General features: G+C 51.2%; 207 protein-coding genes and 3 pseudogenes (2 of these 210 running past the window's edge). 118 read left to right on the forward strand and 92 right to left on the reverse strand.

Annotation, left to right across the window (positions count from 1 at the left end; genetic code table 11):
* Positions 1 to 907, reverse strand: the 5' portion of a protein-coding gene (locus CEK71_RS16665) for a sensor histidine kinase (protein WP_088620434.1). The gene continues 722 nt to the left of window position 1, outside the view; 907 of the gene's 1,629 nt are visible here — the first part of the coding sequence; its start codon is at positions 905 to 907; its stop codon lies off the left edge, out of view.
* A 168-nt stretch (positions 908 to 1,075) separates the two neighbouring features.
* Between CEK71_RS16665 and sucC the strand changes: the two genes are divergently transcribed.
* From sucC to CEK71_RS16690, 5 genes and pseudogenes are all read left to right on the forward strand, one after another.
* Complete coding sequence (gene sucC, locus CEK71_RS16670; protein ID WP_088620435.1) at positions 1,076 to 2,242, forward strand: ADP-forming succinate--CoA ligase subunit beta; 1,167 nt, start codon at positions 1,076 to 1,078, stop codon at positions 2,240 to 2,242.
* Positions 2,239 to 3,105, forward strand: coding sequence for a succinate--CoA ligase subunit alpha (gene sucD / locus CEK71_RS16675; protein WP_088620436.1), 867 nt, complete (start codon positions 2,239 to 2,241; stop codon positions 3,103 to 3,105). Before sucC ends, sucD begins: the two co-directional genes overlap by 4 nt.
* Before the next feature lie 198 nt (positions 3,106 to 3,303).
* Positions 3,304 to 4,407: pseudogene (locus CEK71_RS16680) on the forward strand (SulP family inorganic anion transporter); the annotation flags it as partial.
* A 133-nt stretch (positions 4,408 to 4,540) separates the two neighbouring features.
* Entirely contained in the window at positions 4,541 to 5,122 is a 582-nt protein-coding gene (locus CEK71_RS16685) for an alpha/beta hydrolase (RefSeq protein WP_269766561.1), read from the forward strand.
* Positions 5,123 to 5,133: 11 nt separating this feature from the next.
* Positions 5,134 to 5,571, forward strand: a complete 438-nt coding sequence (locus CEK71_RS16690) for a hypothetical protein (protein ID WP_088620439.1) — start codon at positions 5,134 to 5,136, stop codon at positions 5,569 to 5,571.
* A gap of 221 nt (positions 5,572 to 5,792) precedes the next feature.
* Here CEK71_RS16690 and ribA read toward each other — a convergent pair whose 3' ends face one another.
* Positions 5,793 to 6,407: a GTP cyclohydrolase II gene (gene ribA / locus CEK71_RS16695; RefSeq protein ID WP_088620440.1), complete on the reverse strand. Its 615-nt coding sequence runs from the start codon at positions 6,405 to 6,407 to the stop codon at positions 5,793 to 5,795.
* Positions 6,408 to 7,149: 742 nt separating this feature from the next.
* On the opposite strand from ribA, the gene CEK71_RS16705 reads away from it, so the two are divergent.
* From CEK71_RS16705 to CEK71_RS16715, 3 genes are all read left to right on the forward strand, one after another.
* Complete coding sequence (locus tag CEK71_RS16705) at positions 7,150 to 8,547, forward strand: sigma-70 family RNA polymerase sigma factor (RefSeq protein WP_088621669.1); 1,398 nt, start codon at positions 7,150 to 7,152, stop codon at positions 8,545 to 8,547.
* Between the two features lie 308 nt (positions 8,548 to 8,855).
* Entirely contained in the window at positions 8,856 to 10,784 is a 1,929-nt protein-coding gene (ftsH, locus tag CEK71_RS16710) for an ATP-dependent zinc metalloprotease FtsH (RefSeq protein WP_088620442.1), read from the forward strand.
* 368 nt (positions 10,785 to 11,152) lie between these two features.
* Positions 11,153 to 11,908 carry an SEL1-like repeat protein gene (locus CEK71_RS16715; protein ID WP_088620443.1) on the forward strand — a complete coding sequence of 252 codons (756 nt, stop codon included), beginning with the start codon at positions 11,153 to 11,155 and terminating at the stop codon, positions 11,906 to 11,908.
* Positions 11,909 to 11,982: 74 nt separating this feature from the next.
* Here the strand turns inward: CEK71_RS16715 and CEK71_RS16720 are convergent, their stop codons facing one another.
* On the reverse strand, positions 11,983 to 12,279 hold the full coding sequence (locus CEK71_RS16720; protein WP_088620444.1) for a prevent-host-death protein: 297 nt from the start codon (positions 12,277 to 12,279) through the stop codon (positions 11,983 to 11,985).
* Between the two features lie 133 nt (positions 12,280 to 12,412).
* Between CEK71_RS16720 and CEK71_RS16725 the strand changes: the two genes are divergently transcribed.
* Entirely contained in the window at positions 12,413 to 13,663 is a 1,251-nt protein-coding gene (locus CEK71_RS16725; RefSeq protein WP_088620445.1) for a dicarboxylate/amino acid:cation symporter, read from the forward strand.
* A gap of 153 nt (positions 13,664 to 13,816) precedes the next feature.
* Here the strand turns inward: CEK71_RS16725 and CEK71_RS16730 are convergent, their stop codons facing one another.
* The 4 genes from CEK71_RS16730 to surE all read right to left on the reverse strand — a co-directional run bounded on the left by CEK71_RS16730 (position 13,817) and on the right by surE (position 15,975).
* Positions 13,817 to 14,227, reverse strand: a complete 411-nt coding sequence (locus CEK71_RS16730; RefSeq protein WP_198328597.1) for a type II toxin-antitoxin system VapC family toxin — start codon at positions 14,225 to 14,227, stop codon at positions 13,817 to 13,819.
* Positions 14,227 to 14,469, reverse strand: coding sequence for an antitoxin (locus CEK71_RS16735; RefSeq protein WP_088620446.1), 243 nt, complete (start codon positions 14,467 to 14,469; stop codon positions 14,227 to 14,229). Before CEK71_RS16735 ends, CEK71_RS16730 begins: the two co-directional genes overlap by 1 nt.
* Positions 14,470 to 14,563: 94 nt before the next feature.
* Entirely contained in the window at positions 14,564 to 15,226 is a 663-nt protein-coding gene (locus CEK71_RS16740; RefSeq protein WP_088620447.1) for a protein-L-isoaspartate(D-aspartate) O-methyltransferase, read from the reverse strand.
* A complete protein-coding gene (surE, locus tag CEK71_RS16745) occupies positions 15,223 to 15,975 on the reverse strand; it encodes a 5'/3'-nucleotidase SurE (protein WP_088620448.1) in 753 nt (250 codons plus the stop codon). Before surE ends, CEK71_RS16740 begins: the two co-directional genes overlap by 4 nt.
* Positions 15,976 to 16,049: 74 nt before the next feature.
* Here surE and CEK71_RS16750 point away from each other — a divergent pair, with 74 nt between their 5' ends.
* On the forward strand, positions 16,050 to 16,571 hold the full coding sequence (locus tag CEK71_RS16750; protein WP_088620449.1) for a Smr/MutS family protein: 522 nt from the start codon (positions 16,050 to 16,052) through the stop codon (positions 16,569 to 16,571).
* Between the two features lie 131 nt (positions 16,572 to 16,702).
* Here the strand turns inward: CEK71_RS16750 and CEK71_RS16755 are convergent, their stop codons facing one another.
* The 10 genes from CEK71_RS16755 to gshB form a co-directional block, all read right to left on the reverse strand.
* Positions 16,703 to 17,455: a hypothetical protein gene (locus CEK71_RS16755; RefSeq protein WP_088620450.1), complete on the reverse strand. Its 753-nt coding sequence runs from the start codon at positions 17,453 to 17,455 to the stop codon at positions 16,703 to 16,705.
* Positions 17,456 to 18,220: 765 nt separating this feature from the next.
* Positions 18,221 to 19,510, reverse strand: a complete 1,290-nt coding sequence (locus CEK71_RS16760) for a dihydroorotase (RefSeq protein ID WP_088620451.1) — start codon at positions 19,508 to 19,510, stop codon at positions 18,221 to 18,223.
* Positions 19,510 to 20,472, reverse strand: coding sequence for an aspartate carbamoyltransferase catalytic subunit (locus CEK71_RS16765; protein ID WP_088620452.1), 963 nt, complete (start codon positions 20,470 to 20,472; stop codon positions 19,510 to 19,512). Before CEK71_RS16765 ends, CEK71_RS16760 begins: the two co-directional genes overlap by 1 nt.
* Positions 20,465 to 20,971 carry a bifunctional pyr operon transcriptional regulator/uracil phosphoribosyltransferase PyrR gene (pyrR, locus tag CEK71_RS16770; RefSeq protein WP_088620453.1) on the reverse strand — a complete coding sequence of 169 codons (507 nt, stop codon included), beginning with the start codon at positions 20,969 to 20,971 and terminating at the stop codon, positions 20,465 to 20,467. The genes CEK71_RS16765 and pyrR overlap by 8 nt, the downstream gene beginning before the upstream one ends.
* A 263-nt stretch (positions 20,972 to 21,234) precedes the next feature.
* Positions 21,235 to 22,599, reverse strand: a complete 1,365-nt coding sequence (locus tag CEK71_RS16775; protein ID WP_088620454.1) for a hypothetical protein — start codon at positions 22,597 to 22,599, stop codon at positions 21,235 to 21,237.
* A 117-nt stretch (positions 22,600 to 22,716) separates the two neighbouring features.
* Complete coding sequence (locus CEK71_RS16780) at positions 22,717 to 24,075, reverse strand: hypothetical protein (protein WP_088620455.1); 1,359 nt, start codon at positions 24,073 to 24,075, stop codon at positions 22,717 to 22,719.
* Between the two features lie 206 nt (positions 24,076 to 24,281).
* A complete protein-coding gene (gene ruvX / locus CEK71_RS16785; protein ID WP_088620456.1) occupies positions 24,282 to 24,749 on the reverse strand; it encodes a Holliday junction resolvase RuvX in 468 nt (155 codons plus the stop codon).
* A complete protein-coding gene (locus CEK71_RS16790; protein ID WP_088620457.1) occupies positions 24,742 to 25,305 on the reverse strand; it encodes a YqgE/AlgH family protein in 564 nt (187 codons plus the stop codon). Before CEK71_RS16790 ends, ruvX begins: the two co-directional genes overlap by 8 nt.
* 459 nt (positions 25,306 to 25,764) lie before the next feature.
* Entirely contained in the window at positions 25,765 to 26,643 is an 879-nt protein-coding gene (locus CEK71_RS16795; RefSeq protein ID WP_088620458.1) for an energy transducer TonB, read from the reverse strand.
* A complete protein-coding gene (gene gshB, locus CEK71_RS16800; RefSeq protein WP_088620459.1) occupies positions 26,636 to 27,589 on the reverse strand; it encodes a glutathione synthase in 954 nt (317 codons plus the stop codon). Before gshB ends, CEK71_RS16795 begins: the two co-directional genes overlap by 8 nt.
* A 117-nt stretch (positions 27,590 to 27,706) precedes the next feature.
* On the opposite strand from gshB, the gene rpmB reads away from it, so the two are divergent.
* The 4 genes from rpmB to CEK71_RS16820 all read left to right on the forward strand — a co-directional run bounded on the left by rpmB (position 27,707) and on the right by CEK71_RS16820 (position 30,893).
* Entirely contained in the window at positions 27,707 to 27,943 is a 237-nt protein-coding gene (gene rpmB / locus CEK71_RS16805) for a 50S ribosomal protein L28 (RefSeq protein WP_088620460.1), read from the forward strand.
* 11 nt (positions 27,944 to 27,954) lie between these two features.
* Positions 27,955 to 28,110 carry a 50S ribosomal protein L33 gene (gene rpmG, locus CEK71_RS16810; protein ID WP_019866713.1) on the forward strand — a complete coding sequence of 52 codons (156 nt, stop codon included), beginning with the start codon at positions 27,955 to 27,957 and terminating at the stop codon, positions 28,108 to 28,110.
* Positions 28,111 to 28,506: 396 nt separating this feature from the next.
* Positions 28,507 to 29,958, forward strand: a complete 1,452-nt coding sequence (locus tag CEK71_RS16815) for a circularly permuted type 2 ATP-grasp protein (RefSeq protein ID WP_088620461.1) — start codon at positions 28,507 to 28,509, stop codon at positions 29,956 to 29,958.
* Complete coding sequence (locus CEK71_RS16820; RefSeq protein WP_088620462.1) at positions 29,958 to 30,893, forward strand: alpha-E domain-containing protein; 936 nt, start codon at positions 29,958 to 29,960, stop codon at positions 30,891 to 30,893. Before CEK71_RS16815 ends, CEK71_RS16820 begins: the two co-directional genes overlap by 1 nt.
* 125 nt (positions 30,894 to 31,018) lie before the next feature.
* On the opposite strand, the gene CEK71_RS16825 is transcribed toward CEK71_RS16820, so the two are convergent.
* From CEK71_RS16825 to CEK71_RS22750, 5 genes are all read right to left on the reverse strand, one after another.
* Positions 31,019 to 31,492: a DUF3368 domain-containing protein gene (locus CEK71_RS16825; RefSeq protein ID WP_088620463.1), complete on the reverse strand. Its 474-nt coding sequence runs from the start codon at positions 31,490 to 31,492 to the stop codon at positions 31,019 to 31,021.
* Positions 31,489 to 31,743, reverse strand: a complete 255-nt coding sequence (locus CEK71_RS16830) for a UPF0175 family protein (protein ID WP_088620464.1) — start codon at positions 31,741 to 31,743, stop codon at positions 31,489 to 31,491. The genes CEK71_RS16825 and CEK71_RS16830 overlap by 4 nt, the downstream gene beginning before the upstream one ends.
* 134 nt (positions 31,744 to 31,877) lie before the next feature.
* A complete protein-coding gene (locus tag CEK71_RS16835; RefSeq protein ID WP_088620465.1) occupies positions 31,878 to 32,234 on the reverse strand; it encodes a hypothetical protein in 357 nt (118 codons plus the stop codon).
* A 73-nt stretch (positions 32,235 to 32,307) separates the two neighbouring features.
* Positions 32,308 to 32,976: a tetratricopeptide repeat protein gene (locus CEK71_RS16840; protein WP_157679344.1), complete on the reverse strand. Its 669-nt coding sequence runs from the start codon at positions 32,974 to 32,976 to the stop codon at positions 32,308 to 32,310.
* A gap of 70 nt (positions 32,977 to 33,046) precedes the next feature.
* On the reverse strand, positions 33,047 to 33,271 hold the full coding sequence (locus CEK71_RS22750; protein WP_157679346.1) for a hypothetical protein: 225 nt from the start codon (positions 33,269 to 33,271) through the stop codon (positions 33,047 to 33,049).
* Positions 33,272 to 34,219: 948 nt separating this feature from the next.
* Between CEK71_RS22750 and CEK71_RS16845 the strand changes: the two genes are divergently transcribed.
* The 11 genes from CEK71_RS16845 (at position 34,220) to CEK71_RS16895 (ending at position 55,241) form a co-directional block, all read left to right on the forward strand.
* Positions 34,220 to 36,856 carry a glycosyltransferase gene (locus CEK71_RS16845; RefSeq protein WP_232463678.1) on the forward strand — a complete coding sequence of 879 codons (2,637 nt, stop codon included), beginning with the start codon at positions 34,220 to 34,222 and terminating at the stop codon, positions 36,854 to 36,856.
* Positions 36,857 to 36,889: 33 nt separating this feature from the next.
* Positions 36,890 to 45,289, forward strand: a complete 8,400-nt coding sequence (locus CEK71_RS16850) for a glycosyltransferase (protein WP_088620467.1) — start codon at positions 36,890 to 36,892, stop codon at positions 45,287 to 45,289.
* A 5-nt stretch (positions 45,290 to 45,294) separates the two neighbouring features.
* Positions 45,295 to 46,161 carry a sulfotransferase domain-containing protein gene (locus CEK71_RS16855; protein ID WP_088620468.1) on the forward strand — a complete coding sequence of 289 codons (867 nt, stop codon included), beginning with the start codon at positions 45,295 to 45,297 and terminating at the stop codon, positions 46,159 to 46,161.
* Positions 46,162 to 46,250: 89 nt separating this feature from the next.
* Positions 46,251 to 47,567: a hypothetical protein gene (locus tag CEK71_RS16860; protein ID WP_157679348.1), complete on the forward strand. Its 1,317-nt coding sequence runs from the start codon at positions 46,251 to 46,253 to the stop codon at positions 47,565 to 47,567.
* Positions 47,568 to 47,639: 72 nt separating this feature from the next.
* A complete protein-coding gene (locus CEK71_RS16865) occupies positions 47,640 to 48,794 on the forward strand; it encodes a glycosyltransferase 61 family protein (RefSeq protein ID WP_088620470.1) in 1,155 nt (384 codons plus the stop codon).
* Positions 48,795 to 49,043: 249 nt separating this feature from the next.
* On the forward strand, positions 49,044 to 49,844 hold the full coding sequence (locus tag CEK71_RS16870; protein ID WP_146054560.1) for a hypothetical protein: 801 nt from the start codon (positions 49,044 to 49,046) through the stop codon (positions 49,842 to 49,844).
* A gap of 84 nt (positions 49,845 to 49,928) precedes the next feature.
* Positions 49,929 to 51,989: a hypothetical protein gene (locus tag CEK71_RS16875; RefSeq protein WP_088620472.1), complete on the forward strand. Its 2,061-nt coding sequence runs from the start codon at positions 49,929 to 49,931 to the stop codon at positions 51,987 to 51,989.
* A gap of 182 nt (positions 51,990 to 52,171) precedes the next feature.
* Positions 52,172 to 52,540, forward strand: a complete 369-nt coding sequence (locus CEK71_RS16880) for a hypothetical protein (RefSeq protein WP_088620473.1) — start codon at positions 52,172 to 52,174, stop codon at positions 52,538 to 52,540.
* A gap of 71 nt (positions 52,541 to 52,611) precedes the next feature.
* The gene (locus CEK71_RS16885) at positions 52,612 to 52,893 is read left to right on the forward strand and encodes an HU family DNA-binding protein (RefSeq protein WP_088620474.1); all 282 of its coding nucleotides are present in this window, start codon (positions 52,612 to 52,614) and stop codon (positions 52,891 to 52,893) included.
* A 640-nt stretch (positions 52,894 to 53,533) separates the two neighbouring features.
* Positions 53,534 to 54,469, forward strand: a complete 936-nt coding sequence (locus CEK71_RS16890) for a hypothetical protein (RefSeq protein WP_088620475.1) — start codon at positions 53,534 to 53,536, stop codon at positions 54,467 to 54,469.
* Positions 54,470 to 54,506: 37 nt separating this feature from the next.
* Positions 54,507 to 55,241, forward strand: a complete 735-nt coding sequence (locus CEK71_RS16895; protein ID WP_157679350.1) for a glycosyltransferase family 25 protein — start codon at positions 54,507 to 54,509, stop codon at positions 55,239 to 55,241.
* 134 nt (positions 55,242 to 55,375) lie between these two features.
* Here the strand turns inward: CEK71_RS16895 and CEK71_RS16900 are convergent, their stop codons facing one another.
* Positions 55,376 to 56,800: a hypothetical protein gene (locus tag CEK71_RS16900; protein WP_198328275.1), complete on the reverse strand. Its 1,425-nt coding sequence runs from the start codon at positions 56,798 to 56,800 to the stop codon at positions 55,376 to 55,378.
* A 370-nt stretch (positions 56,801 to 57,170) separates the two neighbouring features.
* Here CEK71_RS16900 and CEK71_RS16905 point away from each other — a divergent pair, with 370 nt between their 5' ends.
* On the forward strand, positions 57,171 to 59,087 hold the full coding sequence (locus CEK71_RS16905; RefSeq protein WP_088620478.1) for a calcium-binding protein: 1,917 nt from the start codon (positions 57,171 to 57,173) through the stop codon (positions 59,085 to 59,087).
* Between the two features lie 575 nt (positions 59,088 to 59,662).
* Here the strand turns inward: CEK71_RS16905 and CEK71_RS16910 are convergent.
* Positions 59,663 to 61,018 (reverse strand): hypothetical protein, encoded by a 1,356-nt coding sequence (locus CEK71_RS16910; protein WP_157679352.1) that lies wholly within the window; start codon positions 61,016 to 61,018, stop codon positions 59,663 to 59,665.
* Between the two features lie 380 nt (positions 61,019 to 61,398).
* On the opposite strand from CEK71_RS16910, the gene CEK71_RS16915 reads away from it, so the two are divergent.
* Positions 61,399 to 61,755, forward strand: coding sequence for a hypothetical protein (locus CEK71_RS16915; RefSeq protein WP_088620480.1), 357 nt, complete (start codon positions 61,399 to 61,401; stop codon positions 61,753 to 61,755).
* Between the two features lie 51 nt (positions 61,756 to 61,806).
* Here the strand turns inward: CEK71_RS16915 and CEK71_RS16920 are convergent, their stop codons facing one another.
* The 7 genes from CEK71_RS16920 to CEK71_RS16950 all read right to left on the reverse strand — a co-directional run bounded on the left by CEK71_RS16920 (position 61,807) and on the right by CEK71_RS16950 (position 68,139).
* Positions 61,807 to 62,637, reverse strand: coding sequence for a CvfB family protein (locus CEK71_RS16920; RefSeq protein ID WP_088620481.1), 831 nt, complete (start codon positions 62,635 to 62,637; stop codon positions 61,807 to 61,809).
* A gap of 128 nt (positions 62,638 to 62,765) precedes the next feature.
* Positions 62,766 to 63,392: a TetR/AcrR family transcriptional regulator gene (locus CEK71_RS16925; RefSeq protein ID WP_088620482.1), complete on the reverse strand. Its 627-nt coding sequence runs from the start codon at positions 63,390 to 63,392 to the stop codon at positions 62,766 to 62,768.
* A gap of 84 nt (positions 63,393 to 63,476) precedes the next feature.
* Positions 63,477 to 64,040, reverse strand: coding sequence for a CDP-diacylglycerol--glycerol-3-phosphate 3-phosphatidyltransferase (gene pgsA, locus CEK71_RS16930; RefSeq protein ID WP_198328277.1), 564 nt, complete (start codon positions 64,038 to 64,040; stop codon positions 63,477 to 63,479).
* Complete coding sequence (uvrC, locus tag CEK71_RS16935) at positions 64,030 to 65,868, reverse strand: excinuclease ABC subunit UvrC (protein ID WP_088620483.1); 1,839 nt, start codon at positions 65,866 to 65,868, stop codon at positions 64,030 to 64,032. The genes pgsA and uvrC overlap by 11 nt, the downstream gene beginning before the upstream one ends.
* Before the next feature lie 207 nt (positions 65,869 to 66,075).
* Positions 66,076 to 66,354 (reverse strand): RnfH family protein, encoded by a 279-nt coding sequence (locus tag CEK71_RS16940; RefSeq protein ID WP_088620484.1) that lies wholly within the window; start codon positions 66,352 to 66,354, stop codon positions 66,076 to 66,078.
* Positions 66,347 to 66,778, reverse strand: a complete 432-nt coding sequence (locus CEK71_RS16945; RefSeq protein ID WP_088620485.1) for a type II toxin-antitoxin system RatA family toxin — start codon at positions 66,776 to 66,778, stop codon at positions 66,347 to 66,349. The genes CEK71_RS16940 and CEK71_RS16945 overlap by 8 nt, the downstream gene beginning before the upstream one ends.
* A 2-nt stretch (positions 66,779 to 66,780) precedes the next feature.
* Complete coding sequence (locus tag CEK71_RS16950) at positions 66,781 to 68,139, reverse strand: sodium-dependent transporter (RefSeq protein WP_088620486.1); 1,359 nt, start codon at positions 68,137 to 68,139, stop codon at positions 66,781 to 66,783.
* Between the two features lie 137 nt (positions 68,140 to 68,276).
* Between CEK71_RS16950 and smpB the strand changes: the two genes are divergently transcribed.
* The 3 genes from smpB to CEK71_RS16965 are packed head-to-tail and all read left to right on the forward strand — an operon-like array spanning position 68,277 to position 69,686.
* Positions 68,277 to 68,762 (forward strand): SsrA-binding protein SmpB, encoded by a 486-nt coding sequence (gene smpB, locus CEK71_RS16955; protein ID WP_088621673.1) that lies wholly within the window; start codon positions 68,277 to 68,279, stop codon positions 68,760 to 68,762.
* A gap of 6 nt (positions 68,763 to 68,768) precedes the next feature.
* The gene (locus tag CEK71_RS16960; RefSeq protein ID WP_088620487.1) at positions 68,769 to 69,329 is read left to right on the forward strand and encodes an isochorismatase family protein; all 561 of its coding nucleotides are present in this window, start codon (positions 68,769 to 68,771) and stop codon (positions 69,327 to 69,329) included.
* Positions 69,330 to 69,332: 3 nt separating this feature from the next.
* Positions 69,333 to 69,686 carry a HopJ type III effector protein gene (locus CEK71_RS16965; RefSeq protein ID WP_088620488.1) on the forward strand — a complete coding sequence of 118 codons (354 nt, stop codon included), beginning with the start codon at positions 69,333 to 69,335 and terminating at the stop codon, positions 69,684 to 69,686.
* Between the two features lie 163 nt (positions 69,687 to 69,849).
* Here the strand turns inward: CEK71_RS16965 and CEK71_RS16970 are convergent, their stop codons facing one another.
* From CEK71_RS16970 to CEK71_RS16995, 6 genes are all read right to left on the reverse strand, one after another.
* Entirely contained in the window at positions 69,850 to 70,482 is a 633-nt protein-coding gene (locus CEK71_RS16970) for a response regulator (protein WP_088620489.1), read from the reverse strand.
* A gap of 17 nt (positions 70,483 to 70,499) precedes the next feature.
* A complete protein-coding gene (locus CEK71_RS16975; protein ID WP_088620490.1) occupies positions 70,500 to 72,686 on the reverse strand; it encodes a PAS domain S-box protein in 2,187 nt (728 codons plus the stop codon).
* Positions 72,687 to 72,755: 69 nt separating this feature from the next.
* Positions 72,756 to 74,315, reverse strand: coding sequence for a metallophosphoesterase family protein (locus CEK71_RS16980; protein ID WP_088620491.1), 1,560 nt, complete (start codon positions 74,313 to 74,315; stop codon positions 72,756 to 72,758).
* Positions 74,316 to 74,409: 94 nt separating this feature from the next.
* Positions 74,410 to 74,817, reverse strand: a complete 408-nt coding sequence (locus tag CEK71_RS16985; RefSeq protein WP_088620492.1) for a hypothetical protein — start codon at positions 74,815 to 74,817, stop codon at positions 74,410 to 74,412.
* Between the two features lie 61 nt (positions 74,818 to 74,878).
* Positions 74,879 to 75,418: a GTP-binding protein gene (locus CEK71_RS16990; RefSeq protein ID WP_088620493.1), complete on the reverse strand. Its 540-nt coding sequence runs from the start codon at positions 75,416 to 75,418 to the stop codon at positions 74,879 to 74,881.
* Complete coding sequence (locus tag CEK71_RS16995; RefSeq protein ID WP_088620494.1) at positions 75,419 to 76,438, reverse strand: hypothetical protein; 1,020 nt, start codon at positions 76,436 to 76,438, stop codon at positions 75,419 to 75,421. It lies immediately after the preceding gene.
* 722 nt (positions 76,439 to 77,160) lie between these two features.
* Here CEK71_RS16995 and CEK71_RS17000 point away from each other — a divergent pair.
* The 8 genes from CEK71_RS17000 to CEK71_RS17030 all read left to right on the forward strand — a co-directional run bounded on the left by CEK71_RS17000 (position 77,161) and on the right by CEK71_RS17030 (position 85,357).
* Positions 77,161 to 77,907: a GTP-binding protein gene (locus CEK71_RS17000; protein ID WP_157679354.1), complete on the forward strand. Its 747-nt coding sequence runs from the start codon at positions 77,161 to 77,163 to the stop codon at positions 77,905 to 77,907.
* Between the two features lie 16 nt (positions 77,908 to 77,923).
* Positions 77,924 to 78,214 (forward strand): roadblock/LC7 domain-containing protein, encoded by a 291-nt coding sequence (locus tag CEK71_RS17005; RefSeq protein ID WP_157679356.1) that lies wholly within the window; start codon positions 77,924 to 77,926, stop codon positions 78,212 to 78,214.
* Positions 78,215 to 78,457: 243 nt separating this feature from the next.
* Positions 78,458 to 78,616 carry a hypothetical protein gene (locus tag CEK71_RS23260; protein WP_170065035.1) on the forward strand — a complete coding sequence of 53 codons (159 nt, stop codon included), beginning with the start codon at positions 78,458 to 78,460 and terminating at the stop codon, positions 78,614 to 78,616.
* 7 nt (positions 78,617 to 78,623) lie between these two features.
* On the forward strand, positions 78,624 to 79,226 hold the full coding sequence (locus CEK71_RS17010) for a response regulator (protein ID WP_088620497.1): 603 nt from the start codon (positions 78,624 to 78,626) through the stop codon (positions 79,224 to 79,226).
* A gap of 171 nt (positions 79,227 to 79,397) precedes the next feature.
* Positions 79,398 to 81,365, forward strand: coding sequence for an EAL domain-containing protein (locus CEK71_RS17015; protein WP_088620498.1), 1,968 nt, complete (start codon positions 79,398 to 79,400; stop codon positions 81,363 to 81,365).
* Between the two features lie 211 nt (positions 81,366 to 81,576).
* A complete protein-coding gene (locus CEK71_RS17020) occupies positions 81,577 to 82,701 on the forward strand; it encodes a hypothetical protein (RefSeq protein WP_157679358.1) in 1,125 nt (374 codons plus the stop codon).
* Positions 82,698 to 83,153: a hypothetical protein gene (locus CEK71_RS17025; RefSeq protein WP_198328279.1), complete on the forward strand. Its 456-nt coding sequence runs from the start codon at positions 82,698 to 82,700 to the stop codon at positions 83,151 to 83,153. The genes CEK71_RS17020 and CEK71_RS17025 overlap by 4 nt, the downstream gene beginning before the upstream one ends.
* On the forward strand, positions 83,153 to 85,357 hold the full coding sequence (locus CEK71_RS17030; RefSeq protein ID WP_088620501.1) for an ATP-binding protein: 2,205 nt from the start codon (positions 83,153 to 83,155) through the stop codon (positions 85,355 to 85,357). Before CEK71_RS17025 ends, CEK71_RS17030 begins: the two co-directional genes overlap by 1 nt.
* 246 nt (positions 85,358 to 85,603) lie before the next feature.
* On the opposite strand, the gene CEK71_RS17035 is transcribed toward CEK71_RS17030, so the two are convergent.
* Positions 85,604 to 85,813 (reverse strand): hypothetical protein, encoded by a 210-nt coding sequence (locus CEK71_RS17035; RefSeq protein ID WP_019864563.1) that lies wholly within the window; start codon positions 85,811 to 85,813, stop codon positions 85,604 to 85,606.
* A 474-nt stretch (positions 85,814 to 86,287) separates the two neighbouring features.
* Between CEK71_RS17035 and CEK71_RS17040 the strand changes: the two genes are divergently transcribed.
* The 3 genes from CEK71_RS17040 to CEK71_RS17050 all read left to right on the forward strand — a co-directional run bounded on the left by CEK71_RS17040 (position 86,288) and on the right by CEK71_RS17050 (position 88,738).
* A complete protein-coding gene (locus CEK71_RS17040) occupies positions 86,288 to 86,863 on the forward strand; it encodes a TerD family protein (RefSeq protein ID WP_088620502.1) in 576 nt (191 codons plus the stop codon).
* A 67-nt stretch (positions 86,864 to 86,930) separates the two neighbouring features.
* Positions 86,931 to 87,506 (forward strand): TerD family protein, encoded by a 576-nt coding sequence (locus CEK71_RS17045; protein WP_088620503.1) that lies wholly within the window; start codon positions 86,931 to 86,933, stop codon positions 87,504 to 87,506.
* 20 nt (positions 87,507 to 87,526) lie between these two features.
* Entirely contained in the window at positions 87,527 to 88,738 is a 1,212-nt protein-coding gene (locus tag CEK71_RS17050) for a TerD family protein (RefSeq protein WP_088620504.1), read from the forward strand.
* A gap of 8 nt (positions 88,739 to 88,746) precedes the next feature.
* On the opposite strand, the gene CEK71_RS22755 is transcribed toward CEK71_RS17050, so the two are convergent.
* Positions 88,747 to 89,223, reverse strand: a complete 477-nt coding sequence (locus tag CEK71_RS22755) for a hypothetical protein (RefSeq protein WP_157679360.1) — start codon at positions 89,221 to 89,223, stop codon at positions 88,747 to 88,749.
* Here CEK71_RS22755 and CEK71_RS17055 point away from each other — a divergent pair.
* The 17 genes and pseudogenes from CEK71_RS17055 to CEK71_RS17135 all read left to right on the forward strand — a co-directional run bounded on the left by CEK71_RS17055 (position 89,222) and on the right by CEK71_RS17135 (position 118,684).
* The gene (locus CEK71_RS17055; RefSeq protein ID WP_157679362.1) at positions 89,222 to 89,539 is read left to right on the forward strand and encodes a hypothetical protein; all 318 of its coding nucleotides are present in this window, start codon (positions 89,222 to 89,224) and stop codon (positions 89,537 to 89,539) included. The genes CEK71_RS22755 and CEK71_RS17055 overlap by 2 nt on opposite strands.
* A gap of 32 nt (positions 89,540 to 89,571) precedes the next feature.
* Positions 89,572 to 90,702, forward strand: a complete 1,131-nt coding sequence (locus CEK71_RS17060) for a hypothetical protein (RefSeq protein WP_088620506.1) — start codon at positions 89,572 to 89,574, stop codon at positions 90,700 to 90,702.
* Entirely contained in the window at positions 90,703 to 92,865 is a 2,163-nt protein-coding gene (locus CEK71_RS17065; RefSeq protein WP_088620507.1) for a choice-of-anchor X domain-containing protein, read from the forward strand.
* A 4-nt stretch (positions 92,866 to 92,869) separates the two neighbouring features.
* Complete coding sequence (locus CEK71_RS17070; protein ID WP_088620508.1) at positions 92,870 to 95,308, forward strand: vWA domain-containing protein; 2,439 nt, start codon at positions 92,870 to 92,872, stop codon at positions 95,306 to 95,308.
* A gap of 86 nt (positions 95,309 to 95,394) precedes the next feature.
* Positions 95,395 to 97,677: a VWA domain-containing protein gene (locus tag CEK71_RS17075; RefSeq protein WP_198328280.1), complete on the forward strand. Its 2,283-nt coding sequence runs from the start codon at positions 95,395 to 95,397 to the stop codon at positions 97,675 to 97,677.
* 143 nt (positions 97,678 to 97,820) lie between these two features.
* Positions 97,821 to 98,706: pseudogene (locus CEK71_RS17080) on the forward strand (IS982 family transposase).
* A gap of 58 nt (positions 98,707 to 98,764) precedes the next feature.
* Entirely contained in the window at positions 98,765 to 100,612 is a 1,848-nt protein-coding gene (locus tag CEK71_RS17085; RefSeq protein WP_088620510.1) for an SIR2 family protein, read from the forward strand.
* 63 nt (positions 100,613 to 100,675) lie between these two features.
* Entirely contained in the window at positions 100,676 to 103,954 is a 3,279-nt protein-coding gene (locus CEK71_RS17090; protein ID WP_088620511.1) for a tubulin-like doman-containing protein, read from the forward strand.
* Between the two features lie 6 nt (positions 103,955 to 103,960).
* Complete coding sequence (locus CEK71_RS17095; protein ID WP_088620512.1) at positions 103,961 to 106,468, forward strand: hypothetical protein; 2,508 nt, start codon at positions 103,961 to 103,963, stop codon at positions 106,466 to 106,468.
* Positions 106,456 to 109,284, forward strand: coding sequence for a hypothetical protein (locus CEK71_RS17100; protein ID WP_088620513.1), 2,829 nt, complete (start codon positions 106,456 to 106,458; stop codon positions 109,282 to 109,284). Before CEK71_RS17095 ends, CEK71_RS17100 begins: the two co-directional genes overlap by 13 nt.
* 58 nt (positions 109,285 to 109,342) lie before the next feature.
* Positions 109,343 to 111,637: a hypothetical protein gene (locus tag CEK71_RS17105; protein WP_088620514.1), complete on the forward strand. Its 2,295-nt coding sequence runs from the start codon at positions 109,343 to 109,345 to the stop codon at positions 111,635 to 111,637.
* Positions 111,630 to 113,069: a hypothetical protein gene (locus CEK71_RS17110; RefSeq protein WP_088620515.1), complete on the forward strand. Its 1,440-nt coding sequence runs from the start codon at positions 111,630 to 111,632 to the stop codon at positions 113,067 to 113,069. The genes CEK71_RS17105 and CEK71_RS17110 overlap by 8 nt, the downstream gene beginning before the upstream one ends.
* Before the next feature lie 511 nt (positions 113,070 to 113,580).
* The gene (locus CEK71_RS17115) at positions 113,581 to 114,162 is read left to right on the forward strand and encodes a recombinase family protein (protein WP_088620516.1); all 582 of its coding nucleotides are present in this window, start codon (positions 113,581 to 113,583) and stop codon (positions 114,160 to 114,162) included.
* Positions 114,163 to 114,175: 13 nt separating this feature from the next.
* Entirely contained in the window at positions 114,176 to 115,975 is a 1,800-nt protein-coding gene (locus tag CEK71_RS17120) for a DUF4158 domain-containing protein (protein WP_088620517.1), read from the forward strand.
* A gap of 270 nt (positions 115,976 to 116,245) precedes the next feature.
* Positions 116,246 to 117,421 (forward strand): TolC family protein, encoded by a 1,176-nt coding sequence (locus CEK71_RS17125; RefSeq protein WP_088620518.1) that lies wholly within the window; start codon positions 116,246 to 116,248, stop codon positions 117,419 to 117,421.
* Positions 117,422 to 117,446: 25 nt separating this feature from the next.
* A complete protein-coding gene (locus tag CEK71_RS17130; RefSeq protein ID WP_088620519.1) occupies positions 117,447 to 117,890 on the forward strand; it encodes a hypothetical protein in 444 nt (147 codons plus the stop codon).
* A gap of 146 nt (positions 117,891 to 118,036) precedes the next feature.
* Complete coding sequence (locus CEK71_RS17135) at positions 118,037 to 118,684, forward strand: carbonic anhydrase family protein (protein WP_088620520.1); 648 nt, start codon at positions 118,037 to 118,039, stop codon at positions 118,682 to 118,684.
* Positions 118,685 to 118,863: 179 nt separating this feature from the next.
* Here the strand turns inward: CEK71_RS17135 and CEK71_RS17140 are convergent, their stop codons facing one another.
* Positions 118,864 to 119,838, reverse strand: coding sequence for a C-type lectin domain-containing protein (locus CEK71_RS17140; RefSeq protein WP_088620521.1), 975 nt, complete (start codon positions 119,836 to 119,838; stop codon positions 118,864 to 118,866).
* A gap of 636 nt (positions 119,839 to 120,474) precedes the next feature.
* Between CEK71_RS17140 and CEK71_RS17145 the strand changes: the two genes are divergently transcribed.
* The 14 genes from CEK71_RS17145 to CEK71_RS17210 all read left to right on the forward strand — a co-directional run bounded on the left by CEK71_RS17145 (position 120,475) and on the right by CEK71_RS17210 (position 131,997).
* Positions 120,475 to 121,017, forward strand: coding sequence for a YceD family protein (locus tag CEK71_RS17145; RefSeq protein WP_170065086.1), 543 nt, complete (start codon positions 120,475 to 120,477; stop codon positions 121,015 to 121,017).
* The gene (gene rpmF / locus CEK71_RS17150; protein WP_088620523.1) at positions 121,017 to 121,199 is read left to right on the forward strand and encodes a 50S ribosomal protein L32; all 183 of its coding nucleotides are present in this window, start codon (positions 121,017 to 121,019) and stop codon (positions 121,197 to 121,199) included. Before CEK71_RS17145 ends, rpmF begins: the two co-directional genes overlap by 1 nt.
* Positions 121,200 to 121,277: 78 nt before the next feature.
* Complete coding sequence (plsX, locus tag CEK71_RS17155; RefSeq protein WP_088620524.1) at positions 121,278 to 122,306, forward strand: phosphate acyltransferase PlsX; 1,029 nt, start codon at positions 121,278 to 121,280, stop codon at positions 122,304 to 122,306.
* Positions 122,303 to 123,271: a beta-ketoacyl-ACP synthase III gene (locus CEK71_RS17160; protein WP_088620525.1), complete on the forward strand. Its 969-nt coding sequence runs from the start codon at positions 122,303 to 122,305 to the stop codon at positions 123,269 to 123,271. The genes plsX and CEK71_RS17160 overlap by 4 nt, the downstream gene beginning before the upstream one ends.
* Before the next feature lie 30 nt (positions 123,272 to 123,301).
* A complete protein-coding gene (fabD, locus tag CEK71_RS17165) occupies positions 123,302 to 124,270 on the forward strand; it encodes an ACP S-malonyltransferase (RefSeq protein WP_088620526.1) in 969 nt (322 codons plus the stop codon).
* Positions 124,260 to 124,991 carry a 3-oxoacyl-ACP reductase FabG gene (gene fabG, locus CEK71_RS17170; protein WP_088620527.1) on the forward strand — a complete coding sequence of 244 codons (732 nt, stop codon included), beginning with the start codon at positions 124,260 to 124,262 and terminating at the stop codon, positions 124,989 to 124,991. The genes fabD and fabG overlap by 11 nt, the downstream gene beginning before the upstream one ends.
* 139 nt (positions 124,992 to 125,130) lie before the next feature.
* Positions 125,131 to 125,361 carry an acyl carrier protein gene (gene acpP, locus CEK71_RS17175; RefSeq protein WP_088620528.1) on the forward strand — a complete coding sequence of 77 codons (231 nt, stop codon included), beginning with the start codon at positions 125,131 to 125,133 and terminating at the stop codon, positions 125,359 to 125,361.
* A gap of 88 nt (positions 125,362 to 125,449) precedes the next feature.
* Positions 125,450 to 126,694, forward strand: a complete 1,245-nt coding sequence (gene fabF, locus CEK71_RS17180) for a beta-ketoacyl-ACP synthase II (RefSeq protein ID WP_088620529.1) — start codon at positions 125,450 to 125,452, stop codon at positions 126,692 to 126,694.
* Positions 126,695 to 126,712: 18 nt separating this feature from the next.
* Entirely contained in the window at positions 126,713 to 127,561 is an 849-nt protein-coding gene (gene pabC / locus CEK71_RS17185) for an aminodeoxychorismate lyase (protein WP_088620530.1), read from the forward strand.
* Positions 127,551 to 128,546 (forward strand): endolytic transglycosylase MltG, encoded by a 996-nt coding sequence (mltG, locus tag CEK71_RS17190; protein WP_088620531.1) that lies wholly within the window; start codon positions 127,551 to 127,553, stop codon positions 128,544 to 128,546. Before pabC ends, mltG begins: the two co-directional genes overlap by 11 nt.
* Entirely contained in the window at positions 128,543 to 129,166 is a 624-nt protein-coding gene (gene tmk / locus CEK71_RS17195) for a dTMP kinase (protein WP_088620532.1), read from the forward strand. Before mltG ends, tmk begins: the two co-directional genes overlap by 4 nt.
* A complete protein-coding gene (locus CEK71_RS17200; RefSeq protein ID WP_088620533.1) occupies positions 129,163 to 130,152 on the forward strand; it encodes a DNA polymerase III subunit delta' in 990 nt (329 codons plus the stop codon). The genes tmk and CEK71_RS17200 overlap by 4 nt, the downstream gene beginning before the upstream one ends.
* Positions 130,153 to 130,155: 3 nt before the next feature.
* Positions 130,156 to 130,536, forward strand: coding sequence for a PilZ domain-containing protein (locus CEK71_RS17205; protein WP_088620534.1), 381 nt, complete (start codon positions 130,156 to 130,158; stop codon positions 130,534 to 130,536).
* 210 nt (positions 130,537 to 130,746) lie between these two features.
* Positions 130,747 to 131,997, forward strand: a complete 1,251-nt coding sequence (locus tag CEK71_RS17210) for a S53 family peptidase (protein ID WP_088620535.1) — start codon at positions 130,747 to 130,749, stop codon at positions 131,995 to 131,997.
* An 87-nt stretch (positions 131,998 to 132,084) separates the two neighbouring features.
* On the opposite strand, the gene CEK71_RS17215 is transcribed toward CEK71_RS17210, so the two are convergent.
* A complete protein-coding gene (locus CEK71_RS17215) occupies positions 132,085 to 133,941 on the reverse strand; it encodes a SpoIIE family protein phosphatase (RefSeq protein ID WP_088620536.1) in 1,857 nt (618 codons plus the stop codon).
* 290 nt (positions 133,942 to 134,231) lie between these two features.
* Between CEK71_RS17215 and CEK71_RS17220 the strand changes: the two genes are divergently transcribed.
* The gene (locus tag CEK71_RS17220; protein ID WP_088620537.1) at positions 134,232 to 134,612 is read left to right on the forward strand and encodes a hypothetical protein; all 381 of its coding nucleotides are present in this window, start codon (positions 134,232 to 134,234) and stop codon (positions 134,610 to 134,612) included.
* Between the two features lie 4 nt (positions 134,613 to 134,616).
* Here the strand turns inward: CEK71_RS17220 and CEK71_RS17225 are convergent, their stop codons facing one another.
* Together CEK71_RS17225 and CEK71_RS17230 are read right to left on the reverse strand one after the other, a co-directional pair.
* Positions 134,617 to 135,057, reverse strand: coding sequence for a YcgN family cysteine cluster protein (locus CEK71_RS17225; protein ID WP_088620538.1), 441 nt, complete (start codon positions 135,055 to 135,057; stop codon positions 134,617 to 134,619).
* Positions 135,058 to 135,069: 12 nt separating this feature from the next.
* Positions 135,070 to 136,044, reverse strand: a complete 975-nt coding sequence (locus CEK71_RS17230) for a MerR family transcriptional regulator (RefSeq protein ID WP_088620539.1) — start codon at positions 136,042 to 136,044, stop codon at positions 135,070 to 135,072.
* Positions 136,045 to 136,360: 316 nt separating this feature from the next.
* Between CEK71_RS17230 and CEK71_RS17235 the strand changes: the two genes are divergently transcribed.
* Complete coding sequence (locus tag CEK71_RS17235; protein WP_088620540.1) at positions 136,361 to 139,057, forward strand: hypothetical protein; 2,697 nt, start codon at positions 136,361 to 136,363, stop codon at positions 139,055 to 139,057.
* Here CEK71_RS17235 and CEK71_RS17240 read toward each other — a convergent pair.
* Entirely contained in the window at positions 139,054 to 139,692 is a 639-nt protein-coding gene (locus CEK71_RS17240) for a DUF4291 domain-containing protein (protein ID WP_088620541.1), read from the reverse strand. The two genes, CEK71_RS17235 and CEK71_RS17240, sit on opposite strands and share 4 nt — an antisense overlap.
* A 95-nt stretch (positions 139,693 to 139,787) precedes the next feature.
* Here CEK71_RS17240 and CEK71_RS17245 point away from each other — a divergent pair, with 95 nt between their 5' ends.
* Positions 139,788 to 140,348: an RNA 2'-phosphotransferase gene (locus CEK71_RS17245; protein WP_088620542.1), complete on the forward strand. Its 561-nt coding sequence runs from the start codon at positions 139,788 to 139,790 to the stop codon at positions 140,346 to 140,348.
* A 166-nt stretch (positions 140,349 to 140,514) separates the two neighbouring features.
* Here CEK71_RS17245 and CEK71_RS17250 read toward each other — a convergent pair whose 3' ends face one another.
* Positions 140,515 to 141,642, reverse strand: a complete 1,128-nt coding sequence (locus CEK71_RS17250) for a PQQ-dependent sugar dehydrogenase (RefSeq protein WP_088620543.1) — start codon at positions 141,640 to 141,642, stop codon at positions 140,515 to 140,517.
* Between the two features lie 117 nt (positions 141,643 to 141,759).
* Here CEK71_RS17250 and htpX point away from each other — a divergent pair, with 117 nt between their 5' ends.
* Positions 141,760 to 142,635 carry a protease HtpX gene (gene htpX / locus CEK71_RS17255; RefSeq protein ID WP_198328284.1) on the forward strand — a complete coding sequence of 292 codons (876 nt, stop codon included), beginning with the start codon at positions 141,760 to 141,762 and terminating at the stop codon, positions 142,633 to 142,635.
* A gap of 127 nt (positions 142,636 to 142,762) precedes the next feature.
* Positions 142,763 to 142,885: pseudogene (locus tag CEK71_RS24330) on the forward strand (IS701 family transposase); the annotation flags it as partial.
* Here the strand turns inward: CEK71_RS24330 and CEK71_RS17260 are convergent.
* From CEK71_RS17260 to CEK71_RS17320, 14 genes are all read right to left on the reverse strand, one after another.
* Entirely contained in the window at positions 142,871 to 143,680 is an 810-nt protein-coding gene (locus CEK71_RS17260) for a hypothetical protein (RefSeq protein ID WP_088620544.1), read from the reverse strand. The pseudogene CEK71_RS24330 and the gene CEK71_RS17260 overlap by 15 nt on opposite strands.
* A gap of 186 nt (positions 143,681 to 143,866) precedes the next feature.
* Positions 143,867 to 145,342 carry a hypothetical protein gene (locus CEK71_RS17265; RefSeq protein ID WP_088620545.1) on the reverse strand — a complete coding sequence of 492 codons (1,476 nt, stop codon included), beginning with the start codon at positions 145,340 to 145,342 and terminating at the stop codon, positions 143,867 to 143,869.
* Between the two features lie 10 nt (positions 145,343 to 145,352).
* Positions 145,353 to 145,916, reverse strand: a complete 564-nt coding sequence (locus CEK71_RS17270) for a hypothetical protein (protein ID WP_088620546.1) — start codon at positions 145,914 to 145,916, stop codon at positions 145,353 to 145,355.
* Positions 145,913 to 146,734, reverse strand: a complete 822-nt coding sequence (locus CEK71_RS17275) for a hypothetical protein (RefSeq protein WP_088620547.1) — start codon at positions 146,732 to 146,734, stop codon at positions 145,913 to 145,915. Before CEK71_RS17275 ends, CEK71_RS17270 begins: the two co-directional genes overlap by 4 nt.
* A gap of 121 nt (positions 146,735 to 146,855) precedes the next feature.
* Positions 146,856 to 147,284: a hypothetical protein gene (locus tag CEK71_RS17280; RefSeq protein WP_088620548.1), complete on the reverse strand. Its 429-nt coding sequence runs from the start codon at positions 147,282 to 147,284 to the stop codon at positions 146,856 to 146,858.
* Between the two features lie 194 nt (positions 147,285 to 147,478).
* The gene (locus tag CEK71_RS17285) at positions 147,479 to 150,820 is read right to left on the reverse strand and encodes a bifunctional diguanylate cyclase/phosphodiesterase (RefSeq protein ID WP_198328286.1); all 3,342 of its coding nucleotides are present in this window, start codon (positions 150,818 to 150,820) and stop codon (positions 147,479 to 147,481) included.
* Between the two features lie 439 nt (positions 150,821 to 151,259).
* Positions 151,260 to 151,526: a hypothetical protein gene (locus CEK71_RS17290; RefSeq protein ID WP_198328288.1), complete on the reverse strand. Its 267-nt coding sequence runs from the start codon at positions 151,524 to 151,526 to the stop codon at positions 151,260 to 151,262.
* 439 nt (positions 151,527 to 151,965) lie between these two features.
* Complete coding sequence (locus CEK71_RS17295) at positions 151,966 to 152,517, reverse strand: hypothetical protein (protein ID WP_088620550.1); 552 nt, start codon at positions 152,515 to 152,517, stop codon at positions 151,966 to 151,968.
* A 25-nt stretch (positions 152,518 to 152,542) separates the two neighbouring features.
* On the reverse strand, positions 152,543 to 152,887 hold the full coding sequence (locus CEK71_RS17300; RefSeq protein WP_088620551.1) for a hypothetical protein: 345 nt from the start codon (positions 152,885 to 152,887) through the stop codon (positions 152,543 to 152,545).
* A 231-nt stretch (positions 152,888 to 153,118) separates the two neighbouring features.
* On the reverse strand, positions 153,119 to 154,570 hold the full coding sequence (locus tag CEK71_RS17305; RefSeq protein ID WP_088620552.1) for a hypothetical protein: 1,452 nt from the start codon (positions 154,568 to 154,570) through the stop codon (positions 153,119 to 153,121).
* 2 nt (positions 154,571 to 154,572) lie between these two features.
* The gene (locus tag CEK71_RS22765) at positions 154,573 to 158,481 is read right to left on the reverse strand and encodes a hypothetical protein (RefSeq protein ID WP_157679368.1); all 3,909 of its coding nucleotides are present in this window, start codon (positions 158,479 to 158,481) and stop codon (positions 154,573 to 154,575) included.
* A gap of 34 nt (positions 158,482 to 158,515) precedes the next feature.
* On the reverse strand, positions 158,516 to 158,680 hold the full coding sequence (locus CEK71_RS22770) for a hypothetical protein (RefSeq protein ID WP_157679370.1): 165 nt from the start codon (positions 158,678 to 158,680) through the stop codon (positions 158,516 to 158,518).
* A 31-nt stretch (positions 158,681 to 158,711) separates the two neighbouring features.
* Positions 158,712 to 159,101 carry a hypothetical protein gene (locus CEK71_RS17315; RefSeq protein ID WP_146054473.1) on the reverse strand — a complete coding sequence of 130 codons (390 nt, stop codon included), beginning with the start codon at positions 159,099 to 159,101 and terminating at the stop codon, positions 158,712 to 158,714.
* Positions 159,102 to 159,158: 57 nt separating this feature from the next.
* Positions 159,159 to 159,392, reverse strand: coding sequence for a hypothetical protein (locus CEK71_RS17320; RefSeq protein ID WP_157679372.1), 234 nt, complete (start codon positions 159,390 to 159,392; stop codon positions 159,159 to 159,161).
* A gap of 334 nt (positions 159,393 to 159,726) precedes the next feature.
* Between CEK71_RS17320 and CEK71_RS17325 the strand changes: the two genes are divergently transcribed.
* The gene (locus CEK71_RS17325) at positions 159,727 to 159,933 is read left to right on the forward strand and encodes a hypothetical protein (RefSeq protein WP_088620555.1); all 207 of its coding nucleotides are present in this window, start codon (positions 159,727 to 159,729) and stop codon (positions 159,931 to 159,933) included.
* A 222-nt stretch (positions 159,934 to 160,155) separates the two neighbouring features.
* Here CEK71_RS17325 and CEK71_RS17330 read toward each other — a convergent pair whose 3' ends face one another.
* Positions 160,156 to 161,844: an alkaline phosphatase family protein gene (locus CEK71_RS17330; RefSeq protein WP_198328290.1), complete on the reverse strand. Its 1,689-nt coding sequence runs from the start codon at positions 161,842 to 161,844 to the stop codon at positions 160,156 to 160,158.
* Between the two features lie 316 nt (positions 161,845 to 162,160).
* Between CEK71_RS17330 and CEK71_RS17335 the strand changes: the two genes are divergently transcribed.
* Together CEK71_RS17335 and CEK71_RS17340 are read left to right on the forward strand one after the other, a co-directional pair.
* A complete protein-coding gene (locus tag CEK71_RS17335) occupies positions 162,161 to 162,514 on the forward strand; it encodes a hypothetical protein (RefSeq protein WP_088620557.1) in 354 nt (117 codons plus the stop codon).
* Between the two features lie 84 nt (positions 162,515 to 162,598).
* The gene (locus CEK71_RS17340; protein WP_088620558.1) at positions 162,599 to 163,084 is read left to right on the forward strand and encodes a protein-tyrosine phosphatase family protein; all 486 of its coding nucleotides are present in this window, start codon (positions 162,599 to 162,601) and stop codon (positions 163,082 to 163,084) included.
* A 93-nt stretch (positions 163,085 to 163,177) separates the two neighbouring features.
* Here the strand turns inward: CEK71_RS17340 and CEK71_RS17345 are convergent, their stop codons facing one another.
* The 6 genes from CEK71_RS17345 to CEK71_RS17370 form a co-directional block, all read right to left on the reverse strand.
* Positions 163,178 to 163,597, reverse strand: coding sequence for a M15 family metallopeptidase (locus tag CEK71_RS17345; RefSeq protein ID WP_088620559.1), 420 nt, complete (start codon positions 163,595 to 163,597; stop codon positions 163,178 to 163,180).
* A 95-nt stretch (positions 163,598 to 163,692) separates the two neighbouring features.
* Entirely contained in the window at positions 163,693 to 163,878 is a 186-nt protein-coding gene (locus tag CEK71_RS17350; protein WP_088620560.1) for a hypothetical protein, read from the reverse strand.
* A 10-nt stretch (positions 163,879 to 163,888) separates the two neighbouring features.
* On the reverse strand, positions 163,889 to 164,305 hold the full coding sequence (locus CEK71_RS17355; RefSeq protein ID WP_088620561.1) for a hypothetical protein: 417 nt from the start codon (positions 164,303 to 164,305) through the stop codon (positions 163,889 to 163,891).
* 11 nt (positions 164,306 to 164,316) lie between these two features.
* Entirely contained in the window at positions 164,317 to 166,092 is a 1,776-nt protein-coding gene (locus tag CEK71_RS17360) for a hypothetical protein (protein WP_088620562.1), read from the reverse strand.
* Positions 166,093 to 166,096: 4 nt separating this feature from the next.
* Positions 166,097 to 166,402 carry a hypothetical protein gene (locus CEK71_RS17365; RefSeq protein WP_088620563.1) on the reverse strand — a complete coding sequence of 102 codons (306 nt, stop codon included), beginning with the start codon at positions 166,400 to 166,402 and terminating at the stop codon, positions 166,097 to 166,099.
* Between the two features lie 2 nt (positions 166,403 to 166,404).
* A complete protein-coding gene (locus CEK71_RS17370) occupies positions 166,405 to 167,196 on the reverse strand; it encodes a hypothetical protein (protein WP_088620564.1) in 792 nt (263 codons plus the stop codon).
* A gap of 480 nt (positions 167,197 to 167,676) precedes the next feature.
* Here CEK71_RS17370 and CEK71_RS23970 point away from each other — a divergent pair, with 480 nt between their 5' ends.
* From CEK71_RS23970 to CEK71_RS17390, 4 genes are all read left to right on the forward strand, one after another.
* The gene (locus CEK71_RS23970) at positions 167,677 to 168,105 is read left to right on the forward strand and encodes a DUF2780 domain-containing protein (RefSeq protein WP_088620565.1); all 429 of its coding nucleotides are present in this window, start codon (positions 167,677 to 167,679) and stop codon (positions 168,103 to 168,105) included.
* Positions 168,106 to 168,121: 16 nt separating this feature from the next.
* Positions 168,122 to 168,259 carry a DUF2780 domain-containing protein gene (locus CEK71_RS23975; protein ID WP_088620566.1) on the forward strand — a complete coding sequence of 46 codons (138 nt, stop codon included), beginning with the start codon at positions 168,122 to 168,124 and terminating at the stop codon, positions 168,257 to 168,259.
* A 381-nt stretch (positions 168,260 to 168,640) separates the two neighbouring features.
* Positions 168,641 to 169,042 carry a hypothetical protein gene (locus tag CEK71_RS17385; RefSeq protein WP_088620567.1) on the forward strand — a complete coding sequence of 134 codons (402 nt, stop codon included), beginning with the start codon at positions 168,641 to 168,643 and terminating at the stop codon, positions 169,040 to 169,042.
* Between the two features lie 54 nt (positions 169,043 to 169,096).
* Entirely contained in the window at positions 169,097 to 170,284 is a 1,188-nt protein-coding gene (locus CEK71_RS17390; protein WP_088620568.1) for an O-antigen ligase family protein, read from the forward strand.
* Here CEK71_RS17390 and CEK71_RS17395 read toward each other — a convergent pair.
* Positions 170,263 to 170,829, reverse strand: coding sequence for a Uma2 family endonuclease (locus CEK71_RS17395; protein ID WP_088620569.1), 567 nt, complete (start codon positions 170,827 to 170,829; stop codon positions 170,263 to 170,265). The two genes, CEK71_RS17390 and CEK71_RS17395, sit on opposite strands and share 22 nt — an antisense overlap.
* Positions 170,830 to 170,908: 79 nt before the next feature.
* On the opposite strand from CEK71_RS17395, the gene msbA reads away from it, so the two are divergent.
* The 4 genes from msbA (at position 170,909) to CEK71_RS17420 (ending at position 176,428) form a co-directional block, all read left to right on the forward strand.
* Complete coding sequence (msbA, locus tag CEK71_RS17400; protein WP_088620570.1) at positions 170,909 to 172,672, forward strand: lipid A export permease/ATP-binding protein MsbA; 1,764 nt, start codon at positions 170,909 to 170,911, stop codon at positions 172,670 to 172,672.
* 390 nt (positions 172,673 to 173,062) lie between these two features.
* Positions 173,063 to 173,725 (forward strand): sigma-70 family RNA polymerase sigma factor, encoded by a 663-nt coding sequence (locus CEK71_RS17410; protein ID WP_088620571.1) that lies wholly within the window; start codon positions 173,063 to 173,065, stop codon positions 173,723 to 173,725.
* A gap of 15 nt (positions 173,726 to 173,740) precedes the next feature.
* The gene (locus tag CEK71_RS17415; RefSeq protein WP_088620572.1) at positions 173,741 to 174,568 is read left to right on the forward strand and encodes a cupin domain-containing protein; all 828 of its coding nucleotides are present in this window, start codon (positions 173,741 to 173,743) and stop codon (positions 174,566 to 174,568) included.
* 273 nt (positions 174,569 to 174,841) lie between these two features.
* Positions 174,842 to 176,428: an ABC-F family ATPase gene (locus tag CEK71_RS17420; RefSeq protein ID WP_088620573.1), complete on the forward strand. Its 1,587-nt coding sequence runs from the start codon at positions 174,842 to 174,844 to the stop codon at positions 176,426 to 176,428.
* 76 nt (positions 176,429 to 176,504) lie between these two features.
* On the opposite strand, the gene CEK71_RS17425 is transcribed toward CEK71_RS17420, so the two are convergent.
* Positions 176,505 to 176,939 carry a hypothetical protein gene (locus tag CEK71_RS17425; RefSeq protein ID WP_088620574.1) on the reverse strand — a complete coding sequence of 145 codons (435 nt, stop codon included), beginning with the start codon at positions 176,937 to 176,939 and terminating at the stop codon, positions 176,505 to 176,507.
* A 288-nt stretch (positions 176,940 to 177,227) separates the two neighbouring features.
* Here CEK71_RS17425 and amoC point away from each other — a divergent pair, with 288 nt between their 5' ends.
* From amoC to CEK71_RS17445, 4 genes are all read left to right on the forward strand, one after another.
* Positions 177,228 to 177,980: a bacterial ammonia monooxygenase, subunit AmoC gene (gene amoC, locus CEK71_RS17430; RefSeq protein WP_088620575.1), complete on the forward strand. Its 753-nt coding sequence runs from the start codon at positions 177,228 to 177,230 to the stop codon at positions 177,978 to 177,980.
* 130 nt (positions 177,981 to 178,110) lie between these two features.
* Positions 178,111 to 178,854 (forward strand): bacterial ammonia monooxygenase, subunit AmoA, encoded by a 744-nt coding sequence (gene amoA / locus CEK71_RS17435; RefSeq protein WP_088620576.1) that lies wholly within the window; start codon positions 178,111 to 178,113, stop codon positions 178,852 to 178,854.
* A 94-nt stretch (positions 178,855 to 178,948) separates the two neighbouring features.
* Positions 178,949 to 180,193, forward strand: a complete 1,245-nt coding sequence (gene amoB, locus CEK71_RS17440) for a bacterial ammonia monooxygenase, subunit AmoB (RefSeq protein WP_088620577.1) — start codon at positions 178,949 to 178,951, stop codon at positions 180,191 to 180,193.
* A 266-nt stretch (positions 180,194 to 180,459) separates the two neighbouring features.
* A complete protein-coding gene (locus tag CEK71_RS17445) occupies positions 180,460 to 182,346 on the forward strand; it encodes an ATP-binding cassette domain-containing protein (RefSeq protein WP_088620578.1) in 1,887 nt (628 codons plus the stop codon).
* A 74-nt stretch (positions 182,347 to 182,420) separates the two neighbouring features.
* On the opposite strand, the gene CEK71_RS17450 is transcribed toward CEK71_RS17445, so the two are convergent.
* The 8 genes from CEK71_RS17450 to CEK71_RS17485 form a co-directional block, all read right to left on the reverse strand.
* Positions 182,421 to 182,828: an ExbD/TolR family protein gene (locus tag CEK71_RS17450; protein ID WP_088620579.1), complete on the reverse strand. Its 408-nt coding sequence runs from the start codon at positions 182,826 to 182,828 to the stop codon at positions 182,421 to 182,423.
* Entirely contained in the window at positions 182,825 to 183,493 is a 669-nt protein-coding gene (locus CEK71_RS17455) for a MotA/TolQ/ExbB proton channel family protein (protein ID WP_088620580.1), read from the reverse strand. Before CEK71_RS17455 ends, CEK71_RS17450 begins: the two co-directional genes overlap by 4 nt.
* A 10-nt stretch (positions 183,494 to 183,503) precedes the next feature.
* Entirely contained in the window at positions 183,504 to 184,271 is a 768-nt protein-coding gene (locus CEK71_RS17460; protein WP_088620581.1) for an energy transducer TonB, read from the reverse strand.
* A gap of 255 nt (positions 184,272 to 184,526) precedes the next feature.
* Positions 184,527 to 184,970, reverse strand: coding sequence for a protein tyrosine phosphatase family protein (locus CEK71_RS17465; protein WP_088620582.1), 444 nt, complete (start codon positions 184,968 to 184,970; stop codon positions 184,527 to 184,529).
* A gap of 110 nt (positions 184,971 to 185,080) precedes the next feature.
* Complete coding sequence (locus CEK71_RS17470) at positions 185,081 to 185,608, reverse strand: demethoxyubiquinone hydroxylase family protein (protein WP_088620583.1); 528 nt, start codon at positions 185,606 to 185,608, stop codon at positions 185,081 to 185,083.
* A 125-nt stretch (positions 185,609 to 185,733) separates the two neighbouring features.
* A complete protein-coding gene (locus CEK71_RS17475) occupies positions 185,734 to 186,168 on the reverse strand; it encodes an ABZJ_00895 family protein (protein ID WP_088620584.1) in 435 nt (144 codons plus the stop codon).
* 51 nt (positions 186,169 to 186,219) lie between these two features.
* Entirely contained in the window at positions 186,220 to 186,855 is a 636-nt protein-coding gene (locus tag CEK71_RS17480) for a DUF7003 family protein (RefSeq protein ID WP_198328292.1), read from the reverse strand.
* A 238-nt stretch (positions 186,856 to 187,093) separates the two neighbouring features.
* Entirely contained in the window at positions 187,094 to 187,825 is a 732-nt protein-coding gene (locus tag CEK71_RS17485) for a L,D-transpeptidase family protein (protein ID WP_088620585.1), read from the reverse strand.
* Positions 187,826 to 188,206: 381 nt separating this feature from the next.
* Between CEK71_RS17485 and CEK71_RS17495 the strand changes: the two genes are divergently transcribed.
* From CEK71_RS17495 to CEK71_RS17505, 3 genes are all read left to right on the forward strand, one after another.
* Entirely contained in the window at positions 188,207 to 188,644 is a 438-nt protein-coding gene (locus tag CEK71_RS17495) for a hypothetical protein (protein WP_157679378.1), read from the forward strand.
* A 116-nt stretch (positions 188,645 to 188,760) separates the two neighbouring features.
* Positions 188,761 to 189,522, forward strand: a complete 762-nt coding sequence (locus CEK71_RS17500; RefSeq protein WP_088620588.1) for an SDR family oxidoreductase — start codon at positions 188,761 to 188,763, stop codon at positions 189,520 to 189,522.
* Positions 189,523 to 189,576: 54 nt separating this feature from the next.
* Entirely contained in the window at positions 189,577 to 190,053 is a 477-nt protein-coding gene (locus tag CEK71_RS17505; protein WP_088620589.1) for a hypothetical protein, read from the forward strand.
* Between the two features lie 178 nt (positions 190,054 to 190,231).
* On the opposite strand, the gene CEK71_RS17510 is transcribed toward CEK71_RS17505, so the two are convergent.
* The gene (locus CEK71_RS17510) at positions 190,232 to 190,990 is read right to left on the reverse strand and encodes an SDR family NAD(P)-dependent oxidoreductase (RefSeq protein WP_088621677.1); all 759 of its coding nucleotides are present in this window, start codon (positions 190,988 to 190,990) and stop codon (positions 190,232 to 190,234) included.
* A gap of 109 nt (positions 190,991 to 191,099) precedes the next feature.
* Between CEK71_RS17510 and CEK71_RS17515 the strand changes: the two genes are divergently transcribed.
* Positions 191,100 to 191,474 (forward strand): winged helix-turn-helix transcriptional regulator, encoded by a 375-nt coding sequence (locus CEK71_RS17515; protein WP_088620590.1) that lies wholly within the window; start codon positions 191,100 to 191,102, stop codon positions 191,472 to 191,474.
* A gap of 56 nt (positions 191,475 to 191,530) precedes the next feature.
* On the opposite strand, the gene CEK71_RS17520 is transcribed toward CEK71_RS17515, so the two are convergent.
* Both CEK71_RS17520 and CEK71_RS17525 read right to left on the reverse strand, forming a co-directional pair.
* Positions 191,531 to 191,782, reverse strand: coding sequence for a ribbon-helix-helix domain-containing protein (locus tag CEK71_RS17520; RefSeq protein ID WP_088620591.1), 252 nt, complete (start codon positions 191,780 to 191,782; stop codon positions 191,531 to 191,533).
* A 161-nt stretch (positions 191,783 to 191,943) separates the two neighbouring features.
* Positions 191,944 to 192,528 carry an NUDIX domain-containing protein gene (locus CEK71_RS17525; protein WP_232463679.1) on the reverse strand — a complete coding sequence of 195 codons (585 nt, stop codon included), beginning with the start codon at positions 192,526 to 192,528 and terminating at the stop codon, positions 191,944 to 191,946.
* 77 nt (positions 192,529 to 192,605) lie between these two features.
* Here CEK71_RS17525 and gmk point away from each other — a divergent pair, with 77 nt between their 5' ends.
* Positions 192,606 to 193,220 carry a guanylate kinase gene (gene gmk / locus CEK71_RS17530; RefSeq protein ID WP_088620593.1) on the forward strand — a complete coding sequence of 205 codons (615 nt, stop codon included), beginning with the start codon at positions 192,606 to 192,608 and terminating at the stop codon, positions 193,218 to 193,220.
* A 42-nt stretch (positions 193,221 to 193,262) separates the two neighbouring features.
* Positions 193,263 to 194,576: a 30S ribosomal protein S12 methylthiotransferase RimO gene (gene rimO, locus CEK71_RS17535; protein WP_088620594.1), complete on the forward strand. Its 1,314-nt coding sequence runs from the start codon at positions 193,263 to 193,265 to the stop codon at positions 194,574 to 194,576.
* Positions 194,577 to 194,693: 117 nt separating this feature from the next.
* Here rimO and CEK71_RS17540 read toward each other — a convergent pair whose 3' ends face one another.
* Together CEK71_RS17540 and CEK71_RS17545 are read right to left on the reverse strand one after the other, a co-directional pair.
* Entirely contained in the window at positions 194,694 to 194,867 is a 174-nt protein-coding gene (locus CEK71_RS17540) for a hypothetical protein (protein ID WP_198328295.1), read from the reverse strand.
* A gap of 287 nt (positions 194,868 to 195,154) precedes the next feature.
* Entirely contained in the window at positions 195,155 to 195,550 is a 396-nt protein-coding gene (locus tag CEK71_RS17545) for a phage/plasmid replication domain-containing protein (protein WP_088620595.1), read from the reverse strand.
* A gap of 559 nt (positions 195,551 to 196,109) precedes the next feature.
* Here CEK71_RS17545 and CEK71_RS17550 point away from each other — a divergent pair.
* Positions 196,110 to 197,660, forward strand: a complete 1,551-nt coding sequence (locus CEK71_RS17550) for a DUF927 domain-containing protein (protein ID WP_088620596.1) — start codon at positions 196,110 to 196,112, stop codon at positions 197,658 to 197,660.
* 88 nt (positions 197,661 to 197,748) lie between these two features.
* On the opposite strand, the gene CEK71_RS17555 is transcribed toward CEK71_RS17550, so the two are convergent.
* The 5 genes from CEK71_RS17555 to CEK71_RS17575 form a co-directional block, all read right to left on the reverse strand.
* On the reverse strand, positions 197,749 to 198,954 hold the full coding sequence (locus CEK71_RS17555; protein ID WP_088620597.1) for an ABC transporter permease: 1,206 nt from the start codon (positions 198,952 to 198,954) through the stop codon (positions 197,749 to 197,751).
* A gap of 3 nt (positions 198,955 to 198,957) precedes the next feature.
* Positions 198,958 to 199,656 (reverse strand): ABC transporter ATP-binding protein, encoded by a 699-nt coding sequence (locus tag CEK71_RS17560; protein WP_088620598.1) that lies wholly within the window; start codon positions 199,654 to 199,656, stop codon positions 198,958 to 198,960.
* A gap of 7 nt (positions 199,657 to 199,663) precedes the next feature.
* The gene (locus tag CEK71_RS17565) at positions 199,664 to 200,938 is read right to left on the reverse strand and encodes an efflux RND transporter periplasmic adaptor subunit (protein WP_088620599.1); all 1,275 of its coding nucleotides are present in this window, start codon (positions 200,936 to 200,938) and stop codon (positions 199,664 to 199,666) included.
* A gap of 5 nt (positions 200,939 to 200,943) precedes the next feature.
* Positions 200,944 to 202,350 carry an efflux transporter outer membrane subunit gene (locus tag CEK71_RS17570; protein WP_232463680.1) on the reverse strand — a complete coding sequence of 469 codons (1,407 nt, stop codon included), beginning with the start codon at positions 202,348 to 202,350 and terminating at the stop codon, positions 200,944 to 200,946.
* A gap of 70 nt (positions 202,351 to 202,420) precedes the next feature.
* Positions 202,421 to 202,795, reverse strand: a complete 375-nt coding sequence (locus CEK71_RS17575) for a hypothetical protein (protein ID WP_198328297.1) — start codon at positions 202,793 to 202,795, stop codon at positions 202,421 to 202,423.
* Between the two features lie 133 nt (positions 202,796 to 202,928).
* Between CEK71_RS17575 and CEK71_RS17580 the strand changes: the two genes are divergently transcribed.
* The 8 genes from CEK71_RS17580 (at position 202,929) to fdxA (ending at position 211,230) form a co-directional block, all read left to right on the forward strand.
* On the forward strand, positions 202,929 to 203,609 hold the full coding sequence (locus CEK71_RS17580; protein ID WP_198328298.1) for a response regulator transcription factor: 681 nt from the start codon (positions 202,929 to 202,931) through the stop codon (positions 203,607 to 203,609).
* 3 nt (positions 203,610 to 203,612) lie between these two features.
* Positions 203,613 to 204,968 (forward strand): ATP-binding protein, encoded by a 1,356-nt coding sequence (locus tag CEK71_RS17585; RefSeq protein ID WP_088620601.1) that lies wholly within the window; start codon positions 203,613 to 203,615, stop codon positions 204,966 to 204,968.
* Positions 204,969 to 205,084: 116 nt separating this feature from the next.
* Positions 205,085 to 205,984: an Rpn family recombination-promoting nuclease/putative transposase gene (locus tag CEK71_RS17590; RefSeq protein WP_088620602.1), complete on the forward strand. Its 900-nt coding sequence runs from the start codon at positions 205,085 to 205,087 to the stop codon at positions 205,982 to 205,984.
* A 218-nt stretch (positions 205,985 to 206,202) separates the two neighbouring features.
* Positions 206,203 to 209,244: a COR domain-containing protein gene (locus CEK71_RS17595; protein WP_088620603.1), complete on the forward strand. Its 3,042-nt coding sequence runs from the start codon at positions 206,203 to 206,205 to the stop codon at positions 209,242 to 209,244.
* 72 nt (positions 209,245 to 209,316) lie between these two features.
* Complete coding sequence (locus CEK71_RS23980) at positions 209,317 to 209,439, forward strand: hypothetical protein (protein WP_269766564.1); 123 nt, start codon at positions 209,317 to 209,319, stop codon at positions 209,437 to 209,439.
* A gap of 2 nt (positions 209,440 to 209,441) precedes the next feature.
* A complete protein-coding gene (locus CEK71_RS17600) occupies positions 209,442 to 209,921 on the forward strand; it encodes a CYTH domain-containing protein (protein ID WP_088620604.1) in 480 nt (159 codons plus the stop codon).
* 185 nt (positions 209,922 to 210,106) lie between these two features.
* Positions 210,107 to 210,820 (forward strand): TRAP transporter TatT component family protein, encoded by a 714-nt coding sequence (locus tag CEK71_RS17605; RefSeq protein WP_088620605.1) that lies wholly within the window; start codon positions 210,107 to 210,109, stop codon positions 210,818 to 210,820.
* 86 nt (positions 210,821 to 210,906) lie between these two features.
* Positions 210,907 to 211,230, forward strand: coding sequence for a ferredoxin FdxA (gene fdxA / locus CEK71_RS17610; protein WP_088620606.1), 324 nt, complete (start codon positions 210,907 to 210,909; stop codon positions 211,228 to 211,230).
* Positions 211,231 to 211,336: 106 nt separating this feature from the next.
* Here fdxA and CEK71_RS17615 read toward each other — a convergent pair whose 3' ends face one another.
* A complete protein-coding gene (locus CEK71_RS17615) occupies positions 211,337 to 211,765 on the reverse strand; it encodes a hypothetical protein (RefSeq protein ID WP_088621679.1) in 429 nt (142 codons plus the stop codon).
* A gap of 589 nt (positions 211,766 to 212,354) precedes the next feature.
* On the opposite strand from CEK71_RS17615, the gene CEK71_RS17620 reads away from it, so the two are divergent.
* From CEK71_RS17620 to CEK71_RS17630, 3 genes are all read left to right on the forward strand, one after another.
* Positions 212,355 to 213,257, forward strand: coding sequence for a TIGR01777 family oxidoreductase (locus tag CEK71_RS17620; RefSeq protein WP_088620607.1), 903 nt, complete (start codon positions 212,355 to 212,357; stop codon positions 213,255 to 213,257).
* Positions 213,250 to 213,471 (forward strand): TIGR02450 family Trp-rich protein, encoded by a 222-nt coding sequence (locus tag CEK71_RS17625; RefSeq protein ID WP_088620608.1) that lies wholly within the window; start codon positions 213,250 to 213,252, stop codon positions 213,469 to 213,471. Before CEK71_RS17620 ends, CEK71_RS17625 begins: the two co-directional genes overlap by 8 nt.
* Positions 213,472 to 213,661: 190 nt before the next feature.
* Positions 213,662 to 214,957 (forward strand): hypothetical protein, encoded by a 1,296-nt coding sequence (locus tag CEK71_RS17630; protein WP_088620609.1) that lies wholly within the window; start codon positions 213,662 to 213,664, stop codon positions 214,955 to 214,957.
* Between the two features lie 418 nt (positions 214,958 to 215,375).
* Here CEK71_RS17630 and parE read toward each other — a convergent pair whose 3' ends face one another.
* From parE to CEK71_RS23265, 4 genes are all read right to left on the reverse strand, one after another.
* Complete coding sequence (gene parE, locus CEK71_RS17635; RefSeq protein WP_088620610.1) at positions 215,376 to 217,268, reverse strand: DNA topoisomerase IV subunit B; 1,893 nt, start codon at positions 217,266 to 217,268, stop codon at positions 215,376 to 215,378.
* Positions 217,269 to 217,436: 168 nt separating this feature from the next.
* The gene (locus CEK71_RS17640) at positions 217,437 to 219,422 is read right to left on the reverse strand and encodes a TerD family protein (protein ID WP_088620611.1); all 1,986 of its coding nucleotides are present in this window, start codon (positions 219,420 to 219,422) and stop codon (positions 217,437 to 217,439) included.
* 282 nt (positions 219,423 to 219,704) lie between these two features.
* A complete protein-coding gene (locus tag CEK71_RS17645) occupies positions 219,705 to 220,118 on the reverse strand; it encodes a hypothetical protein (protein ID WP_088620612.1) in 414 nt (137 codons plus the stop codon).
* A gap of 671 nt (positions 220,119 to 220,789) precedes the next feature.
* On the reverse strand, positions 220,790 to 220,957 hold the full coding sequence (locus CEK71_RS23265) for a hypothetical protein (RefSeq protein ID WP_198328299.1): 168 nt from the start codon (positions 220,955 to 220,957) through the stop codon (positions 220,790 to 220,792).
* Positions 220,958 to 221,334: 377 nt separating this feature from the next.
* On the opposite strand from CEK71_RS23265, the gene CEK71_RS17650 reads away from it, so the two are divergent.
* Together CEK71_RS17650 and CEK71_RS17655 are read left to right on the forward strand one after the other, a co-directional pair.
* Positions 221,335 to 222,522 carry an acetate/propionate family kinase gene (locus CEK71_RS17650; protein WP_088620613.1) on the forward strand — a complete coding sequence of 396 codons (1,188 nt, stop codon included), beginning with the start codon at positions 221,335 to 221,337 and terminating at the stop codon, positions 222,520 to 222,522.
* 132 nt (positions 222,523 to 222,654) lie between these two features.
* Positions 222,655 to 225,078: a phosphoketolase family protein gene (locus tag CEK71_RS17655; RefSeq protein ID WP_088620614.1), complete on the forward strand. Its 2,424-nt coding sequence runs from the start codon at positions 222,655 to 222,657 to the stop codon at positions 225,076 to 225,078.
* 504 nt (positions 225,079 to 225,582) lie between these two features.
* On the opposite strand, the gene CEK71_RS17660 is transcribed toward CEK71_RS17655, so the two are convergent.
* Positions 225,583 to 226,116, reverse strand: coding sequence for an REP-associated tyrosine transposase (locus tag CEK71_RS17660; protein ID WP_088620615.1), 534 nt, complete (start codon positions 226,114 to 226,116; stop codon positions 225,583 to 225,585).
* A gap of 799 nt (positions 226,117 to 226,915) precedes the next feature.
* Here CEK71_RS17660 and CEK71_RS24175 point away from each other — a divergent pair.
* From CEK71_RS24175 to CEK71_RS17690, 6 genes are all read left to right on the forward strand, one after another.
* Positions 226,916 to 227,362 (forward strand): SMI1/KNR4 family protein, encoded by a 447-nt coding sequence (locus CEK71_RS24175; protein ID WP_408630495.1) that lies wholly within the window; start codon positions 226,916 to 226,918, stop codon positions 227,360 to 227,362.
* Positions 227,363 to 227,426: 64 nt separating this feature from the next.
* The gene (locus CEK71_RS17670) at positions 227,427 to 228,020 is read left to right on the forward strand and encodes a hypothetical protein (protein ID WP_088620617.1); all 594 of its coding nucleotides are present in this window, start codon (positions 227,427 to 227,429) and stop codon (positions 228,018 to 228,020) included.
* 98 nt (positions 228,021 to 228,118) lie between these two features.
* Complete coding sequence (locus CEK71_RS17675) at positions 228,119 to 228,691, forward strand: hypothetical protein (RefSeq protein ID WP_088620618.1); 573 nt, start codon at positions 228,119 to 228,121, stop codon at positions 228,689 to 228,691.
* A gap of 56 nt (positions 228,692 to 228,747) precedes the next feature.
* A complete protein-coding gene (lepB, locus tag CEK71_RS17680) occupies positions 228,748 to 229,620 on the forward strand; it encodes a signal peptidase I (RefSeq protein ID WP_088620619.1) in 873 nt (290 codons plus the stop codon).
* Between the two features lie 33 nt (positions 229,621 to 229,653).
* The gene (locus CEK71_RS17685; protein WP_232463681.1) at positions 229,654 to 230,094 is read left to right on the forward strand and encodes a DUF1810 domain-containing protein; all 441 of its coding nucleotides are present in this window, start codon (positions 229,654 to 229,656) and stop codon (positions 230,092 to 230,094) included.
* Positions 230,095 to 230,479: 385 nt separating this feature from the next.
* On the forward strand, positions 230,480 to 230,686 hold the 5' portion of the coding sequence (locus CEK71_RS17690; RefSeq protein WP_088620620.1) for a tetratricopeptide repeat protein. The gene runs 3,192 nt beyond the window's last position; the window shows 207 of its 3,399 coding nt (coding positions 1-207); the start codon lies at positions 230,480 to 230,482; its stop codon lies beyond the right edge, outside the window.

The raw sequence follows: 230,686 nt of genomic DNA on the forward strand, positions 1-230,686 counted from the left end.
TGACCATATAAAAATTATCATAATGTGCGGACAGCAGCATAAAACGGCTACTGATGTCGGCTTGGTCGGGGATGGCGATGGCGGCGACATTGGCTTCCGAGTCGGTCAGCCAGTGCCGGAACGCCCGCGCCAGATGTGGGGAAACGTCGCTTAGGTGCTTAGGCGGCTTGGTTTGTTTGGTTAACCTTAAGGCCGCCTCATTAATCGAATGGATATACTGGCGTCGGTCGGCAATGATGATCCCCGATTGTAAGTTTTGGATAATATACTGGTTTAAGTCTTCTAGCTTAAGAATGGTCGCCTGCTGCTGCTCGGCCAGTTGCAAGCTGTCTTCACTACGCTTGGCAAGAATATAGGCTAATAAGGCAATAGTAAAAAATGCCGCCCCCAATATGCCGGTATAAGTGTAAGAACTGGGGTCGATGATCTGGTGTTGGTCGGTAAAAATCCGCTCAGCGAGTACCGCTAAGCTCGCCATGGCCGCAAATAGCACGGCACAAATGCCGCCGATTAACAGACCGCCTGAGGCAATGGAAATGGCGATCAAAATGCCTAAGCCGCTTTTAATGCCGCCACAGGCGTGCATCAGCAAGGTGAGCAGGATAATATCGGTAAAAATCAGCAATTGCGCTTGCGATGTGTATTGGGTCAGCCGCCAGAACACACAAATCAATGACGTGAAAGTCAGTAACCAATAGCATTGGCTGCTGTATACATATAAGTCACGGTAGTAAGGGGTCAGTAGGCTGGTATCGGCATCTTGGTATAACAGCGCGAGAAATAAGCTCGCCAAGATCAGCCGATAGATCAAGAATACTTTTAACAAGGCCCAGGCTTGCTGCGCCGGAATGCCATAGCCTTTGGAAAAAGGGCAGGGGTATAGCCGTTCAGAGGGTTTTATAGCCATTTGCTTATGATAAGGATAGCGTTTTATAGAGACTTGGCTAGAATAGCCACCAGCTTATAGCATAGCAGCTAAAGCCCCGGTCAGGGGGTTAAGGCTGTTTAAGCCCATTCTAAATAATAATAGCGCCGATTACCCAATCGTTTTTCGCCAAAACCGTCAGGAGCACGTATGAATATCCATGAATATCAGGCCAAGCAGTTGTTTCAGCATTACCATATCCCGATCCCCGAAGGCCAGTCGGCCAGTACCCCGGAACAGGCCGAAGCGGTGGCGCAACAATTGGGCGGCGGCACTTGGGTGGTGAAGGCGCAAGTCCATGCGGGCGGACGCGGTAAGGTCGGCGGGGTCAAACTGGCCAACAGCGTCGCGGCGGTCGGGCAATACAGCCGTGACCTGCTGGGCCGCCGCCTAGTCACCCAGCAAACCGATGCCGCAGGCTTGCCCATCGGCGCAGTGCTGGTGGAAAAAACCTACCCGATCAAACGCGAGCTTTATTTAAGCTTGGTGTTAGACCGTGCCAGCGAACGGTTGATTTTTATCGCGTCGGCGGCAGGTGGCATGGATATAGAAACCGTCGCCCATGATACCCCAGAATTGATTCTGACCGTACCCGTCCACCCCGCCGCCGGCTTGCAAGGCTACCAATGCCGGAAAGTCGGCTATGCCTTAGGTTTGCAAGGCGGGCAGCAAAAAGCCTTGGCGGCGATTATGCAGGGCCTGTATGATTTGTTTTTAGCCAAAGATGCCAGCCAAATCGAAATTAACCCGCTGATTGAAACCGATACTGGCGAGCTGTTGGCCTTGGATGCCAAAATCAATTTTGACGACAACGCCGTTGCCCTGCACCCCGACATTTTGGCGATGAAAGACCCGGCGCAAGAAGACGACAAAGAAAATGAAGCCCAACAATTCGGCCTGAACTATATTACCTTAGACGGCAATATCGGCTGTATGGTCAATGGCGCGGGTTTGGCGATGGCGACGATGGACTTGGTCAAGCTGAAAGGCGGCTTACCCGCCAACTTTTTGGATGTCGGCGGCGGTACCACGGTCGCCAAGGTCTGCGAAGCCTTTAAGTTGATCCTGTCAGATGGCACTGTTAAAGCGGTGTTGGTCAATATTTTTGGCGGTATCGTCAAATGCGATGTCATTGCCGAAGGCATACTGGAAGCGATCAAACAAATCCATGTCAGCATTCCTGTCGTGGTGCGCTTGGAGGGCACGAATGTCGAAGAGGGGCGGGCGTTGTTAAGCAATACCGGACTGAATTTATATGCCGCCGAGGACTTGGCGCACGCGGCGGAACAAGTGGTAAAACTGGCGGAGGCCGCATGAGCATTTTAATCGATAAAGACACTAAAGTCCTGTGCCAAGGCTTTACCGGCAAACAAGGCACTTTCCATTCCCAACAAGCCTTGGATTACGGTACGCAACTGGTCGGCGGCGTAACCCCTGAGCGCGGCGGCGAGACTCATTTGGGTTTGCCCGTTTTTAACACCGTACAAGCCGCTGTGGACGCGACTGGCGCGACCGCCAGCGTCATCTATGTGCCGCCGTTTTACGCCGCAGACGCGATTTTAGAGGCCGTAGACGCAGGTATCCAATTGATTGTCTGTATTACCGAAGGCATCCCCATTTTGCAAATGCTGCGCGTTAAAGCCGCTATGGCGGGGACTGGCGCGTTACTGATCGGCCCCAACTGCCCCGGCATCATCACCCCAGGGCAGTGCAAAATCGGCATCATGCCTGCGAAAATCCACTTACCGGGTTCTATCGGCATCGTCTCGCGCTCCGGCACCTTAACGTATGAATCCGTCCATCAGACCACCGCCCAAGGCCTAGGCCAAAGCACTTGCGTCGGTATCGGCGGCGACCCCGTGCATGGCATGAACTTCGTCGATGTCCTCAGCCGCTTTCAGGCTGATGAGCAGACTAAAGGCATTGTCATGGTCGGCGAAATCGGCGGCGGCGAAGAGGAAGATGCCGCCGACTATATCAAAGCCCACGTCACCAAGCCTGTGGTGGCTTATATTGCCGGACAAACTGCCCCGGCGGGTAAGCGTATGGGTCACGCCGGGGCGATAGTCACCGGCGGCAAAGGCACAGCGGCGGGTAAGATTGCCGCGTTGAAGGCGGCGGGGATTGAAGTGGTCAGCTCGCCTACCGATATTGGCGTGGCGATGAAGGCGTGTTTTTAAGTTAGGCTTGTTGTTAAGCCAACATTCTAAGACGCGGGTAGCCGCGTCTTTTCATTGCCGCGACGATATTAAATCTAAAGCCGATCGCTTGGGTTTTGGAGCGTGGGCATCTACCCTAGGTTCCTTAATTATGGTTTTTTGCCTGCATTCGCCAAGTCGAGTTCCTTTCTTGCCCTGTTTTAATCAATTAGGAATTGTATGAATAAACCTTCCGTGCCAACGCTACCTAAAATCGGCTTGGCCGGTTTAAAAGAAAACTGGCGTAGTGATTTGTCCGCCGGATTTTTGGTCTTTCTTATTGCTTTGCCGCTATGCTTGGGGGTGTCGATAGCCTCCGGTTTTCCGCCGTCGGCAGGAATTATTTCCGCTATTATCGGCGGGCTGCTGGTATCGCGCATTAACGGCTCTTTTCTGACCATTAACGGCCCGGCGGCAGGGTTAATTGTCGTGATATTGGCGGCGGTGCAGGCGTTAGGTGAGGGCGACGCTATGGCGGGATACCGTTATACCTTAGCGGCCATTGTGGTAGCCAGTTGCCTTCAAGTCATGATGGGGGTGCTGAAAATGGGGCGGTTCAGCGCCTTTTTTCCGGCATCGGTAGTGCATGGCATGTTAGCGGCGATTGGGATTATTGTTATTGCTACCCAAAGCCACGTTTTGCTGGGCGTTACTCCAGAGCCCGGCAGTTTAGTTTCGGTTATCTTACAAATTCCGCATAGTCTATTGAATTTAAAACCAGAGATTGTCCTTATCAGCATCTTAGGCTTGTTGATATTGGCTATTTGGCCATTAATTGGCAGCCGGATTCCGGCGGCGGTGCTGGTGGTCTTGGTGGGGATGATTTTTGCTTGGCATTTTGGCTTGGCGCAAAAGACGGCGGTTAGTGGTGGGCCGTTTTTGGTGACGATTGCCGATAATTTTGCCGCCGATTTTTATTTTCCCGATTTTTCCAAGCTGTTCAGTATCGCTTTTTGGGAGGCGGTGCTCAGCATCAGTTTGGTTGGTAGCCTTGAAACCTTGCTCAGTGCGGCGGCGGTCGATAAACTTGACCCTTATCAGCGTTCTTCTGATTTCAACCGGGATTTAACGGCGGTCGGCATCGGTAATATCGTGGCCGGATTAATAGGCGGCTTGCCGATGATTGCCGAGATTGTCCGCAGTTCGGAAAATATCAATAGCGGGGCGAAAACGGCTTGGTCTAATGGCTTTCATGGCCTGTTATTGCTGTTATTTGTGCTGCTTTTCCCCGGCTTCATCAATAGTATCCCGCTTGCTGCATTAGCCGTATTATTGGTCTATAGCTAATCCGATATAAAAAGATGTCCTGTAACCGCCCCAGTGAAGAGGTCGTCAACGGAACATCGTGCTTGGTTGCGGATGGATTTAAGCTGTGCCCATTTGTGTTCGATAGGGTTAAGGTCTGGCGGGGTATTCGGTGTTGTTGGTGGATTTGCCCGCGCATGGCGAGAGTACGGGGCAGTACATTACTTTTGGCGTGAATGAGGGCGAGGCGGTTAAAGCCATGTTGGCTTATTTGCGGCGGCAGGTGCCGGGGGAGAAGGTCGGTGTGATCGGGGTGTCTTTGGGTGCAGCGGCGGCGGTGTTGGCGAAGGCGACCCCGCCGCCGGATGCGGTGGTGCTGGAGTCGATGTTTCCGACCATTGAGGACGCGGTTACGGATCGGATGGTGCATTATTTTGGCCCTCTCGGTCGGGGTGTTGCGCCGTTGCTGTTGTGGCAGTTGCCGTGGCGCTTGGGTATTTCTGCCGGGCAATTGCACCCTATTGATGAGATAGGCGCGTTGGCGGCCCCGGTGTTGGTCGCGTCCGGCACGGAAGATCCGCTAACGACCTTGGCGGAAGCGCGGCGGATTTTTGCGGCGGCGAAAGAACCTAAGCAGTTTTGGGCGGTTGAGGGGGCGGCGCATTGGGATTTACATGCCTACAATCCGGCGGCGTATCAGGCGAAGATTTTGCCGTTTTTGGCGGCGTATTTGCCGCGAAAGGTGGTGCCTTAGGGGGATTTACCATGCAGATAGTATTAGAGCGCGGCGTTGATGATATTGTCTTCGGCATGACCGAAGCCGAGCTGGTCACGTTGTTGGGCGAGCCTGATAAGGTAGAGTCGGATTCGGAGTATGGCATCACTCGCCTATTCTACTATAAACGCAAGCTCGTTTTGAATATCGAGGATAGCAACGATAGCTGCCTCGGCTGGCTTGAGGTGCATAATCACCAGGCCCGATGGTTGGGGCTAAACCCTTGGACACTGGCACCTGACATTTTGCTGGCCCGTTTAGGCCATTATTTGCACGATACTTACGCGGTAGATGACTATGGCGGTATGGAATCTTATAATTTTGATCGGTATTGGCTGGAGCTGCAATATGTATTGGGCGACTTGTCGGCGTTTAATTTTGGTGTGACTTACGGTGCCGACGATAGGCCCTTATGGCCGCCACGCTGACCTACAGCCTATTGCTTAGGCTATTAAGGAACGTGCATGAAATTAAGTGGGCGTTTGAAGTATATATTGCGCTTCAGCGTGTTAAACCCCACCCCAGCCCTCCCCTTCGCAGGGGAGGGAGCCAGTATCTTTTCCTTCGTACAGGCGAAAGTCAGGGGGGAAAGCCCCTTTTTTCCCCTGCCCCCTTCGGCTTCGCTCAGGGAGTGCGGAGGTTGGCGGGTTTAATCCTGCTCGTTCTGCGTCTGAAACAACCAATGCGCCATTTTTTTGGCTTTGGTCTGCAAATAGCCCAAGTTATCGTCGTTGGCTTTGATTTCGATGGGGATGCGGGTATTGACGGCGATGCCTAGGCCTTTTAGGCCGTCGATTTTTTCCGGGTTGTTGGTGATTAACGCGATGGAGTTGACTTGCAGGCTGGTCAGGATCAGCGCGGCGATGTCGTATTCGCGTTCGTCGGCTTGGTAGCCTAGGTGCAGGTTGGCATCGACGGTGTCCATGCCTTGGTCTTGTAAGTTATAGGCTTGGAGTTTTTTCAGCAAGCCGATGCCGCGCCCTTCTTGGCGCAGGTAGATCAACACCCCGCACTCGGCTTGGCTGATCAGGTGCAGGGCCATGTCCAGTTGTTCGCCGCAGTCGCAGCGCCTAGAGCCTAATACGTCGCCGGTAAAGCATTCGGAATGGATGCGCACCGGCACGTTGTCCTGGCCTTTAACGTCGCCTTTTACTAAGGCGATGTGTTCTTTGCGGTCCAATGAGTTGCTGTAGTAGTGCAGGATAAATTCGCCGTGCCGGGTGGGGATGGGCGTTTGTACTAAGTCTTCTAATAATGGCTTCACGTCAGATATAAGCTAAAAATTCAAAAATAGTTCATCCACAAAGCCGGGAGCAGGCTGTGGGGTCGGGTAGGATCTGGCTATTTTACCTGAGCCGCCGCTGGTCGGTGCATAAATCAGGTGATTTTCTTGCCAAATAGGGTATCGGCAAGCATTGCCGGGTATTTTTAAATAAAGGCAAAAATAGGCCTTGGTTTTCCGCGCATTGCTAGGTTTAGGCGGATATTTTTTCGTTTCGTTCAGCAACCGTTTAGGTAAGGGGTATATATTCCGATTTAACGCGAGTGTCTGGCATTTTGCAAGTGTGACAAAACATAGTGATGTCTAACTTTTAAAGTGCAAGCTTATAGGGCTGGAGTTGTCCATCAATAAGCAATAAAGCGGCGATAATGGGTTAAAAATAGGCTGTGCGCCCATAAATTAGCCTAATAGCCATTATTTTTATAATGTTATTAGGGTTATCTGGGTTGGTTAAACCGCTTATTGCGAGCCGTATAGTTGGACAAAAACAAGTTAATCAACTTTTGTTCATGTTTTGTAAAACTATATCTTGACGAAATAAGATACTCTTGTTACAGTATTGTTAAGTGATTAGGAAACAGACTAGTTCTTATGGATTGACAATTAGCGGCTCTACAGACCGCTAATACTACGGGTTATGCAGTAAAAAATGCACACGCACGGCTTAATAAGGCCGCGCCTTGATGATATTTTAAAACGCTTTAGCGGCGAGGAGAGGGTGAACATGGCTTATCTAACTGAGCATTTGTCGAGACAACAACGCGGTACTGCCGTTAAAGGCGGCCTAACGGACAAGCGGGCTGATACGGTAGCGGATAATAGCCCCAGTCCGATTGCCGCCAATGAGCATGGTAATGTCGAGATCGCCCGCCGCTTAAGCGAAGAAAAAACGAATTTGATTAATGCGTTGGCGCAATTTCCGGTAACGGCGTTGGTGTTGCTCAATAGCCACGAAAAAATGGCCGGGCAAGAGCCGGATGAAGAAGCGGCTTTGGTGTCCGATTTGGCTTCGGCTTTAGCGGAAATAAAAAAAGCCTTTTGCGACGCTAATCAGGCACTGATGCAGGCCGACCCGCTATATGCCAGCCATAAGCAACGTTTGGTAACGGCTTTGCAAGCTTTCCCGTTTGCGTTTGAAGAGCTGAACAGCATCGCCGAGGTTATTGTGTACGGCTATAAGCTACGCGGCCTTTGCCCGCAGCCCGCCCATGACAGTAATGCCGCCCAAGCGCAGTTGTTGGGCAAGCGTCTGGAGGGCAAAGGCCGCCGCAACCGCAGTGCCGCACAAGTGGCGGACAAGTTCCGGGCGTTGGCGGTGGAGGATTATGATCCGGCGTTTTTATTCTTGTCCAGTGCCGACATGCACAAGACCTTTACCGATATGGTAGTCGCCGAGCAGGCGTGGTTGGTGGCGCGGCAGCAATTGGCGGAAGCCAATAATAAGCTGGTGCTGTTTATCGCCAACCAATATAAAGCCGGGTTTTTGGATTTTGAGGATTTGGTGCAGGAAGGCCAAAGCGGTTTGCTCAAAGCCGTTGACCGTTTCGACCATCGGCTCGGTTTCCAGTTTTCCACTTATGCGGGTTATTGGATACGGCAAGCCATTTCCCGGTCGCTATCGCGTTGCGAGCGGCTGGTGCGGGTGCCCTGTGGGCAGGTAGCGACCATTAATAAGGTGTTCCGCGCGAAGAACGAGCTGATGGCGCGTACGGGCATTGAGCCTAGCCTGAACGAGTTGGCGGAGTTTGCCAAATTGTCGCGCGATGATGTCGATACCCTGTTGTCAATTTCGCAGTCGGTCATGTCGCTGGAAGGCCCCGAAGATGAAGAGGACGGTTTCGCGCCGATTGATTTTTTGGAGCAGCAGGTGTTTACCCATGCCTTCACGCGTATCGCCGAAGCCGATTTGGAACGTTTGCTGGCTAAGGCTATCACGTCGTTAAACCCGCGTGAAGCGCAAGTCATTTGTAGCCATTTTGGCATGGCCGCCGATCAGGAAATGACCTTGCAGGAAATTGGTGCCCAGTTGCAGTTGACCCGTGAACGGGTCAGGCAAATCCAAGTGGTGGCTTTGAATAAGATGAAAGCCAGTTTCGGCCAGCAATTATCGTGTTTTTTGTAAAAACACCGTTACCGGATCGGGCATAATACTGGTATCGGGCCAAAAGTAGTGATAAAAAAGCTTTTAAAACAACTAATTAAGTGCGTTTTGCCAGGCTGTTAACGGCGCGTCGGTAGCATTGTTTAATGAAAGACTTTTGCGGGTAAAGGTGGTTTAATTGTCTCAAGGCCAAATGCGGTTAATTTGGCTAGGGACAATGAAAATCAATCTATTAGGGCGACGTGGAGGCGTCGGGTTTTGAATGGCGATGTTATCGTAATAAACAAACGTCTAACAGATGGCCTTACTAGAGGTCAGGGGATAATAAAATGAAAAAGTATATATTAAACGGGTTGTTGTGGTTGGTTGTGCTCACTGGGGCATTCCTGATCTACAACCGCGTCAACACCGCGCCGCCGCCGCAGGACACGCTCGCCTATTCGGATTTTATCATTAAGGTCAAGAATGGCTTGGTCGATCATGTCGAGATTGCCGGACAACTGATTAAAATCCGCACCACCGACGGGCAAAATGTCGAGACTTATAATCCCGGCGATGCCAACCTGATCGATGACCTGATGAAGAACAACGTCCAGATCCGCACTACGCCGCCTGCACAACGCTCTTTATTGATGGACATCTTTATTTCGTGGTTCCCTATGCTGTTGCTGATTGCGGTGTGGATTATCTACATGCGCCGGATGCAGGGTGCGGGTGGCGGTGCCAATACCTTTGGTAAAAGCAAAGCCAAAATGCTCGAAGAAGACAAAATGACCGTGACGTTTGACGACGTGGCGGGCTGTGAAGAAGCCAAAGAGGAAGTGACTGAGCTGGTCGACTTTTTGTCTGACCCACAGAAGTTCCAAAAATTGGGCGGTAAAATTCCGCGCGGCATTTTGATGGTAGGCCCTCCGGGTACGGGTAAAACCTTAATCGCCAGAGCGATTGCCGGCGAAGCGGGGGTTAAGTTCTTCACCATTTCCGGTTCGGATTTTGTCGAGATGTTTGTCGGGGTCGGTGCGTCCAGAGTCCGCGACATGTTCGCCCAAGCCAAAGAACACGCCCCTTGCATTATCTTTATTGATGAAATTGACGCGGTAGGCCGCCAACGTGGCGGGGCCGGCATGGGCGGCGGTAACGACGAACGTGAGCAAACCCTGAACCAGTTGCTGGTGGAAATGGATGGCTTTAACGGTAATGAAGGCGTGATTGTCATCGCCGCCACCAACCGTGCCGACATTTTGGACAAAGCCTTACTCAGACCGGGCCGTTTCGACCGTCAAGTAAATGTCGGTTTGCCGGATGTCCGTGGCCGTGAGCAAATCCTTAACGTCCATATCAAAAAGGTGCCGGTCGCTGCTGATGTCGAACTGAAATATATTGCCAGAGGCACCCCCGGTTTCTCCGGTGCGGAATTGGCCAATGTGGTTAACGAAGCGGCTTTATTTGCGGCGCGTAGCAACAAGAAAGAAGTGACCATGCAGGATCTGGAAAAAGCCAAAGACAAGATTCTGATGGGTGCGGAACGCCGTACCATGGTGATGAGCGAAGACGATAAGCTGTTGACCGCTTACCACGAAGCCGGACATTGCATCGTCGGCCAGTTGTCGCCTGACCATGACCCTGTCTATAAAGTAAGCATTATGCCGCGTGGCCGGGCGTTGGGTATCACCATGTTCTTACCTGAGCAAGACCAGTACAGCGCCAGCAAACGTAAATTGGAAAGCCAAATCGCCAGCCTGTTCGGTGGCCGTATTGCTGAGCTGATGATTTACGGTGGCGATAGGGTAACGACAGGTGCGTCTAACGACATAGAACGGGCGACCGAATTGGCCCGTAATATGGTCAAACGTTGGGGCTTTTCTGACAAGTTGGGGCCATTGGTGTACGGCGAAGAGCAAGGCCAGCCATTTATGGGCTATCCCGGCTCACAAGGCAGCAGCGTTTCTAACAATGTCGCCCAGCAGATTGATGAAGAAATCCGCGCCGTGATTGACCGTAACTACCAACGTGCCGAAACCTTATTGCAAGAAAACATCACTATCTTGCACAAAATGGCCGACGCGCTGATGAAATGGGAAACCATCGACAAAGACCAAATCGACGCGATGATGGCGGGCAAAGACCCTATGCCGCCTAAAGATGACAACGATACGTTTAACAGACCGAATTATAGCAAGCAGGACAAAGTGGATACTAAACCCGTGACTAGCAAAGTCAACACCACTATCAATACCAAACCTGCCAGACAAGTTTGAGGTGCGCTCATTCAAGGGGGGCTTTTATAGCCCCCTTTTTTTTGCCTAAAAATTGCCAACACCGCCATCAATGCCAGCAGTCCTACCCGCCTCCCACCCCCGCCCGCCTATTATTCATGGCTACCTGCCCAAGATGTTGTCGCCATAATTGCATAAAAGCGGTTAAGACGCTATTATCAGGGGTTATTTGCCGTATCGAAAACCGTTTTCTGTAAGCGGTAAGCGGCATTAAGGATGGGCAAAAACAACCTGCCACTATAAACCGTTTCAGGGGGTATTATTGCCCGCCACTGCCTAAAGCCCCATAATATAGACTGATTAACCGATTAATGCGGGGTTCTGATGTGCATTGAATATAAAAAAATAACATGATAAAGCTTAAAAAAAAATCAGCTGCCCGTCCGTCAGCAGAAGCCCAATGCCCTAAATGTGCGTCAGAAGAATTTCGCAGGACAACTTTCCGTTCTAATGACCCGTTTATGGTCAGGACGTTTTACAAAGCCTACCGCTGTCGGAAATGCCGCTATCGGTTTTTTCTGATCAATACGCTGATCGTCACTTGGAGTTCGATTATCGCCGCCCTGACGGTGCTGATGTTTGGGGCTTGGCTGCTCCAGCAGTTTGCCGTACCCGAATTGGAAGCCCAAGACATTGCCGCTTACAACCGCGCCGTAGACCGTGCCCAAGGTGGCGACGGCGCGGCGGAGCTGCAAGTCGGTGTGTTGCTGAGCGAGGGCAGGGGGGTGGTGCGAAGTGATAAGGAAGCCGCGCAATGGTTTAAAAAATCTGCCCAGCACGGTAATCTTGAAGGCCAATACCAATATGGCAATTCCTTGTCTAAAGGCATTGGGGTGCTGCAAAATTACAAGGAAGCGATCAACTGGATCGAAAAAGCCGCCCGCGCCGGCCATGTCAAAGCCCAATACGATTTGGGCAATATCTACCGCTATAAGTCGGGGGTCGAAAACGACCCTAAACGCGCTTACCTGTGGTTTACCCTCGCCGCCGGGCAAGGCTCTATGGAAGCGGCGATTGCCCGCGACCAAGTGGAGGGGCGGTTAAAGCCGGAAGAGATTGCGGCGTTGCAGGAAGAGGCGGGGAAGATTACGGTGGAGTCCAGGTAGGGGCTTTGGAGCGCGGGCATCTTGCCCGCCCTTGTGCGGGCAAGATGCCCGCGCTCCGAGACCTGTACCCTTTTTTAACTTATACGTTTATATGCTGCGTGATAAGCTTCGGACTCTATAACTTGCAAACTACTAGGGCTTTCCGGGTATTCAGCGTTAAAAGCCAGTGCTTCTACAGGTGATTCGGAAGTAAGGATGGCTTGAATATCGGCTTGCGTGAAGTCATCAAGGCTTAGCACTTGGCGGGTGTATTTTCTCAGTTGCGGGTCTTCAGCCGCCGATAACCTAATCGCGCTCCCGCAGCCGTTTTGGGTAACAGTATCCTGCTGTTTTAAAGGTTTTTGCTGTTCGGTGGGGCGAATGGTTACCATAAAAAACCTCGTTGCTTGTTTATATACGTCTATTTGTAGCCTATTTGGCATTCCATGTCATTAAAAATAGGCGCTATTATTAGCCAATAAGCCATAATAGACCTACCTATTCCGCCCTTTTCCCCTAAAAACCATGCCCACCCCATTCTACCGCCACCTCTACGTCCAAGTCCTGACCGCCATTGCCATCGGCGTTGTTTTGGGGCATTTTTACCCCGATACCGCCATTGCCATGAAACCGTTGGGGGATGGCTTTATTAAGCTGATTAAGATGCTGATCGCGCCGATTATTTTCTGTACGGTGGCGGTGGGGATTGCCGGGATGCAGGGTTTGGAGCGGGTCGGGCGGGTTGGGGTTCGGGTGCTGCTGTATTTTGAGCTGGTCAGTACCTTGGCGTTGCTGATCGGCCTACTGGTGGTGCATGTCTTCCAGCCGGGGGTGGGGATGAATGTGGATGTCGGCAGTTTGGATACCCACGGCTTGAAGGGTTATACCGATACTGCCAAAAGCCAGGGGACAGTGAGTTTTCTACTGAGCATTATCCCGACCAGTGCCGTGGATGCCTTCGCTAAGGGCGATATTTTGCAGGTGTTGTTGGTGGCGGTGCTGTTCGGTTGCGCTTTGGCGGTGTTGGGTGAGCGGGGGGCGGGCTTGCGCACGGGGCTTAATGATGTCGCCCAGGTGTTGTTCGGGATGGTCGAAATGGTCATGAAGCTGGCTCCGGTCGGGGCGTTCGGGGCGATGGCGTTTACTATCGGCCAGTACGGGGTGCAATCGTTAGCGCCGTTGGCGAAGCTGATGGGCTGTTTTTATTTGACCTGCTTGGTGTTCGTGTTCGGCGTGTTGGGGCTGATTGCCCGCTATTGCGGTTTTAGTATCTGGCAGTTTGCCCGTTATATCAAAGACGAGTTGTTGATCGTTTTGGGTACGTCGTCGTCGGAATCGGTGTTGCCGCGTATTATGCTTAAGCTGGAGCGGCTGGGCTGCGGCAAATCGGTGGTGGGCTTGGTCATCCCTACGGGTTATTCGTTTAATCTGGACGGCACGTCAATTTATTTGACCATGGCGGCGGTGTTTGTCGCCCAAGCCACCAATACCCCGTTGACCTGGACACAGGAGCTGACGCTGTTGGCGGTGTTGCTGCTGACCTCGAAAGGGGCGGCTGGGGTAACGGGCAGTGGTTTTGTCACCTTGGCGGCGACCTTGTCCGCCGTGCCGACCATTCCGGTCGAAGGCTTGGCGTTGATTCTGGGGATAGACCGCTTTATGTCCGAGGCGCGGGCGTTGACCAATTTGATGGGCAATGGCGTGGCGACGGTGGTCGCGGCGCGGTGGGAAGGGGAGTTGGATGAGGCGCGGCTGGCGGCGGAATTGGGTAGCTAAGTAGGGTAAGCCGTAAGGCCGCTGCCATTAAGTTAATATGTTAATTTGTATAAAGCTAACGGTTGGGCGCCGTCGGAGTCTGGCCGGCCATCGTATTGCCCAGTTTTGGATGGTACCGTCAGCCGTGTGTTTTTTGCCGCCATCGTTGATAACTTAAACCTCATTCAGCCAATCTTCGATAGTCAAAACCCCATTGGGGACTAGGCTGAATGCTTTATCATGGGTGACAAGTAGGGTATTGGCGGCTATTGCATGGGCGGCAATCATCATGTCGAGCGCGCCAAGTGTAATGCCGACCGACACGCAAGAGGCGCGTAAATCGCCATAAACGGTGGCGGCTTGCCCGTCCCAAGGCAATGTTTCAACACAAAAAAGAAATTCGCGGATAAGTTTTGCAAGCGAGGCCGGATGCCCCTTACGCGCTAAGCCGTATAACAGTTCGCCTTGGGTAACTGCGGATACGGTAATGCTTTCCATCGGCAGCAACGCCAGTCGGTTACGGATCGCCGGGGGATGGCTTTTGATAATATAACTGGCCATATTGGTATCCAGCATATAACGCATCAAAACAAATCCCTCTCTTGGTTCGGCAGGTCTTCGCGGTCCGCCATGAAATCGGCGGGGATATTGGTGCGGTCGGCCAGCTCGAAAAACGCCGCCCAAGATGCAGGTTTGGGTGACAGTATGACTTCGCCAGTCAAGGGGTCACGACGGATAAACACTTCCGCCCCCGAAAAACGGAATTCTTTCGGAAGCCTCACTGCTTGGCTTCTGCCTGTGATAAATAGCTTCGCAGTCGACTGCATATTAACCCCGCCTCTTAAGTTGATATTGAAAGTATATACCCTAGATTGGTATGTATCAATGATATTTATCGGACTAAGTAGGCGTGTATATCCTTCAATCCTTCCCCGGCAAAAACGGCACAAAGCTGACCGGCTCTAGGTGTTCAAATTTGTAGTTATGGGCGGTGCGGGTGATGCGTTGTAGGGTTTGCGGGCCGCCGTTTTCGCCGACCGGGATGACCATGACCCCGCCGATTGCCAGTTGTTGCAGGAGGGCTTCGGGTACTTCGGGGGCGGCGGCGGCGACCAGGATGCCGTCGTAAGGGGCGTAGTCCGCCCAGCCGCTATGGCCGTCGCCGTACAGGTAATGGACGTTTTTCAGTTTCAGGTCCCAGAGGATGTCTTTGGCTTTTTTTTGTAGGGCTAAAATCCTTTCCACCGAATAGACGTGATCGGCGAGTTGGGCGAGGATGGCGGTTTGGTAGCCGCAGCCGGTGCCGATTTCCAAGACTTTGCCCGGCCGCCCGGCCGCTAGGAGCAGTTCGGTCATTTTGGCGACGATGTAGGGCTGGGAGATGGTTTGGTTAAAGCCGATGGGCAGGGCGGTGTCTTCGTAGGCGCGGCTGGCTAAGGCCTCGTCCATGAAGACATGGCGCGGGGTGGTGCGCATGACGGTTAACACTTCTTCGTTGCTGATGCCTTGTTCGGTAAGCCGTGCCGCCATACGTTTGCGGGTGCGCGGCGAGGTCATGCCGATGCCTTGCAGGTCTAAACTCATAGGCTTGTCCTTGGGAGCCAGTCTTTCAGTTGCGCTATGCGTTCGTACCGCGTCAAATCCAGTTGCAGCGGCGTGACCGAGACATAGCCTTCGGCGATGGCGTAAAAGTCGGTGCCAGGGCCTGCGTCCTGTTCGCTGCCGGGCGGGCCGACCCAGTAGATGGTGCGTCCGCGTGGGTCGAGGTTTTTTATCATCGGTTCGGCTTTATGGCGTTGGCCTAGTCGGGTCGCCTGATAGCCTTTTAACGTCGCTAGCGGTAAATCTGGCACGTTAACGTTGAGGATGGTGTCTTGGGGCAGGGGCTGGGCCAGCAATTGCGTTAACAGGGTGACGGCGACTTGGGCGGCGGTGGCAAAATGTACGGGGTTGCTGCCGACTAGGGAGATGGCTACAGCGGGTAGGCCTAAAAAACGCCCTTCGCTGGCGGCGGCGACAGTACCTGAATACAGCACGTCGTCACCGAGGTTGGCGCCGTGGTTGATGCCCGCAAAAACCATGTCCGGCTCACTGTCCAGCAGCCCGGTTAAGGCGAGGTGGACGCAATCGGTGGGGGTTCCGTCCACTTTGATGAAGCCGTTATGGGCGAGGTGGGCGCGTAAGGGCATTTCTAGAGTGAGGGAGTTGCTGGCGGCACTGCGGTTGCGGTCAGGGGCGACCACCGATAAGGTGGCGTGGGGGCGGAGTGCGTCAGCTAAGGCACAGAGGCCTTCGGCCAGATAGCCATCATCATTGCTTAACAAAATATGCATTATTTATCGCCCTGCCGCCCAATAAACTATAAAATCGGGCATCTTAGCAACTATAGCCAGTAAAATCAGCTTTCGTGACAAAAAAAATCCTCAGTACAGAAGATAGTGACTTATTTCGGGAGGCGGTCGGTAAGGTTAGCCCGCTGAAAAATGATAAAGTTCATGGCTTAGGCGCACCGCGTCCTAAGCCTTTCCCTAAGCCGCGCCCTCCCGTCCACGAGGTGGCGGACGAGGTGCTGGCTTTAGTCGGTACGGAGGACGATATTAGCTATGTTAGTGGGCGCGTCGCCAAAAACAGCTTAGCCAAGCTCCGCCAAGGCTATTTTGCCCCCCAAGCCGAGCTGGATTTGCATGGCCTGAACAGCGCCGCCGCGCACCGCGAATTGCTGGGCTTTTTGGCGGATGCGGTCAGGGCGCGTTACCGATGCGTCCATATTGTCCACGGCAAAGGCTACCGTTCACAAGAAAATTATCCCATTCTTAAGAACAAAATCAATCTCTGGCTTAGGCAGCACCCCGACGTGTTGGCGTTTTGCTCTGCGCCGCCTAAAGACGGTGGGGCAGGGGCGGTGTATGTGCTGTTGGCGATGGCCTAAAGGGGGAGGGCATAAAAAAAGCCGCAGGAGCGGCTTTTTTTATGCCCTATGGGCAAGGCTATGTCAGAGCGCGGGCATCCTGCCCGCTGTTGCGGCCCAAGATGGCCGTACTCCGACAAGAGTGGCTAATGTTAGCCGTGATGGCGTTTGCGTAAGGTCGCGCCAGCGATTAAGACGACGGACATTAAGGCCAATGCGTTAGGCGTAGGAACCAGTTGCGCCAATTGCGTAGACGAGCCGATCAGGCTTTGCGCAAGGATGGTGCCGTCGGCGGCAAGGTTGAATAAGGCGACCGCAGGGCCGGTCGGCAAGCTGGGCGCTAAGTTTTTCAGGGCTTGCACACCGTTATTGAAGGTCAGGGCGGACACGCCGGACACGTCGGCGCCGCTGGCGGTGACGGTCGCGCCGTAAATGACCGACCAGATAGCGGCTTGGATTTCGCCTGACAGCATATTGCGGTTAATGCCGCTGGCGGTGGTGGCCAGCAGTTGGTTGCCGTAGGTCGCCAAGGCCATGACATCATGGATTTGTTGGCTACCCAAGGCGTGTGAGGAGGCGATAGTGCTGCCCATGCTGTCGGTGTTTAACAGGCCGGTGGTGTAGGTGTAATGGCTGTTAAGGTAAATGGTGTGCAGGTCGTCTACGCACCAAGTGCCGATGGCGCCCAGTTCGTTGGTTTGCAGGACGATTTGGCCGGCATAAGGGGTGGTGACCGTGCGTGGTGTTGAGCCTAAGGTGCCGCCAGAAATGGTCAGGTTAAACGGTGTGCCGGACGGTAAGGTCACGTTGGTGACGGTCAGGTTTGCGGCGGAGGCGGGTGTGGCCAACGCAAACAACAATAGCGAACTGGTGATGGCCAAGTTGATTTTGTTAATGAATGACATAGAAAAGTCCTAAAAATGGGGTTTGTAGGGGATATAAAACGTTGCGGTAGCCAAGACTAGAGCCATGACAATAACTTAGCATGATACAAGCATTTTATATGCCATAAAATTTAATGTTTTTGCAATTTAATAAGTTATATTTTTTGTTTTTCTGCTTAAAGGACTATGTGTAAAAAAAAATGACACTGGATTTTGCTGTAATAGCGGTTGTTTTAACAAGTAGCCCTGATTGTGGGTATCAAAATCAAAACTAGGGTGTTTTATAGGCTTTTTATGCTGTAAAGAAAACCGACAACGCTGGTGGGTAAGTTTTGTTTGGGAGGTGCTTGGGTAGGGGGGTATGGCAAGGGCTTGCCATTTTGGCGATTAGGGATATATTAAAAGCTCAACAAAACTATAATTTAAAAAACAGCAGGTTAGGACATGAAAACAATCTATAGCTTTTTAATGATAATAGCAGGCATTGCTTTGGTTTATAGCATAATGGTGTTTATGCCGATGCTGTTCACTTATTTGTCAAACGGGGATGTCAGACCTTAAGTAAGTTGTCGCGGCGGTTCGGCAATTTAAAACGGCCAGCGAAAAGCGCGAGAGTTTTGCCGTTGTGGCTCTGCAATATGGCCTAATGATGGGAGTGTGCCATGCCCGCGCCAAGCCTGTCCGCCATTCGGGGTGGTAATGCTGAAAGGCTGGGCATTAAGTGGCATGGCTTTGGGCAACTGACGACAGTTGCCCAAGCTAGGCTTTTACCTGACGGCCCGTTGCTTATTGCCCGTCGGCCAAGCAAAAAATGCGTTTGCCCGCTTGCAGGGTATGGGTGACACGGCCTTTTAAAGTCTGTTGCCAGAATGGGGTGTTGATGCCCCGGCTATGCCATTGGCTGCGGTTGACTTGCCAAGCCAGTTCCGGGTCGAACACACAAACATCGGCGGCAACGCCTGGCGTAAGGGTGCCGCTGGGCAATTGCAGAATCTGCGCGGGCTGCTCACTTAAGGCGGCGATGCCTTGGCTCAGGGTAATGGCGTGTTGCGCGACCAGTTTCAGCATCATCGGCAACAGGGTTTCCAAAGCCGATATGCCCGGCTCGGTTTCTGGAAACGCGCCCAGCTTGGCATCAATATCGTGGGGCTGATGGTCTGAGCAAATACTGCTGATGGTGCCGCAGGCCAAGCCTTGCCGCAGGTATTGCTTATCGGCTTCGGTACGGAACGGCGGCAGGACATGGTAAGCGCTGTCAAACGGCTTGATGTCGTTTTCGGTCAGGTGCAGTTGGTGCATGGCGACATCGGCAGTGACATTCAAGCCATACTTATTAGCCTGATGGATTTTAATCACCGAACGCTTGCAACTGAGCTGGCCGAAATGGACGCGGCAGCGGGTCAGCTCGGCCAGTTCCAAACATTGGTCTAAAGCGATGGTCTCCGCCGCGTCGGGGATACTGGGCAGGCCGTAACGGGTGGCGACCGCGCCTTCATGGGCGCAGCCGTTATTGCCCAGCCAGTAGTCGTTGGGGCGGAATATCAACAATAAGTCATGGCTGGCGGCGTATTCCATCGCCCGCCGCAAAATCAACAGATTGCGGATCGGCTGGTTGGCGTTACTGACGGCGATACAGCCCGCTTCCTTCAAAGCCAGCATGGAACTGAGTTCGTTACCCTCAAGCTTTCGGGTCAGGGCGGCGATAGGGTAGACTTGCGGATAACCGGCCTTTTCCGCCAACTCCCGAATCAGCTCAGCCACCGCCGCCGTGTCGATGACCGGCGTGGTATCGGGTTGCAGGCACATAGTCGTCACCCCGGCACTCGCGGCGGCACGGGTTTCGCTCTTAAACGTCGCCTTGCGGCTTTGGCCGGGCTCACGCAGGCGCACGCTCAAATCCACAAAACCGGGGCAAACGACTTGCCCGCTGGCATCAATCACCGTATCGGCGACAAAACCCGCTGGCGCGTCAGTGACCGAGGCGATTTTGCCGCCGCTGATATACAGCGGGCCTACATGATCCAGTTCGTTGGCGGGGTCGATGATACGCCCGTGTTGGATAAGGATGTTCGCCATCAGAAAGCTCCTTGTGGCTGCATGGCCATAGACATAATCGCCATACGCACGGCAATGCCGTTACTGACTTGTTTTAAGATCACCGATTGCGGGCCGTCAGCGACGGTGGACTCGATTTCCACGCCCCGGTTAATGGGGCCGGGGTGCATGACAATCGCATCCGGCTTGGCGATTTTCAGCTTGCTTTCGGTCAGGCCAAAGCATTTAAAATATTCGCTCTCGCTAGGCAGCAGTGCCGAGGTCATGCGCTCTTTTTGCAGGCGCAGCATCATCACCACATCAATATCTTGCAGGCCTTCGGTCAAATCATGCGACACCGTCACGCCCAAGGTCTCCACATGCGCAGGCAACAGGGTTTTCGGCGCGATGACGCGGATTTCTTTCGCCCCTAGGGTATTGAGGGCTTGGATTTGCGAACGCGCCACCCGCGAGTGCAGAATGTCGCCAATAATCGCCACCCGGAGCGGGGCAAAGTCTTTTTTAATTTGGCGGATGGTGAACATGTCGAGCATGGCCTGGGTCGGGTGCGCGTGTTGGCCGTCGCCCGCGTTAATGACGCTGATGTGCGGGGCGGTGTGCTGGGCGATGAAATGCGCCGCGCCGCTGATGGCATGGCGCACCACAAACATATCGACAAACATGGATTCGAGGTTGCGGATGGTGTCGAGCAGGCTCTCGCCTTTGGAAGTCGACGAGGTGGCGATGCTCATGCTCAGTACGTCGGCGGACAGGCGCTTAGCGGCCAGTTCAAAGGTGGTGCGGGTGCGGGTGCTGTTTTCAAAAAACAGGTTGACGATGGTTTTGCCGCGCAACAGCGGCACTTTTTTGATTTGTTGGTCGGACACGCCGACAAACGACTCGGCGGTGTCGAGGATCTCGGTCAACAAGGCTTTGCTCAGGCCTTCGATGGTCAAAAAATGTTTAAGCTTGCCGTCTGCATTTAATTGCAAGTTATCAGTCATGGCGGGTGGCGGTTTCTATATGGATTTTTAAAGGCTGGGGGCCGGTGAGTTTAATGCGTTGTTGTGCGGACAAGGTCAGACGTTCGCCCGCACAATCGGGGGCGACGGGTATCTGCTTGCCGTCGCGCTCGATCAGTACGCCCAGTACCACACGGTTCGGACGGCCATAATCGAAAATTTCGTTCAGGGCGGCGCGGATGGTGCGGCCTGTATAAAAGACATCGTCAATCAGGATTATATCCCGGCCTTCGATGCTGTTGGGCAATTGGCTGGGTTTGACGTTGGGGTGGACACCGATTTGCGAGAAATCGTCGCGGTAAAAAGAAATATCCAGCAAGCCCAGCGGCTCGCTGATGTTTAAGCGTTGGTGCATCGCCTCCGCCACCCAAACCCCGCCGGAATGGATACCGATCATCAGCGGCTGCTTGAGCTGGCGTTCTTCAATCAATTGCCGTAGTCCGGCTTCCAAGTTATTCAGTAAAGGGTCAATTTCTAGCACACGGGCATCCTTTTGGGGGTTGGTAAATGGGGCAAGAAGGGTTTTTATAGCCAGCTTTGGTAAACAGGCGGCCGGCCTTCAATGCCCGCGTAATCTTTAGCGCTAGGATACCGCCAATGTTCGGGCTTATCAACGATGATAAGCGATAATGGCGGTGGGGGGTGCGGTGTGCCTTCTATGCACCTACGGGTATCAGGGGCATACATACTGCTGGTGGGGATACAAACGCTATGCCAATGGTTGGGTCAGGTATTGGCGACAATTTATGGGGAGGTTATTAGGATAACGCCCGAATCACACACAGACCCAGTGCATTTTAAGGTATTAAAATCATAGATTGCCGAGTGGCCTGGGTCGCCGCTCGGCCTTGACACACCACGGGGAACAAAAAACCTCGCTGCATCCCCCCCGAATAAACCGACAGGAAAAACAAACGGCTTCAATACCACATAAGCCCCCCTATATATTTCAGGAAGCGTAGGAGGAGCTTGCCCTGCAATCGAAGGCACATCTTTGGGTTTGGGCTTAGGGAGTTCAGCAAACCAAGCGATGGCATCTTCTTTAGTCGCTTTTCTTAGCAGGCCTTTTTTGACACCATCCTCCAAACCCGCCCGCCCTGCACGGGGGGCATCCTTATCGAAAAAAGAGTCTGAAGGGGTGGCGGGCGAAGAAAGTATCTTCATATCCGGCACTACCTCATCACCCAGCAAAACATTGCCATTTTTGGCGACATAAACTTTTTCCACCGGACGGTCAAACAAACGGCGGGATAAGGGGTTCAAGGTTTTGATATCCGATCCGCCGTAAAAATCATCACACCTGCCGACATTTTTTTCCGTCGAATTAAGTATGGGGACACCTGGCGGCAGTCCGGCTACGGCTTGCCGATAATATCCGCCTACCACCACGGCAATGATGTCGGTTCCTTGCGTCCAACGGATGTTCCAAATGGTCGGCTCGTAATTTCCCAGTATTAATGCCAAAGGCTTCTTTGTTTGGTTGGCTAAAACCTCAACTTGTCGTGTTTGATGGCCGCTTTTTTGCTCAATCTGAAACTCAAGCTTGCGCCCGGAATCCGGTTCAGCCGCCCAGACAACAACATCATCAGACAACTTGAGATTGGCAAATTCACATCGGTTTTTGCCCTTAAGTTCGGCTGAAACAGGTGGCGGAGCTTTTAGCTGCATCCCGCAATCCTTTTCGGGGTCTAGTGCGCCAGGGAAAGTATGGCATAACGACATGCCAAACCTATCTTCACCAATAGGCTCGCCATTGCTGGGCGAGCTATTGTAGCCAAAATGATAAACGCCACCGGCATTGGGCAAACCTAAGAGACCTTTTGCCACATAATAATCGCCAGAACCGATGCCCGAACCGCCCACGGCAACATAAAAAGCCCGGCCATTTTGGTAAGCATCGGCTAGGCATTGGCTTACTTTGGCCGCCTCCGGGTCACTTAAGTAGTAGTTCGCCGCTTTATTTTTAAGATGATAGACACCACAATTTATGGCTGTTTCGCCAACGATACCCAATAGGCGATGCTCAAAACCGGGCTGTTCCGCAGGGCAGGGCGAGGCAAAACAAAGGATGATGAGAGCCAATAGGGCATGGTACGGCGGATTTTTCATGTGGAATCCTTATTCAGGTGATAGCCGGAGAGGTAAAACCTTTCGGGTAGTAACGCCCAATACGGCTCAAGTGAGAGCTTTTATAGGCCCTAACACGCTTAGCGGGAGGTTATACCTCTAAGGCCTATAGCACAACAGATCAAGGCCAAGGCACTTTAAGGTATTAAAATCATAGATTGCCGAATGGCCGGAGTCGCCGCTTGGCACTGGAACACCACGGGGTACAAAAAAATTTTTAGCCACCAGCCCGGCAGGAAAAACAAACGGCTTCAAGACCACATAAGCGCCTTCATAGATACCAGGAGTTTTTGGGGTAGTCTCTTGGCCTGCAATCGGCGGCACATCGCTGGGTTCGCGCTCAGCGACTTGCGCAAACCAAGCCCTGCCATCTTCTTCAGTCGCTTTTCTGAGCAGGCCTTTTTTAAGGCCATCCTCCAAACCAGCCTCTCCTGCAAGAGGGGCATTCTTATCGAAAAAAGATTTCGGCGGGGTGGCCGATGAGGATAATACTTTTATATCCGGTGATAAGGGTTCGCCCACCAAAACGTTGCCATTTTCGGCAAGATACACTTTTTCTACAGGGCGGCCAAACAAGCGGCGGGATAAGGGGTTCAGGGTTTCGAGCTCCCCTTCTTTGTAAAAATCTTTACATCCGTCCTCATTTTCTCCGGTCGGGTTAAGCATCGGGATACCGCGTGGCAATCCGGCCACGGCTTGCCGATTACCGCCACCTACGACTACGGCAATGATATGCGTCCCTTGCGTCCAATGGATGTTCCAAATAGTCGGTGCGGACTGGCCTAAGATTAAGACTAAGGGCTTGTCGGGTTGGTTGACCAAAACCTCAACTTGTAGCGCTTGATAGCCGCTCTGGTCAATTTGAAAATCTGTTTTGTGGCCGACCGCTACTCCGCTAGGTCTTGCGACCGCCAACACGGCAAAATCATCAGGCAACTTAAGCTGAGTAAATTCACATCGGCTGGGTTTACTTTTGATTTTAATTTTGACAGGCTCAGGCGGCGGGGCTTTTAGCTTTATTGCGCAATCCGTTTCGGGATCAATTTTGCCGGGGACAGCGTTTTTATGGCAGGATGCCATGCCAAACGCATCATTCCCAGAAAATCCGCCGCCGCTGGGCGAGCTGTCGTAATCAAAGCGATAAATGCCGCTGCGGTTAGGTGTCCCTAAGATGCCTTTCGCCACATAAGAATCGATACCTGACCCTTCATCAGACAGATAAAACCCTTGGCCATGTTGGTAGGCAACAGTCATACACCGGATGGCTTGGGCCGCCGCCGCATCGCTCAAGTATTCCGATTTCCTGTCGTTAAAGTGAAACACCCCGCAGCGCACGGCGTTTTTGCCCACGACGCTTAACAAGCGCTGCTCCAAGCTGGTTTTTTTCGCATGGCTTTGATAGGTAAAACTTAGCGTAACGATGGTCAGTAATAGGGCATTTTTCGCTAGGCTGTTCATCTGGGATTTTTGTTCAAGCCAATGGGAATCCGTTTAAGATGCCATGGATCAAAAAAAATCGCAAGTAGTTAAGGCTGTTTGCCAAAACTACCTCATGGTGTGCTAAGAAGGCGAGGCGTTTAGCGGGGAAACTGACGGCAAAACCTAAAGGCCCATAGTGTGTTGTGAGAAATCACGGCCTTAAGTTAGGCAAATCCGGCCTACGTTTAATCTATCCCGGTGTTTTTAAAATCATTCAACCAACTCTGCAAAATCAATTGCGCGGCGAGTTGGTCTTGTACGGCCCAGAGTTTGGTGGCGTTGACGTTGACTTCGTCGAACAATAGCTGTTTGGCTTCGTAGGTGGACAGGGCTTCGTCTTGTTGGTAGACGGGCAGGTTGAAGCGGCCTTGCAGTTGGCGGCAGAATTTTAACATGCGCGGCGTGATGGGGTTGTCAGTGCCGTCGGCTTTGCGGGAGATACCGACCACCAGCCCGGCCGGTTGCCATTCGGCAATCAGCTTGCCGATGGCGTGCCAGTCGGGGGTCTCGTTGGGCGAGCGCAAGGTCTGTAGCGAGCTGGCACTGCGCGTGGTGACTTGCCCGACCGCCGTGCCGATTTTCTTGTTGCCGAAATCAAAGCCCAGGTAGGTGTCGTTACTGATGTTGGCGGCGAGGGGGTCACGGTTAGCCATGGCCTGCCATTGTCGTCAGTTTGTTGATGTCGATGCCGATTTGCCCGGCCGCCGCGCTCCAGCGCAGGTCGATGGGGGTGTCGAACAGCACTTGCTGGCCGTAAGGCGTGTTCAGCCAGGCGTTGGCGACCATTTCTTTTTCCAGTTGGCCTTCGCCCCAGCCCGCATAGCCTAAGGCGACCAGGTAGTGTTCGGGGCCTTTGCCGACGGCAATCGCCTCCAACACATCGCGGGAGGTGGTCAGGGCGATGTCGTCGGAGATGGGCAGGCTGGCGTGCCAGTCACCGCCCGCCGTGTGCAGGACGAAGCCGCGCTCCTGCTGCACGGGGCCGCCGGCAAACACCGGGGATTCGGCCGCCACCAGCGAGGTGAAGGGGATGTTCATCTGTTTGAAGATGTCGCCCAGTTTCATGTCGGTGCAACGGTTGATGACGATACCTAGGGCACCGTCTTTGTTGTGTTGGCACAGGAAGGTGACGGTGTGGAAAAAAATCGGGTCCGCCAAGCCGGGCATGGCGATGATGAATTGGTTATTGAGGTAAGTAGGTTCGTTCATACGCTTAAAATCGGCAATGGTGGGCGGTATAGGCGGCTTGGGGCATTACCCTAGGCACCCCTGGAAATCGGCAGTCCTGCGGGGCAGAAGTGCCTTAAGTACAAGGCTAATCGCTTCATGGCAAGTCCGGTCGGGCTGGGCTTGCGGTAACTTTCTTTGGTTTTTGGCTTCTATATGGGGTTCGGGGCTATCGATAACAAGTGTTTAATAGCCCTAAGGAACGTGCATAAAATATAAGTAGGCGTTCCATTGCATCTCTGCGTGTTAAACCCCCTCCCTCCTGAGCGAAGCCGAAGGGCTCCCCCTTGTCAGTGGGAGGGGCATTTTCCCCCTGATTTTCGCCTGTATGACGGGGAAGCCATTTGCCCCCTCCCCTGCCAAGGGGAGGGCTGGGGTGGGGTTGAATTCACGAATGTTAAAAGATAGACATCTTCTTAAAAGCCCGTTCTCCGACCCGCCCTAATGCGCACTCAGCCCCGATTGGTCGGAGAATTGCCAGACGCGGGTAATCACCAGCACGTTCGCTTCCTTGAGCAACTCGGTCGGGAACGGGGCGAACGGGGCGCTCATTTTGACAATGTTTTTCGCCGCTTCGTCCAAAGACGGATGCCCTGACGAGCGGGTGATGACAATGCTTTGGATGCTGCCGTCAGCCCTGACCCCGACATCCATGGTCAAACGCCCGGAAAAATTTTTGCGGGCGGCGACTTCAGGGTAATTCATATTGCCGATACGCTCGACTTTATTTTCCCAATCTTTTTGGTATTGCGCCGCCAAAAACTGATGGGTGCTGACTTGGCTGACGCGCTTGGTTTTGTTGTTGTCCGAACTTTGCTGGCTGAGGCGGACTTCCGTGCCGAGCTGCGCCATTTGGCTGCGTAAGGTCTCCATATCCAGACGCGGGCTGGGCGTGTCGTTGTCGCCCTCATCGGCCTTGGTTTGGGTGGTGACTTTTTGCGCGGCTTTCGGTTGCACCAGCACTTTTTCTACCGCCTTAGGCTTATTTTCCACCACGGCGGCTTTTTTTATAATCTTTTTCTCGCTTTCGCCTTCGCTGGGCAAATGCTGTTGCGGCGGTGCCGCCCGTTGCACGGTTTCCCCCGCGCCGACCTGGTTGTCCGGCGCCAAAAATTTCGCCTCAGGGGGCGGTTTTTTGGCGGGTGTGTTGACCAAAGTGATGTCGATGGCACGGTTAAACTTTTCGGTTGTGGGGGCGGTGAAATTGACCCCCAAAATGACCAGCACATGCAGGATGGCCGCCACAAACAAGGCGAGCAGCAGCGAGTCATTGTGCGGCATGACCGATACGGGCTTAAAATCGGCCGCTTTTTTAGCCATGTTGCAAAGTCGCGGCAATGTGGTCCATCAGCAATCCGGCAATATTGAGGTTAAATTGGCGGTCAAGTTCCTGTACGCAGGTCGGGCTGGTGACATTAATTTCGGTCAGGCAGTCGCCGATCACATCCAGGCCGACAAATATCAGGCCTTTTTCGCGTAAAGTCGGCCCCACTTGCCGGGCGATCCATAAATCTTGTTCGCTTAAGGGCCGGCCTTCGCCGTGGCCGCCTGCGGCGAGGTTGCCACGGGTTTCGCCTTGTGCCGGGATACGTGCCAGGCAGTACGGCACAGGCTCGCCGTTGACCATTAAGATACGTTTGTCGCCGTCTTTAATGGCGGGCAAGTATTTTTGCGCCATGACATAGCAACGGCGGTATTGTGTCATAATTTCGGTAATGACGCTGAAATTAGGGTCGTTCTCACGCAGATGGAATATCGACGCGCCGCCCATGCCGTCCAAGGGTTTGAGGATAATATCGCCGTGTTCGTGCAAAAAGGCACGGATTCTGTCCGGTTCGCGGGTCACTAAGGTGTCGGCGCAGCAATGGGCAAACCAGGCGGTGTATAATTTCTCGTTGGCATCGCGCAAGGACTGCGGTTTGTTGACCACATAAACGCCCAAATCTTCGGCGCGTTCCAGCAGGTAGGTCGCGTAAATGTACTCTTGGTCGAAGGGCGGATCTTTGCGCATCAGGATGGTGTCCAGCGTCTCCAGCGGGATGTCCTGCTCTTGGCTAAAGCCGTACCATTGCTTAGGGTCGCGTTGGACGCTGAGCGTGCGGGTTCTGGCGTAAGGCCTGCCGTTGCGCAGGTACAGGTCGTTCAGTTCCATGTAATGCAGTTCCCAGCCCCGCGCTTGGGCTTCCAGCAGCAGTGCGAAACTGGTGTCTTTTTTGATGTTGATATGGCTGATGGAGTCCATCACCATACCCAGTTTTATAGCCATGGGCGGTTCCTTAGTGAGCGCGGATGGCGCTTATTTTATAGATTGCAGTTTACCTTGCAAAGAAATTTTGGTATAAAGCTCGGCTATTTAGCATTAAGGCACACCTAGAGGTAAACTATGACCAGAATATGCCAAGTTACAGGAAAAAAGCCGATGGTCGGCAATAACGTATCACACGCCAACAACAAAACCAAAAGACGTTTTCTGCCAAATCTGCATCACCACAGATTTTGGGTAGAAACCGAAAACCGTTGGGTGCGCCTGCGCGTCTCCGCTAAAGGTATGCGTATCATCGACAAAAAAGGCATTGACGCTGTATTGGCGGATTTGCGTAAAAACGGCATCAACGCTTAAGAGGATAAACCATGCGCGATAAAATTAAATTAATTTCTACCGAAGGCACCGGCCATTTTTATACCACCACTAAAAATAAAAAGACCATGCCCGAAAAGATGGAGATCAAAAAATTTGATCCAGTCGTCCGTAAACACGTCATGTACAAAGAAGCCAAAATCAAATAAACGTTTTGGTTGCTTGCCCGTTGCTTGCGCTAACCACAGCCCCGATGTGGTTAGTCAGGTGGCGTACCCACCCCATTTCCTACCCCCGCCTTTGGGCTTGCCCCACAATGCCTAGGGCATCTTGCATTGTTTTAGGTCGTCCGCTGGTGTTTGAACTAAATTGGTGCATTATAGGTCTTCCTGCTGTCGGTAAAAATGCGCCCCTGCGTTAACCGCTTTGTCCGTTTCTGTGGGCATTGTGCCGACCCGTGTTATTTTTACTGGATATAACTGAGTCATTGGCGGTACTATTTTGCTAAGGCCGCGCTGGTTTTGCGGCCGATACGGAGATAGCCCAAAAAGGGTGGCATACTTCATGCTTCGTTTAATGTAAAAATTAATAACTATTAAAAAGCTATGAAATCGATCTGGGAAAACTACACCACCGAGAACGCTTACGACGAACTCATGTATTCCGAATTCCAGCCGCGTCCGGTTAGCCACAGCTTATGCCAATATCTAAACTCGCTGAAAAAAACCGATATAGATAAGCGCAAGATCGCGGCGGAACTGGCGATTATGGAAATGGGCATTACGTTTACGGTCTATAGCGACGAAGGTAATATTGACCGGGCTTGGCCTTTTGACATCATCCCGCGCATTATGGATGCCAGGGAATGGCGGGTTATTGAACAGGGCCTTAAGCAACGTCTGACCGCCCTTAACTGTTTTATCAGCGATGTTTATGGTGAGCAACAGTTCATCAAAGACGGCAAAATCCCTAGCGAAACCATCAACAGTTCGAAAAACTTCCGTAAAGAATGTGTCGGCATGAAGCCGCGCCATAATGTTTGGGCGAATATCTGCGGCACTGACTTGGTGCGTAATAAAGACGGCATCATGTACGTTTTGGAAGACAACCTGCGGGTGCCGTCAGGCGTGTCGTACATGCTGGAAAACCGCGTCATCACCAAGCGGGTCTTCCCCGAACTGCTGCAAGGCATTGATATTCTCCCGATAGACGATTACCCCACACAACTGCAAGACATGCTGGCTTCGATAGCCTTCGCCGACACCGACAAGCCGCTGATTGTCGTGCTGACGCCGGGCATTTATAACTCCGCCTATTTTGAACATGCTTATCTGGCGCAACAAATGGGTGCGCAATTGGTCGAAGGCAACGATTTGGTGGTAAAAGACGACAATTGCGTTTATATGCGCACCATTGAGGGGCTGGAAAAGGTCGATGTGATTTATCGGCGCATTGACGACGATTTCCTTGACCCCGAAGTGTTCCGCAAAGATTCTACTTTAGGTGTGCCTGGGCTGATGCGGGCATGGCAAGCGGGTAATGTCGCCTTGGCCAACGCCCCTGGGGCAGGGGTCGCCGACGATAAGGTCGTTTATGCTTATGTGCCGGAAATGATCCGTTACTACCTGAACGAAGAACCGATCTTGCCGAACGTGCCGACTTATTTGTGCAGCAATAAAGAACATTACGATTATGTTATGGATCATCTGGCCGAACTGGTGGTAAAACCCGCCAACGAATCCGGCGGCTACGGCATGTTGGTCGGCCCCCATTCTACCGCCAAAGAAGTTGAGGCCTTCCGCAAGGTTATCCAAGCCGACCCGCGCAATTATATCGGCCAGCCGACTTTGGCGATCTCCACTGCGCCGACTTTATGTAAAGGCAAGTTGGAGCCGCGCCATATCGATTTGCGCCCATTTATCCTGCAAGGCGAAAACACTTTTGTCACGGCGGGCGGCCTGACCCGCGTCGCCTTGCGCAAAGGCTCGTTAGTGGTCAACTCCTCGCAAGGCGGCGGCAGTAAAGACACTTGGATTATCAATATGGAGGGCAACTAATGTTATCTCGTTCAGCAGAACGCCTGTATTGGCTGGCGCGTTACATGGAGCGCACCGAAAACACCGCCAAATTGGTCAGTGTATATATGAACCTGCTCATGGATTTGCCCAAAGGTGTGGAAATGGGTTGGCAGCAACTGTTGCGCATCAACGGTTCGGAAAAGGAGTTTTACGAGAAATACAAATCCGCCAACGAGCGTAATGTGATCCGTTTTATGCTCGCCGATGACAGTTATTCCAGTTCGTTGTTTGCTTCCCTGAGTGCGGCGCGGGAGAATATCCGCACTACCCGCGAGCTGTTGCCGGATGAGGCGTGGGAGCAGGTCAACGAAATGTATCTGTGCAGCAAAAGCGAATTGGAGATTGTCGCCAACCGCCGCAGCCGGGTGTTGTTTTTAAAGAAAATCATTGAGGGTTGCCAACGTTTTAGCGGCCTGTTGTCCGGCTATATGAGCCACAACCATCCTTACCGCTTTATCCGCTTAGGCAGAAACCTAGAACGCGCCGACATGACCAGCCGTATCTTAGATTTGGCCTCGCTGTTGTTGGCCGACTCGCGCAGCGACGAATTGCGCCAGTATGAGACGATTTTATGGATGAACATCCTGACCGCCCTCAATGCCCTGTTAATGTACCGCCAGCACGTCCGTAGCCGTGTTAAAGGCGATGATGTGCTCAACTATCTGCTGCTGGACAAAAACCTGCCGCGCTCGGTCGCCCGCTGTCTGGTGGAAATCTCCGAAAGCATCGCCCAACTGCCCAACAGCGACGCGCTGCCCCAACGGGTCGTCGAGATGGAAAACTATGTCCAGGCGATAGATACCCGTGAAGCCACGCAACTGCAACTGCGCGCCATTTTGGATGATTTACAGAATAAGCTCGGTGGGCTGCATGGCAATATTGCCGATAATTGGTTTGCCAGGGTGGAGGATTAGGGCTAAGGCCTTGGGAAGGCATAGGCTTGGGGGAGCGGGCAAGATGTCCGTTCCCAAGAGAAAACTGCGGTTATGCCGAAGGTTGCCCTTGTCCCATTTTTACGGATTAGGGTGGCTCTCCATGGTTATTCGCTGATGTGGCTTAGCAGTTTCTTGATTAACGGCGGGTGATAATAAATGCCATGGCTTTGCATGGCGGTGACGCATTCGAGAAAAGACGGTATTAAGCCCTGTTGTTTGGCCTTAAGTAAAACGCCCAGTGTTCCGGTGACACGCAAGCCCAGATATTCGGCCATATTACGGCCAATTTTTTCATCTATTAACACCCAATCTGCCTGAAGCTTTTCAGCCATGTCCAAGGTGTGCTTTTCGCCCTTATCGAGTTCCAATAAGAGGCTGGTGTGGCTAATCGGGGTTGAGTCAATGATGGTTAGCCACTCTAAATTGCGCAACGAAGGCACTGTAATCGCTCCGCCTACTTCACATTCTTCTACGACTTCATTAACCAGATAGATATGCCCAAATAATTTTGGCAGTAAATCCAAGTGCTGGATACTGCTTAAGGCTATGATGGGCGTGGTGTTGGAAAAAACGATCATAATAATGCGGTTTCCCGCCGCAAATCATCGCCGCTGTCTTCCAATAAAGTGGCTCCGGCCTCAAAAGCCATCCGTAAAAACGCCACTCGGTTAATGTCCAGCCATGTAGCGGCAGTGCCGGATGACAGTTTGCCTTCTTTAAACAAGCTGATGGCAGCTTGTTTTTTCAGATAAAAGGCGAAGTCTTCCGCATTTAAATGGCTACCCATTAACAATTCGGGCGGGCAATCTATGGTTATAGTTCTCTGCATGGTAAATCCTCACTGTTCTGGTTTTTCGTAAAGTGCCTACACCAATAGCGGGCAAGGTTTTTGCTGCCCGTCATTCCTATTCTAGGCGCGTTCATAGACGTGTTGCTTGAGTTCAGCCGGAATATAAGAACGGCTCATCGTGGTTTGTTCAGCTTTAATAAGGCATTGGCTTTAGCAATCCGCACTAAATGTTCTAAATAGCCGTAGTGCTGCCACTGTTGCTCTTCTTCATCGTTGAGGCCGACGGTACGTTGTTTGTCCAGTAAGCTAGCCATCCGTTGCTGTAGCTCCGGCGCGGGGCGTAGGGCGATAATGTCTTCGGGGCTGGGGAGTTTGGCGAGACATTCTAAAATGTCATGCAGGCTATGGAAATCCGCATTGCTGGGGGTGTTTAACTCACGCAGACCCAATTCTAATAAATGCGGCAACTGTTGCTTAAAAGGGCGTAAGCGTAGGCCTAAATCATTCGGAACGTCAAGGGTGATTAACATGGTCTGCCCATTTAAATGTGAGTGCTGGGATAGCTATTTTATACGCGTCTTGGTGATAAACAAGGCGTAAAGGCTACGCTTTAATTTTTAAAGCGGCCTTAATCCGGCGGATAGGGTTTTGGTATGCCGGGTTGGTTTGTTGTAAACGCTGTAAATCGGCGTTGATGGCTTTTAGGGTGTCTTCTTGGGCTAGTTTTTCTTGTTTGGCTAGTTCTTGGCGGGCGGCTTTATCTTGGTTTTGTAAAAATAAGCTGACGACTAAGCAGTAACGGGTGTAGGCGGTTTTTTCGGCTAAGCTGAACAGTTCGAAGCCGTCGTCTGTGGTGTTGACAAAATACCATGGGTCTTGGTGGGTGCTTTGCGCCATCAGTTGGGTATCGGCCAGCAGTTGCAAGGCTTGGCGTAGGGCGGTGCTGGCTTCGGCTAGGTGCTGGTGCCGCCAGTAGAGCGGTGCCAGTTCGACTTCGGCAAGCGGGAAGTTTGAGATGCTTTCGTAAAGCGTGATGGCTTCCGGCTCTTTGCCGTGGGCGGCGTAAAAGCCTGCTAGGTTGGTTTGGTATTTGGCGAGCGGTTGTAGGGCGATGGCTTGTCGGTAATCTTGTTCGGCTTCGGTGTTACGGCCTTGTTGCTGGTATAGCAAGGCTCTGGCAAACCATGCTTCCGCTAAGGTAGGGCGGCTGTCAATGGCGGTTTTATAATAACCGAGGGCTTGGGCATTATCATCTGATGTTACGCACCCCATCCCAAAAAGAGTATCATTGACGGATGGAAAAAGAAAAAATAGAACTCTACACAGACTACCTGATCTGCAATCAAGGCTTTGCAACGGCGACGGGCTTGTCGGCGATGCCTTCGAAAACACCGAGGACACCGACGGCTGGTTCAGCAGCCCCGAAATCCACCCCGGCGACGAGATCATGGTGCTGCCCGCCGTCGACCCCAAATACCGCCAGCTCTTCAAAGAGGTGGCCACCATGCTTTACCAGATGGGCTTGGGCGCACGGGTATTCCTGAAATAGCGTGGGATACCTCATCATTCGGCTAAGGGCTGCAAGCGCAAAACATGCGCCCTTAGTAAGCCATTGCCTTAAAATGCGGCTATGACGGCAAAATGATCGGATTCCGCATTGCAAACGAACCGACTAGACGGTTCTTGTGCAAAATCTTTTGCCTTTTGGGTAATAGTTCATATTATTTAGCTGGTTTTCTTGTTATCTTAAACCAACAGGTAGCGTATCCGTCAAATGCGGAGAGCCGGCCTTAAGCAGCTTGCCTCCTATAGTCTGGCAATCACCTACCCCCTCCCCAAAGGGTAAGAGCTTTTTATCGGTGCGGTTCCTTGTGGCCGTAGAAAGTCCTATGGGCAAAAGGAAACCATTTCAACAGTAACAGCGATTTGTTGATGCTTATTTTATGGGCACACCTTAGTTCTTGACGGTAAATGATTTTTTAAAGAGCAAATCAATCCTCTACCATATTAAAAACGGTAAATTTCTGTTTACCGCCATTGACGGCGAATAACATGAAGATCACTGAAAAACCGCGTAAAAAGTGCTTACTCTTCGTAAGGCAGAACATTTAAACTATCGTTTTCACTATAAGGACGACATTTATAGCGTCTAGTTAACCGGAGCATATTAGGCATCTTGGCAATACTTATAAAAAGAAGCGTGTTTTTCTGACGGATCAACACAATGTTACTTTTTAGGCAAACAGAGGGGTTATACATTTATTTTCAAATAACAGAAAATAGTCATGCCGATTCCTTAAAATTGACAGTAGCGAAGTAGGTAGGGCGTTAAGCAATTTCTCCATACTGCCCAGCTAGCTTAGCCAACCCAATTAAGGTGTATTACATTTAGCAATTAACGCGTGGTTTGGATAGTGTTTTTGCCACATCGGCTTTCATGATGCGTAAGCAACGTTTTACTCCATCACGGGCAAGATTGGCTTAAGTACCAAGTTCTTATAATACAGGTAAAAATATGACAATTCGGGAAACATTAAAAGCGTTGCGCGGTGAAGTGAAAATGACCGCACTGTGGGGGATAAAAATAGCGTGTAAAACCTTAGGGTTGCGCAAGGCTTATCAGAGCCGGCTGATACGTTTGGTAGCCAGGCAGGAGTTGTTCGACAATGCCTATTATTTGGAAAATAATGGCGATGTCGCCCAGATAGAAACCGATGGGCTAAAGCATTATGTACTGCACGGCGATAAAGAAGGCCGGGCACCGATGGCCTTGTTTGATCCGGTCTATTACCGCTCCAAAGCGACCGGATTGAGCAAACACTTGTACACCAATACCCTGCTGCATTACAAATATGTTGGCCGCTATTGCCGGACATCCCCCAGCGCTTGGTTCGACCTGGATTTTTATCTGGTCAATAATAAAGATGTCGCCCGCACTGACAATGACCCGCTGATCCATTATCTGAAATGGGGCGGCGCTGAAGGGCGTTCGCCTTGCCCGCAATTTGACGGCACTTATTATTTGCGCACCTCCCCTGATGTGGCGGCGACGGGTATGAACCCCTTATTACATTATTTGTTTTTTGGCCGCACGGAAGGGCGCAGTACCCAACAGGAACGCGATAGCGACGGTTTGGATATAGAACCGGGCGAATTGCCTGTACTGACCTTACCTGATGATGAGGCATGGGGAAGCCTGGTGCCGCGGGCGCATATTGCGGAAACGGACTTGGATGTGGTCGTGCCGGTTTATAAAGGCCGCATTGAAACCTTGCGCTGCCTGTATAGCGCCTTGGCGGTCACTTATGATGTGCCGTTTGAGCTGGTGGTCATTAACGATGCCAGCCCTGATGAAGAATTGAGCGCCGATTTACAACGCTTGGCGGATAAAGGGCTGTTTACGTTGTTGGTCAATGAAGAAAACTTAGGCTTTGTGCAAACCGTTAACCGGGGCATGAAATTGCACCCACAACGCCACGTCGTCTTATTGAATTCGGATACCGAAGTGTACGATGGCTGGCTAGACCGCCTGCATAAGGCCGCCCACCGTAACCGCAAAACCGGTACAGTCACCCCGCTGTCCAATAACGCCACCATCTGTAGCTACCCGAATTTTCTCCATGATAACCCCTATCCTTTAGAAGTGAGTTATGCGGAAATGGACGCGCTGACCGCCACCATTAACGCCGATGTCGAGGTGGAAGTACCGACTGGCGTAGGGTTTTGTATGTACATCCGCCGCGATTGTTTGGAAAAAGTCGGTTTGTTTGATGAAAAGGCCTTCGGCAAAGGCTATGGTGAGGAGAATGATTTTTGCCAGCGGGCCATCCGTAAAGGCTGGCGTAACATTATTGCCGGCGATATTTTTGTCCGCCATTTAGGTTCTACTTCATTTCAGGGCGAGCGGGCCATGCGTGTTCAGGCCGCCCTAAAGGTCTTGGACAAAAAATATCCGCGCTACCGCAAAGATGTCGATGTTTTTGTCAAAGCCGACCCGCTCAAAGACAGCCGCAGCCGTCTGGATGCCTTTCGGTTGCAACGGATGAGCCGTGCCCAAAATATCCTGTTAGTTTGCCACAGCCGGGGCGGCGGCTCGGAACGCCGGGTGCAGGAAGACATCGTTAATTTTATGCAGGCCGGTTATGGCGTGTTCACTTTACGTCCCGTCGCCAAACGTCCCACCCATGTTAATTTAGGCCATCCGTCTATCCGTTCCGTCCCCAATATCAACCCTTTCGAATTGGCCGATACCGCCGCTTTGGCGGCTATTCTTAAAGAGCTCGGCATTACCGAAGTCCATACCCATAGTTTGGTCGATTTTGTGCCGGATGCGGCATTAGAATTGCATAAGGTGATTAAAGAATTAGGGGCGTTTTGGAAAATCAACCTCCATGATTATAAGCCTATCTGCCCCCGTATCAATTTGATTGATGAAGATGGCCGTTATTGTGGCGAACCGGATGAAGCGGGGTGCAACCGCTGCTTATTGGAGCGCAATTCTGATTTCGGTGTCAAAAGTATTGCTGAATGGCGGTCATCCCATCAACAGGCTTTGCGCTTAGCTGACCGTATTGTCGTGCCCGACCAAGATGTCGCCGACCGCTTGGGCAGCTATTTTCCCGATGTCGCATTTGAAGTCTTGCCCCATGAAGCTATCGACCTAAAGGCCATTCAGGTTAAAACGCCCCAAATTGCGGCGGAAGAAAAGTTACGCGTCGTCATTATTGGTGCCATCGGTAAAATTAAAGGTTTTGAGGTCATTATGGCCTGTGCTAAATTGGTGCAGCAACAAAATCTGCCGATAGAGTTTATCGTTATGGGTTACACCATGAACGATTTGCTGATCAAAGAATCCGGCGTGACCGTGACCGGCAAATATCACGAGCATGATGCGCTGGCTACTTTAGAAAACCTCAACCCGCATCTGGTTTGGCTACCCTCGCTCTGGCCAGAAACCTACAGCTATACCCTCTCATTGGCCTTCCAAGCTCATTTACCCGTATTCTCCTTTGATATCGGTGCGATTGCCCGCCGTACCAGAGAAGCGGGTATGGCTGACAAACTGGCGCCCTTGGCTTGGATGGATAGCCCGGAAAAACTGGTCGGACAATTTGATAACTATAGGCAAGCGTGCTTGCAGCCTTTGCTATAACAAGATTTGCATTTAAAAATAGTGGAATAGGATATGAAAAAAGTAATTTCAGTCACGCCTGACTTATCTGAAAATAAAATTAGCGAAGCTTCGGCCTTGGACAACATTATTGGGCAAGCTGCTGTAACAGCAGAAAACGGCGTAGCCGACCCAGAAACCAATACTGATACATCAGATTCTGAAGGGTTCTCTGGAGTAGCATTAGCAAATGGACAGGATAAGAGCATTGTCGGCTATATCGAATACTTAGATAAGTTACAAATTCATGGCTGGGTGATTGACAGCGAGGGCAGCCCTTTAAAACTCGCCCTCAGCATTGATAAACAGTCTTACCAAATCTCTTATACATGGCTGGATCGGATTGATATTGCCGAGCAACATGGCGATAAATACCTGACTTCAGGTTTTCGGATTGATATACCGCAAGGCCTGATTGATGTATTTGAACAGGCCATACAAAATGGTAAGCGTATCGACGTGACAGCCAACGGAATTACTTTATATAACAAAATTACCCAGCCATCGGCAGAGGTTGTTTTAGCCGCTCCAGAAGCGGACAACTTAACGGAAGCAGCAGAGCTGTCCGCCGAAGGCGTGGCCGAAGCTGAAGAAGCTACCGCCGAAACGGCGGAGCTACCCGCCGCCGAAGCGGTGGCCGAAGCCGAAGAAGTTCCTGCCGAAACGGCGGAGCTACCCGCCGAAGCGGTGGCCGAAGCCGAAGAAGTTCTCGCCGAAACGGCGGAGCTACCCGCCGAAGCGGTGGCCGAAGCCGAAGAAGTTCCCGCCGAAACGGTAACGCCAGCGAATGCCGAAGAACTGCCGTTTGAGCAACAGGACTTGACAATTATAGGTATTGTAGAAGAAATTGATGCCTTACATATCAGAGGCTGGGCAATTGCCCCAGACGCACAAGGTGCGTTAACCTTTTCCCTGCGCATTGGCGGCGTTAATTATCCATTGTCACCCATCTGGTCTAGTCGCGTTGATATTGCTTTCCAGCACGGCGAACAATTCTTACAATCTGGATTTAAACTGGATATTCCTAACAGCCTTGCGCCAACCTTTTTGCTTGCCCGCCAAAACAGCGACGATATTGACGTATTGGTTAACGGCACGCTATTAGATACCAGACTGCTGATGCCGTCCCCCAAGGTTTTTCCAAAAAATGCTGCCGCAGAACGGGTCACCGCGCCATCCCTGCAAACCTCACCCGCAACCGATAACCCAGAAACGGGCGATATAGGGCACACTAAAGCCCCAACCGTTGCCGACAATGCAGTTACAACGATACAACCTCCCATCGGAGCCACCACTGAAACCGTGCCGACGAGTGCGGGAAGCCTATCTGCTGCCGAAACTGATGCCCTGCTATCCGATAACCGTGAATCTATTATCGGCTATGCCGAACGGATCGAAAATACCGATATTTATGGTTGGGTGGTCAATTTAGAAAAAACGCCCTTAAAGCTGTCTTTATCTATTGATGGTGTGGTTTACCCAATAGCGCCTGTCTGGAGCCGACGTACCGATATTGCCGAAGCGTTTCATGATGATAGCTTTTTACAGTCAGGATTTAAGATTGAAACACCGGCGAGCCTTGCCGAAACCCTGTTATTGGCCCGCCATAATGGCTTGCAAATTGCCGTTATCGCCAATGACGTTATCCTACAAAATCAAATCCAAGACTTGGATTTAGACCACAAAGCATCTCCTGCCATTGCGCGTAACAATACGCCTATTACAATCAATGGTTATGTAGAAAACATCGACCAATTATGCCTTTATGGCTGGGCAATTAATCAAGGGCAGCCAAAAACGGCCCTTAAACTTTTTTTGCGTATTGATGGCGTTTCTTATGCGGTTACGCCAGAATGGCTTGAGCGCTTAGATATTGCCGGCACATTTGGCGAGGCATTTTTACAGGCGGGTTTTAAAATCACGGTTCCTAAGGCACTGATAGACACGTTTTTGCAGGCCTGCGAAAACGGCAAAGCGATCAGCGTGATTGCTAATGATGTCTGCTTGAACAATAGCAGACTCCCCAGTAATTTTGACCCTCATTTATTGGGCGCTGAACTGGCGACCGAGCCGAATAAATATCAAACGGTGTTTGCGATTAACGCAACATCAGGGGTTGAAATTGAGGCCGAAGATTTTCAAAAACTATTGACCGGACAGATCAGTTATCCCCTGCATGTCAGCCATAATGACCGTATTAATGCCCATTATTATTTGGAACGGGCCAAACAAAAGTTGATCGTCCACGACATCGGCGCGGCGCGGACGCTGCTAAAAATCAGCCTGACCTTCGGGCGGCAGGCGGAAGTGCTGGAGCTGCTCGGCAACACCTACTTCGAACAGAAAGACTACGAAACCGCCGCGCACCACTACGAAGCCGCCGCCGCCAGCCACGGCAACCCCAGCAAATGGCTGGTGTCCAACCTGATGCACTGCAAGAAGCTGATCAGCCATCCCAAAGAGGTCATCGAGGTGCTGTTGGCGGCCATTGCCCGCAACCCCGAATCCGGTAACCTGCGCGAGCGCTTCGACGAACTGGTGCACGAATACTGGATGAAGCAACAGGGCGCGTTGGAGGCCTACGCGGTCACCGACGACCGCGACGGCCTGGTCGCCAAAATGGCCGACGTGTCGTCGTTCATCTACAGCGCCTACCTGCAATTTTACGGCGCGTCCGAACAGCCGCAGTGGGTGGGCGGCTGCAACCTGGAGCGCGTGCTCATCGTCGGCGACTTCCACATCCAACAGTGCGTGCGCTACCGCATCGACCAGAAAATCGAGCAGCTGGAGGCGGCGGGCAAGACCGTCACCGCCGTGTCCTGGACAGACCTTGCCGACCAGCAGAACGCGCTGGCCTTCTACGACGTGGTCATCTTCTACCGCGTCCCCGCCGAGCCGCCCGTGCTCAAGGCCATCGCCCAGGTCAACGCCACCGGCCGTTTGTCCATCTACGAAATCGACGACCTGCTGTTCGACACCGCCTACCCGCCGCCGATCGAAACCTACGGCGGCTACCTGGATCTGAACATCTACCTGATGCTCATGAAAGGCATGGCCTCGTTCAACGCCGCCGCGCACTACTGCCGCTTCGGCCTGGCCTCCACGCAACTGCTCGCCGACCAGCTCGAAAAACGGGTGTTCGGCGGGCGCTGCTTCGTCCACCGCAACGGCACCGACCAGCACAACCTGTTCAAACACAAAGTGCATGACGGCGGCAAGGACACCCTGGACATCTTCTACGGCAGCGGCACCATGGCGCACAACAGCGACTTCACCGACCTCGCCCTGCCCGCCGTGTCCCGCCTGCTCGACGAATACCCGCAGGTCGGCCTGAAAATCGCCGGCTACCTGAAACTGCCGGAAAGCTTCCTGTCCGCCTACCCCGACCGCGTCAAACAGATGCCGCCCGTCAAAAGCATCAAAGCCTACTGGTCGATGCTCGAACGCGCCGACATCAGCCTCGCGGTGCTGCACGACGACCTGATCAACGGCTGCAAGAGCGAACTGAAATGGTTCGAGGCCGCCTGCTTAGGCATCCCCTCCGTGGTCAGTTCCACCGCCAACTACCGCGACATCATCAAAGACGGCGAGGACGGCTTCATCGCCGCCACCAGCGACGACTGGTACCGGCACCTGAAAGCCCTGGTCGACGACCCCGCCCTGCGCCAAGCCGTCGCCGACCGCGCCCAAGCGCGGGTACGCGCCGAGTACAGCACCGAAGCCCTCGCCGACAACCTGACCGCCGTGCTCGGCGCGGCCTTGGCGGCGGCGCAGCAGCCCGGCCAAAAACCGCGCAAAAAAGTCGCCCTGGTCAACGTGTTCTTCCCGCCGCAATCCATCGGCGGCGCGACCCGCGTGGTCGCCGACAACTTCGACCTGTTGCGGCGCGACTACGCCGATGACTTCGACATCACCGTGTTCACCTCCGACGCGGACTTCAAGCCGCCCTACCAGATGACCCAATACAACCACCAGGGGGTGCGGGTCTACCGCGCCACCGTCCTGTGGCGGGAAAACATGGACTGGCACCCGGCCGACGACAAGATGGGCGAACTGTTCACCGAATACCTTGAGGCCGAACGGCCCGACCTGGTGCATTTCCACTGCGTCCAACGCCTGACCGCCTCGGTGGTCGAGGCCGCCCGCAGCGCCCAGATCCCCTACCTGGTCACCGTCCACGACGCGTGGTGGATCTCCGACTACCAGTTCCTGGTCGACGCCGACAACACCGTCTACCCCGACGGCCACCCCGACCCGTACCAACCCTGCACGCCGCCCAACAACGTCAGCCAGCTCGAATCCGTGGAGCGCATCCTCTACCTCAAAGGCCTGCTGCGCGACGCGAAAGCGGCGCTGACCGTGTCCAACTGCTTCGCCGACATCTACCGGAAAAACGAGATCCCGCAGATCCGCGTCAACAAAAACGGCATCTCCGAGACCCTGGCCTGGCAAAGCAAAGACACCCGCCACACCGACAAGGTGGTGTGCGGGCATGTCGGCGGCATGGCCGAACACAAGGGCTACTTCCTGCTCAAGGCGGCGGTCGAGGCCTTACAGCCCGAACACCTGGAGATGCTCGTCGTCGACCATTCCCAAGAGGAAGGCTACCGCCTCCAGACCCACTGGGGGCAAGTCCCCGTCACCTTCATCGGGCGGCTGGGGCAGACCCGCGTGGTCGAACTGTACCGGCAGCTCGACGTGCTGTTCGCGCCGTCGACCTGGCCGGAAAGCTACGGCCTGGTGACCCGCGAGGCGGCGGCCTGCGGCTGCTGGATCGTCGCCAGCACCATGGGCGGCATCGGCGAGGACGTGGTCGAGGGCAAGTCCGGCTTCGTCGTCGAGCCGACCCTGGAGGCACTCACCGCCTGCCTGGAAGCCATCGACGACAAGCCCGCCGTGTTTAAGGGCAAAGCCCACTCGCCCGCCCTGCGCAGGGTCTCCGAGCAGGTCAAGGAATTAACTGACATTTATCTTGATAGGCCCCAAGAAAAAACGATTAACGAAATTAGCGGCATTGATTTTGATAGTATTTTTGAGGTTAACGCCGCGTTTGACAGGGAAATTTCCGTGCAAGACTTTGCGGACTTACAGGCAGGTTTAATTACCTTCCCGTTACGCATCAGCCAAGATAATGCCGTCAATTCAGCCTACTATTTGGCGCTTGCCAAAAGCTATTTAGATAGCCATAACATTAAATTAAGCATCCAATTTTTACGTTTTGCCGTATTCTTTGATAGCACAGCCGCTTATAGCGGTGACCTCGACGCTCTACCGGACTTACCGGAGCCGATAACAACGGAAGATTTTAACCGTCTCCTTAACGGCACTGCCTATCCCTTAAGAATCAGTGAAAATGACGGCATTAACGCCCATTATCATTTTGAATTGGCTAAGCATAATGTCGAGCAGGGCAAGTTGCAGGCCGCCATCAATTTTCTCCGGGTCGGTTTACGCTTTGAGCATCATGCCGAATCGCAACGCCATAGCGTAGCGCCCCTCAAACAGATTGATTTCAAAACGGTGTTCACTATTAACGCCAAATACGGCGTAGAAATTACCATAGAAGATTTTAGCAAGCTTTTATCGGGGCAAATCAGCTATCCTTTGCGGGTTAACAGGGATGATGCCACTAACGCCCGCTACTATCTGGAGCAGGCCAAGCAAAGGCTGATCGCCCACGACACCGGCGCGGCGCGGACGCTGCTGAAAATCAGCCTGACCTTCGGACGCCAAGCGGAAGTGCTGGAACTGCTCGGCAACACCTACTTCGAGCAAAAGGACTACGAGACCGCCGCTTACCACTATGAAGCCGCCGCCGCCAGCCCCGGCAACCCCAGCAAATGGCTGGTGTCCAACCTGATGCACTGCAAGAAGCTGATCAGCCATCCACGCGAGGTGGTCTTGGTGATGCTGGACGCGATCAGCCGCCATCCCGAAGCCAACGCTTACCGCGAGCGCTTCGACGAACTGGTGCACGAATACTGGATGAAGCAACAGGGCGCGTTGGAGGCCTACGCGGTCACCGACGACCGCGACGGCCTGGTCGCCAAAATGGCCGACGTGTCGTCGTTCATCTACAGCGCCTACCTGCAATTTTACGGCGCGTCCGAACAGCCGCAGTGGGTGGGCGGCTGCAACCTGGAGCGCGTGCTCATCGTCGGCGACTTCCACATCCAACAGTGCGTGCGCTACCGCATCGACCAGAAAATCGAGCAGCTGGAGGCGGCGGGCAAGACCGTCACCGCCGTGTCCTGGACAGACCTTGCCGACCAGCAGAACGCGCTGGCCTTCTACGACGTGGTCATCTTCTACCGCGTCCCCGCCGAGCCGCCCGTGCTCAAGGCCATCGCCCAGGTCAACGCCACCGGCCGTTTGTCCATCTACGAAATCGACGACCTGCTGTTCGACACCGCCTACCCGCCGCCGATCGAAACCTACGGCGGCTACCTGGATCTGAACATCTACCTGATGCTCATGAAAGGCATGGCCTCGTTCAACGCCGCCGCGCACTACTGCCGCTTCGGCCTGGCCTCCACGCAACTGCTCGCCGACCAGCTCGAAAAACGGGTGTTCGGCGGGCGCTGCTTCGTCCACCGCAACGGCACCGACCAGCACAACCTGTTCAAACACAAAGTGCATGACGGCGGCAAGGACACCCTGGACATCTTCTACGGCAGCGGCACCATGGCGCACAACAGCGACTTCACCGACCTCGCCCTGCCCGCCGTGTCCCGCCTGCTCGACGAATACCCGCAGGTCGGCCTGAAAATCGCCGGCTACCTGAAACTGCCGGAAAGCTTCCTGTCCGCCTACCCCGACCGCGTCAAACAGATGCCGCCCGTCAAAAGCATCAAAGCCTACTGGTCGATGCTCGAACGCGCCGACATCAGCCTCGCGGTGCTGCACGACGACCTGATCAACGGCTGCAAGAGCGAACTGAAATGGTTCGAGGCCGCCTGCTTAGGCATCCCCTCCGTGGTCAGTTCCACCGCCAACTACCGCGACATCATCAAAGACGGCGAGGACGGCTTCATCGCCGCCACCAGCGACGACTGGTACCGGCACCTGAAAGCCCTGGTCGACGACCCCGCCCTGCGCCAAGCCGTCGCCGACCGCGCCCAAGCGCGGGTACGCGCCGAGTACAGCACCGAAGCCCTCGCCGACAACCTGACCGCCGTGCTCGGCGCGGCCTTGGCGGCGGCGCAGCAGCCCGGCCAAAAACCGCGCAAAAAAGTCGCCCTGGTCAACGTGTTCTTCCCGCCGCAATCCATCGGCGGCGCGACCCGCGTGGTCGCCGACAACTTCGACCTGTTGCGGCGCGACTACGCCGATGACTTCGACATCACCGTGTTCACCTCCGACGCGGACTTCAAGCCGCCCTACCAGATGACCCAATACAACCACCAGGGGGTGCGGGTCTACCGCGCCACCGTCCTGTGGCGGGAAAACATGGACTGGCACCCGGCCGACGACAAGATGGGCGAACTGTTCACCGAATACCTTGAGGCCGAACGGCCCGACCTGGTGCATTTCCACTGCGTCCAACGCCTGACCGCCTCGGTGGTCGAGGCCGCCCGCAGCGCCCAGATCCCCTACCTGGTCACCGTCCACGACGCGTGGTGGATCTCCGACTACCAGTTCCTGGTCGACGCCGACAACACCGTCTACCCCGACGGCCACCCCGACCCGTACCAACCCTGCACGCCGCCCAACAACGTCAGCCAGCTCGAATCCGTGGAGCGCATCCTCTACCTCAAAGGCCTGCTGCGCGACGCGAAAGCGGCGCTGACCGTGTCCAACTGCTTCGCCGACATCTACCGGAAAAACGAGATCCCGCAGATCCGCGTCAACAAAAACGGCATCTCCGAGACCCTGGCCTGGCAAAGCAAAGACACCCGCCACACCGACAAGGTGGTGTGCGGGCATGTCGGCGGCATGGCCGAACACAAGGGCTACTTCCTGCTCAAGGCGGCGGTCGAGGCCTTACAGCCCGAACACCTGGAGATGCTCGTCGTCGACCATTCCCAAGAGGAAGGCTACCGCCTCCAGACCCACTGGGGGCAAGTCCCCGTCACCTTCATCGGGCGGCTGGGGCAGACCCGCGTGGTCGAACTGTACCGGCAGCTCGACGTGCTGTTCGCGCCGTCGACCTGGCCGGAAAGCTACGGCCTGGTGACCCGCGAGGCGGCGGCCTGCGGCTGCTGGATCGTCGCCAGCACCATGGGCGGCATCGGCGAGGACGTGGTCGAGGGCAAGTCCGGCTTCGTCGTCGAGCCGACCCTGGAGGCACTCACCGCCTGCCTGGAAGCCATCGACGACAAGCCCGCCGTGTTTAAGGGCAAAGCCCACTCGCCCGCCCTGCGCAGGGTCTCCGAGCAGGTCAAGGAATTAACTGATATTTATTTAATAGGATAAGCAAAATGACACAATTTGTTATCGGCATTGGTTCGCAACGGGCAGGTTCAACGCTATTGCATAGGATTTTGGAACAATGTTCGCCCATTTACATGAATCCGGTTAAGGAATTGCATTATTTTGACACCTTATTTCATGTCCGCCATGAGTCAGTGTTAAAACACTTTTCAGTCAACCAATTAAATCGGGAAATTGACCGACTAGTCAAAGCAGAAGATTTTGCTTTTGTGAATAAGCGTTATAAAAATTCCTTGCGTGCCAATTTTCTGTTGGCAACCAAACCGATCCAGAAAATTGACTATATCGACCTGTTCAGGCCCGTAGCCAAGCATTATGATATGCTTGGGGAAATTACCCCGGAATATATGATTTTACCTGAGCCGGGCATCCGCAAAATGCGCGAGGTAGTCGGTGAGGATGCCAAAATTTTGCTGCTGGCCAGAAATCCGGTAAAGCGCTTTGTTTCCGCTTTTAAGCTGTTAATGTACGGGTTGCCTAATTCCGGCCAGTTGGTGTTTGAGGAAGAAATGCTGAAAATCCTTGATACAGGTGGAGAATGGATGCGGGTGCAAGACGCGCTCAATGATTATGCAACGGCACTGACCCTTTATCGGCAAGAATTCCCCCACGTTTTAATGCTTAGCCATGACGCGTTGTTTGGTGACGTAGAAGGGACAGCGGCCACTTTGGCGGAATTTTTGGAAATCCCTATTTCCTTAGGCAATTACCAAAAAATTGTCGGCACCAAGGTAAACGCATTGGATGAAACCAAAGAGTTGTCCGATGCGACGCTCGCCCTGTTGCAAACACGTTATGAATCCAACCAACAGTATTTGGATAGTTTTTTTGGCGAAGGTAACTGTGTGGCCTAATAAGCCCGATGGCGAAGATAATGCAAACTATCGGCGTTAATCAGGGTTATTTATCTTAAGTATCGTTATTGGATTTTAGGAGCAAGTGGATGAAGCGGTGTGTAATTCATTTTGGCATGTTTAAAACGGGATCTTCCTCAATACAGCATTCTTTTGCAGAGCAATTGGGCGACCAGCACTGGCATTATCTGAAATTGGGTAGCCCGAATCATGGCGGTGCTTTTAGCCGGCTGTTTGCCGAAGACCTATCGGCAAGGCGACACGTCATTTTTGAATCCGACCTGCAAGGGCTGGAGGCAAAAAAACTTAAGCTTAAAAAACGCTTAGCCAAGCAGCTCTCCGGTACTGCCGAGAATTTTTTGGCCTCCGCAGAATGGTTCAGTTCTAATGCCTTTAAACCGGCACATGTGGCGCAATTGCAGCATTTATTCTTAGATTATGTCGACCAGGTAGAAGCGGTCGGCTATATCCGGTCACCTAAAGCTTATATGGAAAGCGCGTTTCAAGAAACGTTAAAACACGGGGCGAAAGGCCAGTTAAACTTTGCTAAGCTGTATCCTAGGTATCGGGAGCGTATTGAAAAGTTTGACCAAGTGCTGGGTAAAGATAAGGTGCGGGTATGGAAATTTGATCCTAGCACCTTTTACAACGGCTGCGTGGTACAGGAATTTTGTCGGCAATTGCAGATTGATTTTCCGGTGGCGGACATCAAAAGGATTAACGAAAGTTTGTCTTACGAAGCGACAGCCTTTTTATATACCTACCGCGCTTATGGACCAGGGTTTGGGGAAGGGATCGCCGCCATTGCCGAGAATAAACTGCTGATTGCCCGTTTGGCGCAGTTAAAAGGCCGAAAGCTCCGGTTTTCTTGGTCGGCAGTCAGCCCGGTATTGGAAGCAAACCGTGATGATATCCACTGGATAGAAGAACGGGTAGGCGTTTCGCTGGATGAAAATGAGCCGGAAAGCCCCGATGCGGTCAAATCGCCGGAAGATCTGTTAAGGTATAGCCCGGAGAGCTTGGTCTGGTTGGCCGAACAATTGGGCGATGCTAGCCTAGTTTCTGATGGGGTGCGGATAACGCCGAAAAAAGTGGCTGTTTGGCTACATAAATTACGCCTTAAACTGGCTCAAGAAGCGGGTTTGGCCGTTATGGCTGCGGATGGCAAACGCTCCCGTTTAACCGTCAGCACCTTAGCGGGCTTAGTGAAACAAGCCTCCCCAACCCTGCAAAACCTTTCCGATGCCGATACCGACCTGCTGCTGAGCGAGGCGTTTAAGCACATTATCGGACGGATCGATACGGATAACAACGTGCTGGTTGAAGGCTTGGGCGTATTCAAAACCTCCGAGAAGGGCGACAAGAAAACCGCTAAGAAAATAACGTTCCATATCAAAAAAACGTAGCCTGATAGGTTCTGGCAGAAGCACTATAGCGGACTGTGGCTAGCGAAAACTCACGAGGTATAAAGTAGATTCATGGATTTAGTAATAAAAAAGAACGCATTAGTGGTGCCGCAAACGTTATATAAGGACTTTGGTGCGGGTATGGGGCAATTTGCCCATGGGGTGGTGCGCGATCAGGGCGACCCTGATTATTTTGCCCACATGCGCAATGGCAAAGCTTTTATTAACGAGAAACTCCAAGCACGCCACTTACAGGAACAGCCGGAAAAATTGGCGGGCAAGTGGTTATACTTGGGGGGGTTGCATAACCATTTCGGGCATTTCTTGGCGGAATGTATCCATCGGATATGGGCTTGGCACGAATACCGTGACCAGTGTTCTGGCGTATTGTTTCTCCCTAATATCAAGCAATTTGAACTGGGGCACCATTTGCCCGGTTATTCAAAAGCCATCTTAGATTTCTTAGGCCTTGAAGAAAGTGCCATCCGCTATGTGACCCAACTGACGGAAGTGGAAGAGCTTTTGGTGCCTGAACCGGGTTCCCAACTGTTTGTTGCCGCTAAGGCGGACTATATTAAGTTTTTGGCCACCTTGAAATTGGCGCAGCGCTTACATAGGGAAGCATTGCCGTCCGGCTATACGCCTAAGGTTTTTGTGTCGCGCAAAAAATACCGTATGAACGGTTCGATTGCGGGCTTGGATGTGCTGGAAAACAGTTTGCAGCAAGAAGGCTATTTTATTTTTTATCCCGAAAATTATCCGATAGCCGTCCAGCTTAAAGTCTATCAGGAAGCGGAAAAGATTATTTTTGAAGAAGGTTCCGCCGTGCATCTGCTGGAACTGTTTGCCAAAATTAAGGCGGATGTGTTGTTGATTAAGCGCCGCCCCAGTTCCAGGTCGTTTGATTGCGTTTTTAAGCCGCGTACCAAATGTTATATCAAATATATTGATGTCATGACACCGCCGCCGTTGACTTCCGCTAAATTCGCCGATGTCAACGCCTTGTCTTTAACCGACTTGGACAATTTAGGGCAGTTTTTAGTCGCCCAAGGGTTTGCCTCGGCCGCCTTAGCCATTCCCCTGGATTGGCGGGATAAAGTCAAGGCGGACATTTTGGGCTATCTGCTCAAAAATGCCCGGCTTGAGTCGCCTAGCATGGATGAATTCATTGTCGGCTATCTGCAAAGTATCGACGATTTTTTCCAACAAACGGATAATCCGGCTTAATGGACGCTGTTTTGGTTATCGGCCTGGGTAAAAAAATACAACTATAATTATTTACGTTTAACCGACTGGGTCGGCTTTGGGGGAGTCATAGTGAAACATAAAATCATCATTCATATTGGGGCGCATAAAACGGGGACGACTTCAATACAAATGAAATTGGATAAAGATAGGGAGCTATTGCACACGAGGGGCGTTTATTATCCCAAATCAAATTTCCAATTACATGGCCAGCATAAACTGGCCTTTGCCATGAAAAACCCTAAAGATGAGGCAAATTTAACCGATTGCCTTAAAGCGTTAACACAGGAACTCAATAGCCTTAATGAGGGTATGTTAGTGGTACTGTCAAGCGAGGAGTTTTTTACGGCCCCATTGGAGAGCATCAGGCAATTAAAGCAAAGCCTTAACCCGTTTGACGTGCATATTTTGGCATTTGTCAGACGGCAAGATAACCAGTTTGTGTCTTTTTATAATGAACGCGCCAAGGGCTTAAGGAATAACTTTACCCAACCGGCGCAGCGTTTCTTAAAAAACCCTATTTTATTAAGCGATGAACTTGATTATCTGCACTTTTTGAACCAATGGGCGTCGGTGTTCGGCGCAAAAAAATTAAAAGTGCAACAGTATGAAAGCTACAGCAATGTCGTTGCCGGCTTTTTTGAGGCGATTGGCCGTAAAGGCTGTTATATTGAAGACGGTTCAGGGACTAACCGAAAAAATATCTCGGTCAATTTGGAAGTGTTAGAGATTTTAAGGCTGGTCAAGCAACTGACCCACGATGTAGCGGTCAGAAAAAAAATCTTGGTGGATGCCAAGACTTTTTTTGTTAATGGCACACCCGCACAAAAACTGATCACGTCGGAACAACGGGTGGCAATATTAGATTTTTTTAAAGACTCTAACGAAAAGTTATTTAAAAAATATTTCCATCAGAGTAACCAATACAGCAGTGACCATATTGTTGCCGAAGAAGATGCCGTCAAATTGAAGCCAGCGGACATCGTCAACTTCATGTTGTCCTATGTCAAGGCTGACAGTATTGATGACTAAGTTGTTTAATCAGACCGTTGCCCATGCCAACACCGCATAATTTCAGCCAAACCTTTGGTTTGGCGACTACATAGAGGATCAGCGATGCCAGCAAAGCCATGCCGGGTTACTCCCCAACGTCGTTTTTGCCGTATTTTTTTAACCGCCTTGCTAACGGTGGGGAGCGGTGAGGTTTTTGCTGGCTTGCCGCCATTGCCGGACACTTATCCTATGGCCATGACGTTTCATGCGTTCGATAAAATCAATAAGGGCAGCCCTGCATTTGACGACGCGCTAGGCAAGCAAGCGCCTTATCTTTTCATCCATGGTGCCGGCAACGCCCAAAAGACCCATGCCGTGAAGGCCCGTTGGCCGGATAAAATCGTCACTTTACAGGATGCTTACGGCGGCGTGTCGGAAGAGGATTATGCCAATGTCTGGCCCGGACATTTATTGTACAAGCCTGGCACCTTAAGCAGCCAAAACATTAGCCCGCAAGATACGGTCATCAGCGTCCAAGACCCCAGCTTGATCGTCAAAAATGCCCGCCGTCTGGAAAAAATGCAGAAAAAAACGCCGTTGGCGTTAATCATTTATGCCTTAGATAAAGCCGGGAAACCGGATTGGTCCCATGCCGAACACCTGGTAGCCGAACGTATCGACGGGCAAAAAATCACCGTCAAACGCGGACAATGGGGCAGTAAAGCTTTGGCGTTTGAAGCCGGAAAAACGGTTATTGCCCCGCACATGATGTTTTGGGCGCGGCAATGGCAAGTTAACTTCAGCCTGCATAGCCCTAGGGGAGGCGCTGGCAACCTGACCGCCGCCGAATGGTATGCCCGCCATGCTGCCGACAATTTGGCACAAGCGTCTGCCGACGGCATTGAATTTGATGTGGGGCGTTGGACGTGGGGGGCACCCGAACAACAGGCAATGGATATTGATAATGACAGGGTTGCCGACTATGGTTATCTTGATGGGGTGAACAGTTTTGGTCTGGGCGGGCGGGTGTTCTTCCGGGAATTGCGCCGCCTCGTAGGCCCTGACAAAATTATCCAAGCAGACAGCAATGATGCCATGTTCGGTGTCCGGGGTTGGCAGTACCTTAACGGTGTGCAATTGGAGTCGTTCCCGGCCGCCAACCATTTTGACCGTTTCTCGACGGCATTTTTACATTTACGGATGTGGGCGGAAAATGCCCAAGCCTTACCGCATATCAGTTATCCGTTTACCAAAACCCCGACGACCGTCTATGCCAATGCGCGTAATGCGGACGGCTCAAAAACCGATGCCCGCTTTCGGATAGGCCTGGCCGCCGCTTGCCTGACAGGTATGCCGCATCCGTTTGCCAGCCTGGGTAACCTAAAATTTGATCCTGCCAACGTTATCGCCAACGACGACGGCAGCAACCAACATTTTGGCGTGTTCGCTTGGGACGAATACCAAGGCGGCGACCGCCATGACTGGCATTGGCTAGGCCGCCCGCTGGCCCCGGCACAACAAGACTTAAGTGATCTGGGCACAGCCGATTTGCTGACGGGTACGTCATGGCGCTGGGTGACCGACAAAGGGTTTACGGCCAAGCCGAGCGGACAAAACGCCATGACGGTCGAGCATATCCCCGCCAATATCCTGCCGGAGCAAATGTGGTATGGGGTGCGCTATGAGCCCAACGGCGGCTTAAAAACCTTGCAGGCCAACCAAGACTACACGCTCGTCTTCGATGCCCAGGGTGATGACAGTTGGCATTATGCCGGCCAAGATTTTGCCCAAGTACCCCGGATGCTGGTCATCAGCGGGGCTGCCGATACCAAAAAAGCCGCTGCGCCGCTGTCGGTTTTAATCGACAGCACACCGCGGACTTATCGGGTCAGTTTTGTGGCCGACGGCAGCCCTGCGGCCGTGTTCGGCATCGCTGAACAGCTCGGCAAAACGACTTTAAATGCCGTCAAACTGTATGCGGGCAGTGCCGAACACTGGTCGCGCGAGTTTGCCAACGGCATGGTTTTGTTAAATATGGGCCATAAGCCTTGGCACGCCACTGTGCAAAAAGACCTGTACCGCCACCTGAAAGGTACGCAAGCCCCAGAAGTTAATACAGGCGAAACCGTCGGCAGCGATGTGCTAGTGCCGCCACAAGATGCGGTATTTTTAATAAAACGCTAATTATAGAGACTTAAATGGCGATATATTTTCTTTATCCTTAATAGGCTATGTTTTGTTAGGATCTTTATTGATATTTTATATCAATAAGTTATATTTTATTTGCCAATAAAAATTGTATTGCTTTATTTGTTTTAATGGGGCAATATATTGCCTGACTTATCGCTATCAGTTGTAAAGGTTTTATGCACTTTCGCGTCCGTAAGAACGTTATCCAGCTTATCCGCGTCACTTATGACGGCAGCACCAAAAAAGGCAGCAACGCCATCATCGGCTCGGTCAGATTATCCGCACCTGAGCTTAGCGATGAATTACGCGTAAAACTGACCGAAGCCGAGGTGCGGGCGTTTCAGGTATGGCTGGATACACAACACAAAACGCTGATGCTGAAGGAAGAGGTGGCGGCTTTGACGCTCGCGGAAACCCTCTCCTTGGCGGAACGATGGTTTGAACGCGGACAAGGCGGTGATGCCGCTGCTATGGCCGCCCAAGATATTGTGTTCCAATGGCAGGCATTGCGTAAGGTTTTTTTAAAAAAAGGTTTACTTGAGTGAACATTGGGTTTACTGGTAATTTGCAGCCGTAAGGCATATTTTTTAATCATTGTAAGAATATAGGGTGTAAAATGAAATCACTTGAAGTTGTAGAATTAATAAAACAAACCAATCCTAAGCTGTTAGGCAAAATGCCGGACGCTAAGGCGGCAAAAATTATCGCCGCTGCTTTGCTTGAAATCGGCAAACAGATCAGTGCGGCCGAAGAAGGTGCGGTAAAAATTGCAGGCCTAGGATCATTTAAAATTCGCCAAGTCGAACGCGAAAAAGACGGCGAGAAGACAGCCGTCAAAAAAGTAATTTTTACTGCCGCTAAACCGAAGCCTAAAAAAGCGGGAAAAGCGGAAGGGTAGTCCGCTCCATTATTCTACTAAATGCAAATAACGCCAGTAATCGTTAAATTTTATTAGCCCCCAGCAACACTGGGGGTTCTTGCGATCATTCATGGCCTACAAGTTAATGCTTTGGATGGCTTAAGTGATTAAATAGCTACTGGGGTGTTCTTGATAAATAAAGGAAGACCCCTTTGGCAAACTAACTGATGAAATTCAAAAAAAAGCTCACCACTTTTATGTCACAAAAAGAATGGGAGAATTTGGGATGGCTTGGTTTTTAGGTCTCGCCGTGCTTAGGTAGCACAGAATTATCCCGCTTTGGGCTTTACGCTTCCAATATTCGTGTTTTGCTGAATCATGTCAGGCCGTATTAGGCATCCTCAATATACCATTGATATCAAGTTATAATACGTTTAGTCAATTGAGTTTGAATGCTTATTTTTGAAGGAAAGGAGGGTAAATATTTAGTTTTAAAAATCAAACTCTTATGCTGACTTTTTGCACCTAATTGCTGTCTTATTGATATTCAATTATTTTTCACCAAGTAATGACGCTATTTTTAATTACCTAATTCTGAATACCTATTTTTGAGGATGCGGAATATCAGTTTATAATATAGCGCGTATGTTCTACACTTGCCATTGCCCTTAAATTAGACATGAATTTTATTTTTCATATTGGTACACATAAAACAGGTAGTACAGCACTACAAAGCTTTCTATTCTCCAATAGGGACATGCTATTAAAGCTAGGTATCCTTTATCCAACAACAGGACTAGTTGACAAGGCTCACCACGATGTAGCTTGGATGATTGGTTCGGGCAATGTTAATAAAGTAATGGAGTTGTTCGCGAAAATAGAAAGCGAAGCGTCTGCTTTAGGCCTAGAAAATGTATTGTTAAGCTCGGAGGAATTTGAGTTTATCCGCAACATGGATATACTAAAAAATCACATTGCCAAAAAGTTTAAAATAAAGACCATTGTTTTCATTCGGCGACCAGATTTTTATTTAGAGTCAGAATATAATCAACACGTTAGGATGTATAGTATAAGATTTAAGAACGACATCTATAAGTTTTATTTCCATATTGATTTTTTAACACGACTTAATTATCGTCATCTTTGTAGCTCATGGAATTCTTTTTCGGACGTGAACGTTATTAATTACGATCACTGCCTTACTGAGAAACAAGCCATTTTTAAGGCTCTCATAAAACACATTGGCATTGACTGGGATGATAGTTTTTCTATACCCTATGATAGGGAATCGAATATTAGTTTGTCTAGCATAGGAACCATCTATCTTAGCCGGATGAATAGATTGGATTTTTCTCCCTCATTGCATCAAAATGCCATTAAGGTTGTTTCTGAAACGTTTGATTCGTTACCTAAACGATGGCTCTTATCCTTGGAAGATAAATTGACGCTATGGAGAAGGTTTGACAGCACCAATAGCTTTGTTTCCAAACACTATAATGTTGAGCCTTTTGCCAAGCCTTGTGCGACTGAGAGTATGGATGAAACACCGATAGATTATCATAGTGACTTCAATGAAGACATATTTTGTACATTACTTAATCAAATTAAAGAATGACCTTAAAAATGTCTCGAAAACAATATACGGAAAAAATATGAAAATAGGTAAATATGTCATCGGCTTTTCTAACTCAAAAAGAATCGAGCTATTCTTTGAGCGTAACCTTCAGTTATCGGGCTTTGAACAGGTAGAAGCCATTAATGGGAAAGCAATGCCTTTTTCATTGACACTACGGTTGTTTAAAAAAGACTTCGTTGACCATCAGTTAAGCCGTAATAGTGCCTCTTGGTTACAAGGCACCTTGGGTTGTCTGTTGTCGCACATTAAAGCTATTGAACAGGCTCAAAATGATGATGTTGATTATGCTTTGATTGTTGAGGATGATGCTGTTTTCCGGGCAACACCTGACGAAATTTTTGTGGTCGCTAGAAATCAAAATTACGATATTGTCTATATTAATGACCGCATGAGCCTTGACCGCCTATTTCTGGTCAATGGCGAATACACTATTTCTGATTTAACGGCTTCCAACTTGAAAGGCACTGGAGCCGAAGCGTATATAGTGTCCCGAAAAGCTATGCCAGTTCTACTAGACCTATTTACCTCAGCCATAGCCAATGGCTTACCTTGTGGTTATGATGGTTTCTTACAGAGCATTGTGTTAAAACAAAGCGATTATGAAAAAACTCCCAATGCCTTGGATGACCGACCCGGAAAAAAAGGTTTATTGAAATGGCTTGCGTTTCGTAAGATAGATTTAAATGTAGGTGTATCTTCCCCGACGTTAGTTAAGCATGTTGATGATGGCAAGTCATTGATTCGTGACTGATGAAAATTAATAAGTAACTGTGCAAAAGTCTTTTAACAAACAAGCCTGATTTTTACAGGCATGTAGATATAAAAATGTTAAAAGATTTATGAATGGTTACTTAGCTTTTAATCAGGAAATTTTTGCACACCTACTCATGGTGCGCTAACTAATTTAAAATCCGAAATTTCAAACAAAATACTAGAAAGCCCAGGAACTTCATAGCCAATATTGACTGATGAAATGCCAAAATGGCTAAGGTAAGCATCATTATTTTCAGCGGCTCTTGTAACGTTATTGACTAGGCGCGGCGGGATGTAGAAAATTTTATCATCATCTGACTTACCTTGATTTAGGTCATTTTGGGTGGCTTCCATCTCCAAAATGGCTGACTTGATAAGAGGCAGTATATCAGCCGAAATATGGGCAGGGACATTAACTTGCTTAAAGGGGTTGTGGATGAAACCACCAGGGACTAATGCCCGGAGGTCTTGTCCATACATAAACATTTGGGTATCCTTATCCAAGCCAACCGCCCCTGTGTCAAATTCTTTCCGTTCATCGAAAAGGTTAATGCCATAGTGAAAGCCTCTATTTTGAAATTTACAATAAGCAGGGAATTCCTTAGGCGTACTTGCTGAGGGAGGCTTCATTGCCGGACAATGGTTATCCATCCAATCTACAGGGATAAAAAAGCGGAATTGTGTCCCGTGTTTTCTAGGGTCATACATCGCTTGAGCCCCGTCGGGAATAGGGGTAGTGGTGATTCTGTCGGTTTTGATTTGTACTTCCTTGAGTGTGGCAGCTACAGAAATATTTAACTTCGAAACGCTTTCCAGCCCAATCCGTTGATACTTTTTGGAGAGCAAAAGAGCCGACCAATTCTTGTCATGACCATCGCGATAAAAGGTATCACCAAACAGTGCCTTAAAATGCGCCGTCGACCTGAAAAAAAGATCAACGGAGTGGTCTCGGATTTGGATAAATTTAGCTGGCCCGCCCCCATCGCCTCCGGGTCTGACCAGCTTTAGCATCCCATTTTCTTTCACTAATGAAGTTTGTGGATCGCAAAAAGAATCCTTATTTCCTAAGGCTCCCCATTCCGCTACCCGCCAAACCAACTCACGCCAATTCCTATTGTAGGTTTTCACAGCATCGGGACGTTGATCGGTATCCTTGTCAATGTTAGCCAAAACAGGGTTGCTGCCTTTACTATAGCTAATCTCACATGCCCTAAGATTGTTTGGATGTTCTTTATTCGGAACCTCTCTTACAATCATAAGATTTTCGGGCGCATCTTTCATACGGAGTTCGTCTACCATATCAAAAAGAATTTCTGGCTGAGTGGTATGGAGCTTAGCCGCTTTATTATCCCAACTGGTTACATTTTGGTAGCTTTCTCCCCCACAGTTGTATTCACACGTTAATCTGCCAATGTCACTATTGCAGGAAACCGCAAAGCACATGATGGCGGCAAAAAGTATATTTTTTTCAAATCGTCCCATAAATATTGGCCTTTTCAAAATAAAAGCGAAAAATGTTAAATCCCCTGAGCGAACTGAAAACCATTTGGATTGCATTTATAGCATCAACGTGGAGATACGTCTGTAAACATACCCCATTCAGTTGATAGTTGCGTAGCGGCGGCATCTATTTGTATAGGTAACGTTGAATAATCAGTGTATGTCTAATTTGTTTTCATGCGCCAATGATACCCTTTCTTGGTTTGGATGTATAAGATTCGTTGATAACGTACTTTATTCCATACCAGCATAAAATCTCTTTAATCCCTCCACCCACAGCACACCATTATCCCCCTGCCTCCCTTAAAAAAATATTAATTTTTTTATTGTGTGATTTAGTACCTAGCTATTTGATTTTTTAGCGTATAAACTTTGCCTGAAGTGATTCCCCCCCCCACACACACAACACGACTCAAGGTGGTAAACAATGGCAACCTATAATGGCGACAATGGCAATAACACTTACAATGGCACAGCAGGTGATGATGTCATTAATGGCAATGGCGGTAACGATACCCTAAATGGCGAAGGTGGCAACGACATCATCAATGGCGGCACCGGCAACGACACTATGTACGGCGGCTTGGGCAACGACACCTACCTGATCGCCAAAAACGATGGGACTGACTGGATTTCTGATGAAGGCGGCACCGATGTGGTCAAATTCACCGACATGCTCGCTACTGATATCAGCAGCGTCATCAAGTATTACAATGTTTTGTATCTGACCTATAGCGGTGGTCGGCTGGGAGTTTATAATGATTTTGTTTATAATAATAATAACACGGTAAATTATCGCATCGAACAGTTCCAGTTCAGTGACGGGACGGTCTGGAGTTGGGCGGACATCAGCCAAAAAGTACTGCAAGGCACCAGCGGCAGCGACAACCTGTGTGGCTATGACGACAGCAACGACACCCTCAATGGCTTCGCGGGCAATGACTCACTTTATGGTTATGGCGGCAACGATACCCTCAATGGTGGCACCGGCAACGATTATCTGGTCGGCGGCTTGGGCAACGACACCTACCTGATCGCCAAAGCTGACGGGAAGGGCACCATTTATGATGCTGGCGGCACCGATGTGGTCAAGTTCACCGACATGCTCGCCACCGACATCAGCTACGTCAGCCAAGCCAGCTCCGGCAGCAGTTTGTTGCTGACCTACGGCTCTAGCCAACTGTTTGTTCAAAATTACTTTTATCCAAACTACCGCATTGAGCAGTTCCAGTTCAGTGACGGCACGGTGTGGGGGGAGGCCGACATCAAGGCGCACATTAGCCTGACCGGCACCAGCAGCGATGACACCCTCTATGGCTATCACGACAGCAACGACATCCTTAACGGCTTGGCGGGCAATGACACGCTTAACGGCGGTGATGGCAATGACACCCTCTATGGCGGCGCGGGCAATGACACACTATGGGGTGATGGCGGCAATGACACACTTAACGGCGGTGATGGCAATGACACCCTCTATGGCGGCGCGGGCAACGACACCCTCAACGGCGGCAATGGCTTTGACACCGACTCATATTGGGATGCCACCGCTGGTGTGACCGTCAACCTAAGCCTGGCCACGGCGCAAGACACCGGCGGTGCCGGCATCGACACCCTGACCAGCATCGAAGCCGTCAAAGGCGGTAACTACAACGACACCCTGACCGGCAATGCCGCCAACAATATTTTGTCGGGCGGCTGGGGCGACGACATCCTCAATGGCGGTGACGGCAATGACAGCCTGATGGGCGGGGCGGGCAACGACATCCTCAACGGCGGTAATGGCTTTGACATCGCCCAATACTGGGGTGTCACCTGGGGCGTTGATGTGACCGTCAACTTGAACCTGACCACGGCGCAAAACACCGGCGATGGCTTCGACATCCTGACCAGCATCGAAGCCGTCAACGGCAGCGCCTACAACGACACCCTGACCGGCAACGCCGTCAACAACACCTTATGGGGCGAGGGCGGCAACGATGTCCTTAACGGCGGCCTGGGCAACGACACCCTGATCGGCGGCTTAGGCCACGACAGCTTTGTCTTCAATACCACCTTAGGCCCTGGCAACATCGACACCATCACCGACTTTAGCGTCACCGCCGACACCATCCAACTAGCGCAGTCTATCTTTACCGCCTTGGCTACCGGAGCCTTGGCCGCCGACCAATTCAAAATTCTCGGCAACGGAGGTATTGAAGACAGCAACGACCACCTCCTCTACACCACCACCTCCGGTGCCCTGTCTTACGACACCGACGGCAGCGGCGCGGCGGCGGCGGTGCAAATCGCCATCCTCGGCAAGGGGCTGGCAATGACTTCGGCGGATTTTATGGTAGTTTAACCCCCTGCCCCCTTGCGGAAAACGCCCCGTTTTCCGCAAGGGCGGCAACCTACAGTCATGGCAGGGAATATTCCGCCAAAGGCTATTCCCTGCCGATGGCCGCTTCCGTACAAGAGCCGTAACGTCCAGTGCAGCCAAACCTTTCCATACCAATGTAAATCCTTCAGGCTTCCAGCCCCAACAAACCATTAAACTTCCCAATTCTCTTAAAAAATTCTAATTATCACGGATTATGGGGTATTTTCAAAGCGCTGTATTTAATTGGTTCTATATGAGTTTCAATGTCTTTTTGTCATTAATTAATATAACGACCATAAATCTACCCGTTATTTCGGTAATTCCTTTATACCCCGTGGGTATGCCGAAATGACGGGTATTTTGGATGTAGCCAAGCTTATTAATGGGTTACCCTACCTCTTTGGAAAAAGACCCTGAAACCCATATAGAGCCTTTTTCAATATTGCAGAAATGACTGACATCAGTAATTAAGCAACGCTGGTTTGACCCTGGCCGGCTTCAATGCCAACATGTATTAGGCCGCTTGTATAACGTCGGGTTCCATGTTCGTCTGGCCATTAGATTAGATTAACATCATAGCGATAGAATATTTCCCATGCCAGTGCCTTAGGTTTATTATATAAAATATCGCCATTATGTGCTGCCGACACATAGCGGCTTTTAAGCAATAAAGTAAAACCATTATTGCTGTTATCTTCTTTAACAATGAAGTCATCGCCTTTTCCCGACTCCATGCCCTTTAAATGCACTTGGCCATGTGGGTCAATAGCACAGGCGAGGAATCTGTTTTTGCTCCATATTGCCGCAACTTCATAGCCGGATAGCTTAACAAGAAATATCGGCTGCAAATCCATTTTCTCAGACTCCAATGCGTTAAGGTTTTTATGGCAAAGTATCCCGTAAAAAACGCTGTAGACCAATACGGTCTGATGGTGGGTTACCAGGATTCCTTGTGTTTTAATCATGGCCGTCCGGGCGCAATCGTCCAGTGCTTCTTGCAATAAGTTAATGCGGTGTCGGCAGATAGACGGGCCTAAGCGTGTTAGCACTTCATTGGCTTTCTCTGGTTTGCCTTGGGCGATAAAATATTGGAACAACTGCGAATTTAAGGCGTTATTCTCTGTAACGCCCAACTTGGTAGCCAATTCAGCATTTCCCAACACCCGGTGTACGAGCAGCGGATGCCTATTGATGGCTTTTTGTAACAGGATATGCTTTCTAATCCTGCTATTACGCCTTATTTTGCTGACAATATGCTTTAAGTGCGGAATGTCATCCCGTATAAATGTCGTAATAAGCTCGGCTAAGTTTGCCGTACCCGCTAAAATAGAAGTGACGTGATGTTGGGCTGTATACACATTGACAGAGGCAAGGTTTTTGCATACAGCGGCTATTTGGTTATGGTGAAAGTCATCAACCGCATACGAGGGATCATGCAGTATGCAAATACGCCCCGCCATATCTTCCATCCGAATGCCCATGCCTGCCATTGATGGCTTAAAATAATGCTCATAGCCACTGCTCTGGCCGGCGCATTCATTGGGGTCTATAGACCACTGCGGACAGAAGGCAAGCACTTCCGACGCCCCCAATAAAGCCGAATATTTAATTGCGGCGTACCCGCCCATTGAACCGCCATAGGCAACCCGGCAGGAGAATTGCCTCAGGATAGCAATCTGCCCAATTGCCGCCGCCATACTGGCAGACGGAAACCAATTGGGCGTTTTTGCCATAAAACCGATGCAATTCAAACCTAATTTTGTCACTGCCGTATCGGCATAAAACTTGTTGCCTGCTGCTAGCGAGATAAGGTCACCAAATGTTATCAGTAAGTAATCCGACTCTCCGGGTTGCCAAATTACTATTAATTCACTATCTTCATATAATACTTCACGGTACATAGTAAAAACCAAATGGCAACAATAGGTGGAGCCCAACTATAACTGTTGCTTTTTACAAAAAGCAACAAAAACTATAGATGCCGTATATTTCAAGAGGCTTTATTGAAAATTATTTAACAAAATTAATAAGATAAAAAACGCATAGGATCAAGCGCGTTAGCAAGCGATGGTCACTTAATGCAGGCAACCGCCATTTCTATAAAATATACTGATTGTACCAGATTATGGGGTTGCTAAAAATTCATTGATACCAAATTAAATCAATTGAATACGGATTTTTTAACATTTAACACTCCCCCCCTTACAAGTGTAGGTTTTTAAAAAGTGACGGGGCAAAGCGTTGAGGGTAAATTGATGAGTGTCATCAACATCCGTTTACCGAAGGTGCCGCCATGCCCCGCCATCCAGAACTATACCAATGGATCGACACGATTGCCATGCATTTTCCGTCCCTCAGCAAGCCAGAGGCATTGGGCTTGGCGTTGTGGAGTTTTGGCATGGTCGTCGCGCGTTCATGCAGCCTGACCGCCGTGGCCGACGTGTTGTCGCCGCTGCTGGGGCAAAAGTACAACACGCTGCGTGAAAGGTTGCGTTTTTGGGGCAATCGCCAATTCGGCCAGGTGGGTGAGCGGGTCGACCAGGCCGTCGGCGACGGGTCTGAGGAAAAAGCCCGCCGCTATGCCTGTCAGCATAAGGATGATGGTCAGCCACGCCGGAATGCCGTTGGCCTGTTTGCCTTTAGAACGTGAGTACCGCTTGGAATCCCGATCGTATCGTCCCATATCCGCCTCGCCGAAAAGTTAAGGTACTAATTTGATGCTGGTTTTGTCTAAGATGATTTTTTGGTCTTTGTATAAGGCGCCGATGGCTTGTTTAAACACTTTTTTGCTCACGCCAAAGGCGGCATAAATCGCTTCCGGCGGGCTTTTGTCGCTCAGTTGCAGTTCCCCGCCGTTCGCCGCCAGTTTCGCTAAAATGGTGTCGGTCACTGAGGTGACTTTTTTATAGCCGGGCTGGTGTAAGGTCAGGTCGATTTTTAGGTCTTCTTCCCTGATTTGTTTGATGTAGCCGTCGATGTGCTGGCCGGGGGTGACGGTTTGGAACAGTTCGTTGCGGTAGAGCATCCCCCAGTGGGTCTGGTTGATGATGGCCCTGATTCCTAGGTCGGTGCTTTCGGCAATAATCAGAGCCACTTTTTCGCCGACTTTGAAATCAGCCGAGGTTTCGCTTAAGAAACGGTTGATTTTGGTGGTCGCCAAAACCCGGCTTTTGTCGTCCAGAAACAGTTTCACCAAATACGATTGCCCGACCTGCATATCCAAGTGCTGTTCGCTGAACGGCACTAGCAGGTCTTTACGCAAGCCCCAATCTAAAAATGCACCGACATAATTGACCGAGACCACGGGGAGCCAGGCAATTTCGTCCACTTGGGCGGTGGGGATGCGGGTCGTGGCGGCGAGATGGCCGTCGGTATCGACATAGACAAATACCTCCAGTTCCTCGTCGGCCTCATGGTTGGGGGGCAAGCGGTCGATAAGCAGGACTTTATTAGACGTTTCGCTGCCCAGATAAATGTCGGCGCCTTGTTGTTTGACGATTTTCAGGCGGTTGACTTTGCCGATCTGGATCATAAGGGAGGACTCTCTGAGGAAAGGGGATGGGGCTATTATACCGCAGTCTTGTGGACTTTTGGCGGGGGCTGGCTAAGCCCCGCCGTAATAAAGGCTGTTATGGCGGGGCGGGCGGCCTTGGTGGGGGCTTAAAATACGGAGGATTTTTTAGCGATCAGGTTCCAGGCCGCTAGCCAAGTTTGGGGGCGGTAGGTGTCGGCGGGTTTGCTCAGTTCGCCAGTTAAGACCATCGTTAAGGTGTTGTTGATGATGCCAAAAAAGTAGGTGTTCGCCAGCATGGGGTCAATGTTACGGATTTCTCCGGCACGGATGCCTGCTTGGATGATTTTGAGGATTTTAATAAAGGCTGAGGTTTGCTGGAGCGGCTTTTGTTCGGGGAGAAACTCATGGAGGGGCATGACCAGCAGAAATTTCATGATGGCCGGTGCGTCATCGGTGAGTTTAAACAATAGGTCGACCACGCCGCGCAATTGCTCGGATGATTTCTGTGTCCGCCGCCTGATGTCGTCTATGGACACGTTCAGGCTGTCGAGGATGTTGTCGTAGAGCTTATTGGCGATGCTGTGTTTGCTGTTAAAGTGCTGATAAATGGCACTGACGGTTTTTATGTCCGCCGCTTCGGCAATATCGGTTAATGAGGTGTTGAAATAGCCTTGTTCCGCAAACAATTTGAGTGCCGCAACCAGTATTTCATTCTGTTGTTCAGATTTGCTCTGATCAGATTTGCTCTGAGTAGTATTGAGTTCCTGTTCCATTTTCTTCTTTCACAGCCAGTTCAATAGGCTGTATCTTATAATTTGAGTGAAACCAAGGCACTATAGGCGGTGGTTTGTAATGTTTTAGGTTTTTGCTATCGCTATCAAGGCGGCTTTCAAATAGTTGACCATAGACCACAGCGTCAGTAACGCGGCGATATAGAGCAGGCCGTAACCGAGGCTGTTGACCGGGATGCCGAACAAATCGTCGCGGTATAAGAGCAGGCCGATGGAGACCATTTGGAAGGCGGTTTTCCATTTTGCCAATTGGGAGACGTTAACGGTCGCCCGTTGGCCGATTTCCGCCATCCATTCCCGCAGTGAGGCAATAGTGATTTCCCGCCCGATAATGACGGCGGCAGGGATGGCCAAACCCGGCGATCCCTGTTGCTGTACCAGCAAGACCAATACCATGGCGACCATCAGCTTATCGGCGACCGGGTCAAGGAAAGCGCCAAACGGGGTTTCCATGTTCATTTTCCGGGCCAAATAGCCGTCTAGCCAGTCGGTGATGCCCGCGACAATAAAAATCAGCGTACACGCGACATTGGCATGCTGCCAAGGCAAGTAAAAAACGACTGTTAAGAGCGGGATTAGCGCGATCCTTAACAGGGTTATATTGGTTGGTAAGTTAAATTCAATTGCCATCTTGATGATGAAAATGCTCGTAAATTCGTTGTGCCAATGGTTGGCTAATGCCGTCTATACTGCAAAGTGCGTCTACCCCTGCTTGGGCAATCCCTTGTAAGCCGCCGAACTGCTTTAATAATTGTTGCCGACGCTTAGGGCCTAATCCGGCAATGCCTTCCAAACTGGACTGTTTTTTGGCTTTGCCGCGCCGTTGCCGATGTCCGGTAATGGCAAAGCGGTGCGCTTCATCGCGGATATGCTGGATGAGCAATAGGCCGCTGGCGCCCGCTGTGATGTCCAAAGGGTGTTCCTGGCCGACCAAAATCAGCTGTTCCATGCCGGGTTTTCGGTCGGGCCCTTTGGCAACGCCGACTATCATAACATTGTTTATGGCTAATTCCTCTAGTGCCTTTTGCGCCGCTTTCACCTGACCTTTACCGCCGTCAATAAATAAGATGTCCGGGGCGGGGTGTTCGCCCTGTTGCAGGCGTTTAAAACGGCGGGAAACGGCTTGGCCAATGGCGGCATAATCGTCGCCGCCGGTGATGCCTTCGATGTTAAATCGCCGATAGGCGGATTTGACCGGGCCGTTTTGGTCAAAAACTACGCACGAGGCGACGGTTTGCTCGCCTTGGGTGTGGCTGATGTCGAAACATTCCAGACGTTGCGGCAAGGTTGGGCAGCGCAATTGCTGTTGCAGGCTGAGAAAACGCCCGTGCAGGCTTTGTTTGTCGGCGAGTTTGGCAGCTAAGGACAGTTCGGCGTTGGTTATCGCCATTTGCAGCCATTTTGCCCGCTCCCCGCGTACCCGTGGGCTGATGGTGACGGCATGTTGGGCTTGGTGGCCGAGCATTTCCGTCAACAGTTCGGTTTCGGGCAGGGCGTGGCTGACGATCAGCTCGGCGGGGATGGGTTTGTTGAGGTAATATTGGGCGATAAAAGCCTGTAAAACGGCGCTGGCTTCGTGTTCGTCGCCTAGGCTGGGAAAGTAGGCCTTATTGCCCAATTGCTGGCCGTTACGGATAAAAAATACCTGTACGCAGGCACTATTGGCTTGGGTGACGCAGGCGAGGATGTCGAGGTTGCCTTTTTCACCTTGGATATGGCTTTTTTCCAGCACCGTCCGCAGGCGGGCGATTTGGTCGCGGTGAGCGGCGGCTTGCTCAAATTCCAGGGCGGCTGAGGCCTGTTCCATGTTACGGATGAGCTGTTCGATCAGCAAGCCGCCTTGGCCGTCCAAAAACAGTTTGGTATGGGCGACATCTGTGGCGTAATCGGCGGCGCTGATGAGGCCGACGCAAGGGGCGGTGCAGCGGCCTATCTGGTGTTGCAAGCAGGGGCGGGTGCGGTTGTTATAAACGCTGTCTTCGCATTGGCGTACCGGAAACAGTTTTTGCAGCAGTTTCAGGCTTTCTTTAGCGGCGGTGGAACTGGGATAGGGGCCAAAATAGTGGCCGGCTTTTTTCTTCGCGCCCCGGTGCAAGGTGATGAGCGGGAATGCGTGATCGCTAAGATAGATATAAGGGAAGGATTTGTCGTCACGCAAACAGATATTATAACGGGGTTTGTGGCGTTTGATTTGCTGGCATTCCAGCAATAAGGCTTCGCTTTCGGTGTGGGTGACGGTCACTTCAATGCGGCAAACTTTTGCCATCATTACCTGTTGTTTGGGGGAGGCCTGATTGTTTTTGTAGTAGCTGGAGACGCGGTTTTTAAGGTTTTTCGCTTTGCCGACGTAAATGAGTTCGTCTTGGCCGTTAAACATTTTATAAATGCCCGGCAAAGTGGTCAGGTTTTTTAAAAAGCTGGCGCTGTCAAACACCTGGCTGGGCGTAGTCGGTTCCACAATGGTTTGGCTGCAAAGTTGGGGGTAGTGTTAGGAATGGGTAGGAAATAATTTAGGCAAACGTTAAAAAGTATGGGTTTTGGAGCGCGGGCATCTTGCCCGCGCTCCAAAAATGCTTATGCCGAGGTTATTTTATACACGTTCCTTAGGCGATAGGCGGTTAAAAGGCGGGTCTGTCACCGTTTACGGCATAACTGACCGCCATCCTCACTTTGCCGCCCGTTGCCGTCTGGCCTCTTTAGGGTCATGGTAAAGGGGGCGGTAGATTTCTACCCGGTCCCCGTCTTTTAAAGGTTGCGTTAGGCTAACCATGCGCCCGAAAATGCCGACGTTGAGGCTGGCCTCGGCCAGTTCAGGGCATTGCTGGGTAATCCCTGAGGCGTGGACGGCGGCGGCGGCCGTGGCGGGTGCGGGCAATTCTACGGTGATGAGGAACTGCCGGTCTGGTGTGGCGTAGCCGACTTCAATATGCAGCGGTTCAGACATATACTTGTTTGGCGCGGGTGGTGAAGGAGCTGACCATGGTGTTGCAGATTTGGTTAAAGACCGCGCCGAACGCTAGGCTGGCAAGCTTGCCGGACATTTCAAACTCTAAGTCCAGACTGATTTTGCTGGCATCTTCACGCAAGGGCATAAAATTCCATACCCCTTCCAGATACGAAAATGGCCCGTCCAGTAAGGACACGGTGATTTTGCCGCCTTGGTCAATGCGGTTGCGGGTCGAAAAGGCTTTTTTAAAACCGCCTTTGGAGATGGATAATTCCGCTTCGACCACGCCGTCGCCCCGTTTGATAATGCGGCTGCCGCTACACCACGGTAAAAACTGCGGATAAGCTTCTATGTCGTTAACCAAATCAAACATTTGTTGTGCCGAATATTTGACCAAGGCACTTTTTTGAACAAGCGTCATTCCTAGAGGACTCCTACAACGTGTAAAAAGACGAAAAACACACCCGCAGGTGCAAGATATTTAATCAGTAATTGCCAAATTTGATACTGCGGTTTAGGTAAGTCCAGTTCCGCTTCGCTATGGTCTGCCGTCATCATCCAGCCGGCAAAAATGGCAATGGCGAAGCCGCCTATTGGCAACATCAAGTTGGCGGTGACATAATCCAATAACTCGAACAGATTATGCCCGAACAGCTTAAATCCTGCCCAGCTATTGAAGGAAAATATACTGGCGAAGCCTAACAGCCAAGTCAGCAAACCGGCCCATAGCGCGGCTTTTTCGCGGCTAAAACCGCGTGCTTCGACCAGCCACGCCACCGCTGGCTCGATCAGGGCGACTGAGGAGGACAACGCCGCCAGCACCAGCATGACAAAGAACATAATGCCGAACAGCCAACCGCCAGTCATAGAACCAAACGCAATCGGCAGGGTTTCAAAAATCAGTCCGGGGCCGGAATTGACGGGCAGGCCGTTGCTGAACACAATCGGGAAAATGATGATCCCCGCCAGTAAAGCGACTACGGTATCGGCCAGGGAGACGATCACCACGGTTTCGGTGATGGAGACTTTTTTCGGCAAATACGCCCCGTAGACCATCACCGCACCCATGCCTAAGCCTAAACTGAAAAAGGCTTGGCCCATCGCGGTCAGTACCGAGCCGCCCGTTAATTTGCTGAAATCCAAATTAAACAAAAAATGCAGGCCTTGGAAGTAGCCGGGGGTGGTCATGGCGTAGCCGACCAACAAAATCAGCAGCACAAACAGGCTGGGCATCAGCCAACGCAAAGCCTTTTCCAAGCCGTTATGGATACCTTGTTTAACTATCCACATCGTCGCCAGCATAAACGCGGTGTGCCAAAAAGCCAATTGGATAGGGCTGCCGATAAAGTCGGCGAATTGCTGTTTGATGGCGGGCGCGTCCGCACCAAAAAAGCTCCCGGTAAAGGCTTTCAGGACGTAGCCCGATGCCCAGCCTGCAATGACGCTGTAATAGGACAAGATCAGAATCCCGGCGCTGATGCCCATCCAGCCCAGATAATGCCAGTGTGGGTCGGCGTGGGCTTCGGCGGTCAAGGTCTCCATCGTGGTGATGGGGTTATGGCGGCCACGGCGGCCCATAAGGGTTTCCGCTATCATAATCGGCGCACCGATCAGCACCACACACAACAGGTAGACAAGCACGAAGGCGCCGCCGCCGTTCTCGCCAGTGATGTAAGGGAACTTCCAGATATTGCCCAAACCCACCGCTGAGCCAGTCGCGGCGAGAATGAAGGCGAAATGGGATGACCATTCGCCTTGAGGGGATTTTCTTGTGTCTGTCATGTGCGTAGCCTCAAAAAACTCACTTTAATTATTATTATCGGATTATTATCGCGTAAAATAGCAAAATTATGCCGTTGCGTCAGTTTAATTTATCTGGCAAAGGCTTTATCCTTATCTATCAGTGTATTACCCGCCCTATGGCCGATAAAAATTCTAAAAAAGCAAAATCCCAACAAAACTCGACGATTGCCGTTAACCGCCAGGCGACCCACGAATATTTTATTGAAGAGCGGTTTGAGGCCGGACTGGTGTTGCAGGGCTGGGAGGTAAAAAGCCTGCGGGCGGGTAAGGTGCAGCTTAAAGAAAGCTATGTGGCGATTAAGCGCGGCGAGGCTTGGTTATCGGGGGCGCATATTTCGGCTTTGTTATCGGCTTCCACCCATATCAACCCCGAAGCGGTGCGCTCGAAAAAATTATTGCTCAACCGTTATGAGCTGAATAAGCTGATTGGGGCGGTGGAGCGCAAAGGTTACACGCTGATCCCTTTGTCGATGTATTGGAAAAGCGGCCGCGCCAAATTGGAAATTGGTTTGGCGAAGGGCAAGCAACTGCATGATAAACGCGCCGCGTCTAAAGACCGCGATTGGCAGCGCGAAAAAGCGCGGATTATGAAAAAAGGCTAAGGGCTTATGAATACACATCCTAATTTGGCGGCGGCGGCGAATAGCGTCCTTGTTGTGGTCGACATCCAAACCCGTCTGACCGCCGTAATGGCCGAGGCAGGGGGCGTGAGCCAGTGCGTGACGGTGTTGTTGGCGGCGGCGCAACGTTTGGCGGTGCCGGTGCTGGTGACCGAACAATATCCGCAAGGCTTGGGGGCGACCGAACCGGCACTGCTGGCGGCCTTGCCCGCACAGACACCCGTATTGGCTAAAACAGGCTTTTCCTGTTGCGCCGCACCCGGCTTTATGGAAGCGTTGCAGGTGACCGGGCGCAAACAGGTTATTTTAGTCGGCTTGGAAACCCATGTCTGTATTTTGCAAACGGCTTTGGAATTGTTGTTTATGGGCTATCAAGTGCAGGTGGTGGCTGATGGTGTCTGTTCGCGCGATGCTGAGCATAAGCGCTTCGCGCTCAAACGCCTACGCCAGCAGGGGGCGACCATCACCAATTACGAATCCGTGTTGTTTGAGTGGCTGCGCGACGCCGCGCATCCTGAATTTAAAACCCTTTCCCGATTATTGCGTTGATTTATGTCCTTAACTTTGTTTCTTGAAAAATTAGCCCACCATATCCCGGTCAGTTTTGCCGAAACGATGGCTATTATTGAAAGTGCCTACCACTATAAGCCCGTAGCCTTTTACAACGGTTTGGGCGAAGGCCGCCTGTTGAGTCCGGCGGGTAGCAATGAAGGCTCTTGTAAGATTTTTGCTTTTGCCCAGATCCATCAGCTTGATGAGGCAACAACCTTAAGTTTGTTCGGGGACTATTACCGTTTGGATGTACTAAATGACCCGGATGGCCAGGGACATAAGAATATCAGAAACTTTATGAAGTACGGTTGGGCGGGGATTACGTTTGAAGCTGAGGCGTTAGCGGCTAAATAAAAACGGCCTGCTTCTGCCGGGATAGGCCGCCGGGTTATTTGAACATCCTTTTTATATCGGCTTGGCTTGCCCGAAATGCCTACAAGCCATTACCCTAATTCTGGCCCTTATAGGGCGCAGGTTCGCAGGTATGGCAAATTACCATACAATTATTATGGTGTTTTTAATCCAGCAAACCGTGCTTTAACGCATAACAAATAATATCGGCGGTTGAATGCAGGTGCATTTTGGCCATCAGCCGGGTCCGGAAGGTGCTGATGGTTTTGACGCTCAGCGTCATCTCTTGGGCAATTTCAGAAGTGCGCCTGCCCTTGGCGACGGCCAGAAAGACTTGGTATTCACGGTCGCTTAATTTGGTATGGGGCAGTTTGTTCTGGTCGGGGTTTAATTCCTCAATTAATTTATCGGTCATTGTGGCGCTGATATATTTACCGCCCTTCGCTACCTTACGGATTGCGGCGACCAATTGGTCGGGGGCGCTTTCTTTGGTGAGATAACCGTCCGCTCCAGATTTGAGCATTCTGATGGCGTATTGGTCTTCAGGGTACATGCTTAATATCAATATGGGTTGCTGCGGATTTTTCTGTTTGGCTAATTTGATCAGCTCCAGCACATTTTTGCCGGGCATGGCGATATCCAGCAGCAAAATGTCCCAGTTATCGGCCCTGAGCATTGCCAGGACATCATCACCTGAAGCCGCCTCCCCGGCGATTTCCATATCAGGCACATCGGCGAGGATTTGCTTTAAGCCCTCGCGGACAATCGCATGGTCGTCAGCCATCAGTATTTTAATCATTCATTGTCCCCACCGCCCTAAGCGGCTTGGATGGGCATGGACAAACTGAGCAGGACACCTTGTCCTGGCCGTCCGTCCAGCTTGAGTTCACCGCCAAAATAGCGGGCGCGTTCGTGCATACCTTTAATGCCATAGTGGTCGTGTTTATTGATCTGCGCATGCGTCATGCCACAACCGTTATCCAAAATATACATCTGTAAATTATTTCCGCTCACACTAATTTTAATGATGACCACAGTGGCCATAGAATGGCGGATAATGTTGGTTAACGCTTCCTGCATAATCCGAAATACCGCCATGCTGTGCTTGTCGTCGATGTCAATAGGGTGTTCCGGCATGGTTAACAGGCACTTCATTTGGGTTTGCTGGCGGATTTTTTCCAGATGCCACTCTATGGCCGCCAATAGCCCCAGATGATCGAGAATGCTGGGGCGTAGGTCGGTAATGATTTTTCTGACGGTTTGGATGGCATCGTCAACTTGTTCGGTCATATTGACCGTTTTGGCGCGGCATTTTACCCAGTCAGCGGGCAATTGTTTGTTTAGCCAGCTCAAATCCATTTTTAGGACGGTCAACAGGCTACCCAGTTCATCGTGGATTTCGCGGGCAATCCGGGCCCTTTCCTCTTCCCTGGCCAGTTCTAAGTGGCTGGATAGTTTCCGTAGCGCATCTTCAGCCTGTTTATGCTTGCTGACATCATGTACGGTACAGATAAACAAATGTCGGCTATCGACGTTAATTTCAATAATGCTTAAATCCATCGGGAATTTCGAGCGGTTTTTCCTCAGCCCGTAGGTTTCGTGCCCGGCGCAAATGACATTCTGGTCGCTGTCATTGTTTGTGCGGCCTAAATACGCGTCGTGCCAATTCCACTCAGGATCGGTCAGCAGCAGGGTGATATTTTGGCCAATGAGTTCATGCGCTTGATAGCCGAATATTTTTTCGATGGACGGGTTAATGCTTTCAATAAGGCCTTGCTGATCGATAATAAAGATGCCGTCAAACACATTGTTGAAAATGGCGCGTAATTTGGCTTCTTTTCTGCTGAGTAAGGCCTGCATTTCGCAGCGTTCGGTGACATCTTTTTGCACTCCGACGAAATGGGTGATGACGTTATTTTGGTTGCGTATCGGCGAAATATGGATTTCATTCCAGAAGAGACTGCCATCCTTGCGGTAATTGCGCAGCACAACGTGTGCGTCGCAACCTTCATGCAGGGCGGTGCGTAATTGGGCAATTTCGGCTTGGTTATGGTCATGTTTATTCAAAATACGGCAATTTTGCCCGCGTATTTCCTCAAGGCGATAACCTGTCAAATTTAGGAAGGCATTATTCGCATAAATAATCCCATAATCTGTGTCGGCCAAGCCGGAGATGACGATGCCGTTACTGCTGGATTCGATCGCGCACTGCATCAGGCGCAATTGTTCTTCGGTTGCCCGCTCCCGCGTCAGGTCTTGAATGCTGCCGTAAATACGGATCACGTCCGCATGGGCCGGGTCACGGATAGGTAAGGCATAATCTTTCAGCCAGTAACAGCCGCCATCGTTGCCGATGACACGGTATTCGGCAATGTTTTCAAAGCCGGCCCGCAGTTGTGCAAACCGATATTGGATAATGTCCGTATCATTCGGATGGATGGCCAGTCCTGTGCCGTCAAGCGGTGCGGCGGCATCGTTTATGCTATCCCGACAATTGATGATGTGTTTAAATGATGGGCTCATCCACTCAAAGACCGGCTTATTATCAGGCCCTATGCGCATGGCATAGGTATAGTCGGATTTTAACCGTAAGATGCCTAATAACAGGCTATCGTTTTTATCCTGAAAGAGGGGAGGTAAGTCCGGCTTACAAAGGCTGGCGGTTATTGCGTCGCCTAAGGTACGGCGGTGGCTTTTGGGGATATAATCGGCCATGCCGCTTTTTATGGCGGCGGCGGCTAGCATTTCATCGCCATAGCGGGTCAGCATGATGACCGGTAGGACGGCATGGTCACGACGGATTTGCCGGAATAAAGCCAAACCGTCTGTCCAAGCCAGCCGGAACTCCGTCACCACCCCGTCGAAATCGGCTTGCACCATGCTGTGCGCGAAAGCGTCCGGGCCGGCAATTTCGACCGCCTCCACGTCAGCAAATTGCTGGCTTAACACTTGGATGGTCAGGGCGCGTTCGGCGGCATCATCGTCAATAATTAACAGTTTCATAGGTTTTTCTGCGGTGTGCCAGTTCCGTTCCGGCTTAACGTATGCCCCGCCCACCTAAGGCGGCATCAATTAACGGCCATTAAGCAAGCGTAGCGACAGCTCTTCGGGTAAATTGAATTGGCGCAGTTTGGCGATGACTGGGGCGTTGTCATAAGGCAGTCCTATAAAGGTGACTTGCTGTTGTTCTTTATCGTAAATGGCAAATTGGGCTTCTTGGCGGCCATTACGCGGTTGCCCTACCGACCCTGGGCAAACTAAGGCTTGTTGGTAAGTGGACAGCCGTACAGTTTGGCCAGTTTCGTGGCTGTCTTTATGTCTGTTACGCGCAAATACGCCGGGGATATGCGAGTGTCCGTGAAAGCATAGCGCCAAACCGTTTTGCTGCATATAATCCAGATTATCCTGGTACGTCATAATGTAAACATACGCGTAAAAATAGTCCGCGTCCATCGGTGCGCCATGTACGGCATACCAGTCGTCCTGTTTGATAAACGGCGGCAATTCGCTAAGCCATTGGCGTTCGTCGGCGGACAATTGGCCGATTGTCCAATGAATGACGGCTTTGGAACTGCTGGAAAAGCTGCTTGGCGTATTGCCGCTCGCCACGCCCTCATCGTGGTTACCTTTGATGATATGGAAAGTGCTGTCCTGCAGGCGTTGTATGCATTCTTTAGGGTCGGGGCCATAGCCGACAATATCGCCAAGGATAATGCCTTGGTCAATGCGCTCGGCGGCAAGATAATCCAAAACACAGTTGAGTGCCGGATAGTTGGCGTGGATATCGCCCAGCAAGGCGAAAAAACGTCCGTTAGCGGGGCGGCGCACTACTTTAGGTGCTGGAGGGGCGGTCTCCACAATGGCCGCAGGGGGTGTTTTGGGGGGATGGTGCCGTAAGCTGCCGATTAAAGTGCGTAACAGGTACTCCTTATCGGCATTCGGCATGAAAACCGTTTGCAAGTGCGCGGCAATAGTCAGATGGGAATGTGTGCCAGGAAAAATGGTTTCGACCAGCACCTGTAATTTATGGCCTAATTCCTCTATAAAAGCATTGTCGAACCAGTGGTAAGTGCGGATATAGACACCGAGCATGACGGCAAAGGCGGTAAAATCATCCCAGCCATAATACTCGTCGTCCAAATAATACATGTCTCCCTCGGTGGAGAAGGCGAAGTTTGACAGGCCTTCATCCAATTTATGCCCTGTCGTTTTGGCCAAGTTTAGGTAAAGCTTGAATACAGCCATCAGCAAATCCAGATTATGCCGCCGATCCGCTGCGGATTTCAGGGCGATATTAACGGGATAAAGGCGCGGGCAAATGCTGCCGACTTGGCACTCCCCGGAAGGGGTCAGCAGTAACAGCCAGGTTTTATAGGGATGGTGCACGCGAAGGCGCTGCTCGTTATGCAGGGCTTGTTGTAGCCAAGCGCGGGCTTTGTCAACGGGCAAAGCCAGTTCGGTGCGCACTTTGATAACGTCAGTGTTGTTGACATACAGTTGTGTGCAGGGCCGGCCAACAAAGTCGCTACCCAACGCTAAAGCTTGCGGGCCTGCATTTAACAGTTCGCCGACATATTTAGGGCTGTAGTGGGACTGTCCGTCAATAGAGCCGATAAGTTCGATAGTCCACATAAGGTTACGGGCAGCCTTAACTTAAGCGAAAAGTGCCGGAACGGCCAGCACCCTTAAGGTGCTGGCCGTTCCGCGAGGAATGCAGGGCAAGATGTTAAGGGCACAGCGGGGCAATCAACGGCATATTTCTGCGCACGGCTGCCCAACCCATGCCTAAATGGGTTTTTCTGTTGGTGATTAAGACCACTAAGGAATCGGGTTTTTCTGGAACAATCGCCATAAAATGTAAGGTGTTTGCCGTGGTCATTTGCACTTCTTGGATGGTTTTTTCAACCACCTTACCGCGTTGGGTCGCCAGTAAAGACTCCACTGCCCGGACGTTTTTGCCGCGCAGCATATCGACAGCCGCCGCCGCGACGGCTTCCAGATAGGCATTGGTAAAGTAAGGCACATTATGCGCTGCGCCAATCAAAAGACCGGTCTCCAGATCAACCACGGCACATCCTAAAGCGCCGTCCACATCCGCGACAATGCTTTGTAAAAGATCATCTATTTTTGCCATTTTGAAGAATTCCTAAAATAATAAAGTTTTGGTAACGGCCTCTGGCCGGGGTGGGTTACTGCTAACCATGTTCAAGCAAGGCCAGCAAAGTATTCAGTAACAGCTTAATATCCGATAGCTTACGCGCATCGGTAGGGATAACCGGCCACGGGTCGCCGCGCTCTGCCAAGGCGTTATAGTAAACATCCAACTCTGGCTGCTGTGTCTCATCATAGTGGGTGACACCAATAATAGCCGGATTGTCGAGTAAGAAACGGTAGTTAAGGTTGAGGTAATAGTCCAGTTCCTGCAAGGGGTTGTCATGGCTATTGTCTATCAGGATAACCAGGCCTATTGCCCCTTTCGTCAGGATGTCGGTCATGAAATCAAAGCGGCGCTGACCGGGTGTGCCGTAAAGGTATAAGGTTTCACCGTTTCCTAGGCTTAGCGTCCCGTAGTCCATTGCCACTGTTGTTGATGGCTTGCGTTTGATGACGCTGGCTTCGGAAGGCTTAACATCGGTTGATATGGGTATGTCTTCGCTAATAGTCTGTATGGCGGTCGTTTTTCCTGCCCCGACACAGCCTGTAAAAACTATTTTGATTTTATTCGCAGTGTGCATTTATTTTAAACGGTTCCTGATTTTGTTCAGAAGGCTTTCCCGCTCGGTATTGGGGATTTTTTTATGTAATTGGATGGTCAAGCCTTTTTCAATTAAGCCGATTAAGAAGCACGCATTATAAAAGTTGTAAATATCGGTCGCTGGCATTTTGACAGACGCGGCTATTTCTCCTAATGCTAAGGCGTTGCTGTGCATAAACGCCGCCAACCTGACATAATTGCCGCACTCCGGCAGTTTAAAATTGGGCCACTGGAGCAGGTTAACAATGTCTTCAGGGCTGCTGCCCTGTAAAAGGCGGCCTTGCGATGATTTATACGCCACATACCAAATAAGGTCTTTAAGCGGGCCGGTGGGCATATCGGCGTTGCTGACCGTGCGTTGTAAGTCGGCTGGCGTAACCGGATAGGCCGATAGGGAAGGAGGGTTGGCTAGACAATAAGGGGCGAGGTTTTCTAAGGCTTCAGATGAGTAGTAAACGTTGGCTACCGGATCAATCCACAGCTTAAGCGCATTAGCAGTAATAGCAAGGGGTTGGGCGGCGGATCTGGCTTCTAACAAGGCTTTTAACAGGCCTTGTTCTGGATAAAAAACCGTCGATGTGTCGGGTGCTTCCGCTATAGTATCGGTGATAGGTGGTGCTGTGGCGGCTTGGGCATCGGCGTGGGGTTCTTCTTTGGTGGGTGCGGATGCCGGATCGGCTGGCTGAGGTTGTTTTTGCCGGTTGAGTACGGCCACCAAAGAGTGCAAACTCGGAATCATGCGGGTATTGACGAAAATACGCTGTTCGGCATTATTAGGGTCTTGGGTGCACAACAAACGCCGCTCTAAGGGGATGCTGGAGTCTATCGTTGCTTGCAATGGTTCTTCGGTGAAGATAAAAAAATCGGCTTGCCCTTCGTTGCTGACGATTTTCCATTGCTGTTGCAATTTAGATTCGGCCAGATTTAGGATGGACTCAAAATTAGAGCGTTGCGCTTCGTTAAATCCTACCAATTTGATAGTTAATTCACTAACAGACATCTATCGCATCTCCGATGGGCTTTAATTTTGTGGGTGGATAAATTAAAAAATAGCACTGTTGTGGTGTCACACCCCTGATAAATTCAACTCAGTGAATATATAGGGACGTTTTCCGAACCTGTTAGCCTGTTTTTCTGTATTGGGCAGTTCTTATTCGGTCTGTAGTATTTTTTAATCTATTGCAATAAAAGCCATTGATGAAATTCGGTTTAATTAGCATATTAGAACCCACTATTATAAATTTAAAGATAGGGGTTTAAAAGCAGCTAAGGGCTTTAATATTTGTAGGAAAAACCTTACAAATATCAAAATATTCCTACAATTTAGTCTGATTTGTTAAAATCACTGAAGAGAAGCCCTGTTCGCCGCTTCGTTTCCGCGCCATGCACAATTCTTTACGGTCAAAATGCCATTTTGCATAGTATTGCAATAGATTAAGCATTCCCCAGCATTTTATCCTTATCGGTTCTTACCTTCCCCCTTTCCCCCATTTGTCTGTTTATGATGCCTAATAAAAACCCCCATAGTAACTTCAATATATTTTTAAAATGGACTTATCATCATTTTCATCATATTATATATTTTCACCAGTAATCTGACGATTTTTACAGGCCGTAATCGATTTCTTTACTGAAAAAAACGTTGTCAGATTTATTTTGGCGGTAACGAATTAATTTTTATACAAAATAAACGATTTTTCAGGATGAATGGGGACATTAAATATGCAACAAGCCACCACATCAATTAGCGCTGTACAGATAGCTCATAACATCGAAAAACGTAGACTGTTTATAGAAAAACCGCAATCCCAAGCCCATGTAACCAATATGAAAGATGCGCCTATTTACAAAACCCGTCCGGCAGTTCCGCAACGCGCCCAAAACCAGGATAGAACGCCTTTATTAAAAGGAGAGCCTGTCAAAGAAGTCAAGATTATTCTGGCGGGTAATGTCGGTTCTGGCAAATCGACTGCCATTAGAGCCATTAGCGAAATCCCCGTGATGGGTTCCGATGCCAAGGCGATTGAACGTAATGCTTTGCATAATAAAGAGTCCACAACCGTCTCTATAGAATATGGCATGGCGTATCTGGATAATAGCAATCTGCATATTTACAGCACACCCGGACAAAGACGCTTTGATTTTATGGCAGATGTTTTATGCAAAGGCGCTCACGGTATGGTGGTGATGATTGATAACGGTTGCCGTGACCCGTTGAATGAAATGGACTATTATTTGCACCAACACGGTCGTTTTTTACAAAACTATCCGGGGATTATCGCCATTACCCATTTTGATGACAACAATACTGACACCAGTTTGTTGGATTACAGCACTTATCTTTTGAAACATGGGTTAGCTTGCCCAGTGGTGTCGCTTGATGCGCGTAACATACTTGAAGTAAAACAGGTTCTGATGAATTTATTGTTACAAATTGGCGATTTTAAAACCGGAAAAAAGAGAGCTTAGATCTATGGAAAACAGCGTGGATACATTACCGCCTACATTGGATGACGGCATTAAGTGCAGTGCCATTACTTCCACAGACGGCTTGGTGCTTGCCCATACAGTCAGTGGGGCAACCTTGGATGAAGATTTCCTTGGGGCGATGGGGGCGGCGCTTTTTGCCTTTGGCTCAAAGAGTATTGCCAATCTGGTCGGTGGCAAAATGAAAGACATTGTTGTTGAGGGTGAGCAAGGTTTTGTAAAGGTCACTATCTTGAACGATAAGCTGTTAATGGTGACGGTTGCGGAGCCGCTTAAGCTTGAAAATTAAAAATTTGGCGGGTTACCGCCTATAAAAAAGTGCTGGACTTATATACAATAAGCCTGTGAATTTATTTCAGGCCGCTATAAAGCACAGTATAATTCCGGTTGCGTGTGTTTGTGTGTTTTATAATGCGTAATTCAGTGTGGCCCAATAGCGAATGCAACATCGGTTCGACAAAAATACGGGCATCAGCTCATCCGTTAACAGATGTTTCCATAAAGTCTGCGTGGTATTTATAGCTATTGTAGAATGGTTATTTCGGCAATCCGCTTGAGCCTTTGGGCAAGCCGGAATGACGGCGTAAAAGTTGTGGGAATATTTTATGCTTTGGGGCTTTTAAGAAGGAAAGATCATGAAATTGATTTCAGCGCCATCGGTTTAAAGGCGATTATCAAACACCAAAAATAAAAAACTTATGAGTGAATCCAATACGTTAGAGCCTGAAAAATTTCTTTCCACCCGCGCGGCGGCAGCCAAGTTAGGCGTGGCGTTGTCAACAGTGCAGGTTTGGGTTGAGTCGGGGATATTGCCCGCCTGGAAAACTGCCGGGGGCCATCGGCGTATTGCCGTCTCGGCGGTCGAGGCCATGCACTTGCGGCAAAAGGCTATCCTGAGCACCGAATCGTCGCCGGCACCGGATCAGCTTCAAGTCTTGATAGTGGAAGATGATGCGGTACAGCGCGAAGTTTATCGCCTCCAATTTAACGAATGGCGTTTACCTGTCCGTTTGTTGACGGCAAACGATGGTTTTAAAGGGCTTATGATGATTGGCCGCCATAATCCGGACTTAATCATTATTGACTTGGTTATGCCGGAAATGGATGGGTTTAAAATGATACGGAGTTTGAAATCCCAGCCCGCCCCGACCCAGGCGACTATCATTGTCGTCACTGGCCTTACGGCTTCCGAAATTGAAGAACACGGTGGGCTACCGTCCGGCATTCCGGTCTATTCCAAACCGATTCCCTTTGCCGTTTTGCGTCCGCTAGTGGAGCATTTGAGCAAAAAGTTGGCATGATGGCAGCCTATTGCTACGGTGCACAACGGGTATTGCAAAGTCATAGACTTCAAACGGTCAAGTTTTCGGTTTTAGGATTAACCGAAAACTTGACCGTTCAGAGTATAGGTTGCCTGACGGAGAACTGTCTTGGCAAAAATCGATTCGGTTAGGCATAAGTAAAAGCTAGCAATGACTGACCAACAACATCAACCCCAACAACAGCGCATCGACAGCGTAGGGCAAGTGCCGGATGCAGCCGAACCCGTTAGCCATGCCAAGTTGGAAAACTTGGCTAATTGGGGGGACAAATTACGCGCACCGTTACACACTCTTCTTGCTCAAATCAACATTCTGCAAATGGATAGGGCGTTGGATGCCAACACCCGCCAGCAAATCGACAAAATTGCCAAAGGTGCAAAGCGACTCGCCACATTGATTAGCGAACTGCCTGAACATATTGATTCCAACTGTTCAACGTCTTCTGAATCCGCCATCGTTACCACAACGGTAACTTCTGACAAGACGGGGCGGCGTTGTATCCTTGTGGCCGAAGATCGCCCCGCCAACCAAATGTTGCTACAAATGCAACTGGCGGCGTTAGGCTTTGATGCCGATATCGCCGCTGATAACACGGCGGCACTGCTCAAATGGCAGGAGGGTGGTCATGATCTGGTTCTCATCGGCCATCAGATACCCGATTTGGATAAGGTGAAATTAGCCCGCGCCATACGCGCCGCCAAACGGGCTAGTGGTGCGTATACACCTATTATCGCCATTACTACCGAACTGTACCCGAAAGGGCCGACAATTTGCCGGGAGGCGGGTATAGATGCCATGCTGGCCGAACCCGTCGAGTTGGATGCGTTACGCTCCCTATTGGAATACTGGTTGGACAAAACGTCGGCAAAGCCGGCAATCGCAATCCTAAATACCAGCAATTTGGTTAATCTTATCGGTGCCTCAGATGTCCAGCAGATGCGCGAGTTTGTCGGCCTGTTCATCACGACGGTACATACGGATATTGCCACTTGCCGCCAGCATTTTACCGAAGGTACGGCCCATGCGCTGGCTTTAGTCATGCATAAAATTAAATCGTCGGCGCGTATTGTCGGTGCGTTGCACTTTGCCAGCTTGGCGGAACGTATCGAGGCGGCCGCCAAAAATAGCCGCCTCGATACCGCACAAATGCTTTTTATCGAACTGGAAGATGCCTTGGAAAAGGTCGAAATTGCCGCTGAAAAGCTCACCGTATCTGAGGCTTACGGTCTTGGCGATACCGCATTGATGCCGGATAAGATAGGGACAAGCATGAAGGTAACAGCATCGCCAATAGTGGCAACCGTCAGTCCAAACCATTATCTTGGCTCAAGCACCTCCGTCCGGCCTACTACGCTAAGCATTTCGTCCAATGACATCTTGGCAGGCATTCGCCATGCCGAATTTCAGCTGTATTTTCAGCCTAAGGTGGACAGCAGAACGTTGCATGTCGTCGGTGTGGAAACGCTGGCGCGTTGGCAACGGCAAGGCGAATCACCGCCACCCGATGAGTTCTTCGCTATAGCCAAGAAATATGGTTTGGTCGCGCCGTTATCCGAGGTGCTGCTGACTAAGGCATTGATCAGCGGCATACAGTTTACGGAAGTAGGTTGCCCTTTGGCTCTCTCAGTCAATCTCTCGGCAAATTGGCTGGCGGATACCCGCTTTCCGCAATTTATCCTTGCCAGCATCCAGGCATTCAATTTTAAGGCCGAGAATCTGATTTTGGAAATTACCGACCTTGACATGATGTCGGACATGACAGCCATTCTGAAGGTTATGAACCACTTGCGGCTCGAAGGCTTTAAGCTGTCAGTCACCGATTTTGGCAGTGGCTATCCGCTTGCCGCGTTATTGCCGCATCTTCCCGTCAATGAGCTAAAATTTGATCGCCGTTTTGTGCGTGCCGCTAGCCAAAATCCCGCCATCCACGCAACAATGGCGGCAACGTTAGCAATTGCCAAGAGGCTTAAGCTTGCCACTGTAGCGGCAGGGGTCGAAACTCAAGCGGATCTGGATAGGGTGCGTGATCTGGGTTGCGGTTTCGTGCAGGGCTGGTTTATTGCCAAGGAAATGCCGGAGGATCAGCTTCTTGAGTGGCTGAAGGGACACGTCGCTTAAACCAGGGGTTCCCTTGAAGGGGTGCTCCATAATCCGGCGCAATCCGTTTTTAGGAACAATAAAAATGTCTTCAAGATCTGCCTGTTATTATGTAGGTGCTGCAAATGGCCGGGCGGTAGCTAAACCACTAGCAATCGGCAGGATGATGCCCCGCTTGGTATTTTGCCTATGCCTGTTGGCATCTGGTAGGTCGGGAGCGGATAATAAAGCTTTGCCTTTAACTTTGCACTATTTCGGAACGGCGGGTTTGGCCCATTCAGGCTCAGGGCAAGCCGAGTTTGTCCGTGACTTATCCCAACCTGATGGCGTAAAAGGCGGCCAATGGTCCGCTACCGTGGATTCCTTAGCCGGCTTGCAGGCTAACTTGACGATCAATGACCAACTTGAAATCGTCGGTCAAGGTGTCAGCCGCTATCACTTCGGCGGCACTTACCTGCCTGAACTGACGTGGGCTTACGCGAAATATTCGCCCCGCCCCGAATTGGATCTGCGGGGCGGACGGCTAGGTGTTGATTTTTACATGCGTGCCGATTCCAGGCTGGTGGGATATTCCTATCTCCCCGTCAGGCCAGCGGTGGACTATTATGGCGGCTTGCCTTATCAATATATTGATGGGCTGGATGGCACGGTCAAGCTGCCTATGGGTAAAGGCGTTCTGCGGGCCAAGCTGTTCGGCGGTTATAGCCCTGAAAAAATCCCCCCGGCGTGGGATGTGAGCGGGACGCTCGTGTTAGGCGGAAATCTGGGCTATCAGTGGGACAGTTGGCAGTTGCGCTTTAGCTACACGCAAATCCAGCACGCACGGGATTTGGCCAGAATACAGGAATTACTAGCAGCTTTACGCGGGATTCCCCGACCGGAAACCCAAGCCGCCGCCGATGCGCTGACGGTTCAGGATACCATCAGCCGCCATTATTCGCTGGGCATGACCTATGATAAAGGCCCTTGGCAAGTGGAATTGATGGTCAGCGGAGCGGTACATGAAACGGCCTCTTTGCAGGACAATTTTGCCGGCTATCTCTTGGCTGGCTATCGGGTCGGTGCTGTCACGCCTTATGCAGGCCTGTCATGGAGCCAAGCGGCCACCAATACTATTGGCAGGACAAAAATACCGTTGTTGGATGCGGCTGTGGCGAAGGCCATCGGCGCATCCCATAGTAACCAGCATACGTTCACGCTGGGTTTGCGCTGGGATTTTTATCGTGGCATGGATGCAAAAATTCAGTGGGATGCCGTTCTTGGGAGTCCAGATTCGGTCTTTTTAGTCCGGGGCGAGCAACCGGGCTGGAATGGGCAGACGGATGTCCTCTCGGCAACCTTGGACTTTGCTTTTTGAATATGGAGATTTTAGCCAAGTTACTCGCCTTTCCCCTGCTGGTTTTAATGCTGGTATGGGTTAACACGGCACCGGCGGATATGGTGCTGATCGCCAACGCCAAAATTTCCGTAGCTAGCATTAGCCGTGAAGAAGTGATCAACATTTACATGGGTCGGTTGCGTCAGATGCCTTCAGGTGCTGCCGCGCAGCCCTTGGATTTGCCGTCAGACAGTGAAGAAAAAGCCCTTTTTTATCGCCTTTTGGTTAATAAAGAGATGGCCGATATTGATTCTTATTGGGCGCGGCTGATATTTTCCGGACGGGCTTCGCCGCCGCGTGGGGTAGCAGACCAAAAAGCCGTGCTCGAAAGTGTAGCCAGCGATCCGAACACTATCGGTTATGTAGAGCGTTCCGTCGCGGACAAACGGGTAAAAATTATCCTGGAATTGCAACCTAAAGGCGGCAAATAATGCGCCATTGGTTCCCTGCCAATATATTGGCCCGCACTTTACTCTTTCTGCTGGTGGTTTCCGGAGTGACGGGGGGCGTGTTTATTGCCTTTGCCTCTTCGGTCATTGCCAATTATTCATACCGCCAAACCCAAGGGCGCTTAAATGAATTGATAGACACGGTGGAACGGACTGCCAGCATCGCTTGCTACCTAAATGACCAGCCATTGGCCGCCGAAGTGGCGCAAGGGCTGATGAAGAATAGCGAGGTTGCGTCGGTCGTGATTTACGATATCGGCAAAGCGGAGTTGGCTAACTTTTCGCGTCCTGGCCATTTCCTGGAGAGCGGCATATCCGAAATAGCACCGATTCATCGGTTAATCCTATCCCCGTTCAGTCCCGATAAAGTGGTCGGCGAATTGGTTTTAGTCCCGAACCCTTTAAAAATAACACAGCGTATCGACTTGGATGTGGGCTTTGTCAGGAATCTGCTGATTTTCGAACTGGTGGTATTGGGCGGCGTAGTGCTGGTGATGGTGTCGTTTTTCGTGATCCGGCCCATCGGGCAGGTTTCGGATAACTTACACGCAATGGATGCCTGTGCGGGCGATACGCTGGCTTCACCGCGTGGCCATCAGGATGATGAAATTGGCCGCCTAGTGGACGATGTCAACGCCTTGGCAAAGCAACTGGTGTCCGCCCTGCATGAAGAGCAAAACCTTCGGCTACAGCATGAGGCCGGCGAAAAAAAATATTTGGCTATTTTTGACAATGCCAAAGCGGGGATCTGTCTGCTGGATAGTAACAGCCGGATAGTGTCCTGTAATCCTGCTTTTATCCAGATGATAGGCATGGATGTTGCATTAACCGCCGAACCAAATGCTACCTTCCTGAATGCGCTGTGTTGCCGTGACCCTAACAGTATAGGCAAGGCTTTGGCGCGATGCCAAGACCAACGGGTCACGGTGACGGAGGAAATTGAATTGCCGCGCCCCGATAGCAGTAGCGTCTGGTTACATCTGAGTTTGACACCGATTAGGCAAGGGCTGGTGCAGTGCATCATTAACGACATCACCGAACTGACCTTAGCAAAGCAAGCCGCAGAGAACGCTAACCGTGCCAAGTCCGAATTCTTAACAAACATGAGCCACGAATTGCGTACGCCGCTCAACGCCATTATCGGGTTCGCGCAATTACTGGAAATGGGTGGGCTGTCGCCGCTCATAAACGAACAAAAACTGGCGGTTGGACACATCATAACCAGCAGCCGCCATTTGCTGATCCTCATCAACGAAATCCTCGATCTCGCTTGCATCGAAAACCAAAAACTGAACCTTTACACCGATAAAGTCGCCTTAGTGCCGTTGCTTGAAGAGGTGGTGTTGCTATTGCGGCCTACCGCAACGGCACGAAATGTCACTATTATCCCATCGTACCAAAGCGAAATGGCCATCTACGCCGACATGTTGCGGGTGCGCCAGGTTATATTGAATTTATTGTCCAATGCGATCAAATATAACCGAGAGGGGGGTAGCGTGGGCTTATCCTGCGAAGTGTCTGGGGATTTTGTGCGCATTACTGTCGCCGATACGGGCTTAGGTATAGCCGAGGGGAGATATACAGAAATATTTCAGCCATTCCAACGCTTAGGGGCGGAAACAACAAGTGTCGAAGGTACGGGGATAGGGTTGGTTGTCAGCAAGCGGCTAGTCGAAGCGATGGGAGGCAGCATTGGTTTTGACAGTGTTATGGGAGTCGGTAGCCGCTTCTGGGTTAATTTGCCTAAGGCAGCCGTTAACGACAGGTCTGCGGGGATAGCAACTAAAGCGGCCATGGATCTTTCTGATATCAGCGGGCGTGTTATCTATATTGATGACTGTCTTATCAATATCAAGGTTATGTTACATATTTTCCGAAAGCTTCCGGGTGTCGAATTGCTAACCGCCAACACTGCCGAATGCGGCTTGGAGCTAATCTGCCAAGAATCGCCAGATCTTGTGTTGATGGACATCAACCTGCCAGAAATGAGTGGTTTGGAGGCTCTGCATTTGCTTAAAGCCAATCCTGGTACAGCCCTGATTCCGGTGGTTGCTGTCAGTGCCGCCGCCATGCCGAAGACCATTGATGAAGGTTTAAAGGCAGGTTTTCTGGCCTATTTGACTAAGCCGTTCGATGTGCCGAATTTGCTTGAGCTGGTCATTGATATTTTAAAGAAAAATAAGTAATAGGCTATGCTTTAGCCTTTTCCCTTAACACAAAGATGCCCATGCGTACTTTCCGGGATAGGTAACTCTGTCGGTGCAGGGGATTTGCAGCTGAATTCAGCCGTTTTTTGAAGTATAGCGAGGATTGCTTTACAGTTGAGGCGTACACCAGAAATAATAAAGGCGGCAATGATTGCCGCCTTTATTGCTTTGCAAGCGCTTGCAAGCAAAAACCCTCCGGCTTAAGTGCGCGGAGGGCTTTTGGTTTTATTTGCCAGCTATTTGAGCAGCTGTAGAGTTGTTGCTGGTGTGTCTTTTTTCTATTTTAGAAAAGGTTTCAGTTTGAAGTGCCGCAACAGCGCCGCTTTGCAAATGTTTGGTTTCGTCTTTTTTCAATAAAACGACCAACAGAACGATTGCAGCGATACAGCCACCAACGATGAACCACAGTGAATTGTCTTCTTGTACTTCAGCCATTTTTAAATCCTCATCTATAGTTATTAATATTTTTGTTATTTCCCTTTCCTACAAGGGAGCAACTCAGCTTGTATGAGTCGGTTGTCGAAAGTTTTCTTAAACAACGGTGCAATTTTTATCACGATAACCGTGTTGTGTCAAAACTATAAATTAAAAAAATAATAGCGGAATCGGTATGCGATATGCGTGTATTTTGCAACAAATTGAATATAAATAAGAAATAATTTAAAAAGAAAATCTGTGCTGTAAAGGTAACTTATTTTTTGCCGAAAAAGCTTTCGGTCAGGCGTAATGGCTGCATCTGTGCTTAGCTAGGAAAAGTGTCTATTAAGGGTTATCATAAGCCTAGATGCTAAGCTAGCGGCAGGGCGGCGGCTGTGTGCCGAAAAACTGTCCCCTTCTTGTTTTTGGATCATTGCATCCCCATCTATAGATGAACCTGACCATCACTAAAATGAACGGAGATTGATTTTTATGAGTATTTCCTTAAGTAAAGGCGGCAACATCAGTTTGTCCAAAACCGACCCGAGCCTAAAAAATGTTATCGTCGGTTTAGGCTGGGATGCCCGGCCTACGGACGGTGCGGATTTTGATTTGGATGCCAGTGCCTTTATGGTCAACAGCGACGGTAAAGTCCGCTCGGATGCCGATTTTATTTTTTATAACCAGCCCAAATCCGCTTGCGGTTCGGTCGAGCATACTGGCGATAACCGCACGGGTGCAGGCGACGGTGATGACGAATCCATTATCGTCTTGCTCGATAAAATTCCCGCCGACATCCAACGGGTTATTTTTACCGTGACCATCCACGACGCGGAACCCCGCAAGCAAAATTTTGGTCAGGTTAGCCAAGCCTTTGTCCGTATCGTCAATAAAGATTCGGGCGTGGAAGTCACCCGGTTTGATTTGAGCGAAGATGCCTCTATCGAAACCGCGATGATTTTCGGCGAAATTTACCGCCACACTAACGAGTGGAAATTCCGTGCGGTCGGCCAAGGTTACGCGGGCGGCTTGGCGGCTTTGGCTCGCCAATATGGCATTAATGTATAGTTTTAACAATTTTAGTATAAAGTTATAATTTTAATAGTCTAAAAACAACTAAAGAGGACATGGCATCATGGCAATATCACTGACAAAAGGCGGCAACGTAAACTTAAGCAAAGAAGCGCCAGGCTTGAATAAAATCATCGTCGGCTTAGGCTGGGACGCACGCGCTACCGATGGGGCGGCATTCGATCTGGATGCGAGCGCCTTTTTGGTGAAAGCGGACGGTAAAGTCCGTTCTGACAGCGATTTCTGCTTTTTTAACAATAAGGTCGTTGCCGACGGTGCGGTCGAACACATGGGCGACAACACCACAGGCGTAGGCGACGGCGACGATGAAGTGGTCAAAGTCCAATTGTCCGCCGTTCCCGCCGATTTGGACAAAGTGGTGTTCACGGTTACGATTTACGATGCCGAAACCCGTAAACAAAATTTCGGCCAAGTCAGCCGCGCTTATATCCGTATCGTCAACGAAGAAAACAGCCAAGAAATTGCCCGTTACGATTTAAGTGAAGACGCTTCTGTCGAAACCGCAATGATTTTTGGCGAAATTTACCGCAATGGTGGCGATTGGAAATTTAAGGCGGTCGGCCAAGGCTTTGCGGGCGGTTTAGGGCCATTGGCCACTTCCTTTGGCGTTAATGTTTAAACGACGAGGAACGTGACGATATGTCCGCCCTAAATGCCGACTCTCAGGTACTGGCAAAAGGGCGGCGGGTCGCCCTAGAGCAACTGTTCGCTAACTATGCGCCAGCAGAGCGCTTCCAGATAGGCGTGTCTATAGCAGGTCTGTCGGTAGCGGTAGATTTTGCTTGTTTTGGCCTGGATGCCCAACAGAAGCTCTCTGATGACCGCTATATGACCTTTTTCAACCAGCCCCAAACACCGTGCGGGGCTGTCGCTTTAGCGGCACCGGCAGGCGATATGGCAGGATTTACTTGCCAATTGGCGCTCTTGCCTGCCACGGTTGACCGCTTGGTGTTTACGGCGGCAGTGGATGGCAACGGCACGATGCGCCAGATGCAAGCAGGGTATTTGCGCCTGTTGACCGGATTAGGGCAAGAAGTGGCGCGGTTTGCTTTTAACGGCAACGATTTCGCCGATGAAAAAGCCCTGATGGTCGGCGAGTTGTACCGCAAAGACGGCACCTGGCGTTTCAATGCGATAGGCCAAGGCTTTAACGGCGGTTTGGCGGCGTTGGTCAAGCATTTTGGCGCGGAAGTGGCAGAGGAAGTCCAGCCGCCAAAGCCAGTAGAGCCTAAAGTATCCCTGTCAAAAATCACCTTAGAAAAACGTGGCGACAAAATTTCTTTGGATAAACCTAAAACGGCCAGTGGTTACGGACGCATTGTCTGCAATTTGAATTGGTCGGCGCAGCAAACCCAGAAAAAAGGTTTTTTTGGCGGCAAGAGTGCCGATAAGGCGGTTGACCTTGATCTGGGGTGTTTATACGAACTCAGTGATGGCACTAAGCATGTGGTGCAAGCGTTAGGCAATTGTTTTGGGTCTTACGAAGATGTGCCTTATATCCACCTCGCGGGTGACGACCGTTCCGGCGCAGTTGCCGAGGGCGAGTTTCTGTACATTAACGGCAAGTATTTTGACCGTATCCGGCGCATTTGCATTTTTGCCTTTATCTACGAAGGCGCGGTGAGTTGGACACAGGCTGATGCCGTTGTTACCCTGACCGTCCCCGACCATCCGGTCATTGAAGTGCGTTTGGATTCCCAAGGCAAGGACTCGAATATGTGTGCCATAGCGATGTTAGAAAATAGCCATGGCGCGTTAAAGCTGACGAAGCTGAACGAATATTTTGGCGGCCACGAGAAGCTGGATAAGCATTATCAATGGGGGATGAAATGGCGTAGCGGTAGCAAATAGTTTGGACATCATGCAGTTAGGAATGTGCATGAAATAAAATCTGTTGAACAGGCGAAAGTACGGCAACCCCCTCCCAGCCTCCCCCTTGGCAGGGGGAGGGGCATTTTTCCCCTGATTTTCGCCTGTACGACGGGGAAGGCATAAGCTCCCTCCCCTGCCAAGGGGAGGGCTGGGGTCACTGCCATTAAGTTAAGGGTTTTTGTGGCTATATGGACGATAATAAACGAATTTTTTAGATTATTAACATGGTTAAAAAAAGCGGGCAGTTGAGCGGAGCCGGGATCTGATCGATGCGGACAGCTTACAAATAAAATATCACTTAAAAAAATAACTAAAACAGTTAGAAACAGGCCAAAACTCACAGAATTGCAAGAAACATATTTTAAATCATCACCAAATGAAATTGACTTAATGTTTACTAATAACTGTGACAACCAAGAGAATGTTTGCTGGGGGCTTATTAAACTGCCTTTAGTGGTTGCCATGAAAAAACTTAATGAAAGCGCAACACGTGCTATCAACCAAACTCAATTTATTCGTATGAATAATAGTGATCCGACAAACACAATCTCGGCCTATAAAGCTCTTATTTCTCCAACAAATAATGCTACAAGTGAATTTACAGAAGGCTTGGGATGCTATTTATCGTATTGGCTTGATCAATTACCAAATAAAGCTATAAAAACAAAGTTCACGGACGAGCCATCTATAAAAGGAATAATGGCCTGTAATCAAGAACAGGAAAATGGAAATAGTAGCGTGTCGAGCTATTTCGATACTTTAATTAAGAATCTTAATTGAATAATTAACCCTCAAAGAACTTCAATAGCCTTATGCCACCCAACCCCATCCACCTGCTAACCTATCAAGACCAGCAACTTATCCCCCGGCCATTGCCATTGGATGAGCCGGGGTCCGGCTGCACTGTGACCTTACGCAAACTGCCCGGTGCCCGGCAGGTGAGGGTGGTGTTGTGTGCGGGGGATGTCACGTTGTTTCGTGCCGAGGTGCTGACCCCTGACGGAACGCCGCAGATAACCCTTGATATCCGGCACGGTGAGGAAGGCCATTTTGAACTGGAATGCCGCGAGGGGGCATCTGTCCGGTATCTGCAAACCAACCCAGCCCATGCCCAATACGAACAGCCGATTGAATGGCTAGAGCCGGCACAAGACATTGATTTGGCGATAGTGGTTGATGCCACAACCCGGCTGTTTTTACCTCAAGAAGAACCGCCCCATAAATTGGTGCCGTCTTTACTTCTGGCCAAAATGAATCGGGAACACTGGTCGGCATATGTGGACAAGTTGTGCAAGTTTACCGAAACCTTACGCGCGGGCTGTGCTAATCTCCGTGTTACGGTGCTGGCGTTTGGGGATCAGGCCATGCCGGACAATGTCACCGCCGATGATTTGCGCCCGGCTTTTAAACTGTATCCCTTCAAACCCGAACAGCGTCTGTTGCAAGCCGTGGAGGCCGATGCCCTTAAAGGACGCTTGCTGGCCATTCCGCACAGTTCGGGCGGGGATTTTGTCGATGCCTTGGCGGATGCCTTGGCGGTTTGCAACAATGGCTTGCATTGGAGTGCCAATCCCGGCACCCGTAAGCTGGTGCTCATCTGCGGCGAATCACCGGGTTTTTCCATTACACATCAATTGCCCAAAGGTGATGCGTGTGTCCGCGAACATGATGTGGACACCGAAGCCTTACGTTTGTTTCGGCAAAAACGCGTGACTTTGCTCAGCCTTTATTATCAGCAACCCGCCGACTATTTAGAAAGCCTAATTTTGAAGGATGCTAAAGAGTTACAGGAGGCGGCACGCAGCCAATATTTAAGGTTGGCGACCGTGCCAAGCTTTGCTTTTGCTGACAGCCAATTTGACGGTGCGGAAGAAGCGGAAACCGTGCTGGGCTTTACCGGCTTGCTGGGTTATGGCGGTTGCTGTGGCGAATGGGTGGCTTAAATGGATAAATTAGTCCGCCCAAGCAATCGGCCAACAGTCCTGAACTCCTTTTTTTGGGCCTTGTTGGTGTCGGCAAGCACTGCAATGGGGCCGGTGCAGGCGGCGGCCATGGCCCGTGCCGATGTGGCCGTTATTGTCGACACCTCCACAAGTATGGAAGAACCCGGCATGGATCCTGAGCGCGCCTCATTGTTGGTCACTAAATTATTGGCTGATATTGTGCCCGGGGATTTGGCGGTGATCCGTTTATTGGATCTTGAGTATGACAAGGCATGGCTGCCCAGCCATCCAAGCGGCAAATTTATGCCTTGCTCAGAAGACCCTAGAAAATCCTGTAGTATGGTTGAACAGGACTCGAATTGGGAGGCGGATGCCCGTAGCCGTCAGTTCGGGGCTTTAGTCCGCCCAAGCCGGGGCGATGCGGATTACAAGCAAAAGCTGGAGCGGCATTTGGTGCAGTCCCAGAATAACAGTATGTTTAATTTGGCTTTCCAAGCGGCGGCGGGTTTTTTTGGGCAACACCCAGAAGCGGTGCCCCGCACCGTTATTTGGTTATCGGACGGGCGTAGCGACAGCATAAGTTCCTTGCAACAGGCGGTTTCCCAAGTCCAAAGCTTAGGGGCTACGGTTGAGGCGATTGTCTTTGGGGCGGGGGATGTGGCTTTGCCGCAAAAAATGGGGGTTGACACGTTAAAAGTGAGCAATCCCGCTGAGATCATGAAAGCGTTTGCCAATGCGTTTCGGCGCATTGTCCAAGCCCCCTATCGGATTGACAACACGGTGACCGCAGAACCCCGGTTTGAAATGAAACATAATGTGCAAGAGGCTTGGATAGTTGTTTATGGCGACCGGAGCCTGGGCGCGGTGACCTTGGCGGGACCTGATGGTGAGGTGCGCGCCGATTATGCCGCTGATGTCTGGCCCACGGCGGGTGCTTATAAAGTCGCCTATTTGCAACAGCCCAAAGCCGGGGCATGGACGGTCAAGGCAAAAGGCGGCGGCGCAGGCGTGGCTTATGCGGTCATCCAACGTTCTGATTTGGAACCCGTTTTGGTGTCGCCCACCCAAGCTTTTGCCGGCATGGATGTGCCGTTGGTGGTGGAGATACATGCGGGTGCCAACGGCGAATGGGTCACCGATCCTGAGTTGTTGAAAGGCGCCGTCCTTACCGCAACCGTGGATGACCATGAAATTGAGTTACTGGATAATGGCTCATCGGGGGATGCGTCCGCCAATGATGGCCGTTTCACGGGCATGGCCAATTTCCCCACGGCGGGTGAAATCCCTGTCCATTTGCATCTGAAAAATGAAATAGCAGACAGAGGCAATGAGGCGACCATCAGTGTTGTCGGCCAATTTGACTATACGGGTGAGCCTATTGGAATTGACTTGGGGCATTTGGGTGTGGATAGCGAAGCTTGCCGCCCGCTAATTTATCAAGCCAATCATCAGGGGCGTGTCATTTTTGAACTGAAAACCTTACAGTCCTTACCGTCTGGCCATACCTTGGCCATACACCTGCCGACAGGGGTTTTAACCGCCGACGCTGGCACCGCGCCAATTAAACCGAATGAGCTTATAGAGGTTTGCCTAAAAACCTCCGTTATGGCCGCTTCATCACAGGCCGAAGGTGAGCCTTGGTTGGCATTGCAGGTTGCCGGCAGCCAAAAACCGGAACAACAGCTTGTCCTTAACTTGCGCTGGCAGGTTCAGGGATTGTCCTTTTGGGAACGCTGGGGATGGTTGGTGTGGTCTATTTTGGCGGCACTGGTGGTGCTGTCCATCATTCTGGGTTTTGTTTTGCCGCACCGTTTTCGGGGTTCCCTCGCACTGGTCTTTGTGCCTGAACGTGATGAGTTGGACGAGCAATTGCCCCAACCCGTCAAACAGTGGCGGGGTGTAAGCATCGGCTTTTACCGCAATGCACGGGCTTTCTTGCAGCCTGATTACCGTTTGTCCGGCAAAGCCAATGGGGCTTTGGCCGGGTTGTTTGCCGAACGCAGTGGTTGCCGTGTCGCTCCGGGTTCGGGCGTTAGCCTGTTCCGCGAAACGCTGGACGGTGACTGGGAGCCGGTGCTTACGGTAGGTTGCCGTGGCCGCCCTGGTGACATTTACCGGGTGGGAAGCCACGGGCCGTATTTTCGGATTGCGGTGAAAGGCTAGCCTTATGAAAATAGGGGTTACGATGAAAGACGGGCTGGTCAACGCATCCGCATTGGCGCAATTGGGGGAGATTACCATGAAAGGGGAATGCGCGATGAAATGGCTAGGCGGGGTGATGTTGGGTCTTTATGTTTTTTTAGGCGTGGCGCAAGCGGCGGACTCCCCCCGCAAGCATATCAGGGTGGTTTTGGATTTGTCCAAGTCGATGCGGCTTGGCCCGCCTTACGGCCAAGGCAATGATCCGGGCGGGATGGCCATTTTATCCACACTGTTGCTATACGATCTCACCCGCCCCGATATTGGCCTGCATGATAGTTTTAAAGTGATTCCCTTTTACAATAAGTGGGCTTGGCAAGATCCGGCGCAATCCCCGCCAACCAACAACGGGCCGATTATTGAGGCCAAGCTTGGCGGTGCGCAGGCGTTTGTAGATGCAATCAAATCCCTTCCTTATGATGCCGAGTGTACGCATTTTTATCCGGGGCTTTATGAAGCCAGCCATGACCTCAGCAAAACCGGAAAAACCGGAGACACCCGCACGATTGTCCTCATCACGGATGGATTGCCTGACAATCCTTGCAAAGGCAACCTACCAACGCAGGATGAAGAGAAAAGGCGCATTTTGCAGGACATTGTGCCCTTAATGGCCGGAAAGAAAATCAGATTATATGTCATCGCATTTGGCCAAAGCGTAAGGGAAGATTTTTTTGCCCCAATGACCGGAGCTACCGGCGGGCGTGTCTTTGCGCTCGGTTCAGGCGAAACGCTGTTAGGGAAGATGCTGGAGGTTTTTGCCGAAAGCTTGGATTATGAAGTCATTGGCCCGGATGATTTGCCTAAAAGTGGTCTGGAACTGACCCAAAGTTCGGGACGGGCAGACAACACTGCCGTGGTTGTATTTAGTCATAGCAAAGGTTCGGTTCCGGCTAAGGAACCCAATGTCACCCTTGATCCGCCCCCCAATTCCCCGGCAAACTTTTCACCGATTAATTATGGTTATCAACGTAGCGATAGTGCGCCAAGTATTAAACAGGTCGCCAATAGCAGGAATGGGGTCCCTGGGGCTGCTTACCATATTGATTGGATTTTGAATCCAGGCCCTGGCATTTACAATCTCGACACCGATCCTAAAGAAGGACAGGTTGCGGTATTGCGCCCCGTGTCAGCCAAATTTGGCATTGTCGGCATCCCCGATCCGGCTATCAAGGCCACTGATGTGATGGCAAACAGCCCGTTGCCATTGGGGTTGGCTATTGGGAATAGTGTTGAGGGGGTGCTCAGTAAAGACATTGTTGTCCAATACCGGTTAAGTGCAACCAGTATTGGCCTTAACCCTGAACTTAAACAAGCCCCTTCATTAATGCTAGGAAGCAAGGTTTACACCTTCCCTGAAATATTTGCTGAAAACCCCAAAAATCCGGCTGATAGTTATGTCGGACAAATTGAGGCATGGGCATACCATAAAAACAGTAATTTTGAAAATGCCTTGGCCAGTTTAACCCCCCCTTATAAGGTTACCGTCCATCCTCACTTGTCGATTACGCCAAATCCCAGTAGCGGCGATGCGGGTACGGCATTAAGCCGTGGGGATCACTACTGTACAGAACCCTTTAACTTAGAGGTGCAAGGCCATTTGCCAAAATTAAACGGGGCAAAAAAATATACAGTTACGGCCAATTTGGATTTCCCGGATGCCACTGTGATTGAGCAGGAATTTTTTCATGCCGAGTTTTCTTTGGATGGCCTGCCCTTGCAATTTAACAACCCCAAAAGCCCAGCCAGCCCGGCTTATCCCACAAACCACGCGGCAGCCGGGGAATGGTTTAAGGGGAGGGCATTGACCGAAGCGGAACTGACCGGTAACCATACGCTATGTGTCGTTATCGGCCAGCCAAAGTACGGCGATCCGTCAAAGACTTTGACCTTGCCTTTACATTTCGTCTTGAAACATAGCCCTTATCAAGACGTTGATGTGATTAAACGCTATGAATTAAAATTGACCTTGGCGGAAGTCATCCCCCCCATACCGCCCAGCGGAGCGTCATTAGCCGCGTTAGGTTTGGTCTTGTTGTCTTTGTTATGGCTTTTGCGGGGGATTCCGAAGCTTCCGCCGGATTTGGCCTTTGCTTTGGCCACGGAAGGCGGCGGAAATTTGCAGCCTAAAACCTTAGGCGAAGGATCGTTGCTGCAACGGGCATTAGGCCTGCCCGTTGACAAGCCCATCATTGCCGAAAATGGTGATCTGCCTTTGGCTTGGGTGTGTCCAGTCAATGATGAGCTGTTTAAATTGCGTTTGGGCAAAGGTGTCACGCTCACAAACCCAGAGGGCGGCGGTTTCCTGCCGATATCACAAGGCAATGCCGTCTCCGTTTCGGTGCACCGCATTTACGGCCTTACCCGCCAAAACAGAACGTATCGGGTGCGGCTGGAGTATCGTCATTAATGAAGGGTTATCGATGCGGTTGGATGGTTTTGTTTGTGGGCATGTCATTTATCTGCCCGGCGGTTGCGTCCGCCCAAGGGCGGCATGTGAGTATCATTGTTGACACATCAGGTTCCATGAGGGATAGCGACAAATCCCGCTACACCTTGCAGTTGTCGCAAATCCTCGCCGACTTGCTGGATACGGACGATAGCCTCACAGTGATCCATCTTCCGCCGGGTCAGAACGATTGTAATGATAGGGCCAATCCCTCGCTTGCGATGCAGTTTAACTCCGCTTATCGCAGCAGTTTCCAAGCCAAACTCGACAAAGCCTTGTATTACAGTACGGACAACAATTTTGCCGCACCCGTCCACACCGCCCAAGCGGATTTGGAACAGCACAAAACCAAAGCCCGGTTGTTGCTGTTTGTCGCTGATTCCGGGGGCTTGGGTAAAAATTGTGATGCCAAATTGACACAAGATTTGCAGGCATTGCGCAATCAGGGAGTAACAATTGCCGCAGTCAACATCGGTGGCTTGGGTGCATTTGATGCCAATCCGGCTTTTACCTTCACGACCGGGGCGCGTGATTCCAATGACTTGGTTAAGTCTGTTGCCGAAGTTTACCAAAAATTTATTGGCGCGAAACACGTGCAAACGGGCAGTACAAACAATGCCATTGAATTTGAACTTGAATCGCAAGTAAAAAATGCTTATCTGGTGATCGTTGCCGATGGGCGGCTCAATGCATTAACTGCCTTGGACGGCAATCCACAGGCCGGGCAAGTTGATCTGAATTATAAAGGTGGCGGTCATGCCATCGGTTTGGATGGGTTGCAACGCGATTACCGCATTGTCCGTATGCACAGGCCGCAATCTGGGCATTGGCGTTTTCAAGTGCCTGATCTTAAGAAAACAGCGGGCTGGATGTTGCTGCAAGATTCTGCCTTGGCACTACGCTTGACATCTGCTGCTAATGCGGCCCAAGACATAACCACACCCTTGGAAGCTGAACTTTACGACCAAGAGACGGGAAAAGGCGTGTACAGCCCCCGCCCCCCTGCCGGTTTTCAAGCATCGGTTGAAATTGAAGGCCGCACTGTCATGCTCCATGATGATGGCCAAGACGGCGACCGGAAAGCGGGCGATGGGGTGTTCACGGCTTCAACACGCTTCAGTCAAGTGGGTACGCAACAAATCCGTTTGAATTTGCAAAGCAGTTTGCTGGATCGCCACAGTGAGGCCACTGTCCAAGTCGAAGCCGTTGATTGGGGGTTGCAGGCTTCGGTTCCCGAACATGTCGAAGTGGATAACCCCGTCAATTTGACGGTTAAAATCCAACCCGGCGTTTCCAGCCATTCCCCCATGCCCCCGCAAGCCATAGACGTTTATATTGACGGCAAAGCCGAAACCAGCCTGTATGATGACGGCAAAAACGGTGACACGCAAGCGGGTGACAGCCTTTATGCCGGGACGTGGACACCCCACACAATTGCGGATTATTCGTTGGACTTCAAGGCGGTGGCTGGCGGCAACGCCCTCCCAACTAAGGCATCGATTAAAGTCATAGGCAGTATCCGCTTTGGCCTAGCCATTCCGGTAAACTTTGGCCGCAGGTCTAGTAACAGCCAAGTGCAAAACCATTTGGATTTGGGTAACGATACCCTTGTCAAAGGCGAGTATCCGTTGACCTTAAGCAGCAACTATTCCGCTTCCGGCAGTGTGGTCGAGATTGATCTGGGGCAAGGCTGGGTGCCGTTGGATGCCCGTCCCCAACCGTTCGTGTTAGGTTCCGGTGCATTGCATTCTTGGCCGTTACGCCTGCGCGTCGGTGATTGCCCGGCCAGCGTAACCGCAAATGATCACTTTAGCATTGAGTTTAGCGGCACCGATGCCAATGGTCAACCCGTGCGCCATAGTGTCCCTTTGCGTTTGGAAATCGCCGCCGATTGGTGGCTGCATTGTTGGTGGCCTGTGTTGGCCACTGCTGTTGCCGGTTTGCTGGGGGCGATTGTCATTTACGGTTTTTGGTCGCCATCACGGTTTTCACCCAAACTGGGTGTGTTCTTGTCACCGGAAGAAGATATCAATGAAGGTTTTTTTCATCCCATCTACGCCCAACGCGGCACCGGCAACGGTTTTTATCGCGATGCAAGGGTTTATATCCGCCAAGATTTCCGCTTATCAGGTAACGCTAAAGGTGAACTGGCGCGTTTGCGTGCCGATGGCAAGCAGGTTTTTATCCGGCCTGCGCCAGGTGCCGTGGTTTACCGCCAGAATTTCGATGGGGAATGGGAGGTCATGCCCGCCAATGAAACAGCAGTTAATTTTGGGGTGATTTACAAAGATTCTTTGGGGGCTTTGTTTTTTCAGTTGAGGAATGGGTGAGTGTTCAGGCCTTGAACCTGTAAATTACCTGAATGGGCTTATTTTGTAATAGATACGCGATGTTCGACTTTTTAGGAGAATTTTAAGGGGGCCATTCTGGTCTTAGGTTCAGGTCAACAAACCACCTTACCGGAGAAGCCGTCATGCCCGTCGAAGATTTCATCATTTATGTGTATTGTTGCGTATGCGATTGCTATGAAAAAGTGACCCCCAACCCGCTGAGGAAGCGGGGCTTCCCGACCAAACTGAGTGATTGCGAAGCCATTACGATGGAGATTGTCGGCGAATTTATGGGCAAAGACCAAGACCAAGACAAAGGGATTTGGGAATACTTCCGCAACCATTGGCATGGCCTGTTTCCTAACTTAGGGTCACGCAGCAGTTTTGTCAAGCAAGCCGCGAACCTTTGGGTGGTGAAGGGGCGTATCCTTGGTCAACTGGCCAGACAACTTGGGGCGGACACGAACACCGTCCATTTGGTTGACGGTTTCCCGATGCCAGTTTGCAAGATAACCCGCGCCGCCCGGAGCCGCTGTTTCCGCACGGAGGCGGGTTACGGTTACTGCGCCGCCAAGGATGAAAAGTATTACGGTTTTCAAGGCCACCTTTTGACCGACAGCAACGGCATCATCTGCGGTTTTGCCTTCGCCAACGCCTCCATTGACGAACGCGATGTCGTCCCAGAACTTGCCGAAGGGCTTGGCGGGTGGCTGATTGGCGACAAAGGCTATATCAGGCCTTGGCTCAGCTCAGAATTGGCAAAACGGGGCATCAGCTTGCAGACACCCTTACGGAAAAATAGGGACGACCCGCGCCCGAAGGCCTTCGTCAGGCAACTGACGGCCACCCGAAGCCGTTATCGGGCAACTGACCGAAAGGTTCCACATCGAACGGATCAGGGCGCGTAACCTTTGGCACTTGGCAAACCGTGTCATCCGCAAGCTGCTCGCCCATACCGTGGGGGTGTTTCTGAATTGTTGCCTGGGCCGCCACCAACCCCTCCAATTTGAGGGGTTGGTACAAATCTAAAAAGTCGAACATCGCGTAATAGATGTAAAAATAAGAATAAGAATATTGGAGATGAATAATGCCGCCAGATAAAAACTTAACCATAGATATAGATTATTTTCTTGAAAAATTCAAGGAAACGAATAAATGTAATGACAGGAAATTTTGTTTTCTTTTAGGCGCGGGGGCTTCGAAGACATCTGGAATCCCATTGGCAGATGAATTAGTGGACAAATGGTTACGCTGTTTGCACACACGGCATGGTAAGCATAAAGAGTCTAATTTCGACCAATGGGTCGCGGCAGAGGCCGCTGTCGAGCTTGATATCGACGGTTTCGACATTTCCAGAAAAGCAGAATTTTATCCCCATGTGTATGCAGAGATATATGGCAAGGATGACCCCAGTATGGGGCAGATCGAAATACAGAATATCATCAAAGGGAAGAAACCAAGCATCGGTTACCTGCTGTTGGCCGACATACTGACCAAGACAAGACATAACATGGTTGTCACCACTAACTTTGACAATTTGGTGGTCGATGCTTTTTTGTCAGATAGGGATTATATGGAGGTTCATGATCAGACATTAGCCCATCACGTTAATAACAACGCTAAACACCCCGTCATTGCCAAAATTCATGGGGATCGGCTATTCAAGCAGATACACAATAACCCTCCTACTTTGGGTGAATCATGGGAAGCAGCATTAAAGGAAATATTTAAATCCCACTATATCATCGTTATTGGTTATGCCGGAAATGATGGTGGATTACTTAAGATATTAAATGCAGCTAATATTAAAAAACATAATGGCAAAGAAGCGCAGGGACATGGGATTTTTTGGATGCACCAAGAAGATGTGGTGCCACGTGCAGAGATTGAAAAACTGGTAAGGGAGGCGGAAGGTAAGTTCGTTAAAATCAAGGGCTTTGACGAGGTGTTGTACCAGCTTTGGAAATGCATCAATGGCCCCTCTTGGGATACGGAGTCACTCATTAAGCATGGGGAGAATATGTTGCATGAAAAACATGTTAAATATTTTAGCCAAAACTTTGAAGAACTCAAGAAAGAGTTTGCTGAAGTGGTTGAAAGGGTGCAAGGTAAAGATGAATGCCACCAAGAAACGGGCAAAGCCCCGGTGAAAAATGCTTTGCAATATAGTGGCTGGGAGCCTTGGGAAAAGAAAGCCCAAGCAGAGCCAAACATTGCGCTGCGCGATGCCATTTATCAAGCAGCCTTAAAGGAATACCCATACAGTGCTGAACTATATGGAAATTATGCGGTTTTCCTTAAGGTTCACAGAGCCGATTATGATAATGCGGAACATTATTATAAATTGGCCATCTACTTTAACCCAGCCGATCCAATTAATGAAGGGAATTATGCTTTTTTCCTACACACTGTCCGAAAAAACGTACCTGAAGCCAAAAGGCTTTACCTTAAAGCACTTGAGCGGGAACCCGGCGTATTGGAAAACCGGGTGCGGTTTATTTACTTATTGTTAATAGGCCAAGAATATGATGAGGCAGAAAATTACGCCAAACAAGGTTGGGAATTGTTGTTAAAAAGCAAAAAATATGCCAAACAAAACCAGATGTCTGAAACGATAAAAAATGGCAATAGGCACAATGTTGCACTACTCGCGTTATTTAGGGGGATTGTTTACCATCACAAAAGCCTTGATGACGCGCCTGCCTTAGGCCGGTTAAAAAAATTGTTGCATAAGGATTTGGACAATAAAAATTTGGCTTATGATGCCATCAAAGACGTGTTCGCGGAAACGGTTAAGGAGGGGAAAAAATTAGGATTATATATTTTTCTGTACGAAACCTTAAAAAGCCCGAGCGATTTTTTCCTCATACTGAACGATTTGCCTATTTGGAAAGAAATCACCCTCATTGATTTGGACGGGGCTTGGGATGATTAAATTTTAGTCATTATTTGCTGCTTTCCACAACACAAAAAAACATTACCAATCAGGATATCCACTATGAGCGAAGACTATAGAACCGGCCAAGGTACCATCATCCCCACCCTTATCATTGGTATTGGCGGGGCAGGCTCACGTATGGTGGATAGGATTGCCGGGCGTTCCGCCCGCTTGGCAAATTGGGAAAGCCAATTACGTCCCCTGACCCAATTCGTTTCAATCGACACCAATGAATTGGATCAGCACAAACTGCGGAATATCCCGGCCGGCAATCGCCTGAATATCTCTGCTTTTGATAAGGCAACGGTGATTGAAAATTTCCGCCGTTCCAAAGATTTGCAGGCTTTGCAGTGGTTAGATAAGGGTTACCGCCCCAGGCCCGGCTTCAAACCGGGGGCGGGGCAAATTAGGGTTGAATCCCGGTTGGGTTTTTTCTACCATTCCCCGGCCATTCGCCAACGCCTGCAAGAATTGGTTGAAAGCAGCCTGCGCCCCGGCGTTACATGGCGCCAGTCCTCTCCGCCCAAATACAATGTTTACATTTTTTGCTCTTTGGCCGGGGGCACGGGTTCTGGCAGCTTTTTGTCGGTGGCTTATCTGATCGATGCGGTCATCCGCGAGAGAAATTGGCAACCACGGGTGATCGGCAACCTGTTGTTGTCCACGGTGATGCTGGAAAAAGTGGGTCCGGAATTGCACTCTGATATTCACGCCAATACTTATGCCGCGCTGAAAGAGCTGGAACACTTAACGAAACTGGATTACAAGCAAGTTAAGGATGAAGGGCGCACGGAAGAACCGTTTGTGTTTTGCCGTGATCCCAATACACAGGATATTACGAAGGTCAAGACGCGACCCTTCTTTTTGGCCTTTATCTTTGACCGCCCCCCCCACTTGGGTCTTTTTGATTCTGAAGCCACCATTGCCGACGCTTCGTATCTGCAAATTTTTACGCCGCTCATTGATAATTTGGCTGGCGAATTGGATAACTATGAAAAGAAGCTGGAAGAGCTGACCCGTTTTCCGGGTGATTTGCGTGACGTGGGGCAGGGCTACACTAAAAATTTTGGTGCCTGTGGGGCTGCGGCGATGGTTTTGCCGGGTGAGGATTTTCTAGAATACGCCGCCTTGCGTTTTGCCGCCCAAGCCTTAAGAAGGCAAATAACCTTCGGCATCGATCCCACGGATGCTTATGATGACCGTACCCGTGCCTTAGCTAGGTTGGCGGTGAGTTACAGTAATCCAAAATTCTTGGCCATGGCTGACGAAGGCCGTGAACGGACAATTAACCAATCATTTATTGCTTCGGTGCAAGAATTGGCACGCCAAGATGCGGTGCAGGAATTGTCCCAAGGATTCTGGTTTCAATTGGTGGAAACCGTGGACGAAGGCAAGCAAACCGGTTTGGATGAACAAGGCCAGCCTATCCGCAACGAAGCATTTACACGGTTGGTGGAACGCAAACTGGAAGAGTCTAGGGCTGGCTTGCTGAACAAAGTGGCGATTAAGGAACGGGCGTTTGTTTTCCATCGTGAAGGGGTCAATCAATATATCGAATTGGTTGCAAGGTTAAGCGAAGAAATCCGTGCAGCCAGCACAATTGTCAATGAAGGCCTGCAAAGTTTGGAAGCGGAAGCGAAAGAAGGTGAAATGATTGGCAGCCTTAAGCTGGATCCTTTAAACGAGCGGTATTTGGCAATCCGTTTATTGGATTTGTGTGAACAACGATGGATTTCAGAAGCCAAACAGCAGGCGGATAAAGCCCTTGAACGCGACATTAACAACCCCAAGGTACGCGAACGCTTGGAAAGGGAATTGCCGCAAACCTTGGCTGATGCGGCACGCCAAGGCGGTTGGGTTGCCCGCCGTTTTGGCAGTGCCGACGAAGCTTTTTTGGCGGCAAGGGATGAGGCGCAGGAATATTATCGGGCCGTCGCGGCGGCGGCGCGCAAAACTTTCGATGCGCAAATACGGCTTAGGCAACTGCGGGCTTTACAAGATTATCTGTTGCGCCGTTCCCGCCAATATGCCGGCCTCTCGACACGCATGGATGGGTTGGTGCAGGAATTGGAGCGGGAAGCGGAGAAATTGCGGCGTGGGGAAGTGGAAATTTCCCCACCTTTGGCCTTGCGCGTCGAAGTGTTCGAGACCTTGGATGAGCCGCGCCAACGCATTTGGGATCAAGTGTATCGCTCGCTCTTTATTGATGGTGGGCGCTATATTTCTACGTTTGACCGCCAAGCATTGGCGGAAACCATTGCCAAGGAATTAAAGCCGACGGTAAATGCGGATGGACGTATTACCGATAAATCCACGGATCAATTGGTTACGGATCTGCGTCAGGCATTATATGAGTTGGGGTGTAGGCGTTTGAAACCGCAAATTTTGGGTGATGGAACCGGCAATGGGCTCGATTTGGCCCGTGGATTGGAACTGGAGGCGGAATTGGTGCTGGGTGCGCGTAAACGGCCGGGCGAAAGCGTCACCCCTGAGGAAGTGGCCGCTTATCGGGAAAAGAAATTCCATGCCTTGGCGCAATTGGCCGGTATTTTGGCACGGGTAAACAGTGCCGAAGCCAATGCGCTGGATGATGGTGTCGTCACTAACCATACCCGCCAATTGATTATTGGTGATATGGGCGATTCTACGGCGAGTGCCCGGTTTTGTCAGAAATTGGAAGATGTGCTGTCGGCAGGCGGCAAACAAGTCAAAAAGGATATTTGGCATGATCCTAGGACAATCATTGTCCATGATGTGGCCTTACCTATCCCGTTGTATTATTTTTCCGCCGTGGTGGGCGATATCGAGCAAGCTTATCTGGTTCAAGCCGCAGACGAACACAGAAGCTACAACTTGCATACCGATTACAATTGGGAAAAGCCGTTGCCCAACCTCAATCCGCGCAATTCTGAATTGGGCGTTGACTGGTCACTGACCATGCTGGCTCAAGGGTTGTCAGTTCGTGCCATTGAATTCAGGAAAGAAAACGGGGCATTTGTTTACACCGATGGCAGAGGTGAGTCTGTGCCGTTGGGCAATAATTTGTCGAGTGTTTTATATCATTTGGCGGAAATGCACGAAAAATTAAAGGAAGAAATGGAAAGCCGTATCGCAACGGCCCGTCAGACCCAGTCCGATGAGGAACGCGGGGGGCGTGACCAAGAGCTTGCGGAGCGTTTTGATGCGCAAATCAACCAAATGCTCCGCCGCGAAGGCCGAGGGGAGATTACCCGTGAAGAGTCGCTTGACCGCCCAATTTTGCGTGCTTTGAAACGCATTTTGGAAAAAACCTCATTGGGCGTCCCTTCCGTGCCATCTGGCACCCGTTACGATTTTTGATAAGCCATGTCTGCAAAAAACACTAACCATCGGCCTACAATATTAATTGGCTATGGCCGCTTTGGCCTTGAAATCTTACGGCAATTTTTAGTCAGCACCGCGACACGCGGGGTTTTGGTATGGGACACGCCTGAAGGGGCGGGGATTGGTGAACGCCGATTACGCGATTTGGCTTTGCTGTGGTTGCCGGATCCGATGGAAGATGAGGGGGTTGGCGGCGCAGTTCTGGGGGGGAATAGGGCTGAGCTGATGCGTGATTTGCATCGGCAAATCGAAAGCCCGCCGGATAATTCAAAAGACATTCAGGCGTTTATTAAAAATAAGGCGGAGGGACTGCTGAATGCCGCCCAACGTGCCCGCCGCCAAGATAATTTGCCTTTGGGTTTGGATGTGATGGTGTTGGCGCACACCCATGATCGCCGGACATTGGGCAGCCTGCAACTTTTATTGAAAGATTCTGTGATTGAACCGCTCTATAAAGGCATTCCCCAGTTGCACCGCGATGTGGGTGCAGATGCCATAAATTTCATACAAGTGATTGATTTCGAAAACTATTGGGAGGATTCCGATTCGGCCCAAAAAATCAGGGAACACTTCATGTCTTATATCGATTTTTGGCAGCGCCGGCGCGAGGTCAACCTCCCAACGTTTGGGCGTATTTATCTTGTGGATAAACACACAGTAAACGGCGTGAGAGAGGAAAGCGAACGCATTGATGAAATCAGTTTGTTCTTGGAATTTTTGATATTTGAAGGCCAGCGTGACAGCGAGGCGTTGCAAACGCTGTATCAAGCCCGTCCTGATGACGGGCGGCTGCTGGCAACTTTCGGCATCCGTTTGCTGGAGCGTAGTGGCGGCTTGCTGAAACGGCTGTCAGCCGCCCGTTTTGGCATAGGTTGGTTGGATTATCTAAACAGTGCCCATCCCCGTTTTCCAGGGGATATAAAACCATTACGCGAAGCGCTAAAGGCTTGCTGCCTAGACCCGGTGCAGGATGATGCCCTTAATGGCGACTTTTTGCTTGCCGAATGCCAACCTCAATTATCCTTGTTAATGAAAGGGTTGGAATCCTTGTCTACAGACAATGCCGATTGGCCGCAACAGGTGCAAAACCGCTGTGAACAAGGGCTACGCAAATTGCAGGGCGACTTGGCCGGACAGGCACAAAGCCATATTCAGCAAACGCTAGCACACAGCTCGTTCGCCGACGCGGCCAGCTCATTGGCTGGCCAGGTTGAAGCCGTTTTACATAATGACCGCCAACCCACCACGTTAGGGGTGGTGTTGCATGAATTGGAAATGGCACTGGGGACATTAAAGCCAACCCTAGGCAATACTGACGAAGCTAGGATCTTATCTACCCCGAATAAGGTGGATTTTTCAAAACTACGAAAAACACACGCACATTATCGGCGCTTCCTGGCAATGCAACTGGATATTCAGGGCATTTTAAAATGGTGGCCTTTATTTGCATTATTGTTTGGTTTTGGCTTAAGCCCTTGGTTGGCAGGGTGGCTTGAAGCTTGGCTCCATTTATCGGTGTTTGATGCGGCCACCGCTTCCCCAGCTATGCGGTTTGTCCACGATGCCGCGCAATGGCTGTCAGGTTATGAAAGCTCCGGCTTTCCCGGTAAGTATTATTGGAGGGTAACAGTGGTTTGTGTGATGATGGGCATCCCGATTGCTTATTTTTTACACCGGGGGGTTAGGCGGGAAGTACTCCAAGCCCGGCGTTTTTGGACAGATGTTGAACATGGACGTTTGGTTGATGCTTTACGGGCGCTCTTAAATACGGTCGCCGATATTCAAGCAACATCGGCAAAACAGATGCAAGCAGATGCCGCAATCAGTATCCGTAGAGAAGCCAGCCGTGAATTAGCCCTATTGTATGAGCATCTCAAGGAAAGACGGCGTGAAATCAGTTGGTTACGTGGCCAACTCCATGATTTTTTAGATATGTACGGATTGGATGCGGAAAGCTCGACGGAGAATTGGGTGCGCCTTGGCAATAACAGCGGTATCCGCCATGCTATTGAGCAGTATGTTGATTTGCAACGTATTGATCAGACAAACCCCGCCATACCCGAACGTTTCCAGTCAATGCAGGCGGAAAAAAAACCATTCAAACAATGGGGGGAACGTTACAGCTATGCATTCCTTTATCCCTTGCAATTTATAGACGATTTAAGCCGCGCTTATCAGGAGCCTTTGGAACAGGAATTGGCCAAACTGGGTTCCGGTGATGAGCAAACCACGAGAGCCCGCGAATTATGTGCCTTTCTGAATCGTCACAGTGGGGATTTTTCCACGGCTTTCCGTTGGCGGATGCGTGATGGGGTGCCTGTAGATAACGTTTATTGCCTATTGCCCTCACTTTGGCTCAGTTTGCCCGCTGTGCGTGCTACCCTGACGGATCAGGGCGTTAATGAAGATCATTGTATCGTAGGGGCGGATGGCTCACGGGCATACTTGCTGCGTTTGCAAATAGGAGTGGAATCGTCATGTTTAAATTGACCCCGATATATATAGCTTGGCTCTGCGTGTTTTTGGGTATGGCTTGGGGTGTGGCTATGGATAAGTTGGCACAAGCGCGCCGCCCTCATGGCGATAGGGCTGATTATTGGTGTCGGGTTGCCCAATGGTGCCTGTATCCTTTAGTCGCTTTTTTGGCTCTCTCGGAATTATCCCAAAGCCTTGGCGGATGGTCGGGCTTCTATGCCGGAAATGATTCGTCCGTCAATAGCCCGGTTCTTTTATTGGCACCCTTTATATTTTGGTCATTTATTTCATTAATCAGCTTGTTCCCAAAGCCTTTACCCGCCCAATCGTCACGTTGGTTGACAGGAGGGGTCGGTTTTGCCAATTCCCGCCGTTGGCTATTATGGCAATCTTTAATCTTGGCAGTCATTGTTTTTTTTAACATCAGCAATTTGGAGGGATTTTATCCCGTTGCTGTTTGGGGATGTATGGTTGTGTCGGTGTTCACCCTGTTAGGCATTTCTTTCAGCGGAGGCCGGTTCCTCCGTGAGGATGACACCGCAGCTGTTGCCGAAACCCAAAATGCCCCGGCTGTTATTGCCGGAAAAACGTGGCCTGAACTTATGAAAGCCGCTGGTTTTATTGTCAGGACAGTGGCTGAATGGCCTGCCACCCCCACCCCTGCCCGGAATTTGCAAAATAGAACGGCACAAGCAATGTCGGCACGCTTGGAGGCAATGGGGGCTATGTCGGTGGCGCAAGAATTGATTGAAGCGGTTGCTTCATTGGCCTGCCACGAACACCAGGGCAGTGATGGTTATGGGGCCGTACGGGTGGTTTTCGCCCCGGATAACAGTGGCCAAATAGAAGCCATTGCGCTGATGGCCCTGTTGCTTGACCAACAGAGCCATACTGTCACCCTGATAGTTACCCCACTGGATGCCAATGATTTAGCAAAACAATTGCAAAGTTGGTTGCCTGACTTGCGGCAACGTATTGTCGCTTTGGACTATGGCGACATACCGGAACATGCGGTAATTTGGGTGGTTAATGCCGAGCTTTTGTCTGATTCCTTATTGCGGAGGCTTAAGGATTTGCCTAGCAGCATTGCCAAGGTCGGATTGGTGGTATGGTGGCGTTTGCATGATTATAGCGGGGTTATGGCGGCCAACTTATGGGCCATCACCCGTCGCCTGCATAGGTTATTGCGCACCTTTGGCCGGGAAGATTTGCTGACGTTGGCCTTCATGCGTACAGCATCAGCGGATGCACAATACGGTGAATTTGTACGGCACTTATTGCCACATTCGGATCTGAAAAGCTCACATACCCGCACATATGTCAAACTTCACCAAAAGCAACGGATAAGCCTACATATTTTACAGACCAAGGAACCGGGGAACAGCCATCAATATCTGTTGCTTAGTGCGGCGGCGGCATCCATTGCAGGAAAATGGCCCACGGCAATGACTCTTCCGGATTTTATCTCAGCAGACGAGTTTGCACAGTTTTGCGGACAAACGGCAAATACAGGGACGATAGGCGGACAACTCCTGCCCACCCCTAGCCAAGCTGCGGTTGGTTTTTTACAGATGCGGCCTGCCGATTTGTTAGCCTTACCGAATTTGCTTGGCCAAGGCAGGCAGATAACCGGTGGCATCAATCATTTCCATATTGCCATTATGTCACCCGATAACCCTTATGTTGCTTATTTGCTCAACAGCTTGGCAGAGAATAACGGCATTGCCACATCGCGGCGATTGATTTGTGCAAAATCATGCCCTGCCATTATTCAGAGGCATTTGCTGTTGGGGCTGAATGAATTGCCTGACACAAGGGACGGGCTATTGCAAAATTCGCTGTGGGATAGCGAATTGGTTGACGAGACGTTGGTGCAGTTGGCCAAGCAAGGAAAACTAAGTAAAGTGGAAGTTCGCTATTTGGATGCCAATGGCCGTCTGGCACTGGATTTTGAATACCGTAGCCATGATGCGCCTGATGATTGTTATCGCCCTTTGGATACCATCGGCCTGAAATTAATTAAAGTGCGCGAACGAGCCGGAGGCGGAAAAGAAAGCGGCATCCGTATGCACCTTGATCAAGAACGTCTGTTAATCATGGCTTATCCTGGTCGGGTGTTCATGTATCAAGGGAAGCGCTACCGTATTAGCGAGTGGTCTTCGGTCGAAGAGGTGAAAAAAAGGGGCGAGTTGGAATGTCGGCAAGAGGGGCAAAGCCGAAACACTTGGCGTTGCCATAGCAGCACAGTGTTCAATATTAAGCCTTTGCCAAAAAGTTCTGAAGTGGCTATTGGTAAGCAAGGCCGTTTGCAGCGCCTTGCCGTTGAACTGCATTACGAGGAAGAAGTGACGGGGCGGATTGAATGGACAAGCGATCCTTGCCAACATTGGATGGACAAACCCCAACGTAGCCATATCCCCCCTATTGCCAATAAACCGTTTGTGACGCGGGCCGTTATCTTACGCTTAATGGTGTCTCCTGATGCCAATGCCCTGCATTCGCTATGCCAAGCGTTACAACATGTGTTGCCTGTCCATCTTGGGGTAGAGGACAATGCATTGGCCGTTGTGAACCTTAACGGGGAGAATGACGTTCATGGCGAGGAAATGTTTGGCATTGCCATTGTCGATTTGTATCCTGGGGGGATTGGTGTGGTTGAGGCCGTCAGTGACGATGATGTGTTATGGCTGAATATATTGCACTCGACCAGTGCTTGGTTAGAGGAGTGCCAAGATGATGATTTGCAAAACCATCCCATCGCGTTAGCCGCAAACGCCGATCAATTACCCCAAGCCAAAGCGGCTTTAAAAATTTTGAAACAAATTCTGTGATGGCGAGTGGCCTGCAAAGTGACCTAATAATTTTGACGGATAGGACAATAAATTAAGCATGTTCGATAAGAAAAAGCGTGAAAAATTGGACAGGTTGGCGGCACGCCTAATAAGCTGGATGGATGCCATCCCAACGGCACTGGAGTTCCAGCACCAAGCCAAAGGCTTGCTTGATGAGCTGGATACCGTACGGCGGCGTTCTTCCTGGTATAACATTATCAGCGAAGATAGCGTTATTGCTTTAACGCAACGCTGCAATAATTTGGAAAATCTTGCCATTGGCCTGCGTGACATTGTCGGTGATGCCCAACCCTTAGTGGCCGAATTAAATTTTTTACGCGAATTGTTCAAAAAAGAAGAAGGGGAGGCTTTTGAATACGGTAAACAAATCTGCGAACAATGGCACAATGATCTCCTTTCTGTTTCACTTTGCAGCAGGGAGGTGGACATTTTCCCGGCTAAACAAAGATTACGGCTCATCGAAAGTGAGTTGCGCCTACATGCAGAAGCCTTGCGGAAGTTTCAAAACGCTGATGACATATTGAGTAAATTTAGTTCGAACTTGGAAACAGCCATCCTTGAAAATCAGTTACGGATCCAGCGGGCGGCAATGTTGCAGAGCCAATTGTCAGCTGATGGCATAAACCAAATCAAAACGCTTTGTGCGCCATTAGAAGAATTAAGCAAGCGTCCGGAACCACCAGAAATAAGAATGATGTCGGAAACACTGGCGGAAATCCGCAGATGGACGCGGGCCTTTGAATTACCGAGCAAGGAAGATGAGCAGTTAGACCGGCGTTTTCGGCAATTGGAAACGGATTGGCGGTTGCGCGATGTCTCTGAATTGGCGGATTTGTGTGCGGATGCGGAAGCCCTAAAAACCTCCCGTATCCAATATGGTCATAATGAACGGACTGCCAAACTGACAAAATTGCAAGACGCTTTAACCGATCTAATGATGGCTTGTGGCCCGCAACCGGAAAGTGAATCCAGCCTAAAAGAACTGAAAAATTTACGGGTTGATAGGGCACGTGATCACTTGACATGGCTAGAAGCTTTTAAAACGGCCAAAAAAGAATTTAACGCCATTGCCAACACTTATGAACTGGCTTTAGATAACCGTTTAGATACGCTATGTTCTGAATGGGGCACGGGGTTGGCAAGCTTGCAAGCACAGCCTTTGGCGCAATCGTTGAGGTTGCAGGCCGAAACCTTACAGCAACGTTTGGATGGGCTAAACGGCCACAAAGCCACCCAAGATTTGTTGCTTTCTTTGCGTGAGGCCAAACAAGGGTTAGTCGAATTGGACAATCTTAAGCGGCAAGCCGATGCCGATAGGGAAGGGTTTGATCGGGCGAAACAAAAATTACGCCTAGACAATGACAGATTACAAAAGCAAGCGGCTATTGTCGGCATTGTCTGGGAAAATCTGCAAGCGGCCATTGACACGTTAGGGGGAAATGCCAGTAATCCCGACCTTGATGAAGTGCTCGCCGAAACCCATGCCTTAGAACAGCGGCTAACACAGCTCTGCGGGGATTTTATCCGTGATTGCCACAACCAACTGGCCTGCAATTCAGCAAATAACCAACGGTTATACAACGCGTTGTTGCAGGCAGGCTATCCGGATGCCGCCGAAGGGCAAAGAGCTGATGCCTTTCCTAATGATGCCGAACAATGTGCAAACCAAATCGCCGAGCAATTGCAACAGCATTCCCGATTGGAACACGCTATTGATGAAGCTATCGCGGATATGCAGCAACGTTGTAAAGAAGAGCAAAGATTATTATTGGGTTTGCTAGACAGGCAAACACTGGAATCTGACTATTTTGAGCGTATGGAATTATTGCTGGGGCAGCTTGATTCCCCTATCGGCTCTTATCTTGGATATGAGCGGCTTAACGGGTTTGCCGAAAGGTTTAAAGCCTGCCAAGCATTCTGGCGTGATCTCTATGAAGAAGAGGAAAAATTACGCAATAGGCTGGATAAATTAAAGTACAAACTGGGGCTCTTCAATCAAGAACGTTTGAAAAAACATTGTTCATTGGAATTGTTTGAAATGGTTAATGATTGGGTGCGTGGGTTACCGGAACAGCCCCGGCAAATCCATATCGGGCAGCTAAGCGAGGCGGAAATGATGTTGGAACGCTTGGAACAGGTGGCCCGCCACCGTGTGGCAGAAGAAGTCCGTAAAAATATAGCGTTATTGAAGCAAAATCAATATAACCGCCCCGAAGTCATTGCATTGCTTGGCAAGATTGAAGATTTTGGCCAAGCCATACATTTGCCTTACGATTACCGCCGACAGCTAGATAGTGCCGTCACAGCACTTGGAGGTTATGGTCATGACTGAATATACGCTTTGGCAATGGCCGTCTTTGCAAAGGGCGACACGCGGAAAATTGCCCAAAAAGTTGGCCTCTCAGCGTGGTGTCTTTGGCAAAGTGCACGGTGCCCGCTCCGATTTCCGCTGGATAGCCAAAAGCACGGAGTTTAGTGGCGATGACCTGAAAATTTATCTGGGCGGTGAAGACAATCTTTGCACCCTCTCTTTTTGGTACGGCAGGCAGCTAAAGGATAAGGCTGCCGCGGTTTATTTTGCGGGGGCTTCCTATCCCAGCAGGGTGCAAGATGCGGCTGGCCGTTCTGGTTCTTTAGAAACGCAAATTGCCGAATCAGGCGGTTCTGGCCTGCCCGCCGCACTGGTGGCATTGCTGTTGTTGCCACGGGTGAGGCAATGGGACGACAAGGTTTGGTGGGATAGGCGGGAAGAAAAAAATTGGCTACTCCCTGGCAGTGTGTTGGCCATTAAGGCGGAGGCTTGTAATTTTTCCTTGCCGGATGATCTGGAAGGGCATTTAAACGAAGTGATCGCCAAAGGCCGGGCTAGTTTGGCCGTTTTGGGGGCTGATGAAGCAGGGGTTATTAATAATCTTGCAAATTTTTACGCCGCCCTGTTGGCCGGGGAAAAGCCCGCCGTCCTTTATGCGGCCAGCCCCCTGACTGCAGAAGCTCTGGCGGTGCTATTGCTGCCTTTGCCGCCAGCACTCGCCGATTCCTTGTCTTTAGCGGGGTGGATCCCTTCACTCCAAATAAAGTTGGCAGAGCTGGGTAAGTATTGGGATGGCGTTGTGTTGCCCAAAGAAGGGCAAACCACGGCTTTGTCCGCTACCGCCGCCGCACGGTTGACCGACGCCGAGAAAATGGCGCGGGCATTGCTGGAAAATAGACCAAGCTTATTAATAGCAACGGAACCTGAGGAAGAGCCGTCTCTTAATACAACGCCTCAGGAAAACGCACGGCAATCAACAAAAACCCTCCAAGTAGTAGTCATAGAAGATGGACAGAGCTTACCGGCAAGTGAACCGGATAAATTAAACGTAACCACAGAAAATAATAATAACGTGTGCTACCAAAAAAAAACATTCACTGGCAACTGTAAAAAAGCAATTGAAATCATTGAAAAATTTTGTGATTATAATATACCTAATGTAAGATGGACATTAAAAGAGAATGAAATTAGAACGATTATAGAGTGCCGCCATAATACGGGAGAGGAGATTGAGGTAACAAAACAAATAGAAGATATTATGTCCGCTCAAATAAAAAATTGGAAAGGTGATAAAGAACAGCGTAATGCTAAAAAAATTCATCTTGTTGCTTTAATGGATTACTTAAAAAATCTTAAAGAAATTGAACTGCATAATGAAAATAATTTTTATGAAAGAATTTACAAAAGGATTGAAATAATCGGCGATAGTGCTCTGAATCCAGAAATCAATTAAAACAGGTTTTTGGGTGCTAATCAACAAAAGGCTCTAAAGTTCCACGGGATCTAGTGGAAAAGTATTTGGGTTTTCCCCTGCTTTTGATAGCTGTTACTGGCCGACCGTAAGGATTCCTTCGTAAATGCGTATAGTCGCCCTGTAGCCCGCATCACGCCTATATTCAGAACATGATTCCATAGTCAATGGGTAATGGATGACGCTCTTTCAGCTCGAACAGCCCGAAGCGGTTGAGGTGGGATGTCCGGTACGGACTGAAGCCGGCGATTAATTCCTGCGTCAGCTTGGGTGACCGTAAGGATTCGTGAGAAAAAGTGCAATAGCGGATAAACTCATGTGACATTTATTTTTTAGCCAGTAATTGCCATGATACACCTGTCGTAAAACACTTGTTTTCCGATTAGTTAGATAGGGTGCCACTGTTGCCGCCCAAATCATCCTTAAAAATGTACGAAAAACCCTGTCGCTATGGTATACCATACGCAAATTACTTGCTAAGGGTTTTTCGTACATGCTTGTTGGTTATATGCGGGTATCATCCGACTCTGATCGTCAGACTACCGACTTACAGCGTGACGCGCTCATGGCGGCAGGAGTCGATAGTCGGCATTTATTTGAAGATCATGCCTCAGGTGCCAAAGATGATCGTCCGGGCTTATTAAAAGCACTTGAGTTCGTTCGCCCTGGCGATGTCCTGGTGGTCTGGAAGCTGGATAGGCTAGGCCGTTCGTTGTCGCACCTGCTATCCATCGTCAATACCTTGAAAGAAAATCAGGTTGCCTTTCGTTCACTCACGGAGGGCATGGATACAACGACGCCATCTGGGGAATTATTATTTCATGTATTCGGGGCGCTGGCCCAGTATGAGAGGGCTTTAACAAAGGAACGTGTCGTTGCTGGTTTGGCTGCGGCCAAACGGCGTGGACGGATTGGCGGACGACCACCCGCCATTGTGGGTGAAAAATTAGAGGCAATCACTACGGCGCTAAAAGGCGGTATGTCCAAGGCAGCAGTTTGCCGTAACTTTGGCGTAAAACGTACCACATTGATCGAAACCCTCGCTCGAATAGGCCGGCCGGGCGGCCAGCAATGACCAAATTTCTGTCATGCTAGCGAGCGATACTGCCTACCCCAGATTAAAAACCAGCTTCAACGCAGGCGAATTAGAACGGTGGTATTCCCCAACACCTGAAGAGTGTGAATTTTGCACAAAGGTTGTGCGTGGACAGGGTAGCCGATTCGGTTTTCTCCTTACCCTTAAGACTTTTCAACGTTTGGGCTACTTTGTGACATCGGATCAAATTCCGGACTCAATCATTGCTCATCTAGCCGAAATCGAAAAAATCCCCCTTGATCGGGGGGCGCTAAAGCACTACGACGATTCACGCTCACGCAAAACCCATGTCGGTCTGATACGCAGTTATTTAAATGTCAGTCAGTTTGAAAGTGAAGCACATAAGCTATTGCGCCAAGCGTTGGTTGACGCTGCGCTGACCAAGGACGATTTAGCGGATATCATCAATGTTGGGGTCGAGACACTGGTAAAGTATCGGTACGAGCTGCCAGCCTTCGGAACTTTGTTACGGGAAGCCAAGGAGCAGCGGACTGCGACTTATCGAATGCTGTTCCGTAGTGTTTATGAATGTTTGAGTGAAGCCGACCGTACCAAACTTGATGCTTTGTTTCTGGTCGGCGAAGACAGTCAAACTAGTCCGTGGAACGATATAAAAATCGATGCACCCAAGGTGACACAGAGCGGTTTGCGAGAACTATTAACGCGCTATGACCAACTTTCGGCCTTGGCTGGTAATCAGGACTTGTTACGCAATATCCCGGTTGTCAAACGGCAGCAATTATCCCTGGAAGGCTTAAGTCTGGACGCCGCCAGCATGGCGGATATGGAAGTGAAAAAGCGCTATACCGTTTCATTGACCCTGATTGAGCGTCAATTAGCACGGGTAACCGACGATCTGTGCGATATGATCTGCAAACAGATGATGAAAGTCCAACACCTGGCTGGTGCAGAACTTGAAGATTACCTGACGGTCAATCAGGACAAGACCGATGAAATTCTGCGCCGCTTCGCCCAGCTCGATACGCTCTTACAGTCCGGCCAACCGGTAGACGATCAAATTACCCAAGCCCGGCAACTGGTCACTGAACGACCGGATTTATGCGAGTTCTCTCGTGTCCACTCAGAATTTGGCGGCAAAAACGAATGTCGTTTCATGTGGCGCTATTTTAAATCTCGTCGGAGCGAACTGTTCCGCATCCTGGCCAAGCTTCGCTTCGTCGCAACCAGTCAGGATAAGAGCTTTGAAAATGCCTTGGCCTTCGTTCTTGCTAACAACCGTCGCCATTCAGATTGGATCACGTTAAACGGTAAGGGAGAAGCTATATTGACACCGCAGGATTTGGACTGGATGCCGGCGAAATGGTGGAAACTTGTCACCGGCGAAAGTGACAGCAAAAAGGAGCCTAGTCGTGTAAACCGCCGTCAGTTCGAGGTTTGTGTTTTTCGGCAACTGGTTCAGGAACTGAAATCAGCCGATATTTGTGTGCCGGGCAGCGATACTTACTCAGATTCCCGTGAGCAGCTTTTGTCTACTGATGAGTGTAACAAAGCTTTGGCTGAATATGGGGAACTGGTTGGTCTGCCGGTCGAAAGCCAGGCGTTCGTCGATCATCTACGCACACAACTCACTGATGCCGCCAATGCAGTTGACCGCGACTATCTGAGCAATACGAATTTCAACATCGTCAATGGCCGACCAACACTGGCAAAGCTCATCAAGAAGCCTGAGCCGAAAGGGTTTAGAGTCGTTGAAGATGCGTTGACTCGAAAATTACAAGCACTCGACCTGTCGATGCTTGATGTGCTGGGCGATATAGCTAATCCGATATAAAAAGATGTCCTGTAACCGCCCCAGTGAAGAGGTCGTCAACGGAACATCGTGCTTGGTTGCGGATGGATTTAAGCTGTGCCCATTTGTGTTCGATAGGGTTAAGGTCTGCATCGCCGACAAGCCCGTCGCCGTTGCAAAGCCTTGATTGCAGATCAGGTAGTCTGTGTAGAGTTCTATTTTTTCTTTTTCCATCCGTCAATGATACTCTTTTTGGGATGGGGTGCGTAACATCAGTTATTAAAAGCACAAAACCGCTGGTCTGTTGCGGGTTTGTATGAAAACCAAAACAATGACATTAGCGTGGAGCAACCCACGGCACTTTGGGGGACAACGTTTTTTGGCGGGTGGCGGCGGGGCGTGGGCGATTACCCGCTTTATGAAGGTAAAAGCCAGACTGCCCAAAGCGGCGAAGCCCGCATTGGGGTGAATGTACCCTTATGGCGTAACCGTGACATTGACCGCCGCCGGGCAAGTTTGCAGCAGGCGGAGTGGGGGCAATTAGTCGCTGGTCATGACTATGAGCTGGCGTTGCTTGAAGCTACCCGGATGGCCTCTTATCGCTATTGGGATTGGGTGTTAGCAGGGCAGCGTTTAAGGGTTGCCTCGCATTTGCTGCAAATTGCCGAGCAGCGTGATAAAGGCATCCGCGATCGGGTGGCGGCGGGGGATATTCCTGATTTTGAAGCCTTGGATAATCGCCGCGCTATCATCGAACGGCAAGAGCGGGTGGTGGCTGCGCAACGTTTATTGGAACAGACGGCGCTCCAATTGTCATTTTATTGGCGTGATGCGGACGGTCAGCCCCAGTTGCCCAGTGCCGGGCAACTGCCGGACCGGTTTCCTGATCCGGTGTCGATAAAGACGCTTGATGCTGCCGAAGCGTTGCAAGTCTCGCTCAACCATCGGCCCGAAGCCAAGCGTTTGGCCGTGCAAGCTAAACAAACCCAAACAGAATTGGAATTCCAGCAAAACCAGCGTGCCCCTGCCGTCGATTTGTCGGTGATGGCGGCGAATGATATAGGCCATAGCAAAGATAAGATTAACCGTAACGAGCTGTATGTGGGATTGAATATCGATATTCCGTTACAGCAGCGCGCCGCTAGTGGCCGCGCCCAAGTCGCGGCGGCTAATGTCCGCCGTTTAAAGTGGGATAAGCAATTGCAGGAGGAGCGTATTGCGGTGGAGGTGAAAGATGTTTTTTCGGCGCTGTCAGCGGTGCGCAAACGCTTGTCATTAAGTGCCGAGCAACTGAATGCCGCCGAGCAATTGGCTGACGGCGAACAGACGCGGTTTGATTTGGGTGAAAGCACGTTGCTGTTCGTTAATTTGCGCGAGATAGCGAAAGGGGATGCGGCCTTGCAGTACGCCGAAGCCACCGCCAGTTTGTTCAGGAGTTATGCTGATTATCAGGCTGTGTTGGGTGTTCAGGAGCACTATGTTGACTAATCTGCTTGCGTTAAGAGAGGCTCAAATGACGGTAAATGAGAAGGTTAAAGATCAAATAAAGCGCTTTCCGATAGTGAAATGGTTGCTGTGTTTGTTGGCATTGGGTTATCTGCTGCATTTTCCTGAGGCCATTGCTCATGGCATTGTCTGGGTGGCGCACACTTTTTATGAAGCCACATCGTTTGTGCTTGAGGAGTTTTTACGGCACACGTTTGGCTTTGATAAGTTTTTGGCGCAATTGACTGTGTTTTATTTCAGTGTCGTGGTGGGGATAGGGGGCATTTTTTTGGTTTGGCGGCCAGCTATTAGGGCGTTGCATAGCCTTAGGGATTACGCGCTCCGCAAGCTCTACGCTTATCAATATCGGCTTGTGTATTACTGGCGCAGTCAGCGGACAGCGCAGAAAATTAAGCTGATACTGATCCATTCCGCCTTAATGATAAGCGGGTTTATGTTTTTGTTGATGTGACACAAGAGGGTTGTTATGGGGATTTTGAGGTTGCCGAATAAGTCTTGTTCGGCCAAGGCGAGGGTTGGGTAACGGCGGTTAGGCGTTAAATGATGGGTTGGATTGGCTTAAGGCTATATGGGTTATAACAAGCAGTGGAACTAAAAATGAAAACGTTAACGAAAGCAATACAAGCAGGAATTACTCCGGCAATGGCATTGGCGTTGTTGCAAGAAGGTAATAAACGCTTTGTCAATAATCTGAAGGTCAACCGTAATTTGCTGCAACAGGCCAATGAAACGTCCGATGGCCAACATCCGTTTGCAGTCATTTTAAGCTGTATAGATTCGCGCACCTCGGTGGAGTTGATTTTTGACCAAGGTTTGGGGGATGTTTTTAGTATCCGTATCGCCGGGAGTATTATTAACGAAGACATCTTAGGCAGTATGGAGTTTGCCTGTAAGGTCGCCGGGGCAAAATTCATTGTCGTGTTAGGCCATACCAAATGTGGGGCGGTTAAAGGCGCGTGTGACCATGTCGAAATGGGCAACCTGACCGCCTTGCTTGCAAAGCTGCAACCTGCCGTTTATGATGAGAAAACCGAAACCGAAAACCGGCACTCAGGGAATGGTGAATTTGTCGAAAAAGTGTCGGTGATTAATGTCAAGCGGACGGTACATGCCGTTTTGGAACGCAGCCCTATATTAAAAGAGATGATTGCCGACGGCACGATTGGCATTGTTGGCGGTACGCATGATATCGCAAGTGGCGCGGTGACTTTTTATGATGATACGTTGCTGGTCAATAACCCGTGATAAGGCTTTCCAGGTGCGATAGCCCGCTTTCTCCTCCTGAACGTTTTGCTGACAATACGCTCGCGGAGGGGCTGGTGGCGGTAGGCTAAAAACGATGCCATGCCGCTACCGAAATTCAAGATGAGATTGGGTAAGTTGGGCAAGTGCTGAATGCCCAACTTACCGCGCGGCGCTTACTTTTAGAAGGTGTCGCTATACAGCAGGGCACCGGACTTGCTGTCGCGGGTTTCGGCGGTTGCCTTGCCTGTGGGCAAGACACCGACAACGGTTAATTCGCTAAAGGTTTTATCCGAGCTGTAAGTGGCGCTCAGCGAACGCGGCTGGTAGGTGCTATTCAGAAAGTTAAACGTTTTTAAGGAAACGTTGTTGTTTTTTGCATCTTTAATTCTGATGGTCAGCCCTGACAGCACCGCTATTTCAGGAACACCGTTGATATTCATGTCGGCGATGACTGCCAAACCAATCGGCGGTGTGGGGGTGGAGTTGGCAAAGGTTAAGGTGCTGATGGTCGTATGGGTTTTGGGGTCACGGATGATGACGGTGTGGTTGTTGGTTTTGTAGTCCAGATAAAGCGCGGCAGTTTCGTCTACACCGTTATTGTTAAGGTCGGGTACGGTGGCGCTGGCAATGTAATCGTTTCCATCCCATTCGCACACATAGCCAGTAGAAGAATAAATTCCTGACCCTATATGACCATCAATATTACTCAATATCCACTTGCTATCACTAACTTTCATGCCGTAATAGTCATAACCATTAACCGTAGTTGGGAAGTTTTTACCAAAGGGTTCGCCCGTCACCCACGACCAAGTAAAGGTGTTTTCGTTGTAAACGGCACCGATAAAGTTGAAATTATAGCCATTACCAGCACCAGAGAGTGATTTGCTGACCAGTTGCGAGTAAACAAAATCAGCTTCTTTATTGTCAACACCGTAATCAGTGCCTGCAAACGTCACCAAATGTGCCTTTAGTGCGCTGCAATTGGCGTTTGCTGTGGATTGTTTGACATTGGCCAAGTCAAAGCGCTGATAATAGTGTCCTGTTACAGGGTTAAATACCTTAAGGGAATCGGCGGCCACAGGCGTTAAACCTTGTAGGGCGGCAGTTACTAATAGGGTATTCGCTATAGATAAACCTAATTTTTTATTTGTCATTGTTTTTATCTCATTGTCGGGATTTAAGAATATACGGCATAAGGCGCATTCAACAGGTGGTTGTTGAATGCGCCTTATGTTATAGCCGCACGACTGAACGGTTGCTGAATAAAAAACAATAAAAGTGCGAAAAAAGTGATCCGGGTTTTATAATATTGCTTTTTTATGCTTATAGCAGCAGATGGTGCGCTTTATGCAATGCCCTGGGTTTTGTTTTTGCTAGGTGGCGATAAATGGGTATCTGGCAAAGTGTTGGTGCACACGGTTATATCGTGCAAAGGCTAAAAGCCATTGCACTCCGTCCGGTGTGGCCTCACTAGTGGGGCGCAAAGGTCTTTAGCCTTTGCCGAGGGGTTTTAAACTCGCGCCTAACGGTTACCAGTCTCTATGCCGCTTAATAAGTGACGGCATTTATTAAGCACCTTAACGCAAGGGCTATTGACGTGCTAACCTGTCCGGCTAGTGTATAATGTCCGGCCAAGACCCGTTTACGCCGCTACGCTGTGCCGAACGGCGGCGGGCGGGGAGACCTGAGGGGCTTAAAAGTACGGTTTTTTGCTAAAAAGAGCCTGATTTTAATAGATTATTCTTTCAATGTTTGACGCTTTTGGCGTTTCCATATATCATTGTGCGGTTATGTTAGCTAGATTACCAGAATACATAGAGCCTTTGCACCTCGCCGATAAGCGCGGCGCTTTAAAAGGCCAGATACCTTTAAAAGACCTGAATCGTTTGGCAGATTTGCTAGTTGACGATACGGGTTCTGTTGCTATTGAGCTTTTTTTCCAACGGGAAGGGCGTTTGGCGACGATTGAAGGGCGTTTGGAAGCGGTGCTGCAACTAAAGTGCCAAAGTTGTTTGGCGGCTTTGCCGTGGCCTGTTAACAGCGAGGTCAAGCTCGGTATCGTCACGTCGATAGCGCAGGCCGACAAGTTGCCTGAAATCTACGAGCCGCTGATGCTGGAAGGCGAGACCATGCCCCTTAAGGAACTGGTCGAAGACGAACTGTTGCTGGCGTTGCCGGCGTTTCCAAAGCACGATTATGCCTGTTTTAAACCCATTGGGTTTGTCGAAGACGCAGCGGCTAACAAAGCAAAATTAATAGGGGATGACGAACCGTCGCCCCGCGAAAATCCTTTTTCCATCTTAGCCAACCTAAAAAATACTGGAGATTTATAATGGCCGTTCAGAAGAGTAAAGTATCACGTTCAAGACGTGGCCAACGCCGTTCACATGATGCTTTGACTAGCCGCGCCCTGTCACAAGACCCTATCACAGGTGAAATGCACTTGCGCCACCACATGACCCCCGATGGCTATTTTAAAGGCCGTCAAATCGTGGGTGCTGTTGAAGAAGATTAAGGCTTTTACAAGCCCTGATGCTATGCCGGGCCTTTGCGGGCCCGGCTTTTTTAATTTCTGGCGGAGTCACTGGACAGCGTGGGCTTAACAATTTCAATTGATGCAATGGGTGGGGATCACGGTCTTTCTGTGACGGTTCCCGCCTCCTTAGATTGCTTGAAAGACAATCCGGACTTAGTGCTGATTTTGGTAGGTGATGAAGCTTTACTTAAGCAACATTTGGCGCAAGCATTAGTTGACTATCAGGGACGGTTGTCTATTCATCATGCCTCGCAATGCGTCGGTATGGACGAGTCCCCGTCTAAGGCGTTAAAAAATAAAAAAGACTCGTCAATGCGGGTCGCCATCAATTTGGTGCGTGACGGCGTTGCCGATGCCTGTGTCAGTGCGGGCAATACCGGCGCCTTAATGGCGACGGCGCGGTTTGTGTTAAAGATGATCCCCGGCGTTGACCGTCCGGCAATCGTTTCGACGTTGCCGTCCATTTATGGGCATACCCATGCCTTGGATTTAGGGGCGAACGTCGATTGCACCGCAGAGCATTTGTTTCAATTTGCGGTGATGGGCAATGAGCTGGTCAAGGCAATTGAACATATTGAACACCCGAAGGTCGGTTTGCTGAATATCGGCGAAGAAGACGTGAAGGGTAACGAACAGGTTAAAGCCGCCGCTAAGTTGCTGGAAAACTCCGGGCTGAATTATATCGGCTATGTCGAGGGCGATTCTTTGACGGCAGGCCATGTTAAAGTGGATTTGATTGTCGCCGACGGTTTTGTCGGCAATGTCGCGCTCAAGTCAATTGAGGGCGCGGCCAAGATGATGGGCACGGCGCTGAAAGAGGCGTTTGCGCAAAATCTGTTTACCCGTCTGGCGGCGGTGGTGGCGTATCCGGTGCTAAAGTCTTTAAAGCAGCGTATCGACCCCCGACGTTACAATGGCGCGAGTTTTTTAGGCTTGCGCGGTTTGGTGATCAAAAGCCACGGCGGCGCGGATGTGCTGGCGTTTAAGACGGCGATTAAGCTGGCGGAAGTTGAAGTGCAAAATGACGTGATAAAAAAAGTCAGTGAACAGATTCAAGTGATTTTAGCGCAGAGGGAGAGTGCATGAGCCGTTATGCAAGGGTGATAGGTACGGGCGGTTATTTGCCTGAAAAAGTGTTGACCAATGCGCAAATATCTCTGATGGTGGACACCTCTGACAGCTGGATACATGAGCGTACCGGCATTAAGAGCCGCCGGATTGCCGCCGACCACGAAAGCGCGTCCAGCATGGCGGAAATCGCCGCACGGCAAGCCATTGACGCGGCGCAGATAGCCCCTGAAGACATCGATTTGATTATTGTCGCGACCGGCACCCCCGACCGCGTCTACCCCAGTACGGGGTGTTTGTTGCAAAAACGCTTGGGCATAAAAAATGGTGTCGCGTTTGATGTGCAGGCCGCCTGTTCGGGGTCTATCTTCGGCATCAGTATTGCCGACCAATATATTAAGTCCGGTGCGGCGCAAACGGTGTTGGTGGTCGGTGCGGAAATTTGTTCGCGCATTGTCGATTGGACTGACCGCAGCACTTGTGTGCTGTTCGGTGACGGTGCGGGCGCGGTGTTGTTGCAGGCTTGTGAAGAGGCGGGGGTGTTGTCCACGCATATCCATTCCGATGGCGAGTTTGACGATTTGTTGTATTGCCCTAACCCGCAAGCGGCGACCGAAGCGGGTAAGGATGAGGCCGGGTATATTGCTATGCGCGGTAATGAGGTCTTTAAAGTGGCGGTGAATACCTTAGGGCGTATCGTTGACGAGACGCTGGAGGCAAACGCGATGGATAAGGCTTCAATAGATTGGTTGGTGCCGCATCAGGCGAATATCCGTATTATTGCGGCCACCGCCAAGAAGCTGAAAATGTCGATGGAGCAGGTGGTGGTGACTTTGGAGACCCAAGGCAACACCTCGTCGGCATCGGTGTTGCTGGCGTTTAATGAGGCGGTGCGTGATGGCCGCATACAACGTGGGCAAGTGGTGTTGCTGGAAGCGTTCGGGGCCGGGTTTACTTGGGGTTCCGCGCTTATCAGATATTAATTAACAATTATAATAATTATAGTTATCAATATGAGCAATCAATCATCTCATTTGGCTTTTGTTTTTCCTGGACAAGGCTCGCAATCGGTCGGTATGTTAGCGGATTTGGCTGCCCACTATCCTAGTGTCAAGCAGACGTTTGCCCGGGCTTCGGATGCTTTAGGTAAGGATTTGTGGCGTATTGTCAGCGAAGACCCGGATAAAGAGCTGGACCAAACCCATAATACCCAGCCGATTATGTTGGCGGCGGGGGTTGCGGCGTGGGAAGTCTGGTGCCAGCATAGCCCGTTGCGTCCGGCTTGGATGGCTGGGCATAGCTTGGGCGAGTACACCGCGCTGGTCTGTGCGGGTGCTTTGCAGTTTGAAGAGGCGATTAAGCTAGTGGCCTTGCGTGGCCGCCTGATGCAGGAAGCCGTACCGGCTGGGGTTGGCGCAATGGCGGCAATCTTAGGTCTGGATGACGACGAGGTGGTGGCGTTGTGCGCCGAAGTGGCGGGTGGTGAAGTGGTTGCCGCCGTGAATTTTAATACCCCTGGGCAAGTGGTTATCGCCGGCCATGCGGCGGCGGTGACGCGGGCGATGGTGGCGGCTAAGGCAAAGGGCGCCAAACGTGCTTTGCCGTTACCTGTGAGTGTGCCTTCGCATTGCGCCCTGATGCAGCCGGCGGCGATTAAGTTGGGTGAGGCTTTGATGGACGTGGCGGTCAGCGTCCCTAATGTCGAGCTTATCCATAATGTCGATATTGAGTCGCACAAGGATGTCGGCGACATTAAGGCCATTTTGGTCGAGCAACTGTACAAGCCCGTCCGTTGGGTAGAAACGGTCAGTTATTTGCAGCAGCAAGAAGTGTCCTGCATTGTCGAATGCGGCCCCGGCAAGGTTTTGCTGGGACTGAACAAGCGCATCGCCAAACATCTTGACCATTTTGCCCTGTATGATGCCGAAACCTTAGAAGAATTGTTGGAAGCACAGGCTTTAGAGGTAAGTTATGACGACTAAGCGCTTGGCCTTAGTGACCGGAGCCAGTCGGGGTATCGGCAAGGCGATTGCCGAGCGTTTGGCGGCGGACGGTTTTTTTGTGGTGGGTACGGCGACAACCGCTAACGGTGCCGAAGCCATCAGCGCTTACTTGGGCGAACTGGGTAAGGGCATGATGCTGAATGTGGCCGATGCCGTTTCTGTTGAGGCGGTACTCAAGGCTATCAGCGACGAATTCGGTACGCCCAGTGTGTTGGTCAACAATGCCGGCATCACCCGCGACAATTTGCTGATGCGCATGAAAGATGAAGAGTGGGACGATATTATCGCTACCAACCTGACATCGGTGTTTCGGATGAGCAAGGCAGTGTTGCGCGGCATGATGAAGGAAAAATATGGGCGTATCATTAACATTTCCTCGGTGGTCGGGGCAACCGGCAATGCCGGGCAAGCCAATTATGCGGCGGCAAAAGCCGGTATGATCGGTTTTGCCAAATCGATGGCGAAAGAAGTCGGTTCGCGTAACATTACCGTCAATACGGTCGCGCCGGGTTTTATTGATACCGATATGACCCGTGAGCTGAACGAGGACATTAAAAACCGGCTGTTGGCGGGTATCCCGTTGGCGCGTTTGGGTAATGCCGAGGAAATCGCCCATGCCGTAGCTTTCTTGGCATCGGCAGGGGCAGGCTACATCACCGGAGAGACGCTCCATGTCAACGGCGGTATGTTTATGCCTTAAAATTGTGACATTGTTGTAATATGAAAGTATAATTTCCCCACCGTCTGGGAATTGCCGGAGACGGGATTTCTAGTAAAACTAATAACAATACTATTGCAAGCAGATTAGAGAAAGTTTGCATTGTTTGAGGATAATAATTATGAGTAACATTGAAGAACGCGTAAAAAAGATTGTTTCTGAGCAGTTGGGCCTGAAAGGAGAGATTGCGACCGACGCTTCGTTTGTGGACGATCTTGGTGCTGATTCTTTGGATACAGTTGAGCTCGTGATGGCGCTTGAAGAAGAATTCGAATGTGAAATTCCTGACGAAGACGCTGAAAAAATCACTACCGTCCAGCAAGCCATCGACTATGTAGAAAAACACGTCTGATGACCGCCTTAGTGGATGGATTTTATGGGTCCATCCACTTGCTATTTCCCCTTCTAATTCCTATCTTGACTTCTTACGGTACATTACATTGAGCAAACGTCGAGTTGTAATAACTGGATTGGGTGCTGTTACCCCTTTGGCTAACACTGTCGCAGCAACATGGGACGGTATCATCAATGGTAAAAGCGGTATCAGTTCGATTGATTCATTTAATATTTCGCCTTTTGCGACCACTATCGGTGGCGTGATCAGAAATTTTGACATTACCCAATACATTGCGGAAAAAGATGCCAAACGCATGGATGGTTTCATCCATTACGGTATTGCCGCAGGCTGTCAAGCGTTCGAGGATTCGGGTATCGAAGTCACTGAGGCCAATGCCGAGCGTATCGGTGTGGCTATCGGGTCGGGCATAGGCGGCATTACCGGTATTGAAGAATGTTACGCGACCTACGATAAAAGTGGCCCGCGGCGCATTTCACCGTTTTTTGTGCCGGGTAACATCATTAATATGATTTCCGGCAACCTGTCGATTAAGTATGGCCTGAAAGGCCCTAACTACGCCATCGTCACCGCTTGTGCCACAGGTACGCATAATATCGGTGATGCGGCGCGTTTGATTATGTACGGCGATGCCGATGTCATGGTCGCGGGCGGTGCTGAGCGTTGCACCACGTCGCCGACGGCGATGGGGGGTTTTGCTTCCGCTAAAGCCATGTCGCGCCGCAATGATGACCCACAAGCCGCAAGCCGCCCTTGGGATAAAGACCGTGACGGTTTTGTCTTAAGTGACGGGGCGGGTGTGGTTGTCCTTGAAGAGTTGGAACACGCTAAGGCGCGGGGCGCGAACATTTATGCCGAGCTGGTCGGTTTTGGCATGAGCGGCGACGCTTACCATATCACCACGCCTTCTGAAGGCGGTGAGGGCGCGGCGCGGTGCATGAGGCTGGCGTTGCGCGATGCGGGCCTTAACGCTGATCAGGTCGATTACATCAACGCGCACGGCACATCAACACCCGCAGGCGATTTGGGTGAGACCCAAGCGATGAAGGCGGCGTTGGGCGATCATGCTTATAAGGTTGCCATCAGTTCCACTAAGTCCATGATCGGGCATCTGTTGGGTGCGGCGGGCGGCATTGAGGCGGTGCTGACGGCATTGAGTATCAGGGATCAAATTGCCCCGCCGACCATTAATATGGAAAATCCAGACCCTGAATGTGATTTGGATTATGTGCCTAACACGGCCAGAAACATGAAGATTGACATTGCCATGTCCAATTCGTTCGGTTTTGGCGGCACGAACGGGACGCTGGTTCTCAAACGTTACGGGTAGCCGCACCGACTGCCATAGATGTATCTTGTCAACGGTAGCCCCAGCACAACGTTTGATGTAGCCGACCGCGGACTCCATTATGGCGACGGTCTATTTGAAACGATTGAAATAGACCGTCGGCAAGCGGTCTTTTTGGCGCAGCATTTGCGGCGGCTGCAAACCGGTTGCCAACGTTTGCGTTTGCCTGTGCCGGATCTGCACTTGCTGGCCGATGAAATCGCCAGCTTGTGCCAGGCCGCCCCCGAACATGGCCAGGCCGTAATTAAAATCATCATTACCCGTGGGGTCGGTGGCCGTGGCTACCGTCAGCCCGAACCCATCCAAAGCAGCCGTATCTTAAGCCTGCACCCCTTCCCAGATTATCCCGACAGCTTCCAAGAGCAGGGCATTGCCGCGCGTTTTTGCCAAACCCGCTTAGGGGTCAGTCCGGCCTTGGCGGGTATCAAGCATTTGAACCGTCTTGAACAAGTTTTGGCGCGGGCCGAATGGTCGGATACCGCTACCCAAGAAGGCTTGTTACTGAATGTCGACGGCCATGTCATTGAGGGGACGATGAGCAACCTTTTTTATGTCAAGGATGGCGTTGTGTACACGGCCTTATTGACCCGCTCAGGCGTGGCGGGGGTGGTGCGCGGTTTGGTGATGGAGTTGTGCCGGCAACAGCCGCTTAAGCTGGTCGAGCATGATTATACGCCAGCGGCTTTATTGGCGGCGGATGAGGTGTTTCTGAGCAATGCCATTATCGGTTTATGGCCAGTCAGGCAAATCGACGGCCACGTTTTTCAAGTCGGTGTGCTGACCCGCCATTTGCAAAGCCAGTTGCGGCACTTAAAAGCCTTGGATAGGGAAGTTGGCCATGCGCTATAAAGTATGGCTTGCCGCCGCTGCACTTATTGCGTGCTTAGGGGTGGGGGTAGGTTGGTCTTATTATGCGGCTTTGACGGATGTGGTGGTCAGCGTTCCCGTTACGGTGGAAGTGGTGAAGGGCGACTCGTTTACCCGCATTATTGAGAAGCTTCAGGCGCAACAAGTCCCCATCAATGGCCTGTGGTTTAAGCTGCTGGCCTTGCCCGGCGACGGGTATAAACGTGTTAAGACGGGCGAGTATGAATTGCCCGCCGGTTTGACCCAGCCGGATATTTTGGCGTTGTTGTTGGCGGGCAAAACCAAGCGCTATGCCATTACCATCCCCGAAGGCTGGAATTTTAGCCAATTGCGCCGAGCCGTCGAGCAAAACCCGCATCTTGAACATACCTTAAATGGCCTGGAACCGGTTGCCTTAATGGCTAAGCTGGGTGCCACCGCCACCCATCCCGAAGGCGCGTTTTTCCCCGACACCTATTTTTTTGAAAAGCATACCAGCGATGTGGCGCTGTTACAGCGTGCCTATCTGAAAATGCAGCAAGTCATTGCCCGCGAATGGCCGCACAAAGCCGAACAATTGCCGTATAAAAATGCCTATGAGGCTTTGATTATGGCATCGATTATCGAAAAAGAAACCGCCGCCGAGCCGGAGCGCCCGCAAATCGCGGGGGTTTTTGTCCGCCGCCTGCAACAGGGTATGCGTTTGCAGACCGATCCGACGGTCATTTATGGTTTGGGTACGGCTTATCAGGGTGACATTACTTATAAAGACTTAAAGACCCTGACACCGTACAATACCTATCTGATAACGGGGTTGCCGCCTACGCCGATAGCCATGCCGGGTTTGGCCGCGATTAAGGCCGCTTTGCACCCGGATACGTCGGCTAGCCTGTATTTTGTCGCGCGGGGCGACGGCACCCATGTGTTTTCGGCAAATTTGGCGGCGCACAATCAGGCGGTTAACCAGTACCAAAGGAAGAGCAAATGATACGCGGTAAATTTATCACGCTGGAGGGGGTCGAAGGGGTTGGCAAAACCACCAATCTGGCGTTTATTAAAGAACATTTAGAAAAGTATAATATCCCGGTCGTGGTCACCCGTGAACCGGGCGGCACCTTGTTGGCGGAAAAAATCCGCCAGTTGCTGTTGGACGCGGACAGCGAGGCTATCAGTGAGCAGGCGGAATTGTTGATGATGTTCGCGGCGCGTGCCCAACACATCAAGCATGTGATAGAGCCCGCTTTGGCGCAAGGCAATTGGGTTATCAGCGACCGTTTCACCGATGCCACGTTTGCCTATCAGGGCGGCGGGCGCTGTATGAAAGTCAGCACCATTGAGTGGCTGGAGCAGTTTGTTCAAGGGCCATTACGGCCTGATTTGACCTTATTGCTCGATGCCCCGATTGAAGTGGGAATGGCGCGGGTTAAAAAGCGGGCGGTGATTGACCGTTTTGAGGCGGAAAAAATGAGTTTTTTTGAACGGGTCCGGCGCGGCTATTTGGTGCAGATGGAGTTGTATCCAGAACGCATCAAGCTGATTAAGGCCAACCAGCCCTTAGTTGAGGTGCAACGGGCCATTAGCGAAGCCTTAAGGGTCTTGTTACGATGAGCCTGTTGCCTTGGCAACAGCAGGACTGGGCGCATCTGCACAGCTATTGTGTCCAGCAACGCATTCCTCAAGCCCTGTTGATTAAAGGGCCGCAAGGTTACGGTAAACTCCGGCTGGCCCAGCAGTTTGCCAAAGCCTTATTATGTGCTGCCCCGCAAACCGATGGTTTGGCGTGTGGCCACTGCCATAGTTGCCTGTTGTTTGCCGCCGCCACCCACCCCGATTTTATTAGCGTCGCGCCGGAAGAGGTGGGCAAGGGCATCACGATTGACGCCATCCGCGCCTTGATTACCCGCCTGAGTTTGAAGCCGCAGTTTGATAAAAGCCGTGTCGTTATCGTCCATCCTGCCGATGCCATGAACCTGAGGGCATTGAACGCGTTCTTGAAATGTCTGGAAGAGCCGACCGAGCGCACCGTGATTTTGCTGGTGACTGACCGTCCCGCGAAATTGCCCGCCACGATAGTCAGCCGTTGCCAAAAGCTGGCGGTCAGCTCCGCCGACCCCGTCTGTGTGGCGGCGTGGTTGGCGCAACAGCAGCCGGAACTGAGCGCCGCCGAGGCCGCGTTGTTACTGGCCTTGGCACAAAACTCCCCGTTGCAAGCCTTGGCGTATGCCCGCCAAGATTATCTGCCGCAACGCAATAGTTGTTTTAAGGCCTGGTTGGCGGTCGCTAGACAACAAGCCCATCCGGTCATCGTCGCGGAACAGTGGCAAGCTTTGCCTGAGCAGCAGTTGCTGTTTTGGTTAAGCTCGTGGGTGATGGATGTCGTCCGCTGCCATTACCTTGCCGAAGCGCGGCAACTGTTTAACCCTGATTTGCAGGCTACCTTGCAAAGTTTGGCAGTCGGTTTGGACTTAAAAAAACTCTACGGTCTCTATGATGTGTTGTTGGCTAGCAGGCAGCGTCTGGATACCCCCATTAACAAACAAAGCTTGTTTGAAGAAATCCTCATCTATTGGTCACAGCTTAATCGGAGTAAATGAACTATGGCAGATTCTGTTGCCGGCAGCACTACCAGTGGCGGTTCGGCGCCCAGGTCAGGGATATTAACTTTGTCTATTAAGGATAAAAAGTCCTTGTATATGGCTTATATGCCGTTTTTGATTAACGGTGGCCTGTTCATCCCCACGAATCGGCCTTATGAAATGGGTCAGGAAGTGTTTATGTTGCTGAACTTAATGGAAGATAACGAAAAAATCCCCGTGCAGGGCAAGGTGGTGTGGAAAACCCCGTCAGGATCGGAAAATTACCGTTCGGCAGGCATCGGCGTACAGTTTACCGAAACGGGCGGCGGCAATGCCCGGCTGAAAATCGAAAGCTATTTGGCAGGGGCTTTAGGGTCTGAGCGGCCTACCCATACGATGTGAGCGGGGGGGGGGCAGGGACGAGATTGGGTAAGTGGCAATCCGTTTCAATGTGACGTATTTACTGGTTAAATGTAAGGATTAGCCTATACTTTGCGGGCAGTGAGGTGCGTGCCAAGCGGTAGCCGGGTACGCGCTTTACTGACGGGCTGTTGATAAAACGGCTTCCATCGACTCTGTGCGGGCAGAGTTATACCCTCCAAGGAAAAAGCAATGACAATCAAAAAAATACATTTTTTATCCGGCATTATCGCCCTGTTGCTAGCGATACCTGGCGCTTATGCCGCCGATACGGCGCAAATCATCACGCCCCCCTCCAGTGTGGACAAGCCTGAAGATGCTGGCTTAAAAGCCCGCACCCATTTTAAATTCTTAGTGCCGCCCGGCGGTTACGCCAAACTCCATGCCGCGATTGCCGCCAACACTGCACCGTTGGGCGGGCCGCCTTATTTGGGCTATGGGTATGAAACGCCCGCTTCTTTGGCCTGTGTTTATAATCGGGTGCCGAGGCTGTATGCCTGTAACCCTAATAAAGTCACTACCGTGGTGACGGGCGGCAGTAAGGCGATTGCCTTGGTCGATGCCTACCATTATCCCAATGCCTTAAGCGATTTGCAGATGTTTTCCACGCAATTCGGTTTGCCTGCGCCTGATCTTGAGGTGGTTTATGCCAGCGGTACGCAACCTAAAACGGATCCGAACGGCTGGGAAGTGGAGGAAGCTTTAGATTTGCAATGGGCGCACGCGATGGCACCGAATGCCAAGCTGTATCTTGTGGAAGCGGCCTCTAATTCTAACAAGGACTTGACGGCGGCGGTCGATGTCGCCAGTGCCTTAGTGGCGGCGGCGGGCGGCGGCCAAGTGTCGATGAGTTATGGCGGCGCCGAGTTTACGAAAGAGGTGAATTTCGAGAGCCATTATACGACACCGAATGTCGTCTATTTTGCCTCCAGCGGCGATGCGGCAGGAACCAGTTACCCCTGTATGTCCGCCAATGTCGTTTGTGTGGGTGGCACGACGCTGCGCCGGGAACCCGCCACGCAAAAACTGACGGGTGAAGTGGCATGGATTGACGGCGGTGGCGGGATTAGCCCCTATATAAAGCGACCCGGTTATCAGGATGCTTTGGCGCCGCTAATCGGCAGCACGCGTGCGGCACCGGATGTGTCTTTGGCGGCTGACCCCATTACGGGGGGCTGGCTGTATTATACAGCCTCTAATAACAGCAAAGCGGGTTGGTTTATTGTCGGCGGCACCAGTTGGTCATCGCCTACCTTAGCGGGTATCGTCAATGCGGCGGGCAGTTTTGAGGCTTCGTCCCAAGCTTTGTTGGCCAAAATTTATGGCGGCACCAGTCCGGTTAGCTTTACCGATATTAGCAAAGGTTGGTGTGGGCCTTATGCGGGCTGGAATGCTGTGGCTGGCTGGGATCCGTGTACAGGCTTGGGTAAGGTCGGGCAATAAGGTTTTTATCCGGTTACGGCTGACGTTAAGGCCTTTCAGGTTTTTACAGCCTGAAAGGCTTGGAATTGTGGCCTGCCGATGGCAGGATTAGTGCCGTTTAAACAGCAGTAAGGTAATGTCATCGGTAAAGGTCTCCCGTTGGCAAAAAGCCTTGAGCGCGTTGAGCAATGCGTCGAGGATGGCTTGTGGGCTTGCCGCCGCGTGTGCGGCCAACACGTCGGCAGCGCGTCGCCAGCCAAAAAATTCGCCTTGGGGATTGTCCGCTTCGGTCAGCCCGTCAGTATAGAGCAGCAGCACGTCACCTTCCGCTATATGTACCGTTTTTTCTTCAAAAACGATAGTCTTGCGTACCCCTAAAATCATCCCATCGGCATCTAAGAGCTCACAGGCCCCGGCATTGGCACGCATCAGCAGCGGTGGTGAATGTCCGGCGTTGGCGTAGCTTAACAGTTGGCTATCTAAGGCATATTGCAGATAAAAGGCGGTGATAAAGTAATCGGCCTTATTCAAGTCATCAAACAGAAACTGGTTCAGCAAACCGAGAATGGCGCCCGGTTGTCCCGAATGCTGGGCCTGGGTACGGATCATGCTCCGCGCTTCGACCATAAATAACGCAGGGCCTATGGAATGCCCGGACACGTCGGCGATCACCATATCCAAATGCCGGTTATTATGGTAAAAATAATCGAAATAATCGCCGCCGACCTTATCGGCGGGCAGGCACAATCCGGTCACGGTAAAATCTGCGGTTGCGATGGGTGCGGAAGGCAATAAGGAGGTTTGGATATATTGGGCGATTTTCAGTTCGTTCTGGGCTATCGCTAAGGTGATTTGCGCCGCCCGGATCTGTTGTTCGGCGGCTTTACGCAGGGAGATGTCACGGATAAAACCGCTAAAGCTATAACGTCCGTCGATGAGTAAGGGCGATACGCTCAGCTCGATAGGAAACTCGGTGCCGTCACGGCGTAACGCGGTCTGTTCGGCCAAGGTGTTGAGCCAAGGGCAGATGCCGGTGTGCAAAAACAGTTTCAGGCCTTGCCGGAACAGGGCGCGTACTGGCGGCGGCACGATTAACGCCACTAAAACCTGCCCGACCGCTTCTTCGGCAGTCCAGCCAAAGGTTTTTTCGGCTTGGCGGTTCCAGTCGGTGATAAGGCCTTCGTCATCCATAATAACGATGGCATTAGTGGAGTTTTCAATAATCAGACGGGTGCGCTGTTCGCTGGCGATCAGCGCGTCTTGGAAATATTTTTTCGCGGTGATGTCGCGGTCAACCCCTCGCCATTTCAGCAATGTGCCGTGGCCGTCGAACAGCGGTAAGCCGGTCGATTCGGTCACAACCCGATGCCCGTCTTTATGGCAGTGTTCGTTAAGCAAATCATAAAAGGGGGTTTGGCGGCTGGCGTTCTGGGCTTGGACGGTGGTGTTCTGGGCGGTCAGAAAGCGCAGGTAGTGCTGGCCGACCACTTCCTCAGGGGTATAGCCCAAAATTTGTTGTACCGCCGCACTGCTGTACAGGTAATAGCCTTCGGGGTTTTGCTCCCATAACCATTCTCCGGTCAATTCCGCCATTTGCCGGAACCGCGCCTCACTATCGCTTAAGGCCGAGGCGATGTCATTGCAATACTGGCCGTTAAGCTGATTTGGCGTTTCGATATGCAGGGCGATAGCCGGGGCAGGGGTGTCGGTACACAAGGCCCCTGCGCTGATTTGTACGGTTAAAGGTTGTCGGTTATGCCGCACGAAGGTAAAGGTGAACGGAGTGGCCGCGGTTATGGCACTTTGCCAAAGGCTAAGCGCGTCGCCATTGCCGCATAGCAGGGTCAGCGGTTGTTGGAGCAGGGCTTCGGGGTGATAGCCTAACAAATCCGCCGCTTCGGCAGTGGCTTGGCGGATAACAGGGGCCGCACCGGGCGGGTATTCGATAATGAGTAGGCAAAACACTGAAATTAACCGCCTCTGCCGTTCATAAAAGACTCCGTGTTTAGAGTGACATAATGTAATTTTAATATAGTGGGTTTATGATGGCTGTAAACCCCCAGCCAGGCAAACAGTGCTTTGGCATGGACAGCGAGAGTCTCCCCTGATAGCTTTGTTATCCTGTGGTTGCCCAAGATGCTGGGTTTGGAGGAGCGATAAACTATTTTGGGATTTTTAAGCCTAACACCCTACATAAGTTCTATAATACCCCAGCTCTCCAGCCTTCGCCTAACCATTGAAATGGAAATGCCAACATGAACGCTTCCCGTTTATTTATCAGGACATCGCTAGCGGTGTTAGCCTTGTTATTAAGCGGCTTTCATTCCCCATCCCGCCATTCTGCCCCGCCGCTAAAAAAACCGCCCGCCGCCGAATTGACCCCGCCGCCACAGCCTATCCTAGCCCCCTTAGATTTGAGTGTGCCTTTTACCGCCGCCCCGGTCGGCAACGATGCCAACGGGCTTGACGATGATGCCGACATACTCAATGATTTTAACGGCCTGTTTGCAGCCAAACCGAAAAAAATCGACGGCCCGCTTCAGTTGCAAGGCGGTTGGATAAACTCGCCCGAACCTGAAGCGGAAAAGCGCAAGTCGGTGGATGGGGCGAGTATTATGATCAATATTAAAGAATGACGGGTTAATCCAGCCAAGCGATGATATGGTCTTCGTAGTCCTCGGAACGCTTCATGCTGGCGGCTTTTTTGGCGTAGGCGGCGGCGCTCATACCCGCCGCCGCGACGCTGGCCGGGGTTCCGGTGATTAAGGGATGCCAATCCGGCAATGGTTTACCTTCGCCTAATAAGCGATAGGCGCAAGTTTTGGGTAGCCAGCGCCCATAAGTGGCAAAATCATGTTGCTGCAAATCCAAGCATTCGGGGACTAATTGGCTGCGTTGTTCATAATGTCGGCAACGGCAGGTCTTAATCACCAGCAAATCGCAGGCGATACGGGTCAGGGCGACTTGCCCGGTGTCTTCGTCCTCCAGCTTATGCAGACAGCATTGGCCGCAGCCGTCGCATAAGGATTCCCATTCGGCGGGGCTCATGTCCGCCAAGCTTTTTTCTTGCCAAAAACTCATCTGTTTGTTGCCTTATAACGCGTCTGTGGTTTGGGGTTGTGCCGCCAGGCCGTCAAGAATAGTCCGAAAATGCGCGTAGTTTTGGATGTTCAGCACGCCGACCTCTTCCATCACGGCGATGTAATGCGCAGCGGCTCTGCCGCCGACAATCAGGGCGACGTTTTCCCCCAATAGGCTGCGCAAGCGTCTGATTTCTTTCGGGATGGTTAGGTCGTCATTATTAAAACTGATGCTTAAGGTCACGGCGCGGGCTTGGGTGAAGTGGACGGCGGCGGCAATTTCCTCGGCGGGCAGGTTGGCTCCCAAATAAGTGACTTGCCAACCTTTCAGTTCGGCGATGATCGCCGCCAGCAAGGCGCCCAGTTCATGCAATTGGCCAATCGGCGTGGTCACGACCATGCGTGGCGCGTTGGCGGCAATAGGGTTATTATTGCGCAAAATATAAGTGAGCGTGCGGATAATTGACGAGGCCATGTGTTCATGCACAGGCCGCAGTTCGCCGACGCGCCAGCGTTCGCCAATTTTGGTCAGTAACGGGGTCAGCAATTGCTCGATAAAAATTTGTGTGCCCAGCTCGACGATCGCATGTTCAAAATGCGCCTCTAAGGCGTTGCTGTCAAACGCCAGTACCGCACTATAGCATTTGTCGACATACTCTTCGGCGAGATAGAGGCGGTCAGTGGGGTTGTCTGATGGCATTGCCAAGCCGAGGTCGCCGACCGCTTCGTCTTTGACCAATTGTTTCAGCTCTTCTAAGGGTAGCCGGGCAATTTGGCTGATGCTATGGCCGTTACTGGTCGCTTGGTTGAGGAGCTTTAAGCGGGCTATATCTTGCGCCGTGTAAACCCGGTGTCCGCCCGGTGTCCGGGTCGGGGTTACTGCCTGATAGCGCCGCTCCCATGCCCTGACGAGATCGGACTTAACCCCCGATCTTTTGGAAACCGTGCTGATTAAATATTGTGCCGAGTCGTCATTAGGATTAATCATAGTTGCTTCTTTGCATCAGATTGATTGTAAATGCCCACATACTAACACAAGCTTTACAAAACCTTGACAAAATTTGAACATTGCGCTGCGGCTAAGGCGGGGCTTAGACGGAAGTCTGGAAGGCTGTTTGGGGTCATGTAGATAGTTTTATTTGGCTGAAGTTTTTGATACGGAAATATGCTATATTTATCATGTAGTTATGTTTTTTGTCCTTTGCCGGAATGGCGGGGTGGCCGTAGCCTCAAAAACACTTTACCTTTATAAGCCGTAGCAGCGGCTATTGTAGACATTTTTCACTAACACAAGGCTATCCGCCATGAGCCAAACACCCCGCAAACTATTATTTATCGATACCGCCATTAACGCGGCTATCTTAACCGTAAATACCGCGCCAAGTTTTGCGACCGGCAACGGCATTTTTATCACCACACCCGCCGATAGGCCCAGCAATAGCCCGAGCGACCAAGAACTTGTGATGGCTGATGGTCAAAGGTTATTGGTCAGTACCCGTGTAAACGCCAACAATAATCTGGATTTTGCCTTGTTGCGTTACCGTAGTGATGGCTTATTGGATAACAGTTTCGGCAACCAAGGCATAGTGGCGACGGCTATTAGCAAAGGTAACGATGTTGCGCATGGCTTGGCGGTGCAAGCGGACGGTAAAATTGTCGTTGTGGGCTGGTGTGATGGGGTTGTTGGTGGCGATGATATTGCTTTGGTGCGTTATAACAGCAACGGCACGTTGGATACCCGTTTTAGTGGTGACGGCAAGCTGACAACGGATTTTCGGGGTTTTACTGACCAAGGCACTAGCGTTGCTTTGCAACAGGACGGCAAAATAGTCGTGGCGGGTTCCAGTAATAATGGCCATGACGATGATTTTGCGCTAGTGCGTTATAACCCTGACGGCTCGTTAGATAGCCATTTTGGCCAGGGCGGCAAGCTGGGTACCGATTTTAGCGGCGGCTCTGATTTCGCCAATCATGTGCAGGTGTTGGCTAATGGTAAGCTAATGGTGCTAGGGAGCAGTGCTAGCACGGTCGGCCAAGGTTTTGACTTTGCCTTAGCGCGTTATAACAGTGACGGTTCGTTAGACAGCAGTTTCAGCGGTGACGGCAAACTGACGACGGACTTGTCCGGGTGGAATGATCAGGCGGTTAATATGGCGGTGCAAGCTGACGGTAAGCTGGTGGTGGTCGGCAGCGTTCAACCGGCAGGCAGCAGCTATACCAACATAGCCATCATCCGTTACAACAGCGATGGTTCGGTGGATGGCCATTTTGGTAGTAACGGCAAGGTGATTACCGATTTAAGCCCTAACGGCAACGATAGTGCCGATTCCGTAACGGTACAGGCGGACGGTAAAATCCTCGTCATAGGGCATAGCAATTATCAGGGCAAACCCAATAGCTTTACGATGCTGCGTTATAACAGTAACGGTACGCTGGATACGGGTTTTGATAGGGTCAATACCCTAGATGGCTATCCCCATTATTTGAATGATGGCGGGATACCGCTTATTAATTTAGATGACCACAGCATCCCCACTTACACTGAAAATTATTCGCCTGTCGCTATGGATGCGGATGTTGATGTGAGTGATACTGAGCTGGATGCCGCCAATAATTATAATGGCGCTTCGGTGACGCTGGTACGCCATGGCGGCGCGAACAGTGACGACCAATTTTTTCTTGGCGGCTATCAGCATCCTTATTTTACCGTAAATAGCGTGGTTTTTAATAATGTTGCCGTTGCCAGTTACACGCAATCCGCTGGCCGTCTGAGCATCTATTTTAATGCCCATGCCACGGCCAATAGTGTCGATAGGGTTTTACAGACCCTTTCCTACCGCAATGTTTCCGATACCCCGCCCTCGTCGGTGCAAATCGACTGGATATTTAACGACGGCAATACCGGGGCGCAAGGGACGGGCGGGGCATTGACGGTGTTAGGCGCGACTACGGTTAAGATTGTCGCGACCAATGACGCGCCAGTCTTGGTAATGCCCCCCGGCATTTATTATACCGATACGGCTTTTGATGATAGTTTTGCTACGATCACAGGGACGTTAAGTGCCAGTGATGTGGACAATACCGTGTTAACCTACGGCATTATCGGTGGGGTCGCTAATGGCAACGGCACTATCAGTAAAGCTGGCGCGTATGGCTTGCTGACGGTGACGAAGGCGACGGGAGCCTATAGCTTTGTCGCCAATGATGCCGCGCTGGAAGCGTTGACGGTGAATGCGGCACTTGATTTTACCGTGAGCGTGTCGGATGGCTCTTTAGTGACCAGCAAGACCTTAACGGTGAACGTCAGCCAAGATGGCATTACGGAATCGAACGGCAATGATAACTTGCTGGGTACGTCAGGTAATGACAAATTTAATGGCTTGGCGGGGGCGGATACCATGACCGGGGGCTTAGGCAATGATACTTATACCGTCGATAATATCGGCGATAAAGTGGTTGAAACCTCGGTGCTGGTGACGGAGATAGATAGGGTTAATAGCTCGGTGGATTACACCTTGCCCGTTAATGTGGAGATTCTTGTCCTCATCGGGGCGGCGCTGACTGGCGCAGGTAATGCCGCCCCGAATGTCCTGATCGGCAATGCCGCTAATAATACCTTGTCCGGCGGGGCGGGCAATGATGCCATTAATGGTGGTTTAGGTAGCGACAGGTTAACGGGCGGGGCAGGGCAAGACAGGTTCATTTTTAACACTGCACCGACAGTGGGCGGTATCGACACTATCACCGATTTTGTTGTCGCTGACGATACGGTGCAATTAGACAAGGCCATTTTTACCAAGCTGACCACAACGGGCTGGTTGGACAGTGGCTATTTTAAGATTGGCACAGCGGCGGCGGATGCTAATGATTTTATTATCTATCATCAGGCGACTGGCGGGTTGTTTTATGATGCCGACGGCAACGGCGCGGGCGCGGCGGTGCAGATTGCTAACGTGGGCAGTAACCTAGTGCTGACAAATGCTGATTTTTGGGTGGTTTAAGTCTTGTCGCCTAAGGGTATACATTCGGTGAACGGGTAAGGTAATTCGCTAGGCAGCATCGCCTGCGCCTTTGCCACTTCGCCCTGTTGAACCAAAGCGAAAATCGCCTGGGCTTGTGGGGTGATGTCGGTTATGTTTTGTAGCCATTGGTTTACATACAAATCAACGGCGATGCCGCCTAAACCGATTTGGATGCTGCGGTGGGGCAGGGGGTTGAGTTGTAAATCCCGCTCTGGATCCCATTGGATACGGACGGGCTTGGCCTGCTTTAAGTGTTGCCATGTTTCTTGGTTTAGGGGCTGGTCAGGGTGGCTAGGGCAACTGTTTGCTAGGGCCCAAGCAAAACCTGCCCGGCTGATGTCAATGGCTAAAATACGCGCTTGGCTCGGATCTTTAAAGCCCCAGCCAGCCCGGTACATCATCCATAGAAAAGAGGGCTTAATCCACGTCATGCGGGTCATTTTAAAAGGCGGCGCAAAAGTGCCTTGTGCTAATGCGGCATCGGCGATGCTGTCGGAATACGCCTGATAGACGCGGATGGTCTGTTCGTCATAGACGGCGCGGATTTGCCGGAGCGGGATTGCAGGGATAAGCTTTAAGCCGTTGTCGGTTTGCAATGTCTCTGTTAAGGTCATCGGTTGCCCATTATCTATGCCTAGGTTTACACTATTTACTATTTGCGCTTAGTCTACCCTGGGTATTTACAATTTAACAAGCCACCTAATTGAATATGGATAAATTATTGACTGAAATGAGTAAGTTTTTAAGCTATGTCTTGCGCCACGAACCGCAGGCTATTGGCTTGGTTTTGGATAGCGAAGGCTGGGGGACTATTGCCGATTTGCTGGCCGGGGCCCGCCAAACAGGCCGGGTGCTAGACGAAGCTCTGATCAAGCGGGTGGTGGAGGGCAATAATAAACAGCGTTTTGCCATTTCGGCAGACGGTTTACGGATTCGTGCGGTGCAGGGGCATTCGGCGGCAAGCGTCGCAATGGCTTATCCTGAACAAATCCCGCCGGAGTGGCTTTTTCATGGCACGGCGACGCGTTTTTTACCGTCAATTCTCGCGCAGGGTTTGTTGCCTGGGCAACGCCATCATGTGCATTTGTCGTCTGATGTCGCGACGGCAACGGCGGTTGGCCAGCGTCATGGTCAGCCTGTGGTGTTAAGGATTGCCGCCTTGGCTATGCACCAGCAAGGTTTTAAGTTTTGGTTAGCTGAGAACGGGGTTTGGTTGAGCGGCCCGATACCGCCGATGTTTTTGGCGGCGGTTTCGGAGGGAAAGGGCTAGTGGGTCTGAATTTTATCCGCTTCTCTTTTGCCATTCTTTAAGCCGATGTCTGCAAGGGCAGGGATATTGTCTTTAAGTTGATTCCAAGAAGGCTCAACCCTCAATGAGGCGGTTTTCTCTTTAGGGGGCCAAGATGCCCGCGCTCTAAAGCTTGTTGCTGTGTCGCTTAATGCCCTTTGCCCTGATAAGTCACTTTATAAATCAAACCGTTTTTATCGTCGCTAATCAGCAAGCTGCCGTCGGGTAGGGTGAGGATGTCGACGGGGCGGCCTGAGACGGTGCCGTCTTTGTCTAGCCAGCCGCTGATAAAGTCCTCTTCGGCGATGGGTTGGCCGTCTGCGCCGAATTTCACCAGTACGACGCGGTAGCCTTGTGGGTCGGTGCGGTTCCATGAGCCGTGTTGGGCGACGAACAGTTGGTTGTTATAGCTGGCCGGAAATTGTCCGCCTGTATAAAAGCGCATCCCTAGCGGGGCGATGTGGGCAGCGTATTTCCATACGGGTGGGGTAAAGTCGGCGCAGTGTTTGCCGGCGGCGAATTCCGGGTCGGGGATGTCGCCGCCGTGGCAGTACGGATAGCCAAAATGCTCGCCTGCGTGGCTCCAGCGGTTGAGTTCGTCGGGTGGTGCGTCGTCGCCGAGGTAGTCGCGGCCATTGTCGTTAAAATACAGGGCGTGAGTTTGTGGTTGCCAGTCGAAGCCGACGGTGTTGCGGATGCCCCGCGCGAGGATTTCCAAGCCGCTGCCGTCGGCGTTTAACCGGACTAGAGAGGTGTAAATGTCTTGGTCTGGGTTGCAGATATTGCACGGCGCACCGACGGCGGTATAGAGTTTGCCGTCTGGGCCAAAGCGCAGGTATTTCCAGCCGTGGTGTTTGTCGCTGGGGAATTGGTCATAGACCACGACCGGGGCGGGCGGACGGTCTAGGCGTGTGGTGATGGCATCGTAGCGGAGAATGCGGTTGATGGCGGCGACATACAGCGCCCCGTCTTTATAGGCCACGCCGTTGGGCATGGTCAGGTCGCTGGCGATGAGTTGGTGCGGTTCGGCTTTGCCGTTGCGGTCGGCGACGGCGTAGACTTTGCCTTCGCGGCCTGTGCCGACATAGATTACGCCTTGATCGCCCAAGGCCAGGCTTCTGGCATTCGGCAAGCCGTCGGCATAGACGGAGACGCTAAAGCCTGCCGGAACGTGCAGTTTAGCCAATACGTCTTGATGGTCGTCAGCCGCCGATACGGCTAAGGCCGTGCCGGAACATAAGGCCGCCAATAGTTTTTTGCTACGATGTGCTTGCATAATGATACCCTCCCGATAAACTTTTTCTTGTTATTTGCAGTCTGTTAAGCCATTGAATTTAGCGATTCAATCCCTATATCGTCAATAATATACTCCACCTATTAAAAGGCACTATTTATGATGCGGCTTTTTCTGTTTTTAGCAACGAATGCGGCGATATTACTGGTCGTCAGCTTGATTTTCAATATATTTGGCCTGCAAGGTGCGCTGGATGCCCAAGGGGTGCACCTTAACCTGCAAGGCTTATTGCTGATGTCTGCCGTGATCGGCATGACCGGCTCGTTTATTTCCTTGGCGACGTCAAAATGGTCGGCCAAACGTGCGATGGGCGTTTTTGTGATAGAAGCCCCCAGTAACGGCACTGAGCAATGGCTGTTGGACACTGTGCGTAGCCAAGCGGCGGCGGCGGGCATCGGGATGCCGGAAGTGGGCATTTTTGATGCTGCCGAACCCAATGCCTTCGCTACGGGCATGAGCCGTGACAGTGCGTTGGTCGCGGTCAGCACGGGCCTGCTGCACAATATGGATCAGGATGAGGTGGCGGCGGTCATCGGCCACGAACTGACCCATGTTGCTAACGGCGATATGGTGACTATGGCCTTAATGCAGGGTGTGGTCAATACCTTTGTGTACTTTTTTGCCACGGTGATCGGCTATGTCGTTGACCGCGCGGTGTTTAAGACCGAGCGCGGCTATGGCCCGGCTTATTACGTCACCCAAATGGTGGCGCAACTGGCTTTAGGGGTGTTGGCTTCTATTTTGGTGATGTGGTTCTCGCGCCGCCGCGAATTCCGCGCCGATGCGGGCGGGGCGCGGTTGGCGGGAACCCATAAGATGATTGCCGCCCTGCAAGCGTTGCAACGCGCCCACGAAGCGCCCGCTTTGCCTGAACAATTGGCGGCGTTTGGTATTACTGGCGGCGGTTTCAGCCGTTTGTTTATGAGCCACCCGCCTTTGGAAGAGCGTATCGCCGCTTTGCGCAATGGTCAATAACGCTAAAATAAACAGATCCGGGACTAGAAGCGGATCTGTTTAAATAAATGAAAAAACAACAAATTGCAATGGAACTCGTCTCCCTCCCCTGATGGGGAGGGTGGGGTGGGGAGAATCTAAACAAGGTTTGTTCAAGCTCGAATGCCTGAAGATAAAACATAAAACCAATCATTTCGCTATGCGGGCCAAGCTGTTCGTCAAGGCCAACCAAATGGCTTATGAAGAGTTGCAAAAACTAAGGGCTGCGTAACATCAGCTCATAAATAAAATAGGCTTGCGCCGTGCCGTCCAGTCCCGTAATCGTTGCGCTGCGTTGTGTGTAATCGGCCAACGTCTCAAAGCCGTTGGTATCGGTGATCGAGCTTAACGCCCCATAAGCCGCCGGATAAGCGAAATAGAACACCTCGCCGCTAGGGCTGGTGGTGACGGCCTTGCTGGGGGCTTGGGCAATAATGGCCTTGGTCAAACCCGCCACCTGCACCGCCGTCAAACCCGCCGCCCCCACACCAAAATAATAGGGATAAACAAAACGGTAACTGACCGCGTTACTGCTAACCGTGGTCGTGCCGTCGCTGACTACCGAGGTATAGGTTACGGTATCGCTAAAGCCGCCATTATCAGTCATCGTTTCCGTACCGCCTTGGGCTTGCGGCGCGGCGACCGCACCCAGCAACACCCCATCACGGTAAAATGCCACCGCACTGATTGCGTCAGAACGCCTGAGCGTCACTGCCGCCAACGCCACCGCCCCGACCGGGTCGCCTTTCTCGCGGAGACTAGGCGCGGGGCTGGCGGTTAAGGCAATAGTGGGCGGCGTATAAGTCAGCGCCATCAACGCATCCACCGACGCTTGCAAGCTGGCAGTGTCGAGGTATTGGCCTAAGGTCGCGGAAAAACCGCTATGGCCATGCCCCGCCACCGCCCCCACCGTCGTGCGTTTAGTCGTGCCTTCGCTGCTGTCGGTAAGGTCGGCGGGATCGAGGATCAGAAAAATATCCCCGGCATCGGGGCTGGGTTTGCTGGGGTAGGATTGGTATTGTGGCATGGGAGTCGCTCGTAGGTTGTCGCGTCGTGCAAATCGTGTAGGTCGGGCAAGCGGTTCTGCCCGACAGACCAGCATGAATTAACGGCCAGCCCTGCTTAAGGCTAGCGGGTCATAAGCCGATAATTGGGCGTTCAACAGATAGGTCGGTCGGGCAACAAAAAGCCCTTGCCCGACAATGGCAGCCGATTAGCCAAACGGCTTCCACTTCGCATTGCTAGGCACAATATTCTTAATATAACCATGATGCTTAGGCTTGGTCATCCGCAAATACCCGTACATAAACTGGAACCAACTATGCACCATCGCCCCACCCATCCCAAACGGCAACGGGATTTTCGACATCGGGTAAAACTGCCGCCAACCAATCGCATCCGCGCCAGGGTTCATATTCAGACAAGGCACCGTCACCGTACCCGGAATATCCCGGTTTAAATCGGTATACACCGTGGTCGCGCCCGTCTTGGCAATCACCGCCATCAAACGCAAATCGTCGGTGTTATTCGTGCCGCCCAAACGGCTACGGTACAGCGCGTAACCCGTTTCCGCACCCGCCACCGCCGACTCGCTAATGGTCAACACCACTTTTTTGCCCGCCGCCACCGCCACTTGCGCCGACTTGACCACCTGCGAATAGCCCTTACCTTCGCCGTCAATCGCCGCCACCGCGTAATAATAATTGCCTGCCCGCGCCGCATCGAACTGCGAATCCGCCGACGAAGCCGACGCGCTGACACTTAAACTGGCGGGATTAATCCCCGCGTTTGCCGCCGCAATGGTCGGATAATTGACCTCAAACGGTATCCCCATCGGAAACTCGTTATCAATTAAAAACGTGTCCTCGGTCACTGCCAACTTACCGCCCGACAAACGGATGGCATCGACATGGCCGCCGAGCATCGGCATATTATTGCCGTCCGGCAACCACCGGAACGCCGGATCCAAGCCCATATTCAAATCCGCTTGGACACCGACACTCACCAAGGCATCGGTCAAACTGCCCCACGAACCATAACGCTTAATGGTCGCCTGCAACTTAGCAAAACTGTCCACCGAATCCAACGCCTTGCCCTGCAAGTCGATGACATGCTCTTCGCTCATCTTGCCCGCCGCAATCTGCTTATCAATCAAGGCCATAATGCCGTCGAAATGCACCGGACAGGCATCGGCGTTACCGTGCAAAATCTGATACTCGGTATCGGTCAAAATCCCCAATGCCCCGTTGCGCTCTTCAGCGGCAATCGGATCGACGATATTGCCCACCGCCTCCAACACATGCCCGACTTGGCGCAACTGCGCCATCAGCTTAACCTGGCCGACTTCGCGCTTATACTCGCCCATGGCATTTCTGACCGTCGCCAACTGGCTAATGGAACTGCCGCCCGGAAAACCGCCCACCGCCGTTTGCGTCACATACTGGTCGATAATATTGGTGGCGTTACTGGAGCGCAGCTTATTAAAAGCGACAAAATGCTGATTATCTTGCAACGTCGCCTTCATAATGCCGTCCAAGGACTCCATGCCCAACGCCGCACCGCCGGAGAACTGGGAAAAATCCGTGCCGCCCGCATTCGCCTCCAAAGCCTTTTTCAACGCATCCGCCGCTTCCAAATAATTGCCGCCAAACATCGCCGACGCCGCCGACTGGGCATTTAAAATACTCATACCTTTCTCCTTAGACACTTAACACTTTGACAATAATGGCCGGATCGACCTGTAAACCCTGACGCACTGCGACATCAGCGACCGCATATTCATGGCCGGAAATCTTACCCACCTCCATCGCCGCCAACGCTTTCGCTAAAAACGGTTGCGGCGACACATCTGCCGCCGCCGCTTGCGCCACTGATTTTCGGCCCGCCCCACGGCTACCGAACGCCTGCATGTGCGTATGCAGCTCGGCAATGCTCTCATTCTGCGCCTTCAGCAAATGCATCAAGCCGCCGACCGCCTTCACCAAATCCGCATCGCGGGCCTGCAAACGCGTGTCCATCAGCTCACCGAACGACTTTAACAGTCCGTCGCCGTCAAAACCTTCCGCTTTTTGCAACGGCGCACAGGCCGCTGCATCCGGTGCATCTCCCTCATCTTCCCCTTCCTCCCCTTCCTCCCCTTCCTCCCCTTCCTGGGCATCCGTATCCGAATCCGCTTGCCCCGGCTTAGCCTTCCGCTTCGCCGCCAACGCCTTCGCTAACTGCAAGCCATCCAGCTCGTCCAATAACTCTTGAAAATCACTCATGTTAAGTTCCTACGGTTGCGTAAATCTGTTAAAAATCGGCGGCTAAACTGTCCGGCCAGTTCGGCGCTTAAGCCCCACTGCCGCTCGGCAAACGCCGCGACATCCTGCGCCGCCAACGTCCCCGCCAACAACGCCCGGGCCACCTGCTCACGGTACGCGTTATAAGGCAAGCCATCCGGCAGCACCGCCGCCGTTTGCAGAACAAAGCCATTCAAACTCTTGGCAAATACCCCGACCGGTGCCGCTGACACTTCCGGGATGGTCTTATTGACCGGGCAACGGTCCAGCGCGACATTATTCCAGCGCACCCGGTCAATCACCGCCACCTTCGCCCCCGTCGCCGGATCGGTCTGCACCGACTTCGACAACACCGCCCCGCCCACCGACGGATACCAACGGCATGGCGGCGTTTGCCGGGTCAATGAAGCCCACACCCGGTTCGCGTTCTGCGCCATCGGCGAATCGCCCTGATACAACTGCGCCTTCACAAACGTGCCAGCCCCGTCCATCTTCACCGCCACGGGCTTGCCGATTTCATAATCCATGAAATTCGCCAAGCCCGACTTAGGCCCTAAAATAGTGTAATGGCTCAGGTCAATATTGCCATGGCGCAAAAAATACGCCGCCGACTCGCCCAACGCCTGTTGCAGCACCACCTCGTTCTGGTGGTCTAGATCTTCGTTAGACGCTTGGAAGTATAAAAAACGGCAACCGTCCGCCTCGGTGGGCGTCGCCTTAAGCAAACCGCCCACCGCGATAAAATCGGGCAGCCCGGCCAGCAGTTGTTGGTCTGTAGGGGTAGGGATAGATGTTTTCATGGGTGACATGGTAATGTCACGACCTTGGGCAGTACGGCGAGGGATTGCTTGGGGCATAAAAAAACCCGCCGGGGGGCGGGTTTTTAGGGCAGGGTGAATCCAATCAGCAGCGCATCAGCCTTTACTCAACAAACCACTTAATTGCTCTGGTAAACAGCGTTTTGCCCTTATCAACGTGTTCCCCAACTGACCATCGGCTGACCGCCACCTGGCCTTTAGTGTTCAGCATGTAGTAACCGTAATAAGCATCATCGGCAAATCCAAAAGTCGTACCGGGAAAGACATAATCCGTGCTTATCCCCGTTGTGTACATACAAGTGACATAATCTGTGCCAATCGCCAGCTCTTGGCAAGGCATGACTGACGAGTCATTCAGAGACACCTTGATATTCGCCCCCTGTTTTGCCGCCTCTCTTAGGGCGATTAAATTGCCGTAGGTCAGTTTTCCGGTCGCATCGTTTGCATAAACCAGCGTCCATGCACCAGCATCAGACATCAGCATAAAAAGAGCTAACCCTGCTAAAAAAGTAAGACTATTTTTTATGGCCATAATATTTACCTTCTTTCTGTTTGATGGAGTGACAGGCTTACAACCTAATCCGACAACAAGCCTAACCTAGTGAAACCGCTTCCCGTTGGTTTTTCGGTTTCATGCGTAATTATCCTCTTTCGAAAGAAAAAAATATTGATTTACATCAAAAACACATTACGTTTTTAACGGGACTTTTTACACACTGACCTGATCTACAGATCATCCCCCAAAAACGCCCGCCCAAACAAATCCTCAAACACCTCCGGTGCAACCGGCTTAGAAAACCAATAGCCCTGCGCGTAATCGCAGCCCATCGCCGCCAACAAGCCGCATTGCCCTTCGGTCTCCACCCCTTCGGCGATGACTTTAATGCCCAGCTTATGCGCCATGACAATAATCGCCTCGCATAAGACTTTATCGTCAGACTGCGCCGTTAAGTTACGGACAAATGACTGGTCGATCTTTAAATAATCAATATCAAATTTTTTCAGATACGCTAACGATGAATAGCCTGTGCCAAAATCGTCCAAGGCCACTTGCAGGCCGGCATCCCGAAAGGCGATAAACTTATCGTCAATAAAGCGGTCGGTCTCTAACAGTAAACCTTCGGTGATCTCCACGACAATGCTTTGGCCGGGCAAACCCAACTTTTTGAGCTGTTCCGGCCACGCTGGGTAATGCAGGTTTTTGTCTTGAAATTGTATCGGCGATTTATTGACGCTGATCTGGAAATCCCGGCAATAGTTTTCGCGCCAGTGTTTGACTTGCCGGACGGCTTGCAAAAACACCCATTCGCCAATGGTGATAATCAGCCCGGTTTCCTCGGCGATAGGGATAAATTCGCTGGGGCTGACCAGCCCTAACTGCGGATGCTGCCAACGCACCAAGGCTTCCGCTTTAACGACGCGCCCCGTCGCCAACTGGACAATGGGCTGATAAACGACCCGAAGTTGCTGCTCAGCCAAAGCAGAGTGCAGGTCATTGGCCAAATGCTGCCGTCTCTGCGCCGCCGCCTGCATCATCGGGTCAAAAAAACTATAGCGGTTGCGCCCTTGGGCTTTGGCGTAGTACATGGCTTGGTCAGCGCATTTTAGTAAAGCATCGGTGGTGCCGGCCACATCGGGATAGGTTATGATGCCGATGCTGGCGGTAACGTAAGCCAGATCGCCACCTAAGACAAAAGGCGTTGCCAATGCCTCCAGAATCTCTTGGGCGAGCGTCTCGGCACGGCTACTATCGCCCTGCCCCCCCATAATGACGGTAAACTCGTCGCCGCCCAAGCGTGCCACCGTATCAACCGGGAGAACACACAGTTTCAGGCGTTGCGCCACATCCTGGAGCAGCTGGTCGCCGATGTGATGCCCTAAGCTGTCATTCACTTCCTTAAAACGGTCGAGATCAAGAAACAATAACACGAAAGCGGACTTAGCGTGATCCGCCTTCTTGATTTCCTGCTCCAGCCGCTCATAAAACATCCGGCGGTTAGGCAACCCGGTCAGCGGGTCAAAATTGGCTTGCCGCCAAATCAGTTCGTCAGCGGCCTTCTTCTCAGTAATGTCATAAAACAATGCGACACGCCGATAGACCGAGCCGTTCGGTTTAAAAATGGTGTTAACACTTAACCGTTCGGCGCAGGCTTCGCCGGATTTGCGCCGGTTCCACACTTCCCCTTGCCAACGTCCGGTGGTGTTGATTTGCGCCCACATCTCCTGGTAAAAAGCCGGGGCTTGAAGGGGGGTGCTGCGGATATTCGGGTTTTTGCCGATAATATCTTCGGCGGTATAACCTGTCAGTTGGGTAAAGGCCGGATTAATGGCGATGATGATATTATGTTCATCGGCGACCATCATTGCCTCACTGCTGTTTTGGTAAACCAAGCTCGCCAATTGCATGGCTTCTTCGTTACGCCTGCGCTCGCTAATGTCTTGGTTGACCACAATCGCCCCGGTAATGTGCTGGTCTTTATCCCTCAGCGGCAAAGCCGAATTCAGGATGGTCTTGCAAGTGCCGTCAACACATTCGATATCGATCATTTCCTCCAGCACCGTCTCACCGTGCCTGATGGCCCGTACCGCCGCCCATTCTTCATCCTTAACGCGCTCGCCCGTAGCGCTCCACCAGCCTTTATAGGCGCCATAGCTTGCAATGCCGACATATTCGGCACCCGCCCAAATTTGTTGTCCGGCGGCATTGCCGCGTATCACCGTGCCGTGTGCGTCCACCACCCAAATGCCGATGGGCAAATTATCCAGCACCGTGCGCAATAACTGCTGCTCTTGCTTAAGTGTATCGGCTGCCTGTTGTTGTTCGGTAATGTCTTCTATGATGGACCAGATATAGTTTTCACCGTCAGTGCCGGTAATGCGCACCCCATTCAAACGCACAACAATCCTATGACCATCGTGATGGATATATTCCTTTTGGTAAGGGCCATAGCGTCCGGTCGCGTTTAATTTCGCCAATTGCTCGATTTCTTGCGGCGCATACTGTTCGGGCGTGAGCTGCCAATAGGTCAGCGTGTTCAGTTCGTCCAGTGAGTAACCGACCATCTTAAGCAACGCCTGATTGGCCTCAATGAAACGGCCATCCAATGAATTTCTCGCCATCCCCAACGGCGACAAGTCAAACATTGCCCGCAGTTTTTCCTCGCTCAACTCCAGCGTCCGTTTAGCTTCAGCGTTTTGCCGGGTGATCAATGCCAATGTCAGCCCCACCACCGACAGCGCAATGGTATAAAACCAAAAATTCACCAGCTGCGCCTGAGCGGCCATTGTGCCGAACAAACCAACCTGCCAAACCAAACCCAATAAACTTTGCGTGACCGACATCAGCATGATCAGCAACACCCCATGCCGGCCAAAGCGCATACCGCTCCAGACGAAGAACAGGAACATCCAAAAGCTCAGCACCGGGCCGGTCAGCGTATTAAACCACCCCAAAAAAAGGCTCTGGCCAAACAACCAAGCCAGACCAAAACAGGCGGCGATTTCGGGTAGCCGCCCGCGCCGCAACCAACGGTAAGGCGGTTCCCGCCAGACTAAAAGGCAAGGGGTTATTAACACCATCCCCATCATATCGCCCTGCCACCAGTGCAGCAAATTGGCGACAAACCCTGACCATGCCGACACCCCTGCCAGCACCAAGGCCGTGCAACCCAGCATTGCCGACACCCCGGCACTGAGCATGGCGGCAACCACCAACACCAAATAATCCCTCAAACGCCGCAGCGCCAAATCGCCGTGCAACGGCCCGTTTAGCAAGTAAAACCCCATTAACGCTTCTAGGGTGTTGCCGCCAGCAATCGCCGCCGCCAAACCGGGCGGACTTCCTGCCAAACTGTTGCCCAGCCACGCCCCGACAAAAACGCCCAGCCCATAGCGCTTGCCGCCGATCAGTAACACCCCCAACGCCAAGCCACTGCAAGGCCAGATTACCGACACCACACCGTTAGGGGAAAAAAAATGCAGCATGAGTTGGGCAAGGCAGGCATAGCTAAATGCCAAAGCGGCTGACTTTAATAAAAAAACACCGCCAGATACGGATAAAGATTTCAAAGACAACACCCAAAAAAGGTTAGGAACGGGCATAAAATAACATCGGCAATACCCTGATTATTCTGCTATCTTGACCACAAAGGCGTGACGACACTTGCCCTTCCAATCAGCCGGGCATCTGCCTGCGTTATTTTATGCCCATTCATTAACTTATGCCGTAGTCAGCCCGCCTTAAAGTAGGCGCGGCAACAATAGCCGATAACCCATAAATAATTCATGAATTATTAACTACGGTATAAGTATAGAACAATTTCGCCGTCCAACCTGCCAAAACCCGCCAAATTTTGCCCAAAAACCATTCACGCCTACACACCGGTCACTTAAACAGCCTGATAGCCCCGGCGTTATTAAAAGCAGCACTACCATGCGTATTTTCAAAGTCCCTTTAGCTAAAACCGTCGTGCCGTTAGCAGCCAGTTTTTCAAGCCCTGCACGCGCCTTAATGCCGATTTTTCCACTTGGCATAAAAATAAGCGCCCCCGGAAACCGCGCCCGTCACCGTCGCGGCAAGCGCGATAATCGGCGCGGCGGTGACAATTAATGGGGCACTGGTAATCCCTAAGGCCACCCCCAACGCCGTAAGGCCCGTCGGAGCTGCCAAACTGGCGCCGACACCCGCAGCGGCGGATACTAGACCCACTGTCATGGCCACATCTTCGGCACGTTTGGCTACTTTGTCATGCAGTTTGTTAGGGTTTTCGGTCATGGGCAACTCTCCAAAAAGGCTAAGGAACTAATTAATAAAGTAATTCAGGGGATACGGGCGCGAAACCGACATCCTTCCGCTCCCTTCATATCCTAAAAGATATACTGGCAAAACGGCTAAGGCAATGGGCTTACCCAGACAAACGGGCGGGGAGACATGCTCGGATGTTGCTCGGCCAATTGCCATTCTTGCCATTAGGTCAAACTGATGTTGAACGGCAGTGAGAAATCCGGCGAAATCCATTGAGGTCGGCCTGACAAATAATCAGCTACTGGCACTCTGTTGGTCAGACCAGTAAAAGGCGTGGAGTATGCCTATCAATATCAGGCCGATTCCGATAGCTATACTGTGAGCGGCCAAGTTTTCGGCTTTTACAATTCACCGTAGGGTACGCTGTACCCTACCAAAAAAACCGAAAACTTGGCCGTTTGAAGTATATTTAGGGTTTGGCAGCGCCCTGCCCTTGCAAAAAGCCTTGGATGTAATTGGCGGGCAAATCTAGGGCTTCATAGCGGAGGGTGGCGGAAGCCAGTTGCAGGTGCAGGCCAGTTTGTCGGGCTTGCGCCAAATCGGCGGCGGCTAAGTCTAGGCTGAGCAAGTCCTGATAGATGCACGAAGAAATCAGGCTGTTAAACAGTTGGCAACGTTCGGCGATGTGGCGTTGGTGGCTAAGGGGGCGGCTTTGCCCGTCCAATTGCGCGAAATCGTAATGGCGGACAGCGCCGCCATAATTGATGTCGATGAGCAGGCGAAAGCCGGAATTTGTATCGGCGGAAGCTAAGCGGTAATTTACAGTGTCGTAGCCGAAGAACAGGGTGCGGTATTGGCTAAGGTGCAAGACCGGGGCGAACCAAGTCAGGCCTTGTGGGTCGGGGCTGGGGCTGTGTTCAGTCTGTTGGGCGATTTGGGCGGCAGGGGCTTGCCTGATATTGTCGGTACAGGCGGGCAATAAGGCGCACCCTACCAGCACAAGGGGAGCATAAGCTTTCATAAGCGGGTCCTCTATAAAATGCCAGCTAACGCTGGTTGGGCGGAGACATGACCGCGACCAAGAAAAATATCACCACCAACAACGGCCAGAAAAACGGCGCGACCAAAAACATACCGACCAGGGCGACGAACAGGGCGGCTAAAAAGACTACAAAACCGACCCCCAAAAACAGCAGCACGGCCAGTATACCGCTAAATAACAGGATAATTAAAGCGCTGGGAATGGCGGCAAAGCCGAGCAAGGCATTATCGACAGGCTGGCCGTTGACCATCAGCTTTAACACCCCGACATCGGGATGGAACAGATAGCTCAGTAAGGCGACCAGTACGCCCATGACAAAGACGGTGGCGATCAGGGGATGGCGTTGCATGGTCGGTTTCCTCGCTATGCGGGTTGGGGGATAGATCTGTTTCGAGGTTGGGCGGGTCGGAAAACCTGCAAAACTGAGCCTGCGTAACGGCATTATTTTGCCTATCCTTAAGCGCCTGCCTCTATCACATCATAACCTAAAAAAATCAGAATAGTTCCTGATCACTTGCAGGGTGCGCCTGACAACCGCGTAGGCTGGGCAGATTATTTCAACCTGTACAAATCAACATCCCTACACAATCCCACCCGTCGCCTGCTCATAAGGATACAAACTCTGCTCCGCCTTGGCACGTTCATAAAACAAAGTGCCACGGTCAAAGACAATACTGGAGACAAAGCTTTGGTACAGCGTAAAACGGTGGCTGATGGTATGGGCGTACACCTCGCCCATATAACGCCCACCCCGGTATAACTTCAGATAACAGCCCGGCTTAAGCCGCTCATCACCGCGCAATTGCAACGAGCCGCTGTCCAAAATCACATTATCGCGGTTCATCGCCGCCAACAACGCCGATTGGCTGCGCAAATAGTCAGTTAATTTTTGCGTATTGCCCGCGATAACGGCTTTTTTAGGGTTATCATTACGCACATACTGGTTAGGCAACAACGCCGTTTCCATGCGCATCGCCCGAAACCCAAACACCGCACTGGCGCTATTGACATAACCCAAACGGTCTTGCGCCGTCTGCACATCCTCAGCCGTCAAAGTTTGGTTTACATCGGCATGGGCGCGGGAAGACACCGCAAAATAATTGGCCACCCCAGCATCCGAACGCTCGGTGCTGAGCTGCTCAATATCCTTATCGTCAATCCGCCACTGCACCGCCTCCCCTTGCAGAAAGCGGCCACTGGCGGTATCTTTCAGCGGAATAGGCCGCACTACCAAGATCGCCCCCGCCTCGCTGTCCTCCACATACAACTCGTTAAAAGCAGGCACATCCAACACCCCGCGCAACAGCTCCAACAAGGAGATATTCTCAGACAGCGACTTCGCCGACAACGACACACTGGCCGCGACATCCGCCTGCACCGCCATCTGTTTCAACACCTGCCCCGCTTGCCCGACCATGGTCTGCAAATACGGATTAATGACCACCTCGGCGACCTCCTGCACAAACTGCCCGACCGTCTTGGTCTTAGCCTCTGTGCCTTTGGCATAGCGGGTAAAATACGCCAGCACCGTTTTCAGCGTCCCATCCAACTGCCCATTAGGTGCCGACACCAGCCGGATCAGTTGCAATACCTTACCGTAATCATGCCCCGTCACCCTCACCATACGTTGCGGCACACCATTAGCGATACTTTCGCTACGCGCGACACTGGTGACAAAACCGCGCAACACCAAGGGATAACGGCCCGCCGCATCGGTAGTGCCGCTGTGCGACAGGCGGATTTCGATACTGTCCATCGGCTCGATAAACGCCGCCAAAGAATCAAACCCCGCCGCCCCGCCCTGCATTAGACTCACCGAACGGTCAGGAAAGCTTAACATAAACGTCCCGGTCGCATCCCGCACCGACTTTCTCACCTCCACCATACTGTCAGTACCTAACAGCGGCGTAAGGTCAAAGCCATGCGGGGTTTGGCGGTAACGGCGGCCATCCGCGCTGACCGTGTCGGCGAGTAACTTGCGCGGCCTGCCGTGGGTCAGCCAGACGCTAATTTTGGGGTGGTAGGTTTGCATGGTTAGCCCACATAAGAAGGGACAGGAGAAGTAATCAGCGAAGCCACCACTATAGGGTCGGCAATCGGTATGCCATGAGAATTATTCAGGTTAATATTCACGCCCAAATTACTGAACGTCAAACGGACGGCTTGCTCGGCACGCGCCAGAGCTTGCTGCTCACCCTTAATAAAAACCTCATTGGGGATTTTTGTGGCGTTGGCATCGCTGCCACTACTTTTGGGCAGAAGGTCGGCAGCGAGGGAAGTATCCGGCCAAGTTTGTTTGTTGATTTTCCCTAATAACGCGACGTTTTTAATAGCTTCTTTCTTATCCGATGTGTTGCCCTGATTGCCCTGATTGCCTTTCTGGAAATTCGTATTTGTGCCACTGCCCTTTCCTCTGAATTGTGCCGAGCCGGGGATTAGGGCGGCGGTAGCTGAAGCTAATGCGGCGGCGGTCATTGCGGCGGCGGCGGCAGATTTGGCGGATTCGGCAGCGGCTGAAGCAGATGCGGTGGCAGCGGCTGCGGCGGTCGCCGTAGCTGTGGCGGCTGCGGCGGTGGCAGGGGCTGTAGCGCATGGCACACAGGGATCGCCTGAAAAGCCGCCGCGTTCCTGTGGTGCGGCAGACTGAAATTTACGGCCATAGGTGTCAGCGAAGCTACTTTCTGGCGTGGCGGCACCCTTGGCGGCAGGTGCAGTGGTTTCTGGCGCGGCGGCACCCTTGGCGGCAGGTGCAGTGGTTTCTGGCGCGGCGGCACCCTTGGCGGCAGGTGTAGTGGTTTCTGGTGCGGCGGCATCCTTGGCGGCAGGTGTAGTGGTTTCTGGCGTGGTGGCAGGTGCGGCTTTTACATCGGCAGCCTTAACAGGCTCAACCGGAGCAGGCTGCATAAACCCTGCTATCGCCTCAGCACTCAGCGCAGCTTGTGGATTCAACACCTCGCCCAAGCTCTTGCCCAATGCCTCCCTAAACAGTATTCCCTTTTGGGTTTTTTGCGCCACCAGCTTCCAGATATAATCCATAATTTTTTGGATACTTTCCGGCGAGTTGGCATTACTGACACCCAACTGCTTCGCCAGCTCTGCCGTCAACGGCATCCCGCTGGGGTCTTGGGCTGCCTCCATCGTCGCGACAAGCGTCGCCATATCCTTATTGTTGATATGATCATGCTTAGCCGCCACCAAACTTATCAGCGCCGCGTATTTTCTTTTCCCCTCACCAAGGGCAGCAAAGCCTTGCGAATTTAGCAGCTCTTGTACCACAGGCAACCGCAATTGCGGTTCAAATTTGCCGGCTATACCTGCCGCCGCCTCTTGCCCGATCAGTTGCTCCAGCGTTTTCGGGCTGGGCGGCGGTGTCTCCACAATATCTTTTTTGCCACTGCCCTTATCCTTATCCTTGCTCGCGTCAGCCTCAGCCTCAGCTTTCCGCAGCTGATTGAGCTTATCCTGCCGGACTTGTTCAATAATGGCAGCCGTATTCTCAGGGTACAAACGTGGCTGTCTTGCCACCGCCGCTTGTGCAAGCTTGACAGCTCTCTCAATACCCTGCTCATCTTTATACACGCCCTCAGACAGCGGCTTGATTAACTTATCCGCCGCCGCAAAGCCTTCCGCCGAGACAACCGTCTCCTTCGTCACGCCCCGCATTGGGACTGGCATTGTCACAGTAGAATAGTCATACTGCTTGACATGACCCAAGGCATCCGTCACCGCTGGGCTTTTTAACAGCCCTTTCTGCTCCGCCCACAGTGCTAACGCTTCGCCAAAACCCTCGCCATACTTATCGGGATGGAGCTGGAGTTCCCGCTCAGTTTTTAAAAACGCTGCCCGCGCCTCCTTTAAAGCCTCAGGATCGTTAGGATGCTCACGCAACGGTTTTTCAATCGCTTCCAAACTATCGCCAGATTCGCGGCTTTGGGCATCGGTATACCGTTCAATCGCAATCGGCACTTTTAACGTTTCGGCGGCGTCGCTTAAACGCTCACGCCCGATAATCGCATTGACGGCATCGCCCTTAAGCTCATCCGGCAAACTTTCCATAATCGCCAGCAACACTTGTTTTATGCCTGACGTTAACGGCAACATCTGCGCGGCATATTCCAGCATCTGGGTTTCTATCTTAATTTGATCTGTTTGCGCTTTCAAAGCCGGATCCGAGCTATCCTTCACCACCAGCTTAATCACCTCGCTTTTGAAGTCCTTAGACGAGTGATCCAGTTTATCCAAACGCTCTTTATCAGCAGGCGTAACCTTATCGTGCTTAAGCAAAGTCTGATATTGCTCATCAAAGGCCTGATCGCCGCCCTGCGCCAACGTCGCCAACACGGGTAACACCGATAAATCTTGCAGCTTATTGACATCATAGCCATATTTTTCTAAAAAAGGTTCGAGCTTCCCCATGCCCTCAGGGGCTTTGTTATACGCCAACACAAGGCTAGTGGCCTGTTGCACCGACATGTTTAAAGTATCTTGCACCAGTTGCACCAGCTTTTCGGTATCGACCGGACGGTTTTGGCCGGGTGGCGTGGTTGCGGGCTTATCATGCTTACCCTTACGCTTTCTTTTACCCGAAGGCTTAGCCTCCCCCCCTTGGGCAAGCAGCACAAACCTATCCATTAACTGGCTTAAAATACCTTCCGAGTTGGCGGCGAGTTTTTGGTTATGGGCAATCGCCTTGGTATCGTTATAATAACCCGCCAACTCCATCGCTTGGCTGTCTTTGCCGTAAACTTTGGCAAAACTATTAAACAAACCGCCCGCTTGCACCCGCTTAAGGTCATCATCACCAAAGCCCGGCGTGGTGCGGCGGAACGTGTCCGTCAAAAACTTGACGGGCTTTTTCTTGCTGGCTTCCCTAAAACCTTTATCCGCCGCATCCAACACCGTCGCGGCATTGGTCGGATTTTTACTCAAACCGGGTGTAGACGATGCCATCATCGCCGATAACAGCGTAGAATAGGTCGATACATCCGGTACCATTAACGTTTGGTTAGCGGAAGATTCGGTAAACTTAGACACCACCGTTAACAGTTCGCCCATTTTCGCGCTTGTGCCGCTATAAGCCGCCACCTCGCTGAGCTGGGCAAACAAATGCTTATTATCCGGCTCGTTGCGTGAGACTTTATAAAGCTGCTCGGTCGCCAAAAACTGGCTAGTGCTTTGCGCGTCAATACCGTAACCTTGCGCAAAACCGATGGCATCGCGTAAAGACTGCCCTAAACCTGAGGCGCGGTCATTATCCGGCGTAACCGCCGCCACCGAAGCGAACTTTTTGGCAAGCTGCACCGCATCATTGGCGGAGACGTTAAAACCCGCCGTCAAATGCTGGGTACTGGCGCGTAAGGTATCAAAATCGACACTGGCCGTGCCTAACATGCGCCGCAACTCGGAATAGCCCTGCGCTTCTTGCTCGGCTTTGCCGACACTGGCATCATACGCCGCGCCCATTTTGCCGCCCACCGCCTCGCCGATCGCCCCAACAATCGCCCGCCCCCTAGGTCCGCCCACCGACCCCAGCAACTCACCGGCAAATTTGCCCATCATTTTGCCGGTGTTTTCGCCGCCTTTGCCTTCGAGCATACCCGTGACAAAATCGCCTGCGGCTTTGGCTTGTTTTTCATACAGGCCAGCGGCTTGTTGCTGAGTATCGGTGCTTTCATCCGCCGCGAAATCCGAGAGACGGTCGGCAAAACTGGTATCAAGTGCCGTGGCATGTTGTGCTTGGCGGACACGTTTGGCTAACTTCCGCGCTTCACCAAGTAACCTGATAATATTTCTGTAATTTTTTCCTACTATGAACTGTTTAAGCTCCTTACGCACCACACTCAAAGCATCCAGATCAGTATCCAACGTACGCAAGTCGCTATTGGCATCATTAGCTCCCGACGCATAATCGCCATGCGACAAATGTGCATTGATGGAGCTCATTGTTGTCTGAACAGCCGCTATTGCGGCATCAATTCTAGCCTGACTTGTATTGATAGTGCTCATTGATAATATCTTCAAACTCGCTTAAATCGACCGACTCCAAAGCCGCCGCGCTGTCAAAAAACGGATTGGCATAGTCATCGGGGTTATTCTCATAATGGCGCGTCCAATATTCGGCCTCAATGTCCATATCGGTCATCGCCAAATAGCGCGGGTCGGTCGGGGGCAGGTTATAGGTCTGCCGGAACCAACTGCGGTACGTTCTCGCTTGCTCCCAGCCCCGGCGCTTGGCTTCCTTGTGCCGCGCCGTCGCGAAAGCTCTTAAGCCGTTCCATCAGCTCCTTGTACAGCACCGCCAGATTATTGAGCATAGTCTCGTTATAATCCAACGCCGCCAACTGCCCCCAACCGGCCGGCGCGGACACGCACAACACCTGAAAATGCGCCAGCGCGTCGGCGATAAAATCCAAATACCTGTCCTGCCCGCCCTGGGCGTTAGTCAAGGTAACATAAGCCGCCTGAATGGCGATATGGTCGCCCAAAGTCTCCCGGCCAAACCGAAACCGCCCGACAGTGGGTAAATCAATCATAAAATCAGTCTCTTTTGCTGGTCTTGACATACTAAGCTCCGCGTAATAATAGGAAAAAAAGTCGCTAAACAAGCCACGAGCTTACCGTCACGACGCGCAGGGCAAAAAAAACCCGCACGGGGCGGGTTTGTGTGGGTAGATGCGTAGGTTGGGCAGGCGGTTTTGCCCAACTTTTCCCAATTCCGCCACGCTCAAAATATCGGATTTAACGTAACGGCCTGAACAACGGGTGCCGGTTGATATAGGTGGCGCATCAGGCAAAACCGCCTGCCCAACCCCATTAAACGGTAAATACCGCACCACCACCCGTGTAATTCCCACACACTTTCTAACCTTAAACACCTACCGCAAGCAGTGCGGCCAAACTTTCGCCATCTTCTCAAAAACCGCAAAAAAACCGCCTAAAACCGTTATTTTTCTGCACCGACCTAAAAAAATAATTGATAAAAATCAATGCAATAAATAGGAAAATTTCATTTAGTGAACAATTACCATTTTTTTCGGTAATCCTTAATTTCAATTTAGAAATGTGTTTGTTATTTTAAAACCATCAGTTAAGCGCCTTAATGCAGTGTGTGGCAGACCAAACTGGCCCCCATGCCCCTCTTCACTCAAAACCAACAGCCTAAGAAACAACAAAAAGAAGGAAACCGCCATGAACACGACAAACCCCAAAAACTCCCTATACCTGTTTTCATGCCTGCCGTTGGTCTTACTGTTAGCTTTTATTGTCGGTGGCTTAAATGCCAGTGACGGCGAGGCGTTACTGCGCCATCTGGCACACGCCTACGGCGGCTCCCCTGCCCCCGCTAATATCACTGTCGCCCACAACAGCCAACAAGATGTACAAAAAGTCCGTTAACAGAGGGCGGCGGACAAGCTGCCGCCTCAAGAAAAAACAGGACAATAACCGTTAGCCGTTACTGAGGGGCAATGGCGTTTGCCCTATAGGGCAGGCTTGATGAAAAAAACCTGAAGAGCCTCCAAACACAGCAAGAGGCTTAAAAAGAGGGGCCGGAAAATCGGCAAAGCGCAGTAAAAGCCAGGGAGCCGCAAAGCCCCCCAGCCTAAAAAGCCAAAAAGCTTAGTTCAATTTAGGCAATACAGCGGTGCCTTCCATCAAAACGGCTTTCAGTTTGTTTGGATCTAAACCTAAGCTGTTCAAAATCGTCGGTGCGATTTGCACAGTTTCCACCGCATCAGTTACAGTCACGCCAGACGCGATACCCGCACCCCAAACCAAAATCGGCACATGACGGTCATTCAGCGCGTTGCCGCCATGCTCGGCGATTTTGCTCAGCTTGCTGCCCGCATAAACACTGCCGACTTTCGCGATACCGACCACATCAGGCACGCGCGCGTCGCCTTTCTTAACACCAAACATCGCATAAGCGTCAGCACCCGCATTAACCGTGCGCAATCCGGCGTTGGTGAAATTAACGGCTGTTTTGTTACCCAGGCTGTCCGAACCAATACCAGTACCTGAATAGTTCATCAAAAAGTGTTTGGCAAAATTAGTCGCCACTTTAGAACGGTCTTTCAACCACAACAACACACCGTCGTCGTCTAAGGCATTAGCCACCAACCCGTTAGCGCCCGGATGCGCCGCGTTCCAAGCCGCATCCAACGCCGCCAACATGTCGCCGTCATTGATCAAGACCAGCTTAGCACGGTTTTCAGGTGATTGGCCGTGTTTGGCAGAGATAATCACCACCGTATTGCTAGGGTCAACCGCAGCGACGATTTTGCTGATCGATTGGTCAACAAAGCTCAACGCACCGCTCAGCACAGGGCCTGGCACCAACGCGCCAGAACCGTCAGCGACATAACCGCCTAAGCCATTAGCCAGAACAGCACCAGGGTTAGCAGGATCATAATAGCCAGACAAGTTCAGCTTTTGCGCCGTAGAAACCGATTGGAAGTTCATCCCATAAATGGCCGGCACGCCGACGGTGCCAGTACCCGCATGGTCTTTGCCTTTTGCCCAGTTCAGTACCGCATTCACTTTCAGGTTATCGTACGTTTGCGTGTCAACGTTGTTTTTAGTAAAGTCAACAGAGCCGCCCGTCACGGTCAGGCTATTGATTTCTGGCGTAAAGAACTCCGTCACCCCGTTATCGGCGCGGCCATTGACAATCTCATACGCCGGATGTTTGTCCGACCAAGCGGTGCGCAAATGCTGGCTTTTGGCGACGTTAAAAACGGTATTGACTTTCAGGTATTGGTGCGGATAAACAGGCGCACAGCTCATCGGATCAACAGGCAACATCGCAGGGTCGATCAGCGTTTTAGGGTCGCCGCTCAACGCCGAAATCAGCGCGTAGCTGCTAGGCACATTGTCATACAGGCCAGCGATGTTTTGGCCAGCGTCCAAACGGTCAGTGTTCTTATCAATCGATTCATCAAACGCCACCACCGTGCCAGGCAACGTGTTGACGCAATCGGTAGTGCCGGGCGGCAACAAATCGCGGTTATACGTCACATCATAATAAATGCCGGTCGTGCCAGGATGACCGCCCGTCACTTGGCCGATTAAGCCAGGGAACGAATCAGAAGGGAATGGGGTCATAGCGTTAGCATACTCAACACCGTTGTTGACCAAGGTCGCCAACGCCGAAGCCGGATGGTTTTTCACAAACCAAGCCAAATCATCTTGATGCAGGCCGTCTACCGAAATCAACACCACATGTTGGGCTGGCGTAGCCGCATTCGCTTGAGTAGCCCCCAAAGCCATCGCCACCGCCAAAGAAATCAGCGCGTTATTCATCTTCATCTAGGTTTACCCTTATGATTATTATTAGAACGCCCATTGTATTTTGCCGTTATGACACAATGATGACGGAACCTACCCGCTAAGCCCGCTACCTAGCGGCAACGGTTACAATCCCCCGCCATTAGTGTGCATATTCACCACCTACCTTTACGTTATTTTCTAAAAAACACTAAGTGGCTGAATTTAAAAGAATTAGCTAAAATAAGCTTTTGGCACAAAAATAGCTTTATAATTCAGCAAGAGACCGGCCCCGCGTTCCCTTCCGCCCGACGGCGACCTTAAACGCAGGCTACCCATAACCCCGTCAGGATAGACCATGAACAAATATTGCCATAAAATAGCCACCTACACCGCCGTTATCTTCATCTCCACCCAACCGCTCGCCGCAGATGCCATGACCGCCGAAAAAGAAGCCGGCCAGCTCAGCGTCTTAGCAGACGACGACACCCCAACCGAAAACAAACGCCGCCTGCCCAGCGAAACCTTGCGGCAAATCGGCATTGAAGACGAAGACAGCCCGACAACCGCCCGCTTCAGCGACCACGCCGCCCCTAACACCAGCACCGAACAACCGCCTAAAGCCCAACAGCCCTTAACCGGGATAATCAGCCGGAAATTCGCCAGCTTCGTCGCGTGGCTCAATACCGACATAGAAGCCGACTTGCATTAATTGTCAGTAATGGACATAAAATAACCCAGATCCTGGAGCGCGGGCATCTTGCCCGCACTTGCCGCCAAAATACCCACATCTCCCATGCGCCCCGACCTCTACTGGCTCCCCCTACCCGGCTACAAGCTAGCCATCATGCCGCGCCCCCGCGCGGGCGACTGGCTAGCGGATGAAATCCGTGCATGGCAGCAACAGGGCATCAACACCGTCGTCTCCCTGTTAGAAGCGAGTGAAGTCCATGAATTAGAACTGGGCGAAGAAGAGCGTCTATGTGCCGACCTAGGCATCCGCTTCCTCAGCCTACCCATCCCCGACCGGGGCATACCCGCCCACCGCCCCGCCGTCCGCGCCTTAGCCTATACCCTAGCGGCACAACTGCAAGCGGGCGCAAGCGTAGCGATCCATTGCCGCGCAGGCATAGGCCGCAGCAGCCTAATCGCCGCCTGTGTGTTGGCGGTTTTAGGTATCGGTGATGAATTTGCGTTAATCAGCCAAGCGCGGGGCGTGGCAGTGCCGGACACGGAACAACAGGCGGCTTGGTTGGTGGGGTTTAGGCGAACAGAGGCGTAAAGCCTCTGAAAAATGAAGCAGGAAATAATTTAAAGGCTACGGATCTGGGGCGCGGGCAAGATGCCCGCGCCCCATGCTGAGGTTATTTTAAGCCTAACCCAAATCCGCCAACTGAAAGTGCATCCCATCCGGCTTAGACCAAGTGCCGCCCCAGTCAAAGCCATTATCGGTAAAACACTTCACAAACTTCGCACTCAAACTCGGCTTACCGCCAAAACGGTTCCACGCGGCGTTAACATCAATCGCCACACCCCAGCTATGCAAACTGGCTGTCGATGCACCGCGTTTTTTGCGGATGTTAAAACAGCCGTCCCAAGTTTTTAACTCACTGACACAGCCCGTTTTAATCAAGGCTTTAAACGCCGCCGTCAACGGCCCGACCATACGCTTATTGCAATAGACTTTTTTCGGAATCACGCCAATCTCCAACTCCGTCGGCACATCCCACAGCACCATATCGGTCTCATGGCTAGGGTCGCCGAGTATTTTCAAACATTTTTGCGCTGTTAACATAACATCCACTCTTTATATATAGAGGGGCTACCGATAACAATAGCCCCAAACACCCAAAAGCCCTGTGCCAAAGCAAAAACCTTGGCACGCCAGCGCTATTCCCCGTGCTGCCGATCCGGGGCGGCCATACCGACCGCGCCCGTACCAAAAAACACATAAATCAACGATGTCACCGCCTGTTCCTGCTCAGGGCTGAACTTGACCAGCGCAAAGGCGATCATCACCTGCATTAGCCCCAGCCAAGTGCTGGGCTCGCGCAGGCGTTTTTGCCAATAGCCCATCCCCGCCCCCTTACACACGTTGGATAGCCAACGCCATAAAGGTAATATTATGGGTAATCACGCGGTTGGTCTGAATCTCAGTGTCGCCCGATGCAAACGTACAGCCCAAGGCCTTTTGCACCACTTGGCGGCTGTCTTTGTCCAGCAGCAAAATGTCAAACACCGAGCCGGTCAGCATATCCGCCGAGGTGGCGGGCTGGATGCCGTTCTTCACCAAATCGTCGTTTTTCAATTGCAGCATGTTTGCGGTCACGGTGTACTTGGCCGCGCCCGGCACGTTCTCAATCGGGTCGATAGTGCCGATGCCGTAATACGGCTGCACCCCGTAATCCTCGTTAAAACGCACCGTCTGCAAGGTGCCTAAAAGCTTATTATTAAAAATCAGCACCGCCGAATTGGCGGATTGGATCAACTGGTTAGTCGCCATACGGACGCTCCTTACGCGCTGGTGCCGGTATACGGCACATCATAAATACTGATACCGATATAATTATTCGGAATAACGGGCGATACTTGGACACTGATGCGGTTACTGTCCAACGCTTGGGTCACGGTCAAACCGCGCCACGCCGGGCTAGTGTTGTCGCCGACAATCACCCCCTCACCCAAAGGCTCAGGAATCGCTAACTGCTTCAAACGGCTAGCGACCACCGCCTTTAACTGCGCAGGCAGATACGGGGTGTTTTTCGCCCCCAACAACGGCGCGACCGCCTCCCGCAAAGCACGGGCGACATAATCCGAAGCCACCCCGGTGGACATTTCATGCTGGTTAAAATTATCGGCATTCTGCGAGGTGCTGACCGATTGCAGCACCCGCACATTGCCCTGATAATCGCGCCAGCAACACAACACCCCACCCGGCAACAGCACATCAGTGTCTTCCGGATTACGCAAGCGGCTGGCCATATCACTGACCGCCACCGTCTTATTGGTCAACGGCGTACCCGCCGTCACCCCGCACATCATCCCCGCCAATAACGCCGCCAACACCATCGGCGGATACATCGCCATCAAATTGTCGCTGTTCAGATCATAAAAGCCCTGATGCACCAACGACACACGCGGGTTATTGAGCGCCTCCGCCTTCGCCAACGCATCGTCGTTCGCCGAACCGCTGGGGATACCGACAATGCCGCGCCGCTCCTGAAACGCCACATCGCTCATATAATTGACATGTGCCGAGAGCATCTGGTGGACATTATCCTCATCCGACAAACAGGTCAGCCAGTGGCACGGGACATTTTTCAGCGCGTCAAACGCCATTTGCCATTGATCAAAAGTCGGCAATACAGAAGTGGTGTACGTCAACGCCTTTGAAGCAAAAACCACCGGCTCCTTAACCAACACCGCCGCCGTGGTGCGGCTGGCGCTCAACCACGGCGACAAGGTGTTAATCGCTGTTATCACCGCATCCAATAAAGACCGCACCGTCACCCCACCGCTCGCCGTAAGCGACGCAGCCGTTGTAACCGCGTCCAGCCTATCGGTCGCCTTCGTTAACAGGATGGCATTTTTCACCACCGCCGTTACCCCGTCGATCTGGTTCAACGCCTCCAGCAAACCGCCCACCGACGAATACACCGCAAACGACAAATCGGTCTGCTGCGTCCCGACCGTCACCTGCAAATGCGGTACGTCATCCAACAACACCGTCTGCACCGTCGCTACCGTCGCCGAACCCGCATAACTGATAGTGAACACGTCGCTGATAATATTGCTCGCGGTCACGGTATTATTGGCACCGACAATATTGCTGTTCTTAATCGTCACCGTGCGCGACACCGTACCCTGTAGCGTCCCGGTGGCAATAGCCAAATAAATCTTCTGCCCGTTCGACCCATAAAGATTGGCGTGGACATTCACCGCATCGATGCCGCCCACATCCTTCAGCACTAAACTGGCTTGGCTGTCCGAACGCGGATTCACCACCCACACATAATCCGGCCCCGACACCGCCGCCTCGGCAGACGGGGCAAAGGCTTTTTCCAACGCCTTTAACAGCACCGTCTCACTAGGGTCTAGCGGATACGCCAACGCCTCACGGTAACTGCTAAATTTCACCGGGGTAAACGGCGGCAAATTCTTACTCTCGGCGATAATCGCCAAGACATTACCCAAACCCGACCCGCTATTGCCGTTCATCGCCGAATCATCGACAAAGCTCGCGGTCACGGGCGTTTGGTAAATCGTATTATTAAAATCAAATCCTGACATGGGCTTATCTCACGGCTTGGGAAACAAAGGCGGCAAAGCACGCCTGATACTCGGCGGCAGTGGCAAACCACCGTGCCGCACGCTGCTGCGCCTTCGCAAACGCCGCCACCAACTCATAGCGGCGGTCTTGCTGGTGCAAAACATTCATAAAATCCGCCAAACTGACTAACGGCTCAACTACGCCTACAGAGGCCGCCTCGGCCACCGCCACCGCTTCGGGAGCGGCGGCAGGCCGGGCGGCAGGCGCGGGTAGGTTAGCCTTAACAGCGGCTTTAGCGACCATAGCGGCCGTGCTGGAATCATCACTCATAGTTAGCTCACAGAAACAGAAGTAGAAAAGACAGGAAACGGCACCGTCGCGGCAACACCCGACTGGCAAAGACATTGCAAGTTTAGGCGCGACAAATACACCGGGCTTTGGTAACGGTCAAACTCCTCGGCATCGCTCAGGCTTAACTGGATCTGCTGCATCCCGGCCTGGACAAACACCTCCAGATTGGCGATCACCAACCCCTTCACCGCCTGACGCAAGGCCTTACGCTCATCACCGCCGAGCTGGCTCCACACCACAATCTCCAGCGTCACCGCCGACAGCCAGCCGCTCTCAGCCTCGCTCAGGGCATCGCCGACAAACAACTGCTCCGGCGTGTCGCTGCGCAACTGCACCGTCACCACCGGCAACGCCACCTTATCCAACTGCGGACTGGCGGTCAGTACCGGAATCCGGTTCTGGCGGTGCTTGAGCGTCCCATTGGCGACCAGCATCGCCAAACCGCTGTCCAAACGCTCACGCACCAAGGCTTGCGGGTCTATCGAGGTATCGGTAAAAAACGCCCCCGGCGTAACCGACCGCGCCGGATACTGGCCATCCCAAACCGTACCGTCAAAGTAAAAGGCCTTATAGAAATACGCCACCCCATTGCTCAAGGCCGCATAATCCAACACCATCAGCGCATTACCCTCATAAATCAGCTCAGCGGCATCACCCTCGGCAAACGCGTCGCGGCTATTACGCGCCACCCGCCACAACAACGCCCCCGGCGGCGGGCTTAAATACACCTTCACCCCGTTACCCGCCAGTAGCGGCAGGCAATAATCAATCATCAAACACATCCACAAAAAGGGGAACACATGGGGCTATAGTAGTGTCACGACGTGGCGGGAAAAACAGCGGGCAAACAAACGCCTCTGCTTGGCCTTCCACCAAAACAAGCGCATCGCTAAAGCAAAATGTAAGATACCGTCACTTAATTAAGCGACACAGAGCGGAGTGGTCTTTAGCCATTGCACGGATGGCCTAGCACAAAATAAAATCCGCTAAAGAGACAAAAGGCCGTTCCCTGAGCGCAGCCGAAGGGAGCGGCTCTTCGGCTGCGCTCAGGGACCCAGAGATAGGGGCGGATACGCTGAGGTGCATTAACGCCTACTTAATTTTATGCACGACGGCCTAACCGTGTGTACCAACAGGTAGCCTGTCGTTTGCATAACACCGAACCCCTCTATATGCCCCGACCCAAATAAGGCTATAATCCTTACCCATCCCGTATACCCCGATCTTTTAACCCTACTATTAGGATTCCAGCAATGAAAACAGTCATCACCCTCGCGGCCTTTGGCTTAGTCGCCGTACTCAACGGCTGCGCCTCTTCACCCATGGGCGGCAGGGCAGCGGCCAACCAGCCTGCCCCGTCAATAAAAACGGTGGCGGAGCAAATTGCGGCCAGAGAAGCCATCGGTATGCTCGGCAACCGGATGGGTGTCACCCCTGCCGCCGCCCAAACACCTAAACTGGTGAATATTCTCGCCCAACAACTCGGCATCTCCCATCAACAAGCCCTTGGCGGCGCCGGGTCGATTTTCTCACTCGCCAAACGGAGCATGAACCCGACCAGTTTCGGCAAAGTCAGCCAAGCCGTTCCAGAGATAACGCAATTACTGTCTGCCGCCCCGGCGTTGGGCAATTCGGGGGGGGCTGTTGGGTGCGGCCGCCACAGCCTTAGGCTCAGGCAGTGAATTAGGGAATTTGGCGATGCTGGCAGGGTCATTCCAACAACTGGGCTTGAATTCCAGCATGGTCAGCCGATTTATTCCGGTCATTTTGCAATATGTGCAGGCTCAGGGCGGCGCTTCCACCATGGGCTTGTTACAAGCCGCCTTAATGCCATAACCACCATGACTTGATGGTCAAGCGCTTAGGAACGTGCATAAAATAAAATCCATTGTAGAGGCGAAAGCATGGCAATCCCCTCCCAGCCTTGTCAGGGAGAGGAGCTTTTTCCTCTAACTTTCGCCTGTATGACGGGGAAGCCATTTGCCCCTCCCCCTGGCAAGGGGGAGGCTGGGAGGGGGTTACAGAGCTACCAATGTTAAATGTTAAAAAATATATGAACACCCACTTACGTTCCTTAGCGTTACCGTCAAGCATTCAAATTGTAACGGGCAAGCAAAACCGCTTGCCCCCCTACCTTGTCCGAAAAATAGGGTTATAATCTTGTCCGCCGCCGCACCTAAGGCCGCAAGACATCACCCATTACCACAAGGATTCAGTATGCAACGCCCCCAAACCGCCCTTGCCTTAACCCTGCTCAGCCTCTGCGCCGCCGCACCCGGCTACGCCGCACCGCCCGCGCTGATGGCCTCCAGCTTTATGCGCAATGAACTCAGCTTTGAAGCCTGCCAGCTCAAAAGCCGCGAAATCATGGACAAAATGAATTTGGAAATAGAAGACCACGGCAACGGCACCATCGGCGGCTTCGGCGAGCAAAGCGTCGCCTTGGTCAACTGCCACCGCCTCGAAAAAAGCACCTACGTCCAAATCGCCGTCGCCAGCCAAAAACCCGAAGCCGCCGAAATGATCATGAACTACATCGTCAGCTACCTGCGCACCAGCACCGTCAACAGCGATAACCGCGAAGGGGGGGCTGGGGTCAGACAGTTTAACGGATGTTAAAAAATATATGCACACCTACTTACTTTCCGTAGGTAGCCTTAGGTTAAAAACGCAATGCAGACAAGCCTTATCACTAAAAGTACATCTCTTCTGTTAGCTTTATTTATTATCGCCATTTATTTTTCCACCAGCCTTGTAACGATTTTATCAGTTTTACTCGGTCTGTTGTGGCTATTTTCTGGACGCTTTAAGACCTTGCCGACCATTGTCAGGCGTTGCCCGATTGCCGCTTGGGCAGTGGGGCTATGGGCGTGCTTGTGGCTGGGCTTAGTTTATAGCCGCGCCCCGTTGCCCGATGGCTTGGCAATGGTGAACAAATACAATGAGTTGTTTTTTATTCCGGTGTTGTTGGCGTTTTTAGATGACAGCCATGCCCGCGCTTGGTTATGGAAGGGCTTTATCGTGGCCTCGTTGGCGGCGTTGCTGTGTTCGTATCTGATGGCGATGGGCGTTTTGCCGCTGAACGAACAGGGCGACCCGTGTTTTAAGAGCCGCATCACCTACAGCATTTTTATGGCGTTTTTTACCTTTTACTGCGCCCATCAGGCTCATCAGAATAAAGGTGGCCGCCTGTTATATCTGTCGGTGGGGCTGTTATGCGGGTATAACCTGTTTTTTATCGTGCAAGGCCGGACGGGGCAGTTGGTGTTGGTGGCCTTGGCCTTGTTGTTTGCTTGGCAACGCTTTCATCGCTTAGGCCGGGTGGTGGCAGTCGTGGTGTTGGCGGTGTCTTTAGGCGTGTTTGTCGGCTATTCCGATAAGGCCAAACGGTTGCAGGAAGGCATTGAAAATACCCGGGCCTATTTAAAGCCCCAACCTGAGCAAGTCGACTCTACGCTGAACTTACGCTATGGTTTTTGGCAAAATTCGCTCAAACTCATGGCGGAAAAGCCCTTATTGGGTTTCGGCACGGGCAGTTTTAACCAAGAATACCGGCGCGTGGTGGCAGACCCCCGGCTGTGGACGAGCAACCCGCATAATGAGCCGTTGATGATAGGCGTACAGTTGGGGCTGGTCGGTGTCTTGGTTTACGCAGGCTTTTTGTGGAGCCAATTTAGTTGTGCCCGCCAGTTACCCATACCTGACCGCTGCTTGGCGCAAGGGCTGTCGCTGGCGTTAGTGGTCGCCAGTATCTTTAACAGCCCGATGCTCGACCATGGTGAGGGGCATTGGTTTGCCGTGTTGATTGCGTTGTGTTTTGCGCCGTTGTATGGGACGGCTCAGGCCAATACCCCCGCATAAATGTCCTGCACACTAAGGCTGGTATCCACACAAACCAACGGCACTTGGTCGCCTTGGCCGTAAAAGTCTAAAAACCAATCCTGCGGGTTGGCGGGGTTGCGGGTGTATTTTTTGATGCTGTATTTGTCTTGGGCGACCAGACAATATTCTTGTACACTGGGGATGTGTTGGTAAGCGGCCCATTTTTCGCGTTTGTCGGTCAGGGCGGTGGCGGGCGAGAGGATTTCGACAATCAGGCACGGTTCGGTCACGGCATAGTCGTCGGTTTCTTGGCGGCTACAGCCCAGCATCACGTCGGGATAATAATAGGTTTTTTTGTCGGCTATTTTCAGTTTGACGTCGCTCATATAGACGCGGCAGGGCGTGTTTTTGACCTGGCCGTGCAGGAAGCTATAGATATTGCCGCCGATTTGGTTATGCGCCCGGCTGGCTCCGGTCATGGCAAAAATTACCCCATCCACATATTCATGGCGTTCTGGGCTGGTCATTTCCATTGCCAAATAGTCCGCTTCGCTGAGGTAGGGGATGACGGTATGTGCTAACATATTTTAGGCTCCAAAACGAAAGGTTCGGCTTTTGCTGGCCACATAGGGCGCGATTGCCCGCTATTTTACAATAAACACTATGGACAACACACCCAAGACTAATGCCGAGATTTATAAACGCCTGCTGACCTATGTCAAACCGCATCGGCGGCTGTTTATCATCAGTATTTTCGGCTTTCTGATTTATTCCAGTACCCAGCCCCTATTTGCCAGCCTTATCCAACAGATTATCGACACCTTGCAGGCCAAGTCGCGCGAGAAAATGTATTATTTGCCGCTGTTTTTCAGCGGTCTGGTGCTGATGCGCGGGATCGGCAACTATCTGGGCAACTATTTTCTTGCCAAAGTGTCGCTGAATGTCATCCATACCTTGCGCTGTGAGATTTTTGCCAAATACACGCAATTGCCGACCGCACATTTTGACGACAACAACAGCGGCTACATGATCTCTAGGATTACCCACAACGTCGGCCAAGTCGCCCAAGCCACCACCGACGCGGTGCGTAAAGTGGTGCAGGAGGGTTTGACGGCCTTGGGTCTGCTGATTTATCTGTTTTATATCAACTGGCGGTTGTCGTTGGTGTTTTTGGTGGTCGCGCCCGTTATCGCGTTGCTGGTGAATTATGTCAGCAAACGTTTGCGGATGTTGAGCAAGCGCATCCAAGAATCCATCGGCGACATGACCCATATCACCTCGGAATTGGTCAACGGCCACCGCATTGTCCGCAGTTACGGCGGCGAGGCTTACGAAAAGCAGCGGTTTGTGGAGAGCAGCTTGTATAACCGCCGCCAGTCGCTGAAATCGACCACGACCAGTGCTGTCCATAACCAAGCCATGCAGTTGGTGATTGCCATCGCCTTGGCCGTTTTAATGTATATGGCCTTGTTTTTTATGGAAGAGTCCAGTGTCGGCACCTTTGTCGCCTATCTGACTGCGGCCTTCTTGTTGCCCAGGCCGTTCCGGCAATTGAGCGATGCCAACAGTGACATCCAGCGCGGTATTGTCGCCGCCGAGTCTTTGTTTGAGATTTTAGATACCGCCAGCGAGCCGGATGACGGACAGTACCGGAAAGACCGCTGCCAAGGCGCGTTGGAGTTTAAAAACTTGACCTTTTACTATGCGGGCGCGGCCGAACCCGCGTTGCGTGACATCAGCTTTAAGGCCGAACCCGGCCAGACCATTGCCTTGGTCGGCGCGTCCGGCGGCGGCAAAAGCACCTTGGTGAACTTGGTGTCGCGGTTTTATCCGCACGACCAAGGGCAGATTTTGCTGGACGGCGTGGAAGTCAATGACTATCAGTTGGCCAACCTGCGCGAGCATATTGCCTTGGTGAACCAGCAAGTCATCCTGTTTAATGACTCCATAGCCAACAACATCGCTTATGGGGCGTTGGCGGGGGCGGCGCGGAGTGCGATTACGCAAGCCGCCACCGACGCTTATGCGATGGAGTTTGTCGGTAAGCTGGAGCAGGGGCTGGACACCGAAATCGGCGAAAATGGCGTAAAACTGTCGGGTGGCCAACGCCAACGTTTGGCGTTGGCGCGGGCATTGTTGAAAGACGCGCCGATTTTGATTTTGGACGAGGCGACCTCGGCGCTAGATACCGAATCCGAGCGTTATATCCAAGCCGCCCTGCAAAAAGTCATGGGCAACCGTACCACTTTGGTCATCGCCCACCGTTTATCGACGATAGAGAATGCCGATATGATTTTGGTGATGGAGCAAGGGCGTATCGTCGAACGCGGCACACACAGCGGCTTATTAGCCAAAAATGGCGCGTATGCCCGGCTTCATGCCATGCAGTTTAAGGAAATGCCGGAAGCGGTGCCATCGCTATCATAACTAACGTTACGCAGTAACGTGCTTTATTCCCGTTTGTCGCGCCGAGCACCGCAGGTTTTGTCGGGATCAGCCCGAAGGGGCGCGGCAGGGATGCCGCGCGTCGGTAAATGGGCAGGAAGCCCATTTTACCGACCCCCGACAAAACCGAGGAGCGCAGGATGAAGCGGCAACCGGGCCGCCTTTTCTTTGGATACTTTCTTTTGGCGGAGCAAAAGAAAGTATCTCGCCTTCGGGTGCGAGAACCCGATTAAAAAAACCGTCGCGATAGCGACTCATTGCTGCATTTTTCCAATATCGCAAAAATAACTGCGTAACATCAGATCATAATTTTTCGGGGGTGGCTGCATCCAGTCACCCAGTCTTTGCGTAGATAAGGTTAACGATAACACGATGAGCGGAACTTCCGGCACAGACAGAGACGAGCTGATGGATACTTACCTTACCGATGCCCCTATCTCAGGTGCTGGAGCGGCGTTGCCGGGTAGTGTGGCGATGGTCACGCCTGATGAGCTGTATTTACAGGATTTGTTAGGCCGCATTGTTGATCAAGACCAACGCGCTTTCGCCGCTTTGTATGAGCAGTTATTGGAGCGGGTCTATGGCTTGGTTTTGCGGATTACCCGCCATGTCCAGCTGGCCGAAGAAGTGACCGAAGATGCGTTTTGGCAAGTCTGGCGGCAAGCCCCGCGTTTTGATGCCGAACGCGGCAGTGTCGTGGCGTGGGTGCTGACCATTGCCCGCAGCCGCGCCTTGGACGCGCTCCGCCGCCTAGATAGCGTTGACTATGCCGAAACGGCGGACGACTTGGAAGACGTGTTGGGCGATAACCCCCACGATTTGCTGGTGGCGGTCGAAACGGGCAGCCAACTTCATGCGGCGCTGCAACACTTGTCGCCTTTGCCTAGGCAATTAGTGGCCTTGGCATTTTTTCGCGGCCTCAGCCACGAAGAAATCGCCAATTACATGGATTTGCCCTTAGGGACGGTAAAATCACACATCCGCCGCGCCCTGGTCAGCCTTAAGCAAACCCTGGCAGAATCTGCCTATTATTGATTGACTGTAACGATTATGACTAGCAAAACCGACCCCTCCGATTCCGACCTTGCCCCCGCCGAATGGGCGCATTTGCTGGGCGGGCATATTGCCCCGGTCAGGCCGGCACCCGACCGTCAACAGGGCCTAAGCCGCCGCTTGCAAGAGCGGGTCGCTTTGAGCGCCGCCGCGCACCAGCATTTTCTGACGGTCAGAGCCAAGCACGGCGTTTGGCAAACCCTCAAACCGGGTATCCGTTTCAAATTGCTTTGGCAAAGCGACCAAGGCAACTCGGTATTGATTGAGCTGGCACCGGGTACGGCCCTGCCCGAACACCGCCATCAATGGTTGGAAGAAGGCCTTATTTTGCGCGGTGGCCTGCAAATAGACGGCTTGGAACTGGGCGTGGCCGATTATCATGCCGCCCCGGCGGGTAGCCATCATGGCCGCATCCAATCGCGTCAAGGGGCTTTGGCGTATTTGCGCGGCACGTCACTAGGGCACCCCCCGTCCGTCGCGCTGGAAGTGTTGGGCGGCCTGTTGCCGTTTGGCGACCGTCTGGCACATACCGTCTTTGCCGCTGACGGGCAGGGCTGGCAAACAATCGCTGACGGCGTATCCCAAAAAATTCTTCAGGCCGACCAGCGGCTGTCGTCCGCCCTGTTCCGTTTAGCGCCCGGCGCGGCCGTTATGGCGCACGGCCATCCCTTGCCCGAAGAATGTATGATGCTCAGCGGCGAGGTATTTTTGGGCGATATTTTACTGCGCGAAGGCGATTACCAACTCGCGCCCGCCGGCATCGGCCATGGCGAGGTCTACAGCGATGTCGGGGCGTTGCTGTTCCGGCGCGGTGCGGTCGCTTAAGGCCGCTCATCACATTGTCATAAAACTACGCTACTCTAAACGCCGCCGTTTCCGTTTGCATCTTAGCCTCCGCTACGAAGTTCACGGAAACACCGCTTAAGAAAGCGTCGTGCCTCATGGTGGGCCGACGTTGTGCCGACAGGCCGCCGCGTGTGCGCAAAACCCCTATTTCGTCGTTTTCAGCGGATTATTCTGCCGATATTCCCCCCGTTTGCCCCAACATTACGCTAAACTATACCCCCTAACACTTCAACCCACTCTCGGAACACCATTTTGATCTCTACAGCTAACATCACCATGCAGTTTGGGGCCAAGCCCCTGTTTGAAAACGTCTCTGTCAAATTCGGCGACGGCAACCGTTACGGCTTGATCGGCGCGAACGGCTGCGGCAAATCCACCTTTATGAAAATCCTCAGCGGCGATCTGGAACCGAGCGCGGGTAACGTCAGCGTCACCCCTAACGAACGCCTGGGCAATTTACGCCAAGACCAATTCGCCTTTGAAGACTATAGCGTCATCGACACCGTGATTATGGGCCATAAGGAACTTTGGCAGGTCAAGCAAGAGCGTGACCGGATTTACGCCTTGCCGGAAATGTCCGAAGACGAAGGGATGCAAGTGGCCGAGCTGGAAGTGGAATTCGCCGAAATGGACGGCTACACCGCCGAATCGCGGGCAGGGGAAATCCTGTTGGGGCTGGATATTCCGTTAGAGCAGCATTATGGCCTGATGAGCGCGGTCGCCCCGGGCTGGAAATTGCGGGTCTTGCTGGCGCAAGCCCTGTTCGCCAATCCTGATATTATGCTGTTGGACGAGCCGACCAACAACTTGGACATCAACACCATCCGCTGGTTGGAAAACATCCTCAACGAGCGCAACTGCACCATGGTCATCATCTCGCATGACCGCCATTTCTTAAACAGCGTCTGCACCCACATGGCCGACATGGATTATGGCGAACTGCGCGTGTATCCCGGCAATTACGACGATTACATGATTGCCGTCACTGAAGTGCGCGAACGCCTGTTGGCGGGCAATGCCAAGAAAAAGGCGCAAATTGCCGAATTACAGACCTTCGTCAGCCGTTTTTCCGCCAACGCTTCCAAAGCCAAGCAGGCCACCTCCCGCGCCAAGCAATTGGATAAAATCAAGCTGGATGAAGTCAAGCCCTCCAGCCGCGTCAACCCCTTCATCCGCTTTGACCAGAGCAAAAAGCTGCACCGTTTGGCCTTGGAAGTGGAAGGCGTGGCAAAAGGTTACGGCGACGGCCCGCTGTTCCAAAAGCTCAACCTGATGATCGCCGTCGGCGAACGGGTCGCGGTTATCGGTCCGAACGGTATCGGTAAATCGACCTTATTGAAAACCTTGGTCGGTGAGCTGGCCCCGGATGCCGGGGTGGTCAAGTGGTCGGAAAACGCCGAAGTCGGCTATTTTGCCCAAGACCATGCCGAGGATTTTGCCGACAATATGACCTTAATCGAATGGATGGGGCAATGGCGCAAAGACAGCGACGACGACCAGACCATCCGTGGCACCTTAGGGCGGCTGCTGTTTTCGCAAGACGACATCAACAAATCCGTACAGGTGTTATCGGGCGGGGAAAAGGGGCGGATGCTGTTCGGCAAGCTGATCCTGCAAAAAAACAACATCATGGTGCTGGACGAACCGACCAACCATTTGGACATGGAGTCGATTGAATCGCTGAACACCGCGTTGGAAAACTATCCGGGCACGTTGATCTTCGTCAGCCATGACCGCGAATTTGTCTCGTCGCTGGCGACCCGCATCATCGAACTGACCCCACAGGGTATCGTCGACTTTAACGGCAGCTACGATGATTATCTGAGCAGCCAAGCCTAAAAAAATAGCCGGACGGGTGCTTTTGCTAAGCGCCTGTCCGGCTAGCGTCTAAAAGCCTAAGCGGGCCGCTGGGCCGTTAAATTTTTTCTAAACCTGACAGGCCGTCGACCGACCAGTTTTTAATGTCGGCAACACCTTCTTGGTCATCACCGTTATTGTAAGTGATCCGGCAGGCATACTTATGGGCGCCGCTGGCGGTGGTCACTTCGGCGTTAATGACATATTGATAATTGCCCAAGCTCCAAGCGTTGATCGGTTTGGCCGGAAAAGTGATGGTGGTGTTTGGGTCAAGTGTCGATTTTATATAGGTATTGCAGTTGTTAAAAGCCAATTCGGTCAGGTGTGTCGAAATGGGTAACTGGCTGGCCTTGTCATTGCTGTCGACCAAAAACAGGTCGGATTTAATGATGTCATATACAAAGGGCATGACTACTTTTTGTTGGGTCAGAAACAGCGTGCAAAGGCCGATGATCAATACGACAGTTGGGTACTTTTTGAGAAAGTTTTTCATAAAATTAGTTTTTCTTAAGGCGATATAAAATTAAAGTCATCTACGGAATTTTAACAGACATCAATATCTTAAGAGGAAGTATATTTTTAGCAAATATAAATTGTCACGACCGAAAGCATTTTCTGCAATGATTGGGCTTGACAAGGTTAGCCGAACTGGTAGACTGATTACTCACCAAATAGAGTTGGTGTCTTTCTTAATAGTAGCACTATGAGATTGGGCAAAAGGGAATTGTTACTACGATTCTTGGATAACCTCTGAGATTTTAATAATTTTTAGGAGATAGAAATGGCAGCTACAACTGAATCAGTGAAAGCTGATGCTGCGGAAGCACCGCTGTTAAATAAAAAGAATATGTATCTAGGCGCTTTAGTCTATATCATTTTCTACGGTTGGGTTCGTTGGTATGAAGGCGTCTACGGCTGGTCAGCTGGTCTGGACTCTTTTGCCCCTGAGTTTGAAACATACTGGATGAACTTCCTGTACATCGAGTTCGTATTAGAAGTTTCTACCGCAGGTATCCTGTGGGGTTACATCTGGAAAACCCGTGACCGTAAAGTTATGTCAATTACTCCAAGAGAAGAATTGAGAAGACATTTTACACATTGGGTTTGGTTGGTAATGTACGGCATCGCTATTTACTACGGCGCTAGCTACTTCACCGAACAAGACGGTACTTGGCATCAAACTATCGTTCGTGACACTGACTTCACTCCAAGTCACATCATCGAATTCTACTTGAGCTACCCAATCTACATCATCACTGGTGGTGCAGCTTTCTTGTATGCTAAAACCAGATTGCCAGCTTACCAACAAGGTTTGTCTCTGCAATACTTGGTATCAGTAGTTGGTCCTTTCATGATTCTGCCTAACGTAGGTTTGAACGAATGGGGTCACACTTTCTGGTTCATGGAAGAATTGTTTGTTGCTCCTTTACATTACGGCTTCGTATTCTTCGGATGGGCTGCTCTGGGTGTAATGGGCGTTGTAAACACAGAAGTTGCTTCAATTTCAAAATTGTTGAAAAAAGACTTGGCATAATCTGCCCCGTCTGAAAAACATTTATAAAAGTAAACAAATCTATCTCCTAAAATGAACGCCGTCTAGGCGGCGGACATGAGAGAAGATAGCATTTATAAAAATAATTTAAATCCTTTTAGGAGGTAAGCTAATGAGCGCATCTCAATCAGCTGTACGTTCACGCGCTGAAGCGGTAAAAGCTTCACGTACGTTCGATTGGCTAATCTGTTTTACATTGTTCTTCGTTGTTCTTGGTGGTTATCACATTCACTATATGTTAACCGGCGGTGACTGGGATTTCTGGACTGACTGGAAAGATAGACGTCTGTGGGTTACTGTTGCCCCTATCGTTGCAATTACTTTCCCAGCTGCTGTACAAGCTATGTTGTGGTGGCGTTACCGTTTACCTTTCGGTGCTGTTCTTTGCATCTTAGGCCTGTTATTAGGCGAATGGATCAACAGATACCTGAACTTCTGGGGCTGGACATACTTCCCAGTTAACTTCGTATTCCCTTCTAACCTGATGCCAGGCGCTATCGTTCTTGACGTTATCCTGATGCTGTCTAACAGCATGGTATTGACAGCGGTTCTGGGCGGTTTGAGCTTCGGTCTGTTGTTCTACCCAGGTAACTGGCCAATCATTGCTCCATTACATGTTCCTGTTGAATACAACGGCATGATGATGACTTTGGCTGACTTACAAGGTTACCACTACGTTAGAACTGGTACTCCTGAGTACATCAGAATGGTTGAGAAAGGTACACTGAGAACTTTCGGTAAAGACGTTGCTCCAGTATCAGCGTTCTTCTCTGGTTTCATGAGTATCTTAATTTACTTCATTTGGCATTTCTTCGGTCAATGGTTCAACAAGACTGATTTTGTTAAATCTGCTTAAGAACCAATAATTATGACCTAGTGGCTTAAATTGAAAAAATTAACAGCACTAGATACTTAACAAACTATAGATTCTCTATTATAGAGGAGGATATATGAAATTATTAAAAGACAAGGTTGCTAAATTGTCCTTTGTCGCATTGCTGGCTACTGTAACAGCATCGATGTTCTACACACCAACTGCTGCTGCACACGGTGAAAAATCTCAAGCTGCGTTCATGCGTATGCGGACTATCCACTGGTTCGATTTGAACTGGTCGAAAGAAGAAGTGCCTGTTAACGACACTATGACTATCTCCGGAAAATTCTTCGTTTTCAGCGGATGGCCAGAAACTGTTGATAAACCAGAAATTTCTTTCTTGAACATCGGTATCCCAGGCCCAGTATTTATCCGTGCCGGATCTTGGATCGGTGGTCAATTGGTTCCACGTTCAGTTTCTTTGGAACTGGGCGAAACTTATGACTTCAAAGTCCTATTAAAAGCTCGTCGTCCAGGTGACTGGCACGTTCACACTATGTTGAACGTGAAAGGCGGTGGTCCAATCATTGGTCCAGGTAAATGGGTAACTGTTACCGGTTCTATGAAAGACTTCAAAAACCCGATTACTACTTTGACAGGCGAAACTATCGACCTGGAAACTTACAATCTGGACAACACTTACTTCTGGCACGCCTTCTGGTATGCTTTAGGTTTGGCTTGGATGGGCTATTGGATGAAAAAACCAATGTTCATTCCACGTTCTATCGCTGTTGAATCTGGCAAAGCTGAGTCTTTAATCAGCAGCACAGACAGAAAAGTAGCAATGGGCTTTGCCGCTGGTACAATCGCTATCGTTGCTATGTCAATGAGCACTACCAACGAAAAATTCCCTGTTACTACTCCATTACAAGCTGGTTTGCTGCGTGGCATCAAATCAATTGAAATGCCTGTAACATCAGTTGCTGTTAAAGTTGAAGACGCTACTTACCGCGTACCAGGCCGTGCAATGCAAATGACTTTGACCATTACTAACAACGGTGATTCCGCTGTTCGTTTGGGCGAATTCAACACTGCTGGCGTTCGTTTCTTAGACTCTAACGTTGCTCAAGACGAAACTGGTTACCCAGACGACTTGTTGGCTGAAGAAGGTTTGACTGTTAGCGATAACAGCCCACTGGCTCCAGGTCAATCAAGAACTGTTCAAGTAACTGCTTCTGACGCTGCATGGGAAGTTTACCGTTTAGCCGACTTGATCTACGATCCAGATAGCCGTTTTGCTGGTTTGTTGTTCTTCTATGATGAAGCTGGTAAACGTCAATTGATCACTATTGACGCTCCATTAATTCCTACTTTCATCTAAGCTTAGCAATAACTTAGTTTAAGAGTTAAGAATTGGAACCCCTGCCGGTTGTAAGACTGGCAGGGGTTTTTTATTGTGTGCCATTTGGCCAACTAGGCTAGTCCGCTAGGATGCTAAACCTAATGGATGTTAATATAAGGGCTTATTTTTCAGGCAACGGTTTTGCCGTTACTTGGCAAATACACCTTTTTCCAGCGGATACAACGCGTGACCCCCTCCTGTTTTAGGTTTGACCCACCTTCCATACTACATTTTAAAACGCTCCCATGCTAAATTTTAAAAATATCGCCTTACGCCGAGGCGTAAAGGTTTTGTTTGCCAATTCCTCGTTTACCCTGCATAAAGGCCAAAAAATTGGCTTTACTGGGGCGAACGGTGCGGGTAAATCCAGTTTGTTTGCTATGGTCAGAAACGAACTGCACCCCGATGAGGGCGAGTTTTCCATGCCGCCCAATTTGGAAATCGCCCATGTCGCCCAAGAAACCCCGGCCATGGCCAGTGCCGCGATTGATTACGTCATAGACGGCGATGCCGAGTTACGGCGGGTACAACAGCGTTTAGCGGCGGCGGAAGCCGCTAATGACGGCTTAAAACAAGCCGAACTGCACACCTTATTGGAAACCATCGGCGGCTATACCGCCCAGGCCCGTGCGGCGCGGCTAATGAACGGCTTGGGCTTTACGGTAGACCAAGAGGGTAATGCGGTCAGTTCGTTTTCGGGCGGTTGGCGGATGCGTTTGAATTTGGCGCAAGCGTTAATGTGCCGCTCAGATGTGTTATTGCTGGACGAGCCGACCAACCATTTGGATCTGGATGCGGTGATCTGGTTGCAAGATTGGTTATGCAAATATCCCGGCACATTATTGCTGATTTCCCATGACCGGGATTTTCTCGATACCATCACTGACCATATTGTCCATATCGAACACAATAAAGCCGACATTTATACCGGCAATTATTCCGCCTTTGAAAAAATGCGTGCCGAAAAATTGGCGCAACAACAATCCGCCTATTTAAAGCAACAGCGCGAAATTGCCCATATCCAAAGCTTTGTTGACCGATTTAAGGCACAGGCGACGAAAGCGCGGCAAGCGCAAAGCCGTATTAAAGCCTTAGAGCGTATGGAATTGATCGCTCAAGCCCATGTCGATTCGCCGTTTGATTTTAGTTTCCCTGCGCTGGGCAGAATGCCCAACCCTTTGTTGAAAATTGATAAGGCAACGTTGGGTTATGGCGATAAGACCATTATCAAACAAGTCAGCTTGGCGATTGCTCCGGGCGACCGGATTGGCTTATTGGGGCCGAACGGGGCGGGTAAATCGACGTTGATAAAACTGTTGGCGGGCGATATGGCGGCGCAAACCGGGACGCGTCTGCCGGCAGAGGGCTTAAAAATCGGTTATTTTGCCCAGCACCAATTGGAACAGCTTCGCCTGGATGAAAGCCCGTTATGGCATTTGCAACAGCTTAACAAGCAAGCCACCGAAAAAGACCTGCGCAATTTCTTGGGCGGTTTCGATTTTCAAGGCGATAAAGTGATGGAGGCGGTCAAGCCGTTTTCGGGTGGGGAAAAAGCCCGCTTGGTGTTGGCGATTTTGGTGTACCAAAACCCGAATTTGCTCTTACTGGATGAGCCGACCAACCATTTGGATTTGGAAATGCGCCACGCCTTAAGCGTAGCTTTGCAGGACTTCCAAGGGGCGATGGTCGTCGTCTCGCATGACCGCCACTTATTGCGCTCGGTCACTGACCAATTGCTGTTGGTTGCCGACGGTAAAGTGCAAAATTTTGACGGCGACCTTGACGATTACCGGAACTGGTTAACTGAGCAGAAGAAAGCCGAAGAAAAAACCGTCGCCACCGATACCGCCGCGACAGTGTCGCGCAAAGACCAACGCAAATTGGATGCGGAACGCCGCCAACGTCACAAGCCCTTATACGATGCCTTGAAAAAAGCCGAGCTGGCCGTGGAAAAATACCATAAGGAACAGCAGCAATTAGTCCAGCAATTGGCCGATCCGGCGCTTTATGACGATGCTGCCAAAGGCCGTCTGAAAGCCTTGCTGGAAAGTAAGGTGAAAGTGGATAAGGCCTTGGAAGAGGCGGAGATGCTGTGGATGGAAGCACAAGAGCAGGTGGAGGCGGCGCAGTAAGGCTGGAGCGCGGGCATCTTGCCCGCACGCAGGCGGGCAAGATGCCCGCGCTCCACGAGCGTAACGTCTTGCCTTTATTCTTTAGTGATAAACGCTAGTTTGTTAATCCCCGCTTTATGTGCCACCGCCATGGCTTCGGCGACTTTGCCGTAAGGGACGGCGGTGTCGGCTTGGAACTGTACGGTCAGCTCGGCATCAGCACTGTGCAAGTCGCGCAGTTGCTGCTCCAATGCCGCCAAGACTTGCGGTTTTTCATTCACAGTCAGGTTGCCTTGGGCATCAATGCTGATGGTCGCCAGATGCTTATCCGGCGCAGGGTCGGTCTTTTCGGTTTTGGGCAGGTCGACATGCACCGCTTGGGTCAATAAAGGGGCGGTGACGATAAACACGACTAACAGCACCAGCATGACATCGACCAGCGGGGTGACGTTAATTTCGCTCATCGCTTCGCGGTCGGACGAGGAATCGGTTTTAAAGCTCATGATACCTCTCCTGCACTGGCTTTCAGGCCGGATTTGACCGCCAAATTAAGAAAATCGATGGCGAAGTATTCCAGTTCGGCTTCAGTCAGCTTAATGGTGCGGATGAAAAAGTTATAGGCCAATACCGCCGGAATGGCGGCGGCAATACCGATGGCGGTGGCGATTAAGGCTTCGCCGATAGGGCCGGCCACCACGTCCAAGCTGGCCGATTTGGCTTGGCCAATGGATTGCAGGGCGTGCATAATCCCCCAGACCGTACCGAACAGGCCGACAAATGGCGCGGTGCTGCCGATACTGGCGAGCATGGATAACCATTGCTCCAAGGTTTTACGCTCTTTGCTGATTTGTTGCCGTAAGGAGCGCTCTAAAATGGATTGCAGGTCTCCGCTGAGCACTAGCATGGAGGCGACATTGTTATGGACATCGCTTAAGGCATGAAAACCCGCCCCGGCGATACGCCCTAAGGCGCTGTTGGTTTGCTCAAGCTGCGCCGCCGCCTGTAAGGTGCTGGCCGCCCAAAATTGTTCGGCATAAGCGCGGTTATTACGGTTAATCCCCCAGATCAGCCAGCTTTTTAAGAAAATGATGGCCCAGGTCAGTACCGAAAAACCAATCAGTATCCATAAGGTGATTTGGACAATGTTGGCGGAAGAAATGTGTATCATGAGCTTTCCTTTAAGATTTTAATTTGAATGAAATAGGTACGCGTACCCAATCCTCAACGGTTTTATCGCCCCGGTGCGCGGGTATGAAATGCCATTCTTTAACTTGTTCAACCGCCGATTCATCGAGGATTTCGTGGCCGCTGCCGCTGACAATCTGAATCTCCCCCGCTGTGCCGTCCGCTAAGACCTTCACTTTTAAAGTGACCGTGCCTTCCCATTGGCGCATTTGCGCAATTTTGGGGTATCGGGTCGGCGGATTTTTTAAGCCGGGTGCGGAATAGGCGGCGTTAACCAGCGGCGGCGCGGCGCTAGGGACAGGGGTCGGGCTGGCTTTCGCGGGCGCGGGTGCCGGGTTAAACGCAGGTGGGGCGGTGAACCGGGGTAGGCTGTCGGCCTCTGGCACAGTTTCCTTCGGCACAGGTGTGGGTTTAGGCGGCGCGGCTTTTTTCGGCTCGGCGGGTTTGGCTACCGGCTTAGGCTTAGGTGCTGGCTTGGGCTTTTCAGGCGGTTTCGGTAACGGTTTGGCGGGTGTCGGCAACGCCACTGGAGGCGGTGCTGCGGGCATAACCACGGGTGCTACCGGACTGGGTGCGGCATGGGTTAAAGCGACTTCGATCACCTGCGGCGGCTTAATGTCGGGCAAAGGCTCGGTAGCCATACCTTGCCAAGCCCGCCAAATTTCGCCGTGCAGGGCAATGGAGATCAGGCAAGCCAAAGCCATGGCCCATAGGGGCTGGTTTGGGCGGGAGGGGCTGGCGGCAAGGGTTTTGGCGTGCATTTAAGTGCAAAATAGTGATGTAATAAGCGGTGGCTTTACAAGCCGCCGCCCTGTTTTGACAGGGTGAGGACGGCTAATTATATCAGCCAATTGCGCTAAAACGGCAATTGCTTATCAATAGCGGTTCCGTCGCGTCGGCGAGGCAGGCTGTTTCTGCCCAGCAAGCCTCTCGGCTAAACGCTACCTTTGCCAAACCCCACACCCTTAAAGCAGGTCTTTTGGCACTGGCGATAATGAAAAAACGGCTGGCAGGGCTTATGCCACTAAGCACTCGGCAATAAACCGTTCCCAAACCGCATCCGGTTCCCAGATGCCCCGTTGCAACGCGAAGGCATCCGCCACCGTTTGGCCACCGTACAAATGCCAATATAAACCCAAAAATACCGACACCCGTTTGTTTGCCGCACAATGCACCCACGTTTTGGCCGTCTGCTGCGCCGCCATTGCCGTGCAAAACCGCGCCAAATCCTCACGGGTCGGGGCGGTGAATTGTACGGGGATATGCAGGTAGGCCATCCCCAACGCCTCAACTGTCCCGCGCTCATCAGGCAAGGCATAGCGCGGGTCGTCGTGCAGGCCAAGGTTAATGACGGTCGAGTAGCCGTGGGCGGCTATCTCGGCCAATTGCCGTTCGTCCGGCTGGCCGGAGCTGGCTAGGAGCGGGGAGATTGCCTGGTAATGACAGATGTCGCTTAGCATAAGCGACTAACCTTTAGGTGACATTCCGGCGCGGATATGCCGGAATGGTCTTAAGCACAGGCATAAGGCAGATAAGCCTCTGTTTTATAGTTGGGGCAGGGCTGGCGTAATTACAATTTTTCAGCCAAGTTTTTCGATAACTGCGCTCCGGCCACCGCCATCGGCTCTATATAGGCATCAATCGTCGCCCAACCTAAGGACTGGGCTTGCGCCTGTTCCTTATGCTGCAACTCATCCAACAAGATTTTTTCAATAGCTGCGCTGACTTGCGGATCATGCGCCTGGAAGAATTCACTGGCGGCCAGCAGTTCCTGTTCGACAATCGCCTCAATAATCGCCGTGCTTTTCCAAATCGCCCGCCGCCCTAGTAGCGCGGTAACGACACCGTACAAGATACCGCCTGCACACCATAAGATCGGCAATCCGACCTGTGGCGAATTTTTAACCGCCAGCAATTGCCCGAACAGTGCGTAATGCTCCGTCTCATGGCCGTGCATGGCGGTCAATGCCGGCACCAAATCAGGGTAACGCCAAGCGGCGACCCAACGGTGTCCCCAATAAACCCCAGTCGCACCTTTTTCACAGGCATGGATAACGCGCAAATGGCGGCTAAATTGTTTGTTTACCGATAGCATCATGTCACTAAGCCCTTAAAACGAGGCTCAGGGGCTTGCCAAAATCGGCACCGCCGCCTAAACCGATCAATAAACCGCGCACCCAAACGGTTGCGCCCCATTGCCACGCCCAAGCTGTTAACGGCAACTCAGGCCGGGCTGGCGTTTTTTTCGTAGAGTTTGATAAACCAAGAAAAAGCCCACCGAATGGTAAAATAATAAATCCACGTCAGTATCATCCAGCTCAACACAATGACACTTATTATAAGCCTAGAACCTATCGCCTCGCCTAGTTCTTTGATTTCGATAGGGGTAAGCACGAACGCCATATAGGGGACAACCATTATGACGGAAGCGGCCCAAACACCGATGACCGCAAACCAGCTAAAACGCCGCACTTCGCTGGGGGTCGCTTGGCGGGCATGTTCCTTATAAAAAAACCGGGCAGGCACCGAAGCGGCCACGAAGAGGGAGGCAAATGCAAGGCCGCTACTATGGTTAACATTCAGTGCGGTCATGATACCTATCAGCACGAGGGTGATGACGAGATAGGCGGCGGAAAAAATAAGGGCGAACTTTTTCATAGATTGTAAGGGGGTAAAGGTTTAACAAGCATAAAACTACGCTGGATATGCTTACTTAGGATACCAATGCGACCAATGGCTGTTGGCTAAATGGGTCGGTATAGTGATACTGGGGTCGCCGCTCGCCAACCGCCGCGCCAGTGCCGGAAAAGTGGTGGTGTGGCTTGGGAATAGGTCAAAATCAGGATGCTGCCATTCGTCCAGAGTGATGATTTTCTCCAGCCCCGCCGGAACAAATCTTTGATATTCTTCGGGTTGGGCGAAAAGCTGCTCTTTATAACCGTCCAACAGGGCGACGCACACCCAGAACCCCCGTTCCGGTTGTATTTGCAAATTGGGGGTGATCGTCAGCGAATCCACCGCCACCTTACGCCCACGGACAACAATACTCTCTACTACTTGGTCGTCCTCCTCGGTAATGACTTCCCCCGGTACAAAATATCGGTCATCCTGATACCCTTGCTGATTGGCGGGTAAAGTATTGCCGACCAGTTCCACCAAAGTCGCCAAGCCTTCGGCAGACGGCCACCAGACAATAGAGTTAAACATCAATAGCCAACGCGTCTCATCACGGAAGCCGACGAGGCGCGAGGCGACATAATCTATATTCATATTGCCGAAACACGGCAGATAATAATTTTTATGCGCCCGATCTAAGTCGGCTAAAATCAATTGTTCATCCAGCATGGTTATTGGTCCGATAGTGTTGCGGCAAAGGGATAACCCAAAGCCGATGACAAAAAACTTAATCTCATGGCGTAGGAACAAACGCCGAAGCCAAGCTTCTTGCCGCCCTAAAACTACTTTTGGCGAACTATACAATAAAAAAACGCGTAATGAAATAAAGTATTACCAAAAATATACACCAATACCTTGCAAAATAACCTATTTCTCCGGCTCTAGCGCGTTAAAAATCACCTAAAAATCAGCCGACCGTCCGCCGGAACTGGCGGAAGTATCCAGTCAGGTGTTGGTATAATTCCGCCACCCAAGGCGGCTGAGCGTGGTTAGGCAAGGGCTTGAGGCGCGGGTCGGACGGGGCGATGGCGACGGCGATATTGGTTTTGCCGATTGTCGCCGCCAATACGAACAACTCCTCAATCGCCTCGTCGCCCATCGCCAAACAACCGACCGACTGGGCTTTGCCGTGGATAAAGATATTGCTGCCGGGCTGGTGGCGTTGTTCGGCGGCGGCGTGTTGCAAATCGAAAGCGTTAGGGTAGTTGAGCTTCATCGACAAATGGAAGGCGCTGTTGGGGTTTAGCCCTGCTATGCCATAAAACCCCTCCGGCACTTGCCGATCCCCTTCCAGGCGTTTCGGCCCTGCCGTGCCGCTTAAGGCTTTAATCGGGTAAGTGCGGATGAACGCCCACCCTGCTGGGGTTTGCGCCCATAGTTCCAGGGTCGCGCTGTCCTTAATGCCCAGCAAGGCAATTTTCGGCGGCGGATAAGCCACCCCCGCCGCCTGAAAATACGGCTCTAACCGCGCCCGCGCCGGCCCGCCGTAGTCCGCCAGCACCCCTTCCACCGTTTGTTTAATACCCGTCATATCCTGATACACCGGCACCCAAAGCGACCGCCCATAAAATACCAGCCCGGCAAGTGCCGCCAAGCCGATAAGCCCTACCCCGATAAGAAAACGCCATTTTTTCGACATGACAGTTATTGAGTGTATACATTATTATCGTGAGGCCGGAGCGCGGGCATCTTGCCCGCAAGGGCGGGCAAGATGCCCGCGCTCCCCGCTTTTGCCAAGCTAAAAACCACTTTTGGCAGACTATACAACAAAAAAACCAGTAATAACATTAATTATTACTATCTATGCAAGCGGTGCCTTATAAAGGCTATTGGGCAAACTGATGATATTCAAGAAAAAAATGTAAATGAGCGGCACTTAAGCGAGATGGCCGCTGTGCCGTTACCTTAGGCGGCATTGCCCGTTTTGCGCCTTACCGCTATGATTACGGCTTAAGCGCGGTAATGCACACATAACATCCTTATTCCTTACCATTACGTTAGGCTTGCCTTTATGTGCTATATGACCTTATTAAGTACGACAGCCGAAGATGATTTGGCCGTTAATAACAATGGGCTTGTCCGGTTTTCATCTGAATTGCCTGGAATCCCCGAAGAAAAGTACCTCAGCTTCAAAAACCAATGGTACATCGGCTCACAACATGGCTGTAGTTGTGGTTTCAGGCATTTGTACACGAGTAGCGTTGAACTGGGTTTCGGCGAACCGCAAGAGTGGTATTCAGAAGAGGCTTCTGACATAGAGGCAACTCTGCAAGTGATCGCAATCATACGAAAATTGGTAGAAAGAGGCGAGCTTGTGGATTGCGTTGATGCCTGGGCTCATGGGCAAGAAACCGCAGAGCCATTAGAGGGCGACCTTGAGATCAATCTTGCGAAAATCAATGATCCGTCATTTCGCTTTTTTGAAAATCGTCGGTTTTTATTTTTAAACCAAGCCTAGTGGGGTGGGGACATCTGGCCGCGTTTTTATTCATCACAGGTAAGTAGCCCCCAATCATTTTCGGCACAAAGTATATTAACCTATTGAAATTGTAAACTCACTAAGGGAAGCAAATAATGTCCAACAACTACACACGCATAGCCATTGTAACTGGCGCGACCTCCGGTATTGGTGAGGCTACGGCGCGGAAGCTGGTCGCTTCCGGTTTCGGCGTGGTCGGCAGTGGCCGTAATGCCGCCAAATTGGCCGAACTTGAGCAAGAGCTGGGGGCGGCGTTTTGCGGGGTGGCGGGTGATGCCGCTGATCCGGCGGTGATCGGGCAATTGTTCACCAGCGCATACAGCCATTTTGGCAAGCCCGCTGATATTGTGGTCGCCAACGCTGGGCGCGGCTTGGGCGGGTCGGTCAAAGATGCCGATTTGACGCAATTTGCCGACGTGGTCAACATCAATATCACTGGCACACTGGCCTTGCTGCAAAAGGCCGCGCAGGACATGCTGGCTTGGCAACAACCCGCTTACCCGACATCGGCGGCGGATATTGTCATTGTCGGTTCGGTGGTCGGGCGGAACGTTTCGCCGTTTAGCGCGGTTTATGGTTCGACCAAGTTCGCTGTCCATGCCTTGGCCGAAGGGCTGCGGCGCGAGGTGGGGCCTAAAGGTATCCGCGTTTCGCTGGTGGAGCCGGGGATTGTGCTGAGCGGCTTCCAAGCGGCGGCCAATTACAGTGACGAGATGGTGCAGGGCTTTGAGGATAGGTGGGGGCCGTTGTTAATCGGCGATGACGTGGCCAACGCCATTCACTACATCGTCACGCAACCGCCGCATGTGCATATCAGCGACATTATGATCCGCCCGACCCGTCAGGATTATCCTTAATAGGGCAAAAACATCCTACTCCTTGGTAGCTAAAATCCACTACAAAGAGGCATTATGCTTAAGCATCTGTTATTGATAGGGCTGTTGTTCTCCGGCACTTGTGCCGCTAAAGACATTACCTATACCGCTTATGAAAACGGGGCGGCGGAATACTCGGTCGCCATTCCTGACGGTATCTTATACGGCCAAGGCGAATCCGGCAACCACATGGGGCAAGTGTTCAAGTCGGAGGACATGGATGCGGTGTTGTTTACCTACGGTGAAGGCAATATCGATGACAAAGGCATTGACGCGTTATTTTTTGATGCCTTACACCCGGACGATAAGGCAGAGCGGGTATTTGTCTATCAGGCGAAAGGTGACGACTGGTTTGTGGTCACGGGTTTTTATAAGCAGGAGGTGTTTTATCAAAAAACCTTGGTCAAAAAGGATAGCTTACTGAAGACGATCTATTTTACCTACCCCAAGGCAAAAAAGGCATTGTATGACAAGATTACCAGCCATATCGCCAAGTCGTTTAAGCATTTGTAGGGCAGCGCAAAGGCTAGAGACCTTTGCACTCCACTGTAGAAGTCGGGCCGCACGGAGTGCAATGGACTCTATAGAAGGACGTTAGCCCTCAGTTAAAATAGCCCAAGTGGCGTTGGCCTCTTGGGCTATAAGGCCTTGGACGTAACTTTCAACGGAACGCCCAAGCTTTCAAACGCTGTCAGTTACGCCCCGCGCTGACCCCGCCGTCTAAGGGCAAAATAACGCCCGTAATCCAGCCGCTGAGTTCGTCATCGGCCAAGAATAACAACGCCGAGGTGGTGTCTTTCACTTGGCCGTTGCGGCCTAGCGGATGAAAGCTGTTAAAGCTTGCCAGTTGCTCCGGGGTCAGTAGCGGGTCAAACAACGGCGTTTCCACCAATCCGGGGGCAATGGCGTTGACGCGGATGTGGTTGGGCGCAAATTCCAGCGCCAAGCTACGGGTCAGCGCGTGCACGCCGCCTTTGGCGGTGGCCGCACCACAGCACGGCGTGGCGGCAATGGCATGGTTTGACCACATAGAACCGACATTGATGACCGCGCCCGAACCCCTTGCCAGCATGGCGGTGATGGCGTGTTGGCTGGTGATAAAATAAGCCCGCAATAATTGCAGGTAGCCGTCAATATCGTCTTCCGTATGGGCAAGAAAGGCTTTGGTGGCAAAAACGCCGGCATTGTTGATTAAGACATCAACGCCGCCGAATTGTTGGATGGCCCTATTGATAAGCCCGCTACTGATGGCGGGGTCGCGGATGTCCCCGGTAAAATAGGCGAGTTGTTGCCCGGTCGGGTCTAATGCCGCCGCCACCGCCGCCAGTTTGTCTTCGCGGCGGCCATTAATTACGACTTTGGCCCTGGCATTAAGAAAGCCTCTGGCCGCATCCGCGCCCATGCCTGTCCCGCCTCCGGTGATGACCACCACTTTATTTGCTAAGCCCATAAGATTACCTCTGCTAAAATTTAAGGATACGGCGGTATTGCCGAAGGCGATAATGCCGCTATTTTTCGCAGGCAACAAGCGGGCACTTTTTTGTCAGTAGGGTACTTTTATGAAAGAAAAGGCGGTAAATAAGGCGAAAAAAATATCGCCCCCTGATGTGGGGGCGACCATTTCGGCAGTCTTTGGCTGCAAATGGTCGCTCAAAATCCTCGATGCCATACAAGCGGGCATCTGCCGTCCGGGGGCCATCGAAAAAGCCCTGCCGGGTTTGACCACCCGTGTGCAGAATTATTATTTTGCCAGAATGATGGCCTTGGGGATTATTGACAAAACCATCTATGCCGAAATGCCGCCGCGTGTGGAGTATTATTTGACCGACTACGGGTTGCGCATTTTTGAGATACTTAAATATATTAAAGCCGTGCAAAAGGATATTGAAGCGGAGCTTGAGCTGGCAAATGCCGAAGGGTTGGGTGCAGAGTGATTGGATAGTAATGGCTGGCTGGATAACGTAAGTCGTTTTTTGCATCTTCCGTTAATTTATAATTTCCCATCCCGTCTCAACTCCTCCTTAAGCTCCGCTTTGATTTCATTGGCAGTCTGGGCTACAAATCCGCTGTTTTCTGACTTAATTAACCTACTGCGTATCATATCCAGTTCATTTTGATGCATCCTTGCTCTTCGTATTAAGTCATTTACGATTTCACTTTTGCTATTGTATTCTTCGCTTTCAAGCAAGGAATTTAACCAATTATCGTTTGGGGTAGTAAAAGAAATACTTTGTCTTGCCATAGCGCTATCCTCTTAATGTGGTGCATATATGGTTCATATTTACACCATAAATATACGGCAGGCAAGACAAATAGCTTTTGTCTTTTGTTTTGTAACACCTGTTAAAAGACCTTGAAACCCATATAGGGCTAAACTTCTTAGTGGCTGATACCCAAAAGCCCTTACGCCAGCCCCAACTTTTTCGCCGCAATCAACACCCCAATCACAGTCAAACTGTCTTTCACCTCGTTACGGTAAACCATCGCCAGCAATTCGCTAAAGGGGATTTTTTTCACCACCAGTTCTTCGGTCTCTTCCGGTTCGGCTTCGCCGAAGCTTAGTCCGGTCGCCAAATAAATATACGCCCGCTCGTTGGTGATGGAGTTGCTGGTGTTAAATTCATAAATCATTTCCCAGTTTTCGGCGCTGATGCCGGTTTCTTCGGCCAGTTCGCGCTGGGCGGAGGCTAGGACGGTGGCGGCTTTGTTGCCGCCGCCTTCGGGGATTTCCCAGCTATATTCTTCCAGCGGGAAGCGGTATTGGCCGACGATGTAGGTGTTGCCTTCGCTGTCTATGGGGATGATGCCGATGGCCCAGTTTTTAAAGTCCACGGTGGCATACATGCCGGGAGTGCCGGTGGGGGTGATGACATCGTGGTAGTCTATGCGTATCCACGGGTTTTCGTAGATCAGCTTGTCGCTCAGGATTTGCCAGGGGCCGCGTTTGGTCATGGTGGGTATCAGGGTAGGGTGAGTGGGCACAGGCATTCTTTAATGCTGTGGTTAAGGGCTATTGCGTATAAAATAGGCGGTTAGTATTTTGCTTTTTTCGCTATTAGGTTTTCATGACAATCGGCACCCTTTACATTATTGCCGCACCGTCGGGTGCGGGCAAAACCAGTTTGGTCAAACAACTGGTGGCGGATACCGCCAATCTGACCGTGTCCATCTCCCATACCACCCGCGCGATGCGTCCGGGCGAGACGGATGGGCAGGATTATTATTTCGTGTCCGTGGCCAAGTTTCAAGCCATGCTCGCCGGGCAGGCCTTTTTGGAACACGCGCAAGTGTTCGATAATTTCTATGGCACGGCCCGGCAGACGGTGCAGGATAACCTTAACCAAGGCTTGGACGTGATTTTGGAAATCGACTGGCAGGGGGCGCAGCAGATTAAGCGCCTGCTGCCCGACAGCCTCGGTATCTTTATCCTGCCGCCGTCCATTGCCGTGCTGGAGCAACGCCTGCGCGGGCGCGGTCAGGATGACGAAGCGATTATCGCCCGGCGGATGCGCGATGCCGTCGCCGAAATGAGCCATTACCGCGAGTTTGATTATCTGGTGGTCAACGATGACTTTGCCTTGGCCTTGCAGGAGCTAAAAAGCATTATTACCAGCCAGCGGTTGCTGCGCGTCCGACAAGAGCAGCAATGCCAGGCTTTATTGGCGGCGTTGCTGTCTTGATCCCCTTTTTTATTTTTCCTACCGCTTAACTTTAATACATTTATGACATATACGCCAACAGTGGGTTTTATCAGTTTAGGTTGCCCTAAAGCCCTGGTCGATAGCGAGCGCATTTTGACCCAATTGCGCACCGACGGTTACACCATTTCCCCCACTTATCAAAATGCCGATCTGGTGGTCGTCAATACCTGCGGCTTTATCGATGCGGCGGTGGCGGAGTCTTTGGACAGCATCGGCGAGGCTTTGGCGGAAAATGGCCGGGTTATCGTCACGGGGTGCTTGGGGGCGCGTGAGGATGAGATCCGGGCGCGGCATCCGCAAGTGCTGAAAGTTACCGGAGCCCATGCCATTGACGAGGTGGTGGCTTCGGTGCGCGAGCATTTGCCGCCGCGCCATGACCCGTTCACCAGCCTGTTGCCGCCCCAAGGCGTTAAGCTGACCCCTAGCCATTATGCCTATCTGAAAATCTCCGAAGGCTGTAACCACCGCTGCACGTTTTGCATTATCCCATCCATGCGCGGCGATTTGGTCAGCCGTCCGGTCGATGATGTGCTGGTGGAGGCCGAGCGTTTGGCGCAAGCGGGCGTTAAAGAATTGCTGGTGGTGTCGCAAGACACCAGCGCTTATGGCTTGGATGTCAAATATCAGCCGCGTGACTGGCGCGGGCGCAGTGTGCAAACCCGGTTTTACGATTTGGCCGAAGCCTTGGGCGATTTGGGTATCTGGGTGCGGATGCACTATGTTTACCCCTATCCGCATGTCGATGACGTGATCCCCTTGATGGCGGCGGGCAAGATATTGCCGTATTTGGACATCCCTTTCCAACATGCCAACCCGCGCATTTTAAAGCTGATGAAGCGTCCGGCGGCGAGCCAGAACAATCTGGAACGCATTAAGGCTTGGCGGAGTGTTTGCCCCGACATTACCTTGCGCAGCACCTTTATTGTCGGCTTTCCTGGCGAAACCGAGCAGGACTTTACCGAATTATTGGATTTTTTAAGCGAAGCCCAGTTAGACCGGGTCGGCTGTTTTGCCTATTCGCCCGTGCGCGGCGCTGCCGCTAACGATTTGCCGGATGCGGTGCCGGAAGCATTGAAACAAGAACGTCTGGCGCGGTTTATGGCGCACCAAGAGGCCATCAGTGCGCAGCGTCTGCAACAGCGGGTCGGGCGGATTGAGACGGTGTTAGTGGATGAAGTAGTCGAAGAAGGGGCGGTCGCCAGAAGCCGCGCCGATGCGCCGGACATTGACGGGCAGGTGTTTATTGACGGGGCCACACACCTGAAAGTCGGTGATTTTGTCCAAGTCGAGTTGGAAGAGGCCGACGAGCATGATATGTGGGGGCATTTGGTGTAGGTGGTTCTGGGGGTTATTGCCCTGACCGGCGTGCAAAGGCTTTAGCTTTTGCACGCCGGCTTATTATCCGTGCGTATGCCCTGCGAAAGTCGGCCACCACTTCTAAAGCCAATTATCCTAAACCCTATCTTGCCGCTTATCAGCTTGGCAAGCCAACAGCCTATAGCCTTCAATGCGTTCGGCGATTATCTCTTTAATGGCATGGTCTTCACAGGCTTGAAGCAGACCCTGTTCGGCAAGAAAATCATCAAATGTCTCGTCGCTTACGCTGCTTTTTTTGCATTGTTCCATCACATTACCTCCCGTGCCAGATTAAATACTCGATAATCAATTTTTTCATAAAGCCACCTCTATAGTGGGCAAGATTAGTGAAGAGCTAAGGCTTATCAAAGTGGATGGCTCCCTCCCCTGATGGGGAGGGCTGGGGTGGGGAGAATAAAATCAATGGCTTATACATATAGTCCAGAGATTTTAATCAGAGTGCTTTCAGTCCGTTTAATGAAAAAAGCCTTGTTTAGATTCTCCCCACCCTGGCCGCATCTTGCTTAAATTCCAGGGTAAATTTGGGTTTTTTGACTTTATCTGTTTTGCTCATTTTTCACCTCTGCTGACATTATAATATGCCTTTGGAAGTGTCCGGCTTTATTAGACCATTTCACCAGTTTCTTAGCTATTATTGAGAAGGCTTTGTATCCAAGGGACAGAAGATCATCTGTACCATAGACACTCTGCCCTTGGATAAACATGGCTAGATTTCCGGTTATGCGTACAAACTCATATTCCACATCTTCCTCATCCATATTTTCAGCATCTATTACGGATTTTATTTTTATGGAAGAGCCGCCCTTACCAGAAATATAGATAGGATAGTTTTCTTTTCTTTCACTCCCATCCTTTTTGGTTACTGTTTTATGTCCATTCCCAATGAAGTTGTTATGTTTCATTGGAACTATTGCATCAATATAATCAATCATTGGTAAATACCTTGTTTTGTTAATGTACATTTAGTATTTACACTTTTTCATTTTTGATTATTTGATCAAGACTAATGAAAATTAATGCTCTATTATCTACTTGATTAAGCTTATAGCTTTTGTTTAAGTCACTACTATATTTTGTATTAGCGTGTTGTCTTCAATGGATTGTTAATAGTGAATTAAGTGTATCTGTGTTAACAATGGGGGGTATCTACAGTAAATATGTGAGTGTCTTATGTTAATAGTCTCAATATCAATAACATCTATGATTATGTTAAAAGTGAGTATGTATTGCATGTATTACATGAATAGAGGCAGCGGTCACCGTATGCAAAACTGACCAAAAATGGCATGTATAAGGTCTGTCAAAATCGTACAATCGATAATTTACAATATCCGATCTCACGTTTATAAAGTATTGGATTGTTTTTTATATCTTATATAAGTTTCTGAAAAAGTTGTCTATTTTGACGGAGATAGTTATCGTTTTTTGTAAAGTGTAAATCAATACTGAATACGCATTGGGCTATTCACTTTTTTTAACAGGACAAATAAGATGACTAAAAAATGCACCTCAAAATCTAAACCTGATTGCAGATACACTTATAAGCAAAAAAATAATCGCATTTATGTTGTAGATAATTCAACAAATACCACTAAATGCTTAACCAACTTTACTGTGCAGATCATTAAAGAAATAGTCTGCGAAAAGATTGATGGCAACACCGAATGCTCCGTTCAAATCAAAGGTGTGATGGAATCAGGTCAAATACTAAAAACAATCACTCTCAGCGCAACTGATTTTGAAAATGGCAAATGGCTTCGCAAGCACTGGGGCATTCACCCTAAACTGAATGAATTGGAAATTAAAGAAGCGGGTAAGCATCTGGTAGAGGCCATTCAAAAATTAAATACAAATGACTATCCCAAAGAATGTGTCTATTATCGTATTGGCCTGTCTTGCGAAGGGGAAAATAGGAAATTCTTATTTGGAAATGGAGCCATTACCCCCACTGGTATTGAGTTAAGCTCTCGCAGCCATCTACCAGAGCAGCTTCGTTACTATCAATTGCCTAGTAATGCAAAAAGCCCGGCAATTAAATTGTCCATACAAAATGTGTTCAAGTTATTGGCATTTTCAGATGAAAACCCCAATATTGGTGCCTTACTATGCGTTGCCTCGTTTAGAGCCGTCATTAGCATGTGGTTACCGGTTGACCACTGGTTTTTCTTAGTAGGCAAAAAAGCGACCTATAAAAGCAGCATTGCTGAATTGATCCAGGCATTTTTTGGCGTGATGGATCGGGATCAGGCTTTAGTCAATTGGAAATCCACCACATGTGGTTTGGAAAATTTAGCCAAAGTGGCAAGAAATGGTGTGCTATGTGTAGATGATTTTGTTTATCCTAAAACATCTAACCGAGCGTCTGAGTTTACCCAGAAGGCTGATGACCTGCTCCGCTCCATTGCAAATGGGTCTCCAAAATCACGCGCCACCCCTCATGGTACTGGTATCGAAGACAGTGTGCGCTTGAATTGCCTAGTTATATCAACAGGTGAGTTCCCGCCTAATGACTCGAAAGAGTCGCTGCATCATAGGGGGATTTATGTACCTTTCAATGCAGGCGACATCGAACTGGACAAATTGAGCTACGTTCAAGAGTTGGCACGAGCAGGAAGTTTTGCGTGTGCTAATGTCGCTTTTATTCAGTTTTTGTTATCTGATTATGATAAGTATGCGCAATTGGCTGACTCTTTATTTAAGAAATACCGAAAACAGGTTACCCAAGAGCTTGTTGGAGATGCGCGGAGGGCAAGCCATATAGCAGGCTTATTAGTCGCTTGGAATTTTTTCTGTAGATTCGCCTACAAAAATGACGTAATAAGCAAGGGCAAAGCCAAGTCTTACCTGCGTGATGTGAGGCATGTCTTAATAGAATTGATGCTCCAACAGGAAGCCATTTATACAGCAAGCCCTGGTCATGTATTTATCGAGGGCTTGAAACAAGCCTTCCTGGAGGGCAAAGCACACCTTATAGACTCACAAACGGGTAACCAACCCAAAGCTGTGCGTACCTTCATTAACGATATAACAACAATACCGTAAAAAAGGTACGCACAGCGTACCCTACTTGGCTTATAAACAAGGTATTGACACAGACCGCTTACAAGCCTTGCATGGGCTAGAAACTCAGTTACTCGTGCCTCAAAGCCTCTATCGGGTCTAATCGGGCGGCTTTCCGTGCCGGAAAATAACCAAAAACCACACCTACCGCCGCCGAAAATAAAAATGCGGTAAGGACAATGCCGCCTTGAAAGACAAACGGCACTTGCAGAAGGCCGGATAATCCCAATGCTATGCCCAGTGCCAGAAGGATGCCGATAAGGCCACCGAAGGATGACAACACCACGGCTTCCACCAAAAACTGCAACAGCACTTCATTCTCCAAAGCACCAATGGCTAAGCGTATACCGATCTCCCGCGTCCGTTCCGTCACAGAAACCAACATGATGTTCATAATGCCGATGCCGCCGACCAGCAGGCTGACTGCGCCGACTGCGCTGAGCATCCCCGTCATGGTTTGAGTGGTGCTCGACAGCATCGCGGCGATCTCTTTCATGTCCATGACATTAAAATTATTTTCCTCGGTACTGGCAAGGTGCCGGCGGGTACGCAGGATGCTTTCAATCCCCTGTTTGACTTTTTCAGTATCATGGCCACTCTGCACCGAGACTTTAATCAGATTGATCTCCTGATTACCCGCTATACGGCGTTGGTAAGTGCGTAATGGTACGACGACCAGATCATCCTGGTCTGTCCCCATGGTCGATTGGCCTTTGGCTTTCAAAACCCCGATGACTTCGCAGGACAATTTTTGCAGGCGAATCCGGTTGTTTAAGGGGTTTTGCAGGCGGAACAGCTTGGTCGCCACAGTTTGCCCTATAACGCAAACCGCCGTGCCGAGCCGCGCTTCGCTGGCGGTAAACAGCCGCCCTTCGGCAACCGGTTGGTTGCTGACCGAAAAAAAAGCGTCCGTTGTGCCGGAAACGTTCGTCGACCAGTTTTCATTCGCGTAGATGGCGGTGGTTGAACCCGATGCGACAGGCGCGACGGCGACCAGCCCATAAACGTCCTTGGCCAAGGCTTCTGCGTCGGCCAGCTTGAAAGCTTCTGCGCCGGATACCTGTCCCGGCCCCATCCGTTTACCCACGCTGACCATTAATAAATTACTGCCTAGGCTGGCGACTTGTTGGCTCACTTGCTGGGTAGCCCCGCTGCCTAACGTGACCACAACAATAACCGCCGCTACGCCAATAATAATGCCCAGCATGGTCAATAGCGACCGCATAGCATTGCGCCGCAATGTCCTGAAAGCCAATAAGAGTGCATTTCCTAACATAAATTAGCCATTAAGTATCCTGTCGCTTTCAATTAAACCGTCTTTGAAGGCGATAATGCGCTTCGCATAATCCGCCATATCCAGTTCATGTGTGACCATGACGACGGTGATGCCCTGATCCCGATTAATGGCGGTTAACAACTCCATAATCTCGACACTGCGTTTCGAGTCGAGGTTTCCCGTTGGCTCGTCCGCCAGAAGCAAGCAAGGTGCTGTTACAATCGCCCGGGCAATCGCAACGCGTTGCTGTTGACCGCCAGAAAGCTCGCCGGGCGTATGGGTTTCACGCGACGATAAACCGACGGCATCCAAAGCCGCTTTGGCTAAGCGGTGCCGTGTCGCCGTATCCAAGCCCCGGTAAATCAACGGCAGTTCGACATTCTCCAACGCTGTCGTGCGGTTGAGCAAGTTAAAGCCCTGAAAAACAAAGCCCAGATAATGCCGACGTAACAGGGCGCGTTGGTCTCGGGTCAGACCGCCGACGTTCACACCCTGGAAGTGATAATCGCCGCCGCTAGGCATATCCAGACAGCCCAAGATATTCATGCAAGTGCTTTTCCCTGAACCGCTAGGCCCCATGACGGCGACGAATTCGCCTGGATTGATCGTTAAATTAACCCCGGCTAATGCGTGCATTTGGCTATCGCCCGTGCCGTAGGTCTTCGTCACTCCCTGTAGCGCCAGTAATGGATTGTCTGCCATTGTTGTCCTACTGATGAGAGGTTTCTAAAATCCCGGTCACTAATTCAGTACCGGTATCGACTGCACCGCCCGCAATTTCAGTAAAAGCGCCATCCGTTGCGCCTTTACTGATGGCGACAGGTTTTAAATTTCCTTGGCTGATTGTCCACACTTGCTGCTGGTTCCCGGTGGTATTCAAAACAGCTTCCGGTTTGGAAGCGGAAGCAGGCGGGTGCGGCAGCAGGGCGCTAAGCAATCCGCCGCTGGATTTTTTTTCAGCGGCGCTTGCTTGCGGCGGAAAAAATCTCAGTACGGCATTGCTGACCAACAGCACATCGGCTTTTTTACTGACCGTAATCGTCGCGGTGGCGGTCATGCCCGGACGCAACGAAAGTGACGTATTATCGACGGCCAATACGGTTTTATAGGTCACGACACCGTCCACCGTCTCAGATCCGTAGCGGACTTGGGTGATAAGCGCCGGAAATGTCCGGTCGGGATAGGCATCTACCGTAAACGTAGCTTCCTGACCTTCCCGAATCGAACCGATATCCGCCTCATCGACATCGACTTGCAACGCCATTTTTGTCAGGTCTTCCGCCAGTTTGAACAGCACCGGGGATTCGAACGACGAAGCGACGGTTTGTCCGGGTTCGATTGAGCGTTCCAGCACAACGCCGTTAATGGGGGAATGCACCACGGCTTTATTTAACTGAATCCGGTTGTCTTTATAAGTGTTCTCGGATTGCAATACGGAGGCCTTGGCACTCGCCAGATCGGCTTTCGCCCGGGTCAAGTTTGCCCGCGCCGTATCCATCTCCACGGATGCAGGTACTTTGCCGCCGCTCAATTGCCGGGTCTGATTGTAACGGTCGAGTTTTAATTGCGTTTCCTGCAAGGTCGCTTCCGCCTGAAGAACTTTCGCCTTCACCACTTCTAACGCCGATTCGCTTTGCTGGGTTTGCGCTTCCAGCCTTCGGGTATCCAGCTTGGCAAGCACTTGCCCGACTTTCACTTGATCGTTGTAATCGGCAAACACTTTTTCGATGGTGCCCGACACTTCAATACCGACTTGGACTTCATTGACTGGCGAGAGTGTGCCTGTGGCGCTGACCGTAACCACCAAATCACCACGCCGCGCTTTTTCGGTTTGATAAAGGACGGGTGCTGGCTGCCCCATCCACAAAACGCCAACTAGAACAAAAAGTAAAATCATGGCCGCCAACAACCACCAGAGCCAGCGAGACTTACCGCTGTGATCGCCTATTTCAAGGACTTTTGTTATGTCTTTTTGTGTTTGCATGTTTATTAATGATGAGTCTGATTTGGCTTGGTAGCATTAATATCCCATCCTCCGCCCAACGCTTTATAAAGCCGGATCAGGTTTGAGGCGGTTTCCGCTTCGCTTTCGACCAATTGATTTTGAGCTGTCAGTAATGATTGCTGGGAATCCAATACCCTTTGAAAATCGGTTGTTCCCGTTTGATATTGTTGCTCGGCCAGCGTCAACGCATCTTTTCCGGCAGTTGCGGAGGCTTGGAGCGCGTCGCGGCGTTGCCACTCCTGATTAAGCGCGTTAAGGGAATCCTCGACCTCTTTTAACGCCGTCAGAATAGTGTTTTGATAGAGTCCTAAAGCCTGCTCCTGAAGTGCCGTTTGTATTTTTACATTGCTGCGGATGCGGCCAGAATCAAATAGCACCCACGCCGAGCTGGCCGCCATTTGAAACGTTTTGGCCGCTGCCGTATACAGATTGGCCGCCAACAGGGATTCCAAACCTATCGACCCAGACAACGTAAAACTGGGGTAAGCGGCGGCTTCGGCAACGCCGATTTGGGCGGTTTGCGCCGCCAATTTGCGTTCCGAACGGCGCACGTCCGGCCTTTGCCGTAACACATCCGCCGGGATACCGATGGCAATGTCATTAGCGGCGACCGGAATGGACGCGGACTGGGCTAATAAGGCATTTAACGCCGTAGGCTGCTTTCCCAACAACACCGCTAAGCCATGTTTGGCTTGTTCGAGCTGGCTGGTTAATTTGGGTATATCGGCGCGGGTACTCTCGACCGAGAGCCTAGCCTGGAGCACATCGACCTCGGAAACCAGCCCGGCTTGCGCCCGCCACCAGGCTATATCATAGGTTTCCTGCCGTGCTTTCAGGCTGTTTTTGGCAATAACCAATTCATTTTGGTAACGTCTTACATCAATGTAATTCAAAGCAACTTCGGCGCACAAGCTGATCAGCACATCCTGCAAATCCTCTTCGCTTGCGCCCAGCGTGGCATCGGCATATTCGATGGAACGCCGCTGCTTGCCCCATAAATCCAGCTCCCAACTGGCATCCAAACCCTGGCTAAACTGATTATAGGAACCGCCGAATTGGCCGACTTGACCAAAACGGGAGGCTCTACTGGGCTGGTTTTTGCTCGCCGAGGTGTTCATCGACAAGGTCGGCAGAATATTGGCTACGGACAAGTCGCGGTTGGCGCGGGTTTCGCGCAGTCTGGCTTCGGCCTGAAACACATCGCGGTTGCCCAAGCGGGCTTGGGTAATCAGTGAGGTCAAGATGGGATCATGAAAGGACTGCCACCAGGTATGCAGGTTTTCCCGGTCGCCTGTCTGCTGACGTATCAATGCCGCATCCCATTTGGATTGAAAAGTCGTCGGCGGACGCTGGTAATCCGACCCCACCATGCAGCCAGGCAATAATGGCATTAGCCCGGCAAAAACAAGCCATCTTTTGATAGTATTCAGATCAATCATTTGATTAACGTAATAACTGATGTTACGCAGTCATTTTTGCGATATTGAAAAATGTAGCGATGAGTCGCTGTCGCGACGGTTTTTTTAATCGGGTTCTCGCACCCGAAGGCGAGATACTTTCTTTTGCTCCGCCAAAAGAAAGTATCCAAAGAAAAGGCGGCCCGGTTGCCGCTTCTTCCTGCGCTTCTCGGTTTTGTCGGGGGTCGGCAGAGTGGGCTTCCTGCCCACCTGCCGCGCCCCTTCGGGCTGATCCCGACAAAACCTGCGATGCTCGGCGCGGCAAACGGGGGTAAAGCCCGTTACTGCGTAACGCCAAGTAATAACGTAAAATTTGTGACGGGCAGGTAGGGCTTATTTCAATTTCCGGCATATCAGTCTGCAAATCCCATTCAATCATTCAAAAATCGTTTTGATTTTCTTGGTGATTAGTATCGCTGAAGTAACGTTAACTGCCGTTAAGGGAATGTAAATTTTGGTAAATTTTGTTAAAAGCCGTTACTATTGCCGACATTAAAATCAGGGTTTCAATAATGGCTAAGATATTGCTAATAGACGATGATGTTGAACTCACCGGAATGCTGACGGAATATCTGACGCAGGAAGGTTTTGATATGGTTGCCATACACGAGGGCGAAGCGGGTAAGCAAGAAGCCCTTTCAGGCAGCTATGACTTGGTAGTGTTAGATGTCATGTTACCCGGCATGAAGGGCATTGAGGTTTTAAACCGGATTCGCCTGGACAGCCAAATCCCGGTCTTAATGCTGACGGCCAAAGGCGATGATGTCGACCGTATCGTCGGCCTTGAATCGGGGGCGGATGATTATGTGCCAAAGCCGTGTACTCCCCGTGAGCTGGTAGCACGCATTCGCGCGATCTTGCGCCGATTAGAGTCCTCCCAACACCCCGATGATAAAATCGTTGAGGGGGCACTGACGCTATGGCCGAAACAACGCAAAGCGGAATGGCAAGGCCAACAGCTGGATTTGACCAGCTCGGAGTTTAGTCTGCTTGAAGTCCTGGCCGTTAATGCCGGGGCCATTGTTGGCAAAAAAGAACTTTCAGAAAAAGGCTTAGGCCGACCTTTAGCACGCTTTGACCGCAGTATCGATGTCCATTTAAGCAGTATCCGGCAAAAACTCGGCAACCTGCCGGAAGGCCGCTCCTGTATTTTGACAGTACGCGGTAAAGGTTACTTATTCGTTAAAGTGTGACCCATGGGCAAACTATTCTGGAAGTTTTTCATCGTCATTTGGCTGGCCTTGCTGACAATGGGCGGCAGTATGGGTGGCGCCTTCTGGTTGCAACGCAACGCGGTACTAAATGCGAATGGGGCCAGCCGGAACCAACCACAAATAGCCGCCGACCCTGCCGCCCCTTATCTCAACACTGCCAGCCTTATTGTTAATAAAGGCGGCATAGACGGGTTACGCAGCTTCTTGGCTGAATCCCGCCATAATCCGGCTATGCCACCCATCTTTGCAATCGATGATGTTGGTAAGGATGTGCTGGGGCGCGAAGTCGCGCCAAACATCCTCGCCCAGGCTAAATCCTTAGCGGCCTCCAATTCTACTGGCGTTCGGCGCATAAAGACCGATGAAGGCCAGAGCTATCTGCTATTTGCGCTGTATTCTGACAATAATTCAGCAAGAAATCCCAAGCAGTTACACCCCGACCCGCCGCCGCCCTGGTTACCGATCATCTTAGGTTTTTTTATTAGCCTTATTTTTAGTGGCGTATCGGCGTGGTATTTTGCCAAACCAATACGGCAATTGCAGTCAGCATTTAGTGCCGTTGCCCGGGGGGATCTTGATACCCGCGCTGGCCAAATTATGAGCCAACGCCACGATGAATTGGCTGATTTAGGCAAAAGCTTCGATTACATGGTGAGCCAAATCCAATTATCGGTTAATGCGCAACAGCGGCTCCTTCATGATGTCTCGCACGAACTGCGTTCGCCGTTGGCCAGAATTCAGACGGCTATCGGTTTGGCCTACCAGCAGCCGGATAAAATCCCGCTAACGCTGGAACGGATTGAAAAGGAATCGCAACGGATGAATGATCTGATCGGCGAATTACTGGCCATTTCAAGGCTGGAAGCGGGGGTCATCGGCAAACTGGAAATGATCGACATCAATGAGTTACTCTCTGAAATTGTTGAAGATGCCCGGCTTGAAGCGGATAGCAAAAACGTCGGAATCGACTTAAACATCGCCGGGGAAATATTTCTTCAAGGCTACTATGACCTACTCAGCAGAGCCATTGAAAATGTGCTGCGCAATGCGGTCAAATATACCCACCGCCATAGTAAAGTCAGCGTGAACGCCAAGCTTTGCGCCAGTGGCCACCAACTGCATATAGACATTACCGACCAAGGCCCCGGCGTAGCTGAAACAGAATTATCCGCTATTTTTGACCCCTTTTTTCGCGGCTCCCATCATCAAACATCCCAAGGCATCGGCTTAGGACTCACCATTGCGCTGAAAGCGCTGGAAACCCATCATGGCAAGATCAAGGTGGGCAATCGTGCAGAGGGCGGCCTCAAGGTTGAAATTATGTTGCCAACCGCTTGATTATCCTGGTTTTCTGATAGTCTCCATACCAAGCGCACAAGCCTGCCATAGACATAACCGTTGGTTTAGCACATAAGCGCGGTAAAATGACGTTCCCTTTGACGGAGTGGCCGCTTATGAACTTTCTCGACATCAGAACCGACTTTGCCTTTAAAAAAGTCTTTGGCAGCGAAGGCTCCAAAGACATCTTAATCAGCTTCCTCAACGCACTGATCAACTTCAACGGACGGCTCATCCGCGACCTGACCATCGTCGACCCGTACAACATCCCCATGCTCAAAGGCATGAAGGACACTTACGTCGATGTCAAAGCCGAACTGGACGACGGCAGCCGCGTGATCATCGAAATGCAGGTGCTCAACCATGAAGGCTTTGAAAAGCGCATCCTCTACAACGCCGCGAAAAACTACTCCGCCCAGTTGGGCAAGGGCGAGCAGTTCCACCTGCTCAACCCGGTCATCGCCCTAACCCTGACCGATTTCGTGATGTTCCCCGGCCAGCCCCTGACTAACTGCTTCAAACTGCTGGAAAAAGCCCGTTTCATCGAATACAGCGGCGACATCGAGCTGGTGTTCATCGAACTGCCCAAATTTACCAAAACCGAAGCCGAGCTGGACAGCGTGCAGGACAAATGGCTGTATTTCATCAAAAACGCGGGTAAATTGGACTGCATCCCGAAAAACTTGGGGCAAGAGCAGGAAAAAGCCTTCGCCATCGCCAACGAGGCCAACTTGAGCGCGGAAGAGCTGGATCTGCAACACCGCAAACGCGATTTTATACTCATCCAAAAAAGCTCGATTGACTTGGCCTTGCGACAAGGGCAGGAGCAAGGGCTTAAGCTGGGTATTCAACAGGGTTTGGAACAAGGTATCCAACAAGGCCTAGAGCAAATAGCACAAAACCGCCGCACCACCATCATCAACGCCCACCAAGCCGGATTAAACCCCGCCACCATCGCCGCGATTGTGCAATTGAGTGTCGCCGAAGTTGAGGCGGTGCTGGCGGATGTTAGCTGACGGTGGTCAGACGGGCTAGCAAACTGTCTTCCAGTTTATGCCCTTTACACCCTGCAAGTGCGTGGGTATGTGAACGGGGAAAGCCTACCGCCTTCCTACCCACAACAAACACAAACAAAACACGGGTGTTATACTTTTAGGGGATGTGTTATAAAGCCAACTGACACCCACCACCCCTAGATCGTAACCCCCGTTAATCGCTTGCAGGAAATACCTCCATGTCAGAACTCGCACTGCGGCTTATCGCAGAAAATAAGGAAACTAAGTCCACGTTTTTGGACTTGGGCAACTGTGGTTTGACCGAAGTGCCGGAGGAACTGGGGGAATTGGTTTGGTTGGAGGAACTGTCGTTTTCTAGCGAGAGGCAGGATAAAAATGGGTGGACAACATCTTCAAATAAGAGGGCTGTTAACCAAATAGGTAGGCTGAGGCCTGCCCCGTTTGTCCATTTAAAAAAGCTCAAAAAACTTTGGTTGAGCGGCGATTTTGGTAACGCATTTGCTTTAACTGATTTGTCCCCATTAAGCTACTTGCTAAACTTACAGTTGCTTAATATCGGATGCACGGAAACTTGCGACTTGTCTCCGCTGGCAGGCTTAATGGCCTTACAAGACCTTCATGCCTGGGGTACACCAGTCTCCGACCTATCCCAGTTGGCGGGCTTGGTGGCCTTGCAATCACTTGATGTTGGGAGTACGTCAGTCTCTGACCTGTTCCCGCTGGCGGGCTTGGCTGCTTTGCAATCGCTTAATATCAACAATACACCAGTCTCCGACCTGTCCCCGCTGGCGGGCTTGGCGGGCTTGCAATCGCTTGATGTCGGGGCAACAGAAGTCTCCGACCTATCCCCGCTGGCAGGCTTGGTAGCCTTGCAATCACTTGATGCCTGGGGCACACCAGTCTCCGATCTGTCCCCGTTGGCGGGTTTAGCGGCCTTGCAATCAATTCATGTCGGGAGTACGCCTGTCTCCGACCTGTCTCCGCTGGCGAGCTTGGCGACCTTGCAATCACTTAATTTTAGGGATACGCCAGTCTCCGACCTGTCCCCACTGGTGGGCTTGGTGGCCTTGCATTTGATTGATGCCGGAGATACACAAGTCTCTGACCTGTCCCTGCTGGTGGATTTAGCCGCCTTGCAATCGATTGATGTCGGCAATACGCAAGTCTCCGATCTATCTCCCTTACTACCCCTGATAAAATACGGAATTCCAGTTAAATGGGACACCCTGGAGCAGGGCATTTGCGTAGAAAACTGCCCCCTCACCAACCCACCCGCCGAAATCGCTAAACAAGGCAACGCCGCCATCCTCAATTATTTCCAAGAACAAGCCAGCCAAGGGGTCGATCATTTATACGAAGCCAAGCTATTGATTGTTGGCGAAGGTGGGACGGGTAAGACCAGTTTATTGCGGCGGCTTTACCAGTGCGATAAGCCTATGCCGGAAGAACCAGAAACCACCAAAGGCATTGACATCCACCGCCACGACTTTACGCTCGATAATGGCCGCAATTTCCGGCTAAATGTCTGGGATTTTGGCGGCCAAGAGATTTACCATGCCACTCACCAGTTTTTCCTCACTAAACGTTCGTTGTATGTATTGTTGGACGACACCCGCAAAAATAGCATAACCGTGCAGGATGATGGCTTTAAGTATTGGTTGGAGGTGGTCGATCAGTTGGGCGACCACAGCCCCGTGCTAATTTTCCAGAACGAAAAAGGCGGGCGCAGTAAGACCATAGACGAGGCGGGCATCAAAGGCCGCTTTGCCAATGTCAAAGGCGTGTATCAAGGCAATCTGGAACACCCCCACACGGCGGATAAATTGCACGAAGCCTTGGCATTTTACGCCAAGCAACTGCCGCATATTGGCGAAGAACTGCCCGCCCGTTGGGTCGCCATCCGTGCCGACATTGAAGAGCTGACGCAACAGAATCCCTATATTTCCCAGCAAGATTATTTTGCTTTGTATAAAAAGCATCTGGAATTTGACCGTGACAAAGCCCTGCATTTAAGCCGCTATTTGCATGATCTAGGCGTGTTCCTGCATTTTCAGGATGATCTAATCTTGGCAAAGACGGTGATCTTGCAAAACACCTGGGCGACCGAAGCGGTGTTTAAGATGCTTGATGATGAAGCGGTCAAAACAGCTTTGGGGCGTTTTACACAGCCAGATTGCCAACGGGTTTGGCAAGAGTCGCTTTATGCCGATATGCACCTTGAATTGTTGGCCTTGATGCAAAAATTTGAACTCTGTTACCGTTTGCCTGATACGGGACTCGAAACCTGGCTGGTTCCGCAACTGTTGCCACCGTCTAAACCCACTGCCTTAAATGGCTGGGAAAAAGCTGGGGATTTGGTGTTGCGTTACCGTTATGACTTTATGCCCAAGGGCCTTATCAGCCGCTTAATGGTGCGCCAGCACCGCCATGTGCCTAAGCCGGAATTGGACTGGGTGACGGGGGTGCTGTTTGAGCGTGATGGTGCGCAGTTATTGGCGGAAATTTCCCCGAAAGGCGATGAAATTGTCTTACGCGCCAGAGGCGCAGAGCGTAAGGCATTGTTGACCATCATAGCCGCCGATTTGGATGCCTTAAATGACAGTTTCCGGCTTAACGACAAGGTCGAAAAATGGGTGCCGTGCCATTGTAAACAATGCCTTACCAAAGCCATACCGGAAAGCTTCAACCAAAAACGGCTATTGCAACGCAAACGCGATGGCAAATTGACCGTGGAATGTCCTAGCAGTTATGAAGATGTTAATGTGCTAGCATTACTGGACGGCATCGAAGCAAAAAAATTACCCAATGGAGCAACGCCCTTGAAAATTTTTATTTCCTATTCCAAACACGACATACATCACAAAGACACCTTGCTTAAACACCTATCGGGTTTACGCGGTAAGATCATCACTTGGAACGATCAGGATTTGCGCGGCGGGGAAGAGTGGGATGATAGAATCAAAGAAGAATTGAACAAAGCCGATATAGTGTTATATCTGGTTACAGCAAACAGCATGGCTACCGATTATATCCAAGATACTGAACTGCCATTGGTTGAGGCACGTTGCCATAACGGGGAATGTAAGCTCATTCCGGTGATAGTGGGTTTTTGCCACTGGACTGATTTGGATTTTGCCAAATATAACGCCTTGCCTAATAAAGGTGTGCCCGTGGTGGATAAAAAACAGTGGAGCTCAGAAGATGAAGCTTGGTTAAAAGTGGTGGAAGGTGTCCGGCGGTTGGTTGTTGCACAAAAGTAACACCCCAAACAAGACGCAAGCCCAAACATAGCGTTATAATCTGTCTTATTTCCCCACCCCTACCCGTATCTTATGAGCAGTACAACCCATACCCCGCTTACGTTCATCGCCAAAGCCGCCCCAACCCGTTCGCCCTGCGCCTGTGCGCAAACGCAAACGTATGGCGGCAACCCACACCCTAACAAGGCAGGTTAACGATGGCCGTAGAAATTGAACATAAATTTTTGCTGGCGAATGACGGTTGGCGTGAACACGTCCACCGCTCGGTGGTCTACCGTCAAGGTTATTTAAGCTCGGAAGCGCATACCTCGATTCGGGTCAGGATCAGCGACGAACACGCGTGGCTGAACATCAAAAGCGCGGTGGTCGGCACACATCGGCAGGAGTACGAATACGAAATCCCCTTAGCCGATGCCGATGAGATCATCAGCCAATTGTGCCGGAAGCCGCTGATTGAAAAAACCCGCCATTTGGTACTGGATGACGGCAACCTGTGGGAGATTGACGAGTTTGCCGGCGAAAACCAAGGCCTGTGCGTCGCTGAGATTGAGCTGTCCGCCGTCGGCCAAGCGTTCCGTAAACCCGCGTGGCTGGGGGCGGAAGTGACCGATGATTTGCGCTATTATAATAATAACTTGGTCGCCCACCCTTATTCACAGTGGTACTATAAGGACTAAAGCTGGCTATAGCGGTCAGGGTTTCGGTTTTTAGTGGGATGGAGCGCGGGCATCTTGCCCGCCAGTTGCGGTCAAGATGACCGCGCTCCAAAAACCGAAAATTTGACCGTTCAGAGTATAGCAATAATGCGCCACCCAGCTTAATAACCCTTTCCTTAACCGCACGGCATTGGAGGTATGTCATTATGAAAACCCTATTTCCTTTAAAAGCCCTACAACAGGCTGTACTGGCCTCGGTGTTATTAGCGGCCAGTCCCACCCGCGCCGACCCTATCACCGACGCGTTAAATGCAATAGAAACGGATTGGGCGAAGATTTATTATCAACTGCCCAAACAACAGCAAGGCCCCGCTTATGCGCAATTGCTGGAAAAGGCGGTTAAGCTGTGTGGACAATACCCCAAAGCAACCGGGGCGTTATTTTGGCAGGCCGTCATTAAAGCCAGCTATGCCGACCATCAAGATCCGGTGTCGGCATTAAGCGCGGTGCATGAGGTACGCGAAATGCTCAGGCAAGTGATCGCCAGTGACCCTAAAACCATGGGCGGGTCGGCGTATGTGGTGTTGGGGACGTTATACCACCTGACCCCAGGCTGGCCGATTGCCTTCGGCGATGACGAAGAAGCGGAAAAGATGTTCCAAGCGGCGCTAAAAATCAGCCCCAACGGCATCGACAGCAATTTTTATTACGCGCAATACTTAGTGGATCAAGGCAAAAAAGACCAAGCCCTGCCCTATTTTGAACGCGCCAGCACCGCACCGGTCAGGCCGGAACAGGTTTTTGCCGATACCCGGCTTGAAGAAGAGGCGAAACAGGCCCTAACAACCGTTGATGGCAGCCCCTTAAACCGTAAAAAAGACCATTTGTCCAACGCCAACACCTCCGCCAGCAACAAATAAAGCCCGGTTGGTTAACTCGGTGTTCTATGGACGCAGGGTTTCTGCTAAAATAGTCACTTTTATTAAAATCTATTCTGGTAACCACTATGACTTTTGTAGTCACTGAAAATTGTATTAAATGTAAATTTACTGACTGTGTTGATGTCTGCCCGGTCGATTGTTTCCATGCCGGCCCTAACTTTTTGGTCATTGACCCGGATGAGTGCATAGACTGCACCTTATGTGAACCCGAATGCCCCGCCAACGCCATTTTTGCCGAAGACGAAGTGCCGGAAGGCCAAGAGCAATTTATCGCCTTAAATGCCGAACTGTCAAAAATTTGGCCCAGCATCACCGAAGTGCAGCCCGCCGCAGCGGATGCCGATGCGTGGAACGGTAAAGAAGGTAAATTGGACTTGCTGGAAAGATAAAGGCCCTCTGCTGGCAATACCGCGTTGTTAGCGGAATGCTCTGGAGGGGGCGGGTGCTGTTGCCGCCCCCTTAGCAGAGGCAACAGCACCCCTGCTTGAGGATAACTTAAGGGGCTTCGTCGGTTTGTTGTTTTAAACGGTTGCCGTCCACAATGCACATAATGCCAAACGCCAGATGCGATAAGCCCGTGTACAAAAAGAACAGCGGCAGGCTTTCGTCAATCTCCACCGTGTTGACTTCGCCATAAAATTGGATGGATTCAATCATCAAAATCAGAAAAAAGCCCACTAAGGTCATCACCTGAAATTTTTTGCTCAGCCAGCAGTAAAAAAACACCACCAGCTCAATCATCCCCAGATAAACAATCATCATGCGCAGATTGTTATCCAATGCCCCGTATAAATCGCCGTTAAAATCAAACACGCTATAACCGTCTGAAATTGACAACAGACAAAACCCCGCCAACACCAGTACCGCGATATAAAAATTTATTGCCACCAGCCCTTTGCCTAAGCGGCTTATTGTTAAGACCATCGCTTTCATCCTAGATCACCTTAAAAAAAAAGCCCTCCCATAGACAACCTAGGAGGGCTTATAGAGGAGGACGGGAGTCTTCTTAACCTATCAGCGCAGATTAAGAAAGCAATACGAAATTCATGCCATTTAGCCTGTGCCGCCCATACTTAGGCACAATGGCTAAGCATATCGGCAACACCTCTGAATGACCCTGAATCTTGCTTATCAACTTACAAGCACAACGCATTTTGTCAATTCATATCTGTACAAAACATGTACAAAATTACATTATGCTCCTGACCTACACCTGAAAATAGCCCTAAGTGCCGATTCGTGGTATATCAATGGCAGGGCAAGTATAAGTAGGTGTGCATATATCTTTTAACATTTGCGAATTAAACCCCACCCCAGCCCTCCCCTTCGCAGGGGAGGGAGCGTTTTCCCCGTCGAACAGGCGAAAATCAGGGGAAAAAGCCCCTCCCCCTGGCAAGGGGGAGGTTGGGAGGAGGTTACAGAGATAACAATGTTAAATGTTAAAAGATATATGCACACACTTAGAAGCCCTAACAGCCCCCTCCTGACCACCACTTAATTATAAGGGAAAATCATGGACATTCTGCTTACTGGCGGCACCGGCTTCCTCGGCTCCGCCCTCGCGCGTAACTTGTACGACCAAAACAACACCGTCACTATCCTGACCCGCAACCCGCAATCTGTCCGGCAGATAGGCCGCCCAGGCCTAAAGGTGCTGGACGACATGGCAAACATTAACGCCGACTCGTCTTATCAGGCGGTGATTAACTTGGCGGGCGCACCGATATTTGCGGGCCGCTGGACACCTGCCCAAAAACAGCTCATCCGCAGCAGCCGCATCGGCTTGACCGAACGCTTGCTGGACGCACTGGCGCGGATGCCCACCCCGCCCCAAGTGCTGGTCAGCGGGTCGGCCATCGGCTATTACGGCTGCCAAGGCGATACCTCCCTGACCGAATATTCGGCGGTGCATGAAGATTTTTCGCAACAGCTTTGCCATGATTGGGAACAGGCGGCACGCCAAGCGGAAGCCCAAGGCACCCGGGTCTGCCTGATAAGGACAGGCCTAGTCGTCGGCGCGGGCAGCGGTTTTTTGCAACGGATGTTACTGCCCTTCCGTTTCGGCTTAGGCGGACGCTTAGGCAACGGCCAGCAATGGATGTCGTGGATACACCTGCAAGATTGGCTGGGCATTGCCCAAACCTTGCTGTACGACACCACCTTACACGGGCCGTATAACGCCACCGCCCCCCATCCGGTCACTAACCGCGAATTTACCCGCACCTTAGCCGCTTGCTTGCACCGCCCTGCCTTATTAACCCTACCCGCCAGCCTCTTAAAGCTGGGCTTAGGCGAGATGTCCGAGCTCTTGCTGGGTGGCCAAAACGTGTTGCCGCAACGGCTGCTGGAGCATGGCTATAGCTTCCGCTACCCCTTGCTTAGCGATGCTTTACAAGAAGTCTTAAGCCATGAATAAAAGGCTGATCAATCCGCAAAAACTGCTCTTGAGCAAATGGACGGCGGTAACGCCTGCCAACAAAGAAAAGCATTTTTTGGTGACGCGCTTAATTAAGGACGAACAGGAGGTGGTTATCGCCTGTATTTTAGAAGCGGTAATAAATCACAATGAATACGAAATTGCTTGGAACTTATTGAAAGAAAAAACTATTTGGCAAATGGGCTGGCATTAGGCAGCAGGCTTAAGAGAAAGTTTTTCCGCCCACCGCTTGCGCAATTTCCCGGCATCCATTATTGTTAAGCAAGAATGTGAAATAGTTCACGGAAAAATAAAAAATATTAATTTATGCTATTTCGCGTAAACAAAGCTGGGCAGAACAACTCAGCCGCACCGTTTATTTATTCTTAACAAGGGGCTTTATTATGAAAAAAATAACCGCAACGCTAGCTTTGTCGCTGTTGCCTTATTACGCGTTTGCCGGTGTGTTTGATGCGCTCATTACCGTCACCAATCCAGACACCCAAGCACAATCCTCCAAATCGTTTTCATTCGACACCGCCAATAACTTTTTTGACCAGCTCAAGGAAAAGGGCTTTAAGCCGTCTTTTCCCGGTTACAACAGCACTTGGGGGGTGACCGCCAACACGGTTTATCAAGGCGTACCTATTGTGGTGACGTTTAATGAAAAGAGCAACACCCTGATTTTGGACATTCCCTCAGTCGGTTTACAGGGCAAGACCTTTACAGGCACCAACCGTAGCAACAGCACCAAACAGATGGAAAACTACCTGCGCAACGACACTGGCGGCACTTATAGCAAGATCCTGCAATATCAGGTCGCCAACACCCCTAACTCACAAATTGCCGGCAACCCTACCAGCTTACAAGGCCAAATCGTCAGCAGCAACTTTGATTTTGCCAGCAATGCCACATCAACATCAACAACCTCAACATCAAGCTCTGGCAGCCACACTGGCAAAGCCTCCAGCCTCTCTTCCGCCAACCCCATCATGGTCGGTATAGGCGGCGGCAATTATACCCAAGGCGGTAAAGTTGATATTTCCGTCCTTAACATACCTGTCAGCAAAGCCTTCAATATTAGCGCGGATGATCCGCGTAAAAAACTCCTGCTCACTGGCCAGTTCAACTATATCACCGTAGGGCAAGCCGCTTCTTACCAAGGCAGCTTAGGGGTTGGCTATATGCACCCCCTGACGGATAATTGGTATCTGATCCCCTCGGTCGGTTACGGTGCTCTCGGCTCGCAAGACTTGGCCACCTTAGGGCAAATATTCAACACCTCGCTGGCCAGCAACTACCAGTTCAAGTTCCAAGGCCTCGACATGGGCTTCGTCAATATGTTCGGCTTTTACAAAACCTTGCCGCTCAGCATTAAAGGCGTAGTCAGCTCCGACCCTAACATCAATAACTATGTCTTTAAAAACGGTATTTTCCCCAGCAAAGTGGTGTCGATGTTCGGCCATGACGTAAAAGTCAAAGGTATCTTCACCGATACCGAATTCACCGGCTCCAAAGTGTTTGTCCGCCAATATAACGAAGTCGGCATTGAACTGAGCTCCGTCAAAAAAATCGGTTGGGTAGACCGCGCCACGTTTGGCTTGGCAGACTCATTATCGCTAAGCGGCAAATATGTGTTCAGTATCGAAAACCCCAACAACTTCGAAGGCTACGACATCGGCATCAGCTACGATTTCTAAGCAGCCCTGCCCAAAGCCTTAAACAAAAAAAGCCGCCCAGCAACTTCCGCTGGGCGGCTTTTTTAGCGAATGCCGCACGCTACACATAAAACCAGGTAGGATTAACGTAATGGCAGTGACCGCCAATCCTGCCCACCCGCCTTTACTTTCGCGTTTTTCCCCGTATGCTAAATAGCGGTGGGCAAAATCCCCCCATCGGACACCGCCCTTAACCGCCGCCCCCAACGCTGCGGTAGAGGGTGTCCCACACCAGCATCTGCGGAGGACTTATGGCAGCAAATGACAACGACAATGACGACAAATCCGTGCTGACCTTTGTGCTAGGCACAATGATCATCAGCTTCATCGTTATGGCATTAATCTAAACGCCCGGCAAACCTATACCCCCCTAAGGCAGTTCCCTAGGGGGGGAAACCACCTACAACACGTCCGCTAAATTCCCCTTAGTCTCCAGCCACGCCTTCCGGTCTTGCGAGCGTTTTTTCGCCAACAACAAATCCAACTGCCCGCTAGTCTCATCATCGTCGGCAATTGTCAACTGCACCAAACGGCGGGTATCCGGGTTCATCGTGGTTTCCCGAAGCTGTGAGGGGTTCATTTCGCCCAAACCTTTAAACCGCTGGACATTAATCGTCCCTTTCAGCTTCTCGGCCTTAATGCGGTCTAACACCCCCAACCGTTCCGACTCATCCAGCGCGTAAAACACCCGCTTGCCGACATCAATCCGGTACAAGGGCGGCATCGCCACAAACACATGCCCCGCCTTCACCAGCGGCTGAAAATGCTGGTAAAACAGGGCGCAAATCAGCGTCGCAATATGGTTGCCGTCCGAATCGGCATCGGCGAGGATACAGACCTTACCATAACGCAAATTCTGCAAATCGTCCGACCCCGGCTCTATCCCTAAAGCCACAGCTATATCATGCACCTCTTGCGAAGCCATCACCTGCGTAGACTCCACTTCCCAAGTATTCAAAATCTTGCCGCGCAAGGGCATAATCGCCTGAAAATCCCGCTCCCGCGCCTGTTTCGCCGAACCGCCCGCCGAATCCCCTTCCACCAAAAACAATTCAGTACGCGCAATATCCTGCGCCGAACAATCCGCCAATTTACCCGGCAACGCGGGCCCGGCGGTGATTTTCTTACGGATGATCTTCTTATTCGAGCGCAAGCGTTTTTGGGCGCTGGCGATAATCACCTCGGCGATCTTCTCACCCTCCGCCGGATGCTGGTTCAGCCACAAGCTAAACGTATCTTTAGCCACCCCCGACACAAACGCCACACACTCGCGCGAGCTTAAGCGCTCCTTAGTTTGCCCGGAAAACTGCGGGTCTTCCAACTTTACCGACAAGACAAAATGGCAGTTCTCCCACACATCTTCCGGCGCGACCTTCACCCCGCGCGGCAGAATACTGCGCAAATCACAAAACTCCCGCATCGCCTCGGTCAACCCCGCCCGCAAGCCGTTGACATGCGTACCGCCCTGCGCGGTCGGCACCAAATTGACATAACTTTCCGCCAGCACTTCCGAACTGTTTTCCACCGCCCAGACCACACCCCATTCCACCGCCTCATGGTTAGCGGCACTATTGCCCATAAACGGCTGTTCGGGGAAATACTCCACCTGACCAATACGGTCAAGCAGATAATCCTTTAGCCCATCCTGGTAATACCACTCGAAATGCTCTTCCGACTGCTCGATTTTCAGAATCACCTTCAAACCCGGCGACAACACCGCCTTCGCGCGTAAATTGTGCTTAAGCCGCGACACCGACACTTTACTGGAATCGAAATACTTTTCGTTCGGCCAAAACTTCACCGTCGTGCCGGTATTGTTCTTGCCCACCGTGCCGACTTCGGTCAACTCGCTTTGCTTCTCGCCATCGGCAAAGGTCATCCGGTATATCTTACCGTTACGCTTCACCTCCACCTCTAACTTGGCGGACAAGGCGTTAACCACCGACACCCCGACCCCGTGCAAACCGCCGGAGAATTGGTAGTTTTTGTTAGAGAACTTACCGCCCGCATGGAGTTGGGTCAAAATCACCTCCACCCCCGGCATCCCCTGCTCAGGATGCACATCCACGGGCATCCCCCGGCCATTATCGGACACCGACACCCCGCCGTCCTTCAGCAACAGCACCTCAATGCTATTGGCATGGCCAGCCATCGCCTCGTCGACGCTATTATCGACCACCTCCTGCACCAAATGGTTAGGGCGGGTGGTATCCGTATACATGCCAGGACGCTTACGCACCGGCTCCAAACCGCTTAAGACCTCTATCGCGGCGGCATTATATTCATTACTCATTGGCTCTTGCTTACTCAATCACTAAAAACGGGAAGGGTTGTTGCTATACATCCTATCATTAAATATTTCTATCCGTATCCCCAAACAACAATTATGCCATTTTTGGGGGTGTGGGAGGCAAGGCGGGGACGGGTAAAAAGCGGGGCTTGGGGCGGATAAACATAGTTGTTACGCTGTTACCAATTGATCGATAATTATTCCAGTTTTTCTAAGTATTTCGGTCTCGCTCGGCAACTTAATTTGCATACGATTTTTTGCTCTAGCCTCTATTAAAGGCTCCAATCCTTTCCTTGCATAGTCCTCCCTATCACTACTGGCATACATATCTCGTAGCAGATCTGGAACATCCAGTTTTTGAAATTCATCAATCACAATCGCGGCATCTGTCTCGTTTAACAAATAGTCAAACGCCAGTTGCCCGAAGACGCTTTCAATAATTTTAAGCATCGCTTTGGCATCATCTTCAATAAATTCATCTAACACCGTAGAAGCAACGGCTGAAGCAGCACTACCGCCTGCAAAACCACCTAACAGTCCTCCAATAATCCCCCCTGCTGCTGTGCCTATAATGGGTACAGCAGAACCAATTGATGCGCCTAAAGCTGCACCAGCCCACCACCCACCAGTGCCTCCTGCCACAGCCGATGCTGTAGTAGCCACATTTTTAAACACTTGAGCCCCAGAAATTCTTCCATTGAATAGACGAACAAAATCTACCGAAGACAAAACAACAGTAGTCACAACCCCAGTAACAATATTCCCCCTCAATAGCTTACTGACATTTCTCATAGCCACATCACCATAAATATTTTTACCAGATCGCAAGCCATTTGCTAGCCAAGCGGCGGTTTTTGGTCCCATTTGCTGGACAATCCAGTCAGTTGTGCCTCTTAATCCTTGTTCCAAACCTGTTCTGCCTAATTGGGCTGCTAAAACACTACTGACCCAAGCAATACCACCTACTTTTAATCCAGAATAGCAGGCTTGCTCTAAAGCAATATCCCATTGCTCTCCATTCCAAATAGAAACAGCAAACGACATAACCGCAGAAATGCCCATTGCAGTACCTGCCAACTTAACACCATTAACGGCATCATAAGTTAAGCTTTCAACTGTTCCAAAACGAGCAATATTTTTAACTTGTTGATAGGTATATTCGCCTTTTTTAATAATGTCTTTTGCTTTTACCGGGTCACTAATGCCTTTCAATTGGCCTTTTCTAATTCTATCTTCCATTGCTTGTACGGCTGAATCATACATATCGGATGGCACTTCAATTTGCATGGGGGTTCCGTTGGTATTCCAATAACGGAACTGACCGTTTTCAAACGTTTCAGCAACGCATTTTGACCCCGAATTACAATATTTTGTTTGTATGAATATGCCGTCAACTAGCCTATCAGCACCATTTTTAACATTATTACCGCCAATCAGTTCTGCATTTTTACCTGAAAAAAAGTCATGAAGATGATTTGCTTTTTCAGCGGCAAATCCATGCCCACGTTGCGCACTTAAAATAACGTTGTCTGCATAATTTATTGCACTACCCATAGCTCCTGCAGAAAGCCCAGCTATTTGTGTTATATCTATGCGATCATCTGATGAGTGTATTTTTTGAAAATCAGTGGCATCTATTTCTTCTATGGAACCTCCAAAATATTCTACTAATTTCTCAAGCCCTTCTTTAAACCCCTGCCCAACAGCATTAAATCTCCATATTCCATTTTTCCTATAAAGCTCACCCAATATTAATGAACGTTCCAAGTTAAAATCATCTCCACTGAATTTAAAACAAGCAATTTCTTGGTCATCACTAAGAAACTTTAAATAACCAGATTCCATTAGCCCCATAGTATCTAAACCATTAACAGCAATTGTGAAAGCCAAATGCTCTACTGCTCTAGGCAATGTATTTAAATTACAAGAAAAAAGTGCCAAATTAGCTTGCAAAGCTACTGATACAGATCCACAGGGCATTTGCGGCTGATTGAAGAACACCATGTAATCATCAGTTAACAACTTATTATCTATGTCCAATCCAAAACAAGCAAAATCAACTGATATACCTACAATTGATAACCTAACTTTAAAATTTTGACATTCACTGCCAAGTAGCTGAGCAAGCGATACCCGCTGCCCTTTCATAAGTTGCATAATAACTCCATCATATTGGATTGAATTAGCTGGTCGAAGTTAAGAAAATTTATTCTTTTACCTGACACTTAACGCATATAGCTTTAGGGAATAGTGACTTGCCCCTTAGTAGTTAATCGGGGAAGAGTGTAACGTATCTCCTTACTAAATAGTCAGGCTGCATCGATAAAACATAGCCTACCATATCGCTGGCAAAACCACGGCGTTAAGCGTTTTTTGTTAAAATATCCGCCATCAACAGCAAAGAGACGCAGCTATGAGTATCTAACAGGTAAATTAAGCTCATAGCTTAAAATCCCTATCTGTTTCGGTCGCCCTGTCTTTTTCAAAAATACGGGTGTCAATATCGATAGGATCTGCTTCATATTTCTTAAGAAAATTTTGTAAGGCCGTTCCTGCCGATAACGAAGTATCAGCCTCCTTAAGTGTAGGGGGGCTAAGGTCAGCGTTCTCGGATGCCCCAATAGCTTGCGCTTGGAGATAATGGTCATGATTAAGCGCGAAATCCTCAATACCCGCGTCAACTGTCGGCAAAGCAATGGCCGGATTTGTCCAAGGATCATCAGTAACCGCCTGTTGCTTAACAAAAACGGCAAAGAACTTAGCTTCGGTCAGCAAACTTTGCTCCAACTCCTGAATGCGTTGTTGTAGGCGTTCTTTCGGTAAGGTATCTGGAACAGTAATCGTAATTTGCATGGCGGTTTCATCCGTAGGAAAGGAAGTGCAAAAGTGGCAGGGCAAAAACTGCCTAAGCTTACCCAATAATGGGCTAAAATTATGGTAACACGGCGTTTATCCGCCGCCAAAATGCGGCACGCGATACTTCACGCCTGCGGCAACAGTTAATTTACCCCCGCTTACACCTTTACACTCGATCATCAAGTTTTTCATAAAGTCACCTCTAAATAGTGGGGAAGATTAGCGGAGAGCTAAGGCTTGTTAAGGTGGGCAACTCCCTCCCCTGATGGGGAGGGTTGGGGTGGGGAGAATAAAATCAATGACTTATGCTCATGGCTAAGAGATTTTAATCAGACTGTTTTTATTTCGTTTAATGAAAAAAGCCTTATTTAGATTCTCCCCACCAAGCTGTCCGCATCGATCAGATCCCGGCTCCGCTCAACTGCCCGCTTTTTTTAACCATGTTAATAATCTAAAAAATTCGTTTATTATCGTCCATATAGCCACAAAAACCCTTAACTTAATGGCAGTGAGGGCTGGGGTGGGGTTTAACACGCTGAGGCGTAATGGAACACCTACTTAATTTTATGCACGTTCCTTAAAGCTTTTACACGGGAGCAGTCCACCTGACTTTAGCGGCTACCGCCCTGACATAATGGCTAGGGCAGGCGGTAGGTTCAAACGGGGCTTTATGGGTGGCGGTAAGCCGAATCGGCGGCATCTTCGGCCATGGCTTTGGCGGTCGATTCAAATTTGCCGTGTTCGCTGCCTTTTACCATGACCATGACGGCAATGGCGGCGGCAACAATACCTACAACGATAAACCAGAAATTGTCGCGTTCTTTCACTTCGTTCATAACATAAGTTCCTGTAGTGGCTAAGGTTTGAGGGTGGGCTGCGTCGACGTGGCGCTATTTAAACAAAAAATGCCATAAAAAAGTTGAGCAAGATCAAGTATTGTGCGGTTTTTCATCGGGTTGTTGCCAATTGTTTATTTTGTAGTGGTTTTTTGGGCGGACGCAGAGGGAGGATAAGGTGGTTTTTTTGTTGGCGGTAGAGGCGGGCTGTTGGGGTGTATGGCTTGCTTGCCTGCCCTTGCTATGGAACTTCCTTTCCCCACCCCCTGTCCACGGTGCAGGAATGTGGCAGGCTTTACAATTAAGCCGTATCGCTATACGCTTATGGGGTTTATCTTACTCTTATCTAATAGCTTAACGGACGCGATGATGGCTTTATGACGCAATGGCTGCTGGTGGTGAATGTCGGCAGTACCTCGGTGAAGACGCAGTTGTTTGACGGCCTGTTGCGGACGCGGGCGGCATTGGCGGCGGATTACGGTGATCCCGCCGCTGTAATGCTGACGGGGCTGGATTGGCAAGGCGGGGCAGTGGCGACGCTGTTGGGGCCGTTGCCGGACGTTGCCGCCGTGTTGGCGGCGGTGCTGGCGCGTTGGCAAACGTGGCTGGATGCCGCCGGGGTACGGCTGAGCGCTATCGGCCACCGGATTGTCCACGGCGCGGACTGGTTCGGTACCTTAACGCCCATCAGCCCGGACGTATTGGCGCGGCTGGCGGCGTTGGACGCTTACGCGCCGCTGCATAACCCGTTTAACCGCTTAGGGGTGGGGCAAACCTTGGCGATCTTTCCGCAAGTCGCCCATTTCGCTTTGTTTGATACGGGATTTCACCGCCAATTGCCGATGGTCGCCAAACGCTACGCCATCCCTGAGGCCTTATCCACGACCGTGGCGTTTTACCGTTACGGTTTTCATGGCCTATCCTGCCAACACAGCCTCAACACCGCCGCGCATTGGCTGGGCCGTACGCCTGCCGAGCTGAACTTGATTATCCTGCATTTAGGTGGCGGTGCGAGCGCTACGGCGGTGCGCGGTGGGGTCAGTGTTGACACCTCTATGGGGTTTTCGCCGACTGCCGGCCTAATGATGGCGGGGCGGTGCGGCGACCTTGATCCGATGATTGTGCTGACTTTGCAGCAACAAGGCTTGCCGCCTGCGCAACTTAGCGGGATACTCAACCATGAGAGCGGGTTACACGCGGTATGCGGTGAGGGGGATATGCGCCGGATTTTACACCGTGCTGATGCGGGCGACGCGGCGGCGGCGTTGGCGGCGGCGATGTTTTGCTATCAGTTGAAAAAGTATATCGGCGCATATTGCGCGGTGTTAGGCGAGGTGTCGGCGGTGGTGTTTACTGGCGGCATTGGCGAACACGCCGCCGTAATCCGCGCCCAGACCTTAGAGGGCTTGGGGCCGCTAGGTTTCGCGCTCGACCCCGCCGCTAACCAAGTGCTGGTCGGCGGCGGCGATATTAGCGCGGCGGACAGCCGGGCGCGGGTGCTGGTGATCCCCGCCGAAGAGGCGCAGGTCTGCGCGGGGCTGATGCTGGGGGCTTTGGCTGCATAAGGTCTGTGTGGAGCGCGGGCATCTTGCCCGCAAAAGAGGCGGGCAAGATGCCCGCGCTCCAAGGTCATATCATCTGACACTATTTTTCCGGACACGCTGTGTCCAATGATTAACTTGAGTATGAGGAAGCGAATGGAACCTAAAAACCACGATCTGCGTTTGTCGGCGGAACTACTGGAGCGCATGAATGCGTATTGGCGGGCGGCCAATTACTTATCGGTCGGGCAAATTTACTTGCTCGACAACGCCCTGCTGAAAGAACCGTTAAAGCTGGAGCATGTCAAGCCGCGCCTGTTGGGGCATTGGGGTACTACCCCTGGGCTGAATTTTATTTATGTGCATTTAAACCGCCTGATTAAGGCGCATGACCTGAATATGATGATGGTGTGCGGCCCCGGACACGGGGGGCCGGCGATTTTGGCGAACAGTTGGCTGGAAGGCACTTACAGCGATTATTATCCCAGCATCAGCCAAGACAAGGACGGCATGAAGGCCTTGTTCAAACAATTCTCCTTCCCCGGCGGCGTGCCCAGCCATGTCGCGCCGGAAACCCCCGGCTCCCTGCATGAGGGCGGCGAATTGGGCTATGCCTTAACCCATGCCTACGGGGCGGTGTTTGATAATCCCGATCTGATCGCCTGTTGTGTGGTCGGCGACGGTGAGGCCGAAACCGGCCCTATGGCGACGGCGTGGCATTCCAATAAGTTTTTAAACCCTAAACGTGACGGGGTGGTGTTGCCGATATTGCATCTGAACGGCTACAAAATCGCCAACCCCACCATTCTGGCGCGGATTGATGAAGATGAGCTGATCCAACTGTTCGCCGGTTACGGCTACCGCGCGTATCTGGTCGAAGGCCATGATCCTGAGATTGTCCATACCCGTATGGCCAGTGTTTTGGACCAATGTCTGGACGAGATTGCCGCTATCCAACAGCAAGCCCGCACGGGCGAATTGCCCATCAGCCGCCCGATTTGGCCGATGGTGATTTTGCGTACCCCCAAAGGTTGGACGGGGCCTAGCAGTGTTGACGGTAAAAAGACCGAGGGCTTTTGGCGTTCCCACCAAGTGCCGCTGGCGAACCTGGCCGAAAATCCTGAGCATTTAGAAGGCTTGGAGCGGTGGCTGAAAAGTTACCGCCCTGATGAGCTGTTCGACGAGCAAGGCCGCCCGCTGCCGGAGTTGCTGGACTTGGCCCCGAGCGGCCAGCGGCGTATCGGCGATAATCCCCATGCCAACGGCGGTTTGCTGTTGCGTGACTTGCGCCTGCCCGACTACCGCTGTTACGCGGTCGATGTGCCCGCCCCTGGCGCGGTGGTCGCCGAAGCCACACGGGTGATGGGGCGGTTGCTGCGCGATGTGCTGCGCAATAATCAGGAGCAGGGTAATTTCCGCATTTTTGGCCCCGATGAAACCGCGTCGAACCGTTGGGATGATGTCTTTGATGCCACCTCACGGGTGTGGATGGAAAAAATCCTTCCCGAAGACACCAACCTGTCACAAGACGGGCGGGTTATGGAAATCCTCAGTGAACACACTTGCCAAGGCTGGTTAGAGGGCTATCTGCTGACCGGGCGGCACGGCTTTTTCTCCTGTTACGAGGCGTTTATTCATATTGTCGATTCCATGTTCAACCAACATGCGAAATGGCTGAAAACCTGTAACCGCATCCCGTGGCGCCGCCCGGTCGCGTCGTTAAATTATCTGCTGACTTCGCACGTCTGGCGGCAAGACCATAACGGTTTTTCGCACCAAGACCCCGGCTTTATCGACCATGTCGTCAATAAAAAGGCCGAAGTCATCCGCGTTTACCTGCCGCCCGATGCCAATACCTTGCTGGTGGTGACCGACCATGTTTTGCGTAGCCGTAATTATGTCAATGTGATTGTCGCGGGTAAGCAGCCAGCGGCGCAATGGCTGAATATGGACGCGGCGATTAAGCATTGCGAGGCGGGCATCGGGGTGTGGGAATGGGCGAGTAACGACTGTGGCTGTGAGCCGGATGTGGTGATGGCCTGTGCGGGCGACGTGCCGACCTTGGAGGTGTTGGCGGCGGTCGATATTCTGCGCCAAAAAGTCCCTAGCCTGAAAATCCGCGTCGTTAATGTCGTTAACCTGATGCGTCTGCAACCGCCGAGCGAGCATCCTAATGGCTTGTCGGATAAGGATTTTGATGAGATTTTCACTAAGGATAAGCCGATTGTTTTCGCTTACCACGGTTATCCGTGGCTGATCCACCGCCTCTGCTACCGCCGCACTAATCATGCGAACCTGCATGTGCGCGGATATAAGGAAGAAGGCACGACTTCCACGCCGTTTGATATGGTGGTGATGAACGACATGGACCGCTTCCACCTCGCCGCCGATGTGATCGACCGGGTGCCGCGCTTGGCGCAACAGGCGGTGTATTTAAAGCAATACATCCGCGATAAGCTGATTGACCATAAGCATTATATCTATAAGTATGGCGAGGATATGCCGGAGATACGGAATTGGCAATGGCCTTTGCCGGTTGTGGCTGCGGAAGAGGCGGGGGATGGTGGGCGCGAGGGCTGAGGTTTGGTGGGGTGACGGTTTCGCCTTCTAGTACCTAAAGCTCCCATTGACGCTGGTTCCCAAGCTCTGGCTTGGGAACCCAGCTTTTCGAAGCTCCCGCTTCGGTAATTCGCGGCTGCCCCGTACTGACAGGTGTGCCTGTCCCCCCGCTTTAGGCACCACGGGCTTTCCGGGATTATAAATTCCCGAAGCAGGAGCTTCGGCGCTTGGGGTTCCCAAGCCGGAGCTTGGGAACCAGCGTAATCTTTATTTGCACTGGTTCCCAAACTCTGGTTTGGGAACCTAGCTTTTCCGAAGCTCCCGCTTCGGGAATTCGCGGCGGCAAGTAGCCACTGCCGACAGGTGTATTAGTCCATCCGCTTTAGGCCCCACGGGCTTTCCGGGATTATAAATTCCCGAAGCGGGAGCTTCGGCACTTGGGGTTCCCAAGCCGGAGCTTGGGAACCAGCATAATGAGTGGAACCAGCGCAATGAGCGCAACCCGCGTAGCCTTCCCCGTTTTCCTCACCATGCCCGTGTGACTTCAATCAAGCCCGGTTGCCCCAGATAATTACGCGCACTGGAGTAACGCCAATGCTCAGGCAAATCGACATAACCACGCTTGACGGGGTTATGATGGATATAGTCTAATTTCTGCCGCATAACCGCCTCGGATTCAATGAGCTGTGGATGGTTGCCCTCTTCCCATACCTGATACTGGCTAGCGGTTTTATGGGCGCGTTTAAATCGGGCGAGAATCTCTAAAACCCGTGCTGATGAACGTTGTTGCAGATAATCGACCAGTTGCCTGGCTGTCCAAGACTTAAACCGCTGCATGTCGCGGCTTAAATCCGCCGAAGCGGCGATCAGATGCAGGTGATTTTCCAGCAGCACATAACCGTAAATCTTAAAATCCGCTTCTTGCTGTAAAAACCGCCAGCTATCCAAGACGATATTGGCCGTTTCCGTGCGCGTAAACAGCGGCTGCCAGTGGTTGATGGTGGCGGTTAAAAAATGCGGATAGCCTGTGTGGTGTATGCGGTAGCGGCTTCTGGGCATGGGGGATACCTGGATGTTTTAGGAAAAAATGGCTTAAGCTTAAGTGGTGGGCCGGCTCGCACTTTGTCCCTATCCGGTTCCCAAGCTTCGGCTTGGGAGCTTAGTTCTTCGAAGCGCCCGCTTTGGAAATTCTGGACGCTTTTTTCTAGTGCTGTTCGGGTAGGCTTTACCAACGGTTCTGTCCGATGTTTTAGCGCAATCGCTGACAGAATACTTACTTTGCAATTCTCGAAGCAGGAGCTTCTCGCATTGAGGTTCCCAAGCCAGAGCTTGGGAACCAGCGTTAACAGTTTTCTCGCGCCCTTCGCGGCGGTTCAGCATTGCGCAGTGAAAGGAATAAAATGCCCTCGCCCAATGGAGGTGGTACGTCTCAGGACGAATGCCTTAATGCTTGTATTAGGTTGTTATGGCACTTATCCAGTAATTTTGGTGGCAGGCTGAAAGGGAGGGTCTCGCAGAAAATAGGTTGCTAAGGGTAAATGAATATTGTATTATTTCAATAATATAAGTTATTAATTGGCTATATTCCAATTTTTAAAGGTTCGCGTACAGTCATTTAAGCGTGTATAACCGATTTGTTATGTGTTTCTGATTACCTTAATCGTTTTGGTAACAGGGGCACTTCGATGTTATTTTGTCGCTAGTTGATAGGGGAAGCCGTTTTAACTTTTCGGTCTTAGGCTTTATGTAAAATCGGTTGGTTTTTGGGTTTTGCTGTAGGTGTTCTGGCGATGCCCCTCTTACTCACGCTAGGTATGCTATGGAACTCATGCCCCTCATTGCCAGATTTGATGCGGTCATGTCACCGGGTCTTGATTACCCGCTGTGTCCTGATTACCCGCCGCGTCCGACCCGCCAAAGTATCGGGAGAATCGAAACCCACTTCGGCATTGCTTTGCCGCCAGCACTTATCGAGGTCGCACTGCATTCACGGTCGTTTGGCCGTTGGTTTGCTGGGCTGGGGCCGGACTATACCAGACTTGACCACATTATCCGCATCAACAGCTATTGTCGACGGCGGCGGCGAAGCAGGGCGATACCCAAGTATCTTATTGCATTCAACCTGGGCTTTGACGAGGATTTCTATTGTTTTGACGCGCGGCACTACAACCACCAAACGGGTGAGTATTTTATCCGGTATTGGAGCCCTGGAATGGAGGAGGGCGATCCATATTGTAGTGTTGCGGAGTATTTGGAAGTCTGTGTAAAGGGTTGGGAAACTGCGCGTCGGGGGCGGCGGGGATAGGCTTCGGCTATTTCTGGGCGGTATGTTCTTCACTGCACGTTAGGTGCTATTTTGTGGTACTCAAATGAAAATAAAAGCGGTTTTTGGGTTAATTATGGGCTTGCAGTGCGGTGATTCGTGGGCACAACAATTCTCCATCCCTGCGGAATTTGTTTCTGAAGTAAAGCAAGCTGAAACAACGGGAGTTGAATTGTTCCGGGTGTTTGCTAATGCCAAGCCTATAACGTCGCCAACAGAGCTAAAGGCGCAAAGCACAGCCGAAACTGCCCCAATAGACCGCTGTGATACGCCTTATCGGACGGTGGTTCTGCCACCCAAAAAAGCACAAAAATCGATAACGGTTTATATTATGGGTATCCCTTCACTCATGGCCGGCATAATGGGCGGGCGGCATTTTCGGGTAGAGGTTTCGCCAGATGGCGGCAGCGTTTTATCGGTCACACCTTCCACCCAAACCTGCCTCTTTACCAAACCAAACGCTATGCCTAATGGCGCAAAGTCTGTTGGGGCATTGATGACCCATATTCTGTCGGTAGCCCCAACGGAATTTCAGGTATTTCTGAGCCTGTACAATAAACAGCCTCTTTATGTGGGGACAAAAGCGGGGGTATGGCGGATTGAAAACGGTAAGGTTTCGTATGTCAGTAAGCCGAAATAGTCGGCCACACAACGGGGGCGAGCCTATGCCTTTTAGACAAGCGTTAGGGCAAGCAGTCTGTTTCACGATACGATACTTTAAACGTCTTAGGTTAGCCGATGAAAGCTATAGTTAAGTTTTTTGTTTGGGCAGCTTTTGCCTGTTGGCCGCTATACTCTGGTGCGGCGGTGGAGATGACGGTCGTAACGCCTAGCGGGGTTGTTGCCTTCACCGTTGAGGAGCAGTGGCAGGTGTTGTCTATGCAGCCGACGTTGCCGATTGCCGCCGCTGTGTTTCAGCTACCCAATCAGGCGGATGAAGGTACTGCGGACTCGACCAATTTGATCCTACAACTGTATGACCTAAAATCGCCGGAGGCGTTGCAAGCCTTACAGAAAGTCGGGCAGGTGTTCGGTGCTGCCAAGCCTAAAGAGGAGGTGTTCAAGGGTTGGGTGTTGTATAGGCAAGACTCGGTTCAGGATGGCACGGCGTATTCGGTTATCGATGCCAAACAACGTCTTAAGACAGTAGCGGCAAGTGTCCGGCTGGCGTGGCCGCATTTAAAAAATAATCCGGCGGCTTATGATGCCCAAATGGTCGCGGCGTTGCATAAGGTTTTGTTGTCGGTTCAGGAGCGGGTCGGACCTTGGCGACCGGAAAGCGGCGCGGTTATCCGTCGGCCTGAGCAATAGCGCGGCGGGCTTGTTATTGGGCGGTATGCCCTTTCACTATTAGGCTAGGCACACGAATGATGACAAATTGGAAGCCAAAAAAATGGCTGGCGATCCTCTTGGGGTTTTTTGTACCGTCGCTTGGGATGCTCTATATGGTTAGGGTGAGGTTGGCGGCTGCTTATTTTCTGGCGGGTCTTGTTGCGGGGAGTCTTGATCTTTGGATGGTGTTCAGTCAGGCCCCGTGGGGGCACTATCTTTTCTTTGGTTGGACGCTTATGGCGATAGGTGCGGTGCATAGCTATTGGCTGGTACGGCAAAACCGGACAATACGGGTTAGGCCTTGGTACAGTAGATGGTATGGCTTGATTACCTTGCCTATCATGCTGACTGTTATGGTCTTTTCGTTTAGGGCGTTTTTGTTTGAGCCTTTTCATATACCGCCCTCAAGCTCGATGTCACCTTCAATGAATCCAGGCGATATTCTGGTGGTCAGTAAGTGGGGTTACGGGCATTACGCAACATTCGGCATTACCTTGGCTAGGTCTGGCTTAGCAAAAGAGGTTAAGCGTGGTGAGGTGGTGGTTTTTGCCTATCCTAAAGATCCGTCAGTTGAGTATGTAAAACGTGTGGTTGGCTTGCCGGGCGACACGATAGGCTATGATAAGGACTCCCTAATTGTTAATGGCAACCCCGCCGCCAGGGTTTTTGCGGCGAAAGGCACGGATGTTGACGTGTTTTCGGAGGTGCTGGGCGAGAGCCGTTATCAGATACAAGTCGTGCCTGATGCGCCTTCTGTTAAGGGCAGTGTGACCGTGCCGGCGGGGGCGGTGTTTGTGATGGGTGATAACCGCGATAACTCTAATGACAGTCGGTTTTTTGGTCCTGTCCCGCTGGAAAATATTGTCGGGAAGGTAATTTACATTATTCGGGCAGGCAATCATAATTAGGTTTTAGAACATATAACTACAAGGATAAGGGATATGGGCGAAATGGTAGCGGATAGTTTTAACTTAGCTAGGTTTGTTAACGCCCAAGCCGATTGCTATCAACGGGTGTTGGCGGAGTTAACGAATGGCAAGAAGCAAAGCCATTGGATTTGGTATATTTTTCCGCAAATTGCGGGGCTGGGGCGTAGTGATATGACCCAACGCTATGCCATTCAAAGCCTTGCTGAGGCGGTGGCTTATCGCCAGCATCCGCTGCTCGGCCCGCGCTTGCTGACATGTTGCGGGCTGGTGGTGGCGGTTGAAGGTAAGACGGCTTTAGAGATTTTGGGTTCTGGGATTGATGTGCAGAAATTTCAGTCGTCTATGACGCTGTTTGCGCTCACGGCGGATGGGCAGTCGGTTTTTTCGGCGGCGTTAGACAACTATTTTGCGGGGGTGGCGGATGCCCGGACTTTGGCTTTAGTTCAGCGGTGATTTGGCCGCATGGGCGGGAGGCTCTGTAGCCCTATGATCATGTTAAAATAAATAGCTTAGATTTTAGGCAGCAGGAAAGTCATTTAATTTAATAAAAACAACAAATTGGAGTAGAGTGCGGCCCTCATCCCCTAATGGTTATAGAGTCCGGTGTTAAGCAAACGACAGGCTAAACGTTGGCACACACGGTCAGGCTATCGTGCAATGGCTAAAGACCATTGCACTCCGTTCGGTGCGGCCTCTCCAGTGGAGTGCAAAGGTCTTTAGCCTTTGCCGAGGGCTTTAACCCCGCGCCTAACCCAAGCTGTCAGGTTAGCCTGTCTCTGTGTCGCTTAATGAGTGGCGGCATCCATACCATTAAATCCCATCTCCACAGGATAGCCCCATGAAAACCCTGCGCATAGAAGTTTTTAACGCCAGCCCCAGCCTTGCGCAATTGCGGTTTTTTGCCGATGGTAACCGCCAGCCGCGCACCCGTGATTTAGCCCCTGCCGAATTAACCGACTTTTGCCAACGTAGCCTAGCGCATTACCAAGACGGCTTATCCTTGCAAACCTTGGGTAAAGCGTTGTTTGACTGGCTGCATGGTAAG

The organism is Methylovulum psychrotolerans (genome assembly GCF_002209385.1).
Classification (GTDB): Bacteria; Pseudomonadota; Gammaproteobacteria; order Methylococcales; family Methylomonadaceae; genus Methylovulum; species Methylovulum psychrotolerans.

Excerpts from the sequence above, each read along its gene's own strand:
- CEK71_RS17575 (WP_198328297.1), bottom strand. The coding sequence starts at position 202,795 with ATGATTGAATGGGATTTGCAGACTGATATGCCGGAAATTGAAATAAGC.
- CEK71_RS22765 (WP_157679368.1), bottom strand. The coding sequence starts at position 158,481 with ATGAGCTCCATCAATGCACATTTGTCGCATGGCGATTATGCGTCGGGA.
- CEK71_RS17365 (WP_088620563.1), bottom strand. The coding sequence starts at position 166,402 with ATGAGTGATGATTCCAGCACGGCCGCTATGGTCGCTAAAGCCGCTGTT.
- CEK71_RS16970 (WP_088620489.1), bottom strand. The coding sequence starts at position 70,482 with ATGATTAAAATACTGATGGCTGACGACCATGCGATTGTCCGCGAGGGC.
- CEK71_RS17520 (WP_088620591.1), bottom strand. The coding sequence starts at position 191,782 with ATGGCAAGACAAAGTATTTCTTTTACTACCCCAAACGATAATTGGTTA.
- CEK71_RS16720 (WP_088620444.1), bottom strand. The coding sequence starts at position 12,279 with ATGGTAACCATTCGCCCCACCGAACAGCAAAAACCTTTAAAACAGCAG.
- ftsH (WP_088620442.1), top strand. The coding sequence starts at position 8,856 with ATGAAAAAGTATATATTAAACGGGTTGTTGTGGTTGGTTGTGCTCACT.
- CEK71_RS17470 (WP_088620583.1), bottom strand. The coding sequence starts at position 185,608 with ATGATGCTATCGGTAAACAAACAATTTAGCCGCCATTTGCGCGTTATC.
- CEK71_RS17450 (WP_088620579.1), bottom strand. The coding sequence starts at position 182,828 with ATGAGCTTTAAAACCGATTCCTCGTCCGACCGCGAAGCGATGAGCGAA.
- CEK71_RS16950 (WP_088620486.1), bottom strand. The coding sequence starts at position 68,139 with ATGACAGACACAAGAAAATCCCCTCAAGGCGAATGGTCATCCCATTTC.
- CEK71_RS16705 (WP_088621669.1), top strand. The coding sequence starts at position 7,150 with ATGGCTTATCTAACTGAGCATTTGTCGAGACAACAACGCGGTACTGCC.
- CEK71_RS17220 (WP_088620537.1), top strand. The coding sequence starts at position 134,232 with ATGAACGCTTCCCGTTTATTTATCAGGACATCGCTAGCGGTGTTAGCC.
- CEK71_RS17455 (WP_088620580.1), bottom strand. The coding sequence starts at position 183,493 with ATGATACACATTTCTTCCGCCAACATTGTCCAAATCACCTTATGGATA.
- CEK71_RS17540 (WP_198328295.1), bottom strand. The coding sequence starts at position 194,867 with ATGGAACAATGCAAAAAAAGCAGCGTAAGCGACGAGACATTTGATGAT.
- CEK71_RS17045 (WP_088620503.1), top strand. The coding sequence starts at position 86,931 with ATGGCAATATCACTGACAAAAGGCGGCAACGTAAACTTAAGCAAAGAA.
- CEK71_RS17565 (WP_088620599.1), bottom strand. The coding sequence starts at position 200,938 with ATGCAAACACAAAAAGACATAACAAAAGTCCTTGAAATAGGCGATCAC.
- CEK71_RS23260 (WP_170065035.1), top strand. The coding sequence starts at position 78,458 with ATGGTTATTTCGGCAATCCGCTTGAGCCTTTGGGCAAGCCGGAATGAC.
- fdxA (WP_088620606.1), top strand. The coding sequence starts at position 210,907 with ATGACTTTTGTAGTCACTGAAAATTGTATTAAATGTAAATTTACTGAC.
- CEK71_RS16975 (WP_088620490.1), bottom strand. The coding sequence starts at position 72,686 with ATGAAACTGTTAATTATTGACGATGATGCCGCCGAACGCGCCCTGACC.
- CEK71_RS16735 (WP_088620446.1), bottom strand. The coding sequence starts at position 14,469 with ATGCAGTCGACTGCGAAGCTATTTATCACAGGCAGAAGCCAAGCAGTG.
- CEK71_RS16825 (WP_088620463.1), bottom strand. The coding sequence starts at position 31,492 with ATGATCGTTTTTTCCAACACCACGCCCATCATAGCCTTAAGCAGTATC.
- CEK71_RS16765 (WP_088620452.1), bottom strand. The coding sequence starts at position 20,472 with ATGACTGATAACTTGCAATTAAATGCAGACGGCAAGCTTAAACATTTT.
- CEK71_RS17225 (WP_088620538.1), bottom strand. The coding sequence starts at position 135,057 with ATGAGTTTTTGGCAAGAAAAAAGCTTGGCGGACATGAGCCCCGCCGAA.
- CEK71_RS17505 (WP_088620589.1), top strand. The coding sequence starts at position 189,577 with ATGCTTAAGCATCTGTTATTGATAGGGCTGTTGTTCTCCGGCACTTGT.
- CEK71_RS16775 (WP_088620454.1), bottom strand. The coding sequence starts at position 22,599 with ATGAAAAATCCGCCGTACCATGCCCTATTGGCTCTCATCATCCTTTGT.
- fabD (WP_088620526.1), top strand. The coding sequence starts at position 123,302 with ATGAGCAATCAATCATCTCATTTGGCTTTTGTTTTTCCTGGACAAGGC.
- rpmB (WP_088620460.1), top strand. The coding sequence starts at position 27,707 with ATGACCAGAATATGCCAAGTTACAGGAAAAAAGCCGATGGTCGGCAAT.
- CEK71_RS17205 (WP_088620534.1), top strand. The coding sequence starts at position 130,156 with ATGGCAGATTCTGTTGCCGGCAGCACTACCAGTGGCGGTTCGGCGCCC.
- gmk (WP_088620593.1), top strand. The coding sequence starts at position 192,606 with ATGACAATCGGCACCCTTTACATTATTGCCGCACCGTCGGGTGCGGGC.
- CEK71_RS17290 (WP_198328288.1), bottom strand. The coding sequence starts at position 151,526 with ATGACCGAAAACCCTAACAAACTGCATGACAAAGTAGCCAAACGTGCC.
- CEK71_RS17545 (WP_088620595.1), bottom strand. The coding sequence starts at position 195,550 with ATGATTGATTATATTGATGCAATAGTTCCAATGAAACATAACAACTTC.
- CEK71_RS16865 (WP_088620470.1), top strand. The coding sequence starts at position 47,640 with ATGGATTTAGTAATAAAAAAGAACGCATTAGTGGTGCCGCAAACGTTA.
- CEK71_RS16830 (WP_088620464.1), bottom strand. The coding sequence starts at position 31,743 with ATGCAGAGAACTATAACCATAGATTGCCCGCCCGAATTGTTAATGGGT.
- CEK71_RS17250 (WP_088620543.1), bottom strand. The coding sequence starts at position 141,642 with ATGCAAGCACATCGTAGCAAAAAACTATTGGCGGCCTTATGTTCCGGC.
- CEK71_RS16840 (WP_157679344.1), bottom strand. The coding sequence starts at position 32,976 with ATGGGGTGCGTAACATCAGATGATAATGCCCAAGCCCTCGGTTATTAT.
- CEK71_RS17550 (WP_088620596.1), top strand. The coding sequence starts at position 196,110 with ATGACTAAAAAATGCACCTCAAAATCTAAACCTGATTGCAGATACACT.
- CEK71_RS16990 (WP_088620493.1), bottom strand. The coding sequence starts at position 75,418 with ATGCACACTGCGAATAAAATCAAAATAGTTTTTACAGGCTGTGTCGGG.
- CEK71_RS16835 (WP_088620465.1), bottom strand. The coding sequence starts at position 32,234 with ATGTTAATCACCCTTGACGTTCCGAATGATTTAGGCCTACGCTTACGC.
- CEK71_RS17245 (WP_088620542.1), top strand. The coding sequence starts at position 139,788 with ATGGATAAATTATTGACTGAAATGAGTAAGTTTTTAAGCTATGTCTTG.
- CEK71_RS17555 (WP_088620597.1), bottom strand. The coding sequence starts at position 198,954 with ATGTTAGGAAATGCACTCTTATTGGCTTTCAGGACATTGCGGCGCAAT.
- CEK71_RS17500 (WP_088620588.1), top strand. The coding sequence starts at position 188,761 with ATGTCCAACAACTACACACGCATAGCCATTGTAACTGGCGCGACCTCC.
- CEK71_RS17600 (WP_088620604.1), top strand. The coding sequence starts at position 209,442 with ATGGCCGTAGAAATTGAACATAAATTTTTGCTGGCGAATGACGGTTGG.
- htpX (WP_198328284.1), top strand. The coding sequence starts at position 141,760 with ATGATGCGGCTTTTTCTGTTTTTAGCAACGAATGCGGCGATATTACTG.
- CEK71_RS17335 (WP_088620557.1), top strand. The coding sequence starts at position 162,161 with ATGAACAAATATTGCCATAAAATAGCCACCTACACCGCCGTTATCTTC.
- CEK71_RS17640 (WP_088620611.1), bottom strand. The coding sequence starts at position 219,422 with ATGCAACTTATGAAAGGGCAGCGGGTATCGCTTGCTCAGCTACTTGGC.
- CEK71_RS17465 (WP_088620582.1), bottom strand. The coding sequence starts at position 184,970 with ATGCTAAGCGACATCTGTCATTACCAGGCAATCTCCCCGCTCCTAGCC.
- msbA (WP_088620570.1), top strand. The coding sequence starts at position 170,909 with ATGGACAACACACCCAAGACTAATGCCGAGATTTATAAACGCCTGCTG.
- CEK71_RS16755 (WP_088620450.1), bottom strand. The coding sequence starts at position 17,455 with ATGTCATTCATTAACAAAATCAACTTGGCCATCACCAGTTCGCTATTG.
- CEK71_RS17445 (WP_088620578.1), top strand. The coding sequence starts at position 180,460 with ATGCTAAATTTTAAAAATATCGCCTTACGCCGAGGCGTAAAGGTTTTG.
- CEK71_RS17660 (WP_088620615.1), bottom strand. The coding sequence starts at position 226,116 with ATGCCCAGAAGCCGCTACCGCATACACCACACAGGCTATCCGCATTTT.
- CEK71_RS17240 (WP_088620541.1), bottom strand. The coding sequence starts at position 139,692 with ATGACCTTAACAGAGACATTGCAAACCGACAACGGCTTAAAGCTTATC.
- CEK71_RS17145 (WP_170065086.1), top strand. The coding sequence starts at position 120,475 with ATGTTAGCTAGATTACCAGAATACATAGAGCCTTTGCACCTCGCCGAT.
- CEK71_RS17010 (WP_088620497.1), top strand. The coding sequence starts at position 78,624 with ATGAGTGAATCCAATACGTTAGAGCCTGAAAAATTTCTTTCCACCCGC.
- CEK71_RS17330 (WP_198328290.1), bottom strand. The coding sequence starts at position 161,844 with ATGAAGATGAATAACGCGCTGATTTCTTTGGCGGTGGCGATGGCTTTG.
- lepB (WP_088620619.1), top strand. The coding sequence starts at position 228,748 with ATGATGACAAATTGGAAGCCAAAAAAATGGCTGGCGATCCTCTTGGGG.
- amoA (WP_088620576.1), top strand. The coding sequence starts at position 178,111 with ATGAGCGCATCTCAATCAGCTGTACGTTCACGCGCTGAAGCGGTAAAA.
- smpB (WP_088621673.1), top strand. The coding sequence starts at position 68,277 with ATGGCCGATAAAAATTCTAAAAAAGCAAAATCCCAACAAAACTCGACG.
- CEK71_RS17160 (WP_088620525.1), top strand. The coding sequence starts at position 122,303 with ATGAGCCGTTATGCAAGGGTGATAGGTACGGGCGGTTATTTGCCTGAA.
- CEK71_RS16725 (WP_088620445.1), top strand. The coding sequence starts at position 12,413 with ATGCCCACCCCATTCTACCGCCACCTCTACGTCCAAGTCCTGACCGCC.
- CEK71_RS16995 (WP_088620494.1), bottom strand. The coding sequence starts at position 76,438 with ATGTCTGTTAGTGAATTAACTATCAAATTGGTAGGATTTAACGAAGCG.
- CEK71_RS17655 (WP_088620614.1), top strand. The coding sequence starts at position 222,655 with ATGGAACCTAAAAACCACGATCTGCGTTTGTCGGCGGAACTACTGGAG.
- CEK71_RS16960 (WP_088620487.1), top strand. The coding sequence starts at position 68,769 with ATGAATACACATCCTAATTTGGCGGCGGCGGCGAATAGCGTCCTTGTT.
- CEK71_RS17300 (WP_088620551.1), bottom strand. The coding sequence starts at position 152,887 with ATGCAACGCCATCCCCTGATCGCCACCGTCTTTGTCATGGGCGTACTG.
- CEK71_RS16715 (WP_088620443.1), top strand. The coding sequence starts at position 11,153 with ATGATAAAGCTTAAAAAAAAATCAGCTGCCCGTCCGTCAGCAGAAGCC.
- mltG (WP_088620531.1), top strand. The coding sequence starts at position 127,551 with ATGCGCTATAAAGTATGGCTTGCCGCCGCTGCACTTATTGCGTGCTTA.
- CEK71_RS17270 (WP_088620546.1), bottom strand. The coding sequence starts at position 145,916 with ATGAGTGATTTTCAAGAGTTATTGGACGAGCTGGATGGCTTGCAGTTA.
- CEK71_RS17230 (WP_088620539.1), bottom strand. The coding sequence starts at position 136,044 with ATGATTAATCCTAATGACGACTCGGCACAATATTTAATCAGCACGGTT.
- CEK71_RS17645 (WP_088620612.1), bottom strand. The coding sequence starts at position 220,118 with ATGCAAATTACGATTACTGTTCCAGATACCTTACCGAAAGAACGCCTA.
- CEK71_RS16885 (WP_088620474.1), top strand. The coding sequence starts at position 52,612 with ATGAAATCACTTGAAGTTGTAGAATTAATAAAACAAACCAATCCTAAG.
- CEK71_RS16895 (WP_157679350.1), top strand. The coding sequence starts at position 54,507 with ATGAAAATAGGTAAATATGTCATCGGCTTTTCTAACTCAAAAAGAATC.
- CEK71_RS16915 (WP_088620480.1), top strand. The coding sequence starts at position 61,399 with ATGCCCCGCCATCCAGAACTATACCAATGGATCGACACGATTGCCATG.
- CEK71_RS17570 (WP_232463680.1), bottom strand. The coding sequence starts at position 202,350 with ATGCCATTATTGCCTGGCTGCATGGTGGGGTCGGATTACCAGCGTCCG.
- CEK71_RS17670 (WP_088620617.1), top strand. The coding sequence starts at position 227,427 with ATGAAAATAAAAGCGGTTTTTGGGTTAATTATGGGCTTGCAGTGCGGT.
- CEK71_RS17260 (WP_088620544.1), bottom strand. The coding sequence starts at position 143,680 with ATGCCACAATACCAATCCTACCCCAGCAAACCCAGCCCCGATGCCGGG.
- CEK71_RS17280 (WP_088620548.1), bottom strand. The coding sequence starts at position 147,284 with ATGGCCATAAAAAATAGTCTTACTTTTTTAGCAGGGTTAGCTCTTTTT.
- CEK71_RS17210 (WP_088620535.1), top strand. The coding sequence starts at position 130,747 with ATGACAATCAAAAAAATACATTTTTTATCCGGCATTATCGCCCTGTTG.
- CEK71_RS17385 (WP_088620567.1), top strand. The coding sequence starts at position 168,641 with ATGCAACGCCCCCAAACCGCCCTTGCCTTAACCCTGCTCAGCCTCTGC.
- CEK71_RS16965 (WP_088620488.1), top strand. The coding sequence starts at position 69,333 with ATGTCCTTAACTTTGTTTCTTGAAAAATTAGCCCACCATATCCCGGTC.
- CEK71_RS17120 (WP_088620517.1), top strand. The coding sequence starts at position 114,176 with ATGCTAGCGAGCGATACTGCCTACCCCAGATTAAAAACCAGCTTCAAC.
- CEK71_RS16920 (WP_088620481.1), bottom strand. The coding sequence starts at position 62,637 with ATGATCCAGATCGGCAAAGTCAACCGCCTGAAAATCGTCAAACAACAA.
- CEK71_RS17390 (WP_088620568.1), top strand. The coding sequence starts at position 169,097 with ATGCAGACAAGCCTTATCACTAAAAGTACATCTCTTCTGTTAGCTTTA.
- CEK71_RS17485 (WP_088620585.1), bottom strand. The coding sequence starts at position 187,825 with ATGTCGAAAAAATGGCGTTTTCTTATCGGGGTAGGGCTTATCGGCTTG.
- CEK71_RS17030 (WP_088620501.1), top strand. The coding sequence starts at position 83,153 with ATGCGCCATTGGTTCCCTGCCAATATATTGGCCCGCACTTTACTCTTT.
- rpmF (WP_088620523.1), top strand. The coding sequence starts at position 121,017 with ATGGCCGTTCAGAAGAGTAAAGTATCACGTTCAAGACGTGGCCAACGC.
- fabG (WP_088620527.1), top strand. The coding sequence starts at position 124,260 with ATGACGACTAAGCGCTTGGCCTTAGTGACCGGAGCCAGTCGGGGTATC.
- CEK71_RS23970 (WP_088620565.1), top strand. The coding sequence starts at position 167,677 with ATGAAAACAGTCATCACCCTCGCGGCCTTTGGCTTAGTCGCCGTACTC.
- rimO (WP_088620594.1), top strand. The coding sequence starts at position 193,263 with ATGACATATACGCCAACAGTGGGTTTTATCAGTTTAGGTTGCCCTAAA.
- CEK71_RS17110 (WP_088620515.1), top strand. The coding sequence starts at position 111,630 with ATGACTGAATATACGCTTTGGCAATGGCCGTCTTTGCAAAGGGCGACA.
- pgsA (WP_198328277.1), bottom strand. The coding sequence starts at position 64,040 with ATGGCAATTGAATTTAACTTACCAACCAATATAACCCTGTTAAGGATC.
- CEK71_RS17650 (WP_088620613.1), top strand. The coding sequence starts at position 221,335 with ATGACGCAATGGCTGCTGGTGGTGAATGTCGGCAGTACCTCGGTGAAG.
- CEK71_RS16850 (WP_088620467.1), top strand. The coding sequence starts at position 36,890 with ATGAAAAAAGTAATTTCAGTCACGCCTGACTTATCTGAAAATAAAATT.
- CEK71_RS17630 (WP_088620609.1), top strand. The coding sequence starts at position 213,662 with ATGAAAAAAATAACCGCAACGCTAGCTTTGTCGCTGTTGCCTTATTAC.
- CEK71_RS22750 (WP_157679346.1), bottom strand. The coding sequence starts at position 33,271 with ATGATGAGGTATCCCACGCTATTTCAGGAATACCCGTGCGCCCAAGCC.
- CEK71_RS17395 (WP_088620569.1), bottom strand. The coding sequence starts at position 170,829 with ATGTTAGCACATACCGTCATCCCCTACCTCAGCGAAGCGGACTATTTG.
- CEK71_RS17515 (WP_088620590.1), top strand. The coding sequence starts at position 191,100 with ATGAAAGAAAAGGCGGTAAATAAGGCGAAAAAAATATCGCCCCCTGAT.
- rpmG (WP_019866713.1), top strand. The coding sequence starts at position 27,955 with ATGCGCGATAAAATTAAATTAATTTCTACCGAAGGCACCGGCCATTTT.
- parE (WP_088620610.1), bottom strand. The coding sequence starts at position 217,268 with ATGAGTAATGAATATAATGCCGCCGCGATAGAGGTCTTAAGCGGTTTG.
- CEK71_RS16815 (WP_088620461.1), top strand. The coding sequence starts at position 28,507 with ATGAAATCGATCTGGGAAAACTACACCACCGAGAACGCTTACGACGAA.
- CEK71_RS17605 (WP_088620605.1), top strand. The coding sequence starts at position 210,107 with ATGAAAACCCTATTTCCTTTAAAAGCCCTACAACAGGCTGTACTGGCC.
- CEK71_RS17325 (WP_088620555.1), top strand. The coding sequence starts at position 159,727 with ATGAACACGACAAACCCCAAAAACTCCCTATACCTGTTTTCATGCCTG.
- CEK71_RS16925 (WP_088620482.1), bottom strand. The coding sequence starts at position 63,392 with ATGGAACAGGAACTCAATACTACTCAGAGCAAATCTGATCAGAGCAAA.
- CEK71_RS16875 (WP_088620472.1), top strand. The coding sequence starts at position 49,929 with ATGCCAGCAAAGCCATGCCGGGTTACTCCCCAACGTCGTTTTTGCCGT.
- CEK71_RS17355 (WP_088620561.1), bottom strand. The coding sequence starts at position 164,305 with ATGGCGACTAACCAGTTGATCCAATCCGCCAATTCGGCGGTGCTGATT.
- CEK71_RS16985 (WP_088620492.1), bottom strand. The coding sequence starts at position 74,817 with ATGGCAAAAATAGATGATCTTTTACAAAGCATTGTCGCGGATGTGGAC.
- CEK71_RS23980 (WP_269766564.1), top strand. The coding sequence starts at position 209,317 with ATGAGCAGTACAACCCATACCCCGCTTACGTTCATCGCCAAAGCCGCC.
- CEK71_RS17315 (WP_146054473.1), bottom strand. The coding sequence starts at position 159,101 with ATGTCAAGACCAGCAAAAGAGACTGATTTTATGATTGATTTACCCACT.
- CEK71_RS17350 (WP_088620560.1), bottom strand. The coding sequence starts at position 163,878 with ATGGGCTATTGGCAAAAACGCCTGCGCGAGCCCAGCACTTGGCTGGGG.
- CEK71_RS16945 (WP_088620485.1), bottom strand. The coding sequence starts at position 66,778 with ATGACGCTTGTTCAAAAAAGTGCCTTGGTCAAATATTCGGCACAACAA.
- CEK71_RS17580 (WP_198328298.1), top strand. The coding sequence starts at position 202,929 with ATGGCTAAGATATTGCTAATAGACGATGATGTTGAACTCACCGGAATG.
- CEK71_RS17685 (WP_232463681.1), top strand. The coding sequence starts at position 229,654 with ATGGGCGAAATGGTAGCGGATAGTTTTAACTTAGCTAGGTTTGTTAAC.
- CEK71_RS17525 (WP_232463679.1), bottom strand. The coding sequence starts at position 192,528 with ATGCCTGTGCCCACTCACCCTACCCTGATACCCACCATGACCAAACGC.
- CEK71_RS17055 (WP_157679362.1), top strand. The coding sequence starts at position 89,222 with ATGAAAAAACTTAATGAAAGCGCAACACGTGCTATCAACCAAACTCAA.
- CEK71_RS17475 (WP_088620584.1), bottom strand. The coding sequence starts at position 186,168 with ATGAAAAAGTTCGCCCTTATTTTTTCCGCCGCCTATCTCGTCATCACC.
- CEK71_RS22755 (WP_157679360.1), bottom strand. The coding sequence starts at position 89,223 with ATGGCAACCACTAAAGGCAGTTTAATAAGCCCCCAGCAAACATTCTCT.
- gshB (WP_088620459.1), bottom strand. The coding sequence starts at position 27,589 with ATGGCTATAAAACTGGGTATGGTGATGGACTCCATCAGCCATATCAAC.
- CEK71_RS17415 (WP_088620572.1), top strand. The coding sequence starts at position 173,741 with ATGACTAGCAAAACCGACCCCTCCGATTCCGACCTTGCCCCCGCCGAA.
- CEK71_RS17590 (WP_088620602.1), top strand. The coding sequence starts at position 205,085 with ATGAACTTTCTCGACATCAGAACCGACTTTGCCTTTAAAAAAGTCTTT.
- CEK71_RS17560 (WP_088620598.1), bottom strand. The coding sequence starts at position 199,656 with ATGGCAGACAATCCATTACTGGCGCTACAGGGAGTGACGAAGACCTAC.
- CEK71_RS17040 (WP_088620502.1), top strand. The coding sequence starts at position 86,288 with ATGAGTATTTCCTTAAGTAAAGGCGGCAACATCAGTTTGTCCAAAACC.
- CEK71_RS17200 (WP_088620533.1), top strand. The coding sequence starts at position 129,163 with ATGAGCCTGTTGCCTTGGCAACAGCAGGACTGGGCGCATCTGCACAGC.
- CEK71_RS17130 (WP_088620519.1), top strand. The coding sequence starts at position 117,447 with ATGACGGTAAATGAGAAGGTTAAAGATCAAATAAAGCGCTTTCCGATA.
- CEK71_RS17615 (WP_088621679.1), bottom strand. The coding sequence starts at position 211,765 with ATGGTCTTAACAATAAGCCGCTTAGGCAAAGGGCTGGTGGCAATAAAT.
- CEK71_RS16820 (WP_088620462.1), top strand. The coding sequence starts at position 29,958 with ATGTTATCTCGTTCAGCAGAACGCCTGTATTGGCTGGCGCGTTACATG.
- CEK71_RS17265 (WP_088620545.1), bottom strand. The coding sequence starts at position 145,342 with ATGAGTATTTTAAATGCCCAGTCGGCGGCGTCGGCGATGTTTGGCGGC.
- ruvX (WP_088620456.1), bottom strand. The coding sequence starts at position 24,749 with ATGGCTAACCGTGACCCCCTCGCCGCCAACATCAGTAACGACACCTAC.
- CEK71_RS17620 (WP_088620607.1), top strand. The coding sequence starts at position 212,355 with ATGGACATTCTGCTTACTGGCGGCACCGGCTTCCTCGGCTCCGCCCTC.
- CEK71_RS17085 (WP_088620510.1), top strand. The coding sequence starts at position 98,765 with ATGCCGCCAGATAAAAACTTAACCATAGATATAGATTATTTTCTTGAA.
- CEK71_RS22770 (WP_157679370.1), bottom strand. The coding sequence starts at position 158,680 with ATGACCGATATGGACATTGAGGCCGAATATTGGACGCGCCATTATGAG.
- CEK71_RS17070 (WP_088620508.1), top strand. The coding sequence starts at position 92,870 with ATGAAAATAGGGGTTACGATGAAAGACGGGCTGGTCAACGCATCCGCA.
- tmk (WP_088620532.1), top strand. The coding sequence starts at position 128,543 with ATGATACGCGGTAAATTTATCACGCTGGAGGGGGTCGAAGGGGTTGGC.
- CEK71_RS17060 (WP_088620506.1), top strand. The coding sequence starts at position 89,572 with ATGCCACCCAACCCCATCCACCTGCTAACCTATCAAGACCAGCAACTT.
- CEK71_RS17360 (WP_088620562.1), bottom strand. The coding sequence starts at position 166,092 with ATGTCAGGATTTGATTTTAATAATACGATTTACCAAACGCCCGTGACC.
- amoB (WP_088620577.1), top strand. The coding sequence starts at position 178,949 with ATGAAATTATTAAAAGACAAGGTTGCTAAATTGTCCTTTGTCGCATTG.
- surE (WP_088620448.1), bottom strand. The coding sequence starts at position 15,975 with ATGCATATTTTGTTAAGCAATGATGATGGCTATCTGGCCGAAGGCCTC.
- CEK71_RS16900 (WP_198328275.1), bottom strand. The coding sequence starts at position 56,800 with ATGCAATCCAAATGGTTTTCAGTTCGCTCAGGGGATTTAACATTTTTC.
- CEK71_RS17410 (WP_088620571.1), top strand. The coding sequence starts at position 173,063 with ATGAGCGGAACTTCCGGCACAGACAGAGACGAGCTGATGGATACTTAC.
- CEK71_RS17625 (WP_088620608.1), top strand. The coding sequence starts at position 213,250 with ATGAATAAAAGGCTGATCAATCCGCAAAAACTGCTCTTGAGCAAATGG.
- CEK71_RS16760 (WP_088620451.1), bottom strand. The coding sequence starts at position 19,510 with ATGGCGAACATCCTTATCCAACACGGGCGTATCATCGACCCCGCCAAC.
- CEK71_RS17235 (WP_088620540.1), top strand. The coding sequence starts at position 136,361 with ATGAGCCAAACACCCCGCAAACTATTATTTATCGATACCGCCATTAAC.
- CEK71_RS16780 (WP_088620455.1), bottom strand. The coding sequence starts at position 24,075 with ATGAACAGCCTAGCGAAAAATGCCCTATTACTGACCATCGTTACGCTA.
- sucD (WP_088620436.1), top strand. The coding sequence starts at position 2,239 with ATGAGCATTTTAATCGATAAAGACACTAAAGTCCTGTGCCAAGGCTTT.
- CEK71_RS17495 (WP_157679378.1), top strand. The coding sequence starts at position 188,207 with ATGACCTTATTAAGTACGACAGCCGAAGATGATTTGGCCGTTAATAAC.
- CEK71_RS16790 (WP_088620457.1), bottom strand. The coding sequence starts at position 25,305 with ATGAACGAACCTACTTACCTCAATAACCAATTCATCATCGCCATGCCC.
- CEK71_RS17595 (WP_088620603.1), top strand. The coding sequence starts at position 206,203 with ATGTCAGAACTCGCACTGCGGCTTATCGCAGAAAATAAGGAAACTAAG.
- CEK71_RS17460 (WP_088620581.1), bottom strand. The coding sequence starts at position 184,271 with ATGCACGCCAAAACCCTTGCCGCCAGCCCCTCCCGCCCAAACCAGCCC.
- CEK71_RS16890 (WP_088620475.1), top strand. The coding sequence starts at position 53,534 with ATGAATTTTATTTTTCATATTGGTACACATAAAACAGGTAGTACAGCA.
- CEK71_RS17135 (WP_088620520.1), top strand. The coding sequence starts at position 118,037 with ATGAAAACGTTAACGAAAGCAATACAAGCAGGAATTACTCCGGCAATG.
- CEK71_RS17305 (WP_088620552.1), bottom strand. The coding sequence starts at position 154,570 with ATGCAAACCTACCACCCCAAAATTAGCGTCTGGCTGACCCACGGCAGG.
- CEK71_RS17510 (WP_088621677.1), bottom strand. The coding sequence starts at position 190,990 with ATGGGCTTAGCAAATAAAGTGGTGGTCATCACCGGAGGCGGGACAGGC.
- CEK71_RS23265 (WP_198328299.1), bottom strand. The coding sequence starts at position 220,957 with ATGAACGAAGTGAAAGAACGCGACAATTTCTGGTTTATCGTTGTAGGT.
- CEK71_RS17585 (WP_088620601.1), top strand. The coding sequence starts at position 203,613 with ATGGGCAAACTATTCTGGAAGTTTTTCATCGTCATTTGGCTGGCCTTG.
- pabC (WP_088620530.1), top strand. The coding sequence starts at position 126,713 with ATGTATCTTGTCAACGGTAGCCCCAGCACAACGTTTGATGTAGCCGAC.
- CEK71_RS17100 (WP_088620513.1), top strand. The coding sequence starts at position 106,456 with ATGTTTAAATTGACCCCGATATATATAGCTTGGCTCTGCGTGTTTTTG.
- CEK71_RS17115 (WP_088620516.1), top strand. The coding sequence starts at position 113,581 with ATGCTTGTTGGTTATATGCGGGTATCATCCGACTCTGATCGTCAGACT.
- CEK71_RS16980 (WP_088620491.1), bottom strand. The coding sequence starts at position 74,315 with ATGTGGACTATCGAACTTATCGGCTCTATTGACGGACAGTCCCACTAC.
- CEK71_RS16855 (WP_088620468.1), top strand. The coding sequence starts at position 45,295 with ATGACACAATTTGTTATCGGCATTGGTTCGCAACGGGCAGGTTCAACG.
- CEK71_RS16905 (WP_088620478.1), top strand. The coding sequence starts at position 57,171 with ATGGCAACCTATAATGGCGACAATGGCAATAACACTTACAATGGCACA.
- CEK71_RS17675 (WP_088620618.1), top strand. The coding sequence starts at position 228,119 with ATGAAAGCTATAGTTAAGTTTTTTGTTTGGGCAGCTTTTGCCTGTTGG.
- CEK71_RS17295 (WP_088620550.1), bottom strand. The coding sequence starts at position 152,517 with ATGAAAGCTTATGCTCCCCTTGTGCTGGTAGGGTGCGCCTTATTGCCC.
- CEK71_RS23975 (WP_088620566.1), top strand. The coding sequence starts at position 168,122 with ATGCTGGCAGGGTCATTCCAACAACTGGGCTTGAATTCCAGCATGGTC.
- CEK71_RS17065 (WP_088620507.1), top strand. The coding sequence starts at position 90,703 with ATGGATAAATTAGTCCGCCCAAGCAATCGGCCAACAGTCCTGAACTCC.
- CEK71_RS16740 (WP_088620447.1), bottom strand. The coding sequence starts at position 15,226 with ATGAGTTTAGACCTGCAAGGCATCGGCATGACCTCGCCGCGCACCCGC.
- CEK71_RS17425 (WP_088620574.1), bottom strand. The coding sequence starts at position 176,939 with ATGAAAAACTTTCTCAAAAAGTACCCAACTGTCGTATTGATCATCGGC.
- CEK71_RS17050 (WP_088620504.1), top strand. The coding sequence starts at position 87,527 with ATGTCCGCCCTAAATGCCGACTCTCAGGTACTGGCAAAAGGGCGGCGG.
- CEK71_RS16880 (WP_088620473.1), top strand. The coding sequence starts at position 52,172 with ATGCACTTTCGCGTCCGTAAGAACGTTATCCAGCTTATCCGCGTCACT.
- CEK71_RS17345 (WP_088620559.1), bottom strand. The coding sequence starts at position 163,597 with ATGTTAACAGCGCAAAAATGTTTGAAAATACTCGGCGACCCTAGCCAT.
- CEK71_RS16795 (WP_088620458.1), bottom strand. The coding sequence starts at position 26,643 with ATGGCTAAAAAAGCGGCCGATTTTAAGCCCGTATCGGTCATGCCGCAC.
- CEK71_RS16730 (WP_198328597.1), bottom strand. The coding sequence starts at position 14,227 with ATGCGTTATATGCTGGATACCAATATGGCCAGTTATATTATCAAAAGC.
- CEK71_RS17105 (WP_088620514.1), top strand. The coding sequence starts at position 109,343 with ATGTTCGATAAGAAAAAGCGTGAAAAATTGGACAGGTTGGCGGCACGC.
- CEK71_RS17140 (WP_088620521.1), bottom strand. The coding sequence starts at position 119,838 with ATGACAAATAAAAAATTAGGTTTATCTATAGCGAATACCCTATTAGTA.
- CEK71_RS17000 (WP_157679354.1), top strand. The coding sequence starts at position 77,161 with ATGCAACAAGCCACCACATCAATTAGCGCTGTACAGATAGCTCATAAC.
- CEK71_RS16870 (WP_146054560.1), top strand. The coding sequence starts at position 49,044 with ATGAAAAACCCTAAAGATGAGGCAAATTTAACCGATTGCCTTAAAGCG.
- CEK71_RS16940 (WP_088620484.1), bottom strand. The coding sequence starts at position 66,354 with ATGTCTGAACCGCTGCATATTGAAGTCGGCTACGCCACACCAGACCGG.
- CEK71_RS16860 (WP_157679348.1), top strand. The coding sequence starts at position 46,251 with ATGAAGCGGTGTGTAATTCATTTTGGCATGTTTAAAACGGGATCTTCC.
- CEK71_RS17090 (WP_088620511.1), top strand. The coding sequence starts at position 100,676 with ATGAGCGAAGACTATAGAACCGGCCAAGGTACCATCATCCCCACCCTT.
- CEK71_RS17035 (WP_019864563.1), bottom strand. The coding sequence starts at position 85,813 with ATGGCTGAAGTACAAGAAGACAATTCACTGTGGTTCATCGTTGGTGGC.
- CEK71_RS17480 (WP_198328292.1), bottom strand. The coding sequence starts at position 186,855 with ATGCTGGATGAACAATTGATTTTAGCCGACTTAGATCGGGCGCATAAA.
- CEK71_RS17275 (WP_088620547.1), bottom strand. The coding sequence starts at position 146,734 with ATGAAAACATCTATCCCTACCCCTACAGACCAACAACTGCTGGCCGGG.
- CEK71_RS17370 (WP_088620564.1), bottom strand. The coding sequence starts at position 167,196 with ATGATTGATTATTGCCTGCCGCTACTGGCGGGTAACGGGGTGAAGGTG.
- CEK71_RS16845 (WP_232463678.1), top strand. The coding sequence starts at position 34,220 with ATGACAATTCGGGAAACATTAAAAGCGTTGCGCGGTGAAGTGAAAATG.
- acpP (WP_088620528.1), top strand. The coding sequence starts at position 125,131 with ATGAGTAACATTGAAGAACGCGTAAAAAAGATTGTTTCTGAGCAGTTG.
- CEK71_RS17340 (WP_088620558.1), top strand. The coding sequence starts at position 162,599 with ATGCGCCCCGACCTCTACTGGCTCCCCCTACCCGGCTACAAGCTAGCC.
- CEK71_RS16690 (WP_088620439.1), top strand. The coding sequence starts at position 5,134 with ATGCAGATAGTATTAGAGCGCGGCGTTGATGATATTGTCTTCGGCATG.
- CEK71_RS24175 (WP_408630495.1), top strand. The coding sequence starts at position 226,916 with ATGTCACCGGGTCTTGATTACCCGCTGTGTCCTGATTACCCGCCGCGT.
- CEK71_RS17015 (WP_088620498.1), top strand. The coding sequence starts at position 79,398 with ATGACTGACCAACAACATCAACCCCAACAACAGCGCATCGACAGCGTA.
- CEK71_RS17095 (WP_088620512.1), top strand. The coding sequence starts at position 103,961 with ATGTCTGCAAAAAACACTAACCATCGGCCTACAATATTAATTGGCTAT.
- sucC (WP_088620435.1), top strand. The coding sequence starts at position 1,076 with ATGAATATCCATGAATATCAGGCCAAGCAGTTGTTTCAGCATTACCAT.
- amoC (WP_088620575.1), top strand. The coding sequence starts at position 177,228 with ATGGCAGCTACAACTGAATCAGTGAAAGCTGATGCTGCGGAAGCACCG.